This window comes from Brevundimonas sp. GW460-12-10-14-LB2, from assembly GCF_001636925.1.
Taxonomy (GTDB): Bacteria; Pseudomonadota; Alphaproteobacteria; order Caulobacterales; family Caulobacteraceae; genus Brevundimonas; species Brevundimonas vesicularis.
Genome location: NZ_CP015511.1, coordinates 1,292,505 through 1,511,002 on the forward strand (window position 1 = coordinate 1,292,505; position 218,498 = coordinate 1,511,002).

The following is a 218,498-nucleotide window of genomic DNA, read 5'->3' on the forward strand; positions in this document are numbered from 1 at the left end:
GAAGGCGAAGGCGGCGCAGGCCCACCCGATCCACTTCGCCTCGACCGGCGCTGCGTCGGTGGCGATGTCGTCCACCGGCGCATCGAACCACATCAGTTTGATGATGCGCAGATAGTAGAAGGCGGCGACGACCGAGGCGACCAGACCTGCGGCCGCGACGGGCCACAGTCCTGCATCGGCAGCGGCGCCGAACACATAGTATTTGCCCCAGAAGCCCGAGAAAGGCGGCATGCCCAGGACCGACAGCGACAGGATGGTCAGGGCCACGGCCGTCAGCGGCCGATCCTTCTTCAATCCGGCCAGATCGGCGATGCGGCGGATCGGACGGCCCGATTTGGACAGGCTGAGCAGGATGGCGAAGAAGCCCAGTTGGTCGATGACATACAGCGTCATGAACATCAGCATGGCCTGCAGGCCCTCGGCCGTGCCCGCCGCAATGCCCAGCAGGGCGTAACCGATGTTGGCGATCGACGAATAGGCCAGCAGGCGCTGGATGTCCTTCTGCGCCAGACCGCCGAAGGCGCCGACGACGAAGCTGATCAGGGAGATGGCGATCAGGACCTGCGACCACTGCGCGTGAGCGTCGCCGAAACCGTTGTCCAGCGCGCGGGCGATCAGCACCATGGCCGCCACCTTGGGCGCCGTGGCGAACAGGGCCACGACCGGCGTCGGCGCGCCTTCATAGACGTCGGGCGTCCACATGTGGAACGGCGCGACCGAAACCTTGAACGCCAGGCCACAGATCAGGAAGACCAGGCCGAAGACCAGGCCCGGGCCGGGATTGTCGGCGGCGACGGCGGCGATGTCCTCGAACCGCATCGAGCCGGCGAAGCCGTAGATCAGGCTGGCGCCATACAGCAGCAGACCCGACGACAGCGCGCCCAGGACGAAATACTTCAGGCCCGCTTCCGACGCCTTGACGTCGTTGCGGTGGAAGGCGGCGAGCACATACAGGGCCAGCGAGTGCAGCTCGATCCCGACATACATGGAGATCAGGTCGCCCGAGGACGCCATCATCCCCATACCGGCCGAGGCCAGCACGATCAGGACCGGATATTCGAACTTGGCGATGCGCGTGCGCTTCATCCAGCCGTCGCCCAGCACGACCGCAACGGCGGCCGACAGATAGATCAGGCTCTTGGCGTAGATGGCCAGCGGATCGGCGACATAGGCGCCGTTGAAGGCGACGCCCCACGGTCCGACGATGGAAATGGCGGCGGCGGCGATCAGCAGCAGGACCGACAGGATCGACACCAGACGGGCGCTCTTGTCGCCGATGAAGGCGCCGACCATCAGCAGGACCAGGGCGCCGACCGCGAGGGTGACTTCCGAGGCGGCGAGATGCAGGGCGGAGGATAGATCAGGCATCTGTAAGTCTCACCCGCCGATCGCGGCGCGATACGCGCTGGTCAGGGCCTCGACGGCAGGCCCGGTGTAATCGAGGACAGAGGCCGGATGGACCCCCAGCCAGATGGTGCCGACGATCAGGGGCACGAACAGCAGCAGTTCGCGCTTGTCGATGTCGGTGATGGTCTCAAGCTTCGGATTGGTGATCTCGCCGAACATGACCGCGCGGTACAGGGTCAGGGCGTAGACCGCCGAGAAGATGACGCCCGAGGCCGCGACCAGCGCCGCCCAGGTCGAGGCGTTGTAGGCCCCCGTCATGGTCAGAACTTCGCCGATGAAGCCCGAGGTGCCCGGGAGACCGACGTTGGCCATGGTGAACATCAGGAAGATGGCGGCGTACCACGGCATCTTGGAGGTCAGGCCGCCGTAGAAGGCGATCTCGCGAGTGTGCATCCGGTCGTAGACGACGCCGACGCACAGGAACAACGCGCCCGAGATCAGGCCGTGGCTGATCATCTGGAAGATGGCGCCCTGCATGCCGATGTTGTTGCCCGCGAAGATGCCCAGGGTCACAAAGCCCATGTGGGCCACGGACGAATAGGCGATCAGCTTCTTGATGTCCGTCTGACGCCAGGCGACCAGCGACGTATAGACGATAGCGATCACCGACAGGGTGAAGACCAGCGGCCGGAACATCTCCGAAGCCATCGGGAACATCGGCACGTTGAACAGGATAAAGCCGTATCCGCCCAGCTTCAGCAGAATACCTGCCAGGATGACCGAACCGGCCGTCGGCGCCTGAACGTGGGCGTCGGGCAGCCAGGTGTGGACCGGCCACATCGGCATCTTGACCGCGAACGAAGCGAAGAAGGCCAGCCACAGGATCGGCTGGACAGCCGGATCGAAGGCGAAACGCTTCAGCTCGGGAATGCTGGTGGTGCCCGCCTCATGCGCCATCCACAGCATGGCCAGCAGCATCAGGACGGACCCCAGCAGGGTGTAGAGGAAGAACTTGTAGGCCGCATAGATGCGGTTCTGACCGCCCCAGATGCCGATGATCAGGAACATCGGGACCAGCGTGCCTTCGAAGAAGATGTAGAAGAGGAACAGGTCCAGCGAGGTGAACACCCCGATGACCAGCGTCTCCAGCACCAGGAAGGCGATCATATATTCGACGACGCGCGTCTCGACCGACTTCCAGCTGGCCAGGATGCAGATCGGCATCAGGAAGGCCGTCAGTAGGACGAACAGGATCGAGATCCCGTCGACGCCCAGGTGATAGCTGGCGCCCGCGAACCACGGGACCATCTCCACGAACTGATAGTTGGTGTTGGCCAGATCGAAGCCGGCGACCAGCACGGCCGACACCGCCAGGGTGACCAGGGTGGTGATCAGCGCGATCCAGCGCGCGGCCGGCGCGGCCGCATCGGCCGACTTTGACGTCAGCCGGGCGGCGAAGATCGCCAGGGCCCCGACCAGGGGCAGGAATGTAACGAGGCTCAGGATGTAGGGCACGAGATCAGGCTCCCCACGCGAGGATGGCGAAGGTGAGCAGACCAGCCACCCCGAGCAGCATCACGAAGGCGTAGTGATAGACATAGCCGGACTGGATCTTGCCCAGTCGAGCGGCGGATTTCAGCGACACCCAGGCGGCGCCGTTCGGGCCCAGGCCGTCGATGATCTTCACGTCGCAGATCTTCCAGAAGAAGTTCCCGATGGCGCGGAAGCCGCGCACGAAGACGAAGTCGTACAGCTCGTCGAAGTACCACTTGTTGTAGAGGAAGCGGTAGATGACGCCGTTCCGCTCGGCCATGCGACGGCCCATGCCCTCGCGAGCGACGTAGATCCAGGAGGCGAAGGCGGTGCCGATCAGCGTCAGGATCAGCGGCGACCATTTCACCCAGGTCGGGACGTCGTGGCTTTCGTGCAGGACGTGGTTGTTCGCGCCGGTGAAGATCGCGCCGCGCCAGAACTCGCCCTCGTGGTGGCCGATGAAATGCGGCGCGAAGACGAAGCCTGCGGCGACGGCGCCGACCGACAGCAGGATCAGCGGGATCAGCATGACCAGCGGGCTCTCATGCGGCTTCAGCGGGCCATGATGACCGTGGTCGTCATGCGTATGATCGTCGTGATGATCGCCGACCGGCTCGGAATGGGTTTCCAGCTGGGCGTGGGAAGCGTGGTCGTCAGCATGATGGGCGTCGCCCTCTTCTTTCCACACCGGCTTGTTGTGGAAGGTCATGAAGACCAGGCGCCACGAATAGTAGGCCGTCAGACCGGCGGCGATGATGCCGACGAAGAAGGCGAACAGACCGATGGCCGAGTGACCCGAGGCCGCCGAGGCATAGGCGCTCTCGATGATCGAGTCCTTGGAGTAGAAGCCGGCGAAGCCGCCGACGCCGGGGATGCCGAGGCCGGTGATGGCGATGGTGCCGATGGTCATCACTGCATAGGTGACCGGCAGCAACTTCCACAGCCCGCCCATCTTCCGCATGTCCTGCTCGTGGTGCATGCCGTGGATCACCGAGCCGGCGCCCAGGAACAGCAAGGCCTTGAAGAAGGCGTGCGTGAACAGGTGGAACATGGCCGCCTGGTAGGCGCCGACGCCCGCCGCGAAGAACATGTAGCCCAGCTGCGAACAGGTCGAATAGGCGATGACCCGCTTGATGTCGTTCTGGGTCAGGCCGACCGTGGCGGCGAACAGGGCCGTGACGGCGCCGATGATGGCGATGATCTGCGACGCGCCCGGCGCATATTCATAGATCGGGCTCAGCAGGCAGACCATATAGACGCCGGCGGTGACCATTGTCGCGGCGTGGATCAGCGCCGACACCGGGGTCGGGCCTTCCATCGCGTCCGGCAACCAGGTGTGCAGGAAGAACTGGGCCGACTTGCCCATGGCGCCGATGAACAGCAGGAACCCGGCCAGATCCAGCGCGGACCACTGGACGCCCAGGAACTCCCACGTCGTGCCGGCCTTGGTGGCGATCAGCGGGAACAGTTCGGCGAAGTTGATGGTGCCGTACATCCAGAAGATCGTCATGATCCCCAGCACGAAACCGAAGTCGCCGACGCGGTTGACGACGAAGGCCTTGATCGCGGCGGCGCTGGCCGTCGGCTTCTTGAACCAGAAGCCGATCAGCAGATAGGACGCCAGGCCCACGCCTTCCCAGCCGAAGAAGATCTGCATGAAGTCGGCCGCCGTCACCAGCGCCAGCATCATGAAGGTGAACAGCGACAGATAGGCGAAGAAGCGCGGCCGGCTGTCGTCCTCGGCCATGTAGCCCCAGGAATACAGGTGAACCAGCGACGACACGCTGGTGACCACGATCAGCATGGTCGCCGACAGGGCGTCGATACGGATCGACCACGCCGACTGGAAGTCGCCCACATTGATGAAGGGCGCCAGTCGAATGGTGAAGGGCTCCAGATGGCCCCAGGTCCATTGGCCGAACACCGTCCAGGCCACAGCGCACGAGAAGAACAGCAGGCCGGTCGTGACGGCCTGCGAGGGGATGTTGCCGATCCGGCGTCCGAAGAAGCCGGCGATGGCCGCGCCCAGCAGCGGCGCGAAGATCCCGAGTATGACGAGGGTATGGAAGGTCACGCTCAGCCCTTCATCACGGAGGCATCGTCCACGGCGATGTCGCCGCGGTTACGGAAGAAGGTCACCAGGATCGCCAGGCCGACGGCGGCCTCGGCCGCGGCGACGGTCAGCACGAACATCGCCATGATCTGCCCGCTGATTTCGTTCAGATAGGCCGAGAAGGCGACGAAGTTTATGTTCACCGCCAGCAGGATCAGCTCGATCGACATCAGGATGATGATGACGTTCTTGCGGTTCACGAAGATGCCGAACACGCCGATGGTGAACAGGATCGCGGCGACCGTCAGATAGTGGGTCAGACCGATCATCAGAGAAGCTCCTCGGCGCTGACGCCTTCGCCCGTGGCGGCGGACTTGATCTCGACCGACTTGCGACGGTCGCGGTTCACCTGGTCGCCGGGGTTCTGGCGTTTGATGTGCGGCTTGTGGCGCAGGGTCAGGGTGATGGCGCCGATCATCGCGATCAGCAGCACGATCCCGGCCGCTTGGAAGAAGTAGACATAGTCTGTGTAGAGGACGCGGCCGATGGCCTCGACATTCGTCACGCTGGCGTCCGGCACGCCCGGCGCCGGCAGGCCCGCAGCGGCCCCACCCTGAACCACGGCGACCGAGACGATGATCATCTCCACCAGAAGCACGGCGGCGATGATGGCGCCCAGCGGCAGATAGCGCGCGTAACCTTCGCGCAGCTTCAGGAAGTCCACGTCCAGCATCATGACGACGAACAGGAACAGCACCGCGACCGCGCCCACATAGACGACGACCAGCAGCATCGCCAGGAACTCGGCGCCCAGCAGCACGAACAGACCCGCCGACGAGAAGAAGGCCAGGATCAACCACAGCACGCTGTGCACCGGGTTGCGCGCGGTCACGACCAGAAGGCCGGAAACCGTGGCGACCGCCGCCAGCAGATAGAAGGCTATGCCTTGCAGCATGTCGGGACGAAGCCCCTTTCGTATCGGCCGCGACCCCGTTCAGGAATCGCCGACCCGTTTAGCGAGATGCGCCTTAGCGGTAAGGCGCGTCGAGTTCCAGATTCTTGGCGATCTGCCGTTCCCAGCGGTCGCCGTTATCGAGCAGGCGTTGCTTGTCGTAGAGCAGCTCTTCGCGCGTCTCGACGGCGAACTCCGAGTTCGGCCCCTCCACGATGGCGTCCACCGGGCAGGCCTCCTGGCACAGGCCGCAGTAGATGCATTTGACCATATCGATGTCGTAGCGGGTCGTGCGGCGGCTGCCGTCGGCGCGCGGCTCGGCCTCGATGGTGATGGCCTGGGCCGGGCAGATGGCTTCGCACAGCTTGCAGGCGATGCAGCGTTCCTCGCCGTTCGCATAGCGACGCAGAGCGTGCTCGCCGCGGAAGCGCGGCGACTGCGGATTGCGCTCGAACGGGTAGTTCACCGTCATCTTGGGACGGGCCATATATTTCAGCGACAGACCGATGGCGCCGATGACGTCCAGCATCATCGCGCCCTTGGTCGCCTGGACGATACGGGTGAACATCAGGTTTTATCCTTGGGGGCGGGCGTCGTCTTGGGTGCGGTCTGGCTGGCGCGCCAGTCCTGTTCGATGCGGTCCTGGCGTTGCTGCCATTGATAGCTCGACTCGGGCATGCGCGACGCGTCGGGCGCGCAGGCGGCGGTCATCGCCACAAGACCGAGACCGATGATGAGGCCGCGCATCACGACCCCACCACGAAGACGCGCCAGGCCGACACGATCACGACCGCGACCAGCGACGTCGGCAGGAAGATCTTCCAGCCCAGACGCATCAGTTGGTCATAGCGATAGCGCGGCACGAAGGCCTTCACCATCGAGATCATGATGAACCAGAAGACCGTCTTGGCCATGAAGGTCAGCAGATAGATCGTATAGGCGATCCAGGCCGGCAGCCCATCCATCCAGGCCTGCGGCACGCCGGGGTTCCAGCCGCCGAAGAACAGCAGGCTGATCATCGCCGACATGAAGACGATGTTGACGTACTCGCCCATCATGAACAGCAGGTACGGCGTCGAGCTGTATTCGACCTGATAACCCGCGACCAGTTCGGACTCGGCCTCGGGCAGGTCGAACGGCGGGCGGTTGGTCTCGGCCAGGGCCGAGATGAAGAAGATGATCGACATCGGGAACAGGATCACGACCAGCGGCCAGGTGTCGGCGCCGCCGCCGAAGCCGTACCAGTTCCAGAACATGCCCTTCTGGCTGTCGACGATCGCCGACAGGTTCATGGTGCCAGCCAGCAGGATCACATTGATGATGATCAGGCCCAGCGAGACTTCGTAGGACACCATCTGCGCCGCCGAACGCAGCGAACCCAGGAACGGATACTTCGAGTTCGAAGCCCAGCCGCCCATGATGATGCCGTAAACGCCCAGCGACGACACGGCGAAGATGTACAGGATGCCGACGTTCAGGTCCGACACGACCCAACCAGGAGCGAACGGAATGACCGCCCAGGCCATGAAGGCCAGGATGACTGTGATGATCGGCGCGATGATGAAGACCGCCTTGTCGGCGCCGGCCGGGATCACGACCTCCTTCAGCACGAACTTGATCATGTCCGCGAAGGATTGAAGCAGGCCGAAGGGACCGACGACGTTCGGACCCTTGCGCATCTGCACGCCGGCCCAGACCTTGCGGTCGGCCAGCAGCAGGAAGGCGACGGCGATCAGCACGCCGACCGTGATCAGCAGGACCTGGCCGACCGTGATCAGCGTCCAGCCCAGAGGCGTGGCCCAGAAGGAAACGGGGTCCATGGCTTACTCCGCCGCCATTGCGACCGGCTGGGTCCGCAGGGCGGACAGCTCGGCCATCGTCGCGCTGGCGCGCGCTATCGGATTGGAAAGATACGGGTCGGTCACGGCCGAGACGAAGGCGCGGTCGCCCAGATCGCCCTTGGCGCCCAGGGCCGCCACGTCGAACGTCGCCGGCGCGGGCAGATAGTCGATCCGGCCAAAGGTCGGGTGATCGCCCATCAGCTTGGCGCGCAGTTGCTCCAGCGTGTCGTACGGCAGGGTCTTGTCGACGCGCGCCGACAGGGCGCGGATGATGGCCCAGTCTTCCTTCGCCTCGCCCTTGGGGAAGACGACGCGTTCGGCCATCTGCACCCGGCCCTCGGTGTTGACGTACAGGCCGGCCTTCTCGGTGTAGGCCGCGCCCGGCAGGATCACGTCCGCGCCGTGCGCCCCGCGGTCGCCGTGGCTGCCCAGATAGACGCGGAAGGCGTTCGAACCGGTCGGATCGACCTCGTCCGCGCCCAACAGGAACAGCACGTCCAGAGCATCCGGTTTCAGCATCTCAGAGACCGTCAGGCCGCCGTCAGCCGGCACGAAGCCCATGTCCAGACCGGCGACGCGCGACGCGGCGTGGTGCAGGACGTTGAAGCCGTTCCAACCGTCGGCGACCACGCCGACCTTCTTGGCCAGGGCGCCGAGTGCGTTCAGGACGGACGGACCGCCCTCCCCGACCAGCGCGCCGGAGCCGACGATGATCGCCGGACGCTCGGCCTTGGTCAGGAAGTCCAGCGCAGACTTCGGCAGCTTGGCCAGGGTCTGCGTGCCTGCGCCCAGATAGGCGTAGTCGAACGTCAGGTCGGCCTGTTCGCCGATCAGACCGATCTCCATGTCGCCCTTCAGCCAGGCCTTGCGCAGGCGGGCGTTCAGCAGCGGCGCCTCGGTGCGCGGATTGGCGCCGACGATCAGAACGGCGTCAGCCTTTTCAATGCCTTCCAGGCCGGAGTTGAACAGCCATCCCTCGCGCGGGCCGTAACCCACGGCGGCGCCGTCCTGGCGGCAGTCGGTGTTGTTGGAGCCAAGCGCGCGGAACAGGTCCAGCGTCGCCTTCATCGACTCGGCGTCCTGCAGGTCGCCGGCGATCACGCCGATACGCTCGGCCGGCGCGGCCTTCAGCTTGGCGGCGACGACGTCCAGCGCCTCGTTCCACGAGGCGGCGCGCAGCTTGCCGTTCTCACGGATCCACGGACGGTCCAGACGACGCGCGGTCAGGCCGTCGACGACATAGCGGCTCTTGTCCGACAGCCACTCCTCATTGATGCCTTCGTTGACGCGCGGCAGCACGCGCATGACCTCGGACCCGCGGTAGTCGGCGCGGATGTTCGAGCCCAGGGCGTCCATAACGTCGATGGTCTCGGTCTTCTTCAGTTCCCACGGACGATAGTGGTACTGCCACGGGCGGTGCGTCAGGGCGCCGACCGGGCACAGGTCGTTGACGTTGCCCGACAGTTCCGAGGCGACCGATTTCTCCAGATAGGTCGTGATCTCGGCGTCCTCGCCGCGCGAGATCATGCCGATGTCCGGCACGCCGGCGACTTCGGTGATGAAGCGGACGCAGCGCGTGCACTGGATGCAGCGCGTCATGAAGGTCTTGATGGTCGGACCCATCGCCTTTTCTTCGACCGCGCGCTTGTTCTCCGAATAGCGCGAGCCGTCGCGGCCATAGCCGACCGACTGGTCCTGCAGGTCGCATTCGCCGCCCTGGTCGCAGATCGGGCAATCCAGCGGGTGGTTGATGAGCAGGAACTCCATCACCCCTTCCCGGGCCTTCTTGACCATCGGCGTGTCGGTGAAGATTTCCTGGCCGTCGGCGGCCGGAAGCGCGCACGAGGCCTGCGGCTTCGGCGGTCCAGGCTTCACCTCGACCAGGCACATGCGGCAGTTGCCGGCGATGGACAGGCGCTCGTGATAGCAGAAGCGCGGAATCTCTTGTCCGGCGCGTTCGGCGACCTGGAGCACGGTCATGCCGGGCTCGAACTCGGTTTCGACGCCGTTGACCTTGGCGATAGGCATCAGCGGGCCTCTTGCTTGGCGGCGGGAGCCGCCATTTGTACATCCACGGACATCGGCTGACCGTCGCGGAACAGGCCCGCGCCGTCGGCTTGCGCCCGGCATTCGAATTCCAGCCTGCCGCCATCGACTGGCGCGCGCCACGACACCTGGGCCGTGCGTTCGCCGGTGGCGGTGAAGGCGACGGCGTCGCCTTCCTGGCCATACATGCGGTTCACCACGTCGCGGCACGCCGCTTCGAGGTTCGCCGGAGCCGCCGCCGTCGCGACAGGCGCGACTTCAGCAGGAGCCGCCGTCGCGGGCGCGGTCGACGCTTCACGCGCAGCCTTTTCCCGCTCGCCGCAAGCGGCGAGGATCGGAAGCGTCAGCAACAGGGCGACGGCGAGGCGCATCTCTACTCCGCCGCGATCGCGTGGCCGGCGAAGTTCGCGCGGCGGCTGCGATAGTTGGCGATCCGCTCTTCAATCTCGTGACGGAAGTGACGGATCAGGCCCTGAACCGGCCAGGCGGCCGCGTCGCCCAAGGCGCAGATGGTGTGGCCCTCGACCTGTCCGGCGACGTCCAGCAGCAGGTCGATTTCCGACGGATCGGCCTCGCCCACAGCCATCCGCTCCAGCACGCGCCACATCCAGCCGGTACCTTCGCGGCACGGCGTGCACTGGCCGCAGCTCTCGTGCTTGAAGAAGTAGCTGATGCGGGCGATCGCCTTCACGATGTCGGTGGATTCGTCCATGACCGTCACGCCGGCGGTGCCCAGCGACGAGCGAACCTCGCGCATGGAATCGAAGTCCATCAGGACCGTCTCGGCCTGTTCGCGCGTGATGACCGGGCAGGACGCGCCGCCGGGGATGATGGCCTTCAGATTGCTCCAGCCGCCGCGCACGCCGCCGCCGTGATCCTCGATCAGCTGACGCAGCGGGATCGACATGGCCTCTTCGACCACGCACGGCGTATTCACGTGACCGGACAGCGACATCAGCTTGGTGCCGGTATTGTTCGGACGGCCGAAGCTGGCGAACCAGTCGGCGCCGCGACGCAGGATCGTACCGACGACGGCGATCGACTCGACGTTGTTCACCGTGGTCGGGCAGCCGTACAGGCCCGCGCCGGCCGGGAACGGCGGCTTCAGGCGCGGCTGGCCCTTCTTGCCTTCCAGCGATTCCAGCAGCGCCGTCTCTTCGCCGCAGATGTAGGCGCCCGCGCCGTGGTGGATATAGACGTGGAAGTCCCAGCCGTGGACGTTGCCGTCGCCGATCAGCTTGGCCTCATAGGCCTGCTTGACGGCGGCTTCCATGCGCTCGCGTTCCAGCACGTATTCGCCGCGAAGATAGATGTAGCAGGCGTGGGCCTGCATCGCGAAGCTGGCGATCAGCGCGCCTTCGATCAGCAGGTGCGGATCATGGCGCATGATCTCGCGGTCCTTGCAGGTCGCGGGCTCGGATTCGTCGGCGTTGATGACCAGGTAGTGAGGACGATCCTTCACCTCCTTGGGCATGAACGACCATTTCAGGCCGGTCGAGAAGCCCGCGCCGCCACGGCCGCGCAGACCCGAGGCCTTGACGTTATTGATGATCCAGTCGCGGCCAAGGTCCAGCATGTCCTTGGTGGCGTTCCAGGCGCCGCGGTTCTTCGCCCCGTCCAGCGTCCAGTCGTGGAAGCCGTACAGGTTGGTGAAGATGCGATCCTTGTCTTCGAGAATGCCGACCATGGCCCTCAGAGTCCTTCCGCCAGACGGCGCTTGTGGTGGCGCGTGCGCATCCAGATGGCCGCGATGACCATCACCCAGCCCGCCGCCAGCATAAAGTAGGAGAGATTGACCGCCCACGGCCCGACTGCGCCCTGACGCGAGATCAGGATCAGAACGGCCGCGCCGACGACCATAGCCAGGCCGCCCGCGCGCAGCGGACGCCCGACGTTGCGCAGTTCCTTGCGGTAGGCTGCGCGGCCCTCCTCGGTGTTCAGATCCGGCGGCGACATCAGGCCGGGGCCTTCTCGACCGGCGCGGGATCGCTGTTCGGCAGCTTCTTGATCGGCTTGGCGGCCGAGCCGTCATACAGCGTCGCATCGAGCAGGGTCTTGGCCCCGCCCTGCGGCGCCGCATTGGTGCGACCGATGTAGGAGCCCGGCTCGGGCGTCTTGCCGGCGGCGAAGTCGTCGATGATCCGGCCGATCGTCTCGGGCGTCAGGTCCTCAAAATAATAGTCGTTGATCTGGGCCATCGGCGCGTTGGAGCAGGCGCCCAGGCACTCGACTTCCTGCCAGGTGAAGCGGCCGTCGGCGGACAGATGATCCTTGGGACCGATCTTTTCCTTGCAGACGCGCATCAGCTCATTGGCGCCGCGCAGCATGCACGGCGTGGTGCCGCACACCTGGATCAGCGCCGTCTTGCCGACCGGCTCCAGCATGAACATGGTGTAGAAGGTCGCGACCTCCAGCACCCGGATGTAGGCCATGTCCAGCAGCTCGGCGATGGCGCGGATGGCGGGTTCGGACACCCAACCTTCCTGCTTTTGCACCAGCCACAGGATCGGGATTACCGCCGACTGACGACGGCCCTCGGGATACTTCTTGATCCACCATTCGGCCTTGGCCGTCGTGTCGGCCGTAAAGGCGAACGAGGCGGGCTGTTCCTTGGCGAGACGACGAACGCTCATCGGTCCACTTCTCCGAAAACGATGTCGAGCGAGCCCAGGATGGCGGACACGTCGGCCAGTTGGTGGCCGCGGTTCATCCAGTCCATCGCCTGCAGCGAGCGGAAGCCCGGCGCCGAGATCTTCACACGATACGGTTTGTTGGTCCCGTCCGACACCAAATAGATCCCGAACTCGCCCTTGGGCGCCTCGACTGAGGCATAGACCTCGCCCTCAGGCGTCTTGAAGCCCTCGGTGTAGAGCTTGAAGTGGTGGATCAGCGACTCCATCGAGCGCTTCATCTCGCCACGGCGCGGCGGGACGATCTTGTTGTCCTCGACCATCACCGGCTCGCCGGGGCAGTTGCGCAGCTTGTGGATGCACTGCTCCATGATCCGCACCGACTGCTTCATCTCCTCGATGCGCACCAGATAGCGGTCCCAGCAGTCGCCGTTCTTGCCGACGACCACGTCGAAGTCGAGCTCGGCATAGCACTCATAGGGCTGCGACTTGCGCAGGTCCCAGGCGATGTTCGAGCCCCGCAGCATCACGCCGGTGAAGCCCCATTCCAGGGCCTGCTGCTTGGACACCACGCCGATGTCGACGTTGCGCTGCTTGAAGATGCGGTTCTCGGTGACCAGGCTTTCGATGTCCTTCAGCGCCGGCGGGAACTCGTGGCACCAGCGGCCGATGTCGTCGATCAGGTCCATCGGCAGGTCCTGGTGGACGCCGCCGGGACGGAAGTAGTTGGCGTGCAGACGGGCGCCGCAAGCGCGCTCGTAGAACACCATCAGCTTTTCGCGTTCCTCAAAGCCCCAGAGCGGCGGCGTCAGGGCGCCGACGTCCATGGCCTGGGTCGTCACGTTCAGCATGTGCGACAGGATGCGGCCGATTTCCGAGTACAGCACGCGGATCAACTGCGCTCGATACGGAACCTCGATGCCCAGCAGCTTCTCGATGGCCAGGCAGAAGGCGTGCTCCTGGTTCATCGGCGACACATAGTCGAGACGATCCAGATAAGGCACGTTCTGAAGGTATGTGCGGGCCTCCATCAGCTTTTCGGTGCCGCGGTGCAGCAGGCCGATGTGCGGATCGACGCGCTCGACGATTTCGCCGTCCAGCTCCAGCACCAGGCGCAGCACGCCGTGCGCGGCAGGGTGTTGCGGACCGAAGTTGATGGTGAACTTGCGGTCTTCCATCTCGCGCGCATGGGCAGTGCGGGTGTCGAGGTCGTCCTCGAACACATCGACGCCCAGCGGCGGCAGGGTGGGGTTTCCGTCAGCCATTACGCCTGGCCTCCCGCCTTCTCGTCGCCGGGCAGGACCGGCGCGGGGTATTCGGCGCCCTCCCAGGGCGACAGGAAATCGAAGGTGCGGAACTCTTGGGTCAGCTTGACCGGCTCATAGACCACGCGGCGCTGTTCCTCGTCGTAGCGGACCTCGACATAGCCCGTCATCGGGAAGTCCTTGCGCAGCGGATGGCCTTCGAAGCCATAGTCCGTCAGCAGGCGACGCATATCCGGGTGGCCCGAGAACAGCATGCCGTACATGTCGTAGGCTTCACGCTCGAACCAGTTGGCGGCCGGATAGGCCGAGATGACCGAGGGCACCGGCCGGGTCTCGTCGGTCGAGACCTTCACCCGCAGGCGCGCGTTCCGCGTCATCGACAGCAGGTGATAGACCACCTCGAACCGCTCCTTGCGATCCGGATAGTCCACGCCGCACAGGTCGAGCAGTTGCTGGAAGCCGAACTGATCGCGCAGCGTCGTCAGCACCTCGACGATCCGCTCGCGTGGCGCGACCAACGTCAGTTCGCCGAACGCCACCTGGGCCTCGACGCCCAGCGCCCCGACCATCTCGGCGCCCAGCGGCGTCAGGGCGGCTTCGTGTTGCGCTTGAACAGCCAGAGAGGTCATCGGTCGATGGTCCCCGTGCGACGGATCTTCTTCTGCAGTTGCAGCAGGCCATACAGCAGCGCCTCGGCCGTCGGCGGGCAGCCGGGCACGTAGACGTCCACCGGCACGACGCGGTCGCAACCGCGCACGACGCTGTAACTATAGTGGTAGTATCCGCCGCCGTTGGCGCAGCTGCCCATCGACACGACGTAGCGCGGATCGGGCATCTGGTCGTAGACCTTGCGGATGGCCGGGGCCATCTTGTTGGTCAGGGTGCCGGCGACGATCATCAGGTCCGACTGACGCGGGCTGGCGCGCGGCGCCATGCCGAAGCGTTCGACATCGAAGCGCGGCATCGACATCTGGATCATTTCGACGGCGCAGCAGGCCAGGCCGAACGTCATCCACATCAGCGAGCCCGTGCGGGCCCAGTTGATGACGTCGTCGGCGGCAGCGACCAGATAGCCGCGCTCGCCGAGCTCCATGTTCACGGCCTCGAAGAACTTGTCGTGGACCTTGGGGTCATAACCCTCGACGGTCGAACGCGCGCCGGCGCCGGCCGGAACCAGCGGCGCGCCCGATGCGGACACCAGGCCTGCGGGCTTGGAAGCGGCGACTACTCCCATTCCAGGGCTCCCTTCTTCCATTCGTAGATGAAGCCGATGGTCAGAACGCCCAGGAAGACCATCATCGACCAGAAGGCGAACACCATGCCGGCGTGCGACAGATCGAACATCGACACCGCCCACGGGAACAGGAAGGCGACTTCCAGGTCGAAGATGATGAACAGGATCGACACCAGATAGAAGCGGATGTCGAACTTCATCCGGGCATCGTCGAAGGCGTTGAAGCCGCACTCATAGGCCGACAGCTTCTCGCTATCGGGGCTCTTCGGCGCCAGCAGCAGCGGCAGCACGATGAAAAGAATGCCGATGAAGGCGGCCACGCCGGCGAAGACCAGGACCGGAAGATATTCGAGAAGGAATGCGTTCATTCGAAGAACCTCGTCCGCCGGGGAGAGGCGGGATTCGGCGCTTCTTAGACCCAAGACCGCCGCCGTTCAAACCCCTGCGACCATTGGATTTTCATTGAGAACGGCTCGCAACTTTGCGCGCCATATGTCGCAGGGCCGGCGCTTGCGCGTCGCCGGGCTGCAAAGGCCTATTGGCGAGCCGATCGCGTAACCGAAAGTCATCTGAATGAGCCTAGCCAGCCGCGCCCTGAACGCTGTCGAGCGGATCGGTAATCGACTTCCCGATCCTGTCTTCCTGTTCCTGTGGCTGATCGGCGGTTTGCTCGTCCTCAGCATGGTCGGCGCCGGCCTGGGCTGGTCCGCCGTCAATCCGGTCACCGGCGATCAACTGGTCGCAAAGAGCCTGCTGTCCGCCGAGAATCTGGAACAGTTGATCATCGGCATGCCGCGCACGCTGGCGGACTTCCCTCCCCTCGGCATCGTCATCACAATCATCTACGGCGCTTCGGTCGCCGAACGCACCGGGATGTTCGCGACCGCCATTCGCGGCGCCCTGCTGAACGCCCCGCGTTCCATACTGACGCCCGTCGTCGTGATCACCGGCATGGTGTCCCATCACGCGTCGGACGCCTCCTATGTCGTGGTCATCCCGCTGGCGGCCGTCATCTTCGCTGCAGCGGGCCGACATCCGCTGGCGGGTCTGGCCGCAGGCTTCGCCGCCGTGTCGGGCGGATACGCCGGCAACCTGTTTCCCGGCGCCAGCGACGCCTTGATCCTGGGCATCACCGAGCCGGCCGCCCGCCTGATCGATCCGTCCTATTCCGTGAACATCGCCGGCAACTGGTTCTTCATCGTCGGCGTCGTCTTCGTCTTCACCCCTATCGTCTGGTTCCTGACCGACCGGGTGATCGAGCCGCGTCTCGGCGTCTGGAAGCCGTCAGAGGGCGTCGCCGCCCCGAACGCTTCGGAAAAACAGCCCCTGACCGCCGCCGAAAAGCGCGGCCTGAAGTTCGCCGGCCTGGCGCTTCTCGGCATGATCGCGCTCTGGGCCCTGCTGACCTTCATACCGGGCTCGCCGTTCGTCGATTCCGAGGTGGATCCGGAGCAGAAGTTCAATCCGCTCTACAAGTCGCTGGTCGCCTTCTTCGCCATCACCTTCTTCGTCACCGGCGGCGCCTATGGCGCGGGAGCCGGCACGATCCAGTCGCACCGCGACATGGTCACGATGATGCGCGACGGCATCGCCCAGTTGGCGCCCTATATCGTGCTGGCTTTCTTCGCCGCCCACTTCGTGGCCATGTTCAACTGGTCGGGCCTGGGGCCGATCCTGGCGGTCAATGCGGCGGCGGGCCTGAAGACCCTGGCCCTGCCCGCCCCGCTGCTGCTGATCTGTGTCGTCTTCGTCTCGTGCTTCTTCGACCTGTTCATCGGCTCGGCCTCGGCCAAGTGGTCGGCCCTGGCGCCCATTGTGGTGCCGATGTTCATGCTGCTGGGCATTTCACCGGAGATGACGACCGCTGCCTATCGCATGGGTGATTCCGTCACCAACATCGCCACGCCGCTGATGAGCTACTTCCCGCTGATCCTGACCTTCGCGCAGCGCTGGGATCCACGATTCGGTTTGGGATCGCTGATGGCGACCATGCTGCCGTATGCCGGAGCCTTCCTGGTCGCCGGTCTGGCCATGGTGGCGGCCTGGGTCGCCTTCGACCTGCCGCTGGGGCCGGGCGTCGGCGTCCATTATGAACCGCCACCTCCCGCTGTGGCGGCCCATGAACCTGCCGACGGCGGCGTAGCGGGCCCGCACAGCCCGCCCCAGGCGGCGATCGTCACACCGTCCACAGCCCCGTCGCGTTGAGGGGCGCGTTTCTCCGAAAAGGTCGCTTGACGCGATGTGTCAGCCCGCCTAAACGACGCCCCTCGCCGGGGCGCACAGCCGCTTCGGCCGGGAAACGCGGGTGTAGCTCAGTTGGTTAGAGTGCCGGCCTGTCACGCCGGAGGTCGCGGGTTCGAGCCCCGTCACTCGCGCCACTCTTTCTAGAAATAGAAGAGTGGCGCACACCGCCTTCCCAAAAAGCTTTCGAAACAGCTCAAAAGTTTCGACCTGATACGCGGGTGTAGCTCAGTTGGTTAGAGTGCCGGCCTGTCACGCCGGAGGTCGCGGGTTCGAGCCCCGTCACTCGCGCCACTTCTTTTCAAGACATTGATATAAAAGAAGTGGCGCGCTCCCGTTTTCGGAAACGCGCCATTCGAACGCGTCGTGGCCTTGGCCGCTCAGTGCAGCGGCAGTGCACTATCCGGGTTCACGAACGCCGTTTCGCCCGTCAGCTCGCCATAGACCATGCAGAGGTCCTCGAAGACTCGATTCCAGGCGAACTGGCTGACCGCCTTTTCGCGAGCCGCCCGGCCGATCGCTTCGATGTCGCGAGCGAACAGGGCCTCGACCGCCTGGGCGTAATCGTCGGCATCCGCGCTGGCGGCCAGTTGCCCCACGCTCTCGTCGACCGTCTCGGCGACACCGCCCGCATTGACCCCAACGACGGGGCGGCCACAGGCCATCGCCTCCAGTACGATCAGCCCGAACGGCTCCTTGTCATTGGCGTGAACGAACGCATCGCAGCTGGCGATGATCTTGGCGACCGCCTTGGGATCGCTTTCATAGGGCATGGAGATGACGCGGTCCTCTTCCGGCATTCCCGCGCCTGCGCCGACCAGCACCAGGTGATAGGGGGCGCCCAGCTTCTGGACCGCCTCGATCAGCACATCGACATTCTTTTCCTTGGCCGGACGACCCGCGAAGCACAGGAGGCGCGCGTCTTCGCCCAAACCCAGCTGTTTCAGCAGCCACTGCCGGTCACGACGTTCCGGACGGAAGGTGTCGATCTCCACGCCCAGAGGCCGAATGACGATGTTGTTCACACCGGCCTCTTCCAGGCGCCGCGCGATAAAGCGGCTGGGCGACACGACCCGATCGAACTGTGAAAACAGCTTCGCCCAGCGCTTCTCAACCGGCTTCTTGGCCCATTCGCCGAAATGCAAGGCCGCCAGCCCCGCCGGATCAGAGTGGCAGAAGCCGACGACCGGGCATCCGACCCGCTGACCGGCCTCCAAAGCCCCCTGCCCCGGCGTGTAAGGGTCGCCGGCCTCGATGATGGACGGCTTCATCGCCGCCACCCAGGCGCTCCAGCGCTTGACCGAACTGGGCCAGCGGTAGCCGTCCCCGAACGGCAGCTTGGTCGCCCGCAATTGCACGATGCCGTCGGCCCGCGCCTTGTGCCGCGCGCCGGGCACGATCAGCGAGTGACTGATCCCCGGCCGATTGGCCTCGATCCATGCCTTCTTGGACAGGATATAGCGCTTCACCCCGCCTGAGCGCGGCGCATAGAGCATTGTGGTGTCCACCAGGCGAGGTCGCTCGTCCATCGCCGCCGCCTTTAGGGCCCGCAGCGTTTCGGCGACTTCCACGTCCAGCCCCGGAATCAGTCGGAGTTCGCTTTCCTGGACGTCGAGGTCTGTCATGCTCATGGAGTGTTCTCGCCTGGTCTGGGCTGTCGAACGCCGAAGGGGTTCGATGGATGCGTCCACGGGACGCGGCCTTTGGACCGTTCGACGCCCGTAAACCCGGGCGCGGCAAAGCTCAAGTGCGCGCCGTCGCGATTTCCTCCGCATTCGGCCTATCGGGCATCGACGAGCGAACGCGGGTCGCCTTACAGGATTGGCTCAAGACCATCACGGCCTTGCATTCGCCTCAAATTCGATAAACTTGGAACGCTGGCGCGGACCCTGCTAAGGGGTCTCCCGTAACGTGACGCGTGACCACCAGGGGTTTCTACCGAATGCGTATTTTGCTCGCGACCGCCGTGGCGATCGCCCCCTTGATGGTCGCCACAGGATCCCAGGCGGAGATCGTCATCTCGAACGCCCGGACAACACCGATCCAGACGTCCAATGCGACGGGCACAGCCGCCGATAACATCCGGATCGCCAGCGGCGGCAGCGTCGCCGTCGCCTCGGGCGCGGCCGTTACCCTGAACAGCAACAACACCGTCGATCTGGACAGCGGCGGCTCGATCACGATGGACAAGTCGGCCGACGGCTCGACCGGCCTGTTGGTCAACGGCGGCAACACCGGCTCGGTGATCGTCGGCGGCTCCATCACCGTCAACGACACGCTTGAAACAGCGGACATCAAGGACACCGACGGCGACGGCGACCTGGACGGTCCCTTCGCCACCGGAACCGGCCGCTACGGCGTGCGGGTCACCGGCGCATCGCCCTTCACCGGCAACATCCTGGTCGAGGGCACGGGCGCGATCGCGGTCGAGGGCAACAACTCCTACGGCCTGTCCGTCGAATCCGCCCTGAACGGCAAGCTTCAGAGCCTGGGAACGGTCCGTGTGACCGGTAACGACAGCGCCGCCATCCGCACCACGGGGCCGATTTCCGGCAATGTCGATCTTGCCGGCTCCATCTCGGCGCTCGGCGCCAATGCGACGGGCGTGTCGATCGAAGGCGATGTCGGCGGTGCGCTCAAGATCCACTCCTCCGTGGTCGCCACGGGCTATCGCTACACCACCCCGCCGCCGGTACGTCCGACGACCGGCACGTTCGATAACGCGACGACCCTGTTCCTCGACGAACTCGACGCCGACGATCTGCTGCAGGGCGGACCGGCCGTGCGCGTCGGCGCCAATGTCGCCAGCGGCGTGCTGCTGGACAAGGCGCTCGCCTATTCCGAGGCGGGCATCGAGGGCGACGACGACAAGGACGGCGTCAAGAACGGCGACGAGGACGATGACGGCGACGGCATCAAGAACCGCGACGATCCGGACCGGGACGGCGACGGCATCCCGGACGCCAGCGAGACAGCCGCCTCCATTACGTCGTTGGGCGGCGCGCCTGCGCTGCTGATCGGCTCGACGACGAACACCGTGACCCTCGGTGCCGTCGGTACAGGCGATGCGGCCTATGGCCTGATCAACCGTGGCACTATTGTCGGCTCCGGCCTTTACTCCGGCGTAGAGTCCCGCGCCGTGCAACTCGGCGTGACCGGCGGCCAGGCCGTCAACGTCGTCGGCGGCGTGCGCAACGAGGGCGGCATCTCATCGACCGCCGTCGACGCCAACGCCACGGGTCTCTGGATCGGCTCGGGCGTGACCGCTCCGACGATCAACAACTCGGGCGCCATTCAGGCCGTCGCCTCGGGCAAGCAGGCCCAGAGCGCGACCGGTATTCTGATCGGTGCGGGCGCCAACGTCGCCTCCCTGACCAACACGGGCAATCTGGTCGCCTCTTTCGGCGGCAATCAGGGTTCGGCCACCGTTATTCGTGACCAGTCCGGCAGCCTGACCCAGTTGAACAACGCCGGTTCGATCATTGGCTCGCTCTCCCCTAACACCGACGATACAAATCCGGTCACGGGCAAGGTGACCGCCATCGACGTCTCGGCCAACACGACCGGCGTCACTCTGCGTCAGTACGGCATTCCCGCCGCCGCAGGCAGCACGGCGACGGACACGGACAAGGACGGCGTGCCGGACGCGAACGAACCGGCCATCGTCGGCGCGATCAAGCTCGGCTCTGGCGCCGACACGGTCAATATCGAGAACGGCGTCGTCAACGGCGACATCGATTTCGGCGCCGGCGCCGACCGGCTGAACATCAGCGGCGGCGCGGTCGTGACCGGCGCCATCGCCAACAGCGATGGCCGGCTGGACATCAATGTGTCCAAGGGCACCCTGGCCGCCACCCAGACGGGCGCCACGGCCATCTCCAACCTGAACATCGGAGCCGAAGGGACGTTGCTGGTCAATCTTGACCCCGCAAACGACCGCGCTGGCGGCTTCAACGTCAGCGGCAATGCGACCCTGGCGACAGGGTCCACCCTGGGCGTCCGCTTCTCTTCGCTGATCGATCAGCCTGAGCGGTTCAACGTCATCACGGCCGGCACGCTGAATGTGGGTCAGATCAACCAGACCCTGCTGTCGGACAACTCGCCCTATCTCTACGTCGTGCAGGGTGGCGTCGCCGGCAACACCGTCTATATCGACGCCCGTCGCCGCACGGCTTCCGAGGCTGGGCTGATCCCGGTCGAGGCGTCCGCCTACGACGCCGTCTATGGCGCGCTGGGCTCCAATGAGGCGCTGCGCAACCTGTTCCTGTCGCAAACGTCGCGCGACGGCTTCATCGACGCCTATGAGCAGATGCTGCCCGACCACTCCGGCGGACCGCTGATGTCGCTGTCGGCCGGCGTGGACGCGGTCACCCGCGCGCTGACCGGACGTAACGCTGCCGCTGCGCCGGGTGAAACCAGCGCCTGGGTCCAGGAGATCAACTTCTACGCCGACAAGGACAAGACCGACTCCTACGGCTTCCGGTCCGAAGGCTTCGGCGTCGCCGGCGGCGTCGAAAAGGGCACCAGCCTGGGCGCCGTCGGCATCTCGGCCGCCTTCACCTCGTCCGACATCAAGGATCCCGAGGCCGAGGCCGAAGAGGTCCTGTCCGCCAACCTGCTGGAGCTGGGCCTCTATTGGCGCGCCCAGGGTCAGTACTGGACGACCTGGGCCCGTGCCGCGGGCGGTTACGCCTCCTTCAGCGCCGATCGTTCGCTGGTCGCCACCGGCGTCTATCTGAACAACAAGTCCGACTGGCACGGCTGGACGGCGGCGGTCGCCGGCGGCGCCTCCTATGAGCGCAACTTCGGCCGCCTGAACATCCGCCCCGAAATCTACGGCGAGTATTTCAGCCTGTCGGAAGGGTCGCGCAGCGAGAAGGGCGGCGGCGACGGCTTCGATCTCGACATCGATTCGCGCGACAGCCACATCTTCTCGGCGGTGGCGGCGATGAACGTCGGCTATGGCTTCGGCCGCAACGGCTGGATCCGTCCGGAACTGCGCATTGGCTATCGTCAGAACATCTCGGTCGACGCCGGCGAAACCATCGCCCGCTTCGCCAGCGGCGGCCCGGACTTCATCCTGTCGCCGGACGCCATCGAAGGCGGCGGGCCGATCCTGGGCTTCCGCCTGAACTTCGGCAACGAATTGGGCATGCTGTCGCTGACCGGCGACGCCGAGCTGCTGGAAGACTACGTCCGCTACTCGCTGCTGCTGCGGGCCAGCTTCCGCTTCTGATCGCACCCTGATTCACACAAACGAAAGGCCGCCGGATCGCTCCGGCGGCCTTTTTGTTTGGTAGGCGGCGACGGGTTCGAACCGCCGACCCTCTCGGTGTAAACGAGATGCTCTGACCAGCTGAGCTAGCCGCCCCCAAGGGAGAGACGGGCTTATGCCCGTCGCGCCTCAACCGTTCAAGGCGCTTTTCAAACCCTCACCCGGGCGAAAGCGCGCGGTGCGCGAGGCCGGGCGCGCGACGGCAGCGCCGGTCTGCGGGTTACGGGCGACGCCAGCCTTGCGGTCCACGGCGACGAAACTGCCGAAGCCGATCAGCTTCACGTCCGCGCCCCGCGTCAGCGACTCGGTCACGCCGTCCGTGAACGCCTCCAGCGCCGTCTTGGCCTGGTCGCGGCTGATGTTCGCCGCGCTAGCCATCCGGCCGATCAGTTCCGCCTTGGTCATCCGTTCCCCTCCAGAACGAATCACTAAAGGACAGATCGGCGGTTGCGTCAAAAACGAAAACGCCGCCGGTGGGATCACCGGCGGCGCTCGCTGTTCAACTCGGCGTTAGTGGCTGACTGCCGCCGCCGGCACTTCTGGAGCCGCGACCGGGGCCGGCAGGGGTTCGGCCGCCTCGTCCCACTCCACCGGCGTCAGGGTGCCGACAAGCGCCCACTTCAGCGCCTCGTCCGCCGTGGAGATCGGCACGATCTCCAGCGCCGACTTCACATTGTCCGGCACGTCGGCGAGATCCTTCTCGTTCTCCTGCGGGATCAGCACCGTCTTGACGCCGGAGCGCAGGGCCGCGAGCAGCTTCTCCTTCAGGCCGCCGATGGCGGTGACCCGGCCGCGCAAAGTGATCTCGCCGGTCATGGCGATATCCTTGCGGATCGGAATGCCGGTCAGGACCGAGACCATCGCCACCGTCATGGCCACGCCGGCGGACGGGCCGTCCTTGGGCGTAGCGCCATCCGGCACGTGGACGTGGATGTCGGTCTTCTCGAACACCGGCGGCTTGACGCCGAAGGCCAGGGCCCGCGACCGCACATAGGACGCCGCAGCCGAGATCGACTCCTTCATCACGTCCTTCAGATTGCCAGTCACGGTCATGCGCCCGCGACCCGGCATCTTGATGGCTTCGATGGTCAGGATGTCGCCGCCGAACTCGGTCCAGGCCAGACCGGTGACGATGCCGACCTGATCCTCCTCATCGGTCTCGCCGTAGCGGAACTTCTTGACGCCCGCGTATTCGGCCAACTTGGCCTCATTGACCGTGATCGACTTGGCGCCCGTCTTTGCCATCTCGCGCACGGCCTTGCGCGCCAGACCGCCCAGGGCGCGTTCCAGCGACCGCACGCCGGCTTCGCGGGTGTAGTAGCGGATCAGGTCGCGGATCGTATCTTCCGGCACGATCAGCTCACCATCCTTCAGACCGTGGTCCGCCAACTGCTTGGGCAGGACGTGGCGCTTGGCGATCTCGACCTTCTCGTCCTCGGTGTAGCCCGAGACCCGAATGATCTCCATCCGGTCCATCAGCGGCTGCGGCATGTTCAGGCTGTTCGCGGTCGTCACGAACATCACCTGGGACAGGTCGTAGTCCACCTCCAGATAGTGGTCGCCGAAGGTCGAATTCTGGGCCGGGTCCAGCACCTCCAGCAGGGCCGACGACGGATCGCCGCGCCAGTCCGATCCCAGCTTGTCGATCTCGTCCAGCAGGACGAAGGCGTTAGGGGTCTTGGCCTTCTTCATCGACTGGATGATCTTGCCGGGCATGGAGCCGATATAGGTCCGGCGGTGGCCGCGGATCTCGCTCTCGTCGCGCACGCCGCCCAGCGACATGCGAACGTATTCACGCCCTGTCGCCTTGGCGATGGACTTGGCCAGCGAGGTCTTGCCGACGCCGGGAGGGCCGACCAGGCACAGGATCGGACCCTTCAGGCTGCCGGTGCGGGCCTGAACCGCCAGATACTCGATGATCCGTTCCTTGACCTTCTCCAGGCCGAAGTGATCCTCTTCCAGGATGTCCTCGGCCTTGGCCAGGTCGATCGGCTTCTGCTTGGCCTTGCCCCACGGCACGGACAGCAGCCAGTCGAGATAGTTGCGCACGACGGTCGACTCCGCCGACATCGGGCTCATGTTGCGCAGCTTCTTGACCTCGGCCTCGGCCTTGGTGCGCGCCTCCTTGGACAGGCGCGTCTTCCGGATGCGCTTCTCCAGGTCCATGATCTCGTCGCGCGCGTCGTCGGTCTCGCCCAGCTCGCGCTGGATCGCCTTCATCTGCTCGTTCAGATAATATTCGCGCTGGGTCTTCTCCATCTGGCGCTTCACGCGCGAGCGGATCTTCTTCTCGACCTGAAGGACCGAGATCTCGCCCTCCATCAGCCCATAGACCTTCTCCAGCCGCTTGGGCACGTCGAAGGTTTCCAGCAGGCCCTGCTTGTCGGCGATCTTGACCGACAGGTGTGCGGCGACCGAGTCGGCCAGCTTGGAGGCGTCGGTGATCTGGGGGATGGAGCTGAGGGCCTCGGGCGGAACCTTCTTGTTCAGCTTCACATAGTTTTCGAACTGCTCGACCACGGCGCGCAGCATGGCTTCCGCCTGCGAGGCGTCGCCAGCTTCGTCTTCGATCTCGACGGCCTCGGCCTCGAAATACTCCTCACGGTCGGTGAAGCGGGTCAGGCGCGCGCGGCCCTTGCCCTCGACCAGCACCTTCACCGTGCCGTCGGGCAGTTTCAGCAGTTGCAGCACCGAGGCCAGCACGCCGATGGGATAGATGGCGTCCGGCGACGGATCGTCGTCGACGCTGTTCTTCTGGGTCGCCAGCAGGATCTGCTTTTCGCCCTTCATGATCTCGTCCAGCGCCTTCACCGACTTCTCGCGTCCGACGAAGAGCGGCACGACCATGTGCGGGAAGACGACGATGTCTCTCAGCGGCAGGACGGGCAGGATTTTTGGTTCAGTCATGATGCGTACTCCTGGGCCATTGATCATCTCCGGCCCGCCGTCAGGGTCCGCCGGGCAAGAGGCCCGACCGGCGCATGACGGCCCGTCGATTCCGACGGCGTTCGGATGAGTATGTGGTTTGAAAGACCCGCGGTTCAAGCGTGACCGCGGAACGGCCCACATCTGCGTGGCGACAAGGCCGCCGATCGCACCGCTTTAGGTCCGCATTACGCCCGGCGACGCTTTCGACATGGCCGCTTTACGGGGATCGGGTGTCTTCTGCGGCTCCAAGGAGATGACAATGAGCCGTTCCCACCTGCTGGCCGAGACCCTGAAACGTCCCGCCCCGGCGCCGACAACCCTTCAGATGGCGATGACCTTCATCGGCGCCCTGTTCGGCGCCCCGATCCGCAAGGGCCGCGCGCGATGATGCAGGGCCATGTCGAGGGCGGCGTGACACGCGCCGCCCCTCCCCGACGATACAGGGTCGTGCCTCGCGCCAGTGGTTGGGCCGTGGCGGTCAACAACGCCTGCACCCGCCCCCTGCCCGATCGCATCTCGGCCGAGCGTCTCGCCGCCCGACTTCAGGCCGAGGCCGACCGCCTGAACCGCGACCAACATCGCCTCCCACAATGATAACGCCCCTTGCCTCACCACCCGCCGTCGAAATCCTGACGATCCAGCCTGTCGGCCATCGCTGGCGCTTCACATCAAGCGACGGCCTGTTCGAAGGCGTCTTCACCGACGCCAAAAGCGCCGTCCGTTGCGCCAAGGCCGAGGCCGAGGCGCATCCAGGGCATGTCCTGATGCTGACCGAGTTCGTTTGACGCCTTGAACTCACGAAAAAGGCCGGAGCAAAAACGCTCCGGCCTTGATCAGTTCAGGATTTTTCATCGACTCAGGCGGCGCCGTCAGCCTTCTTCTTAGAGGCTTCCGAGTAGATCAGCAGAGGCTGGGCCTTGCCGTCGATGACCTCGGCGTTGACCACGACTTCTTCGACGCCTTCGAAGGTCGGCAGTTCGAACATGGTCTCCAGCAAAATGCCTTCCAGGATCGAGCGCAGGCCGCGTGCCCCGGTTTTGCGGGTGATGGCCTTTTTGGCGACGGCGATCAGGGCGTCGTCGGTGAAGGTCAGTTCCACATTCTCCATCTCGAACAGGCGCTTGTACTGTTTGACCAGGGCGTTCTTCGGCTCGGTCAGAATGGTGACCAGCGCCGTCTCGTCCAGATCTTCCAGCGTCGCCAGAACGGGCAGACGACCGATGAACTCGGGGATCAGGCCGAACCGCATCAGGTCGTCAGGCTCGACACCCTTCAGAATGTCGCCGGTGCGACGTTCATCGATCTCCTTGACCTGGGCGCCAAAGCCGATCGAGGCGCCCGCGCCACGCGCGGAAATCACCTTCTCCAGGCCGGCGAAGGCGCCGCCGACGATGAACAGGATGTTGGCGGTGTCCACCTGCAGGAACTCCTGCTGCGGATGCTTGCGGCCACCCTGCGGCGGCACGGAGGCGACGGTGCCTTCCATGATCTTCAGCAGAGCCTGCTGCACGCCTTCGCCCGAGACGTCGCGGGTGATCGAGGGGTTGTCCGACTTGCGCGAGATTTTGTCGATTTCGTCGATGTAGACGATGCCGCGCTGGGCCCGCTCCACGTTGTAGTCCGACGCCTGAAGCAGCTTCAGGATGATGTTCTCGACATCCTCACCCACATAACCGGCCTCGGTCAGGGTGGTGGCGTCGGCCATGGTGAAGGGCACGTCGATGATGCGCGCCAGCGTCTGGGCCAGCAGCGTCTTGCCCGAGCCGGTCGGCCCGATCAGCATGATGTTCGACTTCGCCAGTTCGACGTCGTTGTTCTTCGTCGCGTGGTTCAGGCGCTTGTAGTGGTTGTGGACGGCGACCGAGAGCACCTTCTTGGCGTGGCTCTGGCCGATGACATAGTCGTCCAGCACGTCGCGGATTTCCTTGGGCGTGGGCACGCCGTCGGTCGTCTTCTTGAAGCCGATCTTGTGCTCTTCGCGGATGATGTCCATGCACAGTTCGACGCATTCATCGCAGATGAAGACGGTCGGGCCCGCGATGAGCTTGCGGACCTCGTGCTGGCTCTTTCCGCAGAACGAGCAGTAGAGGGTGCTTTTGGCGTCGGTGCCGGCTGCTTTGGTCATAGACCCTTATCTCACTCCCGCGGGGCGGACCGAAATGGCCCGAAACGCGCTTCCCTCACATTGATTCCAGCACTCTGGATGCGAAGGTCTTCAAAAAATGACAATCACCCATCACACGTTCCGGAACAACCCCGAAGGCGGCAAGGGATTGTTGCAGTGCGTGGATGGATCAGTGTCGACGGGGATCAAGGCGAATGTCTGACATGGGTATTGTGCAGGAAATACGCCAGTCCACGGGCAATGGACCTGCCATTGTCGCCTTTGATTTCGACGGCACGCTGACGATTCGGGACAGTTTCACTGAGTTCCTGCGCTGGCGCTCCGGTCCGGGCGCCTGGGCGCTGGGGCTGGTCAAGCTGGCCCCCGCGCTGGCCGCCTACGCCAAGGATCGCGACCGGGGACGGATCAAGGCGGCCTCCGTAAAGGAGTTCCTGCTTGGCGTAAGCCGCCAGACGCTGGAAGCGGAAGCCGCAGCCTTCGCCGAAGAGATCTGGCCCCGCTTCATGCGCCCCGATGCGCTTGAGGTGTGGAACGACTGGGGCCAACGCGGCGCGCATCGCGTCATCGTGACCGCGTCGCCCACGACGACCGTCGCGCCATTCGCCCGAAAGCTGGGGGCCGAGGCCCTGCTGGGCACCGAGTTCGTCTTCGACGCCGATGACCGGATCACGGGCGACTTCGCCGGTCCGAATTGTCGGGGTCAGGAAAAGGTGCGGCGGCTGAAGGCGGCCTATGGTGAAGACATGACCCTGACGGCCGCCTATGGCGACACCTCGGGCGATACCGAAATGCTGGCGATGGCCCAGCAGCCGGGTTTCCGGGTTTTCCGTCAGAAGCCGTAAGGCTTAGTTCCCGTCGGCGTCCACGTCGAACACCATCGCCTTGCCGCGTGACGTGGGGTCCCAACCCGCCTCGATCGCCGAGGCGACGGCGGTGCGGACGGCGTCGACATTGACGCGCTGCTTTTCCACGTCCGGCCGGCCGTTGGGCCGAAGCGGCGGCGGAAACTGCACGATCGCTTCGCGCTTGAAGTCTGCATGGCGAAGGGAAACGGCCATGCCTTCCCAGACATTGCCGCCCTTGGGCTGAGGTTGGCGACGAAGCTCCCAGACGTAGCTTTCGCCATCGACATCGACCGTGCCGTTTTGATCTCGTGTGAACTGCATGGCGGTTCCGATAGCACAAAATGAAAAGGGCGCGCCGCAACCGGCGCGCCCTTTTCGTCTTTCGACAGCCGCCTTAGTTGCCGGGCGTCTTTACGCCGTCGGCGTCGGCCTGCTCGCGGCGATCATAGACGTGGTCCACGATGCCCCAGGCCTTGGCTTCGTCGGCCGACATGAAGTGGTCGCGATCCAAGGTCTTCTCGACCTCCTCGTATGTGCGGCCGGTGTGATGGACGTAGATCTCGTTCAGACGACGCTTGGTGTAGCGGATGTCGGCGGCGTGCAGTTCGATGTCCGACGCCTGGCCGCGGAAACCACCCGACGGCTGGTGCACCATGACCCGCGCATTCGGCAGGGCGATGCGCTGGCCTGCCTCGCCGGCCGTCAGAATCAGCGAACCGGCCGAGGCCGCCATGCCCATCACCACGGTCGAAACCGGGCTCTTGATGTATTGCATCGTGTCGTAGATCGCGAGCGCCGAGGTCACCTGACCGCCGGGGCTGTTGATGTACATGCTGATTTCCTTCTTCGGGTTTTCCGATTCAAGGAACAGCAGCTGGGCGCAGATCAGCGACGCCATACCGTCCTCGAACGGTCCCGTCAGGAAGATGATCCGCTCGCGCAGCAGACGCGAGAAGATGTCGAAGGAGCGCTCGCCGCGGCTGGACTGCTCCACCACCATCGGCACCAGGTTCATGTTCATCAGTTCGATCGGATCGCGCATTTAGCCTTCTCGGATGCAGTGGCGACGATTCAGCGTCGTCAGCCGGTTATGCTGCATATCGCGTTCGATGACACCCTGCGCAAGACGCCGGGTTCAATCGGACAGCGCGTCTTGCTGGTTCGCCGCTGCACGACGCCCTTTCTGTAGTCGTTCCGCGACCGCCGCCTCCTGCGCAGCAGCGGATGCGCGATCGGGCTCCGCTTCATATAGTGCTTGCAGATAGGCGCGATCCCAGTCCGTGAGGCCGGTCACGTTCTGGGAATCACCGAATAAATTCAGCACCGTGGGCTGATCGGAGTAATCGGCGCGGGGATCGACCTGGGCCAGGACGACCATTGCGGCGTAGTCCATCAAAGCCGGCAAAAGCACGCCAAAGGCCTTGGTCATATCGATGACGACGGTCGCAGAGTTCAGGTCGTACCGCAGCGGCGACCTCATGCGGCTGACGTTGCGCGATGCAATCCAAGGGGGCTCTCCACCGGAGACACGGGCCGCCAGTTGACCCGTGTCTGCTGAGACTGGCAGGGAAATGTGCCACCATCGCACCGGCGCATTACTGGTTTTGAACCGTTCCAGCGCCGCCAAACCCATGTTGGTGTTGTCGATCGGAGGACGGAAGCGAAGACGCCAACCTTCCACCAGCGCCGATGCGACGCTGGGACCATCCTCTGTGGCGATGATGAGCACATTGGCCGAGCAGCCAGGCTCGCCCACTCGAATTTCAAGGTCATGAGCGATTTCGCCGATGCGATCGGCAAGCATCTGACCGTAGGGCGCCTTCAATCCGGCGACGCTGACGCACAGCGGCGTATTCCACCGTCCAAGCCGCGCACCGGCGGGCGCGGTCGCGACGCGCTGGACAAACTGGCGCGCAGCCTGCCGCGGCGACTGACCCTCGACCGTGATCTCCTCCAGATCTGTCGGGGGCGGCTGTCCCGGATCCTGCGCCTGCGCGCCTGCGGTGATGAGGGCGGCCAGAGTGACAGCGGAAAAAGACATTGAGGACATACCTGAAAAGCAAAATGGGCCCGCACTGCGGACCCATTCGACCTACAATCCAGACACCACAACCGCCAGTTACGGTCGAGTAATCGAGCCGAAAATCAGCCCTCGTCCTCGTCTTCCTTCAGCAGCTCTTCCTTCGTGATCGGCTTGTCGGTCACGTCGGCGACACCCACGATCAGGTCGACGACCTTCTCTTCGTAGATGGGCGCGCGCATCTGGGCGGCGGCGTTGGGGTTCTGGCGGTAGAAGTTCAGGACGGCCTGTTCCTGGCCCGGATAGTTGCGCGCTTCCTGCAGGATGGCGGCGTTCAGTTCCTGGTCGGTGACCTGGACGTTGTTGGCGCGACCGATTTCGGCCAGCACCAGGCCCAGACGAACGCGGCGTTCGGCGATCTTGCGGTATTCGGCCTTCAGGTCCTCGTCCGACTTGGCGGCGTCTTCTTCCGGCAGACGACCAGCGGTCTTGTCAGCCTCGACCTGCTGCCAGATGCCGTCGAACTCGGCGTCCACCATCTTCGGCGGCAGCGGGAAGTCGTGGGCCTCATCCAGCTGGTCCAGCAGGGCGCGCTTCAGCTTGAAACGGGCCGCGCCGGCGTACTGCTGGTCCAGGTTGGACTTCAACAGTTCCTTCAGCTTGTCCAGCGACTCCAGACCGATGCGGGTGGCGAAATCGTCGTCGATCTTGGATTCGGCTTCCGCCTTGATGGCCTTCACCTTGATGTCGAAGGTGGCCTTCTTGCCGGCCAGATGGGCGGCTTGATAGTTCTCGGGGAAGGTGACCTCGATGGTCTTCTCTTCGCCGACCTTGGCGCCCGTCAGTTGCTCTTCGAAACCGGGGATGAAGCGGCCCGAGCCGATCACCAGGTCCGCGTCCTCGGCGGCGCCACCTTCGAAGGGCTCGCCGTCCAGCTTGCCCAGGAAGTCGATCGTCAGCTGGTCGCCCTCGGCGGCCTTGACGGTCTTGCCCTTCTTGTCTTCGTAGGTCTTGGCCTGACCGGCCAGTTCCGTCAGGGCCTCGTCCAGATCGGCGTCCGACGCTTCGTAGGTCGGGCGTTCCAGCTTCAGGGTCTTGGGATCGACCGGCTCGAAGTCCGGCATGATTTCCAGCGACATTTCATAGGCCAGGTCTTCCTGACCGGCGATGACCTTGTCCATGTCCGAGGTCAGCTTCATCTCGGCCGGCGCGGCGGGACGGATCTTGGCCTCGTCGAGCGCCTTCTGGCTGGTTTCGTTCAGCTCGGCGTTGATGATCTCGCCCATGAACTCACGGCCGAAGGTCTTCTTGACGTGGGCGACCGGCACCTTGCCCGGACGGAAGCCCTTCAGCTTCACCTGCGGGGCGACTTCCTTGACGCGGGCTTCGAGCTTTTCGTTCAGCTCCGCGACGGGAATGGTGACCGCGATCACGCGGCTGAGGCCTTCGTTCGACTTTTCGACGACTTGCATGGTCGGGATTCTGACGCTCTGGGGCGCATGAGCCATCGAGACGGCCGGCGCGGAATGGATAAAGCAAGAAGGCCGCCCCGTGTGGAGCGGCGCCTCGAAGCCCGCCCTTATGTCGAGAAGGGCCCGAAAGGTCAACGCGGGCGTAGTCAGAGCCGGTGGTTTCGCGGCCTTTGCGTGGCTATGTTGACCAAATGAGCCAACCCGCCTCCCCCATCGGCGTCTTCGTCACGCCCGTCACCCCGCTTCAACAGAACTGCACGACCGTCTGGTGCACCGCCACCAACAAGGCCGCCGTGATCGATCCTGGCGGTTCGGTCGATGCAGTCCTAGGCGAGGTCACGCGGCGCGGCCTGACGCTGGATCAGATCTGGATCACTCACGGCCATCTGGATCACGCGGGCGGCGCAGCAGAAATGCAGGAAAAGACCGGCGCCCAGATCACCGGCCCTCAGAAAGCCGACCAGTTCTGGATCGACCGAATCGTGGAGAGCGGCCGGATGTACGGCCTGCCCGACGCTCGCCCCTTCACGCCCGACCGCTGGCTGGAGGATGGCGACACGGTATCGTTGGGGGAAACGATCTGGGAGGTGCGCCACTGCCCCGGCCATACGCCCGGGCACGTCATCTTCTTCAATCGCGCGGCGCGATTCGCTCAGGTCGGTGACGTTCTGTTCAAGGGTTCGGTCGGTCGCACCGACTTCCCGATGAGCGATCCGCCCGCACTGATCCGCTCCGTGATCGAAAAGCTCTGGCCGCTGGGCGACGACGTCACCTTTGTGCCGGGCCACGGGCCGATCTCCACCTTTGGTGAAGAGCGACGGACCAATCCGTTCGTGTCTGACGCCGCAATGCGACAGGCCCCGATCAAGCGTGAGCCGTCGGGGCCTGCCTGAGCCTGCCGATCGTGTAGCTTAGCGGCGCAGGATCATGCCGATGATGACGCCGATGCCCAATGCGTAGAGCGTCGCTTTCATCGGATTGTCCTGAATGTCTTCCTGCACGCGATGGACGCGTCCGGAAATCTTCTCACGCACCAGGCCCGCGTCTTCTCTAACGGCCTGACGGACCGACGTGGTCTTGCCAAAGCTCCGGCCCTCGCCTTGCGCGAGAATTGCGTCCGCCTGTCGGTCCAGACGTTGGGTCAGATCATCGTCCTCCAGGACGATGTCGTCGGGTGATGTCGCGCTTATCGGGGTATTGGTCATGTCGATCTCCGTGGTTCGCTGAACAAACCGGCGTTGCGACCCATGGTTCCTTTTTGAACGCGGGCGATCAGGGTGCGTTGGTTGATCGCACAAGGAGCCGCTCATGACCTATATCGAACCCACTCCGACCACGCCGCAACCCGAGATCCAGCCTGAGCCGGCGCAGCAGCCGGAAATACAGCCTTCAGACACGCCCGATGAAGTTCCGCCGATGGAACCGGATGTTGGTGGCGAAGGTGATTCGCGGCCTTACGGTGCTGGGTAAAGTCAAACTCACGAGCCCTTGAGGATCGTGACAGTAAAACGGAGTTCCCGACGGAACCGTCACCGAGTCACTGGGTTCACTTCAGCAAGCGCAACGGCAGCACTGAAAGGAACACGATGGACAGCCAACCCACACGCCCCTCCGGCGTTTCCAAGCGAGGTTTCGCCTCCATGGATCCCGAACGTCAGCGCGAAATCGCGCGCAAAGGGGGCGCAAGCGTCCCCAGTGAAAAACGCAGCTTCTCCCAAGACCGCAGCCTCGCCGCACAGGCGGGCCGCAAGGGTGGAGAAGCGTCGCACGGAACTAAGAAAGACGCGGACGCCGCCGACGGGCAATAGTCGGCGGAACTCGATACAAACAAGGGCGGCCCATCGATCGATGCGCCGCCCTTTTTCTTGGCCGCGATCAGCCGCGCATTCGGCTCAGGCGCGCAGGACCGCCAAGGCGACGCTCGGCGCTGGAGAGGTATCGATGCGGACAACCGTCCAGCCGGAGGCGGCCGCCATGGCTTGGATCGATTCAGGGGTGAACTTGCGCGAGCTTTCAGTGTGGATTGTCTCGCCGGTCATGAAGCGGAATGTCCGATCTCCGACGTGCGCGGTCGTCGGCGCAATCGCCTGCAGATGCATTTCCATTCGCGAGGCGTCCGGGTTCCACACGGCGCGGTGAACAAAGGCGTCCACATCGAAATCAGCATCCAACTCGTGATTGGCGCGGATCAGAACGTTGCGATTGAAGGCCGCCGTGACGCCTTGGCTGTCGTCATAGGCGGCGAACAGGATTGCAGGATCTTTGACCAGATCGACGCCCAGAATGAACAACGCCCCCTCTCCTAGCATCCGACGCGCCGCCGCCAGGAATTGCTCGGCCTCATCCGGTTGCAGATTGCCGATGGTCGAGCCGGGGAAGAAGCCGATTCGGCGTCCCGACGGCAGGTCTTCGGGCAGCGGCGCCAAATGCTCAAAGTCCCCCAGAACCGGCTGCACGCGCAGCGTCGGATAGTCAGCGCGGACGCGAATGGCGGCGTCCATCAGAGCGCTCTCGCTGATGTCGAGCGGAACGTAGGCGCCGAGGTCGGTGGCGGCGTCTAACAAAATCCGCGTCTTCTCGCTGGCGCCGGATCCGAATTCGACCAGCACCGCGTCGGGGCCAAAGTCGGCCGTCAACTCTGCTGCGCGATCGCGCAACAGCGCCATTTCCTGCCGGGTCGGATAGTATTCGGGCAGCAAGGTGATGTCTTCGAACAGACGTGACCCGTCCGCGTCATAGAACCACTTCGGCGGCACGGCCTTTTGCGCACGCGACAGCCCTTCGATCATATCCTTTCGAAAGGCGGCGGTTTGGGCGTCGTCCGCTGCGGCGTCTCGCGCCACGGTCCGATCTTCAGCCAGTCTCAAACCCATGAAGGCCCACCTCTGTTGGGGATAGAAGAAGTTGCGATAGGTGATGCGGTCATGGCCCGGCGGCGTGGCGAAAGATCCGCCTCGCAGCACCATCTGGTTGGCCATGAACTTGCCGTTGTATTCGGCGGCGGTGCCCGGGGTCGGCTGGAAGCCGGGATAGGGCGCATAGGCGCTGGACGTCCACTGCCACACTTCGCCAGCCAGGTTCGAGAACGCATCAGGCGAAGAGGCGGCGGCATGTTCCCATTCCGCCTCGGACGGCAGTCGCTTGCCGGCCCAGCGGGCGTAGGCGTCAGCCTCATAAAAGCTGATGTGGCGAACCGGCGCGGCAAGATCGACAGGTGTACGCCCCGTCAAACCCAGCACGGTCCAATCGCCATCCTCGCGACGCCAATACAGCGGCGCGGTCCAGCCCTCAGACTTGACCGTTGCCCAGCCGTCCGACAGCCACAGGTCGGAACGCGAATAGCCGCCATCCTGGATAAAGGCGATCCAGTCGCCGTTCGTCACCAGATCCGCGGCCAGAGCGAACGGCTCCAGCCAGACGCGGTGCGCAGGCCCCTCATTGTCGAAGGCGAAGTCCGATTGGTCGTGGCCGATCGTCACCATACCGCCGTCAAATGCTACCGTTCCGCCGCGCCTGATCTGAAGCGGCTCGGTTCTGGGCTCAATCTCATAGGCGGCGGGGTCGAGCGGAGAGCGCGACATCAGGTTCAGCACATCCATCAGGAAAAGCTCCTGATGCTGCTGGTCGTGGTGCAGACCCAGCTCGAACAGATAGCGTTGATGGCCGCTGGTCTCGCCCTGCGCCAGCCAGGCGACCATGCGGCGGTCGATCTCTCGGCGATAGGCCAGGACCTCATCGACGGAGGGGCGAGTCATCAGCCCGCGCTGGTCCCGCCTGACCCGCTCACCCAAAGCCTCATAGTAGGAGTTGAACAGCTGCTGAAAACGCGGATCGACGGGCTGGTATCCGGGATCGGACGACAGGATCATCGCCTCGAAAAACCAGCTGGTGTGCGCCAGATGCCATTTCCCTGGGCTGCAATCCGCCATCGACTGGGCCGACAAATCCTCGGCAGATAGACCTTCAGCGAGATCGATCATCCGCGCGCGAACCGCCTTGAACCGCGCCACGTCTGACGCAACCCGCGGGTCGGGCTCGGAGCGCGCATTCATGTCAGCTGTCCCGTCCGACACCAGCCCCAGCGCCTTGTCAGTGCCGAACAAACGCACCAACAAGACCAAGGTTCCCAAGCACTTGGCGTTCGGGATCACATATCAGCGCATCGGGCGGCCGCCATGTTTGGCGTATTCCAACCGCGCGATGGTGCGATTATGGACCTCGTCCGGGCCGTCGGCGATGCGCAAGGTGCGGACACCCGCGTAAAGCTCGGCCAAAGGCGTGTCGCCCGAGACACCGGCGCCGCCGAACGCCTGAATGGCGTCGTCGATGATCTGCAAAGCCATCTTCGGCGCGGCGACCTTAATCTGGGCGATCTCGGAACGCGCGTTTTTGGCTCCCGCCTGATCCATCATCCAGGCGGCCTTCAGCACCAGCAGGCGGCACATCTCGATGTTGGTGCGCGCCTCCGCGACGCGCTGTTCCCAGACCGAATGCTCGGCCAATTGCTTCTTGAACGCCGTCCTGTTCAACAACCGCGTGACCATCAGCTCCAGCGCCCGCTCGGCTGCGCCTATCGTGCGCATGCAGTGGTGAATACGGCCCGGGCCAAGCCGCCCTTGGGCGATCTCGAAGCCCCTGCCCTCGCCCGCGATCAGGTTCTCGACCGGCACGCGGACGTTCTCCAGCACCACCTCGGCATGGCCGATCGGCTTTTCGTCATAGCCGAATACCGACAGCATCCGCTCGACGCGGAATCCGGGCGTGTCGGCCGGCACGATGATCTGCGACTGCTGGGCGTGGGAGGCGGCGTCAGGGTCCGTCTTGCCCATGACGATGGTGACGGCCAGATTCGGATGGCCCATGTTGGTCGACCACCACTTGCGGCCGTTGATGACATAGTGGTCGCCGTCGCGCTCGATCCGGGTCTGGATGTTGGTGGCGTCGGATGAGGCGACCTCAGGCTCGGTCATCAGGAAGGCCGAACGGATTTCGCCCGCCATCAGGGGCTTCAGCCAGCGCGCCTGCTGCTCGGCGTTCCCGTACATATGGAGCACCTCCATATTGCCGGTGTCGGGGGCGTTGCAGTTGAACACCTCGGCCGACCACAGATGCCGCCCCATCATCTCGGCCAGCGGCGCGTATTCCAGATTGGTCAGACCCGCCCCCCCATTCTCACCTTCATGGGCGCCGGGCAGGAACATATTCCACAGCCCGGCCTCTTTCGCGGCCGCCTTCATCGTCTCCATGACCGGCGGCTGACGGTTCGAATCCTCGCGGACCTGTGCGAAATATTCGGCTTCGCGCGGGATGACCTGCTCGTCCAGGAAGCGACGGACGCGGGCGTGCCAATCCAGGGCGCGGTCGGAATGTTTGAAGTCCATGTCGTTTCCTCTTTCCCGTTCGCGCCTCTGCCGGACGCTCGATACGAAAACGGCGCGGCCCCTGGTCGGGAGCCGCGCCGCCATAACTGGTCGTTCAGACCGGCATCAGCGCTTCAGCAGCGGAGCCAGCTTCTGGGCGATCATCATGTCGCCGGCGATCTTCAGCTTGCCTTGCATGAAGGCCATCATCGGGTCCAGCTTGCCTTCCGACAGGGCCATGAAGTCATCCCACTTCATCGAGACGGTGGCGTCGGCGGGCTTGTCCTCGTTCGTCACCGTGTTCGGCGTGGAGGCGCCGTCGATGTAGATCTTGCCCTCGTCGCCGAGGTCGAGCTTGACGGTCTTGCCGAGGCCGGAGTTGTCGCCGACGGCTCCGCGGATGTGTTCGGTGACTTGTGCGAGATCGGGCATTGGGGGCGTCTCCCTGTTGGACGTTGTGGACTACGGGTTAGCCCGCATCGGCGGGGGCGCCAAGATCACGTCGGGGAAAGGTCTGATCACTTCTCCGGATCGCCGTCGCGGAACCGCCATTTCATCACCAGCACGCCCGACGCCATCACCAGCGCGCAGGCGTTGGCGTTGGCGACCGTGACAGGCCAGGCCTGCGTCATGACGCCATAGACGACCCACAGCACGAAACAGGTCACGGTCAGGGAGTAGGTCTTCAAGCTGACCGACGACGCGTCGCGCTCCTTCCAAATCTTGACCGCCTGAGGCGCGAAGCTGGTGATCGAGCAGATCGCAGCCGCCGAGCCGACGATATTGGCGACAAGATCGCTCATGCCGCGATCGTCGACATGACGTTGAGGCTAAATCTGCACATGCCGCACTCTCAGCGGCCGCCCCAAGGGATGTCAGCGTCGAACGCCAGGCGGCGGCCGTCTGGCCTGGGTCACCTGTTCGAAGGCGTAACCCAGCGAAAGGATGCGCGCATCGTCCCACTTCCCGCCGAGGAAGCTGATTCCCACCGGCATTCCCCGATCAAAGCCCATCGGCACGGTCAGGTGCGGATAGCCGGCGACGGCGGCCAGCTGGCTGGCCGATCCCTGCATATCGTCGTCGTCCTTGGGATCGTTGGTCCAGGCCCGTGAAGTGGTGGGCGCGATCAGGGCGATCACGCCATTGTCCCTCATCAATCGATCGATCCCCTCCGGTCCCGCCAGTCTAAGCGAGGTTGCGCGCGCCTCCAGATAGTCAGCGTCGGTCAAATCCCCCATCGCCTGGGCGCGCTCAAAGATGTCCTGACCGAACAGCACCGTCTCGCGCGGTTCCGCGGCGTTGAAGGCGATGACGTCGGCCAGGGCGCGGGCGCGGACCTGCTGCGGGTCGGTCGAGGCCAGATAGGCGTTCAGATCGTGCTTCAGCTCATAGAGCAGCACCTTGAACTCGGCCGCGCCTATGACCCGGCCATCCGGTCCCTCGGGCAGATCGACCAGCACGGCGCCGGCATCGCGCAAGGCCTTCATGTTCTGCTCGAACACCGCCTGAGTTTCGGACGAGTAGCCTTTCAGGAACCGCATCACCCCGATCCGCGCACCGCGCAGCGCGTTGGCGTCCAGCCCGGCGGCGTAGTCGACCTTGTGCGCATCGGCCTCGACCGTCGCCGGATCGGCCGGATCGGACCCGGCGATGACCGTCAACACCCTGGCCGCATCCCTGACGGTGGTCGCCATCGGCCCGGCCGTGTCCTGCGAATGACTGATCGGCACGATGTGGGTGCGCGAGACCAGGCCAACGGTCGGCTTGAACCCGACCACGCCGTTGACCGACGCCGGGCAGGTGATCGACCCGTCCGTCTCCGTTCCGATGGCGACGGGCGTCAGCCCCAGCGCCACCGCCGCCCCGCTGCCGGACGATGATCCGCACGGTGTGCGCGCGGGATCATAGGGGTTCAGCGTCTGGCCGCCGACAGCGCTCCAGCCGCTGATCGAATCCGACGAGCGGATATTGGCCCATTCCGACAGATTGGTCTTGCCGACGATCACGGCCCCTGCAGCGCGCAGTCGTGTGACCAGCGGCGCGTCCCGTCCCGGCGCATTGTTCGCCAGCGCCAACGATCCGGCGGTGGTCGGCATGTCCGCCGTCTCGATATTGTCCTTCAGCAGGATCGGCATGCCGGAAATCGCCGACACGCCTTGACGGGGCGATCTTGCGGTCCAGACCAACACCGAAAGGGCGCTGTCGTTCGCCCGCCCCGCCGCGACCACGGCGGATGCAGACGGATAGGCGCCCTGCCCGGTCGCGCAGCCCGCGAGGGCCAGCGCGACCGCAACCGCCAGAATCAGTCGGCCTTGGGTTCGGCCCGCTTGCCGATCGTGCGGTCCAGGAAGTCGAGATAGGTGCGCCATTGTTGCAGTTGCCTCGGATCGCCGCGGACGCCGTGCCGCTGGCCGGGATAGAGCATCATCTCGAACGGCACGCTCTTGGCCTGCAAGGCGTCGATGACGCGCGTCGCATTGCCGAAGATGACGTTGTCGTCGGCCATGCCGTGCAGCAGCAGCAGCCGCCCCGTCATGTCATCCAGCCGCGGCAGCACGTCGGTGGCGGCATAGCCCTCCGGATTGGCCTGGGGCGTGGACATATACCGTTCGGTATAGTGGGTGTCGTACAGGCTCCACTCCGTCGGCGCCGCGCCCGCCAGGGCCGAGGCCAGGCCGGCGTCCTTGTCCGTCAGGGTCAGCAGGCTGAGGAAGCCGCCGAAGCTCCAGCCCATCACCGCGATATGGTCGGCATCGACGTAAGGCAGGGTCTTCAGCCATTGCGCGGCCTGGGCCTGATCCTCGACCGCCGGAATGCCCAGACGGCGATAGATGCTGGTCTCGAACGCCTGCGACCGGTCACCCTCGCCGCGATTGTCGACGCGGAAGACGATGTAGCCCGCCTCGGTCAGCAGTTGGTTGGTCAGCGGCTGCCAGCTCTTCTGCACGCCTGCCCCGGTGCCGGGGCCGCCGTAGACCTGCATCACCACCGGATACTTCTTGGACGGATCGAAGTCGGGGGGCGTGGTCATGCGCCACACCAGGGTCTGACCATGGCTCTGCATCGTGCCGAACTCAGGCGTGCGCAGGCGCGAGACGTAAGGGGCGAACGGATGGCTGGCGTCGAGCTTGTTCTCTTCGATCCAGCGCACGCGCGTGCCGTCGATGCGGTACAGCGCCGACTGCGTCGGGGTCGCCGGGTCCGAATAGTTGCCGACATAGGCCGTCGCCGGCCCGTTAACCGACACCGTCCACCAGCCGCCGCCCGGCGTCACCGCGACAGGATCGACCGTGCGGTTCAGGTTGGCGCGAAACATCTGCTGCTCGATCGGCAGCTCCTTGCCGTCGCGCATCGAGGCGGTGAAATAGACGTCGCCGGTCTGCTCGTTGACGCCGTCCAGGTGCTTGACCGGATAATCGCCGCGCGTGATGGCACGCAGGCGACGCCCGTTGCGGTCGTACAGATACAGGTGCCGCCAGCCCGAATCCTCATTGGACCAGATGAACCGGCCGTCAGACAGGACGCGGAAGTCGTCGTTCAGATCGACCCAGGCCTGCGCCTTCTGGCTCAGAATCACGCGTGACGCGCCGGTCGTCGGATCGACGCTCAGCAGATCCAAAGTCTTCTGGTCGCGCGACTGACGCTGGACATACAGGGTCTTGCCGTCGCCGGACCAGTTCACCCGCGCCAGATAGATGTCGGTGTTGGATCCCAGGTCCACCTTGACCCGTCCGCCGCCCTGGAGGTCGCGCACGTACAGCTCGACCACCGCATTGGGTCGCCCCGCGCGAGGATAGCGCTGCTCGACCATCGTCGCGCCGCCGCCGGTAATCTCGAAGCGCGGCACGATATCGACCGGGCTCTCGTCCACCCGCGTCATGGCGATGTAGCGCTCGTCGGGGCTCCACCAGTATCCGGTGTCGCGATCCATCTCCTCCTGGGCGATGAACTCGGCCGTGGCCCAGGTGATCAGGCCCGCGCCGTCGTCGGTGATCGGCGTTTCCTTGCCGCTCGCCAGATCATAGACGACCAGATTCTGATCGCGGACATAGGAAACGTAGCTGCCCTTGGGCGACACCTTGGCGTCGATCTCGTCAGCCGGCGTCTCGGTCAGGCGGCGCACCTTGCCGTCCGCCCGGTTCGCCAGGAAGATGTCGCCTTCCAGCGGCGCCAGGATGTAGCGGCCCTGCTGGTCCCACGAATATTCGACCACGCCGCGCGCGCTGATCCGCATCCGCTCGCGCCGGGCCTTTTCGGCCTCCGACAGTTCGCCGGCGTCGGGCACCAGCGCCCGTGCGTCGATCAGCTTGTAGGGTTCGCCCTCACCCGTCGGCGCGGCCCACAGGTCCTGCACATCCACATTGTCCTCGCGCGAGCGCAGGAAGGCGACCAACTGGCCGTCAGGCGACAGGCTGACCCCCTTGGCCACCGGCCCGTTCAGGCTGGGGCTGGAAAACACCCGCTCGGGCGTCAGGATGTTGGAGGGCGTCTCCTGCGCAAGCGCCGAACTGGCGGACAGGAGGATGGTCGAGGCGAGAAGAAGGGTGCGCATGGGTCGGGACGCTAGCCGCGCTTCTGCAAGCCGTCACGAGGAAATGTCGTCGCCGTGTGAAAGGCTTGTCCTTCCCTGCGAGGGGTTCTCAGATTAGAGAGACGCACGATGACAGACGCCGCCCTCTCCCCCGCCCCCGTGAAAGCCAGTCCGTTTAACGAGCTGGAGGTTCTGTGGGTGCGCCACTGGACCGACAGCCTGTTCAGCTTCGGCGTCAAACGGCCCGAGGATTTCCGCTTCCGCTCGGGCGAGTTTGTGATGATCGGCCTACCCGGCGAAGACGGCGGAAAGCCTGTTTTGCGCGCCTATTCCATCGCCAGCCCTTGCTGGGCCGAGGAGCTGGAGTTCTTCTCGATCAAGGTCGCCGACGGCCCCCTGACCTCGCGCCTGCAGAAGATACAGCCCGGCGACACCGTCCTGATGGGCAAGAAGCCGACGGGCACCCTGGTTCTGGACGCCCTGACCGGCGGCGAGCGCCTGTTCCTGATCGGCACGGGAACGGGTCTGGCGCCCTGGCTCAGCGTCGCGCGCGATCCAGAGACCTATTCCCGCTTCGGCCATGTCTATGTGATCCACACGGTCCGCAGCGTCGCCGACCTCGCCTACCGCGACTTCTTCACCCGCGAGATCCACGACGACCCCCTGATTGGGGAAGAGGCGCAGGCGCAACTGACCTACTACCCCACCGTCACTCGTGAGGACTTCGAGACGCCCGGCCGCATCACCGACCGCATCAAGTCCGGCGACTTCTTCCGCGATTTGGGCCTGCCCGAAGGGTTCGACCCCGCCCGCGACCGCGCCATGCTGTGCGGCTCCATGGCCATGATCAAGGAAGCCGGCGAACTGCTGGAGACCTATGGCCTGAAGGAAGGCTCCAACGCCGAACCGGCGGACTATGTGCTGGAGCGGGCCTTCGTCGGCTGACGACTTGGCTTGGGCGGCCTGACCCGCTAACCCCACGCCCATGTCAAAGCCTGCACTTGTCGCCGTCGATCCCCGCGTCGATCCGTCCGAATGCCAGTCCATGGCCGAGGTCCGCCAAGGCGTCGACGCCCTGGACCGTGCCCTGGTCGCCCTGCTGGCCGAGCGCCAGCGCTACATGGACGCCGCCGCCCGCATCAAGCCCGACCGCGACGCCGTCTTCGACCAAGCCCGCATCGACGACGTGGTCGCCAAGGTTCTGACCTCGGCCGAGGCCCACGATCTGTCACCCGACATCGCCGAACCCGTCTGGCGCCTGCTCATCGACCGCTGCATCGCCCACGAGTTCGCGACCTACGACCGCACGCGCAGTTGAACGTGACAAGCCCGTCTAGGTCTTGAGACTTCTCAGCATGATTTCGTGGCGATAGGCCGCGACATCAGCCAAGGCCGCCTCCAGCGCATCGCGCACCCGCTCCACAGCCGGCGCGGCCAGCTTCTGATCCACTGCTTCCGCCTCGGCGCAGATCATCGCCAGGTCTCGCGCGCCGATGCCCGCCGCCGCGCCCCGGATCGTATGGACCCCGTCGCGCCAGCCCTCGACCTTGGGATCCAGCATGACGGACCACAGGCCGGCCTGATTGACGAACAGGCCCAACACCTCATCATTGATGGCGTCGTCCCCCCCCGTCATGCCTTCCAGCACGGCGAAATCGACTGCGCCCGTCAGATCGCGCAACGCCATCAGGCCGCCGTCTCCTCGCCCTTGGCGAGGCGGGAGTTCCGCGAGGACCACAGCAGATAGATCGCCACGCCGACCACGTTCCAGACCACGAAGCCGATCTGCGTCACCGGCTTCAGGCTCAGGAAGAAGACCAGGCAGCCGATCACGCTGACCGCTCCAACGACCGGCCATAGCGGCGCCTTGAACACCCGCTTGCGGCCCGGCTCGCGGATGCGCAGCACGATCAGGCAAACCCCGACCGAGCAGAAGGCCGCCAGCGTCCCGGCGTTGGCCAGCGACGCCAGTTCGTCCAGCGGCAACAACCCCGCCAGAATCGCCACGACGATGGCGGTGAACACAGTCACCACCGCCGGCACGCCCCGGCTCGATACCTTGGCCAGGCGACGCGGCAGCAGGCCATCGCGCGCCATGCCCAGGAAGATGCGGCTTTGCCCGAACAGGAAGGCCAACAGCACGGTCGGAAGCGCGATCACCGCCGCCGCCGCGATCCACTGGGCCGCCGTCCCCTGCCCCATCTGACGCAGAATCAGGGCCAGCGGCTCGGGGCTGCTGGCGAAGGTCGCGACAGGTCGCGCGCCGATGGCTGCGGCCGCAACGACCAGATACAGCGCCGTACAGATCAGCATGGAGCCGACGATGCCGATGGCCAGGTCACGTTCGGGCTTCTTGGTCTCTTCCGCCGCCGTCGAAATGGCGTCGAAACCATAGAAGGCGAAGAAGATGATCGCCGCCGCGGCCATCACCCCCGTCTGAACGAACGGGGCTCCGAAGCCGTTGGGCATGAAGGGCGTGAAATGCTCGGGCTTGAACGCTGGCAGGGCGATGGCGACGAAGACCACCAAGGCCGCGATCTTGATCAGGACCAGCACTGCGTTCAGCGTCGCGCTCTCCTTGGTGCCCAGCAGCAGCAGGCCCGTAACCACCCCGATGATGGCCACGGCCGGCAGGTTGATGATCCCCCCCGCATGCGGCCCGGCGACCAGCGCCGTCGGCAGATCGATCCCCAGTCCGCTCAGGAAGCCCACCGCATAGCCGGACCAGCCCACCGCCACGGCGCTGACGACCAGCGAATATTCCAGGATCAGGCTCCACCCCACGATCCAGGCGATCAACTCGCCCAGCACGGCGTAGGAATAGGTATAGGCGCTGCCCGCCGTCGGCATCATGGTCGACAGCTCGGCATAGGCTAGGGCCGCGCAGGCGCAGACCAGTCCCGCAAGGCCGAAGCTGATCAACACGGCCGGCCCCGCCAGCCCGGCGCCCACGCCGATCAGCGTCAGGATGCCGGTGCCGACGATGGCGCCAACGCCCAAGGCCAGCAGGTGCGGCCAACTCAACGTCGGCTTCAGCCGCGGTCCGTCGTGCGGCGCCATCATGGTGTCGATCGATCGACGACGGTTCCAGAAGGCCATGATGTTCGCTCCCCCGCCGCTTGCCGCGGCTGATTCCACGGGGACCATACTCCGTCGCAGAAAGTTTGCGAAAGCGCTTGCCAACCCCCGAACCGCTGGGTAGTAGGAGCGCCCTTCGGCAAGCCCTCTGGTCCCCGAAGACGCAGACGATCGGTCGGGTGATTAGCTCAGTTGGTAGAGCAGCTGACTCTTAATCAGCGGGTCGTAGGTTCGAACCCTACATCACCCACCATCGTCTTTCTCTAGCTTACCAACAGTTTGAGCCTCTTGGATTTCGCGCGGCGCGGCTTAAATGCCGATGCCTGCCGCTGAACGGAATCCGACCTATGGCCGACTACGACTACGACCTCTTCGTCATCGGCGCCGGTTCGGGCGGGGTGCGGGCGGCGCGGCTGACGGCGCTGGACGGCAAGAAGGTCGCGGTCGCCGAGGAATATCGGGTCGGCGGCACCTGCGTCATCCGCGGCTGCGTGCCCAAGAAGTTCATGGTCATGGCGTCCGAGGTCAGCCACGCGCTCGAGATCGCCGAGGGTTACGGCTGGTCGTTCGACAATGCCAAGTTCGACTGGCCCACCTTCCTTGAAGCCAAGGACGTCGAGATCGCGCGCCTGTCCGGCATCTACGCCGCCAACCTGGGCAAGGCGGGGGTCGAACTGGTCCACGGGCGGGCGGTCCTGAAAGACGCCCACACGGTCGAGATCGCCGGCAAGGATCGCACCATCACCGCCGAGAAGATCCTGATCGCCACGGGCGGCCGCCCCTGGAAGCCGGACGAACTGCCGGGGATCGAGCACGCCATCACGTCCGAAGAAGCCTTCCACCTTCCGGAACTGCCCAAGCGCATCCTGATCGCGGGCGGCGGCTATATCGCGGTGGAGTTCGCCGGCATCTTCGCGGGCCTGGGCGTCGAGACGACACTGATCTATCGCGGCCCCAACATCCTGCGCGGCTTCGACGACGATGTGCGCGCACACCTGGCCGGAGAGATCGAAAAGCGTGGCATCAAGGTCATTCTGGGCTGCCAGCACGAGAAGATCGAAAAGACCGACACCGGCCTCGTCAACCACCTCGAAAACGGCATGAAGCTGGAGACGGACGTCGTCATGTTCGCCACCGGCCGCATCCCTCACGTTAAGGATCTGGGGCTGGAGAACGCAGGCGTCGAGCTGAATGAAGCGGGCGCCATCAAGGTCGATCCCCATTCCAGGACGACGGCGGACAACATCTGGGCCATCGGCGACGTCACCGACCGGATGAACCTGACGCCCGTCGCCATCCGCGAAGCCGTCGCCTTCCATCAGACCGTCTATCGCGACAATCCCCAGCACTTCGACTACGAGGCCGTGGCCACCGCCGTCTTCAGCCAGCCGCCGGTCGGGGTCGTGGGCCTCAGCGAGGCGGAGGCCCGCCGCTCCTGCTCGAACGGCGTCGATGTCTATGTCACCCGGTTCCGGCCGATGAAATACGCCTTCACCGGCTCTGATGAGCGGGTGCTGATGAAGCTGGTGGTCGATGCCGACAGCCAGCGGGTGGTCGGCGTCCATATCGTCGGCCCCGACAGCCCCGAGATGATCCAGCTGGCCGCGATCGCCGTGAAGGCCGGCCTGACCAAGGCGCAGTGGGACGCCACCTGCGCCGTCCACCCGACCATGGCGGAAGAGCTGGTCACGCTGAAGGAGAAGCAGTCGGGCGCGACCTCCGCCGGCTGACGCTTGCTCCTAGGGCCGGGGCCGCTCGCGGAACCGCTCGAGCAGGTCCAGCCGGGCGCTGAAGGGCACGGGCGTCACTGCCGGTCCCCGATTGCCGAAGTTCATCAGCCGGGTATCCACAAGGGTCGCCGTAGGCCAGCGCGGCCGCCCGACTCCGTTGGGATCGCCCGAGCGCGCGAATGCGGTCCAATAGCCCATCATGGCCTCCGACGCCTTTCGATCCCGATCCTCGACCGGATACGGCAGGGTGTTCAACGTGCCGAACACATAGGGCCGCTCGATCGCATGGGTCGCGCCGCCATGCGGCTCGGGATTCTGCGGCGACGAGATATCGAACCGATAGAGCCAGGCCGGATGGCCCGCCTTGGCATGCAGCCGCGCCAACATCCGGGCCGGTTCCGAAAACACCAGATCCGTGATCGCCAGCTTGTCGAACGCCTCCAGCCCGCCATAGGCCTGAACGGCGTCGGCGCGCTCAAGCCAGGTCATGTCGTCGTCGATCTGACCATAGCCGTTGCGATCCGTGGGCCGCATCCACCAGAACTCGGCGCTGTTGCTGCCGATGATGAAGGGCACCGGGGCTTGCCGCCCCGCCTTGAACGCCGCCTCAACCGTGGACGGCACGATCCGCCCGTCGATCAGCGTCAGGTCGCCGTTGGCGAAGACCGGAGGCGGCGTCAGGAACAGATCGGCCGGCGCCGCGCGCAAATCCGCCGCCATTCGCAATCCCGCGCCATAGGCCCAGACCTCGCCGCGCTCCCGCGCTGAAGGCGCGCCATAGGGGCCCTTGCGGTCCAGCGGCGTCTGCAGCTCACGGCCCAGACCGGACTGAACGATCGCCCGATCGAACAGTCCGCGCGCCGGCGGCGAGATCATCAGCCGCGTAACGATCGCCCCGCCTGCCGATTCGCCGAAGATGGTCACGTTCTTGGGGTCGCCGCCAAAGGCTGCGATATTGGCGCGCACCCATTTCAGCGCCGCCGTCACGTCCATAAGGCCGTAATTTCCCGCCGCCTCGCCCGCCGGTCGCTCGGCCGCCAGCGCCGGATGATCGAAGAAGCCCAGCCGCCCCAGTCGATAGTTCAGCGTCACCACGACCATGCCGCGCTTGGCCAGGTTCGTTCCGTCATACAGCGGCGCGGTTCCCGACCCGTTCACCAGGCCGCCGCCGTGGATCCAGACCATGACCGGCGCGGGCTGAGCCGCGCTGATGGACCGCCAGACGTTCAGGTTCAGACAGTCCTCGCTCATCGGCAAGGGACCGACGCCGGGGTCGCCGTTCGGGGGCGCCTGGATGCACAGCGGACCGTAGGCCGAGGCGTCCCGCTGGCCTTGCCAGGTCGGCGCGGGACCGGGCGGTCGCCAACGCCGCTCGGCCGTCGGCGGCGCCGCATAGGGAATGTTCTTGAACGCCGCCACATCGGCATCCGCACGTCCGTTCAGGACGCCCTGCGGAATGCGGACGGTGGGCTGGTCGGCTGCGGGCGCCATCATGAGCGAGAGGGTGGCGAAAACGCCGGCGATTGTCATGCGCGCTGATTAGCAAATTACGGCGGCGCGCCAATCATCTTGCGATCACAGATCACGACACTCGGCGAGAGAACCGATTTCGATGTGGCGCGTTATCGCCAAGCTGTGCGGGGTAGGCGTTGAACGAAACAGTAAAATCAAGCGACCTGACCGTCGATCTGGGCGCGGCCTTCGAAGCCTCGCCCAATCCATATGTGCTGGTCACACCCGATCTTCGAATCGCCGAAGTCAACCAAGCCTATATGGATGTCACGGGCGCCAAGCGCAGCGAAGTGTTGGGCCAACCTCTTTTTGCCGCCTTTGACTCGGGCCCTGGCTCGGACGCCCCGGAGAACGTCCGCCAAGTCCGTGCTTCACTGGAAAAGGCGCGCGACACCCGACAACGCGATCACCTGGCGGTCGTTCGCTTTTCAATGCCCCGAACCCAGCCGGACGGCAGCGAGATTTTCGAAGAGCGCCTTTGGAGCGCCACCCACACGCCCATACTGAACGCCGACGGCGAAGTGGTCATGCTGCTTCAGCACACCACGGATGTGACGGATCTGGCGCCCGTCATCCGCCCGGATGAGCCGACAACCGCGCTGGACGCGATTGTCGGCGGCTCGGTCCTGCGTCGCGCCCAGTCGGTGCAGGAGGACAATCGTCGCCTGGAGACCGAGCGCAACCGTCTGGTCGAAATGTTCATGCAGGCCCCCGGCTTCGTCGCCATCCTGTCCGGGCCGGATCACCGGTTCCAGATGCACAACGACGCCTACAGCCAACTCATTGGTCACAGGGATATCGCCGGCAAGCCCGTCAGGCAGGCCCTGCCGGAACTGGAAGGCCAAGGCTTCTACGAGTTTCTCGACAGCGTCTTCGCCACAGGCGAACCCTATGAAGGCCGCGAGAGCGCAGCGCAGTTGCAGCGCAAGCCCGACGGGCTGCTCGAAACCGTCTATCTCAACTTCATCTATCAGCCGATCCGAGACGACGCGGGCGCGGTCGTGGGCATCTTCGTTCAGGGCCACGACATCACCGAAAACGTGCTGGCCGCCCAGCGCCAGAAATTGATGATCGACGAACTGAATCACCGCGTGAAAAACACACTCGCCACGGTCCAATCCATCGCGATCCAGACGGCCCGTTCCAACACCGACCCGGCCAGCTTCGCCGAGACCTTCCAGTCCCGGATCATGGCCCTGTCGCACACCCACAATCTGCTGACGCAAAGCCATTGGGAGGGCGCCGACCTGCGCGCCATCCTGGAACATGAGACTGAAGCTTACGGGCCGACCCGCATAAGCCTGAATGGACCACCGGTGGCGCTGGAGCCGGCCGTCGTTCTGTCTCTGGGCATGATCTTCCATGAGCTTGCGACAAATGCCGCCAAATACGGCGCGCTGCATACGCCGGACGGTCGCATCCTCATCGACTGGGGTCTGGCGGATCAGCGCGACCGCAAACTGAAGCTGAGCTGGCGCGAAATCGGCGGCCCCAAAGTTACGGTTCCGGACAGAAGAGGCTTCGGTAGCCGTTTGATAGAACGAAACATTCGACATGATCTGGCGGGCGAGATCGATCTGGTCTACGCCCCCGATGGATTGATCGCGGAACTGACGGTTCCACTGGACAGGACGGCCGCACAATGACTCAACCTCTGACCGGTCGCCGTGTCCTCGTGGTCGAGGACGAATCGCTCGTCGCCATGCTTCTGGAAACGATTCTGGAAGACATGGAATGCGTGCCGATCGGTCCGGCCTCCAATGTGGACGACGGTCAAAGACTGGCCCGGGACACGGAAAATCTCGACGCCGCATTGCTGGACGTGAACGTCGCCGGCCGTCAGGTCTTTCCCGTCGCGGAGGCATTGAAGGAACGCGGCGTGCCGTTCGTCTTTTCGACCGGCTACGGCGAAGGCGGACTGCCCGACGAATGGCGCGGCCAGCCCACGATCCAGAAACCCTTCACAGAAGCCGCCATCCGCGACGCCCTGATGAAGGCAATGGGAGTCGCCGAGGCCTGACCCTAACTCGGCATCCGCCGTGGCGCGAACCACCCGGCGTCCGTTCGGTAGATGCTGCCGGCGGCTGTCAGAATTTCCAGAGTGTGTCTTAGGCTTTCGGCGACGGCCTTCGCGCCTTTTGGAATCTCGAGACAGGATTGGAGATGTTGGACGCCCAACGGCCGCCCTTCCCCGCGCATCACCTCCAACATGGTTATAATTCGCGCGATTTCGTCAGACGGTAAGATCGGGCGAGAGGCGGTTGCCTCCTTCTGCACCGATAGGTGTGATTTGCGAGATTTAGGAAAGTTGACTGTCTGGTAGACAGGACGGAGATAGCGAATTTGTCCCGCGTCTTCCTCCGCAGCTCGACTTCGGTTGAGTTCCACCAGATGTGAAATGACGGCCTCGTCACCGAGATCAGAGGGCCATCCATAAGCTTGCAGCACCAGCGCATCCAAACGCTGGCTCGCATGCAAAAGCAGATCCACGCAGCCTGCCTGCCGGATGGCTCGATCATGCTCGGTAAGCGCTACCCCGGCCAAGACCTTCTCCATCACGTTGTACAAGGCCCGTCATCGTTAGGTCCGCATTTTGGCCCACCACGCGCGATCTCAAATCGTCCAGCCCCTCAGCAACGGTGGCGATTTCCTCGCGCAGCAATGGACTTGCGTCGGGGAAGGGAAAGCGGTCGAAACACATTCCCTTAGAATAGACAGGGCGATCTTCGAGCTTCCCACCAACGGCAAGCGCCCACACCCTCTCTGGCATCTGCAGCAAAGGCATAAAGCGCTAAAGTTCGAGGAAGCTTTGTCCGGGCTGGGATGAGATGACTGCGGCTCTGCCAAGACCCAAGCGAGCTGTTCACTGCGCCGGATATCGTCGAGTGTGGTCTAGTTACAACAAGGCCTCGGCGCTCCTGGAAGCAGCCGAGCCTCGGCCCCATCGCTCAGCGCACTAGCATCCGGCTATCGAGCGGATGCTATTCGTGAGGCTCGGATCGTCGCAGCGACCTAAACCGCCTGAAGCTCGAAGATCGACTCCGCAAACACGTTGATGTCGTCTTGAGACAAATCTGTGTTGCTGAGCACGACCACGGAGCGACGGTCGGTCGGACGATAGGCGAGCAGGGTCTTATAGCCACCTACCGCACCAGTCTCCCACGCAACCGGTCCCAACGGGCCTTGGCGAACACGTCCTCCCAGAGCGTATCTTTGGTCCTGATATCTGATGGTCATCAAGTTCGACCGTGATTCAGGAGACAGCAACGCGCCACTCATGACGTGATCTGCGAAGGCGATGAGATCGGAAGCAGTGCTGTAGAATGTGCCGGAAGCAGCGCCGTATCCGTAGCACGTCGTCATATCCAGATTGGCTTGCGTCGTCGGGCCGTCAAAGGCAGGAACCTTACGATCCGTTCGAACCCGTAATCGGGGTCGCCGACCTTTTCGTCGTTCGGAGCGGCGACGCCAAGCACCCTGCAGAGTTGGATAACGAAAGACTGTGCTGTCTGCCGCTCTGAAGCCGACGCGTTTGTCCAAGTCCTGATGAAATCTTCCACATCCATAAGTCGCACTCCAGAACAGGACTGCGCCTTTGCGTGCATTTTAATCGGCCACAACCGGGGATTATGTTTAGCCGAGAAGCATCGGCTTTCCTAACCAATAGGAGAGTTCAGCAGGCCGCGAGATGTCCCAAATCGCCAAATCAGCGGCTTTGCCATTTTCGATGGTGCCGATCTCACCCGACATACCCAGCGCCCGCGCAGCCTCTCGGGTCGCGCCGGCCAGGGCCTCTTCCGGCGTAAGACGGAACTGAACGCAGGCGAGGTTCAGCGCGGCGGTCATGGAAGCGACTGGCGAGGTGCCGGGGTTGCAGTCGGTGGCGACGGCCATCCGCACGCCGTAGCGGCGCAGGAAATCGATGGGCGGGGCCTTGGTCTCACGCAGCATCAAATAGGCGCCGGGGAGCAGGACGGCGACCACGCCTGCGGCGGCCATGGCGGCGACGCCTTCCTCGTTCGCATGTTCGATGTGATCGGCGGACAAAGCCTGATACCGCGCCGCCAGGGCCGCACCGCCGCCGTTCGACAACTGATCGGCGTGCAGCTTCACCGGAAGACCTAGAACCCGCGCCCTATCGAAGAGACGCGACACCTCTGCGGTTGAGAAGGCGATGGGTTCACAATAGGCGTCGACCGCATCGACCAGACCTTCGGCATGGGCGGCAGGCAGGATGTGGTCGATGGCCAGATCGACATAGGCGGCCCGGTCGTCGCGATATTCGGGCGGCACGGCATGCAGACCGAGATAGCTGGTACGGACACGCACCCCGCCCTCGCGCCCGATCCTGCGCGCGACGCGCAGCATCTTGAGCTCCGTCTCAAGGTCGAGACCATAGCCGGACTTGATCTCGACGGTGGTGACCCCTGTGGCCTTCAGCCCCGCCAGACGCGTCATGGCCGACGCGAACAGATCATCCTCCGACGCGGCGCGCGTGGCCTTCACGGACGAGACGATGCCGCCGCCCGCCCGCGCGATCTCCTCATAGGTCGCTCCGCCCAGCCGCTGTTCAAACTCGGCCGAACGGTCGCCGCCGAACACCAGATGGGTGTGGCAGTCGATCAGACCAGGCGTGATCCATCGCCCGTCCAGCCGCTCGGTTTCAGCCGCTTCCACGGCCGGCAGGTCAGCGCGCGGTCCCACCCAGACGATGCGGCCATCGGCGACGACCACGGCGGCGTCCTGAATCGCGCCATAAGGGACCGGTCCCTTGACCATGGTGGCGGCATGGCAATCGATCAGCAGACGGTCGGCCTTCATCGGCGAGGCTCCTTTGCCAGAACGGGTGAATGAGCGGACGAGAAGCGCGCCACCAAATCGTAGCGGTCGCCGGGGAAGGTCTGCCACACCCGCGTCACCCCCTGCCCGTCCCGCCATGTCCGGCGCTCGACGCACAGGCAGGCGGCGCCGGGCTTGAGTTCCAGTAGGCGTGCAGAGCGGGCGTCGGCCGCGATCGCTGAAATGCGGTTCTCAGCCTCAGTCCAAGGCGCGGAGTCCAGCAGCCAGCTTCCTGGCGGAACCGTATGAAAATCCACGTCTATGGCTTGAGGCGCCGCGCCGAGCGCGATGAGCCGATGTTCCAAGGCCAGCGGCGCGCCGTCGGCGCTGTGCAGACACGTCATATCCAGCAGGCGACCTCCCGACGCGAGTTCGATTTCGTCCTCACCGTCCGGCTCGCGTTCGATCTGCTCCAGCAGGACATAGCCGTAAACCTGCCCGCGCTCGATCACCTCGGCCCGCAAATCGGGAATAGCCAGGACGGCGGCGTGGGCCTTGGGCTGGGCGACGAAGGTGCCGGCGCGACGCCGACGCGTCACCAGCCCCCGCCCCGCCAGTTCCGAGATGGCTTTGGAGACCGTCATTCGCGAACAGTCGTAGCGTTCGGTCAGCTCATGCTCGAACGGAATGCGGTCGCCGGGCGATAGCTCGCCGGACAGGATAAGCCCCTCAAGGTCGGCATAGATGCGGCGATGTAGGCTCACCCCAACACCGCCGACAGGGCCTTGCGATAGCGCGCCTCGATGCCGTCTCGGGCGATATGGCGGCCGTCTTTCACGACCTCGCGGCCCGCTCGCCACACCGAACGGATCGAGCCCGTCGGCGCGCCGAAGATCCAGCTGTCGAGCACCGCATCGCCCGACCGTCCCGCAAAGGCGACGCCGCTCGTATTCAGCGATACGATGTCCGCCGACGCCTTGGCGCTAAGACCCGACGCCGCTCCTGTCGCCCGGACGCCGCCCGCTAACGCGCGATCAAATAAGGCGCGGCCCGTCGAGCGTTCAGGGTCCGCCATGACGGCGCGACCGCGCCGCGCCAGCCGCTGACTGTATTCCAGCATTCGCAGTTCCTCCGCGACGCCGATCTGCACGTTGGAATCGGTCCCGATGCCGAACCGCCCGCCGCCGCGCGTGAAATCGACCGCCGGGAAGACGCCGTCGCCCAGATTGGCCTCGGTGATCGGGCACAGGCCGACGACGGCGTCGCGCGCGACGACGCCGCGCCACTCGGCCTCAGTCACATGGGTGGAATGTATCAGGCACCAACGCGGATCGATCGGCGCATTGGCCAGGAGCCATTCGACCGGCCGCGCGCCCGACCAGGCCAGACAGTCCGCGACCTCCTTGGTCTGTTCGGCCACATGGATATGGATCGGCCCATCGCCCGCCAGCGCCGGCATGGCCGCCAGTTCGTTCGGGCTGACGGCGCGCAGGCTGTGCGGCGCCACCCCGACCACGGCGTCGGGCACATCGGCGGTCAGGGTGCGGCATCGCGAGACCAGATCGGCGAACCCGTCCAGATCGTTGATGAAGCGCCTTTGCCCGTGCGACGGCGGCTGTCCCCCGAACCCGGCATGGGCGTAGAAGACCGGCAGCAGGGTCAGGGCGATGCCCGTCGTCTGCGCCGCCCCGACGATCCGCGTCGCGATCTCGGCCCGATCGGCATAGGCCGCGCCCGACGGGGCGTTGTGCAGATAATGGAACTCGGCGACGCGGGTGAAGCCGCCCTCCAGCATTTCCATGAAGACCAGGGCGGTGATGGCCTCGATCTCTTCCGGACCGCCCCGATCCAGGAAACGGTACATCAGCTCGCGCCAAGTCCAGAAGTCGTCGTCCGAAGCCCCCCTCGCCTCGGTCAGGCCCGCCATGGCGCGCTGAAAGGCGTGGCTGTGGACATTTGCGACGCCCGGCAGGGCGACACCGCCCCCTTCGTCAGCCGGGCTGCGCGCAACGTCTGTTTCCAGACTGACAATCCGTCCGCCAGCCACGACGATCCGCACGTCGTGCGCCCATCCATCCGGCAAAAGGGCCGCCTCGAACCAGAGGGTGCGATCCACAGGCTGCGGCTGAAGGGTCACTGGACAGGTCCGTGTCGTTGCGATCAATATGTCTAGACATACCACGATGGATCGATTTGGCGAGGGAGGCCGAACGGATGCAGGACTGGCTGACCATCCACGAAGGCACGGCGCCGCTGGTGATCGGCCTGCCGCACACGGGGACCGACATTCCGACCGCCATCGAGGCGCGGATGACCTCATCCTGGCTGGCCCGCAAGGACGCGGACTGGTGGGTGGATCGGCTGTACGACTTCGCGATCGACATGGGTGCCACCCTGGTGCGAACGGGTGTGTCCCGAAGCGTCATCGATGTGAATCGCGATCCGTCGGGCGTCTCTCTCTATCCCGGTATGACCACGACCGGCCTGTGCCCGACCGAGACCTTCGACGGGGAGCCGCTGTATCGGCCAGGCCAGGAACCCAATCCGGCCGAAATCGCCGAGCGACGCGCGATCTGGTTCGATCCCTATCACGCCGCCCTGCAGGGCCAGTTGGATCGACTGCGCAGCGCCGGCCCGGTCGTCCTCTACGACGCCCATTCCATCCGGTCTGTCGTGCCGCGCCTGTTCGAGGGCGAACTGCCTCAGTTCAACATCGGCGACAACGACGGCTCCACCTGCGCCGGCGACTTGACGCAGGCTGTCGAAAAAGCCTGTACGATCAGCAGCGACAGCGTCGTCGTCAACGGCCGCTTCAAGGGCGGGTGGACCACCCGCCATTACGGCCAACCCGACGCAGGTGTTCACGCCATTCAGATGGAGTTGGCGGACCGGGGCTACATCCTCGATCCCGCCGGACCGGTGTCGTCCGACAACTGGCCCAGCCTCTATGAGCCGGACCGCGCCGAGCCGATGCGCGGCCATATGCGCCGCGTCCTGACCGCCTGCATCGCCTTCGCCGAGAGCCAACGATGAACACGCCCAACGCCCGGATCGTCCGCAGCCCGCGCGGACCGGAAAAGACCGCCAAGACCTGGGCCGCCGAGGCGGCCATGCGCATGCTGATGAACAACCTCGATCCCGAGGTGGCCGAGCGGCCGCAGGACCTCGTCGTCTATGGCGGCATCGGCAAGGCGGCGCGGGACTGGGCGGCGTTCGACAGGATCGTGGAGACGCTGAAGACGCTCGAAGCCGATGAAACCCTGCTGGTGCAATCGGGCAAGCCGGTCGGCGTCTTCCGCACGCATGCCGACGCCCCACGCGTGCTGATCGCCAACTCCAACCTGGTGCCGAAATGGGCGACCTGGGAGCATTTCAACGAACTCGATCGCAAGGGCCTGGCCATGTATGGCCAGATGACCGCCGGCTCGTGGATTTACATCGGCACCCAAGGCATCGTCCAAGGCACCTACGAGACCTTCATGGAGGCGGGCCGCCAGCACTACGGCGGCGACTGGTCGGGCAAATGGATCCTGACGGCAGGCTTGGGCGGCATGGGCGGAGCACAGCCTCTCGCGGCGACCATGGCGGGGGCTTCGTGCATCACGATCGAATGCCAACGCAGCCGGATCGAGTTCCGCCTGCGGACACACTACGTCGACGTCATGGCCGAAACTCTGGACCAAGCCCTGGCGTTGCTGGAGCAATCGTTCCGGGACAAGAAACCCTTGTCGATCGGCCTGTTGGGCAATGCAGCCGATCTGTTGCCTGAAATGGTTCGTCGCGGCGTGCGGCCCGATCTCGTTACCGACCAGACGAGCGCGCACGATCTGATCAACGGCTATCTCCCCTCGGGCTGGACCGTCGCGGAGTGGGAAGACAAGCGCGTCAGCGATCCAAACAGCGTCGCCGCCGCTGCGCGCACCTCCATCGTCGCTCATGTGAAGGCCATGCTGGACTTTCAGGCGATGGGCGTGCCGACGACCGACTATGGCAACAACATTCGTCAGGTCGCCTTCGATGCGGGCGTGACGAACGCTTTCGACTTCCCCGGCTTCGTGCCTGCCTACATCCGCCCGCTGTTCTGTCGGGGCATCGGGCCGTTCCGCTGGGCGGCCCTCACCGGCGATTTGGAAGACATCAAGAAAACAGACGCGGCGATGAAGCGCCTGTTCCCCGACAACGCCGGTCTGCACCGCTGGCTCGACATGGCGGGCGACCGCATTGCTTTTCAGGGGCTTCCAGCCCGCATCTGCTGGATCGGATTGGGTGATCGCCACCGCGCCGGCCTGATGTTCAACGACATGGTGGCGTCGGGCGAACTGTCCGGGCCCATCGTTATAGGCCGCGATCATCTGGACAGCGGCTCGGTCGCCAGCCCGAACCGCGAGACCGAGGCCATGATGGACGGCTCAGACGCCGTGTCCGACTGGCCGCTGCTGAACGCCTTGCTGAACACGGCCTCGGGCGCCAGCTGGGTGTCGCTGCACCACGGCGGCGGTGTCGGCATGGGCTATTCCCAGCACTCAGGCGTCGTCATCGTCGCGGACGGGACGCCGGAGGCCGCCCAACGGCTTGAACGGGTGCTGTGGAACGACCCCGCCACCGGCGTCATGCGTCACGCCGACGCCGGCTATGAGATCGCCCGCGCGTCCGCGCGCGAGCACGAACTGAACCTTCCGAGCCTGAAGGCCTGAGCCATGACCGCGATCACCCTCGGCCAATCGCCTCTCACCCTGGCGCAGCTTCGTGCGGTGCTGGAGGGTCCCGTCGCCGTCTCATTGACGCCAGCCGCCTGGGCCGATGTGGACAAGGGCGCGGCGACCATAGCCGCCATCGTGGCCGAGGGGCGCACCGTCTATGGCGTCAACACCGGCTTCGGCCTGCTGGCCAACACGTCCATCGCGCCTGAAGATCTGGAAACGCTGCAGCGTAATCTGGTTCTCAGCCACGCCTGCGGGGTCGGGCCGCTGCTGCCGGATGCGGTGACCCGTCTTCTGATGGTGCTGAAGATCGCCAGTCTGTCGCGGGGCGCCTCGGGCGTTCTTCGTGAGACGCTGGAGGCGCTGATCGCCCTGGTCAACGCCAATGTCCTGCCCTGCATTCCGTCCAAGGGATCGGTCGGCGCCTCGGGCGACCTGGCGCCGCTGGCCCACATGTCCTGCGTCCTGATCGGCGTGGGCGAGGCGCGGCTGAACGGCGAGATACTGGAGGCCGAAGCGGCTCTGGCGAAGGCCGGCCTGACGCCGCTCACGCTCGGCCCGAAGGAAGGCCTGGCCCTGCTGAACGGCACACAGTGTTCGACGGCCCTGGCCCTGGCCGGTCTGTTCGCTGCCGAGGCTGCGTTCGCCGCTGGGATCGCCGCTGGGGCCTTGTCAGTCGATGCGCTGAAGGGGTCCGACGCGCCGTTCGATCATCGCATCCACGCCCTGCGCGGCCAACCGGGCCAGATCGCCGTCGCCGCGCGGTTGCGCGACCTGATGGCGGGCTCCGCCGTCCGCGACAGTCACCGCGACGACTGCTCCAAGGTCCAGGACCCCTACTCTCTGCGCTGCCAGCCCCAGGTCATGGGCGCGATCCTCGATGTGCTGACCAGCGCCGCCGCCACGCTGGCGCGCGAGGCCAACGCCGTGACCGATAATCCGCTGGTCTTCATCGAGGATGGCGACGTCATCTCGGGCGGAAACTTCCACGCCGAACCCGTTGCTTTCGCTGCCGATCAGATCGCCATGGCTCTGTGCGAGATCGGCAATATCTCGGAACGCCGCACCTCGATCCTGGTCGATCCGAAGATGAGCGAACTGCCGGCCTTCCTGGTCAAGGAAAGCGGCCTGAACTCCGGCTTCATGATCGCCCAGGTGACGGCTGCGGCCCTGATCGCCGAGAACCGCATGGTCGCTCATCCGTGCAGCGTGGACACCGTGCCGACCAGCGCCAATCAGGAAGATCACGTCAGCATGGCCACCCACGGCGCGCGCCGCCTGCTGGACATGGCCGAGAATACGGCGACGGTGGTCGGCATCGAACTGCTGGCGGCGGCGCAGGGACTGGAATTCCATCGGCCGCTCACCAGCTCGCCGGCGCTGGAACAGGTGTTCGCCATCGTCCGCGAAGCCGCCGCCCCCTACGCCAGCGACCACTATTTCGCTCCGGACATCGCCCGAGCGACCGACGCCGTGCGCGCCGGTCGTTACCGGACCTTTGCGGAGGACCTGCTGCCTTCGGCCTGATCGGGCTCAGCCGCCGAGAACGCCCAAGTGTTCCAGCAGGATGGCCGTGCCCAGACCGATCAGGGCCACGCCGCCGATGATCTCGGCCGTCTTGCCGAAGCGCGTGCCCACCGCCTTGCCGATCAGCATGCCGATGGTGGTCAAGACGAAGGTGGTGAAGCCGATCGAGGCGGCGATCACCCAGATATTGGCCCCGATGAAGGCCAGCCCCACGCCCACGGCCGCGGCGTCGATGCTGGTTCCGACCGCCGTCGCCACGAGCGCCCAAGGGCCGGACCGGCGCGGCGCCTCATCCTCGTCCGCGCCGCGAGGTTGAACGCCTTCCCAGATCATCTTGCCGCCGACGATCAGAAGCAGGGTGAAGGCGATCCAGTGATCCACCTTTTCGACCAGGCCGGCGGCGATGATGCCCAATCCCCAGCCGATCAGGGGCGTGATCGCCTCGATGACGCCGAAGACCAGGCCGGCCTTGACGGCGTCCTTGACGGCAGGTCGATGCGACGCCCCGCGTCCTACGGCGGCCGCAAAGGCGTCCGTGGACATGCTGAGCGAGAGGATGGCGATGGCGCCTGGGGTCATGAAACAGCACTCGACCGGACGCGTGACAGCGGTCCTGCACCGGCCGGTCGCGGCGTCAGGACACGCTGGTCTCGCTAGGCGGTGGTTCCGCTGATCGCGCCACGCGCCGAAGCGCGAGTATGTTGACGCGATCCCGACGACGAACGCCGGAAGCTACTCCCCAACAGGAGGCGGCTCTCTACACGCCGCTTGCCGCGCTTGGCAACCTCACAGGGCGATCACATGCCCGACTTGGGCGCCATCGCGGCGGGCGCATCATCGCGCGCCGAGGTCGATGCGCCGGCCGGTTGGCGCTCGACCGTCAGGGCATAGGCGCCCACCTGGTTGGGCCCATAGGCGCGGGCGCGCACGACGTACCAGCCGTCGTCCGGGGCGGTCCAATCCAGCTTGGCGTGCGCGTCAGACAGGCTGTCGTCATCGGTGGCCAGGCTGGTGAAATCGCCGCCCTCATCCTGCTTGCCCAGGTCGATGAAAGAATCGAAGGCGTTCGACACCATCGTCAGACGCAGCTTCTCGTCCTTCTTGGCCTGGAAGCGGTAGGCGTCGAAGAAGGCGCCTTCGTCGCTGAGCGCAGCGCTGTTCGACAGGGTTCCGCGCACGGTCGATCCGATCAGCAGGCTGCCGGGCTTGGGCTCTGGTCCGCGATCCAGCAGCTCCAGGGAATAAAGGCCCTTGCCTTCCGCCTCCAGCGGCATGGCGCGGACCACATAGTTTCCGTCCGACGGCAGCGTGAAGTTCAGCCTTGAATCCGTGCCCTCGGCCAGGCCGTCGTCATCGCTGGCCAGGGCCTCGAACTCACCCTCGGCCTTGCCGATCTCCAGATAGGCGTCGAAGTCGCCGGACCGCAGGATCGCCTGGACACGCTGACCTTCCGTTCCAGCAAAGACATAGGCGTCATAGCGTTTGCCGTCGTCGGCCTGGGGGTCCTCGTCGGTGATCTCGCCTTCCACGGTTTGACCCAGGGTCGCCGTGGTCGGCGGCGGCGGCGGCGCGGTTTCGGTGAGCTTCAGCGTATAGTCGCCCTCGGCCTCGTCGCTGAACCCGCGCGCCTCGATGATGTAGTCGCCATCGGCGTCCAAGGTGCGCGCGATGCGGGCGTCGGTGCCCGAGCCGGCGCCGTCATCATCCTCCGCCAAAACCGCATCATCCGAAGCGCGGCGAAGCGTCAGATAGGCGTCGAAGTCGCTCGACTTCATTTCGATCGCGACGCGCTGACCGTTCGTTCCGGTGAAGCGATAGGTTTCTGCGCGCTGGCCGCCGTCGTTCGTGGCGCTGTCCGAGTCCAGTTCACCCTTGATCTCGTCACCGATCGCGATGGGCTTCGACGGCGGCGCGGGCGGCGCCTCGGCCAGGCCCAGTTCGTAGCGACCCAGCCCGTCTTCCAGCGACGTGGCCCGGATCACATATTCGCCTGCCGTCGGCGCCGTGAAGGTCAGCCGCGAATTCAGCCCGCCGCCGGGCGCATCGTCGTTCGAACTGATCTCCACGAAATCGGGACCGTTCATCCGCCCCACCCGCACCAGAGGATCGAAGGCCTCGGAGTCCAGCGTCACGACAAACCGATCGCCGGCATTGGCGCGGAAGGCGTAGGCGTCATAGCGGCCGCCGTCTTCCTGCTCGGGATCGCGCGCCGTCAGTTCGCCGCTCTGGGTCGCCCCGACACGAATGCCGCCGGGTCGCGGCGCGCGCGGCGGCGCCGGGCGTTCCTGCAACGACAGACGATAGTCGCCGCCGTCCAGTCCGCTCAGCGTCCGGGCTCTCAGGACATAGGTCCCCGCCTGCTCCGGTGTGAAACGCAGACGCGCATTCGTGCCGTCACCCAGTCCGTCGTCGTCGGACGCCAGCGGCTCGCCCGCTGCGCCGTCGGCGTAGACTTCCAGATAGGCGTCGAATGGGTCCGATCTCAGCGTGGCTTCCAGCCGCTGCCCCGCTCGCGCCTCGAACCGATAGTCGTCATAGCGATATTCGTCATCCGCCGCCTTGGCGTCGCCGTCCGTCAGGGCGCCGTTCACATCGGCGCCGATACGCAACGGCTGCGCGTCCTGGGCCACGGCCGGCGCGACCGCCCACAACAGGGCCAGGGTGCTGACAGCGGCGGCGAGCGACGGACGGTTCATGAATTCCTCCAGCATAGGCTGCGGATCATAGACGCCGAACCGTGACGCCTGTAAATCGCCGCATCCTGATTTCCAGCCAGACGGAGCTGCCATGTCGGCCCAATCCACGCCTGCGACCCTGATCGACGGCAAGGCCTTCTCGGCCGCACTGGTGGAACGCGTCGGGGCGGCCGTCGCCCGGCTGGAAGCCGCGCACGACGTCAAACCCGGCCTGGCCGTCGTCATCGTCGGCGAGGACCCGGCCAGCCAGATCTACGTCCGCAACAAGGGCGAGACGACGCTGCGCGCCGGCATGCGCTCCGACACCCACCGCCTGGCCGAATCGACGCGCCAGGATGAACTGCTGGCCCTGATCGCCCAGTTGAATGCGGATGCCGGCATTCACGGCATCCTGGTCCAACTGCCCCTGCCCGCCCACATCGACGCGACGGTGGTTCTGGACGCCATTTCGCCGGACAAGGATGTGGACGGCTTTCATGTCGTGAACGCCGGTCGTCTGGCCGTCGGCCTGCCGGGTCTGGTTCCCTGCACCCCGCTGGGCTGTCTGATGCTGCTGAAGGATCAACTCGGCGATCTGTCGGGCTTGAACGCCGTCATCGTCGGCCGCTCCAACATCGTCGGCAAGCCGATGGCGCAACTGCTGCTGGGCGAAAGCTGCACGGTCACCGTCGCCCATTCGCGCACGCGTGACCTGCCCGAGGTCTGCCGCCGCGCCGACATTCTGGTCGCCGCCGTCGGTCGGCCCGAGATGATCAAGGGAGACTTCATCAAACGGGGCGCGACCGTCATCGACGTGGGCATCAACCGCGTCTCCTCGGCTGATCCCGTCAAGGCCGCCGAGGGCAAGACCCGCGTCGTCGGCGATGTCGCTTTCAAGGAGGCGGTCGAGGTCGCGGGTCGCATCACCCCGGTGCCGGGCGGCGTCGGCCCCATGACCATCGCCTGTTTGTTGGCCAACACCTATTCGGCCGCCTGCCGCCTCAACAATATCCAACCGGAGCCATTGGACGCTTGATGCATTCATTGGGCCGGTGAATAGTCCCGCTCAACGGCGCTATCGCCGAACGGGAGATGTCATGGTCCGCTTCAACGCTCGCGCCGTCGCTCTGACCGGCGCTCTGATGATCGTCCCCGCCGTGGCGGGCTGCGGCTACAACACCATTCCGACCAAGCAGGAACGCGCGGAGGCGGCCTGGGCCGATGTGCAGAGCCAGTATCAGCGCCGCGCCGACCTGATTCCCAATCTGGTCGCGACCGTGCAAGGCGCCGCGATTCAGGAACGCACCACCCTGACGGACGTCATCAACGCCCGCGCCCGCGCCACCTCGGTCAACGTCTCGGCCGACGATCTCGATAATCCGCAGGCCTTCCAGCAGTATCAGGAAGCCCAGGGCCAGCTGTCCGGGGCCCTGTCGCGCTTGCTCGTGACGGTCGAGGCCTATCCGCAACTACAGGCCAACCAGAACTTCCTGACCCTGCAGTCGCAACTGGAAGGCACCGAAAACCGCATCCAGATCGCACGCCGCGACTACAATGAGGCCGTCCGCGACTACAACACCACCCTGCGCACCTTCCCGCAGGTGATCTGGGCCAAGACCCTGCACGGCGGGTCGCAGCCGATGCAGCTGTTCACCGCCACCGCCGCCGCCCAGTCGGCGCCGCAAGTCAACTTCAACCTTAACGCCCCGCCCGCCAACGCCTCGGCGCCCGGCGGCGGCGCACCGGCCGTAACGCCGGGCGCGACCCCGCCCGCCCAGTGACAAACCGTCAAGCGGCGGCGCGGCGTTCGCCGGGCGTCGCCGCCCTCCTCTTCGGCCTGTTCATCGCGCTGCTGCTCGTCCTTCCGGCGGCCGCGCAGAGCAAGATCGACTTTCCGCCGCTGACCGGCCGCGTGGTCGATCAGGCCAATCTGCTCGATCCGGCGACGGAACAGGCCCTGACCGAAAAGCTCGCGGCGCTGGAGGCCAGTTCCACCGACCAGTTGGTCGTCGTAACGGTCAACAGCCTCCAGGATCAGGAGATCGAGGACTACGGCTATCAGCTGGGTCGCGCCTGGGGCATCGGCCAGAAGGAAAACGATAACGGCGCCCTGCTGATCGTCGCGCCGAATGAACGCAAGGTCCGCGTCGAGGTCGGCTATGGGCTGGAGCCCATTCTGACTGACGCCTTCTCGTCTCAGGTCATTCGCAACGACATCCTGCCGTCGTTTCGAGATGGCGATTACCAGGCCGGGGTGATCAAGGGCGTCGACGCCCTGATCTCCCAGCTGTCGCTCGACCCGGCGGAGGCGCAGGCGCGCGCCCAAGCCGCCGCAACCGAGCAAGCCGACACCAAGGGCGAATCCGTCATCCCGCTGGCCATCATCGCCGGGCTTTTCCTATTCATCTTCTTGATCGCCATGCGGTCCGGGCGCGGACGACGCAGCAATGTCAGCTCGGTCCTGCTGTGGGCCGCATCAGAGGCGCTGCGGAACTCCGACAGAGGCGGCGGCAGTTGGGGCAGTGGCGGCGGCGGCTTTGGTGGTGGCGGGTTCGGTGGTGGCGGCGGCAGTTTCGGCGGCGGCGGTGCGTCGGGGGGATGGTGATGCAGATCACGGACAACGACCGCACCCGCATCGCCGAAGCCATAGCGGCGGCCGAGCGTCAGACGTCGGGTGAAATCTTCTGCGTCGTTGCGCGTCGTGTCTCGACCTATGTGGACGTCAGCCTGGCCTGGGCGGCGGCGATGGCGCTTTTGGCCCCGATCGTCTTCGTTCCGTTCGTGCTGGATCTTCGCTGGCCCAGCGATGGCTGGGAGGCGGCCCACCAGGCCGCGCAAGAGGCCACGACGGCGCAGGCCTTGGGCCTTTACGCCCTGTCGCAGGCGGTCGTTTTCGTCGGCGTCTTTCTGCTGACCCGCATCCCGACCGTGCGCCGTCTCGTGACGCCCGCCGGGGTCAGACGCGGCCGCGTCAGGGAGGCGGCCTTGCAGCAGTTCATGGCCCAGGGCGTTCATGTCACGCAGGAGCGTACGGGCGTGCTGATCTTCGCGGCCATGGACGAACATAAGGTCGAACTGATCGCCGATGAAAGCATCTACGCCAAAGTCGATGAGGACGCCTGGGCTCAGGCCGTCGCCGTCCTGACCCGCGAACTGCGCGCCGATCGCCCCGTCGATGGCTTCGCCGCCGCCATCGGTCTGTGCGGCGAGGTTCTGACCCGCCATTTTCCGCCACGCGCCGACAATCGCAACGAGTTGCCCGATCATCTGATCCTGCTCTGATCGTCGCATCGGGGTCGCATTCGCGCGCCAGAAGGCCTAGCCCACGGTCAACGTTCAAACAGCCGCCAGCTCATGCCTCGCCTTCTTACCTACAATGTCCACCGCTGCGTCGGCACGGATCGCCGTCTGGATGTCGGCCGGATCGTCGCCGTCATCGCCGAGTTCGAGCCGGACATCGTCTGCCTGCAGGAACTGGACGTGGGCCGCGCCCGCACGGGCGGGGTCGATCAGGCCGAGGCGATCGCCGACGGTCTGGCCATGACCTCGCGTTTCCATCCAGCGATGCGGGTCGAGGCGGAACAGTACGGCGACGCCATCCTGACCCCGCATCCCGAACGGCTGATCCGCGCCGGCGCCTTACCGACGGTGAGCGGCATTCCGGGTCTTGAACCGCGCGGCGCGATCTGGTCGGAAATCGAGATCGACGGCACGGCAGTCAACGTCATCAACACCCACCTCGGTCTGGTTCCGCGCGAACAGCGGCTTCAGGCCGCCGCGTTGGCCGGATCCGGCTGGCTCGGCGGATGCGAGGGACCGATCCTGCTGGCCGGCGATTTCAACGCCACTTCGATCACACGCCCCTATCAGACCCTATGCCGCAGCCTGCAGGACTGCCAGCGTCAGTTGGGCCAGAAGCCCAGCGTAAAGACCTTCCCGTCGGCCTTCCCCGCCATTCGCATCGACCACTGTTTCGTCAGCCCGCATATCCGCGTCCGCGCGGTGCGATCCGCCTTCTCGCCCCTGGCCCGGGTCGCATCGGATCACCTGCCGCTGATCGTCGATTTCGAGGTCGTTCAACCCGGCGCGTGACCGCCCTCGGAAGCCGGTCGCGTGCGTTGCGAGCGGTTCAGACGCTTCCAAGGCCGCCAGGCGTCGCTGGACGACGTCGGGTCGCCCAGCTGCCATTCAGCGAACATCCGTTGAATTCGCGTCGGCGGCTCCGAGCCCAGCGGCTTCAGCCGATCGGTTTCGAAGTTGCAGATCGCCTGCCCCACCGAGCCGAAGACGCCCTCGACCGCCGCATAGTCCTCCGTCGCGACGCCTAGCCAATGGGCGATCGTCCGGTGACGGTGCGCCGTGATGAAGGCCCGACCGGCCGCATCGACAGGCTCGGCGGCGATGTCGCATTCTGTATCCAGGCCCATCGACCGGTTGTTCAGATTGGTGGACCCAATCCGCAGAAGCCGATCATCGATGATCGTCACCTTGGCGTGGACGATGATCCGGTCGCCGTCGGCGGTCAGCGGGGCGAAGGCGAAGAAGCGGTTGTATTTGTCCGCCTGCTCCAGCCGGTGCAGCACCTCGGCCCGGGCCGTGTCCATGGTCATGCTGTCGAACCAACTCGGGCTCTTGGCGGTCGAGATGACGATGACCTGCGGTCCATCCACTTCGGCCAGACGTTCGGCCAGTGCGGCGGCGATGACCGGCGAGGTGAAATACTGGTTTTCGATATAGATCAACCGCTTGGCGCGCCGGATGGATTCCAAGTGTAAGGCCTCGCTCTCGCGCACCTCCTGCCGTCCCGACCATTTCGGCTCGGTGCGGGCGATGCCGACGGGCACGTCGGTCATTTGCACCGGCACGCCGTCAGGCCAAGGATCGTCCTCGACCTCGTCCGGGATGGTGCGCTCCCACGTCGCCTTGAACCAGCGCTCGCGCGCCAGATCGCCCAGCGCACGCGCCGCAGGGCCATCCATCACGCTCATCACCTCGTGACGCGCCTTGCAGATCAGGCCGCTAGGCAGGGCGCGGCGCGGGTCGCCGTCCAGATGTTCGTCGGAATCCCAGCGATCGGTGGAGATGTCGCCGCCGCCGCAGAAGGCCACCTTGTCGTCAATGACAACCACCTTCTGGTGATGACAGGCGCCGATCGGACCGGGGGAATCAAGCCGGAACTCCACCATCCGCTTACGGAACCAGCGCTGCGCCTTGTGCGGATAGAAGCCTTGCGACGCGGCGATCAGCAGCGGCGATTTCCAGATGAGCAGTCGCACATCCAGGTCCGGCTTCTTCTTGACCAGCATCCGCAGCTGGCGACCGATCTCCGCCGATTTGTCGCCGGGTCGCGTTTCCGGATCCAGATGGGTGCGTGGATCGAACTGCCATCCCAGCAGCACGATGGAGCGTTGGGCCTTGTGAATCGCAGACGAGAGGGCGTCGAAATAGGCCTCGTTTTCCATCAGCACGGAAAAGCGGTGCGCGACGGCGGACGTCCACAGGGCAGGCCCCGGCTCCAGCAGACTGCCTTCGTAACTGTCGCCGGCTAAAGTCATGCGACCTATCTGTCTGATTCGCGTGACATGGTGTCGAAGCGCCTGCATCCTCCGTTCCACGCGCGTGTCCTTCGGTCAATCTTTCAGGGCGGGATTGTGACGTTCGCCGATTTGGCGCATAAGGAGCGTAGCCATACAGCCTGCGAGGGAGGGTAGAATGCAGGCGCTTGTCGAACTGATCGCTGGCTTCATCGCCCTGCTGGCCGCCGCCGTCCTGACGCAGTTCGGCGTCGACACCCACAACCCCAACGACGGCGACCGCGAAGTGCGTCGTGTGGTGGAGTGTCGGGACACCGGCTCCAACGCCACGCTGCTTTCCGAATCCAAACGCGACTGCTGAACGCTGCGGCGCTTTGCGCGCTGCATGACGCGGTTCATCGACAGGTTGCGGGTTTGAGTCGGTTTCGTCCGCATCGATCATGCTCTAGGGTTTCATTGGCGCTGTCGGACGCCCGCGTAGAGATCGAGTTTTTGAGCTTATGAAGTCTCCCAAACGGCCGCCGCTGAAGCTGACCGACGACGAGGCCGTTGCGCCGGCCGAGCTTTCGACCTCAGACAAAATGCTGGTCGATGAGGCGACACCGTCGCTCGACCCGATCCCCGAGCCTGATTTCGAAATCGTGCAGCCGACGTTCGAGCCGCCAATGTCCGAGCGCCGCCGCCGTCGCCTGCTGGAAGAGCAGCGGCAGGCCGAGGAACGCGCCCTTGCCGCCGAACGGGGCGCCGCCCCCGTCAATGCGAAGCCGACGCCAGAGACTCCTGTCGATATGGCCGTCGCCGTCGGTCAGCCGCCCGCGCCGTTCGAGCTGTCCAAACCGCCCGCTGTGAAAACCGTTCAAGCCAAGGCCCAGGCCGAGCCGTCAGGACGCCACGCCTATGTGATCGCAGGCGTCGCCTCCGCCCTGTGGATCGGCGGCGTCGCATCCTGGGCTGCTTACGAGTTCGGCGCCGGCGGGGCCGAACTGGATCCGCTGCGGATCGCCATCTACGCCCTGATCGCCCTTGCCCCTGCGGGCCTGGCCATCATGCTGGCTCATGCCGTCCGACAGGGCGCCGGTCTGGCCGCAGAGACCCGTCGCGCCCGGCAACTGGCCGAGGCCCTGGTGGCTCCGACCGCCCTGGCCGCCCAGCAGACCGGCGAGGTGCTTCAGTCGCTGCGTTCCGACATCGATCACGCCACTCTGGCGGCGGAACGCGCCCGCAACGACATGACCCTGCTTCGAGAGGCGCTGGCCCAGGAGACAACGCGCCTGAACGAGGCGGCCGAGAACGCCGGCCGCACCGCGCGTCGTCTAACCGAAAACTTGGGCCGCGAGCGCGACCAGATGCAGACCCTGGGCATCCATCTGGATACGCAGGCGTCAGGCGTCATCGACGCGGTCGAGCGGCAGTCGCGCATGGTCGCTGACGCCTCGGACCTGGCTCAGGCGCAGCTTCGTGAAGCGGAGGCTGCCCTTGCCGCTCGCGCCGCCGACCTCGCCGCCGCCGCTGGTGAAGCCCAAGACGCCGCCCGCGTGGCCTCCGACGATCTGGCGCGCCAGACCATTCGACTTGAGAACGCAGGTTCGGGCGTCGCTGAGCAGATCCAGTCCGTCGAAGAAGGCCTCAGCCAGCAGCGCGCCGCCCTGGTCACCGCCGCCTACGCCCTGCGCACCGATCAGGAGGATTTTTCGGCCCAGGTCGAAAGCCAGCGCGCTCAACTGATCGAACATCTTTCCGCCACGCGCAGCGCCGCGGGCGATCTGGATCGCACCACCCAGACCTCGGTCGAGTCCATGCGCGATCTGGTCGAGGCGGCCACCGACCAGTTCCGCGCTCTCGTCGACATGTCGCAACGCGAGGCCGACGGCTTCGATTCCGCCACCAAGCTCGCCCTCGACCGCTTCGAGGCCCTGGCGGCCGAGGCGCGCGACGCCCTCATGGAAGAGACACGCCGCGCTCTGGAGCAGATGCGCGCCACGGCCGAGGATTCTCGCGCCGCCGCCGCCGACGCCGCCGAACAGGCGCGTCTGCGCACCGACCGCCTGGGCGAATCCTTGTTCGACGCGGCCCAAAAGGCCGACACCGCCGCCGACGCCCGCATCGCCGACGCCCGCCGCATCGTCACCGAAACGTCCGGCCTGGTCGAAGAGACCGGCGAGCGGATGGTCAGCCGCCTGGAAACTCTGGTGGCACGCCTCAACAGCGCCTTGTCGGAAATCGACACCGCCGTCGCCGACATCGACGAACGGGCCGCGCGCCTGCCTCAGGAAGCCCGCGCCCGCGCCGACGCCGTACGCGCCACGGTCGAGGAAGGCCTTGCCTCCCTTTCGGCCGCGTCGCGCAAGGCGGCCGAGGACACCGAGGCGCTGGATGTCGGCTTCCAGGATCGCGTGCGCCGGAACTACGACATGCTGACCGAGGCCGTGCGTTTGATGGGCGTGGTGTCGGGCGATACGACGCCGGCGCGTCGTCGCGAGCCGGCCGCAGAGATCGAGGCCCGGCCCGAACCTCGTCCCGAGCGCCGGACCGATCGCCCAACGCCTCCCGCCTCGCCGCCCGCCGAAGAGCGGCGGTTCGGTCTGCGCAGCCGCCTGCGGCTCGAACCCGCAGAGACGCCCCCGCCGGCGACGGACAAGGGCCTGGATTGGAGCGATCTGATCGACGGCGACGACGACAACGAGGCGCCGCTGGAGTTGGACACGCCCTCCCCTTCGCCTGCCGAGGCCGAAGCCCTGTCCGACCGGGTCGCCGCCGCCATTCGGCGCATGGGGGTCGACCCCAACGCCCTTCTGCCTCGTTCTCGCGTCGAAGAGGCCGCCCGCGCCTTCAGCAATGGCGACCCGGACGCCGCGCGTCAGATCGTGCGTCGCGTCGCGCCGGCCGCTGTCCGCAGCGTGTCTCGCCGCGTCCTCAGTGACGCCGAACTGCGCGCTGACGCCGAACGCTATGTCCGCAACTTCGCGGTGATGCTGAACGCCTCAGCCCGCGCCGGAGACAGCGCAGCGGTTCAGTCCAGCTTGGCGTCGGACAGCGGTCGCGCCTTCATGTTGCTGGATGCGGCGGTCGGCGACCTGGGCTAAGACTTTTGCGGACTTGACGGCGTTGGGAAGTTACAGCCTCTTGCACGTCACCGAACTGTCATGGATGGGGCTATGGCTGGCACGATGAACCAAATCGACAGTCGTGCCAGTGGTGATCGACGCCCTGGCATCATCATCTGCGCCTATGACGGCGACGACGACGGGTGGGATTTGGTGGAGGATCTGTCGGGCGAAATCTGGAGTCCCAGTGGGGCCCGCGCCGTGCCCATCGCCGCCGCCGATCCCGACGAACTCGCCTCGACCCTCGCCGCCCGTCTCGGCAGCGGGGAATGTCGGGCCGTCCTCCTGGTCGGACGCACGCAAAAGGGCGCCGGCTTCCGGGTCCAGATGCGCGCTGAAAACCGCACCCTCGACTACAAGCATCGCCTGTCCAGCACCGGGCCAGGCGTGGCCCGCACCACGGCGCCCGTCGCCGACATGGTTCGCGCCCTGACCGCCGCCGGGCTGCAGGCCGACGCCTCATCCGACATCGAAGAGGACGCCGGCTCCTACCTGCTCTACCGCGTGCTCTCGGACCTGCCGGATGGGCCGCTGACGCCGTCGATCGGCCTGTTGCGCGCGCCCGCCCCCGCCAACGAGGCGGCGGTGCGCAAGGGCGTCAAGGCCGCCGCCTCGGCCATGGCCAGCCACCTGACGCCGCTGCCGCGTGTCGGTTAACCCTCCTGGGTCGCAGACATCGACGAACGGGCGGTCTAGGGTTTTCGGATGACAGTGAGTCGCAACCTGATCGCCTTCGCCGCCTTGAACGGCGCCCTGGCCGTGGCGCTTGGCGCCTTCGCCGCGCATGGCGCCGGGCCGCAGATCAAGACCCTGCTGACCACCGGCGCCCAATACCAGATCGTCCACGCCGTCTTCGCCTTCGCCTGCGCCCAGTGGACAGGGGGCGGCGGGCTGGCGCGGCTTGCGGGCTGGCTCGGATCGATCGGCGGCCTCATCTTCTGCCTCGCCCTGGCGGCGATCGCCTTTCTCGGCGTACCGGCGTTCGGCGCAGTAGCCCCGATCGGCGGCCTGTTGATGACTGCCGGTTGGCTCTGCCTGGCCTTTGCGGCCTTGCGTTCTCGCCCCTGATTTCCTCGTAGAAAGACCAAGCATCCATGGCCTTCCCCACGCCCGCCGAGCCGCGTCGTGTGCTCCACCCCGAGATCGAGGCCTATGCCTCGGGTTGGATGCCGACCGAAGGCGTGCATGAAATCTATTACGAGGAGTCCGGCAATCCGCACGGCCTGCCGGTTCTGGTCCTTCACGGCGGACCAGGCGGTGCGGTCAATCCGGGCATGCGCCGCTTCTTCGATCCCGCCGTCTATCGCATCATCATGTTCGACCAGCGCGGCTGTGGTCAGTCGCGGCCCCACGCCTCGCTGGAAGACAACACGACCTGGACTTTGATCGACGATATCGAGCGTCTGCGCGCTCTGTGCGGCGTCGACAAATGGGTGGTGTTCGGCGGGTCTTGGGGTTCGACCCTGTCGATGGCCTACGCCATCACCCATCCTGAGCGGGTTATTGCGCTGCTGCTACGCGGCATCTTCCTGCTGACGAAGAAGGAGTTGCACTGGTTCTATCAGGACGGCGCCTCGATGATCTTCCCCGACGCCTGGGAGCGCTTCGTCGCTCCGATCCCCGAGGCCGAGCGCGGCGACCTGATGGCCGCCTATTACAAGCGGCTGATCGGCGATGACGTCGCAGAGCGCGAACGCTGCGCCGTCGCCTGGTCCAGTTGGGAGGGCGAAACCGTCAGCGTCGAGGGCCCCAACGCCCGCCCGGACAAGTTCGCCGAGCCCGACTTCGCCGTCGCCTTCGCACGGATCGAGAACTGGTTCTTCACCAACGCCGGCTTCTTCGAGGAGGACGGCTGGCTGCTGAAGAATATCGACCGGATGCGGCATATCCCGTGCTGGATCGCGCAGGGCCGGTTCGACGTGGTGACGCCGATTTCAGGCGCCTGGGCGCTGCATCGCGCCTGGCCCGAGGCCCATCTGCACATCGTCGGCGACGCCGGCCACGCCTCATCGGAACCGGGCATCGTCGACAGCCTGGTGCGCGCCGCCGACTGGGCCGCGAGCCTCAAGGCATGAAAAAGCCGCCGCGCAGGACAGCGCGGCGGCTATTTTCATTCTTAAAGATCAGAACCGTTTTGCGGTTCGATTGTCGATGCTCCACGCGCCCGGACCGGCGGTGAAGATGTACAGGAAGATGAAGCAATACAGGATGGCCGCGTCACCGCCGTTCACCGCCGGATACGGACTGCTGGGAAAGTGGAACATCCAATAGGCCACAGCCATCTGGCCGGAGGCGATGAAGGCGGCCGGACGCGTGAACAGGCCCAGGATCAGCAGCAAGCCCGTGATCAGCTCGATCACCCCCCCGATGCCGAACAGCGAGAGCAGCTCCTGCTGACCGGGCTCGGCCCCGGCCGGAAAGCCGAAGACCTTGATGACGCCATGCGCCAGGAACAACAGACCGGCGACGATCCTGAGCGCCGCCAAGGCGCGGGAAGACCAGCCATTCACTTGATTGAACATTCTCTTTCCTCGCCTTTTTGATGCGGTTGTTCACGGTCGGATCGCGTCCGACCGTGAAGCTTGATCCGAAAATCAGGCGGCGTCCACCAGCACGATCTCGGCGTCGGACAGCGCCTTGACCGTCACGACATCCTCCTGAGCGATGGCCGCGCCGTCGCGGGCGTTCAGCCGGACGCCATTGACCTCGAGCTCGCCCTTTGCCGGGACCAGATAGGCCCGCCGCGCAACGCCCAGCGGATAGTCGGCGCTGTCGCCCGCCTTCAGCGTCGCCGCCACGATCCGCGCATCGGTGCGGATCGGCAGGGCGTCCTTGTCGCCATCGAAGCCCGAGGCCAGGACTACGAACTGGCCTGACCGCTCGCCCTTGGGGAAGGGCTTGGTGCCCCAACTCGGCGCGTCGCCGCGACGGGTCGGCTCGATCCAGATCTGGAAGATCCGGGTCAGGTCCGGCTCGGCGTTGTATTCGGCGTGCCGGATGCCGGTTCCGGCGCTCATCACCTGCACATCGCCCGCGACGGTGCGGCCCTTGTTGCCCAGGCTGTCCTCATGGGTGATGGCCCCATCGCGGACGTAGGTGATGATCTCCATGTCGGCATGCGGATGCGGCGGGAAGCCCGTGCCGGCGGCGATCTCGTCGTCGTTCCAGACCCGCAGATTGCCCCAGCTCATCCGCTTGGGATCATAGTAGTTGGCGAAGGAGAAATGGTGTTTGGCGTTCAGCCAGCCGTGGTTGGCGCCGCCGAGGGATTCAAATGGTCTGCGCTCGATCATCGCATTCGTCCTTTCGCGTCGGAACCGTCCGACGCCTTTGCTTGACGCCAAGATAGAGATCGGCGACCGATCAGAAATAGAAACAACCGAAACTCATCGTTTCAGGACGCGAGGCCGCCCATGTCCCGCCTGCCCGATCTGGAAGCCCTAGCCATCTTCGCCAAGGTCGCCGACAGCCAATCCTTTTCCGGCGCAGCCGAGACGCTGGGCCTATCCAAAGCCACGGTGTCCAAGGCGGTGACGCGCCTGGAACAGCAGCTGAAGACAACCCTGCTCCACCGCACGTCGCGGCGCTTCGCCCTCACCGATGCAGGCCGAACCCTGGCAGCCCGCGCCGCCCACATGCTGGCCGAGGCCGAGGGCGCGGTGTCGGAAGCGTTGGACATGTCCGTCACGCCGCGCGGTCTGGTGCGACTGGCGGCGCCCATGTCGTTCGGCATGGCCTATGTGGCCCCGGCCCTGCCCGAGTTCCTCGCCACTCACCCGGACGTGTCGGTCGATCTGCACCTGTCGGACGAGGTCATCGATCTAGTCGGCGGCGGCTTCGATTGCGCGCTCAGGATCGCCGCTCTGGCCGATTCCTCGCTGACGGCGCGCAAGCTGCGGCCTGTAGCCCGCGCCCTGGTGGCCTCGCCGTCCTATCTGGATCAGCGGGGTCGCCCCACTCATCCCGACGATCTGGCCCGTCACGCCTGCCTCGGCTACGCCTACATGCCCAGCCCGGACACCTGGCGGTTCAGCAATGCGGCGGGTGAAGAAGTGGTGGTGCATCCGCGCGGGCCGCTGCGCGCCAACAACTCCGACGCCCTGACGGCGTCGTTGTGCGCGGGGCTGGGGCTATTTCCCCAGCCGGACTTCATCTACTGGAAGGACGTCGCCGACGGCCATCTCGAGACAGTGATGACCGACTGGCGCCTGCCGCCCATCGCCCTGCATCTGGTGGCGCCCAGCGGCGGACCGCGCCCGGCCAGGGTCACGGCCTTCATGGACTATCTGGCGGCGAAGTTCAGCGGACCGCTGTGGCCGGGCGATACGGTGGGGCGCTAACGCTCAACCGCACTTCACTTCGCGCACGATGTTCGTCGCCTCGTCATAGACGAAGTTCACCCGGTTCTCGCGATAGTCCATGGTCGCGGCGCAGGTAGTGCACAGCACACGGAAGGTCTGGCCGGCGGGCGCGGTCGGGACGGCCGAGCGGTTGCGCCCCACATAACTTTGATAGTCCGAAACCTTGCAGGCCTTGAAGGCGGTGTCCGATCCGGGCGCAGGCTCGGCGGTCTGGACCGGCGCGCAGGCCGACACGGCCAAGGCGCCAGCGGCCAACAGGGTGCTCACGATGATCTTCATGGTCGTCTCCTTGCGTCGGGGGGTCAGCCGCAGCGGACCTGTTCGATGATGCCGGTCTGTTCGTTGTAGAAGATGTTCAGACGATAGGCGGAGAAGTCCTGCGTCACCGGACAGGTGGTGCAGGTCACACGCCGATTGACGACATCCACCGGCACCGGGATCTCGGTCCGGGACTTGCCAACCAGATATTGCATCTCGCCGGCCTTGCAGACGTCTTCGGTTTGGGCGGTCGGCATGCGGCTGCCAACGGGCGGGTTGAGTTGAGCCTGCTCGACCGCACGCGGCGCGGGCGCCTCAGAGACCGGCGTCGAACAGCCGGCCAACAAAACCAGTCCGATCAGGCCGCCTTTTCCCAGCGCCCTTCGTCCGTTTGACGCCAATAGGCCAGGTTCGCGCCCTGCGCCTTCAGCGCCTTCCAACGTCCCCGCGCGTGTTGCAAAGCCGGCTCGTCGCGACCGTCGAAAATAATGAAGCATCGTTCGAACCCTTCCGTCCCGCCCAGTTCTGCGTCGTCGACTATGAACAGCGCCTGAGCGCCGTTCAGGTTCTCGCCCGTCTCGCTCAACAGCACAGGCTGACGCTCGGCATGGGGCTGATCGGCCCGGCCGTGCGGCAGGAAACTGTCATCGCGAAACGTCCACAGCGTCTCGTCGACCTCATCCAGTCGATGCGAATGCGACGATTTGATCATGGCCCGCCAGCCCCGCTCGATCGTCTTTTCGAGCAGGGTTGGCAGCACCTGATCCAGCGATGAACGCTCCAGGTGATAGAACCAGATTTCGGGCTTGTCGCTCACCCGGCTCTACCTCCCGACCGATCAGCCTTCGTAGGAATCCGCGACCATCCGGTCCAGAGTCCGCACGGCGAAGCCGACGCCGCCTTCCGGCACGGTGGGGCTGGGGCTCTTGTTGGCCCAAGCCGTCGGGGCGATGTCCAGGTGCGCCCACGGCACGCCGTTGGTGAAGCGTTGCAGGAAAAGGGCGGCGGTGATCGACCCGCCGGCGCGGCCGTTGCCGGTGTTCTTCACATCGGCGATCTTGGAATCGATGTGCTGCTCGTAGATGGCCGGGATCGGCATCCGCCAGAAGTTCTCGCCGACCTTCTTGGCCGCGGAAAGGATCGGATCGGCGACATCGTCGGAGTTCGAGAAGACGCCGGCGTAATCCAGGCCAAGGGCCACGATCATGGCGCCCGTCAGGGTGGCCAGGTCGATCATGAACTTCGGCTTGAAACGTTCTTGGGTGTACCAGAGGGCGTCGGCCAGGACGAGGCGACCTTCGGCGTCGGTGTTGATGACCTCCACCGTCTGCCCCGACATGGACACGACCACATCGCCCGGACGCTGGGCGTTGCCGTCCGGCATGTTCTCGACCAGGCCCAGAACGCCAATGACATTGGCCTTGGCCTTGCGGCTGGCCAGGGCGATCATGGTTCCGGTCACGGCGGCCGCGCCGCCCATGTCCCACTTCATGTCTTCCATGCCGTCCGCCGGCTTGATCGAGATGCCGCCGGTGTCGAAGCAGACGCCCTTGCCCACGAAGGCCAGGGGCTGTGCGCCGGCTTCGCCGCCGTTCCACTTCATGATCGCAAGCTGGCTTTCGCGACGGCTGCCCTGGCCCACGCCCAACAGGGTGCGCATGCCCAGCTTCTCCATCTCGGCTTCGCCGAGGATTTCGACTTCAAGGCCCAGGCTCTCCAGCGCCTTCACCCGCTTGGCGAACTCGGCCGGATACAGGACGTTGGCGGGCTCGGACACCAGATCGCGCGCGAAGATCACGCCGTCTGCGACGGCCGACAGCGGCTCCAGCGCGGCTTCGGCGCCCCGGAGGTCGGTCGTGACCACGCGGATGGTGGTGATCGACGGAATCTTGTCGGCCTTTTGCGTCGTGCGATATTTATCGAAGCGGTAGGCGGCCAGACGCGCGGCGAAACCGACGCGGGCGGCCTGCTCAGGCGACAGATCCGACGCGTCGATCGTCAGCACCTCGGCTCCCGACAGCTTGACCGCCGCATAGGCGTTACCGCCGAAGGCCTCGACCGCCAGGTCGTCCAGCTTGTCCTTGGCGCCTGCGCCCACCAGCAGCACGACGTCCGCCTCGACGCCCGCCGGCGCGGCGATGCTCAGGCTCTGCCCTGCCTTGCCGGTGAAACGGCCCTTGCCCGCCGCCTTGGTCAGGGCGCCGTTGGCCTTGCCGTCCAGCGCGGTCCCGGCGGCGGTGAAGGTGCGATCTTCAAAAATCGGAACGGCCAGGATTTCGGCGGCGTCCACGGCGGCGACGAATTCGATCTTCATTCAATCAACTCCAGCCAGGCCCCACCCGGCGTCTGCAAACAGCAAAATGACAACGGCGCGTCTGCTTGTCGCGGACGCGCCCTGATGTGCTACTAGATGCGCCTCAATGTCGCCGCCTGCAACCGGGCGAAGTCCATCCGCCCATGACCCTGATTCAAAGATACCTTTTTCGCCAGATCCTGTTCCCTGTGATCGCCGCGTGCGCAGCGCTGGCGGGAATCGGGATTCTGAGCCAGAGCCTCGACCAACTCCAGGTCATTGTGGAGCGGGGTCAGAGCGTGTGGATCATGGTCAAGCTGACCCTGCTCGCCCTGCCGCAACTGCTGTCGGTGATTCTACCCATCGGTCTTTTCGTCGGCGCCCTGATCGCCCTGACCCGTCTGCAACGCGAACAGGAGCTGACGGCGGCCTTCGCCGGAGGCATGACCCGGTGGCAGGTCATATCGCCGGCCGCCCGCATCGCCGTGCTGGTCGCCCTGGTCACCTTGCTGGTCAACGTCTTCATTCTGCCCTGGGCGCAGCAGGAGGCGCGCCGCCAGGCGTTCGACATCCGCACCGACCTCGCCGCACTTCTGGTCGAGGAAGGCCAGTTCGTTCAGGGGCCTGATGGTCTGACCGTTTATGTGCAGCAGATCGAACAGAACGGTCTGTTGAAGAACCTGTTCGTCTATCTGGACGACAAGGACAAGGTCACGACCTGGAACGCGTCCGAGGCGCGCTTCAGCCGCGACGCCGGCGGCATTCCGATCCTGACCATGATCGACGGCTCGGCCCAGCGCTATTCGTCGGGCGGCGTGCTGGAGACGCTGTCGTTCGGGCGATACGATTTCTCTCTCGCGCCCTTCGTCGGGGTGACCGACACCATTCGCTACAAGCCGACCGACCTCTATCTGCGCCAGCTGCTGAACCCGACGGCCAAGGTGCTCGAGGTCGCCGGCTCGCGCGGCGAACTGCTGGCCGAGGCGCATTCGCGGCTGGCCTCGCCGCTCTACGCCATGGTCGCCATGGCCCTGGCGCTTTCGGCCATCCTGGGCGGCGCCTTCAGCCGCACCGGCTACACCCTGCGCATCGCCAAGGCGGCGGGCCTGTTCCTTGTCCTGCGCGTTATCGGCTACGGCCTTGTCGCCGCCAGCGCCTGGAACGGCTGGATGAACGTGCTGCAGTACGTCGTGCCGATCGTAGCCATCGTCGTCGCCCTGCGGGTTCTGTTCCGAGCACTGAAGCCGCGTCGTAGCCGAACAACCGCCGCCCTGCGCGATCTGAAGGCCAAGTTCGCATGACCGCCGTCGCCGCCTCCGCCCGTCGCTCGCCGCATATCCCTCGTCTCGGCGGCATCGAACGTTATGTACTGGTTCAACAGCTGAAGTCGCTGGGCGTGGCCCTGGCCGTGATTTCGGCCCTCGTCATGCTGATCGACTTCGTCGAGGTCTCGCGCGGCGTCGGCTCGGCCCAGGATCTCTCGGCTGTGCGCATCTTCGGCCTTGTGCTGCTGAAGTCGCCCTCGGTCATCGTGCAGTTGATGCCGTTCGTCTTCCTGTTCGGCACCCTGTCGGCCTTCATCAGCCTGAACCGACGCAGCGAACTGATCGCCATGCGGGCTGCCGGCGTCTCCGCCTGGCGGTTCGTCCTGCCGGCGGCCGGCATGGCTTTCGTCCTGGGCGTCCTGACCGTCACTGTCTTGGGTCCGATGGCGTCGGCCGGCGACGGCTTGTGGCAACGCGAGCGCGCGCGGATTTCCGGCACAGCGCCCGGCGGCGATCCCAAGGAGGCGATCTGGCTGCGCGAGGGCGACGATCAGCGCCAGATGATCATCCGCGCCGGCCAGCAGGACCGTGCCAACGCCCGACTGCTGAACGTCAGCTTCTTCATCTACACGACCGCGCCCGGCGGCGGCCGCACCTTCTCCGAGCGGATCGACGCCAAGTCGGCCTCTCTGAACGCCGGCAGCTGGCGCCTGACCGATGCGGTCGGCGCCCAGATCGGCCAGCGCGCCGTCACCTATTCCAGCCTAACCCTGGTCTCCAGCCTGGCGGATGACGAGGCCTTCGATCGTTTCGCCCGACCGCAGGCCACGCCCTTTTGGTCGCTGCCGAACCAGATCAGCCGAATCGAAAACGCCGGCTTCACCTCGACCGCCTATCGCCTGCGCTTCCAGCAACTTCTGGCCACGCCGCTCGTGTTCGCCGCCATGTCGATCCTGGCAGCCGCCTTCTCGCTGCGGCTGATGCGATTGGGCGACCTGGCGCGCATGAGCGTGGCGGCTGTGGTGCTGGGCTTCGCCTTCTTCTTTCTGAACCAGTTCTCGTCAGCGATGGGATCGGCCGAGGTCGTGGCACCCTTCGTCGCCGCCTGGCTGCCGCCTGTTCTTACGGCGCTCGCAGCCTTGACCTTGCTGTTCTATACCGAAGACGGCTAATCGGGCGCTCGCTTCTCAGACTACGGATGGCCTATGCAGGGTGATCGGCGCTTCGACGCTTTCAAAGCAAGGCTTCTCGCCGGTGCGGCCCTGGTCGCCTGCGCGCCCTTGGCGACGCCCGCATGGGCGCAAACGACCCCTCTAGCCGCGGCCGCGCCTTCCGACGGCCTGCCGCCCGAAGCGGTCTATGTCGATGCCGACAATGCGCGTCGCGAAGGCGACACCATCATCGTCAGCGGCACGCCCGAGAACCGCGCCTATGTCCGCACGCGGGGCCATGTGCTGCGCGGCGAGAACCTGTCCTATGATCTGAACGCCGGTTCGGCGACAGCCGAAGGCCGCGTCGAGGCCATCGCGCCCGATGGCACCGTGGTCTACGCCAGCCGTCTCGAGCTGGATGAAAATCTGGAGACCGGCGTCGCCGTGGATTTCGCCACGCGTCTGGCCAATGGCGCCAGTCTGATGGCCGCAACGGCTGTGCGTCGCAGCGAGAACGTTAGCGAACTGAACTACGCTCGCTTCACCCCCTGCCCCATCTGTGACGACGGCGGTCCCAAGACGCCGACCATCTCGATTCAGGCGGAAAAGGTGACGCAGGACGAGCAGTTGCGCGCGATCCTGTATCGCAACGCCGTCTTCTATATCGGGCCGGTGCCCGTCTTCTACACGCCCTTCTTCGCTCACCCCGATCCCTCGGTGGAGCGGGCCTCGGGCTTCCTGGTGCCCATCGTCAACTATGATGAGGGTCGCGGCGTTTCCGTCGAAGTTCCCTATCTGCACGTTGTGTCGCCGTCCGAGGACTGGCTGATCAGCCCGCAGATCAACACCAGGGTCGCACCGCTGCTGAACCTGCAATGGCGGCGACGGTTCGCCAACGGCATAGTCGTGGCGCGCGGCGGCTATACCTACGAGCGCGAGTTCGGCGACTTCGATCGGGACGGGGACGGCGACTTCGAAAGCAACGTCAAGTTCGGCGATCGCGAACACCGCAGCTATCTGTTGTCGCACGGCGAGTTTGATCCCGACGGCCCGTGGCGGTTCGGCTTCACGGCCGAGCGCACCTCGGACAAGACGTTGTTCGACCGCTATGACGTGCGCTCTCCGTATCAGGACAACGGCCTCTATTACGGCGACCGCCGTCGTCTGATCAGCCAGATCTACGCGGAACATCAGACCGATCGGTCCTATGTTTCGGTCGCGGCCTTCTCGATCCAGAGCCTGCGCCTGAACCCGGCCTTCGCCGCGACGGATTTCCGCGACGCCAACGGCTTCAAGGTGTTCGAGGACGACGACACCCTGCCCTTCGTCGCCCCGCTGATCGATGCCCGCTGGGAGCCGCGCGAACTCGTCTTCGGCGGCCGGCTGCGCCTGAAGGGTTCGGCCGTGTCTCTCTATCGCGACGCCTTCGTCGGCGCGCCGATCCTGAATCCGGAGATCGTTCCCCCTGTCACGACAGGTCTGGCCGGCGTCGACAGCCGCCGCATTACGGGTCAAGTGGAATGGCGACGGGCGATCATCCTGCCGGTCGGCATGCGGGTGGAGCCGTTCGTCGATACGCGCGTCGATCTCTATTCCATGTCCGACCTGCCGCCGATGATGGGCGTCGACAGCGACGAGACGGTGAGTCGATCTAGGTTCAGCGCGGGCGTGGACGTCACCTATCCCCTGATCAAACGCATCGCCGACGCCGACATCATCTTGGAGCCGGTGGGTCAGTTCTCGGTCTCCAACAAGGTCAGCCTGGACCGCCGTATTCCCATCGAGGACTCCCAGGTTCTGGAACTAGATGAGTCGTCGCTGTTCCGCATGGATCGCTTCTCCGGCTACGATCTGCTGGAAGGCGGCGCGCGCGTGACGGCGGGCGGTCGCGCTACGATCCGCTGGGCCGAAGGTCGTAAGGCCAGCCTGTTTGTGGGACGCAGCTATCGCTTCGACCAGCAGGACGACTTCAAGACGTCGATTCCCGATGATCCCGCGCGTCTTTATGACCCGACGGGTCTGGCCTCCGAGACCTCCGACTGGGTGGTCCAGGGCGACTTCTCGCCGTCGGATCGCATCCGCAGCTGGTTCCACGCCACGGTCGACGGTTCGGGCGAGGTGCGCCGCGCCGAAGCGGCGCTGGACGGCCGTTGGGGTCGCCGCAACCTGGCGACAGTCAGCTACATTCTGGATCAGTCGAACCCCGTCGACGGGCCGCTAAACCGCAACTACGAATTTGTCCAGCTGGCGGGTCAGCAGTTCGTCTTCCAGAACTGGGGCTTCACCATCGCCGGCATCGCCGATCTGGACCAGAACGAGATCACGCGATCCGAAGTCGGCGTGCTGTTCGACGACGACTGCCTGCGGTTCGAACTGGGCTATCGGCGCGATAACACCCGCGCACGGCCCGGCGGCCCGTCGGAAGGCATCTATGTGCGCCTAAACCTCGCCACTTTCGGAGGTTCAGGTTATGGACAGGGCGATATGCGTTGAGCATGACGCTTTACGGGGCGCGACCGCCTGCCGGCCTGGCTGGCGGACCGCTGTGAGGAATCAGGACGACCAATGGGTTTGATGCGTTATTCGACGGGGGCTGCGCTCGCGGCAGTCCTCCTCGCCGGTTCGGCCTATGCCCAGACGGCGCCCGCTCCGGCACAGACCCCCACGCCCGCGCAGGGCCCTGCGGCCGGCGCGCCGAATCCTGCGGCTGAAGAGGCGCCGACGACGGCGCGCGCCGAGCCTCAGTTCGAAATGGCCGACGGCATCGTCGCGACGGTCAACGACAAGATCATCACCGGCTATGACCTGCGTCAGCGCATGCTGATGTTGATCGCCTCGTCCCAGGTCCAGCCGACCGAGCAGAACCTGCCCGCCATTCAGCAGGCCGCCCTGAACGCCCTGATCGAGGATCGCCTCAAGGATCAGGAGATGGCCAAGTTCGAGAGTCTGAAGGTCACGGATGAGGAAATCGACGGCGAGATCGCCGAAATGGCCCGCGCCGCAGGCACGACGCCGCAGGCCTACATGCAGTTCCTGCAACAGGGCGGCATCCAGCCCGCCGCCTTCCGCGACAATCTGCGCACCCAGATCGGCTGGAGCCAGCTGATCCCGGGCCGCTTCAACAGCCGCGCCCGCGCCAGCACCCTTCAGGTCGATCAGGAAGTCCGTCGGCTGAACGAGGCGGCCTCCAAGCCCCAGTTCCTGCTCGGGGAAATCTACATCGACGCCGCGCGCGTCGGCGGCGCGCAGGCAGCCTTGAACGGCGCCCGCCAGCTGGTGCAGCAGATCATCCAGGGCGCGCCGTTCCAGGCCGTCGCCCAGCAGTTTTCCGCCGCCCCCTCGGCCAGCGCCCGCGTCCCAGGCGATGCAGGCTGGGTGGTCAAGGATTCGCTCCAGCCGGCTGTGCAGTCAGTGTTGGAACAGCTCCAGCCGGGCCAGTTGTCGAACCCCATCGTCGTCGATGGCGGCGTCTATATCCTCTACCTGCGCGACAAGCGTGACGGCGCCTCGACGAGCTTGGTTTCACTGAAACAGGTCATGGTCGAACTGCCTGAAACCGCGTCGGAAGCCGATGTCGCGGCCGCGACCGCCAAGCTGGAAGGTCTGCGCAACGGCCTGACATGCGACAACATCGTCTCCCAGGCCCGCGCGACGCAGGGCGTCCTTGGCGCTGACCTCGGCGAATCCGATGTCGCCAACCTTGCGCCCCAGTTCCAGCAGTTCGCGCGCACCGGCGAAATCGGTTCGGTCTCCACGCCGATCCGCACCCCGCTGGGCCTGCATTTGGTCGCCGTCTGCGGTCGTCGCGTCGGCGGGCCGGAAGCGCCGAACCGTCAGCAGGTCGAAAACCGTCTGCGCGCCCAGAACCTGGCCGTGCTGGAGCGCCGCTATCTGCGCGACCTGCGCAGCGACGCCCTGATCGAGTTCAAATGAGCCCAGCGGTCGCGCCTCTGGTCCTGACGCTGGGCGAACCCGCCGGCGTCGGGCCGGAGATCGTGGCCGCCGCCTGGACGGCGTTGCGCGCCGAGCCGACACCCTTCGCCGTCATCGGCGACGCCGCGCTGCTCCGAGCACAAGGCGTCCCCGTGGTTGAGGTAGGGTCTCTCGGTGACGTCGGCGGCCTATTCGGCTCCGCCCTTCCTGTCATCCATCGCCCCCTCCCCGCGCCGGTCTTGGTCGGATCGCCCGATCCGGCCAATGCCTCGGCCGTGGCGGACGGCATCGAGGAGGCGGTCAGCTTCGCCCTGTCCGGCGAGGCGTCCGGCGTCGTCACCGCCCCGATCGCCAAGGCGCCGATGTACGCCTCGGGCTTTCGCTTTCCCGGCCATACCGAGTTCATCGCCGAACTGACGGCCGATGCGCCATACGCGGGTACGCGCGGCCCGGTGATGATGCTGACGGCGCAAGACCTGCGCGCCTGCCTCGTCACAATCCACGTTGCTCTGGACCAGGTGCCCGAACTGGTCACGGCCGAACGTGTCGCCCGCACCGCCCGCGTCGTCCATGAAAGCCTGAAACGCGATTTCGCCATCCCTCGCCCGCGCCTGTCCATGGCCGCCCTAAACCCCCATGCGGGCGAAGGTGGTGCCCTGGGCCTTCAGGAACGCGACATCCTGATCCCCGTCGCCGAACAGCTTCGCGCCGAGGGCATCGATATCACCGACCCCAGACCCGCCGACACAATGTTCCATGACGAAGCGCGCGCGACCTATGACGCGGCCATCTGCATGTACCACGACCAGGCCCTGATCCCGGTCAAGACGCTGGACTTCTGGGGCGGGGTGAACGTCTCCCTCGGCCTGCCGATCATCCGCACCTCGCCCGATCACGGCACCGGCTTCGACATCGCCGGCAAGGGCGTCGCGCGTCCTGACAGCCTGATCGCCGCCATTCGCCTGGCATCGGAGATGGCGGCGGCCCGCGCCGCGCGCTAACAGGGCGTGTGACCGACCTTCCCTCCCTCCGCGAAACCCTCGACGCCCACGGCCTTTCGGCCAAGAAAAGCTTCGGCCAGCATTTCTTGCTGGACCTGAACGTCACCCGCAAGATCGTGCGCCTGGCCGGTCCGTTCGAGGGCCGCGCCGTGATCGAGGTCGGCCCCGGTCCTGGCGGCCTGACCCGCGCCCTGCTGGAATCCGACGCCGGCCCCGTGGTCCTGGTGGAAAAAGATCCGCGCTTCATTCCCTTGCTGACCGAATTGGACGACGGCTCCGGCCGCCTGACCATCGTGGAAGCCGATGCGCTGAAGGTGAAGGAGGCGGATCTGGTCTCCGGCCCGACCCATCTGGTGTCCAACCTGCCCTACAATGTCGGCACCCCCCTGCTGATCAAATGGCTGACCGGCCCGTGGCTGCCTCACTGCCTGACCCTGATGTTCCAGAAGGAAGTCGCCGAACGCGTCGCCGCAGGGCCAGGCGAAGACGCCTACGGCCGTCTGGCCGTCATCGCCCAGGCCGTCTGCACCGCCCGCATCGTCATGCATCTGCCTGCCGCCGCCTTCACCCCGCCGCCCAAGGTGGCCTCGGCCGTCGTCCATCTGGTTCCGCTGGATGAGCGGCCGTCACCGGAACGCCTGAAGAAGCTGGAACGCGTCACCGCCGCCGCCTTCGGCCAGCGCCGCAAGATGCTGCGGTCCAGCCTGAAACAGCTGGGCGGCGCCGCCCTTTGCGAGGCCGCCGGCATTGAGCCCGACGCCCGCGCCGAAACCATCGACGTCGCGGGCTTCCTGCGACTGGCGGACGCCCTTCAATGACCGTCGAACCCTTCCGCGCCATCTCCGTCAGCCGGCTGGCGCACCAGCTCAAGAGCGAAGGCCGGTCGATCATCCATATGGAGTTCGGCCAGCCCTCCACAGGCGCGCCCGCAGCCGCCATCGCGAAAGCGCATCAGGTGCTGGACGCCGACGCGATGGGCTATTGGGAAAGTCCCGATCTGCGCGCCCGCATCGCGCGCCTGTACGACGAGCGTTACGGCGTCGCTGTCGATCCCAACCGCATTCTGCTGACCTGCGGCGCCTCTCCGGCCCTGGTGCTGGCCCTCAGCACCCTGTTCAAACCCGGCAACCGGATCGCCCTGGCCCGGCCCGGTTACGTCGCCTATCGCAACACCCTGCGCGCCCTTCATCTTGAGCCGGTGGAGATCGCCTGCGGTCCCGACACCCGCTTCCAGCTGACCGCCGCCCAACTCCAGGCGCTGGATCCCGCCCCCGCCGGCGTCATCATCGCCAGCCCGGCCAATCCGACCGGCACCATCATCCCGGACGCCGAGCTGGCCGCCATCGCCGAGGTCTGCCGCGCGCGCAACATCGCCATCGTCTCGGACGAGATCTACCAGGGCCTCAGCTACGTCGGCCCGACACCCTCGATGCTGCAGTTTGCGCCGGACGCCGTGGTCATCAACAGCTTCTCCAAATACTGGAGCATGGCGGGCTGGCGCCTCGGCTGGCTGCTGGTCCCGGAAACGCAGATCGACGCCGCCCGCGCCTATATCGGCAATATGTTCCTGACCCCGCCCAGTCTCAGCCAGCATGCCGGTCTGGTCGCCATGGACGCGATCGATGAGCTGGAAGGCCATATCCAGACCTACGCCCGCAACCGCCAGCTGATGCTAGACGCTCTGCCCGCGCTGGGTCTGCGCAAGATCGCGCCCCCCGACGGCGCCTTCTACATCTGGGCTGACATCGGCCATCTGACGAACGACAGCGTGGCGTTCTGCGAGCAGTTGCTGCGCGACACCGGCGTCGCCACCGCGCCCGGCGTCGACTTCGACCCTGTCGAAGGCCACCATTTCATCCGTTTCAGCTTCGCCGTCTCGACGCCGGAGATCGAAGACGCCTTGAGCCGCCTACGCCCCTGGTTTGCAGCCTTGGCTTAGGCCGCCTTGGCCTGCGCCGCGGCCGAGGTCGCCCGGTGCAAGGCGTCGTAGAGCTTCTTCGGCTCCAGCGGCTTGGCCAACCAGTCCGTCATGCCGGCCGCATAGCAGGCCTGCACCTGTTCGGTCTCCGTGCCCGCGCTGAACCCGATCACAGGGGCGGCCGCATTGGGGCCGTCCGATGCGCGCAAGCGCCGTGTCGTTTCGTTGCCGTCAATGCCCGGCATATTCACATCCATCAGCACCACGTCAAACACCTTCTCCGACAGAAGCGCCAGCGCCAGATGACCGTCCGAGGCCGTGGTCAGATCGACATCCAGCGGCTGAAGCACGAGCGAGATCGTGCGGCGATTGATCTCGTGATCGTCCACGGCCAGGACGCGAAGCCGCCGGGCCAGAACGGGCGCCGCCGTCTCCTGCCCGTCCAAGGCCTGCGTCGGCTGACCCGCCGGCAGATCGACGCAAAGGGTAAAGGCGGCGCCCTGCCCCGGCGTGCTCTCGACCGTCAGATCGCCACCCATCAACCGCGCCAGTTCCCGACTGACGGTCAGGCCCAAGCCTGTCCCTCCGTAGGTGCGCGCGACCTCGGCGGACCCCTGGGCGAAGGGGGTGAACAGCCGACTCATCGCCTCCGGCGCGATGCCGGCCCCCTGGTCAGTGACGGTGAGGGTCAGACAATGTTTTCCATCGCCACGCGGCGCCGAGGCTTCAAGGCGGATCGCGCCTGTCGACGTGAACTTGATCGCATTGGATACCAGGTTGTTGATGATCTGGCGCAGACGATAGGGGTCTCCGCGCAGCCACACCGCCTCGCTGTCCACGCCCGACATGTCCAGCGTCAGTCCCTTGTCCGCCGCTGGCGCCGCCCAGAACCGCACCGTATCGCGCATCAAATCGCCCAGCTCGAAGTCGCGGCTTTCCATCGCCATCGCCCCGGCCTCCATCTTGGAGTGGTCCAGCAGATCGTTCAGCATGCCGGTCATCAATCGTCCGGCGTCGATGATCAGGTCGGCCGTCTCCTGGCGGTGCTCCGGCGACTTGCCATCACGAATGACATGGGCGCCGGCCAAGATGGCGCTGACGGGCGTGCGCAGTTCGTGGCTGACGATCGCCGCCATCGCCGCGCGATCGGCCATGGCCGCCTGCGCCTGCTCCAGCCGCGTTTCCGCCTCCGCCCGAGATTTCACCTCGGCTTCGCGTGATCCGTGCACCCGCCAATAGATGTTCAGCACCATGCCGACGAACAGGACCGCGGACAGCGTCATGACCACGACCCCGCGGGTATCGCCCTGGATCACCTTGATCGCCGGCATCAAGGCCAGCGCCGCCAGATAAGGGCTGCCGCCGATGAAGAAGATCCGACGCGAGGCGATGCCGGACGCGACATTGGTCAATAGCCCGCCCACCATCGTCAGGGCGGCGAGCGTCACAAGCGCTGGGTGATTGGTGGACCAGACCATCAGGGCCATCGCGGCATAGGTCGTCGCCATCACGGTGGTGGACGCCAGAGCGACGAACACGGACAGCGGGCTCTGCGACGCTTCGGCGCGTCTGAACGGCGCCATAGCCCACAGTTCGAACGCCTGAACCAGAACCGCGGCCGCCAGCCACAGCGGGACCCATCGCAGCATTCCAGCTTCGTTCATGGCCCAACCGACCTAGGCGGCCAGCAAAAGCCTGACCGGGACCTGCTTGACCCTCTCCTTGGCGCTGCTGGCCAGGAGAGGCGCGATCGAATGAAGAAAGCCCATGATACCCCCGTTCACCGCCTGACGTTAGGTCAAGAGGGCGAACAGGACGTAAACCTGAGCCATTGGGCGGCTACGGGACATTCCCTATGGCCGCGTTTACCGTCCGAAATCTTCTGGGCGGCAAAACAGCATCAGTAGCGTAGCGTTGAGTACCCCACAGCGCCGCAGGTCCCCACGGCCTGTGGCGCTGTTTTTTCAGACGGCTTCGTTCAGCAGGGCGGCTTTGTAGTCGCCGACCCAAAGGTTCCTGAACCGGCGCGAACGCTCGGCGTGATAGATGTGGGCCAGTTCAGCGTAGGACCGGTCGAAGTCCTCGTTCACCAGCACATAGTCGAAGGCGTCGCAGTGTTCGATCTCGCCCTTGGCGTTGGCCACACGGCGCTCGATCACGTCGTCGGCATCCTGTGAGCGGGTGACGAGGCGGCGACGCAGCTCTTCCAGGCTAGGCGGCAGGATGAAAACGCGCACGGCGTCCTCCGGGCATTTCTCGGCGACATCGCGTGCGCCCTGCCAGTCGATGTCGAACAGCACGTCGCGCCCTTCGGCCAGCGCCTTGTCCACCGGCCCGCGCGGGCTGCCGTAGCGATTGCCGTGGACGTCCGCCCATTCCAGGAAGGCGTCCTCGTCGATCAGGCGCTGAAACTCGTCATGGCCGACGAAGTTGTAGTCGCGCCCATGCACCTCGCCCGGCCGGATGCCGCGCGTGGTCATGGAGACCGACAGCTCCAGCCCGCCATGATCGGCCATCAACCGGCGGCACAGCGAGGTCTTGCCGGCGCCCGACGGGCTGGCGACGATCAGGAGGACGCCCCGGCGGGGGCTTCGTTCATTCGACATTCTGGACCTGCTCACGCAACTGTTCGATGACGGCCTTGAGCTCCAGGCCGATTCCGGTGAGCGCGGTCGTAGCGGATTTCGAGCACAGCGTGTTGGCCTCACGCATGAATTCTTGCATCAGGAAGTCGAGTTTCCTGCCGGCGGGCGCCGAGGCCACAAGCTGACGCGCCGAGGCGACATGGGCGGTCAGCCGATCCAGCTCCTCGCGCACGTCGGCCTTGGTCGCAAGGGCGGCCGCTTCCAGGAAGATCCGATCCTCAAGCCCCGGCGCATCGGGCGCCAGTTCGGAGATTCGACGGGTGAAGCGATCGCGGATAGCCTCGACCTGCGCCGCCGCCTCACCTTCCGCCTGGGCGACCAGCGCCTCGATCCGAGCGATGAATTCGTCCAGCACCGGCGTCAGTTGCGCGCCCTCGTTCTGGCGTGACGCCTTCAGCGCATCCAGCGCCTCTTCGACCGTGCGGGTCATGGCCGCCTCGACAGCCGCCCGCGCCTCGGGATCGTCCGCCTCTTCGGGCGCCTCGATCACACCGCGCAGGGCCAGCAGGCCGTCGGCGGACGGCGGCGTTGCGCCGTCTTCAGCCAGTTCGTTCGCCAGCGTCAGATAGCGCGCAAGCACGGCGGCGTTAATTGTGACTGCCGCCTCGCCGGCGTCGGCTCGCTTGGCCTGAACGCCGATGGTGACTTGGCCCCGCGCGAACCGCGCCTGGCCAGCCGCCTTGGCCGCGCGCTCCAGCCCGTCGAAACCGTTTGGCCCACGGAATCGGACCTCCAGATTGCGCCCGTTGACCGAGCGCGCCTCGACCGACCAGGTCCAGCCCTCGCCGGCCCCGTCGGCCCGGCCAAAGCCGGTCATGCCAGAAAGCGTGCTCATCGGGGCCCCTGCGTCGCGCCGGCGGGAAGCGTGATCGTCGCTTGGCCGTTTTCGACCGAAGTGGCGGTCGGCTCGCTCGTCATCGGCGCAGGACTGGTTCCCGGCGTGGCGGGCGGCGTCGCTTCCGGCGGCAGGCCCGCCTTTTGGCGCTCGATCTGACGCCACCGCGCGACGTTTTGCAGATGCTCGTCATAGGTCAGGGCGAAGGCGTGTCCGCCGGACCCATCGGCCACGAAGAACAGGGCCGGGTCTGCTGGCGGGTTCAACACCGCCTTGACCGCCTCCTTGCCCGGATTGGCGATCGGCGTCGGCGGCAGCCCGTTGATCTGGTACGTGTTCCACGGCGCCGGGGCCAGCAACTCCGAGCGCCGGATGCCCCGACCCAGCGGCCGACCCTTCGTCACGCCGTAGACGATGGTCGGATCGCTCTCCAGCCGCATCCCCGCCCGCAGACGGTTCGAGAACACCGCCGCCACGCGCGGCCGTTCCGCCGCCAGCGCGGTCTCCTTCTCCACGATGGAGGCCAGGATCACAGCCTCTTGCGGCGTGCGCGCCACGGTCGCGGGCGACCTCTGGCTCCACAGCAGGCGCAGGTTCTCGGTCGCCGCGCGCTGCATCCGGTCGATCACCGACTGGCGCGTGTCGCCGCGCGAAACCTCATAGGTGTCAGGCCACAGGCTGCCTTCCTCGGGCGTTTCGGCGATCGTCCCAGTCAGCACGGCCTCCTTGTTCAGGATGTCCACCGCCTGCAACGACGACCAGCCCTCCGGCAGGGTCACGAAATGGCGCACTACCCGCCCCTCGACCAGCAGGTTCAGCACCCCGGCCAAGGACGTGCCGGACGGCACCTCGTATTCGCCGGCCCTCAACCGACGATCCGCGCCCGTCAGGGTCGCCGCCGCACGGAACAGGTCCGTCGAACGGATCACACCCGCCGCCTTCATCCGCGCGGCGATGGCTGAGACGCCGGACCCGCTGGGCAGGGTGACGACCGTCGTCTGGCCCTGCCGCGCGGACGGTCCCGGCGCATAATAGACCGCCCAGACGGCGATCAGCGCCACCAGCAGGAACAGGCCGAAGGTCGCGGACGCCGTCAGCAGCGAGACCGTAAAGCCCGACCGCCCGCTGGATTTCTCGACCCGCCCGCGCCCGAACATCTCAGTCGACCTTCTTGAAGATCACCGAGGCGTTGGTGCCTCCGAAGCCGAAGCTGTTGGACATGGCCACATCGATCTTCATCGGCTTGGCGGTGTTGGGGACCAGGTCGATGGGCGTCTCCATCTCGGGATCGTCCAAATTGATCGTCGGCGGCGCGATTTGATCGCGGATCGCCAGCACGCAGAAGGCCGCCTCGATGGCGCCCGCCGCGCCCAGCAGGTGTCCGGTCATCGACTTGGTCGAAGAGACGGTCAGGTTCTGCGCATGATCGCCGACCAACCCCTCGATCCCCTTCAGCTCGATCCAGTCGGCCATGGTCGAGGTGCCGTGGGCGTTGACGTAGTCCAGGTCTGACGGTTGAAGACCGGCCCGCTTCAGCGCCGCCTTCATGGCCCGCACCCCGCCTTCGCCGTCCTCGGACGGGGCGGTGATGTGATAGGCGTCGCCGCTCATGCCATAGCCCACGACCTCGGCGTAGATATTGGCCCCGCGCGCCTTGGCGTGTTCGTATTCTTCCAGCACCAGGATGCCAGCGCCTTCGCCCATGACGAAGCCCGCATGGCCCCGATCATAGGGACGCGACGCCTTCTCGGGCGTGTCGTTATAGGCGGTGCAAAGCGCCTTGCAGGCCAGAAAGCCCGCGATGCCGATCGGCACGACCGAGCTTTCGGCCCCGCCCGCCACCATCACGTCCGCGTCGTCCAGCGCGATCATCCGCGCCGCATCGCCGATGGCGTGGGCGCCGGTGGCGCAGGCGGTCACCGCCGCATGGTTCGGCCCCTTCAGGCCGTGGCGGATCGAGATCTGGCCGCCGGCGAGGTTGATCAGGGCGCTGGGGATGAAGAAGGGGCTGACGCGACGCACGCCCTGCTCCTTCAGCACGATCGCCGTGTCGGCGATGGGGCCCAGGCCGCCGATGCCGGAGCCCACCATCACGCCGGTGCGCTCCTTGTCCTCGTCTGTCTCGGGCTTCCAGTTGGCATCGGCCAGGGCCTCGTCCGCCGCTGCGATGGCGTACAAAATGAAATCATCGACACGCTTCCTGTCCTTGGCGGACATGATCTTCTCGGGATCGAAGTCGCCCTCGCCGCCGCCGCCGCGTCCATCCACGCTTGGCACTTCGCCGGCGATGGTGCAGCCATAACCCGTAGTGTCGAACGACGTGATCGGGCCGATGCCCGAGCGTCCCTCGACGATGCCTTTCCAGCTCTTCTCGACGCCCCAACCCAGGGGGGTCAGCAGACCGATGCCCGTAACGACGACGCGGCGCATGTGGCGCGCTCCCTTATCTCCAGCCCGACCCTTCGGAATCATTGCGGATTCGCGCGGGTCAGAAACAGTAAAGGCCGCCGGGCGTCTCCGCTAGGAGCGCCGGGCGGCCCTGTGAACCGTCAGCCTGTTCGGCCGAGATCGGCGACTGAGATCAGCCGGCCGACTTTTCGTCGATGAACTTGACCGCATCGCCGACCGTCTGGATGTGCTCGGCGGCGTCATCCGGGATCTCGATGTCGAATTCTTCTTCGAAGGCCATCACCAGCTCGACGTTGTCGAGCGAGTCGGCGCCCAGGTCGTCGATGAAGCTGGCCTTTTCGGTGACCTTGTCCGGATCGGCGTCCAGATGGTCGATGACGATCTTGCGAACGCGCTCGAGGGTGTCGGACATGAGTGTCTCTCTGCCTGTTTGAAATCGCCGTAGAGGCGGGGGTAGCTCAGAAATCGCCGTCTCACGGCAGCGATGGCGACGCAAGCCCGAAAGCCCGAACCGCCGACGCATTCAACCCTTTAGCACAGGCTTTCGGGCTGGAAATAGTCTGTTGCGCGACGTGATAAGGGCCGCGGTCCTTAAATCATCGCCATGCCGCCGTTCACATGCAGGGTCTGGCCCGTCACATAGGCGGCTTCGTCGGACGACAGATAGACGGCGGCGGCGGCGATCTCGTCGCCCGAACCCAGCCGGCCCGCCGGAATCCGGCCCAGAATGGTCTCGCGCTGCTGATCGTTCAGCACGTCGGTCATCGGCGAGGCGATGAAGCCCGGCGCGATGCAGTTGACGGTGATGCCGCGCGAGCCGACCTCCTGCGCCAGTGACTTGGAAAAGCCGATCATCCCGGCCTTGGACGCCGAATAGTTGGTCTGGCCCGGATTGCCGGTCACGCCGACGACCGAGGTGACGCCGATGATTCGCCCCGAGCGTCGCTTCATCATCCCCTTCACCGCCGCGCGGGTCAGGCGGAAATAGCTTTCCAGGTTGACGGTCAGGACCGACTGGAAATCCGCGTCCTTCATCCGCATCAGCAGGCCGTCCTTGGTGATGCCCGCATTGGCCACCAGGATGTCCAATGGCGATCCCGCCGCCGCCTCGGCCGCCGCGACCAGATTGTCGACCGATTCCGGGTCCGACAGGTTCGCCGTGGCGAAATGCGCCCGCTCACCCAGTTCCTTGGCCAGATCCGCCAGCACCGCCTCGCGCGTGCCCGACAACACCACGGTCGCGCCCTGAGCGTGCAGCGCCCGCGCCACCGCCCCGCCGATACCGCCCGTCGCGCCGGTCACCAGAGCGGTCTTGCCTGCAAGATTGAACATCTGTTCCCTCTATTCCTTCCGTCATCCTCGGGCTTGACCCGAGGATCAGGCACCGTGCGGCGCCAATGTCGATAATGGCGCTCAGACGCCGAAGTGCGGACCGTCCGATCCTCGGGTCAAGCCCGAGGATGACGACCTGGGGCTTCACACCGATTTCGCGAACGCTTCCAGATCTTCCGGCGTATTGAGCGGCAGGGCCTCAGCGTCCGGCGCGATCCGCTTGGCCATGCCGGTCAGCACCTTGCCCGAGCCGATCTCGACAAAGCGCGTCACGCCGCCTTCGGTCGCCATCCATTCCATGCTCTCGCGCCAGCGCACCCGGCCGGTGACCTGTTCGACCAGCAGGCGGCGGATGACTTCCGGATCGCTCTCGGGCCGCGCCAGGACGTTGGCGACGACGGGCACGACCGGCGCGACGATCTTCGCCTCGGCCAAGGCGGCGGCCATCTCGTCGGCGGCCGGCTGCATCAGCGGGCAGTGGAAGGGCGCCGAGACGTTCAGCGGGATCGCCCGCGCGCCCAGTTCCTTGGCCTTCTCGATGGCCCGGTCCACTGCGGACTTGTCGCCAGAGATGACGATGTTGCCGTTGTTGTTGTCATTGGCGACCACGCAGACTCCGATTTCCGAACCGGCCGCCGCCGCCGCTTCCGCCAGCGCCAGATCGGTCTTGGGTCCAATCAGCGAGGCCATCGCCCCATGGCCCACCGGAACCGCGCGCTGCATCGCTTGGCCGCGCAGCTTCAGCAGCCGCGCCGTGTCCGACAGCGAGATCGCCCCCGCCGCCGCCAGGGCCGAATATTCGCCCAGCGAGTGACCCGCGACATACGCCGCGCTCGCCACGTCAAAGCCGAACTCGGCCTTCAACGCCCGGATCGCCGCCACGGACACCGCCATGAGCGCGGGCTGGGCGTTCTCGGTCAGGGTCAGTTGATCCTCGGGGCCTTCGCGCATCAGCACCGACAGCTTTTGTCCTAGCGCCTCGTCCACCTCGGCGAAGACGTCGCGGGCGGATTGGAAAGCGTCCGCCAGTTGCGCCCCCATGCCGACGGCCTGGCTGCCCTGCCCCGGAAACAGAAGTGCGAGGGTCATCGACCGCTCCCTGAATCATTGATCAAGAGCGCGGACCCGTAAGCCCAGACTTACCCGAGGGCAAGCGGAGGTGGTGGGTGCCTGTGCGTCGGACCAATTTCACCACCGCAGATGCTGCCCTGAGTCCGCCTAGCGGCACCGGCATTTTGCGAGCAGCCGATCGCGCGCGGCGTTGACGCGCGTCGCCAGCCCCTCCGTGCCGCCCTGGTCTGGGTGCGCGCGGGCCATGGCGCGTTTCCATGCCGAACGGATTTCGGCCTCGGTCGCGGCTGGCCCGACGCCCAGCACGGCGCGGGCGTCAGCCTCGCTGATGGGTTCGGATCTCACGATTGGTCGGAGGCGGGAGGACCAGGCCAGATAGAGTCCTGCCCCGGCCAGCGCCGCCGCCGTCAGCCACGATCCACGAAACGCCGCCAGCGCGCCGCCCGCCAGCAGAACCGCGCCCAATAAGGTCGCCGTCACACGCCAGTGGCCCCGTCCGCGTCGCTCGGTCTGCCGGCCCAGCCGCACCAGCGCCCAGACGGCGATCGCCGCCAGAGCCAGCCAGATCAACCCCATCAGGCGATCAGGCCGCCACGTCCAAAGGGCTGAGAACCTGCCCCAGGCCCATCGCCATCATTAGATTGCGCATCTCCTGGCGCGCAGCGACATGGGCCAAGGACACCGCGACCGGCCGGATGTCATTCGACAAGTCCGCCACCGTCAGGCCAAACGGGAACAGTTCGCGATAAATGACCCGGTCGCGCAGGCCCGGACCGACGCGGAAGCCGACGCGCTTGGCCAGCTTGGTCATCCGTTCTTCCAGACGCTTGCGGTTGCGGGCCTCCGCGACGGCGAGACGATTGGTGACCACCAGCCAGTCGATCGTCGCGTGACGGCCCTGGGCGATGGCGCGCTGCTTGCGCGCCTCCCAGACGCTCTCGGAATAGATCGAGGGTTTCAGCAGTTCCAGGGTGACCGGATCAACGTCGCCCAGCAGGTCGAAATCGACGAAGCTGTCGTTCATCGGCGTCACGATCTGATCGGCGCGGGCGTGGGCGGCGTTCGAAACGGCCGTGTCGCCGCCGGGCGTGTCGATCAGGATGCAATCGACGCCCCGCGCCGCCGCCTCATCGAAAGCGCGCTCGAAGGTGGCGATCTGGTCGGCGACATCAGCCTTGGCCAGGGCCTTGCCGTCGCCCATGTCGGGGATGAACGGCTGGGGCAGATCGTGCCCGTTCGCGGCCAGCCAGGCCAGACGATTGTGGAAGAAACGCTGCATCGAGCGCTGGCGCAGGTCCAGATCGATGATCGCCACCGAGCGCCCGGCGTGCAGCAGGCCGGTCACGATGTGGATGGCCAGGGTGGACTTGCCCGCCCCGCCCTTTTCGTTGCCGAGGACGATCACATGCGGCTGCGTCATTCGAGGGAATCCTCTGTGCCGACCGCGCGACTCAGACTGCGCGGTCCTAGGTCCGGCAAGACTCGGCCTCAACGGGCCAAACGTCAACGGAACCTTAACGCAGACCTGTGGACGGCGAACCGGGGTCGGTCAGCTGTTGCGCGCGCACCAAGCGTCGGCGACAGCGGCGGAGCGGCACACCGCAGCGGCGGTTTCGGTCGAGACCAGCCCGACCTTCAGCCGCGTCAGCCGACGGCCGTTGACCTCGACCTCCTGATAGATCGGCGACAATCCCGACAGGTCTGACGTAGCCTTCATCCGATCCCAAGCCAGACGCGCGCCGGCCGCACTGGAATAGGCGCCCAGTTGGATTGTTCGCCCGGTTTCCCGCGTCGCCGGAAGGCTGGCGGGACGCAGCACCGGCGCCTGAACCCGCGAGATCGCCTCATCCGCAACGGCTTTCACGACCGCCGGCGAGGCAGCCCGTACAACCGCGTCGCGCAGCCCGGTATCCTCACCGACGGGGCGCAGACCCGCCTGAACGTCACGAGCGTCCCACATGGCGTGAGGATCCATGACCGCCACCTTGACCGGCGTGAAGCGCACAGGCCGCAGTCCAGCCTTTTCAGCCACGGCATGCCGGGTTTCGCGATCGCGGGCCGATAGCGGAATGTCGATCGACGCGACGTTGTCGGCCATCGCGCTGAACCGATGGGGATCGCTGTCCACCGCGCCACAACCGGCGACGGCTAGGCTGCTGGCGAAAGCCAGGGCGATCAGAACTGGACGGGTCGCTTCTGCGGGCGTCATAAGCACGACCATAGAGCCCAGACTTTGCGGTCTGGTGCATCAACAGGCTTAAGCGGAAAGGTTAATCGCTTCATCATGATAGACGCCGCCCCCCTCCCCGTCGTCCGCACCGTCGCCGACCTGCGGGCGATCGTCCGGGACTGGAAACGTCAAGGCCTGAGCGTCGGCATGGTTCCGACCATGGGCGCCCTGCATGAAGGCCACCTGACCCTGGTGCGCGAGGCCGCACGCCGCGCCGACCGCGTCGTCGCCTCCAACTTCGTCAATCCGACCCAGTTCGCGGCGCATGAGGATCTGGGCAAATATCCCCGCCAACAGGAGGAGGACGCCCGTTTGTTGGCCGGCGCCGGCTGCCATCTGATGTTCGCGCCCTCAGCCGACGAGATGTATCCGGAAGGCTTTGCGACAACCGTCGCCGTCGCCGGCCCGGCGCTGGGTCTGGAAGGCGACTTCCGGCCTCAGATGTTCGGTGGGGTCGCCGTGGTCGTCACCAAGCTGTTCAACCAGGTCCAGCCCGATGTCGCGATCTTCGGCGAGAAGGACTACCAACAGCTGATGGTCGTTCGCCGGTTCGTGCGCGACCTGGACCTGCCGGTCGAGATCGTCGGCGCGCCGACGGAGCGGGACGGCTGGGGTCTGGCCCTGTCGTCACGCAACGCCTACCTGTCAGAGACCGAGCTTGAAACCGCCCGCCGTCTGAACGGCATTCTGGCGGAGGCTGGCGTCCATGCCTCAAGCGGCCGCCCCCTGCCCGGCGTCGAGCGTGAAGCCTATGCCGCCCTTCTCAAAGCCGGATTTGATCGGGTCGATTACGTCGCCATCCGCCACGCCGAGGACCTGACGCCGTTCCGCAACGACATCGTCGACGCCCCCGCGCGCATCCTGGCCGCCGCCTGGCTGGGCAAGACGCGACTGATCGACAATATGGCTGTCTGAAACGACAAGGGCCGCATCCATTCGCCGGATGCGGCCCTGTAAGATCAGCCGATCGCGCCGACGCAGCCCTCGGCGTCGCCTGGCGCCAGATCGGCGTCCGTCAGGGCGATGGTCCAGCCGTGATGGGTGTTCAGGCCCCAGCGCCGGGCGCCGCCGCCGTCGCCGGCGTCCCCACCCGCGGTGACCACCACGCGTCGGCCCTTGGGCAGAGCCGGCGGATCGATCTTGCCGACCGCCAGAGACGTCGGCGTCTCGCCGCCGTAACCGTCGAACACGCTCAGCATCGACCATTCACGACGCAGGCCCATCCACCAGGCGTCTTCTGTGTTGATCGCCAGCACGGCGATCCCGTGGCCCTCGGCGGCGAAGGCCAAGGCCTTTTGCGGATCGCGCACCATCTTGATGTCTGCAGCGGCCCCAAAACGCAGGCGCGCGCCATCATAGGCGCGGGTCGGTTCGATCGGGGCCCAGACCTGGACCTGAAGCCGGCCCTGGCGCGCCAGGCCCCACCCGACGATCTCGCGCCACAGATGTTCGACCGCCTCGGCGTTCTCGGGCTTGGCCTGCTTGAGCATGCGCGAGAGGACCGTCTGCTCTCGGTCGGGACGCAGCTTGGTGTGCGGTCCCGTGGGCGCATCCTTGGCGCGGCCGACGGTGGCGGCGATGGCGAGGCGTTGCTCGAACAGCGCCAGGATTTGATCGTCGATGCCGTCGATTTCGGCGCGCAGGGCGGCCAGCGCCTGCTGTTCGGGGGTCAGGTCGGCCATGTCAGGCCACACTTGCTGAAGGTTGGTATGGGGCATGGAAAAGGGCTTTCGGCATTCTGAGATTCGATATGTGCAGGGGCATACAGCCGCTCTGGTTCAGAGCGGTCGCCGGTGAAGCAGTCAGGGACGGAGTGCGCCCGACGCCTCAGCCGGCGTATCGAAAGCCGTAAAAGCCGTAGCCGAAATAGAGGCCGGAAACCGCGCGCGAACGGTCGAAAGAAACAGAAAGAGCGCGCAGGCGGGACATGGTCCGGTTCCGGTTTATGCGGATCGTGTTGCGACCCGTGTGTGTGTCTTAAGGACGCAAAGACCGTGCGCCGTCAACCCTCAGGGAAGCTCAGCAGGACAAAACGAGTCTGATTATCGCCGGAATCCTGCAAGTCGTTGCGCAGGATCGACAGGCCGTACACCTCGGCGGCGCCGACCGGGGCGATGGCCGCCCGTGTCGGATCACCCGCTTCGGCGACATCGCGCGCCGCGCCTGCGGTATCGAAATGCTCGACAACCTCGACATTCAAACCGGCCAGCGTGTCCTTGCATTGGGCCAGGGCGATGGGGTGGCTCTCGACCGTGCGGATATCGGACAGACGCGCGCCGTCGATCGCCATCAGCGCATGACGGATCGGCCGCCAGACCTGGGCGACGGGCTCCACGCCAAGCGCACCGACCAGCGTCGCCGCCGGTTCGACCACGCCGATGGTCGAGTTCTCGACCGGTATCAGAGCGCAACCGCAGTCGCCGGCGCGCAGCGCATCCAGGGCCTGGGCGAAAGTTTCGAACGCCACAGCCTCGTCCCACGGACGCAAGGCCAGACAAGCCTCATGGCTGAACGATCCGGGCGCGCCCTGATAGGCGACCCGGCCGGGCTTTTCCTCAGTTGGAGCTGCTACTTGCATCGATCACTCCCTCGGTCTCGGATCGATCTGGCGCTGCCTCGGTGGCGTCACCATGACCGGATCGGCCCGCATTTGGGGCGCTGACGACGGCTAGGCCGCCGCCGACTGCGCCACCCGCCCGGCCTTCAGCCGCTCCGCGACCAGGAAGGCCAGCTCCAGCGCCTGGTCCGCGTTCAGGCGCGGATCGCAGTGGGTGTGGTAGCGATTGGACAGATCGTCCTCGGTCACCGCCTGGGCGCCGCCGATGCATTCGGTGACGTTCTGGCCGGTCATTTCCAGGTGGACGCCGCCGGGGTGGACCCCTTCGGCCTCGGCCACATCGATGAAGGTCCGGACTTCGCCCAAGATGCGGTCGAACGGCCGGGTCTTGTAGCCGTTGCCGGCCTTCAGCGTGTTGCCGTGCATCGGGTCGATGGACCAGATCACCTTGCGGCCCGAGGCCTTCACTTCGCGCATCAGCTTGGGCAGGCGCTCGCCGACCTTATCGTGACCGAAGCGTCCGATCAGCGTCAGACGGCCCGAGACATTGTCTGGGTTGAGGGCGTCGATCAGCGGAAGCAGGTCGTCGGCGGTCATGGTCGGCCCGCACTTCACGCCGATGGGGTTCTTGATCCCCTTCATGAACTCGACGTGGGCGCCGTCCAGCTGACGCGTGCGCTCGCCGATCCACAGCATGTGGGCCGAGGTGTCGAACCATTCGCCCGAACCGCCGTCCAGACGCGTCAGGGCGCTTTCGACGTTCAGCAGCAGGGCCTCGTGGCTGGTGAAGACCTCGACCCGGCTGAGGTCCGGATGCGTCTCGGGCGTGACGCCGACCGCCTCCATAAAGGCTAGGGCCTCGGTGATCTTGTCGGCCAGCTCGCGGTACTGGGCGCCGGCGGCGTTGTCTCCGGCAAAGCCCAGGGTCCAGCGGTGGATGTTGTACAAATCGGCATAGCCTCCGCCGGCGAAGGCGCGCAGCAGATTCAGCGTCGAGGCCGACTGGTTATAGGCGCGGATCAGACGCTGCGGATCGGGCGCGCGCTCCTCGGCTGTGAAGCCCATGCCGTTGATGATGTCGCCGCGATAGCTGGGCAGTTCGACGCCGTCGATCTCCTCCAGCGGCGACGAGCGGGGCTTGGCGAACTGGCCCGCGATCCGCCCCACCTTCACCACCGGCTTGCGTCCGGCGAAGGTCAAGACGACCGCCATCTGAAGGATCAGGCGGAAGGTGTCGCGGATATTGTCGGTCGAGAACTCCTTGAAGCTCTCGGCGCAGTCGCCGCCCTGCAGGAGGAAGGCGTCGCCCCGCTCGACCTGGGCCAGCTTCGACGTCAGGCGCCGCGCTTCGCCGGCGAAGACCAGCGGCGGCAAGGCGCGCAGCTCGTCTTCCACCCGCGCGAGGGCGGCAGGATCCGGATAGTCCGCCGGCATATGCAGGGCGGTCTTGGTTCTCCAGCTTTCGGGGGTCCAGCGTGTCATCGCGCAAGAATAGGACTTCGCGCCTATTCAAACAACGAAAAGCCAGGCGGATTTTGCCGCGAAATGTCAGTCTTCCGAAGAAGGCGACTTTTCCGCCGCAGCTTCGGCCTTGCGTTCAGCCTTCGCCGCCGCCTTCTCGGCCGCCTTCAGCGCTGCGGCGCGCTCGCGTTCCTGACGCTCAAAGCTGTAGTTGGGTTTGCGAGCCATCGGCGTCCTCGTCTCATATCTTGATCTTGCGGTGAAGGTGGCGATGCATTGGGCCGGACGCAATCGCCAAATCCCGCACCCTGCAAAAGCGGCTCACAACAGTCTCTCCTTGCGCGTCAAAATCTTGGCGGCGGCGTCGAAGGCGATGAACAGGCGGGCTAGAAGGGTCATAGGGTCTGAACGCTTGGCCCTATTCGATGTTCAGTCCCGCGAACCTTCGTCGCACCCGAAAGGCAGGCGCCCATGTCGACCCAATCCATCCTCATCGGCGGTGTCGAAGCCGGCGGCACCAAGTTCATCTGCGGCGTCGCCGCCGCCGACGGCGTGATCATCGACCAGATCCGTATCTCGACGACGTCGCCCGACGAGACGCTGGATGCGGTTGCGGCCTTCTTCGTCGACGCCCAGTCGAGGCACGGCCGGCTTTCTGCGCTGGCGATCGTCAGCTTCGGCCCTTTGTCCCTGAAATCCGACGCGCCGGACTTCGGCGCCATCACCAGCACGCCCAAGCTCGGGTGGAGCGGCGTCAACCTGTTGGCCCGTCTGGGCCGTTTCCTCGATGTCCCAATGACGCTGGACACCGATGTGAACGGCGCGGCCGTGGGCGAACGCCTGTTCGGCAGCGGGCAAGGACTGGAGAGCTTCTGCTACGTCACGGTCGGCACGGGCGTGGGGGTCGGGGTGATGATCGACGGCGCGCCGCATGGCGGGGCGAACCATCCCGAAGCCGGTCACATCCGGCTGCCCCGCGCCAAGGACGACGAGACGTTCTCGGGCGTCTGTCCCTTCCACGGCGACTGCCTGGAAGGCTTGGCGAGCGGGCCGGCGCTACAAACGCGCTGGGGCGCGGCAGCGGAGACTTTTTCTCAAGATCATCCGGCCTGGCCGATGGCGGCGGAGTATATCGCCGGTCTGTGCACCAACCTGACCTACACGCTGCGGCCGGAGCGAATCATCATCGGCGGCGGCGTGATGCAGCCGCACATGTACGATCTGGTCAGACAGGCTCTGGTGAGACAGCTTGGCGGCTATGACGCGAGCCTGCGGGGTCTGGATATGAAGACCTATATCGCGGCGCCGACTGCGGGCGTGTCCGCCGGACTGATCGGCGCATTGGCCCTCGCCTACCGTTCTGTCACGGGCGAGTGGCCCAAGGACTGGGCGACGCAAGGCCAGGATCATATTGGATTGGAGATGGTGGACGCGACAGGGATTGAACCTGTGACCCCCTCGGTGTGAACGAAGCGTGTTCCGCCCGAAATGCCCTTTCCGCTTGGATTGGGCCTTCGCTACTTTCCGGTTTCGTTCACGGTGTTTTCGACCATTTGCGGGAAGTAAATGGGGAGCATCAGCGCATCGCCCGCCGCGCCGCCGATTGGTGATCGGGCCTGTGGTGTCCGTAATGGCTTTCGAGGGTCGCCGTCGTCATGCCCAGATAGCCCGCTGCTTCCCAGCCATCGACGTTCTGTTCCATCAGCCAGGTCGCCGCCGTGTGTCGGAGCCAGTGCGGCGTAACGCCCGAAAGGCCGGCCGCCTTGGCACATGCGGCGAACCCTGTCCGCACCGATCCGATCTGCTCCCCGCCATGGTGGATGACGATGGCCAAGCCCTTCTTCTCGTCGATGCGGCGCCAGCGTCGGAGGTGCGCCAGAAGCCGGGGCGGCAGCTTCACCAGGGGGCGCTTCTTGTTCGCAGCGACACTTTCATTCCGGCCGCGCCGATAGATGATGCCGCGCTCCAGATCTACCCAGGGGTTATTCAGGCTTTCCAGCCACGACAGACGCTTGATCGCTGTCGAGCGGGTGCCGGTGTAGAGCCCGATCAGAATGAAGCGACGAAGGTGCGCCCGGTTCTCCCGGCCGGATGAGGAATCGCCCCTTTGCATGGTCGCGCGCAGAAGGGCGGCCGCCTGTGATCGCGTGAGGGCGTCCCGGTTGCTTTCCGCCTTTTCAGGGAGGACGACCATCGGCCGGCGTGTCAGGTGAACCAACGGTCGGGGAGCTGCTGGCCCGTCCGGTTGTCGATCCGGCCTTTGCGGAGGTAGAGGCGCGGGCCTTTGGACTGACGGGGCATCGAAAGAGGGCTTTCACTGCGGCGGGGGTGACGAAGTAGGAGCCCCCAACGCGGGAAGCCGTCAAGCGCCCGCGGGCGATCTCCGTCCGCATGGCCGAGACCGTTATAGGGAGCACTGCGCCAAAAACGGACGCAAACTCGACCAGGGTCATCGGATCTTCGTCGGTCCAGTCTTCCGGCGCCGGCCGGTCAGCAGTGCGGCATTTGAGGTTCGCGCTCATCTCCACACTCCCCTGCGCTCTCTCCGGGCTCCGTTCTCTTCGCGCCGGTATGGATCTCCAAAGTTCGTCTCGCTGATGGCTAGCCCCTCGCGGACCAGCTGGGCGCCCAGGTCGCGGCCCCTGGCCAGCGCCTTTAGGCCGCCGGTGATTGCCGTGACCTCTTGGACCCGTCCGTTGCCCTTGGCGCCATCCGTGGTGACCAGCTGGAGGTAATCGACGACGATCAGGTCCAGACCGTGCTGGCGCTTGTGTCGGCGGGCTCTAGGGGCGCGGGAATGCGTTTCAGTTCTGCCAGGGCCTCTTTCATGGCCTCCCGCTCCGACCCGCTCGCTTCGACCGGAGCGGTGGGGGCGAGGCTTAAAACGGCGCGAACACCCGCCTCAAGTTCGGGGCGTTCACTGTTCAGTTCGTCGCCGCCATAATTGGAATAGGCCCAGCCGTTACCGCCAAGGGCTTCGTGTAGCGCCCTGACTGCAGCGTCCATGTCAAGCGGGCCGGGTGTGGGGGCTTGCGTCGCGGTCACGGGCGATGCTCCTGGGGCTGGCTGTTTGCGGGGCTGTCTTCTCCGGTGGCGCGGGAAATGGCGGGCCGGTTGAAGTAGGTGACGCCGTCGAGCGTGTGACCGCCCTTATCGGAGCCGCGACCACCCATTTGTTTGAAGTTAAAGACGCGGCCCAGCTCGACCGATTGCCGATGCAGCGAACGCGCCCATTCCGGGTTCATCGGTCTGGCGTCACGGCCGCTCTCGCCGCCGACGATGATCTGGTCAGGTGCGTTGCAGTCGAGGATGATCGGACCCAGCAGTGGCTCGAAACTGGCGAAGGTGAACAGCGGATTGCGGTCGCGCTTCACCGCAACAAGCTTCATGCGGTCGCGGTCGTATTCTTCCTGGTTCGCCATCGTAGCGCCGATAGCGACGTTGAGCGGCAGATCAGCGCCAGAAGGCATTCGGCGCCCTTCGGCTCACACCCGAAGACCTCCGCGGCTTCAAAGATGTCGAAGCGGCGCTTGACGAAGTAGTGGACCGGATCGGCTCGCTGACCTTCACCAGCTATATCGCCGACGCGCTGCGGGGCCTGAACGCTTTCATCGAGCGCGCTCAAACCTGGAAGACGCGTGTCGACGCCATGTACGGCGACGGCGTCACCACAGGCATCAAGGAAGGCGGCATCATGGGCCCCCTCCGCGCCATCGGGAGCACGGTCGGGTCTGTGGTCTCTGGAAGGACGTTCCGAGCCGCCGCTGACATTCGCGCCGGCAACAGCCTCCCGGATTACGCCAACCCGATCGACGCCAACGCGGTAGCCGCCTTCGGTGTCGCGCCGCCGTCGCCCCGCCCTCGAAGACCGGCTGCTGACTGACAACGCATTCCGCGAAATCCAAGACGAGCGCCTAGCGACGGAGAAGCTGCTCTCAGGCCTGACCGCCGATCTGCTGTCGCTTCAGTCCGGCGCCGCCCGCAAGGTGATGGCCTGGGGCGCGCCGTTCGGCCCTGACAATCTTGTCGAGTGGACTGGCCCCAGCAGCATCGCCCTCGGCTCCATGACCAAGGCCAACGCCGGGTTCTGGGTCGATCAGGTCGGTGCATACGGGCCGACGCCCTTGCCCTCGTTCTGGGCCAAGGTGACGCCGACGCAGATCAGCCGGTCGCGCACCGGCGCCGGGTCGATCAGCACCGCCCTGAACGACGTGATTGTCACCTGCTACACGGGAACGTCGGGCGCGACCTGCACCTGGTCCCGGGTCTCGGGCGACACGACGATCAACTACCCCTCGACCGGCTTCACGCCCGTGTTCAACACGACACTGGCGGCCGGGCAAACCAAGACCGCCTTGTTCGTCGGCCTAGTGGCCAAGGGCGGCGACGTGGACCTCGTCTACGTCAACGTCGAGTTCTCCGACAACGTCTAACCCCTCAACCCAAGGAGCCTGCCATGGATGCGATCCTCGCTGTCCTGTTCGTCGTCGCTGTTGTCGGCGTCGCCGTCTTTGCCCTGACCCGCAAGCCCAAGCCGTCCAGTTCAATACGTCGGCGCGGCCCGCAGTCGCCCGCCAAGCCGCGTGGTGAGGACTGAATCATGGCGACCCAGAAAACCGACGCCGAAAAGCTAGCTGAGGCTCAGGCCATGATGGCGGAGGCCGCTGCTCTGGCGAAAGCGGCCCGCTTGCCGTCTGCGCAGGCCGCCGTGGACTTGCTAACCGGAACAAAGGGGCAGGCGTTCCTGGCCCTGCTCAAGGCGGCGGTGGAGGCCAGCGCCGACGATCTGGTCCGTCCGCTGGGCCAACCGGGGGCTGAGGGAACGAAACAAATGCTCCAGCGCATCGTTACATCGTTCGAAGGTGGGCTGACAGCGGCTCAGGCCCGCGTCGTCTCCTTGCAGCCCGCGCCACCCGCCGACGACGCCCAGCCGGCCCCGGTCACACCCGCCGAAGCCTAGAGGTCTTTGGCAGGTCCGTTCGGTTCATCCGGCGCGCCGTCGAGATCGTTGTCGGGAAACTTGCGGCGCGCACCCCAGCCTTCGACTTGGCTGGAAAGGGCGAAGAACGCGCCTGCAAGAACTACGACGCCAATGGCGAACAGGATCAGCTTCACGGTCAGGTCTCCCGGTCATTGCGCCGACGGACGGACAATGTCGCCGCGCACAGAACTGTCGCCGCGATCAGAAGCACCAAAAGCATCGCGGTCATGTCCATGGGGTGGAAGCGCCTCGCGGAAGTGACCGGTTCCATCAAAGCCGCCCAACGGCTGTTCCACCACGGCCTGACTACTGGAGGGGCGGATGTTCGACCCGCGTGAACTGCCTCTGTTCTGGGGCCTGTGCGGCGGCCTGATCGCGGGCGGCCTCGGCATGATCCCGGCCTATGGGTCTAAGGGCGCGACGCGCGAGGCGCGGGTGCGGGCCTGGCTGTCGCTGGGCATCGGCGTCTTCGCCGGGCCGGTAGCGGCGGAGGCGGCGACGCCGTCGATCGTCGCCCTGGTCAAGGTGCTGGACTTCCGCGTCGTGGCGCTAGCGATCGGCTGGATGGCCGCCAACGATCCGCGCGGCTTCTTCAATCTGGTGGGGCGCATAATCAAGGCCGGTCTGCGGGCGGCCGTGGAAAGCAAGGAGGCGTCGTCATGACACATCACGCATGGGTCGTTCTGACGGGGATGCTGTTCCTGTCGGCAGGTGGAGTGATGACGGTCGTGTTCCGATTGCTGGGGCCGACCTATCACACCCGGATCTCGGGCAACTGGTTCCTACGCCTGGTCGTGTTCCTGATCGCGCTCTTCCTGATGGTCAGGGGGGCAACGACGGTGTTTCCGGGGCGGCTGGTTCGGGTGGAGCATATGTCGCCGCTGCTGCCCGTAGGGGCGCTGGTCTCGCTGGCCTTCTCCATGATTGTCTTGGACTTCGTGCAGCGGGATCGCAGCCCGCCGCCCTGGAGCATCATGGCCATCCGCCTCTTCACTCTAATCCGCCGCGAAGATTGGGCGGCCGAGGCGGCGATGAAACTCCCGCCGGCGGGCTTGCTAGATCGTCCGATTTCAGATCAGCCGCATCATGGTCTGCGGATCACCATTGTTGGGATCGCCCTGGTCCTCATCCTGGCGGCGGCTCTTACCATTGCCATCAACGGCCTGTTCTTCTGACACCGAGCTAGGAGTAGCCGAACAAGTCGCAGTATGCGCGGGTGCGTTCCAGCACTTCATCTTGCTGCTGTTGAGTGAGCCGGCTCGCGTGTTTGCCTATTGCTGCATCGCCGATGTGGCGAGGGTGCCAGTGCGAGATCGGATCATGCTGGGCCGGCCCTAGGGCAGGGTCGAAAACGTCTCTCTCCAAGCGCTCGACTTCAGCGCGAACGCTATCGCGGTGGAGGTTTGCGAGAACATCATCGGGATTGACGGCCGATGTGGACCCGACGATTTTTGCGACGGCTTCGACCGACCGAATGTCGTGCGGAAAATCGTCCTCGTAGCGGAGGGCGAGGGCGGCATAATCGGCGAGCTTCACGATGGGGCCGGCGCATAAAGGCAGAGTATCCATCGCCGCCGAGAGACTCTCGTTAAAACAGTCCATGAACGAGACCACGACATCGCGCGGATCGCGAACGGTTACGATTACAGGAATGTTTTCGGCCCGAACTCGCGCAATCATCGCGTCGTCAGGGCCGTGACATTTAATCAGCACGCCGTTCAACGAGGTTGGCAACGCTTTCTCGGTCTCGCAATACAGGCCGGTCATGTCAGGGCGGAAGGCTTGGACGACGTTGTAGAGCCAAGTGGAGCCCGAACGGCTCATTCCGCAACAGACGACTGACGGGGGCATGCTTTTAGCTTTCGAAAGCGCGGCGGTTAGGTGTGCGCCTCGGTCATATGGCATGGGTGTCGACCAAACTGAATGACGAACCCGGTTCGCTTCAGCGCTAGGCGAAAGTCTGCGTGATCAGCTGATCCGTCAGATCCAAGTGGACTTCCAGCGCCGCAAGGGCCTCGGTTCGGGCGCGCTCGGCGGCAGAGCGATCGCCCGCCATTAGATGGGCTGCGAACTCGGTGATCTTCGCCGTCATCAGCTGTTCCGCGCCCATAGCGCGCCGCTCCAGCGTCCCGTCTTCCATTTCAAAGTCCCAAATAGCTTTGCGGCCCGGCCGATGATGTCCTCGCTCGCCAAGCCGCCTGACGCAGTTCGGGCATGAGCAACGTCAAGCGCGACTTAGCTTAGCCATTCAGGCGTCTCAAGCAGTCACCGCTGGGGTAGGTCTGGGACGATGGTATCGCCGTGCGTTCTGATCCAGCGACCCAAACGGCAAGCGTGCCTCCCGTCGCGGGACTCAAACGTCACCATTGCTCCCCGGGGGATGTCGTAACGGACAACAGGTCTTTCGCCCTGCTGCACTGTCAGGATACGCGCACGCGGGAAGGAGCAGTACATGCTTCCGACGTACTGCTCGCTACAGCTTACGTTTCCCTGATCCGTTTCGATAAAAACGTCGCCGACACTCACCCGGTTATAGTGCCGGTTGTGCTGCAGTTCCTCTTGGACCGCAGCAAGAGGACAGGGTGTTGTCTCAGGTGGGTGAGGCGGGACGTAAACATGGCCAAGATATTGGCTCATCACAGCGATCGCGATCATCGACATTCTAGAGCCCTAAAACTTGAGGCACGGCCCGTCGGCAAACGCGCGGACGCCTCGTGGGAACCTGGCGAAGATCGGCCGGGGCATTTGCGGAACCGCCGGCCCTAGCTCCCCGCTAGAGCGAGCCGTGAGGCTCAACCTGACGCTATCGCGCACACCCGACGCGCGCAACCCCACAATCTGGAGACTGACCATGCTCGACGCCCGTCGATTGCAGACGAACCTTGGCGTGCCGGTCGATGGGATCGTTGGCGCCGGCACCTTGACCGCTCTGTTCGCACGGATGGGCGCTGCGCCAGCCATCGCCGCCGAACTCGGCCTCGCCGCGAACGTCCACTTCCGCACCTACGGCATTCTCGACACCGGCCTCCGCTTGGCTCACTTCATGGGCCAATGCTCGCATGAGAGCGGCGGCTTCCGGTACATGGAAGAAATCGCCAGCGGGGGTGCCTATGAAGGCCGTGCGGACCTAGGCAACACCCAAACCGGCGACGGCAAGCGCTACAAGGGTCGCGGCCCGATCCAGCTCACCGGCAGGGCCAACTATCGCCGCGTCGGTCGCCAGATCGGCATCGACCTCGAAAGCCGCCCCGAGATGGTCGCCTATCCCTCGATCGGCCTGCTAGTCGGCTGCGTCTATTGGGACGGCCGCAAGCTGAACGCCAAAGCCGACGCCGACGACTTGGAAGGCCTGACCCGCGCCATCAACGGCGGCACGAACGGTCTCGCTGATCGGCGGGCCCAGACGGCGAAGGCCAAGGGTCTGATCCTGTGATCGCCGCCCTCCCCTTCCTCCGCTCTATTCCCCGCCTACTCAATCCGACTGGCTGGCTGATCGTCGCCATCATCGCCGCCTTCGTCCTGACCGGCGCCTACTGCTCTCACAGGGGCGCACAGGGCGAACGGGGCCGGCAGGCCGCCGCGACACAGAAGACCGAGGCTAAAGCGTCAGGCGCGCGGGAAACCGCTGCCCGTGAAGCCTCCGTCGAAACCCCCATCATCAACGCCCGCCAGAAGGATTATTCCGATGCGGTCAACTCGCTCCCTGATGCTGTCCCTAGCGCTCGCCGCGTCCGTCTCGCTTGCGAGCGGTTGCGCCACCAAGGCGCCGCAGAGCGCCTTCTACCCGAGCCCTGCCGATCTGGCGGTTGAGCCGAAGCCGGTCCTGGCGCCAGAGGCGATCTATTCGGAGGCCGCGCTCGACGCCTACGACATCGCCATCGAGGCGCGGGGCGACCGGCTGGCGGCCCAGGTTGGGCGTCTGTGCCGCTTCTTCGACACCATGGGGATGCGAGGGCTGGACTGTCCGCCGCCGCCCCGACCGGGCTAGCCAGCAAGTCAGTTCGGGCAGATCGCCTCGAGAACGGCGCCCCATTTATCGCCCATGATCAAGGGGACAAACGCTTCCGGTATTTCCGCCAAACTTCCGATCTCCTCGTCGCCAAGAAGGCCCTTATCATACAGAGGCTTGAGCTCGTCTCGCGCATCGCGCGGGAATAGAACGGCAATGCCTAAGAGGATTCCGTTATGATCATTTTCGCCTGCTGGGCTCAGACGTTGAAGTTCAGCCTTAGCGGCAGCAGGAAGAGATATTTCGCCAACCAGCCGCGATACCTGCTCTTGGGTTTTGGCCGCAAAACCATCCGCATCAAAAATGTGAAGCAGTTCTTTCGCGACAATCACCCGCTGGCTACTCAGGGACAGTTCCTCTGAATAGACAATGTTGGCGATTGTTTTCCCGCCAGCATATGGACGATAGGGAGGCGACGCTCGCACGTGATACAGCATGCCAGCGAGCACACCTGGATCATCATCGGTTACGTAATATGCAATCTCATCGACAAACCCGCGATCGAGGATGAAGCCCTCGATGTCGCTTATTTTAATAGGCAGGTTTGTATAGGCGGCGAAGTGATCAAGAATTACCAAATCGCCGCCCCTACGCACTCAAGCTTCAAGCGAAGCGTTGAGCCAGTTCTTTTACGTTTACAGTCTGCGCAGGCTCACGACCGAACGTAGCCGTGGACTCGGTCAGGCCAGCATCAATTTCGAAAATGATCTTATTGACCCGGCCGCAGAAAGCATCCTCCGTCAGCTTATCCGCACTATCAAAGCGGAAAAACTTCAGATTGAGCAGCTCTTTTCCGGGCTGCTCAAAGAGGCTGCGCATAAGCCTAGACTTTTCACTCATTACGACCTCCCTTTCCGCGCCAGCGGCGCAATAATCACGCACTAAAACCAGTGCGCAGGTTGAACGGCAAACGCTAAGGAACAGTTCCTAAAGCGGTCGCTTGCGGCGCGGGAACATAGTGACATCGCCAACTTTTGGCAACGCCAGTTCGGCAACCCGATCACGTTATCCGAATCCGACATGAACACGACCTGAAGCAGCAGTCCAGCGCCGAAGCGAAATCGAACTGCCACTGACAGCACGTCGAACAGCAAGCGCCGCAAACAATCGACGCGGCCGCCATTCTTCGGGGTGGCGGCCTTTCGGCATTCTGGCCGCGCATCACGGCCTCATGAACTCCAATTCACGGGTCACGCCGTCATGTTCAGCCTACGGGGACTTGTTCCCCTCCGTAGGAACACGGTGGCTCGGTGAATCCCCACCCTTTGCGAAGGGCGCCGGGCCACCACCCCTGGCCGCAAAGCCAGACGATTCAAACCTCGCCGGCGGCATCGCCCGCCAGTGCCGCTTGCTCCACGAGCAGCTTGCCAAGGGCGGCGGCGGCCCTTGGTGTCATGATCAGTTGCTTGTGCGACAGAGCCATTTCGCCGCGAAGCTGTTCTTGGACGTCAGCGAATTCGAGCCTCACGGCGAGCGCTTCATTCGTAAAGGTCGCCAGTTCGAAGTTCTGAAGTACCGAGAGCACTAGCTCTCCATCTTCGCGGCGTTCCCAGTCCATCAGACATACTCCAACGCGCCGTCATCCAGTGGGCGCTGCAGCTCCTTAGCGATGTCCCACGGCGCCGTCATCCAAGCCTCGATCTCGTCGGGCTCTGTCAGGATCACCGGCATGGCTTTGGGGTGAACCGCGCCGACCTCGGCGTTGGGGTCGGTCGTCAGGAAGGCGAAGACGTCGCTCGTCTCCATGCCGGTCTTGATCTTGCGGACGCTCGTGTGGGCCTGGAGGTGGATGCCGGCGAAGAAAGCCAACGGCTCGGGCTCGTCGCCAGCCCACTTGAACCAGATGGGCCGGTACTTGCCGGCGGCGTCCCGGCCGGGTTCGCTGAACGCGGTGAACGGGACCAGGCAGCGCGACCCCGGCGACAGATGCGGGCGCCAATGGCTGGAGCGGGTGTTGCGGACGTTGGTCGTGCCGCTGTCGGGCTCGAATTCCAGGATCTTCTGGAAGTCCACCTCGCCGCCCTTAGCGCGCAGCTTGTCGGCGCGCTTCGTCGCATTGTCGAAGATCATCTTCTTGGACGACGGCATGCCCCAGCGCGCCGAAGCCAGAATGCGCTCTGCGCCCTCCCAGCGCACGATTGGCGCGGGATAGTCGGGATAGATGTCGCCGGGCGCCAGGTTGCCGACCGTCGAGCGCATGGCCTGGGCCATGTCCATGATCGCCTGAGGACCGGAGCGCTGGCGATATAGGTTGCACATGGGGCGAAGTTGGCACGGCAGCGGCCGATTGTGGAGTCGTACACGACGCCGTGGCGTCTATTCCATTCCCTTTGATGGGTCATCGCCAGGGGTGTCGGGATCAATTTCTCGGTCGCGTTTTGCGCCACTCAGGTAGCCATAAACGATGACGCACAGGAGGATGGCTGGTCCGCCGATGATGACGAAACCCCAGGGGAAGTTTTCCATCAGGTGTCACCCTGGGCGGTGCCAGGGGCGTCCGAGATCGGCCCCTCGTGCCCTGCAGTTTGTTCTGTAGCGTATGTCCGGCCTTCCTGGAGGCGGCGCGTCGCGGGGTCGGGTCCGACCTGACCGCCGGGCCCGATGCCGCCCGCTTGGAGCTGCTGTTCTTCCGGCGTAGTGTCCAACCGTAGCCCCTTCGCAACACCTGGCGGCAGGGCGGCTTCAGCTTCCCGATCGGTTTTCATCAGCCCTGCAGCTCCCGCTCGACCGCGTCAGCCTGGTTACCGACCTTCTCGACGGCCTGGCGCAAGCGCTCCTCACTCACATTAAACTTGGCTGCCCAATCCCGCACTTCGTAATCTTCGGTCAAACTGATGCGCTGGCGATCCGCCCCGCCGCTTTTGGATTTGTCGTCCGTCACGAGCTCTCTCCCTTTTGACCGAGAAAAAACTCAGCGACCGTCCCGCCGTTCCTGTGTCAGGTTTTGGTCAGTCCAGCAGCCCGCGCCGCTGCATGTCGATGATGACGGGATCGGTTAGCGACGCGATCACCTCCATGTCGAAGGCGTCCTCGGCCTCGACCTCGTCTGCGAAAGAGCGGGGCTGGTTCTGTCGGAGGGTTGAGAGACGCCATGTTGACTGAACGACCTGCTGACGCGCCAGCTGCTCGATGCGCAGTAGCTTCACGCCGGCTTGAGATTTGATCAGGGTCTTCCGTGTTCCCATGGCTCAATCCTCCTGACTGGGAACCTGACACGTCGCTCCGCGATTGTGGAGTCTGGCCGTTTGCGAAGAGTGGTCAGTTTCGACCCCGGGCCGCCGTCCTCTCGTCAGGGCGGCGGCTTTGTCGTCTCTCGGACACTGGGAACTGCGATGGCCCTGCACGGTTGTGAAGCCGGAGTCGGCCTAGGGGTGGCGGCCCGGCAAATGCGTCACTCCGTGCGACGGGCGGCCTACTCTCCTAGGTAGGGCCGCCCGTCGCTTCTAGGCTTGAAACGGCCTGATGCCCGCCTTCTCTAGGTCCTCATCGGCACACATGCCGGTGATGGCGCGGCGATGCTCCCAAATGTCCGAGCAGACCTCATTCAGCCAAGCGTTCAGCCGCCGCGCCCAGATGATCTGGCCAGGCTCCGCAGTCGACACGTGGAAGCCTTCGCCGCCGGGGTCTCGCTTCGAATAGACCATGACGTGCCGAGACTGGCAGGCGCCGCAATGAAGCGTCGCAGCCCATTCGCTGACCTGGGCAGGCAACCACTTCGTGAACCGGGTGACGATCTCCCGGCCTGAAATATAGGCCTCCCTATCGCATCCCCTGCAATGAAGTACCAATTGATTGCCGCGATGGGGCAGGTCGATCATCCGGCCGGAGACGCCAGAAAGGTAGGGCGCGCCGGTCACCGCCGCGAAAGGCGGGCCGCGAACCTGTGCGCCTCGTCCGCCGTCATCTTGGCGATCTGACCCATGCCCAGCGCCAGGGCAGCGCTGACCATGCGGTCATTCTCTTCCTTCGACACATAGGCGACATTCGATCCCGGCCCCGGCGTCGCCGGCAGGCTGGGATGCGGCGGCGGATTGCGCACGACGCGGGCGGCGAGCTCTGCGTCCAGGCGCATCAGTTCTTCGGTCGATAGGGGCTGGCCCATGATGTCCTCCGTCGCGCCACCGACGAAGAAGCCATAACTCACCGTGAACAGAATGAGAACATCTGCTGTTTATGGGAAGTCAGGCGGGGAGTGAGAGGCAAGGCTTCGAGCTAAGTGCTTGAAAAGGATGGTGGACGCGACAGGGATTGAACCTGTGACCCCCTCGGTGTGAACGAGGTTGGCGACCCCGCAAAAGGCGAGATCATTGGCTGTCACTGGATCATTCTCCGCAATCTAACCCTGAACAGGACAAGAACATCTTGTACCACAAGTGCAATCGTTCCGAAGAGCAAATAACTACCAATCGAGGGCTTTGGCCGCTCGCCGCAAATGGCTAGGTGACAGCTTTGCGTAGCGGCGCTCGGTCACTCTGGTGTCGGAGTGACCGAGGTACCTGCTGATGTCGAACATAGGCACGTCAGCTTCGGCCATCCACGACGCAGCGGTGTGGCGCAGGATGTGCGGCGTGATCCCCTCCAGGCCGGCGCGCTTCGCCGCTGCTGCAAACCCCTTCTTGATCGACAGCACCCTATGCCCTCCCCACTCGATGACGTGGTTGCAGGTTCGTCCGGCGTGAAGCACGCGGAGATAGCGATAGGCCCGGCCCGTCATAGGCACGGTAGCGCGCTTCTTCCGCTGCTCGTCCTGGGCATCGTTCAGCGCCAAGGATATCGTTCGACGCCGGAAATCCACGCGATCCCATGTCAGCTCCAGCAGGGCGCTTTGGCGCGCTCCCGTCGCCAGTGACAGGGCGATGAAGGCTCGGACGTGGGAGAAGCGACGCGCGGCTCTGAGCAGGGCCCGCGCCTCTGCCTTATCCAGGAACCGATCCTTTGCGGGCGGTTGCGGCGGAAGCTCGAACACGGCAGCGGCGCCCTTCTTGAAGAAGTTGAGGCCCGCCCTGACGACCTCCAGCTCCTTGCGCACCGTCGCTGGCTTGCGCCCGGCCGCATATCGCTCGTCGCGATAAGCCCGACACACATCGCGCGTGACCTGATCAGGTCTCAGGTGCGCGAACATCCCTTTGGCCTGCTTCCAGGATCCGCGCAGATCGACAGCCCGGATCGCCGTCTTGTCCTTGTCAGCGAGGTAAGCCTCCACGATCTCGCCAACGGTCTCGCCGGCTGGCTGAGCAGAATGATCGGCTAGGCGCCGCTTTGCCTCTGATAGATCGGTCGTGCGGAGTGAGAAGCGCTCGGTCTGCCCTCCGACGCTGCGGACGGCGGCGTATTTGCCTCGATAGAGCTTGAGCCTCCACTCTGACACTGACGATCCTCGTATTCTGAAGCGGCCTCGGGCCGGATGCGTATTTGACGGCCGATGCGGAAGGCCCGTAGCTCCCCTCGGTTGACCAGATTGCGGACCGTGGCGGACGACACCTCCCAATGCGCAGCCAGCGTCTCGGGGGTGTACGCCTTATTGTCGTTCGCGGCGCTCATCCCTCCCCCTTCCCATTGCGGGCGAGGAAGGCGCGGACAAGGGTTGCTGAGTGTTTGTATGCTTGGGCTTTAGCGAACAACCGGACATTAGAAATGTCCTCGTCTTCGTCCGTGGTGAGCGACAAGCAAGATTGAGACCTTTGATCGATCTCATCCGCCAGATTCTCCAGCGCGTCTGGGTCGGACGCGGTCATGCGTGACCTCGTGCAACAGCCATGAACTTGGCGAAGTCGGCCTTATCGGCGGCTTCCTCCAAGGCGTATCGCTCAGCGGCGGCGATCATGGTGTCTATTCCTCCCGGGTCTCCGTTCGCTGCAATCGCCACGGTGAACCCAAGACCACGCGCCAAGGCTTCGATCATGTCGCCCATGCGCTCGGGTCGATCTGTCGCCTTCGCTGCGTCGGCTGCTTCCTTCGCCAACATGGATGACAGGCGGGTGTGAAAGTCGCTCATTTCGCTTCACCTGTCGGGGCGGCGGGGATCAAAGCCCACGCGACGCTAAGCTCGGGGCGCGTGTTGGGTGAATAGCCGCCTTTTGCTACCCAACCTCGCTCTCCCTGTTCGGGGAACAGGCGTGACACTTCGTTGCTCCAACGCATGGTCTCGGCATTGCGCCACTTGTCTAGCGTGACGATCCAGCGGCCGTCTTTCGGCGCGTCGTCAAAGTTCGTATGCCACCCGCCCCCTGGCAGCGGCGATGCGGGGGCGGCTGCTAGTTCGGCACAGACAGCAACCATGAGACGACCATTGGGCGTTTCAGGGTCAAACTTCTTGGTGTCCTGTCGCGTCTCATAACCAAACGATGGAGCGAGGCGCTCGTATGTCTCGTGAAAACGGGTCGCCAGGCGCAGCGCATCGGTGGGGGCTTCATTGCTCACGGCTGTGTCTCCTGCTGTAGGGCGGCGCGGGCAATTGAGGCGGCAAGATCGGTCGCTGCATCAAATCCGCCGCGATAGCTGTTCGGGTATGAGCGTTTCTGTTCCGGCTTCTCGCCGCCAAGCATGACCAACGCCTTCGCCAGCCTATCCGCTCGGGCTTCGGCTGCGACCCTCGCCTCAAACTCGGAATGAGCATGGGCAGCGTGTCCATCGCGGGAGCCGCGTAAATATTCGACCCTTGCTTCTAGGTCCGCGATCCTGGCTTGAGCGGATGCGGCGGTGACGAGGGGTTCGACGCGGCAGGACTTGGAGACCCCGAACGCCTCTCCTTCGGGGTAATAGCTGACGCCGCCAGCCTTCCACCAAACGATGTGACCCACGTTTACCAGCCCCGACGTGTTCGCGTTAGAGGGGGCGGCGCTCACTTCTTCTCCCCTTCCTTTGCGGCGGTCGATTTCAGGGCGTCGAGCACCATGTCCGCAGCTTTCTCCAAACTCTCTTGTGACGGGTTGGCGCTGTAGTGGCGCATAGCGCTAGGAAGCGCCCCCATGATCCGCACCCTGTCTTCATCGGCGGCGGGGGTCGGGGATGGGTGGGCGTAGAGGGCGCGGATGGCGTCAAGGTCGTCGAAGAACTTACCTTTCGGCGCGTGTCCGTACGCGTCTAGAATGCTATCGACATAGCTTCCGCTTCTCTTGATGCTGGTCAGCCGCGCTATCGCCTCCCCCGCCACCCCTTTGTCCTGGGCATCGGCGGCGGGGGTCGGGGATGGGTGGGCATCCGAAACCGCCGCAAGACGATGAGCTGTTACGTCGAGGGTAATATACGCCTCTCGGATCATATTCTCTTCGTCGGTCAGGTTCTCGGCTTCCAGATACTTTGGCAGGCCGTAGATCAGTTGCTCGTATGCAGCGTGCAGGTCCGACGCGATCTTGAACGCGTTGTCTGTTTGCTCCCCCGCCGCCCCTTCGTCCTGGGCCTCGGCTCGTGGAGAAGCGGCGTAGACGGGGAAGGACGCGTGGGCCGATGGACTGGGGTAGATAACGCGCTCCCTACCCGCGCCAAGGGCGGTCTCGGCATCGGCTGAGATGTAGCCAATCGCCCCGTCGCCAACGACAGGCGCGCCGTTGAACTCGTGCAGGATTTCGTCAGCCAGTGCGCCGATGTCCTCGGCGTCGTATTCCGTCTCACCGTCCCATTGCTCAATGCGCTGGATCAGGCGGCGGCGGGCGTCGTCCTCGGACAGGGCCTCGGCTCGGGCGGTGGTGGCTTTGGATGCAATGGCCTGACGTGCAGTCTCTTCATCAACAGCTTCGACAGCCTGCTTCAGTTCGCTACCGAACTCAGATCGGTGCGCCTTGACGCGCTCCAAACGTGAAAGGCGCTGATCCTTCCATAGTCCTTTGACCGACGTAAACTCCCCGCCGCTGTGCTGGCCTCCCAAGGCGAGGGGGCGGGCGGATAGGAGGGCTTCCAGTGTCGCGCAGTCGGCGGCCATTTCGTCGTCTTCATAGACGTGGGCCGCCATCTTCAGCCGGTCTAGCGCCCCCCGCGTCTCTCCGCTCGGTTGGGGGCGGAGGGCGGGGGCGAAATATCCGGCAGCGTCGGAAGTTGACCAACCATGATGCCAGGCAAAAGCACAGTATGCGGCTACGTCACGCGGGTCGCCCTTCTGGATATGCTCCGCCAGACTTTCGGTTAGTTCATCTTCCCAGTCAGGTCTCGACCAGTTGTCTCGATAGCCGTATTTCGCCTCGGCCTTTGCTAGCTTCGACTTCATTTCTGTGGCGAACCGATCCACCAGATTAGCAGTCGCCGGGTGTAGCTCCGACCCGCTCGCTTCGACCGGAGCGGTGGGGGCGAGGCGGAAGGCGATGATACTGGAGCGGCCCCATGCAGCCTCTTCGGAGGCCAAGACGCCGGACGTAATCCCGCTTCGAAGGCGTAAAACGACTCTGCGCCCCGGCACCGGGTTCTCGCCGCCAGACCACGGCATCCAGCCGTCCGCGTCAGGACGACCAATGAAGGCCATGTTGATCGGCTTCATCAAGCGGACTTGGTCATTCGCCAGGTCCAGAACGAAGGCGCGGACGCCGCTGTCATCGAAGCGGTCGAACCTGACGACGCCCCATGTTTTGCACAGCAGCAAATCGCCCTTCACGAGCAGCTTCACGTCTTCAGCCGACAGCGGGCCGGGTGTGGGGGCTTGGGTCATGCTCGGTGATCCTGTGATTGAGCGCGACGTGCTATGATCCGGTCATGACCGCGCGCTTCAGCATCCGACCGGACGCCGATGGATGGACTGTGTTTGATCTCTGGACAGGGCAGCCGGCCGAGATCGATGGCGCCCTGCAGGTTGGGCTCGACCTCGCGACCGCTGACGATCTCGCCGACCTGCTGAGCAACAGACAGGATTTGGCTGACAACTGAGCGGGTCACGCGCCCTCCCCCTCATTTGCGGGGCTGTCTTCTCCGGTGGCGCGGGCCTCCGATTGGGCGCGGAGGGCTTTTTCAGCAGCCTGCGCGCGCTTGATCGCCACCACAGACCGGCGATGCGCGTCGTTCTTGGCGCGTCGCACCCAATCGACGCACGCCTTGATGTCGGCGACGTAGCGATCACCCTTGCGGATGAAGAACTCTGACCCTCCACAGGTCAGGCTGGTCAGCGCTTTGGTCAGGGCTTCGACTTCCGCCATCAGTTCGGCGTTCTTTGCCTCAGACCCTTCCAGCTTCTCGATCAGCGATGTGATGGTCTGGTCAGACATCAGGCGGCTGCTCCAAATTTGGCGGTTTCATTGCCCCACACGGTCCAGCCTGGACGCGGCTCGCGGGCGAACATTTCGAGGTAGGGGCCGGCGACAAGCGCCTCGATCCGGGCGTGGGTCTCGTCGGGCTTGCGGCTGTGCTCTCGGCGCGGCGCTTGGATGATCTGGCGGACGCCCTTGCCGAGCCGCTTCGGCCGGCCGCGCGTAAACAGCAGGCACGTCTCCGCTTCCTTGCGGGTCCAGTAGCCCATGCCCATGCTGTGCTGCTGGCGGAACAAATCGGGCGTGTCGCCGCGCATCTTCGTCCAGATGAAGGCGTCGGTTTTGTAGGCGAAGCCCCACGCGCCGGCGAGGTCGATGGCCTCCAGAAGGTGGGCGCCGACGATCCACATGAAGAGCGCGCAGTCGGGCGCCGCGACTTCAGCGACCGGCAATGCCTTCATGTCCGTGATCGACATCGTGGCATACGGATCGGCCGCGACCGTCGGCACAGCCGACTTGCCGTCGTAGGTCCGGAAAGACCACGGCGGGTCAGCCAGGATGCAGCCGAACGGTCCAGCGGGAAGCTCGCCCATCCTCTAGCCCTCTCTGTTGGAGGAAGAGGCGGCGCCCTGATATTCCGCGTAGAGGCGGTCAGCGATTTCGAACGGGTCGCGGTCCAGGGCGGACCAGAAGCGGGCCTCCGAGCCAGAATGCTGGCGTTCGTGGCAGACGCGGTTCAGCGGCACTGCGAACCGGTCGGACGGCTTGACCTGCATTCCGGTCGGCAGCTTGCCGCGCTCCGGGCTGGCCATACGGATGTGGGCCGCATCGCTGGGGGCCGGCGCACCGCACCCGCAGGCGCACGGCTGGCGACGAAGGAAGGCCAAATAGCCGGTATCGCGCTCCCTGCCCCGGCTGGCCTTGCCGCCCGGCTTGCGCATGGCCGCGATCCGAAGGCGGGTTTCGCGGTTCTTGGCCCGTTTGATCTCGGCGGCCTTGCGCAGGATGATGCGCTCTTGAGCTGTGACCATCACGCGGCCTCCGCATGGTTCTGCAGCTCGGCGGTCGTCAGGCCGATCATCTTCGCCAGAGCGGTGAACACGGCGTCTTTGCTGGCCTGAAACTCCTCCCGACCCATCGCCTTGACCGATTGGCTCTTGGGCTTGAACACCCGCACGACGGTCTCGCTGATGACGACCAAGGCGTATTCGCTGGCCTCGGCGCGGAGGTTCGCGGCCCAGCGCACGGCCTCGGCGCGGGACGAACAGACGTAATCCGCGATCGTGCAGTAGCCTGCCTCGATCAAAGCGCGGGCGCGAAGGTGCTCGGCGGTCGGGTAATGCGCCGCCAGCTCCTCGGGCAGATTGGCCCACGCTTCGTTGACCGCGGCGAAGAAGTGGCGGTGCGATGCGCCCGAGCGCTCCTCGACGGGCGCCAGCCGGTAGCGCTCACCAATCGTGAACAGCTGATCGGCTTGGCGCTGGAAGCCCGGCAGGACGCGCATGGCCTCGCCGTCCCATTCGAAGGGCAAGGGCGCCGTCATGCCGCCACCTGCATTTCAGCAGGGTAAGCGCGGGTCAGGGCCGCCACCGTCTCCGTCACCTCCGTCAGGAAAGCCGACACCTCGGCTTCCAGCGTCGCAATCAGCGTGTCGTCACGGTCCACCCGCTGCACGAAGAGGCGCATGTGTTCTGGCATGCGCGGATCGAACGACACGAAGTCGCACCACGCCCGGCCGGTGCAGGCCATCTGCCAAGCCATCTGCGTCACGTATTTCGCCGGCACCTTGCCGCTGAGCAGCGTCTCGATGTGCGTCGCCGTGTTGGGGCACTTGATCTCGACCAAGCCGGCATCGCCGACCAGCCCGTCAGGACTGGCGCCGGTCATGGCGATCTTGGGGTGGTCGATCATGTCGACCTGATCCACGAAGACCCCGGCGTGAAACTCGTAGGCTTCGCGTGCTTCCGGCTCCTTGTCCGTGCCCCACTGCATCGCGGCATTGGTGAAGGTCGGCTCGACGTTACCCGTCAGGCGTTCGGCGACCAGCTGGGCGGCGTAGTTTGCGCGGGACGCACCCCAGCCGGTCTTCGTCTTGGCGATCACGTCCGCAACGCGAGAGGCCGTGACCTTCCCGGCGCGCTGGGCCAACCACTCGGCTGAGCCCTGCGCGATCATTGCGCATTCCCCAGGTTCGACATGCGGTCCTGATAGGCGCGGCGCACGGCGGCGAAGTCGTTCCGGTCGAGGCTGCTGATGACGCCATCGTTGTCCTTGCGCCACTTCTCGGCCGCCGCTTTGGTCCGCAACTGCCCGATGGCGTTAATCGCCGCCTCGGCCGCGCCGCTGACGGGCTTGTCTTCCGAGGCCCGGCCGTCGTCGTCATCTGACGCCGCCAGACCCAAGGCCTGCGTCAGGGTGTAGCGCTGGAGATAGGTCAGCGTGGATCCGATGGCCTGGATCGCGTTCTTGCTTCCCGAGCTGTCGGCAGGCCCGGCCAGCGTGTTCGTCTCGCTGTGTCCGTTTTCGTGGGACAGGACGCACGTCACCTTGATTGCGCCGTCCTGCTCGGTGCGGAAGCGATACGACAAGCCGTGCTTGGCCAAGATCGGATCGACCTCGCGGGCATAGGCGGCGAAGTCGGCATAGCGCTTGTCGTTGTGGCCCTTCTTGTTGCGGACGACCGGCTTGATCTCCGACTTTGCAGCCGCGAGCGACTTGTCGAAGTCCTTGCGGGCCTGGGTGGCTTCCCAACGCTCGTGCAGATCCATCACACGAGCGATCACCTCAATGCTGGCGCCGCTCGTGATGGCTTGCTGGACGAGCGCCATCGAAGACATTTGCGCTGGCGCTTGCGGCTCTGCCTGTTCGTGGATGCGGGCGACTGCGGTCATGGATGGCTCCGAAGGTTCGGCAGCATCCCGGAGGGCTTCTTGGGCCTCTCCGGTCTCTGCTGCGGGGAAAAGGGTGTCGGTCACGGCAGGCGGCTCCACAGCAGGGCGGCGATCAGCGCGGCGGGCGCCATGCAGGCCAGCAGGCGGGGAACCAGGGCCAGCAGCCGGAAAGGCGTGGCGCGAGCGTCGAACGGAGCAACGCGCGGGTCGCCCCAATGCCCGACAGGATCGGCGGACCCGACGACCGGCATAGAGCGGTCGCGGTTGCCGGTGGCGCGGGCAGCGGGGAACAGCGGATCGGCCGTGGTGATGCGAATGTCGGTCACGCTGCGGCTCCCATGCTCACCGGAACAGCCAGGGCCGAACCGGAAGGGTCTGTGTCTGGGGTAGTGGGGTCGGCGTCGTTCGCGGCGTTCAGGCGGCGGCTCATGGCCTCGCCCAGCCGGACGGCGCTGGTGACAGAGCGGACCTGAAGGTCGATCAGCGTCCCGAGGATTTCGCGGGTCAGCGCGTCCTCTTCGGGTTCGCAGGTCGGGCCCCAGCGTTCGCGAAAGTCGCGGATCGCCTCGATGGCGGCGTCAACAGCCGTCGGGCCTACGCTGTCCTTGAGGGCGGTGATTGCGCGGATGCGGTTCATGCCGCCGCCTCGCCGAAATAGACGCCGACGATGTTGTGCTGGCAGAACTCAGCCTCGCAGACGTCGCCCTTCCAGACGCGGACGTAGGGAATGTTCGAATAGACGCCCGGCTTGATGCAGGCCTCGATGCGGGTGACCCCGTTCCGTCCAACGACGTAAGACGCCTCGACGCCGGGGATGGCATCGATGTCGATAGCGCGGATCGGCTGCTCGACGGGATGCTCGGTGATGGGGTGCTCGCTCATGCCGCCACCGCCGAGAACATAGCGGCCTTCGCCACGGTCAGCTCACGCCGCCATTCAGCAGCCTTGCGCTCTCCGATTTCCTTGCGGGCGAGATAGGCGGTCAGGGCGTCGCCCTTGGCCACCGAGATCAGATAGTCGAGGTCGGCGTTCGCCCTGCCCTCTTCCATGGCCTGAAGATCATAGAGCGCGGCGCGGATGGCGCTGTCGCCGACTTCATTCCGGTGCGGACCGAAGTCGCGCAGAGCGGCAGCGGACGATCCGGCATGCAGCGCCATCTTGCGGGCGATCACGGCGGCCGGGCTGATCGGGGCGGCCCAGATTTGATCGGCGATCTGTGCGCCTTCCGGCAGCAGGCGAAGCGCGGCTTCGTGCTTTCCGGGGCGGCGGGTGGTGGGAAGCGACATGTGTCTGTCTCCGTTGATGGAGACGATATTATCGGACTGTCCGATACTGTCAATCGCTTATTCCGATATTTTTATCGGAGGCGCGTCTGAGCGTTTAGGTGTATCGCCACTATTCAAGATTGTGGGGAAGTTATGCTGATCAGAATTCTCGCCGGCGCTGCTGCGCTGTTGTTTGCTACGACCGCCGCTGCGCAGGTCCACGTCCAAGGCTACACCCGTTCGAACGGCACCTATGTCGCTCCGCACACCAGGTCGTCGCCCAACACTGGATCCAGCTACGGTTCAACCTACCGGGCACCGTCGCCGCAGCCGCTCTACGGATCGTCGTCCTCTTCTTCCTCGTCTTCCAACGCTTGCACGGGTCTCTGCTACGGCGAGCCGAGCGCGACGACGGGCCAGCCCCGCAACCAAACCGTTTCAGGATATACGCGTCGGGACGGCACCTACGTCGCCCCCTACACCCGGAGCCGTGGACGTTGAGAGCGGCGCTGATTGTGGCGTCGATTGCCGCAGCGCTTTCAGGGTGCGGCGATAGAGACAAGGACCATCTGGCGCGTGAGGCCTATGCCCGCGCAGATTCAGCCTATGCGATGGCCGATGAACAACGCGTGCGCGCCGACGAGCTTGAAGAGCGCATCCAGGCCCTAGAGACCCGGTAGGATCACATGCGGCGGGTGACCCAGCGCACCCGCCCGATCACCCGGACCCGCTCTTCATCGACCATGTATTCGCCGTGGAGGGGGTTATCGGACTTCAAACGCACCTGCGAAGGCTCGCTGCCGGGCACGCGCTCCAGGCGTTTGCAGACCAGGGCGTCGCCGTCCCAGACGGCAAAGATGCCGGGCAGTCCGAGGCGTTGGTCGGACAGGTCGATCAGGACGTAGTCGCCGCTCGATAGCGTCGGCTCCATAGAGTCGCCGATGACCTCCTGAACGGTGGCCTGCGCCGGCGCCACACCTAGACGGTCCACCACTAGGAAGCGCGGCAAGGTCCAATATCGACGGGTCGTTTCTCGATCCACTGCGAAGCCGCCTCCTGCGGACAGCCTCACGTCGTATTCGGGGACTGCGACAGAATCGGGCGCATCCGCGTTGGCGTCGATCTCGACGGGCTCTTCTGAGGTCTCACCCTCCCCCGGTTCAAAATAGCTGCGGGGCTTGCCGAATATCTTGGCTAGGGCGTCCCGGTGAACGTGCCAGCTCTTCAGGCCGCCGTTCTCGAGGTCGCTGACCGTGGACTGGCCTACGCCTAGCCTCTCTCCAAGTTGCGCCTGAGTCATCCCGATTTCCTTACGGGACTTCTTGAGCTTGGCGGAAAGGGTCAGGGAATCGGCCATCCCCATTTTCTGCCCGATAGAATATCGATGCGCGTCCGATAAATCGGGTATTGCGATTATGGCAGCATCCGATATTATCGGCGCATGTCCGATACGAACGTCATCGATCATCTCACGGCGCCCGACAAGTTCGGCAACCAGGCTCGGCTTGGCGAGGCAATAGGCCTCACCCAGTCCAGCGTTAGCGGGCGCAGGAAGGCGAATAGCCTTTCGCACGACCACATGCGGCGCTTGCTCGAGGTCGGACCGCAGTACGGCGTCGTCATCACGCCGGCCGATTTCTTCCCGGAGCTATCAGACAACGACGCCGCCTCGCAGTCGAAGGCGGCCTGATCGTGAAAGCCGGATCATCAACGCCAAATGCAGAAAAGGCCGGTCCCTCAACCGGCCTGCTCCGCTCTGTCCCGATAGGACGCCGCCAGCTTTCGCAGAGCCCGCGCCGTCTTCTCGTCCTGACCGCGTGCCGACAGTTCGCATCTGTCCGCCGCCGCCCGGTATTCGTCTGCCATCGTGACCCGTCTCCGTCGCTGGAAGTCCACACGGATCACGTTCTGCATTCCATCTTCTCCGTCCGCGGAGATCAGCGCCCCGAGGTCATCCCCCTATGACCTGTGTGGAGCGCGATTTCGTGGACCAAGAAGCCCGACACTTCCCAACCGACCGGACCCTGGGCGAGGCCGTGCGCCAGCTCATCCGCCGCCGCTGGGCCAGCAACGCCGCCAAGCACCTTGAGCGTGAATGGGACCTCGACCCCAAGACGGCGAAGAACGTCGTCCAGGCGGGCAACGTCTCTGAGCGCACCCTGACCAAGGCCATTCGCGCGGAGGGCTGGGGTTTTTTGGCCGCCCTCGGCGAGGAGCTGACCGGCCACACCTACGACCAGCATCTTGAAAACAGAATAGAGGAGACTCGCCGTGTGGAAGAACGTTTGGCGCGTCGTCGCGACCGGGTTCGCGATCTGGAGGCGCGCGCCTCTGAACTGGTCCGCATGGGCCATGGGGTGGGTTCTGGCCTGGATCGGTGACGGCCTGACCGACGCCGGCCTGCGGATCATGGGGCTGGCTGACCGCCTGCGCCGTCGCGCGGAGGCTGCATAGCCATGTGCGACTTCAAACCGGGCGACGAGGTGATCTGCGTCGACGCAGTTGCATCAAAGTTCACGCGCCTAGGCTACGCCCCTCCGCTGGTTGAAGGGCAGACCTACGAAATCAGCGACATTTTTGAGGTCAGAACAGCGCTCAGCGGCAAACTTTCGGGCCAGATTGGCGTGGCGCTTGCTGGACTTGAGTGGGGCGTAAACGGCGTCCGTGGAGCGTGGACTCCCTCCCGCTTCCGCAAGGTCCAGCGCCGCGATCTGAGCACTTGGCTGGAAACGGCCGCCACCGACACCGACCACCTCGACAAGCCCATCAAGACACCGGCGCGGCCCAAGGTTGATGCCCTGCTGAAGCGCGTCCAGTCGGGAGCGTTCGGATGATCATCTCGCTCTTCACCCAATGGGCCAAGCGCGCCCGTCTAGCGAGCGCTCGCCGCGCCTACGCCCAGGCTCGCGCCGAATGGCAGGCCGCGTTCGATCGGCAGGACTGCCGCCGCATGCATGACGCCGGAATCGCCATGCGCCGCTCCAACGCCGCGCTGATGGCCGCCGAAGCCGCCGCCTTGCCGAAGCAACCCCTTCTGCCAACCCCAAAAGGAACCTGACCGTGACCCGACAAACCTTGCGCCGCCAAGCGCTGAAAGCCGCAAAGAAGGCCGCCGCCCATGCCCTACATCAAAGGTCGCTGGACGCGCTCGCAACACTGCGCGCGACCCGGTCACCAGCATCTCTGCCGAAACAGCATCCAGGCAAGCTGATCCCGACCGGCCGCACCTACAAGAAGCCGCGCGCTGAGGCCAACTGGCGTGTCCATGACTTGGCTGTGATGCGAGACGGCAAGCCAGTCCCCACAGGCTGTGAGGCGTCGTTCCACACCACCAAGGGCGCGCGTTGCGTGCGGGTGGCGGCATGATCCCGTCCGAGATTGCCGCTTTGGCAGACGCACTCGCCGAGGCCGAAGGCCGTCCCAGAACCGATGCCGACATCACCAAAGCATGGTCGGTAGCCGAATTTCTCCAACAGCAAAACTATCGAATCCAGGAGATCGCCAAATGAGCGACGCATCATTTGATGCCGGCGGCGACTGCGTCGACGACGTGCTGGCCCTTCTTCATCCAACCGAGAAAGGAGCCTGACGTGGGCTCAGTCAACAAGGTCATTCTGGTCGGCAATCTGGGTCGCGACCCCGAGATCCGCTCCATGCCCAACGGCGACCGCATCGCCAACCTGTCCATCGCCACTTCGGAAACCTGGCGCGACAAGTCCTCGGGCGAGCGCAAGGAAAAGACCGAATGGCACCGGGTCGTCATCTTCAACGACAACATCGTCAAGGTGGTCGAGAACTATGTGAAGAAGGGCTCGACCGTTTACATCGAGGGCGCGCTCCAGACCCGCAAATGGACCGACCAGCAGGGCGTCGAAAAGTATTCGACCGAGATCGTCGTCAGCCGCTTCAAGGGTGAACTGACCATGCTGGGCGGAAAGACCGGCGAGCGCTCAAGCGAGACCAATAGTGAGGGTTACGATCACGGGCTGACCTATCAAAAACCAGCCCAAGCCTACGACCTGAACTCGGACATCCCCTTCTGATGACTGCCAACGACAATCAGAGGGACGAGGTTTGGCGCACGATTCCTTCGTTGCCCCAATATCTCGCGTCGTCGTTGGGGCGCATCATGCGCGTTCCTCATCGCGGACCCATGCCGCACGGCGGAGATCGACATTACGGCGGCGAGCCATACGCCGGTGTGTGGAGCGAAGAGGATCGGCGGTTCATCCTTCAGTTTCGCGGCAAGACCTACAAAGTCGCACGGCTCGTCTGCGAGGCCTTTCACGGTACCGCGCCGGCGGAAAAGCCGGTGTGCATGCACCTTGACGAGAACAGCCGAAACAACCGCCCGGACAACCTCGCCTGGGGGACGCAGAAGGAAAACCTGAACGCTCCGGGTTTTCTTGAGTACTGCCGCACCCGCCATCGGAGGGCCGCGTGATCCAGTTCTCGCTCCCGTACCCCCCAAGTTCCAACAACCTGTTCCCCGGCAAGGCGCGGCGCTTCCCGTCGAAGGCCTACAAGGCTTGGCGGGCGGCTGCTGGCCCCATGGTGCCGGACGGCCGCATCGACGGCCCCTATACGCTCCGCATCTGCTTGGAGCGGCCGGATCGTCGCGCACGTGACCTGGGCAATCTCGAAAAGGCGATCTCAGACCTTCTGAAGGAGCAAGGCCTGATCGCGGACGACCGCTTCATGAACCGCCTTGAAATGTGGTGGTCGGAGCGGACGCCTGCGAAGGGCGCCGTGGCGCACGTCTGGATCAGTCCGATTGCGAGGACGGCATGATCTACGCCCGAGACGTTCTGGCCTATGTCGCCAACGCTGCTGGCGTGAAGGTCATCGACCTGACCGGACCCTGCCGCCGTAGGCCCTACACCTACTATCGCTTCATCGCCGTGTGGGCGATCCGCCAGCTGTGCCAGCACATGAGCTATCCGAACATCGGACAGATGCTCGGTGGGCGCGACCACACAACCATGATCCATGCAGATCGCCGCGCGGAAGAGGAAATGGCCAAGCGTCCTGATCTTCAGAAGATCGCTATGGATGCGCTGGGCCATTTCGCCACGAGCGAGATTGAAAGCCTGGATCACTCCATCGCCCTCGTCTCTGCCGAGCTGGATGCGCTGATGGCCGCCCGCGAAGCCAAGCTGAACGCGGACACCGGCGCCCTGTTTGCGAGGGCCGCATGAGCCCCGAAGTCATCGACGCCCTTGTTGCCGCTGGAGTGACGGCAGAGCAGCTCGCTGCCGCGATCAAAGCCGACTTGGCATCGGAGGCAGACAGGATCGCCGCGCGCCGCGCCAAGGCTGCCGCCAAAAAGCGTCGACAACGCGGGTCTGTCCCGTCGTGTCCCGGGGACATCGAGGGGCAGAAAGGGACTGACGGGGACACTCCTTCCCTCTCCCCTTCCCCCCAGACCCCCAACCCCACACCCATCCACGGGGAGATATACCGCGCGCACGTGAGGGAGCCGTTTCGCAAGTCGATTTGGCCCGGGGTTTCGTGGCGTTCTGGGCGGCCTATCCGAAGCGGAAGGCCAAGGACGCCGCCGCCAAAGCGTTCGCAAAGGCCATGGCCCGGATCCAGGACCCCGACCCGCTTGCCGTGATCCTTGCCGGCATCGAACGCGCCCTGCCCGGCTGGGACGACCCGCAGTTCATCCCCCACCCGGCGACCTGGCTGAACGCCGGAAGCTGGGACGACGAAGCCCCTCAACCCCGCCGCGCCGAGGCCCGAAATGTCCGCCCTGACCGTCACTCCGCCCAACACGACCACCTTTCAGCCGTCGCCCGAGCTATGGCGGCTGCTTGCGACCGGCCCGAAGGAGAACCTGTCCGAGATCGCACAAGTCCCGGCCCTGAAAGCGGAGGCCGCTTCCTGCCAGCGGCAGCTTGAAATCCTTTGCGAGCCGGCCGGGGCCCAGGTCGTGATCGGCGCGCTGGCCCCGCTGGTGATCGTATTCGGCAAGGGCGCAGAGGCCGAAAGCCCGGCGTTCTGGCGGGTTTACACCGATGCCCTTGGCGATCTGCCCCGGATCGCCCTCGATCGCGCCGTCAGCGAATATCAGCGCACCGGCCGGTTCTTCCCCAAACCCGCCGAGATCCGCGACCTGGCGCGCCCCCACGCCGAGGTGCTGCGCCAGGCGGCCTACCGCGCCAAGCAGGCGGCGGAACACCAGCCCGAGCAGCGGATGTCGGACGCCGATCGTCTGCCGGCAGAGAAGGTTCAGGCCCTCATGGCCGACTTCGCCAAGCGGATGGAGGGCAAGGACGTGCTGGAGCGCACCCGAAACCGCAAGGTCCGCCCCGCTCCGTGCGCCCGCGTCGACGAAACCGGCATGAGCGCCGAGGCCCGGGCCCTGCTGGAGCGCCAGGGCACGATCAAACCGAAACCCGCCCATCAGGACCAAGCCGCATGAGCCGCCGCAAGAAGTCGCCCGCCGTCCCCGCCGACATCACAGCCCGCCGCGCCGAGAAGCGGGAGCTGAAGGCCCGAGGCCTGGAGGTCAACGTCGATCCGCGCGACGAGAAGATCGTCGGCATATGGCGCCCGGATTGCTTCAACCTACTGCTGAAGAACAGCCCGGCCGAGGCCGCCGCCGTCCAATGGCTAGAGGATCTGATCCGCACGGCCTCGGGCGAGAACGGTCAGGAGCGCCGCCCCGACTTCATCCGGTCGTCATCCATCGGAGCACCGGGCCAGAACGTCAGCCAGTCCATGATCGACGCCGACGATATGCTGTCCGCCGTCACCGAGCACATGGCGCCACGCGACGCCCGCATGCTGTTTGAGCTGCTCAAGCCGGATGAGGCCTTGCTGACTCGTTGGCGCGATGTCGTGCAGCGCTGCACCGGCGAGACAAACCCCCAAGCCCAGGGCGGCGCCGTTCGGGCAGCGTGCGCCCACCTAGCCCACATCCGAACGATCAGCGACCGGCTGTTGCGAGATCGCAAAGAACGTCGGAAGATGGCGGCATGATCAACCCGAGGCCTGAGTGCGCGATGAAGGCGACAGTTGGAGACGTGATGAGGACGCTCTCCCGCATGGGGTGTCCACCATGGCGCTTGATGCACACCACGGGAGAAGCGATCAGCCTCGTTAAGCGCGATGAGCAAGGGAGTTCTTACCTGCTGCACGGAGGGGTTCGCTACTACCTGGACGGACGCGATGTTTCGGAACCCACTGAGCTAAACCCCCATTGACCGATTAACCGAAGCAGTGCACTTTTCTGAAAGTCGCTTCGCGCGACCCGAGATCGGCCCCGGCTCCCAGACGAGTTCGGGGCCTTTTCAATTTCACCGACACCCGCGCCGACTCCGACGTTGTCCAGCACCGGGACAAGGGACGTTCATCTCGACCGACCAGCGCTGACGATGGCGGGGGCCAGGCGTCCATAGCGTGCACACCCTGCGGCGCGGAGAGGCTTCGGCCTTGGCATAGCAACAGGCAATGGCCGGTCATTCCCGGAACCAGATCACAGGAGACGAGCATGGGTCGCCCGTCTGACTACAGCCCGGAAGTGGCGCAGGAGATCTGCGATCGCCTCTCGCAGGGCGAACCGCTCGCCGCGATCTGCCGAGACGATCACATGCCGGCAGTCCGGACCGTGAGTGACTGGAAGGCTGCGCACCCGACGTTTTCCGCCGACTTCGCGCACGCGCGTGAGGCCGGGTTCGATCAGATTGCCCTGGACTGCCTCGAAATCGCTGACGACACCCGAAACGACACCAAGATGGTCGGGCGTGGCGAGGACAAGCACGAGGCCGCCGACACCGAATGGATCAGCCGGTCGAAGCTGCGGGTCGAGACGCGCCTCAAGCTTCTGGCGAAGTGGGATCCGAAGAGGTACGGCGATCGCGTAGCCCTGACCGACGGTGACGGCGGCAAGCTCGCGCCGACCGTCGTGATGTATCAGCTTCCGGACAATGGCCGCGACTAAGGTCATCAGGCCTCAGCCTGGACCGCAGGAGCAGTTTCTAGCCACCCCGGCGGACATAGCCATCTATGGCGGCGCGGCGGGCGGAGGTAAAACTTGGGGCCTTCTGATGGAGCCGCTTCGGCACATCAACGTCCCCGACTTCGGCGCCGTGTTCTTCCGGCGCTCCACGGTCCAGATCCGCAACGAGGGCGGTCTCTGGGACGAAAGCGCGAAGCTCTATCCCGATCTGGGCGGTGCCCCGAAAGAGCACGTCCTGACCTGGGATTTCCCGGCCGGTACATCGGTCAGCTTCGCCCACCTTGAGCACGACAAGACGGTTCACAACTGGCAGGGGTCGCAAATCCCGCTGATCTGCTTCGATGAGCTGACGCACTTCAGCGCAAAGCAGTTCTGGTACATGGTCAGTCGCAACCGCTCCATGTGCGGCGTGCGGCCCTACATCAGGGCGACCTGCAACCCCGACTGCGATAGCTGGGTTGCGGACCTGATTTCGTGGTGGATCGATCCCAACACCGGACTGCCGATCCGGGAGCGCGGCGGCGTCCTGCGCTGGTTCATCCGCCTGAACGACAAACTGATCTGGGGCGACAGCAAGGAAGAGCTTCTGGCCCTCTACCCAGAGGTGCCGCCCAAGTCGCTGACCTTCATTCCGGCGAGCCTGACGGATAACGCGGCTTTGATGGCCGCTGACCCCGGGTACGTCGCCAACCTCATGGCCCTGCCGCTCATCGAGCGCGAGCGCCTTCTGGGCGGTAACTGGAAGATCAAGAACACCGAGACGCTGGTGTTCAAAAACTGGCGCAAGGTCGAGTTCGACACGCCGCTGGATGCGGTGCTGCGGTTCGGCGCGGACTGGGGCTTCTCGGTCGATCCAACGGTTCTGGTACGGATGTTCATCGGCCGCTGGCAGGACGGCAAGGCGGTGTCGGACCCGACGGGCCGCGTCCTGTTCATTGACCACGAGGCCTACAAGGTCGGCTGCGAGATCGACGAGACACCGTCCCTATTCGCCGGGACCGACAAGGAAGACCCACCGCGCTGGTCGAACAGCCACAATCACCCCGGCATCCCGGGCGCCAAGAAGTGGCTGATCACGGCGGATAGCTCCAGGCCGGAAACGGTCAGCTACATGAAGCGCAAGGGCTTCAGGATCGCGCCGGCCATCAAGGGGCCCGGCTCCGTCGAGGACGGCATCGAGTTCCTTAAGACCTACGACATCGTCGTGCACCCGCGCTGCGTGGAGACGGCGCTGGAGTTCGGCGCCTACAGCTTCAAGGTCGATGAGAAGACCGGCGAAGTCCTGCCTCTGCTGGAGGACAAGGACAACCACGTGATCGACGCCTGCCGCTACGCCGGCGAGGCGGTGCGCCGCGCCAAGAAGCCGACCGTGCCGAACCGGCCCAAGACGCCGAGCGACTACCGCCGAAACGAACAGCCGGGAGGCAGCGAATGGATGGCGGCCTGATCGACACCAGCCTGGACACGTGGAAGCGCCTGTTCACTGAGGCCCGCGACATGACGCGCACGGCCCGGTCGGAGGCGAAGAAGCACCGCCGCTACTACGACGGCAAGATTGATCCGGAGCTAGGTCGCCGCCTTCGCGCTCGCAAACAGCCCGACTTCGTCATCAATCGGGTCCGACCTGGCGTTGAGGGCATGGTCGGCGTCGTCGAGCGGGGCAAGACCGATCCGCGCGCCTATCCTCGCACGCCGCAGGACGAAGGGTCGTCCGAGGTCGCGACCGACACCCTGCGCTATGTCACCGACCAGAACCGCTGGCATCAGAACAAGCTGAAGGCCTTCCGCAACATGCTGGTGGAGGGCGTCGCCGCCGCCATCATTGAGGTTGATGAGCGCCTAGAGGTCCGCATTCGCCGCGGGCGCTACGAGTCCTTCTTCTACGACCCCTACAGCCGTGAGCCGGACTTCTCCGACGCCAGCTACATGGGTTTTGCGGAGTGGCAGTATCAGGACGACGTGGTCGCGCTCTATCCGGAGAAGCGAGAGGTCATCCTGTCGGTCGTAGCCAGGGGCGACACCGGGGATTCGCAATGGGCTGACCGGCCCGACGATCAGACCACCATGTGGGCCGATCCGCGCCGAAAACGCCTGCTGGTCGTCGAAATGTACGCCAAGCGCGGCGGCACATGGATGAAGTGCGTATTCGTCGGCGACGCCACGTTGGAAGAAGGGCCCAGCCCCTATCTCGACGACGACGGCCAGCCGATGAACCCGATCGAGGCCTTTTCCGCCTACATCGACGACGACAACAACCGCTACGGCGTCGTTGCGGACATGGTCGGGCCGCAGGACGAGATCAACACCTACCGCCGCAAGGGCGCTCATCTGGCGACGTTCCGGCAGTTGCAGGAAACTGACCCGTCATCGGCCGGCGCCGACCCGGAGGAAGCCCGCCGTGAGGCTAGCCGCGCTGACGGCGTGATCCCCTCGGGCTGGAATATCGTCCCGACCTCCGACAAGTTCAGCATGGACATGAACCTCCTCGCCGAGGCCAAGTCCGAGATCGAGCGTATCGGCCCCAACCCGGCGATCCTGGGCCGTCAGGGCGAGAACCAATCGGGCCGGGCGGGTCTGGTCCGCCAGCAGGCCGGTTTGACCGAGCTGGCCCACCTGTACGGCGGCCTGGAGGATTGGGAGCTTCGCGTCTTCCGCCAGGTCTGGTCGCGCGTGCGGCAGTTCTGGACCGAGCCGAAGTTCATCCGCGTGACCGACGACGAGAACGCGGTGAAGTTTATCCAGATCAACAAGCCGGTGTATGGCGAGCCGGCGCCGGTGATCGACGAGCTGACCGGCCTGCCGAAGTACGACCCCTTCACCCGTCAGATCGTCATGGCGCCGCAGTTCCTCGGGATGGAGAACGCCGTCGCCGAGATGGGCGTCGACATCATCGTGGATTCCACGCCCGACACCGCGAACATTCAGCAGGAGCAGTTCACCGAGCTCGCCAAGCTGGCCGCTATCTATGGCCCGCAGGAAGTGCCGTTCGATGTGGTGCTGAAGGCGTCGAGCCTGCCGAAGAAGCGCGAGCTGACGGAACAGCTTGAGGCCCGCAAGAAGCAGGGATCCGAGCCGCCGCCGCAGGTCGCCGCCGCCATGGAGCTGGAAATGGCCAGCAAGCAGGCCGAGATCGGCGAGACGCAGGCCAAGACCGAACAAGCCGCCGCCAATGCGCTGAAGACCTTCGCAGAGGCGCAGGCCACCGAAATGCAATCCGCCTGGATCAACCAGCCGGGTTACTGACCGCCTCCGGGTATGACGGGAGACACGACCGCTCTTCGACATGAGCAACGGGCCGCCGCCGTAGCGGGCGCAACGTAAGCCGACGACACCGGCAAGGATCAACCATGAGCGACACTCCCGACTTCCTGTCGGACGAACCCTCGTCCGCGCCTGCCGTCACGCCTGAAGCCCCCGCTGCGCCGGAACCCGCGCCGCAGGAACAGCCCCAGGCCGCTGCACCGCCTGCCCCCGCCCCTGCTGCCCCGGCCGCGGAAGGCGACGAGCCGCCGGCGCCGCATCATGTGCCCCTCTCGACCTTCCTCGACATGCGCGACCGCCTTAACCAGGCCGAAGCGCGGAACCGAGAAAACGAAGAGCGTCAGCGCAGGGCAGAACAGGAAGCGCAACGCCGCCAGGCGCCCGATCGGAACCAAGACCCCGACGCGTTCGAGGACTTCCGGGCCGAGCAAATGGCGCAGGCAGTCACGGCGCAGAACTTCCGGTTCTCGAAGCGACTGGCCGAGGTCTCGCACGGAAAGGACGCGGTTCAGGCCGCGTACGACTGGGGCGTGAAGCGCTGCGACGAAGACCCGCTGTTCAACCAGCGTGTCGCCACATCGGAAGATCCTTTCGACTTCATCATCGCCGAGTGGAAGCGCGACAAGCTCGTCTCGCAGCTCAGCGACACCGATTTCGAGGCTTTCCAGCAGTGGAAGGCCCAGCAGGCTGGACAACCGCCCGCACCCGCCACACCTGCGGCCCCGGCCGCTCCCCCTCGCGCGCCTCGCCCTTCGCTGGCGGGCGCACCATCCGCTGGGCGGTCGTCTGTTCCCGAGGCACGGGACGGCGAAAGCACCTTCGAGCGGATGTTCGGTTCATAAGGAAAACCGATGGCTTACTCTGAAGTGCCTGCCGATCTGGAACGCACCAAGTGGGATTCCAGCTACTGGCAGGAATACGTCAACATGTCGGGCTATGCGGCCTACATGTCGGCGTCTCCGAACGCCCTGATCCAGACCAACCGTGACCTGATCGACGGCGGCAAGGACATCGTCATGTCCCTCGTCGGCTCGCTCAAGGGCAAGGGCGTGGGCGCGGGCCTGTTGACCGGCGCTGAAGAGCGTCTGGGCTTCTACCCGTTCCGCACGCGTCCGGTCTGGCGCCGCAACGCCGTGGTCGTGAAGAAGTCGATGATCCAGAAGTCGGTCGTCGACATCCTGAAGGCCAACAAGGACAGCCTGAAGATCTGGTCGTCCGACGACATGCGCGACCGCATCACCGACGCTCTGTCGGTCGTGGCGTTCGACGATGCCCGCTACGACGAGGACAACGGCGATCAAACCGGCGTCCCCTATGCCGAAGCCACCGCGACCCAGCGCAACAACTGGCTGACGGACAACGCCATCCGCGCGCTGTTCGGCAACTCGGAAGCCAACCTGGTCGCCGGCAACATGGCGTCGTCGCTGGCCAACGTCGACAACGTCAACGACAACTGGGGCGCCACGGTCATCTCCGTGGCTAAGGGCATGGCCCGCAAGCGCGACCGGGTCACCGGCCGCCGTGCGATCCGTCCCTATCGCTCCGACCGTGACGGCCGCGAGTGGTTCGTCCTGTTCCTCCCGACGCAAGCCTTCAACAAGGTCAAGGCCGATCCGGACATCAAGGCGTTCAACAAGGACAGCATCGATCGCAGCGTGGAGTCCAACCCCTACTTCCAGGGCGGCGACCTGATCTGGGACGGTGTCATCATCCGCGAAATCACCGACCTGCCCGTCCTGGGCGCGGTCGGCGCGGCGGGTGCGAACGTGGCGGCCGGCTATCTCTGCGGGGCTCAGGCTCTCGTGGTCGCTTGGGGTCAGGACCCCAAGTCCACGGAACGCAAGGACGACGACTACCAGTTCATCAAGGGCGTCGGCACCGAGGAGCTGCGCTCCGTCGACAAGACGTTCTTCAAGGAGACGGGCGCCGTTGGCCCGGGCACGCAGCACGGCATCGTGACCGTGTTCGCCGCGTACTAAGGAGCACGCACCATGGCGAAAGCTTTCCCCACCCAGGCCGTGGGTTCTGGCAGCGCGCCTGCCAAGACCTCGACCGACTCCAACCAGCTGACCTACGCCGGCGGCCGCATTCCGGTCACCGCCGGTCAGCAGACGGTTGGCGCGCTCTTCGGGACCATTGTGGTTCCGAAGAGTGCTGAGATTGCCCGCGTCACCGTTTCCGCCCCTACGGGCGTGACGGTTGAAGTGGGCGACGCCGGCGACACCGATCGCCTTCTGGCCGCCACCGCCGCCGCCACGGCGCCCGTCTCGGGCATCGCGACGACCGGCTTCGGCTACCAGTACACAGCCGAGACCCTGATCAGCGTTCGCATCGCCACGGCGACGGCGGCGGTGAACGGGACCATCGTCTATTCCGTCGAATACGTCAGCCAGTAAGGGAGGCCTGAAAATGACCACCCAAGCCCGCGTGATCGGCCCAGCTTCCGAGCTGGGTCACTTCGACACCCTCAACTTCTTCGGCAACGAGATCGGCCGCGAGTTCACCGACGTGACGCTCACGCCGGATCAGCTGCGCAAAGCTGAGGGCAACCCCTACATCGAGATCAAGGGCGCCGACGACGCTCTGAGCGATGAGGATCTGCGCAAGGCCAAGGAAGACGAAGCGGAAGCGGAGAAGATCCGTGCTCGCCTCGCCGAGTTGGACATGACCGTTGACGGTCGCGCCTCGCTCAAGACCCTGCGCGGTAAGCTGGACGCGGCCGAAAAGGCCGAGGCCAAGCGCCTGGAAGACGAAGCGGAAGCGGCTCGCAAAGCCGCCGAAGGCTCCGAGGACTGATCCTGACCGCCCCCGGCTTCGGCTGGGGGCGTCTCTTCGGAGGCGACCATGACCATCCGTGAGATCATCGCAGCCGCCATGCGCCGCGGCAAAATCCTCGCATCCGGCGAGACACCATCCGCAGACGAAGAACGAGACATCCTCGCCCGCCTGCAATCCCTCATTCTGGAACACCCTGGCCTGACTGGCGCGCGCTGGCGCGACGTTTACGCCGCCTCTTCCGCCACGATCACCGCCCGCGACGGCGACCGCATCACCGTCGGTGTCTTCACTCCCACGATCGTCAAGCCGACAATCGAGACCTGGTGCGTCACGCGCCGCAATATGCCGGCCTTGTCCCGCATCCACGTGCTGGATGGCCCCGACGTCGGGTTGTTCCTGTATTCGACCGAATGGCGCCGCGCCGATGCGCTGACGTTGGACGATCTGAACCCCTTTGGCGCCGACACCGACAACGGTCTGGTCGCGCAACTCGCCGTGACCATCGCCGATGATTTCGGCGGGGAGATCGGCGCCAAGACTGTGCTGGAGGCCCAGCGCTCCGAGCGCACGATCCGGGGCCGTCTCTACCGCGACCGCGACTGCCGGCGCGAACTGCCCTGCGATTACATCTGATGCAGCTTCCGTTCGGCCTATCAGCTTATTCCCGAGCGAATGGGCGGCTTCCGCCTGTCCGGCTGGTCAATCTCTATCACGAGCAGGCCCCGACCTCGACGACCGGCGCCGTTCTGTTGCCGCGCCCGGGTCTCCAGCTTGAGTACGATCTTGGCGCGCCGATCCGGGGCCTTCGTCGCGATGACGGCGTCTTCAATGGCGACCTTTTCGCCGTCGCTGGAAACAAGCTTTTCCGTGGGGAAGACCTTGTCGGATTAATCGAAGATGATACCTTCCCTGTCGAATGGGCATACACGGTCGATGGGCTGTGGATCGCCTCGGGCGGCATCGTCTATCAGTACGACGGCACGACCCTAACCCCCACAGCCTTCCCCGATAGCGCGCCGGTCATCTCGATCTGCGACATCGACAACTTCCTGTTCGCGGTTCGGCAGGACACCGGGACGGTGTATTTCCGCGTCCCCGGCGACACGACCTGGAACGCGCTGGACTTCTTCTCGGCTGAGCGCGAGCCGGACCCCGCAATCGCCGTCCGCGCCCTGGCTGATGCGCTCTATGTGTTCGGCACGTCATCGATCGAGGCGTTTGCCATCACCGGCGATGTTGATCAGCCGGCCGTTCGCATCGAGGGTCTGGCGATCTCTCGCGGGTGCAAGGATCGGGACAGCATCTCGAAGCTGGACAACACCCTGTTCTTCACGGGTGAGGACAATATTGATTACCGCATAGACGGCGTTCCGCAGCGGATTTCCGATCACGGCATCGAAGAGCGGATCGAAGCGTCGGACGCCGTGCACGCCTTCTCCTACTCCCTTTCGGGACACACCTTCCGCATCATTCGCCTAGACGACGAAACGCTCGGCTACGACGTGGCGACCGGGCAATGGCACCAGCTGGACTGGCCTGTCGCGAGCGGCATCTACGACGGCAAACGGACTTACGTCTCTGCCGGATCGGCCATCCATACGCTTCGGGACCGACCGGACGACAACGGCGCGACCTTCGAGCGCATCTTCACCGCTGTGGCGGCCACCGAAACCGTGGGGGCGTGCGACGCCATCGAGGTCACCCTTTCGCCCGGCACGTCACCGATCGGGAGCGAACCGGCGATCCTGCAGATGCGCTGGTCAGACGATCAGTCGCGCACGTGGTCCGACTGGAAGGAAGCGCAGACCGGATTCGGCGGTCAGTATCGCAAGCGCGTTCGCTATCGCCGGCTGGGCATGATCGACGCGCCCGGGCGGGTCTTTGAGTTCCGCATGTCTGATCCGGTTGAGATCCGGTTCTCAGGTGTCGAGATGAACCCTGCCGGCGGGGGCCGGTCGCGTGGCTGACGGGTTCAAGCTGCCGCGCATCCGGGCGGCGGACACGATTTCCGACAAGGCGGGCAAGGCGGCGAACGCTTTCGTGCGTTTCTGGGACACGGTGATGAAGGCGATCGAGCGTCAGGAGAACGCTCAGACCGACGTGCTGACCCAGCTGGCCCAGGTGCAGGCGAAGCAGGCTCAGCAGTTGGTCTTGATCTATCAAGCTTTGGAGCTCGCTGGCATCGCTATCGACATGAGCGGCGGCGCCGGAAACGCTGGCACGCAGTCTCAGACAATCGACATCGATGGATCAGGCTGGACGCCGGGGCCACGCGTCGATCTGACGGGCGTCGTCGCTGGCGATCTGATCATTCCCAGCACCGGCCTCTATGCGGGACCGACAACAACCCAAGGCGACCAGGGCGAGATCCTTGGTTTCTTGCGTCTGGTCGAAATCATTGGCGCCGCCGAAACTGTTGTTGGCGGTCCATGGAACTTCACCGCGACCCGCTACGACGCCAACCCGGCATCCAACGCTGTCTACATCGCCAATCCGGCCGAGATCCCAGCCTTCACGGTGGCTCGAACCACCACGGGTGCCGTCAGCTACCGCCTCGATGCGATGACCGACACCGTCAACGGCCTATTGAACGTTGTGGCCAAGCTATACGTGAAGCGGTCGGCATGATCGCCACCGAAGCCGATATTCCGCTGATCATGGACCTGTGCCGCGAGGCTCATGTCGGTTCCGTCTGGGAAGACGTGCAGGCCGCGTTCGACCCCGTGAGCACCGAGACATCACTCCGGGCGCTGATGGAAAATCCCGGCGCCCTGGTGCTCGTTTGTGACCGGGGCACGCTCTGGCTGGCTCGGTTTCCGCTCTGGTTCAATCACGCCGAGACCATCACTCGCGAGGTGTTCTTTTACGCCACCAAGAGCGGCGACGCGCTGCGGCGCGAGGGCGAGCGCTGGGCGGGCCCCGGCCTAACCGTGCTGAGCCGCCACGACCGGACGGATCCCCGTCTGGACACCTATTACCGACGGGCCGGCTATCAGCCCATCGAGCACGACTTCATCCGGAGGGCCTGATGGGCGGAATCCTCGACATCTTTGGCGCGTCCAAAACCGCCAAGGCCCAGAAGCAGGCGGCCGACAAGGCAGCGCAAGCCAGCCAGTACGCCACGGATCAGTCGATGGCGCTCCAGCGCGAGCAGTTCAACCGCATTTGGGAGGCAACAGCCCCCAGCCGCAAGCTCGGCGACACGGCGACGGGCCAACTGCAAGGTTTGGCCGACGGCACGATCGACCCCACCAAATGGCTCGAAGCCAATCCCGGCTATCAGACGAACCTCCAGGCTGGGCAGCGGCAGATCAATGCCTCGGCCGCTGCAAAGGGCGGCTTGCTCTCGGGCGACGCGGCGAAGGCGGGTCTGAAGTTCGGCGCCGACTATGCGACAGGCGTCTTCAACCAAGAGCGCAACGCCCTGCTGGCAATGGCCGGGCTGGGTCAAACGGCGGTGAACACCGGCGCCCAGACGGGCCAGGCCACCGCCAACGCCAGCCAGAACGCGCTGCAGCAGAACGCCCAAAACCTCGCCACGTCGTATGGCCAGAAGGCCGATGCCACAGCCGGTCTGTGGGGGACGATCACTGGAACGTTCGGCAACAATGCGCTGGCTAAATACGCCAAGGTTTTCGCGGGAGGCTTCTGATGTCGGCTTTCGACACCTATCGCCAGATGCGCGACAGCACGCTTCAGAACAATCGGCTGGCTGAGCAGGATTTGCTTCGCGAGCAGGACCGAAACGCCTTGCGCATGGCCGGCACGCAATATGCCACCGGCGACGCCACCGGTGCCCGCAACGCCCTGCTGTCGAACGGCATGATCGACGAGGGCCTTCAGCTCGACCGCTACGATCAGCAGGCGTCGCGCCAAGCCACACAGGACGCCCAAGCCCAACGCGACCGGCATTTCGCGACATTGGTCGCCGGCGCCCAAGGTCTTCGCCGTCTGCCGGTAGAACAGCGCTGGCAGGCGTATCAGAGCCGCGTTCTGCCGATCCTACAGCAAGACGGCGTCGATCAGTCGGTGCTTTCTATGATCACCCCGGAAAGCCTGGGCGATATGGATCTCGACAGCCTGATCACGGCGGCGGGCGGCGAGGTCGAACAGCCCCGCTATCTGCAAGGCCAGCGCGGCGCGCTGGACCGGATCGACCCCTACACTGGAGCGCTGACGAGCGTGCGCCAGGCCGCTCAAGAGGACGCCCCGAACGGCTATCGCTGGACGGCTGACGGTGCGCTTGAGCCGATCGCAGGCGGGCCAGCTGATCCGCGAACCGCCGGCGCCCTCGCCGCCTCTCGCCGCGCGCCGAAAACCGGCCGCTCGGGTGGGCGCTCGTCCTCGGGTTCGCCCCGTTCATCCTCGCCCGCCGCCGCACCGGCCGGCCGTCCCTGGGAGCGCAGCTGGTAATGGCGGGTCCGACACAAGGAGAGGTCTATGACGGCTATCGCTTCCTTGGGGGCGATCCGAAAGACCAGAACAACTGGGAGCAAGCTGCGCCTGTCGCTGCGCCGGAATACGGCAATGGCGCCCAGAAGCTCCCGAATGGCGACATCGTCCGCTATGGACCGCGCGGCGGCCTAACCGTGCTGCAGCAAGGCGGCGGCGATGGCGTTGGCAAGCTGACCGAGGGTCAGGGCAAGTCCATCCAATACGGCCTGATGATGCGCGGAGCCGAACAGGACTATCAGCGTGCCCGCGATGAGGGATATGACCCGGCCAGCTTACGCAACCAGGCGGCTGCGGTTGCCGGGTTGATCCCGTTCGATGGCGACTATTTCGGACGCCTGATCCGTGACGACGTGTCCGACCGTGGACGCCAGGCTGAACTGCGCTGGGCGGAAGGCAACCTGCGTCAGTTGACCGGCGCCGCCGCCACCAACCCGGAAATCGCCCGCGTCGCCGCGATCAACTTCGACCGTGGCAACGATCAGCTGTCAGACCAGCGCTACCGCACGCGCGCCGAGACCTATAAGGGAACGCGCTTCGCCGCTGGCCCTGGCGCCTCGGCACTGGGCGACTATCCCGATGCGCCCGGCCGCCTCGCGGTGGATGAGAAAACCGGCCTCCCCAACTACGCCGGCATCGCCTCAACCGTTCAGGGCGTCGACGGCGGCTTTGACATCGGCCCCGACGGCCGACCTGTCGCCCCTGCCCCACAGACCCCCACGCCCGGATCTTCACCGGAAACCGCCATCGACATCGAGAGCGGCATCTCGCCCGACGAAATCCTCGCCCTTCTCCAGAATGGTGGTTGGGTCCGTCGTGGCGACGGCGAGCCCTTTGAGGCGACCGCCAGCCGGGGCGCACCCGCACAGGGCGCGCAATCCCTGCGGCCCGGCCTGAACCTGAACCCCGAGCGATCCGCCGATCAGTTGGTGGAGGGCTATCGCTCGGACCAAGGCGAAGGGTTCGGTCGTAAGGCCAATGCCTTTGGGCGTGGAGCGCTGGACACGGTGACGTTCGGTCTTTCGGACGAGATTGCGGCGGGCATCAATACGGTGCTGCCGGCGCCTTCGTCGGCGGGCACACGTACGGGCTGGAACGGTTCGTGGGGCGACGCCTATCGTCATAACGTCGATTTGGAGCGGGGTCTGGCTAAGGCGGATTCCGAAGATGTGCCGGTCAGCCGCGTCGCGGGTCAGGTGGCAGGCGCTCTGGTCCCAGGCGGCGCAATCGTTCGCGGCGCGGGCATTGGCGGCCGGGCGTTGGCCACGGCTCCGAACGCCCTGCGTGCTGCAGCGGCGGGCGGGGCCTATGGCGGCGCCTACGGCTTCGGCTCTGCGCAAGGCAACGCGCTCCAGCGGATTCCTGAAACCGCAATCGGCGGGGGCGTTGGCGCCGCCACTGGTGCAGTCGCCGCTCCGGTCGCCGGTTTCATCGGCCGCCGCGTCGCCGCGCCGGCCGGCAACGCCCTGCAAGCGGGAAACCGTTTCATCGGCCGTCAGGTCGGCCGGGCAGGAGAAAAACTGAACGTGCCCGGCGCGGCCGCCCTGACTGAGCGCGCCCAGCCGAACGCCCTGCGCTCGGGCATGAACCGCTTCGCCGACCGCATGGGGCCGCAGAGGGTCAACGCCTTGTCGGGCCGCGTGGATGAGCAGACGGGCCTTGGCATCGACGTCACCGCCGTCGACGCGCTGGACGACGCCAGCCTGGGCCGTGTTCGTGCACTGGCCACCCGCGACACCCCGGCCCGTGATCAGGCCGTTCGGTTCGCCGAAGGACGCCGGGAACGCCTGCCCTCGCGCGTCCGCCGCATCGCCAGTGAGGAAGTGTCGTCAGACGCCCGTCCGACGCAGGCCGTAATTGATGATCTGGCCAAGGCCCGCCGAGCCAACGCCGGCGCCATCAACGACTTCGGCGGCGACATGGTCGCCCTAGACGACAACGCCATCCAGGCGCTCCGCAGCGATCTGGCGCAGAGCGCCGTCCAAGCCGCCATCCGCCGCGCTCAAGGCTCAATCGACCCGGCCGAACGCGACGCCGCCAACCGGCTCGCCTCCTTGGCGGATACGGTGCGGGACAACCCGGCCGGCGCCCGCCTGACGGTGCGCGAGGTGCAGGACATTTCGGCCGCCCTACGCAACGCCGCCGACGGCGCTTTCCGCTCTAACGCCCCGGCTGACGGCCCGGTCCTCGCCAACCTCGGCAAGGCCGTCCGTGACGCCGGGCGCAACAGTTCCGAGGGCTATCGGAAGTGGCTGGGGCAGTATGCGGACGACAGCGATCTGCTGGAGGCGGCGACGACCGGGCGCAACTTCGTCTCGGTCAGCGCCGATCCGGTCAGCGCCCGTTCGACCGACGCCTTCGTGGGCCGCGCCGCCGCCGCCACGCCCGGCGAACTGACGGTCCAGCGCCAGGCGGCAGGGCAAGCCATGCAGGCGGCCGGATCCAATCCGACCACGGCGCGCGGCGTGCTGACCAATCTGGCCTACGATGACGACCAATATCGCCGAGCAGCGTCGCTCGGGCTGGATGCCGACCGGCTGAGAGCCCGCGCCGGGGCCGAACTGCGCTCGGTCACTCAGGCCCAACGCGCCAGCCCGCGCGTCGGCTCGGAAACCAGCACCAACGCGCAGGACGCGGGCGGAGCGGCGGGTCTGTCCATCGGTGATCTGGCCAATCCGATCCGAGCGGCGGCAGGCGTGGCCCTGAACCGCATCCGCTCGCGCGGCTTCAACGACCAAGAGGCCCAGGCCATCGTCGAGGCGGTGATTGATCCGGCCCGGACCCAAGAAGTGATCGGTTTCCTGGCTCAGCGGATGACGAAGCGCGAAGCCCGAAACCTTCAGCGGGTCATCCGCAAACAGGTCACCACAGGCCTTCTGTCAGGCCAACAACCGTCAGCATAAAGACCCAAAGCCACAAGGCCGGCTGACGCACGAGCCACCCGGCTGCGCGGTTCCACAGGCCTGCCTTCGGCCTCGGCCTGACCGGTTCTCCGCTTTCGGAGACGAACCGGAACTCCCCCTCGATCACCTTCATGGGTCGATCTCTACCACAAAATATGTGAGGTCCACATGGCCGCTGGTCGCTTGTCGCTGAGCCAATATATGCCTGCGCGCGATAGGCAGGGCCGACTTGTCCCAGGCGCTCGCATGCGCGTCTGGCAAAATCGGACGACCACAAACGCAGCGGTGTTCTCAGATGCCGGCCTGAACACGCCTTTGACGAACCCTGTGGTCGCAAATGCCTCGGGTCGTTTCCCAGAGGTTTGGGTTGATGGTGGGACTGCTGAAGCTCCCACCCTTTTCACGCTGGCCTTCTCGGCTTCCGACGGATCGACCATCGGCAACCCTTCAGTCTTCGACGACGTAAGTACGTCCGTTGTCTATGGCGCTGATGTGGTGGCTGACGCCGACGCAGCGAAAGACGCTGCTATTGTAGCACAAGTCCAAGCCTCTGACGCGCGCGATCTGGCTCTCCTAGCGGCGGAAGAGGCGGTCGCCGCCACGGCCGACAAGCTTAACTTGAACGGCGCCAACGTCGTAAACCCGGCGCTGCTTCGTGAGAATATTGGAGCGGACCAATCCGCGAACGTCTTCCATATCTTGAACGCGACGGGGGCTATCGAGCGAACGGTCGATCTTGCAATCAACGACATCGAAGATCTGAGCCTTGACCAGTTTGTGCCGGCAAACCTTCGCCCCCTGGTCTATTCGGGCGCGTTCTTTGTCGACCCCTACATCCAAGCGATGATCGCGGCGGCGGTGCTGAAACGCACCGTCGGGGGCGTGGGCGGTGTGCGGATGAACCTCCCGCCCCGAAACCTCACCGTTACCGAGACGATCGACATTTCGTTCGGAAAGGTTTCGCTTTGCGGCAGTGCTCAAGGCGCCCTTCGGACGATCTTGCAACGAAGCGCGGATTTCGGCCCGACGATCCGGGTTGCGACGCTATCGGAAGGTGGGTCGTTGATCGGCACGTCTGATGTCGAGCTTCGCCACCTGTACCTCTACCATGATGTCGGAACGCCAGGCGCCCCGACGCCAATGTCCGATCCTCATGTTGTCATGGCCGGCGTCACGAGCAGCAAGCTGGAGGATATGTTCGTCGGCGGCGGGCTTTACGGTATCGCCCTCTATGGTTGCACTTCTGTTCACGGCGAGAAGGTCGCGCTCTCCGGCAACTACGATCCCGTCGCGGGCCCTGGAAATCCTGCTGCACATCCAGGCAAGAACAACCTGTGCGGCGTTCTGATGGCGACAGCGACATCGTACGGCTTGCCGACTTCCGGCGTTGTCAACCTCTGTACAGAGTGCACGTTCGAGTCACTGACCGTGCTTGGCCCGCAGCTGAAGGGCTACAAATACGGCGTGTGGGCGACGGGGGTGGAAGATTGTTCGATCGAGAGCAGCTACCTCGGGAATGCCGCGGAAGTGAACCTGCGCGTAGAGCAACTGCCTGGATCGGGCATCTTGGAGTTCCGTGTTGAGAACAGCTATATCGACGCTTCGGGCACCTATCCGGTTTGGGTCGGCGGGCCGACCGGTTCCAGCGAGGCCTACATCGGCGGTCTCAAGCTGATCGGAAACGACATCAAAGGTCAGCTCGGCGACAGCATCGACGGGATCTATGTTGATGGGACTGATCGGGGCGGCACCTATCCTCAGGCCGTCATCAACATGATGGTGGCCGACTGCGAGATCAGCGGTCACGGAAGGCACGGACTGAATATCCGGGGCGGCCGGGAAATCACGCTTTCGAACCTGAAGGTCCACGGCAACAACTACGACAACCTCAACGCCGGCGCGGCAGGCCTGAAGATTGGCCCCGGCGTCCGCGGTATGGAGGTTCATGGCGGCCGCTATGGCGGTGGCGCCGTCGGCGAGTTGGTCGGCTTCCAGGATTACGGCATTCACGCGGAGTCCGGCGCGACCTACGTGGACATCAAGAACGCCAATGTGCGCGGTAACCGCGTGGCCAATATCCACGACCAGATGGCCGAGGCTGGCGTCAGCAAGAAGCGGATTGTTGGAAACACGGGATTCAACGAGAACCGCAGCGCTGTTGGCTTGACCGTTCCGCCGTCCGGCGTCGATTATTATAACCCGTTCGGCGCGCCAGCCGTGCTTCTGGTGAGCGGTGGAACCGTTTCCTCGTTCACCCTGAATGGACAGGGCTACCCGACGAGCTTCCCCATTTTTGTCGGCCCCGGTGACCGGATCAACATCACCTATTCGGTCGCGCCGTCAGGCGTTTGGTGGCCCGGCTGATCCGTGCTCTAATTCCCCAATGAGGGTCCTGTTCTACGGTAACTGCCAAATGGGGCGCCTGGCCGAGTGCTTCGGCCAGATCGTCAACTTCCATGCCGATTGCGACGTGGCCTTTTCCTACGTGGATAGCGCGACCGTCGAGGCAGAGGCTGCGGTCTCCCAGTTCGGTCCTGACAAGACGATATTTCAGGTCACACGCCAGCAGCCTCTAGCTCCGGCCGGGCTAAACGCACTCCGTGTCCCAGCCCTCTTCCACCGGCCCTTGTGGCCGTTCTACGATCATGATGAGCGGATCATACCCGGCGTCATCACCCCGATCTCAGCGGGCGACGCGCTCGCCACCCGGCTCATGAAGGAATGCGCAGATCCACGCGAGGCCTTCGATCGCTACAAAGCCTTTGAGTTTCATGGCGACTATGACCTCGACAGACTTTGGGAGCGTCATCAATATCGGTATCGCCACCTGGACAGCCTGAGCGACGTGCAGGTCGGCGAATGGATGGATGCCGAAATCCGGCAGCGGCAGCTGTTCAATATGTTCTGGCACCCTTCGCCAGAGACATACAGCTACGTTGCAGGCCCGGTCTGCGACTACCTGGGTCTCGCGCCCCATCATTCCGAGATAGCGCAAGCCATCGTGCGCGTCACCGAATCCCAGCTACCCGAAATACCGGTGCACCCGACGGTCGCCGCCTATTACGGGATCGAATGGGCGCCGCCGCACCGTACCTATGAAGACAAGCTAGGCCATCTGGACTTTGACGGCTGGCTAATGCGACACCTCACCTACCGGCCTTCTCAAGCCGCATAGGCTTTCTTCAAAACCTATAGATCCTTCGCTGGACCGCCCGGCTCATCCGGCGCGCCATCAAGGTCTTTGTCCGGGAACTTTCGGCGCGCGCCCCAGCCCTCAACTTGGCTGGACAGGGCGAAAAACGCGCCTGCAAGAACTACGACGCCAATGGCGAACAGGATCAGCTTCATGGTCATGGCTCCAAATCGTTTCGACGGTTTCCATGGTCCGCAAACCTTCACGGCCCGTCCAGTTCCTTAAGCCGCCCAACGGCTGTTCCACCACGGCCTGACTATCGGAGGGGCGGATGATCGACCCACGCGAACTGCCCGCGTTTTGGGGCCTATGCGGCGGTTTGCTGTCGGGGGCTGTGGGGCTGGTGACAGCCTATTCCGCAAAGGCCGGCAATCCGGTCGCCCAGCGGAAGGCATGGCTGCATCTCGGCCTTGGCATCGTCGCCGGTCCCATCGTCGCTGAAGCCCTGACCCACGGCGTTATCCTTGCCGTCGTGCCGGTCCTCGACATGCGCGGCGTCGCCCTAGCGCTGGGATGGATGGTCGCCAATGACCCGCGAGCCCTTTTCGACACCCTGACCCGCGTGGTGCGGGCCGTCTTCAACCAGGAGCCTCAGCGATGAACGCTCACGTGCTGATGGTGCTCTACACGGGCATCACCTTCGTCTCGGCCGGCGCATGCCTGCTGGAAATCTGTAGGCTGCTCGGCAAGACCTACGAGACCAAGGCGTCGGCCTCCATGCTCTGGCGCGGCGTGCACTTCATCGGGGCTGCGATCCTGTTCGTCTACGGCTGCATGGTCCTGTTCCCCGGCCGGGCCTTACAGGTCCAGCATATGAGCATCGGTCTGCCGTTGGTCGGGACGGTGATCATTGTCGCCGCCCTCGCCTATCTCGACCACGTTATGGGCGAGCGAGAGCCGCCGCCCTGGAGCCATCAGTTCATTCAGCTTCTGGTGCTGCTGGGGATGGACGGTCTGTCCCGCCGCGCCGCCTTCATGCTCCCGCCCGCCGCGACCGATGAAGGCCCGCCGCCCGAGGACGACGGAAAACGTGGTCTGCGGTTGCTGGTTTTGACCGGCGCTATCGCCGTCATCGCCAGTGTCGCCGGCTTTATCCTGACCAACAGCGCCGCCGCATAGCGGCCCGGCCGTTGATGTCCTCGCCCAGCCGGGCCGCCTGACGCAGTTCGGGCACGAGCCGCGACGGCGTGGCGAATACCGCAACCGAGGGATGGTGTCACCGGATGCGCGGCACACCCGCGAAGATCAGTGCGGTGATCCAGGTCAGCATGGGCAGCAGCATAGACGCGGCTCTTTTCTCTTCGACCGCCATGCTTCCCCCCGAAACTGAAATGGCCGGGGCATCTGCGGAACCTCCGGCCCATAGCTCCCCGCTAGAGCGAGCGCTTAGCTCAACCTTGACGGTATATCGCGCACCTCAAGCGCGCAACCCCCACAATCTGGAGATTGACCATGGGCCTGATACCGGCTGACAGGTTCCGCACGTTTGCGCCCAAGGCGACCGACGGCACGCGCGAGGCGCTGGAGGCGGCAGCGTCTGGACACGGCTTCTCCGGCCTGATCTTGGCTCACTGGCTGGGTCAGATGTTTGTCGAAAGCGCCGGGTTCACGACCCGCGAAGAGAGCCTGAACTATTCCGTCGACGGGCTCTTGAGGATGTTCGGCCGGCATCGGATCAGTGAGGCCGATGCCCGCAAGTTTGGACGGGCTCCGGGAAGACCGGCGCACCAGAACGCGATCGCCAATATCATCTACGGAGGCGAGTGGGGCCGGAAGAACCTGGGCAACACCCAGCCGGGCGACGGCTGGAGGTTCAGGGGCGGCGGCGAGAAGCAAATCACCGGCCGGGCCAACTATCGCGAAGCCGGACATGAGCAGGATCCGGACACCCTGCGGACTGACCCAGTCGCGTCCGCCAGAGCTGCCGCCAACTTCTTTGTCAAGCACGGCTGCATTGCCCCGGCGCTGCGCGATGACGTGAAGGGCGTGACGCTGAAGGTGAACGGAGGCACCAACGGATTGGACGCGCGCATTGCCGCCACGGCGGCAGCCAAGAAGGTCGTCGGCCTGTGACCGCCCTCGCCTTCCTCCGCTCCATCCCGCGCCTGCTCAGCCCGACCGGCTGGCTGATCGTCGCCATCATCGCCGCCTTCGTCCTGACCGGCGCCTATTGCTCTCACAGGGGCGCACAGGCCGAGCGAGACCGTCAGGCGGTCGAGACACAGAAGACCGAGGCCAAGGCCGCCAGCGCGCGGGAAACCGCTGCTGTCGAGCGCGAGGCCGATACGACCACCATCCGCAATCGGCAAGAGGAGAGAGACCATGCCGCTGAAGCGATCCCTGACAGCCGCCCTGATGATCGCGAGCTTAGGCGCCGCTGTCGCCAGTTGCGCGAAGCCGGTCGGAGCCTTCCCGCCTGCGACGGACTTGATCGTCCAGCCCAAGCCGGTCCCGCCTGACGACGTGCTGACCAGCCGCATCGCGGGCGAGCAATACGACAACGCCGTGGAAGCCTGGGGCGAGGAAGGCTGGGCGCGGGTGTCGCGGCTCTGTCGGTTCTTCGACACGATGGGGATGCGAGGGCTGGACTGTCCGCCGCCGCCGCGGCCGGGCTAGATGCCCTCGACATTATCGACCCCCTCGGTCAAACCGAGGGTCATTCAGCGTCGAGCCTTGGCTCCGCTATCGAGGCCGCTCCGGGAGACCGGGGCGGCTTTCGTCTTATTCCGCTCACAGGAACCGATGGTCACTGCTGGAGTTAACCGCAGCAGAGCCGGCTTATGAGGGTGGTGGCCCGGCAATATGCGCCACCCCGTGCGACGGGCCGCTTTACTCTCCCAAGCTGTGAAGTGCCCGTCGCGTCAGCATTCCGCGAGGAATTCAGCCTCAGCCTCCGTTCCGATCCGCGTCCGACTGCTGATCCAGACATCCAGACCCCGATAGTTCAGGCCGCCGTTATTACGGGTCTTCAGGTGCCGGCCGGCCTCTTGGATCAGGAACCAGGTCCAGTGGGCCACGATGAGAATCTTCGGCGCCGTCGCATCTTCGATCAGCGCGTCGATCTCTTCCAGCGTCAGGTCCGGTTCGCCGCCGGCCATCGCCAGAACTCCTTCAACTGCCCGCCCGTCCCCTGATGGCCAGATATGACGATCGTCGGGCGGCGGTTGCCGCACCGCTTGCAGACCATCTTGGCGCGCATGTCCCGCAACGGCGTGAAGCGCTGGGCTTGGGGCAGCTTGGCCCACGCCGGGATGACGCGGCTTCCGCACTGGCAGACCAGAGCGCACTGATCGCCGCGGCGGATGTCGTCAGGCGTTGTATCGTCTCGATAGTGCGTCATCGCGCCTGGAAGCGACCGAGGCCCAACACCATAGCCTGCCGCACAAGGCGGTCGTTCTCTTCCCTCGACACATAGGCGACATTCGATCCCGGACCCGGCGTCGCCGGCAGGCTGGGGTGAGGCTGGGGATTGCGTACGACGCGCGCGGCCAGCTCGGCGTCCAGGCGCATGAGTTCTTCGGATGATAGGGGCTGACCCATGATGTCCTCCGTCGCGCCACCGACGGGCTGGGTCATAGCTCAATGAGAACGAAAAGAGAACATCAGGCCGCTACCAAATATCGAAGATCATGCCGCGCCTGATCCAGGGCATCGGCCGCTTGGTGCGCAATCTTGCAAATTGGGGCTGCAGTTGCCCTCGCTTCCTTGGGTGAGGTCCGGAACCACTCCCGACCGATCGCATGGCTGGCCAAGGCCGTGTGAACCTTCTTCTCAGTCTGGAGAGCAAGAAGGGAGGGGATCGCGATTTTCCCGGCCAGCCTTAGCCCGTCGGGGCAACCAGCCCGTAGCTGGTGGAGACGCCGCTTCACATCCCAGGCAATGCCGATTTTCACGATGTCGCCGCGCTGGATGAAATAGAGCCACCGAACATAGTCGCCTGAGCGGGATGAATAGGTAGGCGGGCTAAAGCCGAACGGTCGCAGAATCGCGGCCCAGTCAGGATCACCATTCCTCTTGGTTGGAATGGTGGACGCGGTAGGGATTGAACCTACGACCCCGCCCGTGTGAAGGGCGTGCTCTCCCGCTGAGCTACGCGTCCCCGGTTCATTCGCACCGGATGCAAGACCATAAGACGCTGACTTCGTGGAAGCCACCTCATCCGTGTGAACGAGGTGCTCTCCCGCTGAGCTACGCGTCCTTGCCTTGCGGAGGCGGCGACATAGCCCGGTCGCCGGCCCCGCGCAAGCGCCTGTTTCAGATTCCGGCGGCGCGGACGCCTTCCGGCGTATTGGCTTCCGGGTCGCCCGGCAGCCAGGCGACGTGACCGTTGTAGATGTCCTGGTTCAGGATGCCCTCTTCCTTGGCGACCAGCACCGGCACCAGCATCTGTCCGGTGACGTTGGTCGCGGTGCGCATCATGTCGATGATCCGGTCGATGGCGACGATATAGCCGATGCCTTCCAGCGGCAGGCCAGCGGTCGACAGGGTCAGGGTCAGCATGACGATGCTGGTCCCCGGCACGCCGGCCGTTCCCAGCGACCCGAGCACCGCCGTCAGACCGATCAGGACGTACTGAGTCAGCGTCAGATCAATCTTGAAATACTGGGCGATGAAGATCGAGGCGATGGCCGGATAGATGGCCCCGCACCCGTCCATCTTCACATTGGCGCCCAAAGGCACGGCGAAGGCGGCGTAGGCCTGGGGCACGCCCAGCCGTTCGACCGTCTGGCGAAGGGTGATCGGCAACGTCCCCAGCGAGGAGGAGGTCGCAAACGCGGTCTGCTGGGCCGCGAAGGCGCCGCGGAAGAAGCTGGTGACCTTCAGGCCGTGGATCTTCAACAGGCCCGAATAGACGATCAGGATGTGGAACAGGCAGGCGGCATAGATGGCGAGAATGAACTTCACCAGGGGCAGCAGCGCCTCCCAGCCATAGCCGCCGACGACCGATCCGATCAGGCCGAACACGCCGATGGGCGTCAGCTGGATGACCCAGCGGGTGATGCGGAAGATGACGGCCGCGCCCTCATCCACCAGACGCCGAACGCCCTGCGCCCGGTCGCCCAGCGCCACCAGGGCCATGCCGACCAAGGCCGAGAAGAAGATGATCTGCAGCACCTTGCCTTCGGCCAGGGCGGCGAACGGATTGGTCGGCACGACGCCGATCAAGACTTCCAACGGAGTCGGGATCACCCGTTCCTTGACCTCGCCCAGCGGCAAGTTGGACAGGCCGACGCCCGGATTGATGATGTGGCCGAAGGCGAAACCGACCAGCACCGCCAGCAACGACGTGATGGCGAACCAGACGATGGTCCGCACCCCCAGCCGCACGGCCCCCGCCCCCTCGCCCAGCTTGGCGATCGAGCTGGCAATGGTGAAGAGCACCAGCGGCGCCACAACCATGCGGATCAGGTTCAGATAGACGTCGCCGATCGGCTGAAGCCAAGTCTCGGCCCGCTCGCGCAGGATCAGCCCGGCGATGATGCCGAGGATGAAGCCGGCGGCGGTCCGCTGCCACAGCGGGATCTTGAAAAAGCGAGCGAGCATGACGGCACTTTCAACAGGGGTGCGCCAATCTGTCCATCGCCATGGCGATCCGCAACCGCAGCAGCGATCATTCAGCCGACAGATTTCCTGTCGGCTGGCTTCAGAATTTCAGCGCCCGCCTTACGTAGAAGTCGGAGAGGATACCGTCGATCGCCTCTTCGACGTCCTCGAAAGCGTCGATCAGCACGTCCCCGCCCAGATCTTCCACGGGCGTCGGCGTAAAACCGAAGGTCGTCAGAATGCAGGGCATGGCGGCGTCTTTAGCGGCATCCGCGTCCGGCGCGGCGTCTCCCACCATGATGGCCCGTTCGGGATCGCCGCCTGCGATGGCGACGGCCTCCTTCAGATGGGCGCCCGAGGGCTTGCGCGCGCTGACCCGATCCGGCCCGACGATAGCGGCGAAATGTCGGGTCAGGTCCAGCTTGCCCAACAACAGCTCCGACAGGTCCGAACGCTTATTGGTGGCCACAACCAGGATTGCGCCCCGCTCGCTGAGCCGCTCCAGCGTCTCGACCACGCCCTCGAAAGGCTGCGAGCCGTCGGCGATATGGGCGGCGTAATCGACCAGGAACCGCTCGAACAGTTCGTCGGACTTGGCCCGCTCGACCGGCGCGCAGGCGGCTTCGAAGCCGTGCACCAGCAGCGCCCGCGCGCCCGATCCGATCAGGCTCGAGGCGGACTCCATCGGCACGGGCGGCAGCCCCTCCTCGACCAGCATCCGGTTCAGCGTGCCGATCAGGTCCGGGGCGGAATCGACCAGCGTGCCGTCAAGGTCGAAGGCGATGGTCCAGCCTTCCAGGTCGCGATCGCTCATCCACATCTCCCGCTGGCCCGCATGATGGGCTAGATCGCAGGACGACTAGACTGCGAGACGATTCATGACCAGCCAGACGCGCGCCCGCGCCGCCATCATTCTCGCCGCCGGCCAGGGCACGCGGATGAAGTCGCCGCTGCCCAAGGTGCTGCACCCCGTCGCCCACCGCGCCATGCTGGACCACGCCATCGATGCGGCGGAAGGGCTTGGTTGCGAACGTATCGTCGTCGTGGTCGGCAATCACTCACCGGAGGTCCGGGCCCACGTGGTGAAACGGCTGGGCGAGGCCGCCATTGCGGTCCAGGACCCGCCGCTTGGCACCGGCCACGCCGTGCGCGCCGCCGAACAGGCGCTGGCCGACTTCGACGGCGAGGTGGTCGTCACCTATGGCGACGTGCCGTTGCTAAAGGCCGCCGACATCGAGCCCGTCTTTAATGCCGACGGCGTCACCGTCATCGGGTTCGAGGCTCGCGATCCGGGCGCCTACGGCCGTCTGATCGTCGAAGGCGACACCCTGACCGCCATCACGGAGGCCAAGGAGGCGTCGGCCGAGATTCTCGCCATCACCGCCTGCAACTCGGGCGTCATGGCCGCGCCGGCCGGCCTGCTCTTCTCGTTGCTGGCCGAGGTGAAGAACGAAAACGCCAAGGGCGAATACTATCTGACGGATGTCGTCGCTCTGGCGCGCCAGGGCGGCCACCCGACCCGCGCCGTATTCGCCGCTGAGGACGCGGTAATGGGCGTCAACTCCCAGGCCGAGCTGGCTCAGGCCGAAGCCTTGTTCCAAAGCGTGCAACGCGACACCTTCCTGGCGGCCGGCGTGACGATGGCGGCGCCCGACACCGTCCATTTCGCCTGGGACACCCAGATCGGCGGCGGGACCGTCGTCGAACCCTTCGTGGTCTTCGGCCCTGGTGCGGTCATCGAGGGCGGCGCGCGCATTCGCAGCTTCAGCCATATCGAGGGCGCGCGGGTCGCTGCCGGCGCCGAAGTCGGTCCTTACGCGCGCCTGCGTCCCGGCGCGGACCTGGCGACCGGGGTCAAGGTCGGCAATTTCGTCGAGGTCAAAAACGTCAGGATGGCCGAAGGCGCAAAGGCCAATCACCTGGCCTACCTAGGCGACGGGTCGGTCGGTGCGGGCGCCAACGTCGGCGCGGGGACCATCTTCTGCAACTACGACGGCTATAACAAGGCGCAGACCCAGGTCGGCGCCGGCGCCTTCGTCGGATCGAACTCCAGCCTGGTGGCGCCTGTCGTCATCGGCGACGGCGCCCTGATCGCATCCGGCTCTGTCATTACCGAGGACGTGCCCGCCGACGCCATGGCCTTCGGCCGTGCCCGGCAGACCGTCAAACCCGAAGCGGCCGCGGCGTTCCGTGTCGAAGCCAAGGCGAAGAAGGCTGCGAAATCCAAATGAGCGACCTCCAGAAGAAGAACGCCGGCCAGGCTGCCGCCGCCCACGTCGAGGCCGGCATGATCGTCGGCCTGGGCACCGGGTCCACCGCAGCCTGGTTCGTCAAGGCGTTGGCGGCGCGCAACCTGCCCGACTTACGCTGCGTGCCGACATCCGAAAAGACCGCAGACTTGGCGCGCGAACTTGGGCTGACGTTGTCGACGCTGGAAGACACGCCGCGCATCGACCTGACCGTGGACGGCGCCGACGAAATCGGGCCGTGTCTGGCGTTGATCAAGGGCGGCGGCGCAGCTCTGCTGCGCGAGAAGCTAGTGTGGGAGGCCTCGGCCCGCTGCATCGTCATCGCCGACGCGGCCAAGGTGGTGCCTGTGCTGGGGACCTTCCCCCTGCCGATCGAGGTCGTCGCCTTCGGTCACAAGACGACAGCCAACCGCATCGCCGATGTGCTGATCGACCACGACATCAACCAGCCGGCGCGCGTGCGCCAGGCGGATCGCGGTCTGGTTCGCACCGACGGCGGCAATCTGATCTATGACGCGGGTTGCAGGGCGATCCATGATCCGGTCCGTCTGGCCGACGATCTGAAACTGATCACCGGCGTGGTAGAGCACGGGCTGTTTCTGGATCTCGCCGACCTGGCCATCATCGGCACGGACGAGGGCGTTGAGGAGCGCCTTCCCTAGGACACGCCCCGACGGCTCAGCACCGCCGGAACCGTGCGCGCCAGGATCGCCAGATAGACGCCGACGGTGCGGTTTCTGACCAGCCAGACATCCATCGCGACACGGCGCGGATAGGGCACGGCGTTTCGGCCCGAGACCTGCCACAGCCCCGTCAGCCCCGGCCGCACCGCGCAGTAGTCGGCCAGTCGCCGGCCATATCGCGCAGCCTCGTCGATCACGATCGGTCGGGGGCCGACCAGCGACATCTCGCCCCGCAACACATTGATCAGCTGCGGCAGTTCATCCAGGCTGGACCGGCGCAACAGGCGGCCCAGCGACGTGACGCGCGGATCTTGTGTCAGCTTTCGCATCGCCTGCCATTCCGGATCAGAGGTTGACGGCAAGGCTTGCTCAGCCCCCATCCTCATGGAGCGAAACTTGAGACAGTCGAATAGTCGGCCGCGACGTCCGATGCGCTGCTGGCGAAAGATCACGGACCCTCCGTCCTGCGCCCTGACGCCCAGAGCGATGACAACGAAGAGCGGCCAGGTCAGAAGCAGACCTGTCAGGGCAAAGACGACATCCATGGCGCGGGTCGGGTTGAGACGAACGCGGCGTCGAGACGCAATGGCGCCGCGTGTCGACGTCACATCGCAGCCGGCCAATTCCCATATCGACATTCAGCGCCCCCAAGCGTCACCATGACCTGGGATTGCGAGATTGGCAATCTTGGCGCGTCGTCAGCGCAGATTGCTCAGATCAGTCGCCGCCCCACCAACTCAGCGTGAAGGGCGTGCGAAGGCCGTTGACCGAAATCGTCCCGGTAACGACAGGCGTCTGATCGCCGAGATTCCGGCGCGCCGTCGCCAAAGCGCCCTGATCAATCCGCCCCGACAACTCCACCGGGCCCAAGCCGGGCACGGAGCCGCGCATCTGGATCCGATCGTCGGTGACGACATAGGCGCTCAGCAAGACCCTGGCCTCGCCTTGCGGCACGGTCAGCGACAGGATCAGCGGCGGCGAAGCGCGGGACCCGCCCTCCCAGGCAGCGAAGGCCTCATCCTGTCCGATGAACAGCGATGCCACGGGCTGAATGGATGCCTCACCTGTCGGGCGATAGTCGCCCGAGATATCGCCGCTTAGACGATGTTGAAACGTCGCTTCCGGCGTCGACGTCGGTGTCGCAGCGTCGCGCCGCTCGCATGCCGCTAGGCTCAGCAAGCCCGCGACCGCGACGACCACCCATGAGGACTTCATCGATCGAGCGCCTGATCCAAGGCGCGGAACCCGGCGATGGCGATTTCGGTCGCACTGGTGAAGACCGACGGCGTGATCCGGTCGAAGGTGTCGCTTGGTCGGTGATAATCGGGATGATAGTCGACGCCCATGTACAGGAAGGGCACGCCCGCCTCGTGGAAGGCGCCGTGATCAGAGGCGTCGACCCAGTTGTTCTCGCCCGTATCCTGCGGGGTGTCCTTGCCGAAGGCGAAGGACACCGCTCCGTTCGGCACAACGGCCTCCAGCACGGGGCGCAGATTGGGGTGCTGATAGGTCCCGGTGACCCATAGATGGCCATCCGTTTCCGCCCGCGCCGTCATGTCGAAGTTCAGGTTCAGGCTGAGTGACGACAGGGGCACCGGAGGCACCTTGACGAACTCGCGAGCGCCCAGCAGCCCCCGCTCCTCGCCGTCCAGCGCCACGATCAGCACGCTGTGTTCCGGCGGTTGGGCCTTCAGTCGGGCCGCCAGCTCCAGCATCGTCGCCACGCCCGAGGCATTATCGTCGGCGCCGTGGAAGATCTGGCCGTCATTGACGCCGACATGGTCGTAGTGGGCCGTCACGACGATATAGCGGTCGGCGACGCGGGTTCCGGGGATCAGGCCGACGATATTGACGCCGCTGAAGGTCTTCACGCCCTCGCGCGTGCGGCCCGGCGTCTCGAACCGCTGCAAACGCCCGAACGGAGGCGGCTGAACGCCCATGGCCTCCAATCGCGAGACGATGTAGGCGCGCGCCCGCTCGCCGCCTTCCGAGCCTGTATCGCGGCCCTGCATGTCGTCGGCGGACAGGATGCGAACGTCCTCCAGCAGTTGGCTGGAAACCGGCGCGACGGCGCTCGGAGCAGTCGGCGCTGTTTCGGGAACGGCGGCGCAGCCGCTGACGATCAGGGCGGCGCCAGCGACGAAGAGGCAGAGGGTCGAACGAGTCATACAGGCTCCGATAGGGACGCGCGAACCTAGCGAAGAGCGGACGGCGCGTCAGCCTACGGTTCTGTCATCATCGGCTTTGCGCGATGCACGGGCGGCGCGTCAGATGATATGACGACGGCCATGGCCAACGCGATTCCTCTCAAAGTCCCCGTCGAAGACCTCACCGCCGAGACGGCCGCCGAGGCCCTGGCCTGGCTGGCCGCCGAAATGGCCCGTCACGACGCGCTGTACAACGAGGCGACGCCCGAGATTTCCGACGCCGACTACGACGCCTTGCGTGCGCGCAACCTGGCGATCGAAACCGCCTTCCCCGATTTGATCCGTTCAGACTCGCCGTCGAACAAGGTTGGAGCCGCCGCCTCAACCCAGTTCGCCGAGGTGCGCCACGGCGTGCCCATGCTGTCGCTGGACAACGCTTTCGACGAGGGCGAGGTGCGCGATTTCGTCGCCCGGATCACCCGTTTCCTGAAACTGCCCGCCGACGAACCGATCGCCTTTGTCGCCGAGCCCAAGATCGACGGCCTGTCCGCCAATCTCCTGTATGTCGACGGCAAGTTGACGATCGGCGCCACGCGCGGCGACGGCCGCGCGGGCGAGGACGTCACAGCCAATCTGAACACGATCGCCGATGTGAAACAGACCCTGGCCGGCGACGACTGGCCCGACCGGATCGAAGTGCGTGGCGAAGTCTATGCGCCCAACGACGCCTTCGCCGCCTTCAACGCCGCCGCCGAGGCCGAAGGGCGCCGCACCTACGCCAACCCCCGCAACTTCGCCGCCGGCTCCCTGCGCCAGAAGGACGCCCGGATCACCGCCAAACGTCCGCTGAACTTCTTCGCCTACGCCTGGGGCGAACACTCCAGCGACTTCGCCGAGACCCAGTGGGACGCCCTTCAAAAGCTCAAGGCCTGGGGGTTTCCCGTCAACGCTCGCTCGCGCCGGGTCGAGGGCGCGGAAGGCCTGATCGCCGTCTATCGCGACCTGGAACGCGACCGCGCCACCCTGGGCTATGACATCGACGGCGTGGTCTACAAGGTCGATCGCATCGACTGGCAACGCCGGCTGGGCTTCGTCGCCCGCAGCCCCCGCTGGGCCATCGCCCACAAATTCCCGGCCCAGCAGGCGACCACGGTGCTGGAGGGCATCGACATCCAGGTCGGCCGCACCGGCTCCCTGACCCCCGTCGCCCGGCTGCATCCCGTCACCGTCGGCGGTGTGGTGGTGCGCAACGCCACCCTGCACAATGAAGACGAGATCGAGCGTCTGGATGTGCGCATCGGCGACACCGTCCGCCTGCAACGCGCCGGCGACGTCATCCCGCAGATCCTGGGCGTGGTCCCGGAGCTACGTCCCGCCGACGCCGCCCCCTATGTCTTCCCTGAACACTGCCCCGTCTGCGGCTCGGAAGCCGTGCGCGAAGGCGACGAGGTCAAGCGCCGCTGCACCGGCGGCCTGATCTGCGACGCCCAGATCGTCGAACGACTGAAGCATTTCGTCGGCCGCCGCGCCTTTGACATCGAAGGATTGGGCGAAAAGCAGCTGGTCGCCTTCCATGCGCGGGGCTGGATCAAGGAGCCGGCCGACATCTTCCGACTGGCGCGCGACGAGACGCGGCTGAAGGAACTGGAGCGAGACGATGGTTATGGCGAGACCAGCATCCGCAACCTGGTCGCCGGCATCGACGCTCGTCGCATCATTGCGCTGGACCGTTTCCTGTTCGGTCTGGGAATCCGCGATATCGGCGAACAGACCTCCATCGTCCTGGCCCGCGCCTTCGAGCGCTGGCCCGCGCTGAAGGCCGCCTGTCTCCAGGCCGCTTCGGGCGTGCCGTGCGACGCCTGGACCGACCTGGCGGCCGCCCACGCCATATCGCCCCGCGTCCTGGCCCAGATGGCCGAGGCGAAGCCCCCCGTCGTCGATCCCTGGCCCGAGGCCACGATGGATATGAAGATCAGCCAGGCCTTCCCCGGGATGGCCGCCCCGGCCCGCCGGTCGCTGGCGACGATGGTTCAGGACTGGTCCGGCCTGGTCGAACTGGCCCGAGTCGCGCGGGAGGACGGCCCGTCCGAAATCCTGAACCAGATCGCCGGCGTCACCGGGGTCGGCCCCGTCGCGGCGGAGGCCCTGGCCCACTTCTTCCACGAGCCGCACAATCTAAGGGTCGTGGAGGCTCTGGAGGCCGAACTGACCCAAATCCTCGACGCCGAACGCCCCAAGTCCGACACGGCGGTCGCGGGCAAGACCGTCGTCTTCACCGGCGCCCTGGAGCGCTTCACCCGCGACGAGGCCAAGGCCCGCGCCGAAAGCCTGGGCGCCAAGGTCTCGGGTTCGGTGTCGAAAAAGACCGACTACCTCGTCGCAGGCCCCGGAGCCGGCTCCAAGCTCAAGGACGCCGAAAAGCATGGCGTCCAGGTGCTGACCGAAGACGACTGGCTGGCCCTGATCGGCGGCTGAAGTTGACCTAAGGGTCGGTTTTCGTTGGTGATCGCTGGGGTTTTGGCCTTGTTTTCAACCGAAACCGCGATCAACGTCCGCTTCAACGGGCGGTGCGACCGACCCGACGAAAGGGAACGACTATGAAGATCAAGATGATGCTGGCCGCAGCGACCCTGGCGGGCGCCCTCGCCTCTCCGGCCCTGGCGGGTGATCCAACCGGCCTGTGGCAGACGCCGACTAATGGCGGTCAGGTGCGGATCGCGCGCTGCGGCCAAGCGCTGTGCGGTACGCTGGTGACCTCGGACCACATCCGCCGCGACACCAATGCGCGCGACGCCAACAATCGCGACGCCTCGCTGCGGAACCGCACCCTGCGCAATCTGCCCATGCTGACCGGCTTCACCGGCGGTCCGACGGAATGGCGTAATGGCTCGGTCTACAACCCGGCCGACGGCGGCACCTATCGCGGCACCATCACCCTGACAAACGACAACAGCCTGCGTCTACGCGGCTGCATCGTGGCTCCGCTATGCAAGACCCAGACCTGGACCCGCATCCAGTAGGATCAGGACGCCCCACATACGAAAGGCCCGGTCGGAGCGATCCGACCGGGCCTTTTTCATTTGGCTTGTAGCTCAGCGATTCAGCGCCGCCCGCGCCGCCTCGGCGTAGCGATGCCCCGTCGCCGCGCCCTTGGGGAAGACGGCCTCGATCCGGGCGATATCCTCAGGCGTCAGCACGACGTCCACGGCCGCCGCATTCTGCTCAAGAGTCGCGATACGGCGCGTGCCGGGGATCGGGATCAGATCCTCGCCCTGCGCCAGCACCCAGGCCAGCGCCAGTTGAGCGGCGGTTATGCCCTTATCCGACGCAATGGCCTTCACGGCCTCAACCAGATCCAGGTTCTTCTGGAAGTTCTCGCCCATGAAGCGCGGATTGGTGCGGCGGAAGTCGTCCGCTTCCAGGTCATCGATCGAGGTGATGTCGCCCGACAGGAAGCCGCGGCCCAGCGGGCTGTAGGGCACGAAGCCGATGCCCAGTTCGCGCACGACTGCAAACAGTTCGTCCTCCGGCTCGCGGCTCCACAGCGAGTATTCCGTCTGCAGCGCCGTGATCGGATGGGTCGCATGCGCCTTGCGCAGGGTGTCGGACGCGGCCTCGGACAGCCCCAGGAAGCGGACCTTGCCCTCCTTGACCAGTTCCGCCATCGCCCCGACCGTGTCCTCGATCGGCGTGTCCGGATCGACGCGGTGCAGATAATAGAGATCGACGTGATCGACGCCGAGGCGTTGCAGGCTGCCCTCGATAGCGCGACGCACATTGGCCGGGCTGCCGTCGGTCATAAGCCTGGTGCGGTCGGCATTGTAGTTGATGCCGAATTTCGTTGCGATGAACGCCTGGTCGCGCCGGTCCTTCAGCGCCTTGCCGACCAGCACCTCGTTCGTATGAGGGCCGTACATTTCGGCGGTGTCGAACAGGGTGATTCCCAGATCGAGCGCGCGATGGATGACGGAGGTGGACTGAGCTTCGTCAGAGCCGCCGTAGAAGGCGCTCATGCCCATGCAGCCCAGGCCAATGGCCGAAACCTCGGGACCGTTCGCACCAAACTTGCGCGTCTTCATGGGCCTTCTCCTGTCGATGTGGGGATCGGCCTAAAAACAGATATGGCGACCGATGCTCAGGAGATGGTCGCGGCGACGGCGGGCTGCAAGCCCGGCCGCGCTTTGCGATGGTACCGCCTCTCAGGCTTGAACTGAGGACCTCCGGTTCCACAAACCGGCGCTCTAACCAACTGAGCTAAGGCGGCCCGCTCATCGCGAGGCGCGTTCTCTACCGGGCCTGCGGCAGGCGATCAAGCGCCTTCCTCATATTTCGTCAGGAGATTTCGCCGGCGATGTCGCAAACAAAAACGCCCCGGAGATTGCTCTCCGAGGCGTCTTGTCTGTTGCCGTGACCATCACCCGAGGGTGAAGGGCACCCGGACGCGGAAGGTCGCGTCTTGAGCGGCGCCGTCGACGGTCCGCGGGGACAGTTGTCCACGCTGAACCACCCGAATGGCGGCGCGGCCGAAGCCCATGCCTGCGGGCTCTTCCGAGATCACGCGGCAGTTCGCCGGAGCACCGTTGGAGCGCGCGGTGCACTCAACCGTAGCCGAACCGCTGATTTCACGCTCCAGCGCACGCGCCGGGAAGTCATCGGCCGTCGGACGCGGTTGGCGCGACCACTGAACGTTAGTGATCGTCGACGGACGCGGCGGAGCCGGAGGCGCGGGCGGCGGCGGAGGTCCAGGAATATTGACGGGCGGACCCGTGTATTCAACCCGATCTTCCTTCTTCGTCGGCGTGATGTTAACCGGCGGAGGGGGGACGATGTTCGGGACCGGAGCCGGCACACGCACCTGAAGCTTCGGCGGCGGAGGCGTATCCGTCGGCGGAGGCGGCGGAGGCGGAGGCGGCGGAGGCGGCGGAACCGGCTCGACCAACTCGACCTCGACGGACTCGTCGACGTAGTTGAACTCCTTCAGCTTGAACTTGGACTGCTGAACAAAGAAGATCAGCAACGCAAACAAGATGCTGACCACCATCAGGCAGACGATCAGCACGGGGTAGGACACCCCCATGAAGCCCTTCTTCTTGGGTACGTCGTAGCGACTGCGATGATATTCGACGTCTGTCATACTATCTCCGCATCCTAACTCGTCGCCTGGTCTTCGCCGACCAGCGCAACGCTATAGAAGCCGTTATCCTGCAGCGCATTCATGACCTGCATGAAGTCGCCGTAACGGGTGTTCTGGTCGCCCCGAATGAAGATCCGCTCATCGGCCGGGTTCCGGGAACCGATCTGTTCTTTCAGATCGGCGCCCAGGGATCCGACGTCGGTCTTGAAGTCGCCCACATAGACGTCGCCGTCATTCTGGATCGAAATATAGACCGGCTTGGGCGGGTTCGGGGCCGCCTTGGCGACGGCGATTGGCAACTCGACAGGCACCGACACAGAGGCAAGCGGAGCCGCCACCATGAAGATGATGAGCAGGACCAGCATGATATCAACGAAAGGCGTAACGTTGATATCACTGTTGGCCTGAGGCAGGTTGCCAGCGCCGCCCGATTTAATCTTGGCGGCCATCCGTCTTACGCCCCCTTGTCGAGCTGACGCGAGATGCCGTTCAGCAGCTCAGCGGCGAAGCCGTCGGCGCGCGTGCCGTAGGCAGCGATGCGGGTGTTGAAGTAGTTGTAGAAGACAACGGCCGGAATAGCGGCGAACAGACCGATACCGGTGGCCAGAAGAGCCTCAGCGATACCCGGCGCCACGACGGCCAGGTTGGTCGTGTTCGACTGGGCGATACCGATGAAGGAGTTCATGATGCCGTACACGGTGCCGAACAGACCGACGAACGGACCGATCGAGCCGACCGAAGCCAGGAACTGCTGGCCGCCCGAAAGGCGCAGGGCCAGACCGGATTGCACGGCGGCGACAGCCGACTGAGCGCGGGCCATAGCCGAGTCGAGGTGATCGCCGGTGACCGACAGACCCGATTGACGCGACAGTTCGATTTCCTCGGTGGCGGCGGCGGCCATGTCGGCCAGCGGGTTGCCGTCGAACTCTTCCTGGGTCGAAACAGCGCGCATGTCAGCGATGGTGCGGGCGCCGCGGAAGTTTTCGAGGAAGTTGTCGGTCTTGCGGTTCAGAGCGCCGAACTCGAACAGCTTGATGAGCAGCAGGGTCCACGACAGGATCGAGGCCAGCAGCAGGCCGGCCATGACGACCTTAACGACGACCGTGGCTTCCATGAACATGGAGATCGGGGTGATGTCGCCGTGACCGCCGCCGACGGCGTCGTTCACCGTTGCGGGATCAGCTTCGCCAGCAGCCGGAGCGGCGGCTGCGGGAGCCGCAGTCGAGGCGGCCGGGGTGGGCTCGGCCGGGGCCTGGGCCAGAACCGGCGAGCTCGCCATCAGCGCGGCGGCGCCGGCCATGGCGAGAAGGATATTCGTCTTTTTGCTGTTCAGCATAATTCGCCAGTTCCTGCTTGGTCTGACTCGTGGAACCAAAGGTGCGGCCATAGTCAGCGACCGCCCCCCAACCTGAAATGTTTCCTTCAACGCGCCCGTCCTTTCGAGGATCAGAGCCCGCTGAAATCTTCGGTGGAGATCGAACCGGTCGCCCGCCTCGTCTCCGCTGGTCGAACCTTCGGAGACACGTCCCCGGCGATCCGCATTAACGTCTTCTTGCGAAGGCGCCTCAACCCTTTGACGAACCCTTACCGGAGCGTCAAGGGACAAGAGGGGCTTTTAACCCGTCGAGAGACATGGAGAAAAGTTCCACCAACCGGCGCATTAGAGTGCAGCCACGCGACATTTTGATGATGATCTGACGTCAGATGAAGCAAGTTTGTTCAAAACGGCCATCCTGAGCGCGATCATTTCCCAATACTGCAAATTGTAGGGCTGATCGCTGCAAGCCGCCTGAAAGCCGAGGACGGCGCAAAGGCCGCAGCGCAAGATAATGCGCCGGTGCAATCGATTTTTGTGGGGCAAGAAAAGATGGTGCCTGGAGGCGGGTTCGAACCACCGACACGCGGATTTTCAATCCGCTGCTCTACCAGCTGAGCTATCCAGGCGCCGACGCGGCGTCGCGAGAGGCGGGTCTATAGGGGAGGCTTTTCCGCCTGTCCAGCGCCCAATCAGTCCTTTTCGTCATCATCTTCCGCACCCTCGTCCAGGGCGACCGGAATGGCGTAGCCGCCAGTGAACCAGCGTTGAAGATCCACGTCCGAACAGCGGCGTGAGCAGAAGGGCTTGTACTTGGGATCGGCGTCGGCCTTGCGGCAGATTGGACAGGAAGCCACGGCTCACCCCTCTTCTATTCGTCCGCGCCCAACCGGGATCGCGGGATCGGCCTGGATCACCGCTCGCGGTCCCAGACGAGCCGCCAGCGGTTGAGCAATCAGGGCTTCTTCCGGCGCGCAACGCGCGATGATGCGCGGCGACAGGGTATCGGCCAGAAGGTGCCGCCGCAAAGTGCGCACGAAAGACAAGGCTCGTGTTTGAACAGACGGGCGTCCGCTGGCGCCGAGCAGAACCTCCTCGATCGGCGTACGGCGCCAGGGAAGCGACATCTGCAACAGGCCGAACCGACTGACGGGTCCGAAGACGGCCTGGGGTTCGTGACCGAACGCGGCCCGCGCAACCTTGGCCTGGGCCTCCGCGTCCGTACCGTCCCCGATCATGTCGATGACGACCAGGCCGCCCCAGTTCCGCAGGCCGGTCAGCCGCGCCGCCTGTTTCAACCCCTCGCGATTCGCAGCCGCCCTTGCCTGTTTCGGATCACGACCGGGGGTGGAGGTGAAGTCGATGTCCACAGCCACCAGGGCGCGCGTGCGTTCGATGGCGAGATCGATCCCATGCGAGGCGAAAACGATCGATTGAGCCAGAGCCTCCTCCTCCGCCTCGACCACGGCGTCGATAGCGGCGATGCCGGTGACTGATTCCTCGCCGGGCGCGAGATCGCGCAACTGTTCGGCGATGCTGGGTGCGGGCTGAATCAGGCGGGGCGTCCCCTCCCCCGGTCCTACATACCGAACTGCCGCCCCTTTTCCGGCACGAGGTTCGGCGGTGACGACGACTTCCAGCCGCTGGCCTTGGGTAATTCGGTCATTTCTCGGGAACGGCAGAAAGGCGGCGGCCGGTGCGGCGATATCGACGAAGGCGCCGCGCAAGCCGGGATTCACCTCGATGACACGCCCCACCGAGCGGGCGCCGAGCCGGGTCTGCGCCATATCATCGTCGCGATGGATCAGAAGATGGGTGTAGCGGCCGTCGCGCATGATGGCGCCACGCGTCTCGCCAGGCGTCTCGTCGAGGAAGACCTCGACTGCACCGCTCATGAACGCCAGCCGACGCCGTTCAAAAGCTGGACGGCCTCATAGACGGGCAGGCCCATCACAGACGGATGGCTGCCGACGATTCGCTGGATGAAGGCGGCCGCCGGGCCCTGGATGCCATAGCCCCCGGCCTTGCCACGCCAGTCGCCCGTAGCGACGTAGGATGCGATCTCGTGGTCCGACAAGGGTTTGAAGGTCACGCGGGTTTCGTTGACGCGCGACGATAGTTTTCCTTCGCGCCAGACGGCGACGCCGGTGAAGACGCGGTGATTGCGGCCGGACAGCAGTTTCAGAAAGCGTGTCGCCTCGGCCTCGTCCGCCGCCTTCTCCAGAAAACGACGCCCGACAGCGACAACCGTATCGGCGGCGATGACCACCGCGTCGGCACGGCGTTCTGCGACAACCAGGGCCTTCGAGGTGGCGAGCCGTTCGGCCAGACGCGGCGGGGTCTCGCCCTTCAGAGGCGTCTCGTCGATGTCGGCAGGATCGATATGGTCGGGCGTGATCCCGACCTGCGCCAGCAGTTCGATGCGGCGCGGGCTGGCCGAAGCCAGCACCAGTTCGGGGCGACCCGCAGCCACTTACTTGAAGCGATAGGTGATGCGACCCTTGGTCAGGTCGTAGGGGGTCATTTCGACCAGCACCTTGTCGCCGGCCAAAACGCGGATGCGGTTCTTGCGCATCTTGCCGGCGGTGTGGGCGATGATCTCGTGGTCGTTCTCGAGCGTCACGCGGAAGGTGGCGTTCGGCAGCAGTTCGCTGACGGTCCCGGGAAACTCGAGCAGTTCTTCCTTAGCCATGCGGCCTCTCACGCCCGTTGAATATGCGTTCGACCCCACGCCGGGCGGGCGCGAGGGGCGGAATGGACGGGCCTAATGCCCGAAAACACAGAGATAGTCGAGGTCAGCCGCGACGGTAGAGGGCGCAGAGCAATGTGAACAGGCGCCGCGACGTCTCGTGATCGACCACGATCTTGCCGTCCAGTCGCGTCTTCAGCTGCTCGGCCCCTTCGTTGTGAAGGCCGCGCCGGCCCATATCGACCGATTCGATCTGGCTGGCCGAGGATCCGCGCAGAGCCTCATAGTAGCTGTCGCAGATCATCAGATAGTCTTTGATCACGCCCTTCAGCGGCGTCAGGCTTATGGCGTAGGTGCGCGTGAAGTTCTCGCCGTCGATGTCGAACACCAGACGATTGTCCTGAAGCGACAGCTTCAGCCTGTAGGGTCCGCCCTCGGCGCCGACGGGCTCGAAGCTGTTCTTCTCGACCAGATCAAAGATGGCGACGCGACGCTCGTGCTCGATCTCGGCCGTCGCCGCCGGCAGGGTCGCGGCGTCCAGTTCGACCGAGGCCAGCTTGTGATCGGCGCTCATGCCGCAGTCCCTTCGTCCAGTTCGGGCGTGTCCAGGTGGGTCGGCGCGATGCGCGCGGGCCAGCGGTCGGAGATGTCCGTGACCACGGCGTCCAGGCATTCGACGTCGATTCGCAGATCACCGCCGCCGGCGAACATCAGAATGACGCGCCCGCTCAGGTCCTCGGTCGGAATGAAGTCGAGCGCGAGCAGTTCGAGCGAGGCGTCGGGACTGCGCGACAGACGACGGCTCTTGACCGCCAGAACGTCGCCGAACTGCATGGCGCACATCACCCGCGTCCCGCCGCACTCCCAGCAGAAGCGGCTGAAGGCGATGGTCAGGGTCCGGGCCGCCTTTTCCCAGACGATGTCGACGGGGCGCAGGATGGCGTCCTGGAGCGCGGCGGAGATGATCTGAAGATCGTCGGCGTCCTCGGCCAGCAGACGCAGCGGTTCGACCGGCGCCTTGGCTTCGGGGATGACGCCGTCGATCTCAGTGCTCATCACCTGTTCCCTTTATGCGGCGGATGTCGGCTCCGCACGCGCCGAGCTTTTCTTCCAAACGCTCGAAACCGCGATCCAAATGATAGACGCGTCCGACCGTCGTTTCGCCCTCGGCGACGAGGCCCGCGATGACTAGGCACATCGAGGCCCGAAGATCCGTGGCCATCACCTGCGCGCCGTGCAGAATTTCGACGCCGTTGACGTGCGCCTCTCCGGCGTGAACCGAAATGTCGGCGCCCAGTCGCGCCAACTCCGGCACATGCATGAAGCGGTTCTCGAAGATCGTCTCGCGAACCGTGCTGACGCCCTCCGCCGTCGTCATCAGCGCCATGAACTGGGCCTGGAGATCGGTGGCGAAGCCCGGATAGATGGCCGTCTCGACGTCCACGGCCTTCAGGCGCTGCTTCGGATCGCGCTTGATCAGAACGCCATCAACGGTCGGCGAGACCTCGACGCCCGCCTCCAACATCTTGTCGGTCAGCGAACCGATCAGTCCCGCCCGCGCCTTGGTCAGACGCACCTCGCCGCCCGCCATGGCGGCGGCGACGGCGTAGGAGCCCATCTCGATCCGGTCGGGAATCACAGACCAGGTCGTTCCATTCAGCGACGAGACGCCGGTGATGGTCAGGACGTCGGTGTCGATTCCCTCGATCCTGGCGCCCATGGCCGTCAGACAGTGGGCCAGATCGCCGATCTCGGGTTCGCGCGCCGCACGGCGCAGGACAGTCGTGCCTTCAGCCAGCACAGCGGCCAGAAGCGCGTGTTCGGTGGCGCCGACGGAGACGAAGGGGAACTCGATCTCGGCGCCCTTCAGGCCCTTGGGCGCGCGGGCGGTGACATAGCCTTCGTCCAGCTCGATCTCGGCGCCCAGCGCCGTCAGCGCCTGCAGGTGCAGATCTACTGGACGCGCGCCGATGGTGCAGCCGCCCGGCAGCGAGACCTTGGCTTCGCCTGTGCGCGCCAGCAACGGCCCCAGCACATTGAACGAAGCCCGCATCTGGCGCACCAGATCATAGGGCGCGAAGGTCGAGGTTAGGTCCTTGGCGTGGAACAGGCTCTCTTGCCCGTCCGCATTGTCACGCTCAGTCACTTCGATGCCGAACTGGCGCAGCAACTGACCCAGGAACCGGGTGTCGGCCAGACGCGGCATGTTGGTCAGCAGCAAGGGCTGATCCGTCAGGATCGAGGCGGCCATCAGCTTGATGGCGGAGTTCTTGGCGCCGCTGACGGGAATGTCCCCGAAAAGCTGGGCGCCGCCCTGAATGGCGATGCTGTCCATGACGTCCTTAAGCGCGCCCGATGCCAACGCCTCGGGGGGAAGGTTCTCTAGCAAGCCGGCGAGCGCTTGCCAAAGGGCTGCGTGATCGCGAGCCGATGACTTTCAGTTGCTGTCGCGTGGTGCAGCCGGCGTGCGCGCCGGCGCCTTGCGCCGCCGCAGATTGGCCCGGAGCGCCGAGGCCAGCCGCATGGCCTTTTCCGCCTTGGCGCGCGCCTTTTCGAATTCGGGCCCCGATTCGACGATCGGCGTCGCCTGCGCGGCGGCGGAGGGCGTATCGGCGTCATGCGGCGTGCGAGTCATGGCGCGATGATGCCGTGATCACGGGCCATGTCCAAACTTTCTTTCAGATCGTCAAAAAGCCGCTTCCCTCCCCGGAAGGGTTTGGCTATACGGCCGCTTCCTCAGTCGGGGCCGCCGTAGCTCAGTGGTAGAGCGCATCCTTGGTAAGGCTGAGGTCGTGGGTTCGATTCCCCCCGGCGGCACCATCTGAGACTTGAAAAGGCCCGGCTTTCGCCGGGCCTTTTTGATTTCCAGATCGGACAAAAAAGCCTTCAGTCGTAGCCGTACAGGCCGCGGCGATAGGGATCGCGGTCATTCGCGTCCCCGTCCTTGCTCCAGCTGAACCCCATAGACATCGACTTGGTCGTGGTGTCGGCCCCATAGCCTCGACCGCGCCAGCCGCCGCCATAAGGCGAGTAGAAGCCCGGTCCGCGCAGACCATAGCCGCCGTAGCCATATCCCCAAGGTTCATTGCGGCCTTCGCGGTAGGCTAGGTCCAGGCGGCCGTTCTCGCCGACGGGCAAGGAAACCGCCGCGCCATAGCTGCGATAGCCGCCGGTGCCGATCCCGGCCTCGACCATGCCATGCATCTTGCGCTCGGCCGGCGCGCCCGGCTCTGCGCTTTCGTCAAAGCTGGCGCCGGGCGTGCGCGCGCTGATCCAGTTCTGGATCTGCTGTTCGGTGGTCATGCCGTGTGGGGCGGCGTCCTGAGCCGTCGGCGCAGTCAACGACGCCTCAGGCGCCGCCGCCAGGGCCTGAGCCAGAGTGGGCGCGTTTGTCGGCGCCGTCGTCACCACGCCGTCCGGATCACCGTCCGACGCCGCCAAAGCCACACCCGCCAAGAGACTTGCGATCAGCATAGGCCACCTCCGTTCGACATCATCCTAGCACAGCGATTGAGGCCAAGGTCAGGCGATGCCGTCGCCGCGGTTCAGGGGGTCCGGCAGGGCGTCGCCCTCGGCCACGAAACTGAGCGCGACCGAGTTGATGCAATAGCGGTTTCCGGTGGGCGGCGGGCCGTCGGGGAAGACGTGACCCTGGTGGCTGCCGCACCGGGCGCATTGGGTCTCTATCCGGATCATGCCGTAGCTGGTGTCGCGGATCGCGTGGACATGCGCTTCATCGACCGGCTGGGTGAAGCTGGGCCAGCCGGTGCCGCTTTCGAACTTCGTTCCGCTCTTGAACAACGGCAAGCCGCATTCGCGGCAGCAGAAGACGCCGGCCCGCTTCTCGCCAAGCAAAGTGCCGCAGAAGGGAGCCTCCGTGCCGTGAGACAGAAGGACGCGCTTTTCCTCAGAATTCAGATCGGCTTCGAGCCGGGCGCGTTCTTCGGCGTTCGGCGGGGTCAGGTCATAGCCCGACGGCGAACGAAGGGTTTTGGAGGTTTGGGCGAGATCGGTCATGGACTGCAAATAAGAAGGGCGGGCCAAGGGTTCCACCCCCTGCCCGCCCCTCGTTCATTCGACCGGCTGTTTCCTTATTGGAACAGGGTGCCGACCCAGGCGCGCACGGCCGCCTCGTCCGTCGCCGATCCGGTATAGGCAAGGCCCTGTGCCGGAGTGAAGGGCGCATCGTTGCCGCGTTGGCGCGTGGTCCAGGCCTTATGACCATAGGTCAGCTCGGCATAGTTCGACGGCAGGCGCAGAACGGTCGGCTCGATGAAGATCGAATCCTCCGCCGTCACCGATCCGGCCAGGCGCACGTTCGGCAGGCGCGTCAGCAGATCCAGCGTATCCAGGCACCCGCTGGTGCAGCCGCTGTCGACCAGGACCACGACCGGACCCGCCACGGGGTTTGCTGCGCCCGTGTCCGCCATTGAAGGACGACCCGGCATGGTGAAGGTCGGCTGGTTGGCGGCCAGGGCCGAATCGAAGGCGGCGACGATGGCCTGGGTCTGTTCGATCACCGGACCGGACTCGGCGACGAAGCGCGGATCGGCCTGCATGCGCGCCAAGGTGTCGGCGAACCACTGACGGTTCGCGGGCGTGGCGCGGTAGGTGATCGAGCCGGCTTCAGGCTGACGGCTGACGGTGAACTCCGGCGTCCAGATGCGGTTGGCCAGGCCATAGCCCTTGCCCGTCGCATTCAGCGAAGCGCCGTTTGCGCCGCGCAGATCGATGACCAGACCCTGCGCGCTGCGAATGGCGGGCAGTTGGGCTTCGACAGCGGCGTAGAAGGCGTCCCATCCGGCGTCGTCAGCCAGGGTGTGAACGTTGATCCACGGACGGCCGTCGACCGTCTCGACCGACAACGGATTGGCGCCCGGCGTATAGACAGTGGCGCGATAGGCGGCTTCCAGGCTGGCGGCGTCGGCCGGCTGGGGCTGCATCTGGAAGTCACGATCGCGACGCCCGACCTTGAAGGTGCACAGCGACGGAACGCCGCCGGTGAACGGGTTATTGCGGTTCCACAGCAGATAGGGGGCGGTGTGGACACGTCCGGCTTCCGTCGTGAGGTCGCCTTCCCAGCGGTCCAGCCGCTCTTCGGCCAACTGCGCGGCGGTCTTGTCGCCGCATTTGACCAGGGTCGCGCCGAGCGGCGGCACGTTGCGAACGCCGGGCTTCACATAGGAGACGACATATTCGCCGTTGCGCCACGCCGTGGTCACGCCCGGCCAGCTGGTCGCGAAGAAGGGGCCAAGGCCTTCATAGGTCGGGCGAATCGCGATGTTCGAGTCGCGGAAGCCGTTGGCATAGTAGCGCATCAGATAGGCGTGGCTGTCGCCGCTGTTCACGCGTCCCACCTTGCCTTGCGCATCGGTCAGGCCGGCATTGATCCAGCTGCGAAACGCTTCGCTGGGCGCGCCGGGAATCACGGCGGCAGGGTGGTTGGCGGCCAGGGCGTCATGCGCGGCTTGGAGGTCTTGCTGCGCCAGGGCGCGAAAATCCTGTGCGACAGCGGCGCCGGCGGCGACGGTCAGCGACAGAACGGCGGCCGATGCGGCGGCGATCATTCGGTTCATGGGGTTTCCTGCGGCCTTTGATTTCAAGCTCGTGGGAAAGGTTAAACCCCATGCGTCCGGCGCTTGCCAACCCCGCCGCGCGGGATTTCGCCCGATTGTCACATGGGCTGCGGCGATGCGGCGCGCATCAAAGCGGCGCCGGCGCCTCGACCGCTGCGCCGAAGATCCGATCGAAGCTGCGCCTCAAGGCCTCGTCCGCCTCGTCCATCGTCGCCAGAACGCCGAGATCGACCAGGCTGGTGACGCCGTGTTCCTGAATGCCGCAAGGGACGATGCCGCCGAAATTCTCCAGATCCGGCTCCACGTTCAGGCTGATGCCGTGGAAGCTGACCCATTTGCGGACCTTGACGCCAATGGCGGCGATCTTGTCCTCACGCGACCAGCCCGCCCCCTTGCGCTCGACCCACACGCCCACGCGACCCGGCCGGATGTCGGCCTTTACGCCGAACGTATCCAGGGCGCCGATCAGCCACAACTCAAGCCCGCGCACGAAGCACCGGACGTCCTTGCCGCGCCGATTAAGGTCCAGCATCACATAGGCCACGCGCTGTCCCGGGCCGTGATAGGTGAACTGTCCACCTCGCCCCGTGCGATGCACTGGAAACCGGCCGGCATCCAGAAGGTCGTCGTCCTTGGCCGAGACGCCGGCTGTGTACAGCGGCGGATGTTCCAGCAACCAGACCATCTCATTCGCCTCGCCGGCCGCAATGGCGGCGACGCGCGCCTCCATGAAAGCCTCCGCGGCCGCATAGTCGATGTAGCCTTTCGACACGGCCCATTCGACCGGTCGGCCATCGTCGAGACACAGTTTCTGAAGGGACGGGCTTAACGGCTCAGCAAGCATGACGCTTCAATGTGGTCGCCAGGGCGTTTCTGCAAGAGACGGCCCTCCAGTGATGAGAGCTTTACGTGACCCAGATCAACGCCGTCGATGTCGAAATCTCAGTCGTGCTGGGTCGCTCGGTGCTGCCGATGTCGCAACTGCTGCGCATGGGTCGCGGCGCGGTGATTCCCCTGGACGCTGCAGAGGGCGACGAGGTTTGGATCCTGGCCAACAACTATCCGGTCGCGCGGGGCGAGATCGAGATCCGCGACGACCGAATCGCCATCACCGTCACCCGCCAGGCGGACGTGTACGACTTCATGGCCGGGTCGGCCTGAGGCTTTGATCCGCGACGTCTTTGCGTCGTTCATTTCGCCCTTTCCTTTTCCAACGGCTTCGTCTATTCGCCGCCGCTCCGATGCGAGCGGTCGTGGCGGAATTGGTAGACGCGCAGCGTTGAGGTCGCTGTGGGGCAACCCGTGGAAGTTCGAGTCTTCTCGACCGCACCATCTGGCTAAACAGGGCGATTCATCGGCTAAGTACGGCTGGACATTCTACCAAGGGAGGCGACCACGTGAGCACCACGGACACCGCCTTTGCTCCAGACGAGACGCTCGATAACGAAGACCACGCCGCCCTGGACGAGGACTATGTCCTCACCCCTCAATTCGTCGAGAAAGTCGTGGACGCCGCCGACGACGGCGACGGGATGCGGCTGCGCTCGCTGCTGGAAGACCTGCACCCGGCCGACGTCGCTGACCTGATGGGCTTTCTGACGGCGGAACACCGCGCCGTCGTCGTGCTGTGGTTGCCGCCCGAGCTTCTGGCCGAGACCCTGCCCGAGCTCGACGACAATATCCGCGAAGAGGTGCTGGAGCGGGTCCCGCACGGCACCCTGGCCGAGGCGTTGCAGGAACTGGATTCCGACGACGCCGCCGCCGTCGTCGAAGACCTGGAAGACGACCAGCGCGAACGCGTTCTGGCCGCCATGCCCGAAGTCGATCGCGCCGCCATCGAAAGCAGCCTGGGCTATGCGGAAGAGTCCGCCGGCCGCCTGATGCAGCGCGAGGTGATGGCCGCGCCCCAGTTCTGGAGCGTGGGCGACACCATCGACCACATCCGCAAACAGGGCGACGACCTGCCCGAGCTTTTCTTCGACATCTATGTCGTCGATCCGCTGAACCGTCCGGTCGGCGGCGTGCCGATCAGCGGTCTTCTACGCGCCGCCCGAACCGTCGCCCTGACCGATCTGATGGAGCCGATCAACGAGATCGCCGTCGATCAGGATCAGGAAGAAGTCGCCTACATCTTCGAGAAATACCACCTGATCTCGGCGCCCGTCGTGGACGCGGCCGGACGGCTGGTCGGTCAGATCACCGTCGATGACATCGTCAACATCATTCAGGAAGAAAACCGCGAGGACATCCTGCGTCTGGCCGGTGTCGCCGATGAGGACCGCGGTTCGTCCGTGCCCGAGATCGTGCGCGGTCGCGTGCCCTGGCTGGCGATCAATCTGGCGACGGCGGCGCTGGGCGCCAGCGTCATCGGACTGTTCGAAGCCACCATCCAGCAGATCGTCGCCCTCGCCGTCCTGATGCCGATCGTCTCGGCCATCGGCGGCAACGCCGGCACCCAGGCCCTGACCGTGACCGTACGCGCCCTGGCGACGCGCGAGCTGAACAGTTCGAACGCCCCGCGCACCTTCTGGCGCGAGATGATGGTCGGCCTGGCCAACGGCCTGATCCTGGCCCCCCTAATCGGCATCGCGGCCGGCTTTTGGTTCCGGGACGAAGACTGGAAGATCGGCCTGGTGATAGGCGCGGCCATGATCCTGAACCTGCTGGTCGCCGCTTCGATCGGGGTCCTGACGCCCCTGACCCTGTCCAAGCTGAAGTTCGACCCGGCCGTGTCATCGGCCGTGTTCGTAACGGCGACCACCGACTTCTTCGGCTTTTTGATCTTCCTTGGTCTGGCCACACTGGTGCTGCTCTAGACACGACGCGGACGATCCGGCGCGGCCCTTGCTGGGAGCGGTGCGAGCGCCGCGCGCCTGTTTCCAATTGGGTCAACTGTGTCTGACGTCCTCCCCAAACCGAGCAAGGTGTCCCGCGAGGGCGTCCTGCTGATCAAGAGTTTCGAAGGCTTCCGGCCTCGGGCCATGCAGCGCAGCGACGGTCGCTGGGTCATCGGCTATGGCCACACCCAGTCGGCCCGCGAGGGCGCGAGGGTGTCCGAGGCCGAGGCCGAACTGCTTATGCAATACGACCTGATCCCGGTCGTGCAGGCCGTGACCGATCATGTCCGCGTTCCCCTCAACCAGCATCAGTTCGACGCCCTGGCCAGTTTCGCCTTTTCCATCGGCGCTGACAGGTTTGCCGCCTCCGACGTGGTCGAACAGTTGAATGCGGGGTCTGCCCGGCAGGCGTCGGCGTCTTTGAGCGCCTGGGCCGATGAAGCCGCCGCAGAGACGCCAACCCGCCGTCGTTCCGCTGAACACGCGCTGTTCAACGCCGCACCCGGCGCGCCGGTTACCTTGGCGGATCTTTTGGCCGCGCCCCTGCCGTCTCCTTTCGAGACGGACGAGCCGGCCCTCCCCGCCGTCGACGGCGCCCTGGATGAGGCCGTCGCCCCCTTCCCGGCCCAGGACGGCATGGTGCTGGCTCAAGCCATCTCTGCGACCACCGCACCTCAGCCGCACAACACCTATGCCGCGACGGCTGTCGGCCCGGTCCCGGACGTCGTGCCGCTGACCGGACAATCGGAGACCGTCTCCGTCGCTGCGCCGATCATCGCGGCCAACGACATCCACGCGCCGGTTGAGGCCAAACAGCCTGAGACGCCGTCGGGCTTCGCCGATGCGCAAAAGACCAGCGTGGTGCTGACCGCGCCGGGACTGGCCGAAGCCACGTCCGGCGACAGCGCCGCCGCACCGGCCATTGAGGGTGACACGGCATCCAGCGAAGACGTGCTGAGCACGCGTGAGGTCGTGGCCCGCGCTCGGGCCAGGCGGCGCTCGGGCCTGGGGGAAACCCTGACCTTCGTCATCATGGGCGGCCTAGGCGCCCTGTGCCTCGGCGTCGCCATGGCCGCCTTTCGCCGCGCGTCGATATCGAACAGCAGCGACACCGCCACGGTCGCCTGGGTCCTGATCCTGGTCGCCGCCGCCTGCCTCGGGGTGTCGGGCTACAACTGCTATCGGCGCTGGGGACGGGCTGACCGCGTCTGACAGCGCTTGGCGAAAGGCCGTGCGCGATGCTACGCCCTAGCGCATGAGCATTCCCTTCGCGCCCCAATCCATGGAATTCGGCCTTGGCGATAACGCCGACGCCATTCGCGACACCACCGCCCGCTGGGCCGCCGATCGCCTGGCCCCGCTGGCCGCCGAGATCGACGAAAAGAACGAGTTCAAACGCGAACTCTGGCCCGAGATGGGCGAATTGGGCCTGCATGGAATCACCGTCGAAGAAGAGTTCGGCGGCCTTGGCTTGGGCTATCTCGAACATGTCGTCGCGATGGAGGAAGTGTCGCGCGCCTCGGCCTCGATCGGCCTGAGCTACGGCGCCCACTCCAACCTGTGCGTTAATCAGATTCGGCGCTGGGGCACGCCCGAGCAGAAGCAGAAATACCTGCCCAAGCTGATCAGCGGCGAACATGTCGGCTCGCTGGCCATGTCGGAGGCCGGATCGGGCTCCGACGTCATGTCGATGCGCACCCGCGCCGACAAGAAGGGCGATCGCTACATCCTGAACGGCACGAAGTTCTGGATCACCAACGCGCCGCATGCCGACACCCTTGTCGTCTATGCCAAGACCGATCCGGATGCGGGATCAAAAGGTTGCACCGCCTTCCTGATCGAAAAGGGCATGAAGGGTTTCAGCGTCTCCAAGAAGCTGGACAAGATGGGCATGCGCGGCTCGGACACCGCCGAACTGGTGTTCGAGGACTGCGAAGTGCCCGAAGACAACATCATGGGTCCGCTGGGCGGCGGCGCCGGCGTGCTGATGAGCGGCCTGGACTATGAGCGCGCCGTTCTGGCCGCCGGTCCGCTCGGCATCATGCAGGCCGCACTCGACGTGGTCTTGCCTTACGTCCGCGACCGCAAGCAGTTCGGAAAGCCCATTGGCTCGTTCCAGCTGATGCAGGGCAAGATCGCCGACATGTATGTCGCCCTGAACAGCGCCCGCGCCTATGTCTATTCGGTCGCCCGTGCCTGCGACGCCGGCCTGACAACGCGCTACGACGCGGCGGGTGCGATCCTGCTGGCGTCTGAAAATGCGGTGAAGGTCACGATGGAGGCCGTTCAGGCCTTGGGCGGCGCCGGCTACACCAAGGAATGGCCGGTTGAACGCCTGGTCCGCGACGCCAAACTCTATGACATCGGCGCCGGCACCAACGAGATTCGCCGCTTCCTGATCGGACGGGAACTGCTGGGCGGCTGACGGCTTGTCTCCGCACAAGGAGACAGACCATGCCCGCAAAATCCGTCGCTCAGCAAAAGGCCGCCGGTGCCGCCCTGTCCGCCAAGCGTGGAGACACGCCGAAGTCGAAGCTGAAGGGCGCGTCCAAGTCCATGGTCGAGTCCATGACGGAAAAGCAGCTGGAAGACCTGGCCGAGACCAAGCGCAAGGGCAAGCCCGAGCACGTGCAGGACTGAGACACAGTCGATTTATCTCATCGCCTGTCCGTTCTGTAAGTGGCGATCCGCGCGCCGACCGCCTAGATGGGCGCAATCTCCAGCCGAGCGCCCCGCCTGATGCCCGCCCAACCGCCCCCGAACGACGACCTGCGGCGGTTCTCCGACGTTCTTGAAGACCTCGGCCACGCCCCCGAACCCAAGCTGACCATGGCCGAACTGGTGGCGTCGTTCGGCGAGCGCGGCTTTGGGGCCATGATCCTGATCCTGTCGCTGCTGGCGCTCCTGCCCTGGCCGCCCGGCGGCAAGGCGGTCTTCGCCGTACCGATCATCCTGATGTCTCTGGAACTGGCCTTCCAGAGACAGAGTGTGTGGCTGCCGCGCTGGATGTTGAAGGCCTCGGTGTCCCGCGCCGCCTACAATTCCTTGATCGCCACGCCGTTCGCAGCCCCGCCCTGGCTGCGTCGCTGGGTGCTGTCGGCAAAGGTGCGGATCGCCGGGCGCCGGTACATCTTTTCCGACGGCGTGAGGCGCGCCGTTCGCAGACGCCCGAATGGCCTGAGCGTCCTGAAGATGGTCCGCGCCATCGAACGCTTGACCCGCCCTCGCCTGCCGCTGCTGACCGGCGATGTCGCCGACACCTTCACAGGCTTGGTCTGCGTGGTGCTGGCCCTGATCATGGCCTTGCCCATCCCGTTTGGAGACGCCCTGCCCGGCATCGCCCTGGTTCTGTTCGCCCTGGGCATGATGCAGCGCGACGGGGTCGCCATCCTGCTCGGCGTCGTCGCCACCGCAGCCAGCGCCCTCTATCTGTTCCTGATCTGGGCGACGGTGGTCGAGGTGGCCCAGCACGTGACCGGCTGGTTCGCCAAACTGCTGCACTGACGGCGACAAAAAGGGCCGCCGGGTTTCCCCGACGACCCTTCATTGCCTGACCGCGAACGGTCCGGCCGCAACTCAGTCTGAAAGGCTCAGACCAGGCCCTCTCCGAGGACCAGGGTCGCGGTCGCCGCTCGCGATTGATGACAATGAGACACTGGATCACCTCCTTTCAGCTACACGTCACACTCTGACGCAGAAGCAGAACATGGGAGCGGGAATCGGCGTCGGCAAGTCACGGAATCGGGAGGCGAAATGCTTGACGCCCTTCGACTCCATGAGAGGCTAAAGCGTCCGAAACCGCTCGTGGAGCCTCATGACCGTCACGCCCTGCATCATCTACGTCCGCTTTTCCTCGATCCAGCAGGAGAAAGGCGCGTCGATTGAACGTCAGCTTGAACTCGCTCGCGCACATATCGCGCGAGAGGGTTGGGTCGAGGCCGAACCTCCGGTCATCGACAAGGGACGCTCGGCATGGAAGGGCGACCACCTCTCAAAGGGAAACCTTGGCATCCTGAATAAGAGGATCATGGCGGGCGAGATCGCGCCGGGAACCGTCCTTCTTGCGGAGAAGCTGGATCGGTTCAGCCGTCAGGAGCGGAAGATCACCCGGCGTTGGTTGGAAGATGTCACCGACCTCGGCATCGGCATCGCCACCGTGGACGGCGGGCGGGTCTACACGGCCCAAACCCTGCAAGCGAATATGGTCGAGGACATCGAAATCCTGATTCGCGCTGAACTGGCGTGGAAGGAAAGTCAGCAGAAGTCCGAACGAATCATGGACGCCCAAGCTCGCAACCGCACCAAGGCGGCGACGACGGGCCGCGTCATGTCCGCGCGTTGCCCCGGCTGGCTCAAGGTCGTCGCTGGCAAATTCGAGATCGTCGAGGAACGCGCCGAACTCGTTCGCCAGATTTACCAGTGGACGGCCGAAGGCGTTGGCGCCCGAACGGTTGGCAAGCGGCTGAACGACGCCGACGTGCCGACGTGGGGGAAGGCAAGCCACGGATGGGAACCGACCTTCATCAGCGAGATCATCGCCTCCCCTGCCGTCGAGGGAGATCATCAGCCGACGCGCCTTATCAAGGGCCGCAAGACCGCGACGTTCGAGAAGATCGAGAACTACTATCCCCGGATCGTAGACGCTGACCTCGTGACCGCCGCCCGCTCGGCCCGCAAGATGCGCCAGCGTTCCGGCGGTGGACACCGCATGAACTTTCGCAATCTCTTCCAGTCCGTGGCCCGCTGCGCTGGCTGTGGGGGCCGGATGACCTTGAGAAACGGCCCTACCCCCCGCGCCAATCTGATTTGCTCTCACGTCTTCCGGGGCCGCAAGTGCGATCAGGCCACGTCGATTCGCTACCGGGCGTTTGAAGACGCCGCCCTTACCCAGATGCTGCATCTGGCCTTGGATGATCGGTTTTTCTCCAAGGCCGACGAGACCCGCCCGCTCGTGACGAAGGTCGCTGAACTCGACAAGCTGATCGCCGACCAGACCGCCAAGTCGAAACGTCTCTTGAAGATGATTCTTGGCGCGGACGACCCCGATCAGACGATGTTGGACATGCGCTCCGAGATTGAGCGAACCATGGTCGCGACCAAGGCACGGCGAGAGGAAGCGATTCTCGCCCTCGACGCCGCCCGTGGTGCTGTCAGTCAGGCCGCTCACATGCGCCGGGTCTGGGAAGTGCGCGAGGCGATCAACCACGAGGACGAATCAATCAGCACCGCCGCCCGGATGAAGGTGGCTCAAGCCATTCAGACCGTCGTCGAGAGGGTCGAGATCGACACCAAGGACGAGTTCGAAGGCAAGGAGCAGAAGACCTTCACGATGACGCTCGTCGGGAATGTGCGCGGCTTCAAGTTCGACGACAGGGGAAACCTGCTCGCAGAGTTCGACTTGGGCGCCCACATCCTCAACCCGGAGACCGGCGTCGGCTATCTTCATGGTTCGCTTGGTGTCCAGCCCGACCCGCAGAAGATCGCGACTCTCCACGAGTATTTCCGACGCCGGAGCCAAGCCGCTTAAGGATTCTCGCCGCCCTTAAGGGCAGGCCCTGCCTCGATAAATATCGAGGTGAACACCGAAACATATCGACAGAAGGTCGCTCGTCAGATCGACCTTGAGAACGAGTCACGCGCGCTCGGCGCAAGCCGCTATCGTGCGAGCCGACCCATGCCGTGGCGCAACGAGACCCGCGCCGCTGACGAAGAGGCGGACCTTCCACCCGGCCGTCAACTTCTCAAGCTGGCGACCGAGCCGACCGCCGCTGCGATCCGTGAGTTTTGCGAGCGCGTGGATCATGGCGGCGCGGCGCGCGGCGTGGACGCCCACCTGATCCTGTCGCAGATCGGAGCCGACGAGGCCGCCTATCTGACAGGGCGGGTCGCACTCGACGCCGCCGCAAGCGGCATGAAGTTCACCGCCACCTGCATCGCGGTCGCCAACGCCATTATCGAACACATCCAGATGGACGGCCTTCGCCAGAACCGGAAGGATGTCTTCAAGGGGCTGCTCAAGTCCCAGCAGAACGCTTCCTCTCTGGTCACGAGCAAGAAGCGCAAGGCCATCAAGGACATCATGATCGAACACGGGGTGGACCGCACGTTCACCCTGCAACAGCGCGTTCGCGCGGGGGCCAAGGCCCTCGAACTGTTCTGCGATGTGACCGGCCTGTTCGTTATCGAGAGCATCGCGCGCGGCACGAAGGTCATTCGACCGACCGAGGCCGTTCACCGTTGGCTCGAACAACAGCACGCCCGCTGCGAACTGTTGGAGCCGATGCATCTTCCGATGATCGTCCCGCCGCGCCGATGGACCACGCCGTTCCGTGGCGGCTACGTCACCAAGACGCCGGGTGCGCGCCTCGTGAAGCAGACGAACGCCGCCTATCACGAACATCTCCGCAAAGTCGAAATGTCCGCCGTTTACTCGGCCGTGAACGCGATCCAATCGACGGCTTGGCGAATCAACCGGCCGATCCTCGATGTCATCCGTGAGGTTTGGGACGGGGGCGGCGTTTTGGGTGGTCTACCCAATCGACAACCGCTCGATCTCCCGCCTCGCCCGCCCGAGTTCGCTCACGACGAACAGGTGAAAGCCCGCTGGAAGCGCGAGGCCGCCGACATCCACGACCTGAACTCGGCCAACCTATCGAAGCGACTGGCGATCAGTCAGCGTCTATGGGTCGCGGAAAAGTTCGCGGACGAAGAGGCGATCTTCTTCCCGCACAGCGTGGACTTCCGAGGCCGCGTCTATCCGATCCCGTCCGCCGGTCCCAATCCGCAGGGCGACGACATCTGCAAGGCTCTGCTGACCTTCGCCGAAGGCCATCCGATCACCGACGCCGGAGCGGGTGCGCTCGCCATCCACATCGCCGGATTGTTCGGGGTCGATAAGGTCTCGCACGACGAACGCATGGCTTGGTTCTGGGCGAACGAGCATCTGGTTCTGGACAGCGCGAACAACCCTCTCGACGGCGCCCGCTTCTGGGCCGAAGCGGACAGCCCCTTCATGGCTCTGGCCGCTTGCATCGAATGGGCGGGCTACATCCGCGAGGGCGCCGACTTCATCAGCCACCTGCCGGTCAGCCTCGACGGTTCGAACAGCGGTTTGCAGCATTTTAGTGCGATGCTCCGCGATCCTGTAGGGGCGAAGGCCGTCAACCTTGTGCCGGATGACCGGCCGCAGGACATCTATTCGGACGTGGCGGCGAAGGCTCAAGCCCTCGTCGATCAGGATGCCGACGAAAGGGCAGTCGCATGGCGAGGCGGACTGGTCACGCGCAAGGTCGCCAAGCGTCCCTGCATGACCTTCACCTACAGCGCGACCCGGTTCGGCATGACGGACATGATCTATCAGACGCTCCGCGAACTGGACGCCAACGGTCAGCCCCACCTTGGGACGGCCGACAACTACGCCTCGTCGCTCTACCTTTCCTACACCCTCTGGGATGCGATCTCGGACACGGTAGTCGCCGCCTCGACCGCCATGGCGTGGCTGCGCGAAGCGGCCAAGGTGATGACCGCCGCTGGTCAGCCGATTTGGTGGACGACGCCGACCGGCCTTCCGGTCCTGCAAACCTATCCCCGCCGTCGCAAGGACCGGATGACGGTCTTTCACAAGAACAAGCGGCTTCAGATCAACCTTCAGCACAGTGCGCCGGGCATCGACGGTCAGCGTCAGGTCAACGGTATCAGCCCGAACTTCATCCACTCCATGGATGCGGCCCACCTCATGGCCGTCGCCAACGCCTGTCATGACGCGGGCATCTATGACCTGTCCGTGGTCCATGACAGTTTCGGGGTTCACGCCTGTCGTGTCTTCGAACTGCGCTCGATTCTGCGAGAGACGTTCGCCGATCAATACAGCGTGGACAGGCTGGCCATGCTGCGTGACGAACTGATCGCACAGCTACCGGAAGCTTACGCCGACAAGCTCCCGCCACTTCCGGCAATGGGCGACTTCGACATCAACGAGGTCCGCCGGTCGGATTACCTTTTCCACTAAATGCCTTGAGCCAATGAATGCATCCTAACTCCCTATTGAGAGACCGAAACATCCCATGATTTTTTCAGACCCTAATCTCGGCGACCGAGTTCGAAGCGCATCGACCGTCGCCGTCCTGCGTGAACCCGCCTTCCTCGTTCTGGACCGTGTGTCGAACCTCGACCCGGCGGATCAGATTCGCGCCACGTTCCTCGCCGCTGTCGCTATGGCGTTGGGCGCCGGGATCAATCCACACGAAGAGGTCACGCGCTCGCTCCGCATGATGTCGGATGCCGAAGCAGACCATACCGTCCACGTTCAGGCGATCCGCGACTATGCGGAAAATGAACTGCGCCGTTTCGTTTGATCCCCGATGTCGGTGTGATCGTCGGATTTGTGCGGCTGTTGCAGTCGCCGGTCTCGCACTTCCTCATGCCGACTGACTTGGCGGACGAAGCGTCGGCTTGGCTGCTATCGCAAGAGATCGAGCATGAATGGAATGACCTCTACGTCATGGGCCTTCAACCCACCGGCGGGACAGTAATCTCTATCGCCGACGACTTCGGCGCCTTCGCATTCAGGATGTGGGGCGACGATACGGTTATCGGACCCGTGATTTTTTCCACGCCTTTGCCCGGCAAGTGGCCCCGCAATATTTCGGCGGACGACCCGCCTTGTTGACGGTGATAGCCCCCTGACATTGGCCGCAGTGCACGGGCGTCGGCTTCACCTCTGCTCGCACCGCTCGGTATCGAGCCTTTTCACGACAAAGCTGCGAGCAGAATTTCTTCGATGATCGGATGATCTGAAACGCTGTCCCGCAGACAGGACATGCGCCTTCCGCCTTGGCCAACTCTTTACGGGGCCGTGGCGTAGCAAACCCTCTGGATGCGTCACTCGCTGCCAGCAGTTCTTCGATCCTCTCGGCCCAACGGCCCTCACATTTCAACATCGCGTATTTACCGCGAACGCTCCCCAACCTCATTTCGAAAGGGCCTCGCATGAGCCGACCGAAGCCCTCTGCCTACGCGCAGACCCGACCGTTCCCCACCAACGTCGCCGAGTTCCTTGAATACCTCGACTTCAAGTTCCCCGAGCAGGAGCCACGGGCTGGCGACACCCTCGACACCATCATGTTCAAGGCGGGCCAACGCGCCGTCGCCCTCCAGATGCGCCGGGAGTTTGAAGCCTCCCTCAAACGCAAGGAGGTCTGACCATGTGCCTCGTCAAAAAGCCGAAGGTTGTCGCCGCACCGGCTGACAAAGAACCGGCCATCATCACCAACCCTTACCTCGACGGTCTGCCCGCGATTGAACGCGCCCGTGCTGGCGGCGTCCGCTCGCTGACGATCCCCCGTGGGGCATCGGGATCAGCGTCGGTCGCGCCGACGACGCCGCGTTCGCCGACCATCCCCGCGCCTTCGACAGGTGGCGGATCGCCCACGGTTGATCCCGGCATGACTCTTTTGGCCAAGCTGCCCGGCACAGTCGGATCGCTCGCCCGCAAAGCCCTTTCGAAAGCGAAATAATCCCGCATGAAAACCGCAGCAGCGCGTTTCAGCGCGCTGTCTGCATCCCGTTCGACCGTCTTGGAGAACGCTCGCACCGCATCGCGCGTGACGATCCCCGGTCTGATCCCACTTGAGGGTCAGAACGAACACTACACCCCGACCCAACCCTATCAGAGCGTCGGCGCCGATGGCGTCCGCAGCCTTTCGGCTCGGCTCCTGATGACGCTGTTCCCGACCAACGTCGGGTTCTTCCGCCTGAACGTGGACGCCGCCGTGGCGCAGTTCACCGGCGAGGAAAAGAACGCGGTCGATGTCCAACTGGCGCAGTTCGCACAGTCGGCGAACAACCTTCTGGATGACCGCCGCGCCCGCGCTGTGTTGGCCGAAGTGCTTCGCCACCTCGTGATCGCTGGCAATGTCCTCCTGCACATTCCGCTGAAGGATACGCCGCGCATCTATCGCCTCGACCAGTATGTGGTGAAGCGCGATAGCCGTGGCGTCCCGACCCTCATCATCGCTCGCGAAAGCATCCACGTCTCGAACCTGTCGGTTGAGACCCGGACGGCTGTCGGGCTGACCCTCGACCCGGACAAGCAAGACCAGACGGTCGATGTCTACACGGTCATCGAGAAGCGCGGCGAGAACCACGCCCAATACCAAGAGATCAACGGCAAGCGCGTCCCCGGTTCGGAGAGCGAGACCCCGATTGAAAAGTCGGGCTGGCTGGCTCTGCGCTGGCTGGCGATCCCGGCCAACGACTACGGTCGCTCGCACGTCACAGAATACATCGGCGACCTTCTGGCCCTTGAGGAACTGAACGAGTCGATGATCGCCTACACCGCGATCTCGTCGGACATTAAGTTCTTCGTCCAACCCAACTCGGTCATCGACCTCGATGTGGTTGTGGGTTCGGAGCGCGGCTCCTTCCACACCGGCGACGCCGGTGACATCACGGTCTTGAGCCTCGACAAACAGGCAGACTTTGTGATCGCCGAGCGTCTGGCGTCCGCAATCGAAGCGCGCGTCGCCAAGGCATTCCTGATCCAGCAGTTCCGCAACGCCGAGCGCGTGACGGCCGAAGAGATTCGGATGTCGTCAGAGGAATTGGAGAACACGCTGGGCGGCACCTACTCGGTGCTGTCGGCCGAACTGCAATACGCCGTCGCGACCCGCTACCTCTACATCGCAGAGCGCGAGAAGCTGATCCCGAGCCTACCGGCTGGGATTAAGCCGAAGGTCGTCACCGGCCTCGCCGCGCTGGGTGCCGCAGCCGAAGTGAACCGCGTTCGGACGTGGGCTTCGGATGTCATGGGATTGCTGGGCCAAGCCGAGTTCATCGCCAAGGTCGATACGACCGCGCTGATGAACAAGCTGGGCGTCGAGCATGGCGTGACAGACCTGCAAAGCCTTCTGAAATCACCAGAACAAATCGAAGCCGAGCAGCAACAGGCGATGATGGCGCAAGCCACTCAAGCCGCTGCACCGGGCTTCATGGACGCCGCGATGAAAGCCGCGTCGCAAGACCCTAACCAAGGAACTGAATGAGCCTCGAACTCCCGGTCAATGAGACCGCTTCGGAAACTCCGAACGACTATTCCAACCTTCCGGCTTCGGCCTTCCCGGCGGGCGTTGACCCCGCCACCTACGCTCAATCGCTCAACAAGGCCGAGCCGGAAACCCCTTCGAAACCTGAACGCCCTGCACACGTCCCCGAGAAATTCTGGGACGCCGACAAGGGCGAGGCCCGCTGGGAAGACATGGCCAAATCCTACGCCGAGCTTGAAGCCAAGCAGCGCGGGAAAGCCGAAGACCCGGCCAAGACCGACAGCCTGAAGATCGAACAGACCGAAGGCGAGACCTCGGCCGAAGACGCACCGAACCCGATCACATCGGCGTTCGAAGGCTTCGCTAAGGTCTATGAAGAATCGCGAGGCCAACCCGGAGCCGACGACATCCAGAAGATTGTCGATCTCGGCGTCCCGCAAGGCATCGTGGACAACTATCTGGCTGGGCTTGAAGCCCTCGCCCGTGAGCAGTTTTCGAACGCCTACGCCGCCGCTGGCGGTGAGGATCAGTTCAACGCCGCGATTGATTGGGCCAAGACCGGCCTGACCCCTGCGGAACAGGACAGCTACAACACTCTCGTCGAAAGCCAAGCGACCGCCCGTCAGGGTGTCGAATGGCTGATGTCGAAGTTCAACGCCGCGCGCCCTGCCGAAGGCTCTCTGATCGAGGCCGAAGCAAGCCCGGCATCTGGCGATGTCTTCCGCTCCAAGGCGGAAATGACAGCCGCTATCCAAGACCCTCGCTACAAGACGGACCCGGCGTATCGAAACGACGTGGCCCAGAAACTGTGGCGTTCGAACGCAGCGGGTTCCCTGCTGTAATCCAACCGTAAGACCACACCCGCTCGTCCTATCGGGACTTGCTTGGCGGGGCCGCACAGTTCCCCGCGCACACAGGGAACTGACCGCCTTCGGGCGGGCGGCCGGTGAAAGCCCGGCCTAACTCTTTCTCCCAAATCAAAGCGGAAACATCCGGCTGCGAAGAGGCCGGTTTCGACCGCACAACCTCATGCGCCAGCGGACTCCGATTGATCGACGGGAGCCAAAAACTCTCTCTCAATCAAGGAGCCTAATGGCTAACTCCATCCCCTCGCGTCCCGGTTTCAAGACCGGCGGCGCCGCTGGCAATCTCGACCTCTTCCTCGACCTGTTCGCGGGCGAAGTCCTCTCCACCTACGAAGCCAAGACGATCATGCGCGGTCTGCACCGCATCGTGAATCTGAACGGCGGCAAGTCGTATCGCTACCCGGTCATGGGTCAGGCGACCGGCGGCTACCACACCCCCGGCGTCGAGATCACCGGCGACCAGATCGCACACGACGAGATCGTCGTGACCCCGGACGACAAGCTCGTCTCGTCGGTCTTCATCGCCGACATCGACGAAGCTCTGAACCACTACGAAGTTCGCTCGGCCTACGCTGACGAAATCGGTGGCTTCCTCGCCCGTCACTTCGACGCCAACGCAATCCGCGCCCTCATCAAGGCCGCTCGCGACGCGGGCAAGCTGGGCCAAGGCGGCGGCAACGTCACCGGCTCCACGCTCCTGACGGACGTGACGAAGCTGTTCGACGCTTTCTCGGAAGCGAAGAAGGTCATGGACCTGAAGAACGTCGATGTGGACACCAAGCCGATCTACGGCATGGTCGCGACTCCGCAATGGTATGCCCTCAAGCAGTCCGACAAGAACCTGAACCGCGACTACAACGGCGGTTCGGCTGACGTTCGCAACATGGCTCTGACGACCATCGACGGCGTTCAGATCATGAAGTCGAACCTCGCTCCGTTCGGCGTCAACCAATCCGCCACCCCCGGCGTGCTGGCTCGCTATCAGGGCGACTATTCGAAGACTGTCGGCGTCGTCTGGACCCCGGACGCTCTCGTCACCGCACAGGTGCAAGACGTGTCGATCCAGCACGAAGAGCAGATCAGCAAGCAAGGCCACCTGATCGTCGGTCGCTACATGAGCGGCACGAACGTCCTGCGCGCCACCGATGCGGTCGAACTCCGCACCGGCGCCCCGACCTAATCCCGGTCATGCACACACCGAACCAATGAAAGGGTCGCCCTCCGAAAGGGGGCGGCCCTTTTTTTCATCCTCGTTCCGAAAGGAGGCCGCGCCATGATGGCTGCGCCGCTCACGGAACTTGAGGCCGTGAACTCCATGCTGGCCGCTACCGGCCAAGCACCAGTCAACAGCTTCTCCGGCACGATCAGCGATCAAAACATCGCTCGTGGCCATCTGGCCAACGTCGTCCGCGAGGTCTGCTCGCACGGCTTCTCGTTCAATACCGACGAGAACTACGTTCTCACGCCCGACTTCGAAGGCGTCATCGCCATTCCGGCCGGGGCCATGTCCGTCAATCCGATGGACCCGCGCCAAAACCTCGTGCAGCGGCGTCACCCGACCCGCGAGACAATGTGCCTTTGGGACAAGGCGAACCTGACTTGGACGATCACCGAGCCGGTGAAGGTCCGCGTCCGTTGGTCCTATTCCTACGAAGCTCTCCCCGAACTGGCGCGCGTCTTCGCCGCCGTTAAGGCCGGTCGCCTCTTCCTTGCAGACTACGTTGGCGACGCTCAACGCGAACGCTTCGCCCAAGAAGACGAGCAGCGCGCGTGGATCAACCTGCGCCGCGACCAGACCGCAATCTCCGACATCAACATCTTCGACAATCCGCGCGTCGGCCGAAAGCTGATCCGTGGCCGTCGTGTCTGGGGGTCTGAATGAGCCTGATGACCGGGGCTATCCCGGCTCTCATCGGCGGCGTCTCCCAGCAATCCGACCTTGTTCGTTCGACCGATCAACTGGAAAGCCAACTCAACGGCTTCTCGTCTATCGCTGACGGTCTCGGCAAACGTCCGCCGACCGAGCGTGTCGCCCGGCTGATGGAGACGGCGCCGAACAACGTCTTCGTTCACACCATCAACCGCAACACCGAAGAGCAATACGTCGTCACGATCACCGACGAACGCATCCGTGTCTTCGATAGTCAGACCGGCCAAGAGCGTCAGGTGAACGCTCCCGGCGGTTGGGGCTATCTGGAAGGGATCGCCGATTATGCGGGCGACTTGTCTATGTTCACCGTGGCTGACTACAGCTTCCTCGTGAACCGCAAGAAGGTCTGCGCCATGGGCGCGGTTGGCGACGACCAACAGCCCGATCAAGCCTACCAAATCTGGGTCAATCGCCACTACGGCACGGACTCGAACGGCGTCGATTTCGGACCCGGCGTCCCTTACCAGTATCAGCCTAACCCGTCTGGCGGCGTTCTGACTGGCACGGTTCAGCGTTCCGACAAGCTCCCCGAGACTGCACCGGAAGGCGCGATCTATCGCGTCCAAGGCGACGAAAGCTCCGGCTTCGTCAGCTACTATCTGCGCCGCAGCGGCGGCGTCTGGAAACAGTGCGTTATGCCGGGTCTGGTCAACGCCATCGACTACCGCACCATGCCCCACGCCCTGATCTCGGAAGCGGACGGCACGTTCACATTCGCTCCCTTCTCGTGGGCGCCGCGTCGTCTCGGCGACGAGGCGACCAACCCTACGCCGGGCTTCATCGGCCGCACGATCCAGAAGGTTTTCTTCTATCAGAACCGCCTGTCGTTCCTGTTCGACGAGGCCGTGGTCATGTCGGAATCCGGCATGTTCGGAAACTTCTGGCGAATGGATCAACTCGACTATCTGGACACCGACCGGATCGAAGTCGGGGCGACCTCGACGAAGGTGGCCAAGCTCTTCGACGCCGTGGCCCACAACGACGGCATCTTCCTGACTTCGGATCAAACACAGTTCTCGTTGACCAACGGCGAGATGGGTTTGACGACCGCCTCAATCGCGATGCGCCCGACCACGAACTACACCGTCAACACGGCGGCTGGCCTCGCGGCTCTCGGCTCCGAAATCTACTTCGCAGTCGAACGCTCCGGCTTCGCCAGCATCCGCGAATATACCCGCCTGTCTGGCACTGACGCGACTTCGGCCGCCGACGTGACAGCGCACTGCCCGACCTACATCCCTGCCGGTGTGCATGGTCTGATCGCAGCCGACGACCTGAACTCATTGTTCGTTCTAACGCATGGATCGGCTCAAAGCATTTTCGTCTACCAGTTCTATTGGAACTCATCGGACGAGAAGGCGCAGTCGGCTTGGCATCGCTGGGACTTCGGGACTGGGACGAATATCGTATCGGGGGCCTACCTCAAGGGCGTCCTGTTCCTCGTCATGCAGCGGGCCGATGGCCTGTGGCTTGAGAAGATCAACCTTCAGTCGGGCGCGATCCCGGCCGAGACCTCCGCGCAAATCCACCTCGACCGTCGAACCGCCATCACTGGCGAGTTCAACACGACCGAGAACCGGACCTACTTCACGCTCCCGTTCCGCCCCGCGAAAGACCGTTTCCAAATGGTCCGCACCGCAGGGTTCGGCGGGCGTCGCGAAACGCTGATCGACCCTTCGACCTACCAATGGCTCACGGACAACATCGTCAGTGTGCCGGGTTCGGAGATCATCGCGCCCGTCCTCGCGGGCGAGGGCTACACTTTCGCCTTCCAGTTCTCGAAACAGTTCGTCCGCCGATCCGATGGCGTCGCCGTCACGACGGGCCGACAGGTCATGCGGTCCTTCACGGTGAACTATGCCGACACGGCCTATTTCAAAACGCTCGTCGCGCCCTATGGGTCAGACGATACCGTCGATGAAGTCGTGCCGACCAAGCTGACGGACATGACAGGGCGAACCATCGGCGCCGGGCATTTCAAGCTGAACACGCCGACCTACGGGACAGGCCGATACCGCTTCATGGTGTTCGGTCAGAACCAATTGGCCCGCATCCGCATCGAGAACGACACGCCGTTCGCCTCCACCTTCATCAGCGCAGAGTGGGAAGCGACCTACAACAATCGCGCACGAGTCTGACCTTTCGGGGTCAGACTCACTCCGCGCTTAAACGGCTCACGGCCATGCGGTGGAAGGCACTTGGGGTCTGGTGGCGGGCCGACGAAAAGAAGGTATCGGCTTCGCAGCCCGCTTTCATGAGGGTCGCTCCGGTCGAGTCGGGATAGACGATCTCGGTCCTTCCTCGACGATGGTCCGACATCACGACGCCACCGCCGTTATTGAACTCGGTATAGGTTAGCGAAGTCAGCGTTTCATTGCGACAATCCACTTCCATCCGGGTCACACGGTAGCCCTCCCGCGAAGACTGGATCGCCCAAACCGTGGCCAAGTTGCCGGTGCGGCGTATTTGGCTTTGGTCAACGCCGAGGATGTATTCGTCGCTATTGCCGATTTCGCGCCACTCGCCCGCGAATGCTGGGCCAGCAAACGCCGCCAGCGCGGCAACCAAAACCATCAAACGCATAAGCCCCTCCCGTTTCCGGTTTCATGCCATCACGGGGGCGCAGCAAGCAACTCATGATCGAATTTCACGACCTCGCCGACGTATCGGCCGAGCAAACCATCGCATGGCTGGAAGACATCTGCGCCGACCTTCGCCCCGGCGATTGGGACGAGATGAAAGCCACCAATCCCATGCTCAAGATGGGAGACCCTGACCCGCTGCATCTGCTCACGGTCAGCGTCATGCAGTCCGTTGACGGGTGGATCATCACCGATAGCGGCAAGGCCATCTGCGTCTTTGGCGCGGCTGACGGCGGGATCGTCTGGATGATCGGCGCGAATGGCATGGAAAGGCCGCGAGCAAAGCTGGCCATTGGCCGGGCCACCCCGAACTTCGTGGATCGCTGGCACCTCTTCTGGCCCCACCTTTCCAACTACATCGACGCCCGCAATCACCAGTCCATCCACTGGCTGCTCTGGGCCGGGTTCGAGATTGAACAAGTCGATCTCACCCACGGGCGCGAACGCCGCCCCTTCTACCTCATGTCTCATACAAGGGAGGGACCAACCCATCTGTGATCCGATCACGGTCATGACGACCCTCGCCGTCGTCTCCACCGCCACTCAAGTCATCGGCGAGATTCAGGCCGCCAAGACCCAGACCCGCTCCATCGACCAGCAGCTTGCACAACAACAGCAGCAAATCGCCACGCAGCAGGTCGCCGAACTCAACGACCGCCAACGTCAGGCCCGTCGCGAACAGGCCCGCATCAAGGTCGCCGCCGGTCAGGCGGGGCTAAATATCAGCGGAAGCGTGACCGATCTTCTGAACGATTCCGTCATGCAAAACGCGCTCGCCGCCGAGCGAACCAACCTCAATGCTGACAATCAGCAGAAAGCGGCCGCAGCCGAAGCGAACTCCATGTATTCCCGCATTTCTCGCCCCACCATTCTCGGTGCTGGACTCCGCATCGCCCAAGCTGGCGTCGGCGGCTACTACCAAGGCAAGGGTATCAAGCTGTCTCAAGACGCGGCTTCGAAAGGTCCGTCTCTGAATGGCTGATCTTTCCCGCAACAGCATCCGCCGCACCGCACAGGACCGCATCACGAACAACCGTGACGCCATCCTCCCGGTAAACCGCGAGACCCGTTCCGCAGACGTGCGCGTCACCACCGATCTTCGTTCCGCCTTCCGTGGCGACGGCGGTCAGGCAGACGCCCTCCGCGATTTCTTCGGCCTCGCTCGACAGAACGCAGCAGCCTTCTACGAAAACGACATCGCCGAACGCCGCGTTCAGGCAGAAGACGACTTCGCACAGGGCCAGACCGACGCCGCATCGGGCGGTGTCATGGACCCAGCCATGGCGCAGTCGGTCGCCTATGAGCGCGCCTATCACTCGACCACAGCAGCGGCTCGCCAAACCAAGTTTGAGACCGAGACCGCACAGGAAGTCGAACGCCGCATCAACAGCGGGGCAACACCCGACGACATCGACGAATTCATGATGGAGCGGAACCGCGAGTTCATCGCCGAATCTGGCGACCTCTTCACCCAGCCCGATGTTCAGCGTCAGGTGGCGGGACGTTTGATCCGATGGACCGGCGATCTCGACACCCGCGCTAACGCGATGATGAAAGAGAAGACTGACAAGGAACTGCTGGACCTCACGGTCGGCAATGCGGTTTCCGGTCTACAGCGTGGCGAAGGTTTCGACCTCGCGGCCGAGCGCAACCGTCTGACCGAAGCGGGTCTGAACGGCGACGCAGTGCAAGAGGCACTGGTGAACGGCGTCGTCGCTTACGCTCAAGAGACGGGCGACACGACCGTCCTGCAAAACCTCTTGGACGCTCGCGATCCGAACGACCCGGATGTGGTCGCCTTCAACACTACGATTGAAGGTCAGCCGCTCCCTCCGGTGGAAACGCCGACGCCCGCTGCTCCGGCTGCGGCTCCGGCTCCCGCCCGTCAAACCTATGCAGCCCCTTTGGCTGACATGGGTCGCGTGACCTCCGGCATGGGCGCACGTCGCGCACCGCTACCCGGCGCCTCAACCAACCACGGCGGCATCGACATCGCAGTGCCGGTCGGGACGCCTGTCTCGGCTCCGGCCGATGGCGTCGTCGAAGTCGCTGGCGTTCGGGGACGGGGCGGCAAAACCCTCATCATCCGACATGCAGACGGTTCAACGACCGGCTTCGCACACCTCGACAACATCTCGGTCGAACCGGGCGACACCGTGACCCAAGGTCAGCAGGTGGCCGCATCTGGCAACAGCGGCAACAGCACCGGCCCGCACCTGCACTGGACCTACCGCGACGCCAAAGGCGAGAGGAAAGACCCGCGCTCAATGGTCGGCTCCGAGACCCAAGCGATGGCTGCGGCTCCGGCTGAAACTGTCGAGACAGCATCGGCGGAAGTCGAACCGGCTCGTCGTCCGCGACTGCCCGGCCGCTCGCTTCTGAACCCGGCACAACAGGTCCGCATCCTCAACGCTATCGACAGCATCGAGGGCGACACCGAACGTAAGACCGAACAGGCGCGTCAGGCGACCAAGGACGAACTGACGATGGACCTGTGGTCCCGCGCCAGCCGTGGCGAAGACGTGTCGGACGCCATCGAACAGAACGTCCGCTCGAACGTGCTGGAACCCGGTGAAGGCATGACCATGAACAACGCCTTCCGCTCGCTTCGCGACACCACGCTCGACGGTGAAGCCGACGATGATTTGGTGCTGCGCTACGGCGAACGCTTTGCTGCGAACAACCCGAACTATGCGTCGATCACAGAACAAGCCGACCGCGACTATCGCGCCGGTCGTTTCGGAACTGGCCGCGCCGCTACCCGCGCCTACATCGAGGTTCGCACCCGTGCGGCCAGCGGTTCACGCGGCGATGCTGGTCGCGATCCGGCCCAACAGCAGATCGTCGGCAACGCCCGTGGCTACGTCTCTGGGTCTCTGCGATCCATGGTGACGCAAGGCGTCGGCGGCGCCGTTCCACCGCACATGCTGCGGCTCGTGATCCAAGGGGAAAATGAGTTCGAACGCCGTCTCGCCAATGGGGAAGACCCCATGCAAGCCGCTGACGCCATCGTCCGAAACTATGGCGGCTTCCTCCGAAATGGCGGCGGCACAACCACTATCGCTGCGGTTCCACCTCCGGGTGGAACGGGCAATGCGCGCGTCCCCGGCCAGACCGGGACAACCACGCAAGCCCCCGCACAACTTCAATACATCCCCGGCCAAGGACTCGTCCCGGCCCGATGAAAGGACTGAATGAGCATCACTGTTAGAGGCCCTGATGGGGCTGTCATCACTTTCCCTGACAACACCCCGCACAGCGTCATCGAACGTGAAATGGCCCGCCATTACGGGCAAGCTCAAGAACAACAACGGGACCGTCGCTCGGCGGCGGTCTCGCTGTCCGCGCCCAAGGACAAACGCTCGCTGGGCGAACGTCTTGGCGACGTGTTCTCGGACACATGGAATACCAACTTCATCGCCGAAGGTTGGCGAGCGGGTCTCGACGACACCGCCGATTACATCGACGCTTCGCAACGGGGCGACACGCGAGCGGCTACCGACATCGCAGGTCGCCAAACCCTGAACCCAATCCGCCTCGTCTCAAGACTCTATAACTCGGTCGGCGTCCTGACCGACATGGCGGACAAGACCCGAGACACCCGCCGTGCCGCCGACACTGCGATCTCCAACGAGCGTCAACGCCGTCAGGAGTTCGCACAAGAGTCTGCCGCCGATCCCTTCTGGGAAGCTGAAGGCGGCTTGGTCGGCAAAGGTCTGCATGGCGGCGCCGCACTACTCGGCGTTCTCGGTGGCTCGGCCGTCGATCCAACGTCATACATTACCGGCGGCTCTTCGCTCTGGATGAAGGTAGGCGTTCAAGGTCTGGTCGCCGGAGCGACGGATGTCCTATCGCAGACCGACGCCCTGTCGGCTGGCGTCCAAGATAACTACAGCGGCCTCCGCACCCTCGCGAGTGCTGGCGCGGGCGCGGCTTTCACAGGCGCCTTTGAAGGCGCCGGATCGTTGATCCGCCGCATCCGCAACAATGAGCCTCGCCCTTCCATGGTCGAACTCGACCAAGCGATGCGCGATGAACTCGACCTTTCTGACAGCGTAAACCTGCCGATGTTGTCCCTCGACGACATGACCTTCCGCCCGGTGCAGAAGGGGCCGGTGTCGGCACTGCCGATGCGTGTCGAAGAGCCTCGCGCCAAGGGTCCGTCGTTCGAAGACCTTGAAGCCGATGCCCGAACCGCTGGAGCCGACGCCAAGACCAAGGCAGACGAACGCTGGAACGGCGTCGATTGGGGACTGGCCGGTTCGCCGGAGCGCGCCAAAGCGGCGATGGCTCACCTCGACAGTCTGAAAAAGTTCGTCAAACCCGAGCAGGTGGACGCCTTTGTCCGCTGGCTCGGCAAGCAGGGCGACGAGATCGCGGACGGCCCCAGCCACTGGAACGCCGACGTGTTCGACTTCGACGAGTTGGTGAATGACCCGGACAGCTTCGAAGAACTGGCGAACGTCATGGGGCAAATCTTCAAGCCCCTCTACGACGCGGCCGGTGACGCGCCGAAGTCGTGGAAGTCGGTTCAGGATCGCCAGCAGACCTTCGGTCTGACGACCTCCGATGTCGTGAAGGCTCACGCCGACATCACGTCAGAGTTCGGCGTCTCGTCCAAAATCCATGCGCTCGAAACGCTCGCTATGCAGCACGTCGATCACCTCGTGACGAAGGTCGCCGATGTCCGCGCCAAGATGGCCAACGGCAAGGCGACCGCGAACGACGTGTCCGATCTGGCCGCCCACCTACAGGCGACACAGATGTTCGACGCGATGGCGGGCGGCGCGAAGTCGGAAGTGGCTCGTGCGCTGAACATCATGAAGGCGACCAAGCACCGCGCGCGAACCTTCAACGACCTTCAGCAGTCCATCAACGACCTGTCCGACGCCATGGGCGGCGGGATGAAGGGCGATGAAATGGGCGATGCGCTGGACGCGCTGATGAAGGCGAACAAGACCGGCGGGGCCAAAGGCTTCAAGGACGAAGTTCGCAAGATGCGGGCGATGGGCTGGGAGGATTACCTCTCATATTACGTCGTCATGGGCTACCTCACGACGCCCGCGACTGCCGTCCGCAACGCCGTGGGTTCGGTGCTTCACGCCGGGCTATCGGTCGGCGAACGCTACGTCGCCGCCGGTGTGACGACACCTCTGCGCCGGGCCTTCTCCGGTTCGAAGGCTTCGGTCGAGGGCGTCACCTTCCGCGAGGCCAACGCCTATGTGGCGGGCATCTACCAATCCTTCGCCGACGCCAGCCGTGCGGGCTTCCAAGCCTTCAAGACGGCGGCTCCTGTTCGAGACGGTGCATCGTCGCTCGGCGATGCGGCCTTCAATCAGCCGTTCCTCATCAACCCCCAACGAAAGGCGCGCTGGAAACAGAACCCTGTCCAGTCGATCCCTGACATGGCGGGCGCCGCGATCTTCTCGACCATCCGAACGCTGGGCCACCGCCCGTCTATCGCGATGGACGAGTTCGCCAAGGCGATGACCTACAAGATGCAGTTGAACGCTCTATCGGTGCGTGAGGCTTCGTATCGCTCGGCTCGCCTCAAGGGCGCCGATCAGGCCAAGGAGTTCAGCCGCGTCATGGACGCAGTTGCCAACCGCCCGTCGTCGGCTGCGATCTACCGCGCCAAGTCGGTCTTCGAACTGTCTGGCGAGACCTACGATCCGGCCAAAAACTACGGCAAGGATCAGACCCTCTACCAAGCGGCCGATGTGCTGGCGGCTGTCGATCTCCATGCGATGGCCGACGACTACGCCCGACTGATGACCTTCCAGAACAGCGGCCCCACCCTCAAAAAGTGGGAACAGGCTTTGGGCCAACACCGTCTGTTCCGAGCTTTGTTTGTCCCGTTCCTGCGAACCCCGATCAATCTTGTTCGGGCTGGCATGTTCGACCGCAACCCGATCCTGTTCGCCGCCCTCGGCGAGAACCGGACGAAGTTCAAGAACTACACTGCCGCTCTTCGTGGGCTGGATCAGTCACTTGAACGCGGCGGGGCTGAAGCCGACTTGGCAATGGCTCGCCTCGTGACCGGCATGGGCTTCATGGCGACGGCGGGCCTCCTGTTTGCGAACGGCGATCTCGTCGGCAAGCGATCAGCAGCGGAGGAAGAAGACGGCGTGAAGTCGTATTCGATCCGGCTCGGCGGTCGCTGGTTCCAGTATCAGCAACTCTCGCCGGTGGCCGAAATGCTCGGCATCGTCGCGGACATGAGCCGCATCTTCAGGGACCACGACATCAACGACGACGACATGCTGCAAGGCATCGGCGGCGGCGTTCTCGCAGCCATCGTGAACAACATCGTCAACAAGGCGGCATTGCAGGGCGTTGGTGATTTCTGGGACATGATCGACCCGTCATTCACGGCGGGTGACACTGACCGGGGCGAACGCTTCGGCAAGGAAGTCATGAAGAAAATCGGCTCGTCCGCTATCCCGGCTGTCGTCCGAAACCTCGCCCAAACCCAAGACCCGGTGATGCGCGAGGCGAGCGGTCTGCTCGAACATCTCGCGGCCAATATCCCGACCCTCTCGCAATCCCTGCCCGAGCGTCGTGACTGGCTCGGTCTCCCCGTCATCCGCAAGGATAAGGACGACGGCCTGTTCGAGGGATTGGTCCAGCCGACGCGCGTCAGCCAAACCGTTGACGACATCGTGCGCCGCGAGGTCTCGGCTCTCTCGACTGCCGACCCGGAACTCCGAATGGCGCAACGCCCACCGGAGCGGTTCAACGAGCAGAAGATCACGAAGCGCGAACACGCCTCGGTTCTGGAATATCAGGGCCAAGGCTATCGCCATCCCTACACCGGCCAGAACATGCACGAGGCTTTGGGATCGCTGATCCAGTCACGCGAATACGCCCTCATGGGCGATCCGCAACGAGCCGCCAGCATCAAGGAAACGGTCTCGCAATATCGCCGCTTGGCAAACGCCTCGATCCGCAACGGCGCCGTTCCCGAACTGCGGGAAATGGTGAACCGAACAGGCGGGGCAAAAGCCAACGAGCGGGCTGCTCAAGAGGGCTGGAATAACTGGCAGACCCAAGCCAACGCCCGACGCTACGGCGTCAGCCAAGGCGACATGTCCGCCATCATGAACTTCCAGCCCGGCCAATAACACCAACCACAATCCACCCGGATCGCCCGGTCGCTCACGCGGCCGGGCCTTTCGTCGTGGGTGAACGAAAGGATCAATGTCTCACCAGACCCGCGCCCAATACATCGTGACGGGAGGCCAGCAAGAGTTCGATCTTGCAGTCCCCTTCCTCGACCGGACCCACATTCGGGTCACGCTCAACGGCTCCATCCCGTTCTTCGAATGGGTCTCTGACAGCCGCATCCGCCTTCGTCAGCCTCCGGCCGAAAACAGCGTCCTGCAAATCCGTCGTGAGACGCCGATCAGCACGGCCCTCGTGGACTTCAAAAACGGGGCGAACCTGACCGCTGAAGAACTGAACCGGGCAAACCTTCAGAACCTCTACCGGCTTCAGGAACTGGACGACCTCTACACCGGCTCACTCGACCGGGCGCAGGTTCGGCTTGGCGATCACCTCGGCGTCGTCACCACGCCTGACGCCATCATGGACGAACTGATCCTGACCTCGGAAATGGGAGACGGTGCGCTCAACCGTTTCCGCGACGCACTGGCCAGCATCGACCTCTCGGCCGAACGCATCCTCGACCAATCATTTGCCCTCGCCGATCAAGCGTTCCGAACCGACACCCTCGACGGCATCGTGGCCAACACCACAGCCCGGACGACGGGCCTCGAACTCCGCGTCGATACGATCACCGATCTGGTGGACTCCCTCGTCAACTTCGAAGACGGGACAGGGATTGCCACCGTCATCCAGAACGAGGCGCAAGAGCGCGTCGCTGGTGATACGGCTCTGGCAACGACCCTCGCGCTCATCGGGGCACGGAACGCTGCGAACAACGCCTTCGTGCTGGACCTCAACACCGTCCGCGTCTCCGGCACAGAGAGCCTTGGCCAACGCCTCTCGGCGATCACGGTCAAGGCCAACGACAACGCGGCGAAGATCATCTCCGAAGCAACGGCGCGAGCCGATGCCGTGTCAGCGCAAGCTGACCGCATCGACCTTCTTGTAGCTCGGGCAAATGGTTTCGACGCCAGCATCACCGCCGAGCAGACCGCCCGATCAAACGCGGATGGTGCGCTCGCTCAAACCCTCTCGTTGCTGGGCGCCAAGAACGCCAACAACACCGCCTTCCTGCTGGACCTCAACAAGGTTCTCGTCGGTCCCACGGAGTCCTTCACCCAACGCCTGAACCAGATGGTGGCGACCGCCGGGACTAATGCACAGGCCCTCGTCACGAGCGAGGCGACCACGCGGGCCAGCCAAGACCAATCTTTGTCTCAACGCATTGATAGCGTCGGGGCGAAAACTGACGACAACACCGCCGCTATCGCAACAGAAGTCACGGCCCGAACCAACGCGGTGTCAGCAGAAGCGGCGCAGCGGACGGCTCTGGCGACGAAGATCGCCGGTGACATCGCAGCGGCGGTCCTGACCGAAACGAACGCTCGTGTTGCAGCCGATCAGGCAGAAGCTCAAGCCCGGCAATCTCTGGCCGTGCAGGTCGGGACTAACTCGACAGCCATCCAGAACGAGGCGACCGCACGGGCTAACGCTGACGGCGCCATCGCCCAGCAGTTCGCCGTCCTCGGCGCCTTCCGCAACAACCAGTCGGTCTTCACGCTGGACCTCAATCGGGTCGAAGTCGGGCCGGGCTGGACGCTTGGCACCCGTCTGTCGGGGATCGACACATCCATCGGCAATGTCTCAGCTTCTGTGGTCGATGAGCGCACTGCTCGGATCAACGCCGACAGTGCGCTCTCACAGACCATCCAGAATGTGCAGAACACGGTAGGCGGCAACACCGCGTCGATCACCACCCTGACGCAGGTGACGAACGGCCTGAACGCCCGGTGGAGCATCGCCCTCAACTCCAACGGCCACATCACCGGCATCACGGCGAACAACAACGGCTCCTATGGGACACTCGCCTTTGTCGCCGATGAGATGTCGTTCGTGGCTCCGGGCGGGGGTGCGCCGGTCAAGATCATGTCGCTGGTCAACGGCCGGGTCCGCTTCAACTCGAACGTCGAAATCTACGGCGACCTTCTCGTCAGTGGCTCGATCAATCACACCCGACTGGTCAACAACACCGTCAGCAATACCGAAGTCGCCTACAACGCGGCGACGATCACGCTCAACAACACCACCCCGACCCGTATTCATGGCCTTTGGATCGGCGTCGAAAAGGCGGACAGCCCAATCGACATCGACTTTAACGCCTATGGGACTTTCACCCACAACGCGGGCGGATCATTCGTGGCCGTCGTGCAGCTTATTCGCTCGCGCGGAAACGACGGCGGCACGGTCCTTCAGACCGTTCAACTGAACGGCTCCGGCATGGCGAACGACACATGGCAAGGCTCCCTTCCCATGAAGTTCCTCGACCGTCCGGGTGAAGGCGGGAACTGGCACTACTACGTCCAAGTCTACTTCACCTCGAACATGTCCACCCAGACTGTGACCGCCCGCTACGGCAAGGTCACAGAGATGAAGAACAACACCTCGACACTCGGCGGTGGCACTGGTTCCGGCGGCGGCGTCGGATCAGGTGGCGGTTCGTCAGGTGGTGGCGGCGGTGGCGGCTACGACCCCTACGATCCGGGCGGCGGCGGTGGCGGCGGCGACCAACCCATCATCACGGCATGACCATGAGACCGGCCTTAACGGGCCGGTCGCACGGCTAAATATCACTACCCCACAAACCTTTTCAGGAGACGCATGTCCCAGACCCCTACCGCTGCGGAGCAGTATCAAACCCTCGTCAAGCAAGAAGCTGAACTTCTGACCGGCAAGGCCCGCGCCCTCGAACAACTTGAGGGAATCAACTCCCAACTGACCGCCGTCCGGGCCGCGCTGCAAGGCGCACAACTCGGCTTCACGGTCGCGCAGCAGTCGCTCGAAAAAGACACCTCCTCCGAGGCCGAACCGGCTTCCGATAAGGAGTAAGGTCGAATGAGCGGGCTGACGATCACCACTCTCGCCCAGCAGATTGAAGACCTCATCGGAAAATCAGAGCAGCAGACGAAAGCCGTCACTGCTTGGCTGGGTGGGTCCGCCGATGGTGGACCCAACAATGACGGCCGCTATCCCTTCGTGGATTTGGGCGGCCGTGAAATCCTCGTTCCTTCGCCCGCATCGTTCAGCGACATGACCTCCGGCCCGGCGGCGCAAGCCTCCGTTGCCAAGGTCGCGGCCGAACTGGCGCGCGATCTGGCGAAGGGTCACGCCGACCGCTCCGACGCCCAGCGCATCCTTTCGGAAGCGGCTCGCGGCGCGGCGGTCGATGCGCGAAACCTCGCGCAGGAACATCGCAATCACGCTGGCAACCATGAGGCCAACGCGCGCTATTGGGCCGAACTCGCTCAAGGCTCCGGGCAGTCCACATCGGAAGATCGCGAGATCGTCGAGCAGCTTGCCGAAGAGGTAGCCGACAACGCCGCCCTTGTGGCTCAAGACGCTCTGGATGCAGCAGCGTCAGCAGCTTTGGCCGCGACGTTCGATCCGAACCTATTCGACAAGAAATCGGACACGCTCGCCTCGTCCCGACTGGAAGGCATGATCGACCCGGCGCGCATCCCGGTTCTCGTCGGTCAAACGCCCGTCGTCTCGACTGGCGGCATCACCAATCTGACGACCGTCCAACAGAACGGCATCCGACCCGGAACACTGGTCGCGACCATGGACGGTCGCCGCTGGGTCTACAGCGGATCGGGCGCCAAGAATGTCGAAGCCAACTACATCGAGCAAGGCGACGTGACGCCGGTTTGGTCCGTAATCGCGGACAAGCCGTCGTTCTTCCCCTCGAACATCGTCAACGTCGCGGGGCTGCAATCAGCCTTGGACGGCAAATCGAACGTCGGCCATGGCCATGTCATCGCTGATGTTGCGAACTTGCAAGCGGCCCTCGACGCGCGGTCGCTAACTGGTCACGTCCATGCTTGGACGACCATCACGGATCGTCCGACGATCTTCCCTTCCGACATCGCCAACGTCAGCGGCCTACAGGCTGCGCTTGATGGCCGGGCGGCGGCGGGTCACGTCCATGCTTGGGACACGATCACTGGCAAGCCTTCGACCTACCCGGCAACGGCTCACCTGCACAACATCACCGATGTTAACGGTCTGCTGGACGCCCTCAACGGGAAGATCGCCAGCGGTTCAGCGGCGACGGTGACCAACCTGAAATTCAATACCGGCCTTCTTTACCCAGACGGCAACCATTCGGTTCTCAAGACGGGCGCGGCTGGCTCGGAACGCTATTGGCGGTTCGACCAGAACGGTTGGTTTTATGGTTTGAGCGGTGGCCTCTACATCGCGACGAACGCTCATATTGCGGGCGATCAACTGCGTGTTGGCCCGGCCGACAGCGGATCACGAACCGACGTGAACCGTGGTTGGGTCGAACTACGAAACGACAGCAACGGCTACGGCCCATACATTGACCTGTCTGCCGATAGCACGACTGACTATCACGCCCGTCTGGCATGGGCTGGCGGTCGCTTCGATCTCCAATCCACGACCTCTCTTCACCTTACCGCACGGGGAACGAACAACCACGTTCGCGCCTACAGCGAGACCGGCAAACAGAACGGCGACGTTTTGACAGAGGGCGGCGCCGAGCAGACCCTTTCAAAGCAACTGACGTTTTCTTCGACCCAGAACCCCCAAGACGCGGCGGCATTCGCTACGCTCGAAGTTCGGGGGTCGGGCGGCGGCTATGGCGCGTGGATGAAGTTCCACCGTCCGGGCGCCTACGGAACCTACTTCGGCATGTTCGAAGATGGGAAGTGGGGCTTCGGCGGGTGGTCTACCGGCGCGACGATCTACGAGTTCTGGACCTCAAAAAACCTCGATGCCAACGGCCTGATGCGTCGCTACTGCGATGGCTGGAACACCACCACAGACGGAAACGAACGCTTCTACTTCGCCAGCAATGGACGGTCGTATTACCGCTCGCGCGGCGGCCACGAGTTCCGAAACGCGGACGATCAGAGGGTCGTGTCCATCGACAATGGCGGCTTCCTTGAAGCGACCAGCGGGCTTTCAACTCTGGGAAACTACCTCAAGATCAGAGGCGGTTCGCCGACCATCTACTTCAAGGATACCGACAGCCGTTCGGCGATGATCCACGTCAACTCCAACGTCATGCATTTCCTGCGTGGCTCTGGCAACGACTCGGAGGCATGGGAGACCGTCAATGGCCGCTGGCCTTTGACGATCAATCTGGAAAACAACGAAGCCACGATGGGCGGCAGCATCAATGCCGAGAATGGCAACGTCTATACCCAGAGCTTCTATGCGACCTCACAGGTCTACTCGGGGTTCGGACACTGGTTTCGTGTCAGAGGCACCGGCTCGGGCATCTATTGGGAACAGCACGGCGGCGGCTTCCACATGTCCGACAATGACTGGGTTCGCGTCTACAACGGCAAGAACTTCTATTGCTCGGCACAAGTCCGCGCCAACACCGTCGTCGGGGAATCCGATAGGCGCCTTAAGACAAACATCGCTCCGATCACCGATGCCATGTCCAAGGTCCGCGCCCTTGAAGGCGTGACGTTTGATTGGATCGCGTCGGGCATGGCCTCGCTGGGCTTCATCGCCCAAGACCTTGAGACCGTTCTGCCGACCCTCGTCACCGAGGACGCGGACGGTATCAAGGGTGTCCAATACGGTCCCGTCGTGGCCTTGCTTGTCGAGGCTTTGAAAGACGCCGATGCCCGGATCGGTCGGCTGGAAGGGAGGGTCTAATGACTCTCCCAACTTCCGGGCCAATCAGCATCGACCAGATCAAAGCCGAACTCGGGATCACCGGCGAACTCTCGCTAACCGATCAGCGTGTGCGGGATTTGGCTGGCATCCAGTCCGGGTCGCTGATGATGCCGAACGATTTCTGGGGCAAATCCTCCCGCACCGTCCGCCTCATCATCACCAGCTACGAGCAGGTGCAGATGGGGTTCGGCGACTGGAACCGTCAGCAATACGACCGGATCACGTTCGGAATTTCGGTGACGCCCTATCTCGCCCCCACCTCATACTCGTGGGGCGGGGATGCTTACGGGAGCGGTGCTTCGGCAACTTTCGAAGGCCCAGCCTATCAGCCCACGGGCTTCACCTACCAAGCCTTCGGGCAAGCCTACTGTTCGGTCGTCGTTGGCGGTCGCAGCTACGAACTCACGCTCGACTTCCAATACACGGCTGGCGACGCGATCTAACCCTCATACCCACAATCGAAAGGTCTAATGGACCCCACTCCAAATACATCGAACTCCGACCCAGCCTTGGTGCTGATCCTCGGGGAAATCAAAGGCCAGCTTGCCACCTACATCAGGTTCATGGAGACCTTGCAGGGTCGGCACGACACGCTCGAAACCCGAACGCGCTCGCTTGAGAACGCCAAGTTCTGGGTCATGGGCGCCGCAGCAGCAATCGGCGGTCTGGCCGGTTTCCTTGTCGATCTGGTGAAGCCATGATCGATCAAATCAAAACCCACGTCCGCGCGTCGGAAGGCGAACTCGACACCATGCACCGCCTCGTCGCGCTGCTGCTGTCGAACGAACTGGACCGTGCCAACCTCCGCGCAGAGATGAATCCGAACGACCCGTCGTATGCGATCTCGCCACAGCTAATCAGTCAGGCCCTAAAGTTCCTCAAGGACAACGGCGTCAGCGCACCGGCTGGCTCCAAGGTCGTCGAAGACCTCGCGGCTCAACTGACCGATCTCGACCTCGACGCCGAGATTCTTTCGGGCATGACCCCGAACTAAAACCCAAGACCCCTCGCTTGCCGCCGCTCGCCTTCACCGGCGGGCGGCTGGGCGGCGCACCCCTTGTTTGATCTCATCCAATCTGACGCTCGCCGACGTTCTTCGGCAGTCCTTCATCGCGTTCGTCCGCTACGTCTGGAAACACGTTCTCGGCCTCCCCAAGCCGACGCGCATCCAAGAGGACATCGCCCGCTTCCTCGAAAGCGGCTCCACCCGCCGGGCCATCCAAGCCCTTCGCGGTATCGGCAAGTCCTTCCTGACATGCGCCTACGTCGTCTGGCGTCTTTGGAAGGACAACAACAAGACAGTCCTAATCGTCTCTGCTGGCGAGACAGGCGCGGCTGACAACGCCTCACTCATCAAAGGCATCATCTACCACGAGGCGGGTGACAAGCTGTGGGGTTCGCTGCGTCCCGGCCGCGACCAAAAATCCTCGACGCTCGCGTTCGACGTGGGCGGCAAGGGCGCCGACAAACAGCCCTCCGTGAAATGCATCGGCATCACGGGCCAGCTACCGGGCAACCGCGCCGACATCATCATCGGCGACGACGTTGAGAACCCACGAAACTCATGGACCGAGGATCAGCGCGACAAGCTCCGGCACCTGTTCGGCGAGTTCTCGAACATCATCAAGCCGCTCGACACGTCCGAGATCATCGTCCTCGGCACCCCTCAAACGGCAGAGTCGATTTACAACGGCCTTCCGCAGCGCGGCTACACCGTCCGCATCTGGACCGCCCGCTATCCACTCGCCGACAAGCTGGCGAACTATGGGGCCGCACTGGCTCCGATGCTGCTCGCTGACATTGAGCGTGACCCCAAGCTTTGTGAGCCTGTCGGCCTGTCGAAGCTCGGAGGGGCGCCGACCGATCCCGACCGCTTCACCGACGCCAAGCTGATCGAAAACGAACTGGACGGCACCGCCGCCGAGTTCATGCTTCAGATGATGCTCGACGTGACGTTGAGCGACGCGGAACGCTACCCGCTTAAGACCTCCGACCTCATCGTCATGGACGTTGACCCACGACGCGGGCCGGTCTCCATGGCGTGGACCTCCGCGCCCGAATACCAGATCAAGGATGTCGAGAACGTCGGATGGTCAGGCGACCGTCTCTACCGGCCGTTCAATGTCTCGGAGCTTTGGTCCGACTTCACCGGCTCGGTGATGCACATCGACCCCTCCGGTTCCGGCAAGGATGAGACGGCCTACGTCGTCACCAAGTTCCTCGGGACACGCATCTACATTCGGAAGTGGGGCGGGTTCGTGGACGGCACGTCTACCGAGACCCTGACCAAGCTGGCCGAGATCGCACGGGACGAGAAGGTCAATCTGGTAATGGTCGAAGACAACTTCGGCGACGGCATGTTCCGACAACTCCTGTCGCCGATCCTCGCCCGCAAGCACCCCTGCAAGCTGGAAGGCCACAAGGTTTCCAGCATGAAGGAGAAGCGGATCGTCGGCGCGCTTGAGCCGGTCATGAAGCAACACCGTCTGGTCATCGACCTTGCCGTGGTGCGTGAAGACCTCAAGGCAGACAGCCTACGCCGGGGCCTGTTCCAAATGACCAACATGACCGTCGTTCGCGGCGCCCTTCGCCATGACGACCGCATCGACGTGCTGGCCCAAGCCGCCGAATACTGGCGTCCATACCTCAACGCGGATGAGGAAAAGCACGAGCGTCAGCACCTCGACAGACTGGACCGGGAGTTCGAAAAGAAGTTCTTCGCCGGGACGAATGTCGGCTCTCTATTGAATAAGGGCAGGGTCCGCGCCCGTGGAAGACGGATGCGTTAGGCGGCGGTCTTCGCCGCCTTCTCGCGCTCCTTGAATGCGCGATATTCGGCGCGCTTGCGCTCCATCACTTCGGCCAACAACGACGTGGTGGAACGCTCGATAGGGGCCGCGCCAACGCGGATGTCAAAGTCTGCATCAGGTGCAGCAGCACGAAGGCGCGCTTCCGTGTTCTCGAAGAACCGAGGGCTGATCTCAATGCCGATGAAGTGACGGCCAGCTTGCAGGGCGGCGACGCCCGTCGTGCCGCTCCCCATGGTGCAATCCAGCACCGTGTCGCCTTCGTTCGAAAAGGTGCGGATCAAGTAGTCCATAAGGGCGACGGGCTTTTGGGTCTGGGGCGCATTGCCCTTGCCCTTCACCTTTTCCTTTGCGCCGACACTCGGGAAGAACAGGATGCTCGTCGGCCAGTTCGTGTGGGTTTGATTGCGACCCCGCTGCGCGGACGGCCCGCTCAACTTGTAGAACGTATCCTTGTTAAGGCTGTTTCGGGACGTGACCGGCTTGTCCAATTCAGTCAGACCCTGCGGGTTATACGTCGGGTGGACCTTGGCGTTGTTCCCCATCCCGCCCTTGGCAAAGACCAAGACATCCTCATGCTGGGCGAGGACGCGATAGTCCTTATGCAGATGCTGCGTCTTGCGCGTCTTCGCCCAGATCATCGAGTAGCAGTAGAGGTCAGGAGCCGCCGCGATCAGCGCGGCCGAGAACCGGCCTTGTGCCGTCATGACGATGTTGCCAGTGGGGGAGAGGATGCGGCGGAACTCTCCGAACATCTTGTCCATCGGGATGATCTTATCCCACGCCTCGACCGACACTCCATACGGCAGGTCCACAGCGATCAGGTCCACGGACTCGTCGGCCAGCTTCGTCATGGCGACGAGGCAGTCAGCGTTGAAAAGGCGGGCAGTCAGCTTCAAAGGGCGTCTCCATAGCGGCGATAGATGTCTATCAAACTGCCACAGGCCGCCGACTTGTCGAGCATATTTGACCAACATATTCAGTATCTTATGATACTCACATCAAACCGCGGCGCCGCCCTCACTCATGATCGCACGAGATCGGGAGGCGTCAACCAAATCGGCCTAAATTACTTCTTCGCGGGAGCCTTGCGAGCCTTCACTTCCGACAGCTTCGCAGCCGTCAGGGCGTCGATCTTCACGGACAGACCGGCGACGGTCGTGGTCAGATGAGCGAGGGCGGATGCTGACGCCAGACCGTTCAGTCGGTCGGACAGAGACAGGTCGCCCGCCAGCATCGAATAGGTGCCTTCAACCTCGGCAGTCACTCGCTCCAGCTTAAGGCGAAGCGTCTCGACATCTTCGGCGAGAGCGCGACTGGCGACGCGGTTTTCCAGCCGTCGATCCGACAGCGCAGCCAATAGATGACGTCTGCGACAGTCGCCGTTGGACCCAGATGGGGACGGCATTTTTGTGCAGCGTGGACGTTTGCTCTGCGAAGATCAGCGACGTCCGCAGCAAGTTTCGGCAGGTCGATGCCGGGTTAGAAGGGAAAGGATCATGCTGATATTTGGTCAGCGGCAATCCATGAGCCTCGAACTCCGACATCAGAACGGTAGAACCACAGCCCGCTCATAGCCGTTTGAGCCATTACTCGTCGGCAAAATCACAAACTCGCTTGGGAACCGACTAACGAGGTCGCGGACGAGGATCGTAAATTCGTCCGCATGACCCTCGCGACAAATAAGGACGAAGCCGCCCTCACCTGTCGGCTCCACGGTGTAAGCGGTCGAACCCGCCTTGAGGCGATCCAGCAGACATCCCATAACGTCGGTATTCAAACGCCATCATTCAACGAAAGTCCAGCCTAACGCCTCATTGAAAGCTCGACCACCATCCTACGCACTGCGAACCTATGGCGTCATGGACAGTTTGCCCGCGCCAACAAACACGGACGATCTAACGCAGCGGCAATCTAAACTGCCGGATCGAAGCAGGTCACCGCAACTTCTAAAACGCAGCTTCACAGTAGCAAAAATGGTCGTATATCGGAGATATGAGTCGAATCATCATTTCTCCAATCGATGGCCAAATCGGCAAAACGATACGCGAACGTCGAGTTGCTCTCGGACTTTCGCAAGCGGAGCTTGGAGCCGCGCTTGGTGTGACTTTTCAGCAAATCCAGAAATATGAAAAAGGTGCGAATCGCATTTCGGCTTCGACCCTCCTACGAGCTGCTCAGGCCCTTCAATGCAGTGTGGCTGATCTCTATTGCGATCCAGACCCCACCGGCCATTCCCCGTCTGAACGGGCGATCTTGAAGCTGTGGGCGCAACTCGGTGAGCCTGAACGGAACGCAGTTGCGGCGATGATCCGGGAGTTCATCAAACGATAAAAAGCACCACATAGCAGTTGAAACTAAAGCCAATGCCCCCGTCTGACTTTAACAGTCAGCCATGGCTTGGCTTATTGGAACGGTCATTTCGCTTTATCTTTCATAAACAAAATGCATTTCACGCGCAGGAGCGAAGGTGTGAACTGTAAATCGTCCGAGCTTAAAATCCAGTATAATGCGAAAGTAAATGGATTTCTCCGCGAGGCACTCGGAGAAGAAAACCTTTTCCGAAAATCGAAATTACTCGGTAAGGCCGTCTACTGGAACATGATGGCAATGAAGTCCGATCCCGACATCAAACTAAAGCGGGGAAAACCAATGCCACCGAATGATGGTTTTGATCAGATGGGGCCTGATCAAGGTGCACACCCGCCGATCTCTGGCATTATACCTGAACGTCAGAACCCATGATTACCGCCCGAACAAATGCGCCCCGTTCGTCACTCACCGGGAGGACCACGACGGTTGATAGGTGCCCGAACGTCAGATCGCTAACCAACCTATCGAACGCCGTTTCCTGACCAGCCCTCGGGGAGATTACCCAGCTATCGCCGAGGCGTTGAGTGTCAAATATCGCGGACCCGTTTTCAATGCTGGCGAATATCTCTTCCATACCGCTACCAAATGCCGTCACGCTCTACGCTCTTGAAAACTGCGGACTGTTCGGTGGCTTTGGTTCACAACCTAAGTGCGGACCCGCTCGCCGTCCTTAACTGTTTTGATAAGTATCGAAGCGGCGGTGGCTATGCCATGCGGAATGCACAATCGCAGTATGCCGCGATACTGCACCTAACGATTTGTCCAGCTTCAAACTCTAATGCAGTTCAGTTTGTCTCATCCGCTCACCGGATCGCACAAAATCAGAACGGCATCACGGTCGCTCGCGAGTAGCCTACTTTCCCATCGGTAATCGGGAATATCGCGAACTCGTCGTTCGATTGGAAGGACAGTTCGTCAATCATTTTGGCAAATGCCGCTTCCTGTCCGGGTTTCGGGATAATTACGAACCCGTCGCCTACGGTTTCAACGCTGAAAATAGGCGACCCTGCACGGATATCAGCAAGTAAGTTTTTCATAAGCGTGACTATAGATTTTCAGGCGCAGACGTGTCGAGACCGGGACCGGACATAGAGGGAAAGCTGGGGCATTTAAATTTGGATCACTTGGGGGAAGAGGGGAATATACGCGCGCCCGCTGGTTCTACCCCCCCGTGGGGGTCCATCGTCGGGCGACCCTTGGCCAGCACCCTGCACCCATGAGGGTCTAATAGGGATGCGCCGGGCGGTCGAAAGCGATGTTTACATCGCCGATGCTCGCTAACGTCCTGACATCGTTGGCAAACATTCCCACTATAACCGGCAATCGACTGTCTGACGCATCGCGCGCGTGACGTTCAGATAGGACGTGTGCGGACGATTGCGCGCGCCCGCGTTCGCCGCGACGTTTAGGCCCTGCCTTTTTTCGAAATAGATGCTTTGAACGAAAGAACGCGCTTGACAGGCTAACGGATAGAGATTCTAACGCCGGTTATTAGATGCTTTGGAGCAAAGGATTTTGACCATGCCTCAAGAGTTCACCCGCCTAATCGACCTGACCGCCGGTCACTGTGACCTGACTGTTTGGGTCCGCCCGGACACTGACCTCGATAGCCGCTTTGAAGCGGTCTGCGACATCAGCGGCGAACGCCTCGCGATCAACGGCTGGATGTTCCTGATCGTCGAATGATCCGCGCCTAACCGTCCTCAATAGATGCTTTAACTCAATCAATAGGTAAGCGACATGAAAGCTGACATCTACCAAACCGTCACGGATTCCATCATCGCCATGCTTGAGGCTGGCGTCCGCCCTTGGGCGCCCGGTCACAACGCGAAGGCTTGCGGTCTGCCGGTCATCCCGACGCGGGCGAACGGCGAGGCGTATCGCGGCCTGAACGTCGCCTTGCTGTGGGGCGCGGCCGAAATGAAAGGCTATCGTCACCACACTTGGATGACGTTCAATCAGGCGAAGGCGTTAGGCGGATGCGTCCGCAAAGGCGAGAAGTCATCGCCTGTCGTCTATTGGGGAACCTTCAAGGCTCAAGCCGATGATGCGGACGAAGGCGACGACGGCAAGGCCCGTCTGTTCGCGAAGGGCTATGCGGTTTTCAACGTCGAACAAATCGACGGCTTGCCCGCCTCGTTCTATGAACCGGCGACGGTCGAACCTTCCGAGACCCGGATCGCGAAGGCCGATGCATGGGCGGTCGCGACGGGCGCCGACATTCGCCACGGCGGTTCCCAAGCCTTCTATTCGCCCAAGGGTGACTTTGTGCAGGTTCCGCCGTTCGCGGCGTATGGCGAGCCGGAACGCTACTATTCGACCTTGTGCCATGAACTGACGCATTGGAGCGGCGCGAAGGCCCGGCTTGATCGCCAGTTTGGAAAGCGGTTCGGCGATAAGGCTTATGCGTTCGAGGAATTGGTCGCCGAAATGGGCGCGGCCTTCTCTTGCGCCCGCCTTGGGATCGAGAACGAAACCCGCGAGGATCACGCCTCTTATTTGGCGTCATGGCTGAACGTCCTGAAAGCCGATAAGCGCGCGATTTTCACGGCGGCGAGCAAGGCTCAAGCCGCTTGTGACTACCTTTTCGAACTGGCCAGCAAGGCCGAAATTAAGCCCGTGGAGCGGCCTTCCGTCCCGACTGGCGTTATCTGCCTTCCTGACCTGTCTGGCCTATCCAGCGAGCCGGTTTCGGCCCATGCGAGCGATGACGGCGACGATGATCCGACGCCGCCTGTCGCGCCTTCGCCCGCGCCTGTCTCGACTGGCGTTGCGGCCGGTTTCCTGTCGCGTCTGTCGGCGTTCAAGGGAGGGCGTGTCCGCGCGCCTTCCCGCGTCGCGGCTTGCAAGGTCCGCACGGTCGATGACATCGTGCAGGACATCACCGCGCCCGCCGAACCTGTCGCCAAGCCCGCCCGCCCGTTCCATCCGCGCCGTGATCCGTCGCTATGCGAGTTCCTGTCTATCCGGGGCATCTGCGACGATGGCGGCGAACTTCGCGGGCGTGACCTCGACCGCTGGCATCGCGAGGCGCCGTTCCGTCGCAAGCTTGTTCGGGCGGATGGCGTGTCCCTTGAGACGGCTGCACGTCAGGCATGGGAGGCGGGCTATTTCGATGATGTCGCCGTCCCGACGATGGATAGCACCGACAACATGCACCCGGTCACGCCAGAGATGTTGATCGCGGCGATGGATCGCGAACTGCGCGACGACTACGCCCATGTCTGGGGCGACCATGATGCGGAGTTCTTCGCTTAGGTTTACCATGCTTCTTTCGTGGTAAGGATTTTTGATGTTCAAGAAGCCAACGACATTTGTGATCGGTGCCGGGTGCAGCCGCGAATACGGCTTTCCGCTTGGTAATGACCTACGCGATCAAATCGCGACGTTGCTGGAAAATGTGAAGCCAGAGCGTCCGCGCCGTTCAGATCGAATGGTCTTTACAATGGAGGGGACCGACAAAGACGTCGAATTCAACGCCGCGATTGTTCAACACGCGGGCCAGCATAAATGGCAGGAGTGGTTCGCCACAGCACAGTCAATGGCTAAGGGGTTGCGTCAGGGATCGTCAATCGACCGCTATCTCGACTTCCACAACGAAGACCCGGTTCGGGTTCAACTCGGAAAGATGGCCATCGGGCGTCTCATATTGAGGGCTGAATCTCAAAGCTCGTTATCTATGGAGACTGGCTCAATCTTTGACATGACCGAGGTCGCGAAAAAGAACGGAGGCGAGCCGCACTGGCTCAATGAACTTTTCCTCAGATTACAAGAGGGTGTTCGTCGCAGCAACGTCGAAGAGTTTCTAAACAACGTCACATTTATTTGCTTCAACTACGATAGAGTTATTGAGCATTACCTTTTCAACGCCATCAAGGCGTTTGGCAACTTGACGGATGAAGAGGCAACGGCAGCTATGCAGGGGCTTAAAATTTACCACCCCTATGGACGTCTTGGCCATCTTTTCTGGGAAACCGCGACGACGCCCAAAGGAGTTCAATACGGGGCGCGGCTTGACGATTTTGGGTCTATCGTGGGGCATAGCGAACATGTGCGAATCTTCACGGAAAGCTTCGAAGAGAACGAAGAAATACGCTGCATCCGACACGCGATGGAAAACGCAGAGAAAGTAGTGTTCCTTGGCTTCAGCTTCCTCCAGCAAAACCTCGACCTCATTCGACCCGACAACCGATCAAAGGCCAGTCAGGTTTGGGCCACGACGTATGGGATGTCTCAATATGATGTTGATGCAGCGGAGAACGCTATTTCGGCGATGCTAAATGGATCAAAGTCCGCCGATTATAGAAGTTTCAGAGTGAACGTCGTCGATAGTAAGGCTGGCAAGTTCATGGATGATGTTGGAAATCTCCTCCGCTCATAAAGAAAGATATGGCTTCACCCTGCCCTCCCCGACTAAATAGGTCCATAACCTGTTCCGTTGTGTGGAAGCACGGCAACAGGGCCATTTAGATATTGGATAAATAAGGTCTGGATCGTATACTCGGTTCTGTCATCAAATCCGAAAAACTTAAGGCCCTGCGATCTTCCACTCGCGGGGCCTTTTGTTTTCGGATTACATGATTCCTTTCAACACAATTCAGGATGTCGTCGAACATCTCGACATGATCGGAAACGATCAAGCCCTTCTCTTTGCCTTCATGCACAAGAACCCCGATTTCGTGCGGTGGTGCGAGAGGATCGCTGACACACAGTATCGCAGCGTCGCGACGGTCATGACGCCCATGCCCGCGTTCGACATCGTGACCGCGCTTCAAACGACTGTCTTCGACAACTGGACCAACAACCCCGACAAGCGCGGCCCCTATCAGTATGGGGTCGAGGTCAAAGCCTACACTGCCGACACAATCACGAACTGGAAGCGTCCGAACTGGAAGGCCAGCGCGAAGATGTGGCCCGCCGCCGATGCGGTGAAGATCGCCAAGAAATCCAAGGTGAAGTTCAGCGACATCACCATGCAGAAGATCGAGGGACTTTCTGCCGAAGGTCGCGGCTTCGTCGGCGTCATGAAGCACGTCAAACCCGGCGAGGGTTCGCCCTACAACGATGAACACGTCGTCTGGCTGGACCTTGAGGGCGATCCTGCCTGTCTGATCCACACACCCTCATTCCAAGCGTTCACGGCGCCGTTCGACGCTCGCGACGCCAAGGGGAAGGGTCTGGTCGGAAACGCCGTCCTGCAATCCCGCTCTGCTACGTCGCCGGGCCTTGTCGGCTGGTCCACCGGCACCGCTTCGCCTTTGTAGTCGCCGGGAGCAGACCGCTCCCTCTATTATACTCTTCAATACCTACTATATTAATAGAGGGCGATCCCCTCCTGAAATACGGGCCTTTGGCCGTTCTCTCTATAATAGAGGGAGCCCCCTCAAATACGGTTTTTCAGACAGTTTTTGCCTCCCTCTATAATACAGGGCGTCATGCGCTCGCATCCTGCTCGGCGCCTGACCTTCCTGAACTACGGGGGAGCGGGGTTGCGGCGGCGCAGCACAAGCAGCGGACAAACCTGCCGACATTTTACACCGATGAAACCAGTGGAACCCCTGCGGAAAATGCCGCAAAAAAAGAGCGGTGACCTCGATCACCGCCCCACAGAGTTGCTTCGCGCTCTCTCAACACTGCCTGAAAGAGCGGGTTCCTAAAACTTATGCAGATTTCATCATAGCGTCAGCGTTCACAGCGGCGTCGGCAATGCTCGTGAGGTCTTCGTCGGTTTGCGACTCTTCGTTCAAAGTCTCTTCGAGCAGCGCGGCAGCATCGTTTAGGCCCAGCACGTTCGCCCAACGTCGCAGAGTGCCGTAGCGCGTAATCTCGTAATGTTCGACGGCTTGGGCTGCGGCCAGCAGACCGGCATCCAGAGCGGGATTATCCTTATATTCCTCCATGATCTCATCACCCTCGGCAAGAATGCCCTCGATGGCGTCGCACGTCTTGCCTCGCGGGGCCTTCCCGATAATCTCGAAGACCTGTTGCAGCCGTTCGATTTGCCCTTCAGTCTGCTCTTTGTGCTTTTCAAACGCAGCCTTCAGTTCGGGTGATTGAGCGGCGCGCGCCATTTTAGGCAGCGATTTCAGGATTTTCCGTTCTGCATAATAGATATCCTTAAGGGTGTCGTGGAACAGGGTTTCGAGTGTTTTCTCGGCCATAACGATATCTCCGTTGGGTGAGACACATAAAAGCACAGCTACACAGGTCGGTTCCTTCCCCAAAAGGTCTGAACCGGCGACAGGACGCGACTGATTTTCCACCGCGTTTTAAGCGTCGCTGACTAAATACATCATAACCGTTCCGGCGAGAGCAAGTCGCGGATCGGGCCGATGTTTGTGACGTGACCCCCTGAAACTCCTCCAGGAATAGCTAGAGTCCGCCCAACGAAGGACGGACAGAATGAAGCGATCGAGGTTCACGGAAGAGCAGATCATCGGGATCCTGCGGGAGCAGGAGGCCGGTGTAGCGACGGCGGAGGTGTGCCGACGCCACGGGGTCAGCTCGGCGACCTTTTACAAATGGAAGGCCAAGTTTGGCGGGCTCGACGTGTCGGAGGCTCGGCGGCTCAAGGCGCTCGAGGATGAGAACGCCCGGCTGAAGCGGATGCTGGCGGACGCGATGCTGGACAACGTGGCCCTGAAGGACCTGCTGGGAAAAAAGTGGTGACGCCCGCCGGCTATCGCGAGGCGGCTGGCCATCTGCAGGCCGCCTACGAGATGAGCGAAAGGCGGGCGTGCCGTGTTCTGGGCGTCGATCGGACGAGCGTGCGCTATCAGGCGACGCGCCCGGACGACGGCGCTCTGCGCGACCGGCTGAAGGCCCTGGCCCAGGAACGTCGACGGTTCGGCTATCGTCGCCTGCACGTGCTGCTGCGGCGCGAGGGCCATGCGGTCAACAGGAAACGGGTCCAGCGGATCTATCGCGACGAGCAACTGACGGTGCGCCGGCGCGGCGGCCGGAAGCGAGCGATGGGCACGCGGCGACCGCTGGACCTGCCGCTGGCGCCCAACCAGCGCTGGTCGCTGGACTTCGTCGCAGACCAGCTGACGGACGGGCGGCGCTTCCGCATCCTGACGGTGATCGATAACTGTACGCGCGAGTGCCTGGCGCTGGTGGCCGACACCTCGCTGTCGGGCGCGCGGGTCGTGCGGGAGTTGGACGCCGTCATCCGGCAGCGAGGGCGGCCCGACACCATCGTCAGCGACAACGGCACGGAGTACACCTCGAACGCGGTCCTGGCCTGGGCCGACGACACCGGCGTCGGCTGGCACTACATCGCGCCGGGCAAGCCCCAGCAGAACGGCTTCAACGAAAGCTTCAACGGGCGGCTGCGTGACGAGCTGCTGAACGAGACGCTGTTCCGCTCGCTGCCGCACGCTCGCGCCGTGCTGGAGGCGTGGCGACGCGATTACAACGAGCAGCGTCCGCACTCGAAGCTCGGGTGGCTGACGCCGCAGGCTTATGCAGAAGCGCTCACCGGACACATCGGCCGGCCTGCTGCGCTGGTTGATGGCTGCGCAGACCGGCCTCTTGCCAACCCAGCCGATCACAGCTCAGATCAACCTAGGACTCTCGTTATGGCTGGATGAGAAACGGGGGTCACGTCAGTCCCGTAGCCCAAGCTGCGCGGTCTGCCTGACCTTAGTGTCAAAACCGGCCCAAAATGATCGCGACCAATCCAGATGTTGAGCAATGTTTCCCGTGGTTTCCTTGATCGTTCTCTGAACCTGCTCCGCGCTTATCTCGCGCCCTGCGATGTTAAAGACGACCATATTCTGAATGACTTCCGCACGCGGCGGGCTGCTCGACATATTCGACGACCAATGGAACACCTCCTCGCGCCCATCAAAGGGAATCTC

245 protein-coding genes, 10 tRNA genes, 2 pseudogenes and 1 riboswitch (2 of these 258 cut by a window edge) are annotated in these 218,498 nt (G+C 64.5%); of the genes and pseudogenes, 122 read left to right on the plus strand and 135 right to left on the minus strand.

Features of this window, described 5'->3' with window-relative positions; genetic code table 11:
- The 17 genes from nuoN to A4249_RS06420 form a co-directional block, all read right to left on the minus strand.
- Positions 1-1,368: the 5' portion of an NADH-quinone oxidoreductase subunit NuoN gene (gene nuoN / locus A4249_RS06340; RefSeq protein WP_066551618.1), read on the minus strand. Its footprint begins 75 nt before the window's first position; the window shows 1,368 of its 1,443 coding nt (coding positions 1-1,368); it begins with the start codon at positions 1,366-1,368; its stop codon lies beyond the left edge, outside the window.
- A gap of 9 nt (positions 1,369-1,377) precedes the next feature.
- Positions 1,378-2,862 carry an NADH-quinone oxidoreductase subunit M gene (locus A4249_RS06345; RefSeq protein ID WP_066551619.1) on the minus strand — a complete coding sequence of 495 codons (1,485 nt, stop codon included), beginning with the start codon at positions 2,860-2,862 and terminating at the stop codon, positions 1,378-1,380.
- 4 nt (positions 2,863-2,866) lie between these two features.
- Complete coding sequence (gene nuoL, locus A4249_RS06350; RefSeq protein WP_066551620.1) at positions 2,867-4,954, minus strand: NADH-quinone oxidoreductase subunit L; 2,088 nt, start codon at positions 4,952-4,954, stop codon at positions 2,867-2,869.
- Positions 4,955-4,956: 2 nt separating this feature from the next.
- Complete coding sequence (gene nuoK / locus A4249_RS06355; RefSeq protein ID WP_039247409.1) at positions 4,957-5,262, minus strand: NADH-quinone oxidoreductase subunit NuoK; 306 nt, start codon at positions 5,260-5,262, stop codon at positions 4,957-4,959.
- Positions 5,262-5,888, minus strand: a complete 627-nt coding sequence (locus tag A4249_RS06360; RefSeq protein ID WP_066551621.1) for an NADH-quinone oxidoreductase subunit J — start codon at positions 5,886-5,888, stop codon at positions 5,262-5,264. Before A4249_RS06360 ends, nuoK begins: the two co-directional genes overlap by 1 nt.
- Before the next feature lie 73 nt (positions 5,889-5,961).
- Positions 5,962-6,453, minus strand: a complete 492-nt coding sequence (gene nuoI, locus A4249_RS06365) for an NADH-quinone oxidoreductase subunit NuoI (protein ID WP_017503987.1) — start codon at positions 6,451-6,453, stop codon at positions 5,962-5,964.
- Positions 6,453-6,632, minus strand: a complete 180-nt coding sequence (locus tag A4249_RS06370) for a hypothetical protein (protein ID WP_066551622.1) — start codon at positions 6,630-6,632, stop codon at positions 6,453-6,455. The genes nuoI and A4249_RS06370 overlap by 1 nt, the downstream gene beginning before the upstream one ends.
- Positions 6,632-7,705: an NADH-quinone oxidoreductase subunit NuoH gene (gene nuoH / locus A4249_RS06375; protein ID WP_039247406.1), complete on the minus strand. Its 1,074-nt coding sequence runs from the start codon at positions 7,703-7,705 to the stop codon at positions 6,632-6,634. The genes A4249_RS06370 and nuoH overlap by 1 nt, the downstream gene beginning before the upstream one ends.
- A gap of 3 nt (positions 7,706-7,708) precedes the next feature.
- Entirely contained in the window at positions 7,709-9,754 is a 2,046-nt protein-coding gene (nuoG, locus tag A4249_RS06380) for an NADH-quinone oxidoreductase subunit NuoG (protein ID WP_066551623.1), read from the minus strand.
- Complete coding sequence (locus A4249_RS06385) at positions 9,754-10,143, minus strand: hypothetical protein (RefSeq protein WP_066551624.1); 390 nt, start codon at positions 10,141-10,143, stop codon at positions 9,754-9,756. The genes nuoG and A4249_RS06385 overlap by 1 nt, the downstream gene beginning before the upstream one ends.
- A gap of 2 nt (positions 10,144-10,145) precedes the next feature.
- A complete protein-coding gene (nuoF, locus tag A4249_RS06390) occupies positions 10,146-11,459 on the minus strand; it encodes an NADH-quinone oxidoreductase subunit NuoF (protein WP_039247403.1) in 1,314 nt (437 codons plus the stop codon).
- A gap of 5 nt (positions 11,460-11,464) precedes the next feature.
- A complete protein-coding gene (locus tag A4249_RS06395) occupies positions 11,465-11,728 on the minus strand; it encodes a hypothetical protein (protein ID WP_017503994.1) in 264 nt (87 codons plus the stop codon).
- Entirely contained in the window at positions 11,728-12,405 is a 678-nt protein-coding gene (gene nuoE / locus A4249_RS06400) for an NADH-quinone oxidoreductase subunit NuoE (RefSeq protein ID WP_066551625.1), read from the minus strand. Before nuoE ends, A4249_RS06395 begins: the two co-directional genes overlap by 1 nt.
- Positions 12,402-13,580: an NADH-quinone oxidoreductase subunit D gene (locus A4249_RS06405; RefSeq protein WP_088582886.1), complete on the minus strand. Its 1,179-nt coding sequence runs from the start codon at positions 13,578-13,580 to the stop codon at positions 12,402-12,404. Before A4249_RS06405 ends, nuoE begins: the two co-directional genes overlap by 4 nt.
- An 86-nt stretch (positions 13,581-13,666) precedes the next feature.
- Positions 13,667-14,296, minus strand: a complete 630-nt coding sequence (locus A4249_RS06410; RefSeq protein WP_066551626.1) for an NADH-quinone oxidoreductase subunit C — start codon at positions 14,294-14,296, stop codon at positions 13,667-13,669.
- A complete protein-coding gene (locus tag A4249_RS06415) occupies positions 14,293-14,922 on the minus strand; it encodes a NuoB/complex I 20 kDa subunit family protein (RefSeq protein WP_087119131.1) in 630 nt (209 codons plus the stop codon). The genes A4249_RS06410 and A4249_RS06415 overlap by 4 nt, the downstream gene beginning before the upstream one ends.
- Entirely contained in the window at positions 14,892-15,269 is a 378-nt protein-coding gene (locus tag A4249_RS06420; RefSeq protein WP_017503999.1) for an NADH-quinone oxidoreductase subunit A, read from the minus strand. Before A4249_RS06420 ends, A4249_RS06415 begins: the two co-directional genes overlap by 31 nt.
- A 205-nt stretch (positions 15,270-15,474) precedes the next feature.
- Between A4249_RS06420 and A4249_RS06425 the strand changes: the two genes are divergently transcribed.
- The 3 genes from A4249_RS06425 to A4249_RS06435 all read left to right on the plus strand — a co-directional run bounded on the left by A4249_RS06425 (position 15,475) and on the right by A4249_RS06435 (position 17,436).
- A complete protein-coding gene (locus tag A4249_RS06425) occupies positions 15,475-17,106 on the plus strand; it encodes an AbgT family transporter (protein ID WP_066551627.1) in 1,632 nt (543 codons plus the stop codon).
- 96 nt (positions 17,107-17,202) lie between these two features.
- Positions 17,203-17,279 (plus strand) — tRNA-Asp (locus A4249_RS06430).
- 80 nt (positions 17,280-17,359) lie between these two features.
- Positions 17,360-17,436 (plus strand) — tRNA-Asp (locus A4249_RS06435).
- A gap of 86 nt (positions 17,437-17,522) precedes the next feature.
- On the opposite strand, the gene A4249_RS06440 is transcribed toward A4249_RS06435, so the two are convergent.
- Positions 17,523-18,773 carry a glycosyltransferase gene (locus A4249_RS06440; RefSeq protein WP_082854086.1) on the minus strand — a complete coding sequence of 417 codons (1,251 nt, stop codon included), beginning with the start codon at positions 18,771-18,773 and terminating at the stop codon, positions 17,523-17,525.
- Between the two features lie 311 nt (positions 18,774-19,084).
- Between A4249_RS06440 and A4249_RS06445 the strand changes: the two genes are divergently transcribed.
- Positions 19,085-22,378, plus strand: a complete 3,294-nt coding sequence (locus A4249_RS06445; RefSeq protein WP_066551628.1) for an autotransporter outer membrane beta-barrel domain-containing protein — start codon at positions 19,085-19,087, stop codon at positions 22,376-22,378.
- A 58-nt stretch (positions 22,379-22,436) separates the two neighbouring features.
- Here the strand turns inward: A4249_RS06445 and A4249_RS06450 are convergent.
- The 3 genes from A4249_RS06450 to lon form a co-directional block, all read right to left on the minus strand.
- Positions 22,437-22,513 (minus strand) — tRNA-Val (locus A4249_RS06450).
- A 33-nt stretch (positions 22,514-22,546) separates the two neighbouring features.
- Positions 22,547-22,822: an HU family DNA-binding protein gene (locus A4249_RS06455; protein WP_017504003.1), complete on the minus strand. Its 276-nt coding sequence runs from the start codon at positions 22,820-22,822 to the stop codon at positions 22,547-22,549.
- 105 nt (positions 22,823-22,927) lie between these two features.
- Positions 22,928-25,324: an endopeptidase La gene (gene lon, locus A4249_RS06460; RefSeq protein ID WP_066551629.1), complete on the minus strand. Its 2,397-nt coding sequence runs from the start codon at positions 25,322-25,324 to the stop codon at positions 22,928-22,930.
- 280 nt (positions 25,325-25,604) lie between these two features.
- Between lon and A4249_RS17035 the strand changes: the two genes are divergently transcribed.
- The 3 genes from A4249_RS17035 to A4249_RS06470 are packed head-to-tail and all read left to right on the plus strand — an operon-like array spanning position 25,605 to position 26,130.
- Positions 25,605-25,733, plus strand: coding sequence for a hypothetical protein (locus tag A4249_RS17035; RefSeq protein ID WP_255353885.1), 129 nt, complete (start codon positions 25,605-25,607; stop codon positions 25,731-25,733).
- Positions 25,730-25,939, plus strand: coding sequence for a hypothetical protein (locus A4249_RS06465; RefSeq protein ID WP_066551630.1), 210 nt, complete (start codon positions 25,730-25,732; stop codon positions 25,937-25,939). Before A4249_RS17035 ends, A4249_RS06465 begins: the two co-directional genes overlap by 4 nt.
- The gene (locus A4249_RS06470; protein ID WP_066551631.1) at positions 25,936-26,130 is read left to right on the plus strand and encodes a hypothetical protein; all 195 of its coding nucleotides are present in this window, start codon (positions 25,936-25,938) and stop codon (positions 26,128-26,130) included. The genes A4249_RS06465 and A4249_RS06470 overlap by 4 nt, the downstream gene beginning before the upstream one ends.
- A gap of 71 nt (positions 26,131-26,201) precedes the next feature.
- Here the strand turns inward: A4249_RS06470 and clpX are convergent, their stop codons facing one another.
- Entirely contained in the window at positions 26,202-27,470 is a 1,269-nt protein-coding gene (clpX, locus tag A4249_RS06475) for an ATP-dependent Clp protease ATP-binding subunit ClpX (RefSeq protein WP_066551632.1), read from the minus strand.
- A gap of 194 nt (positions 27,471-27,664) precedes the next feature.
- Here clpX and A4249_RS06480 point away from each other — a divergent pair, with 194 nt between their 5' ends.
- On the plus strand, positions 27,665-28,312 hold the full coding sequence (locus A4249_RS06480) for an HAD-IB family hydrolase (RefSeq protein WP_066551633.1): 648 nt from the start codon (positions 27,665-27,667) through the stop codon (positions 28,310-28,312).
- 3 nt (positions 28,313-28,315) lie between these two features.
- On the opposite strand, the gene A4249_RS06485 is transcribed toward A4249_RS06480, so the two are convergent.
- From A4249_RS06485 to tig, 4 genes are all read right to left on the minus strand, one after another.
- Positions 28,316-28,636 carry a hypothetical protein gene (locus tag A4249_RS06485; protein WP_066551634.1) on the minus strand — a complete coding sequence of 107 codons (321 nt, stop codon included), beginning with the start codon at positions 28,634-28,636 and terminating at the stop codon, positions 28,316-28,318.
- A gap of 73 nt (positions 28,637-28,709) precedes the next feature.
- A complete protein-coding gene (locus tag A4249_RS06490; RefSeq protein WP_066551635.1) occupies positions 28,710-29,357 on the minus strand; it encodes an ATP-dependent Clp protease proteolytic subunit in 648 nt (215 codons plus the stop codon).
- A 93-nt stretch (positions 29,358-29,450) separates the two neighbouring features.
- Positions 29,451-30,356, minus strand: coding sequence for a hypothetical protein (locus tag A4249_RS06495; protein ID WP_066551636.1), 906 nt, complete (start codon positions 30,354-30,356; stop codon positions 29,451-29,453).
- A gap of 104 nt (positions 30,357-30,460) precedes the next feature.
- Positions 30,461-31,807 (minus strand): trigger factor, encoded by a 1,347-nt coding sequence (gene tig, locus A4249_RS06500; RefSeq protein WP_082854088.1) that lies wholly within the window; start codon positions 31,805-31,807, stop codon positions 30,461-30,463.
- A 191-nt stretch (positions 31,808-31,998) separates the two neighbouring features.
- Between tig and A4249_RS06505 the strand changes: the two genes are divergently transcribed.
- Positions 31,999-32,700: an MBL fold metallo-hydrolase gene (locus A4249_RS06505; protein WP_066551638.1), complete on the plus strand. Its 702-nt coding sequence runs from the start codon at positions 31,999-32,001 to the stop codon at positions 32,698-32,700.
- Positions 32,701-32,718: 18 nt separating this feature from the next.
- Here A4249_RS06505 and A4249_RS06510 read toward each other — a convergent pair whose 3' ends face one another.
- A complete protein-coding gene (locus A4249_RS06510) occupies positions 32,719-33,012 on the minus strand; it encodes a hypothetical protein (protein ID WP_052689558.1) in 294 nt (97 codons plus the stop codon).
- Between the two features lie 103 nt (positions 33,013-33,115).
- Here A4249_RS06510 and A4249_RS16765 point away from each other — a divergent pair, with 103 nt between their 5' ends.
- Together A4249_RS16765 and A4249_RS16280 are read left to right on the plus strand one after the other, a co-directional pair.
- Entirely contained in the window at positions 33,116-33,277 is a 162-nt protein-coding gene (locus A4249_RS16765; protein WP_197458470.1) for a hypothetical protein, read from the plus strand.
- 116 nt (positions 33,278-33,393) lie between these two features.
- Positions 33,394-33,615, plus strand: a complete 222-nt coding sequence (locus tag A4249_RS16280) for a general stress protein (RefSeq protein ID WP_039243609.1) — start codon at positions 33,394-33,396, stop codon at positions 33,613-33,615.
- A gap of 84 nt (positions 33,616-33,699) precedes the next feature.
- On the opposite strand, the gene egtB is transcribed toward A4249_RS16280, so the two are convergent.
- The 6 genes from egtB to A4249_RS06540 form a co-directional block, all read right to left on the minus strand.
- Complete coding sequence (gene egtB, locus A4249_RS06515; RefSeq protein ID WP_066554866.1) at positions 33,700-35,859, minus strand: ergothioneine biosynthesis protein EgtB; 2,160 nt, start codon at positions 35,857-35,859, stop codon at positions 33,700-33,702.
- Positions 35,860-35,961: 102 nt separating this feature from the next.
- Positions 35,962-37,188 (minus strand): acyl-CoA dehydrogenase family protein, encoded by a 1,227-nt coding sequence (locus A4249_RS06520; RefSeq protein ID WP_066551639.1) that lies wholly within the window; start codon positions 37,186-37,188, stop codon positions 35,962-35,964.
- 105 nt (positions 37,189-37,293) lie between these two features.
- Positions 37,294-37,599, minus strand: a complete 306-nt coding sequence (locus A4249_RS06525; protein ID WP_017506191.1) for an SCP2 sterol-binding domain-containing protein — start codon at positions 37,597-37,599, stop codon at positions 37,294-37,296.
- A gap of 86 nt (positions 37,600-37,685) precedes the next feature.
- Complete coding sequence (locus A4249_RS06530; RefSeq protein ID WP_066551640.1) at positions 37,686-37,970, minus strand: SemiSWEET family sugar transporter; 285 nt, start codon at positions 37,968-37,970, stop codon at positions 37,686-37,688.
- Positions 37,971-38,042: 72 nt separating this feature from the next.
- Positions 38,043-39,536, minus strand: a complete 1,494-nt coding sequence (locus A4249_RS06535) for an amidase (protein WP_197458471.1) — start codon at positions 39,534-39,536, stop codon at positions 38,043-38,045.
- Positions 39,470-41,719, minus strand: a complete 2,250-nt coding sequence (locus A4249_RS06540) for a S9 family peptidase (protein WP_066551642.1) — start codon at positions 41,717-41,719, stop codon at positions 39,470-39,472. The genes A4249_RS06535 and A4249_RS06540 overlap by 67 nt, the downstream gene beginning before the upstream one ends.
- Positions 41,720-41,827: 108 nt before the next feature.
- On the opposite strand from A4249_RS06540, the gene A4249_RS06545 reads away from it, so the two are divergent.
- Both A4249_RS06545 and A4249_RS06550 read left to right on the plus strand, forming a co-directional pair.
- Entirely contained in the window at positions 41,828-42,643 is an 816-nt protein-coding gene (locus A4249_RS06545; protein WP_066551643.1) for a ferredoxin--NADP reductase, read from the plus strand.
- 40 nt (positions 42,644-42,683) lie between these two features.
- On the plus strand, positions 42,684-43,016 hold the full coding sequence (locus A4249_RS06550) for a chorismate mutase (protein WP_066551644.1): 333 nt from the start codon (positions 42,684-42,686) through the stop codon (positions 43,014-43,016).
- 15 nt (positions 43,017-43,031) lie between these two features.
- Here A4249_RS06550 and A4249_RS06555 read toward each other — a convergent pair whose 3' ends face one another.
- Together A4249_RS06555 and A4249_RS06560 are read right to left on the minus strand one after the other, a co-directional pair.
- Entirely contained in the window at positions 43,032-43,385 is a 354-nt protein-coding gene (locus tag A4249_RS06555) for an Hpt domain-containing protein (RefSeq protein ID WP_066551645.1), read from the minus strand.
- On the minus strand, positions 43,385-44,797 hold the full coding sequence (locus A4249_RS06560; RefSeq protein WP_066551646.1) for an amino acid permease: 1,413 nt from the start codon (positions 44,795-44,797) through the stop codon (positions 43,385-43,387). Before A4249_RS06560 ends, A4249_RS06555 begins: the two co-directional genes overlap by 1 nt.
- Before the next feature lie 156 nt (positions 44,798-44,953).
- Here A4249_RS06560 and A4249_RS06565 point away from each other — a divergent pair.
- Both A4249_RS06565 and gor read left to right on the plus strand, forming a co-directional pair.
- Positions 44,954-45,029: transfer RNA gene (locus A4249_RS06565), tRNA-Lys, on the plus strand.
- A 94-nt stretch (positions 45,030-45,123) separates the two neighbouring features.
- Positions 45,124-46,506, plus strand: coding sequence for a glutathione-disulfide reductase (gor, locus tag A4249_RS06570; RefSeq protein ID WP_066551647.1), 1,383 nt, complete (start codon positions 45,124-45,126; stop codon positions 46,504-46,506).
- A 9-nt stretch (positions 46,507-46,515) separates the two neighbouring features.
- On the opposite strand, the gene A4249_RS06575 is transcribed toward gor, so the two are convergent.
- Complete coding sequence (locus tag A4249_RS06575; protein WP_066551648.1) at positions 46,516-48,036, minus strand: carboxylesterase/lipase family protein; 1,521 nt, start codon at positions 48,034-48,036, stop codon at positions 46,516-46,518.
- Between the two features lie 119 nt (positions 48,037-48,155).
- Between A4249_RS06575 and A4249_RS06580 the strand changes: the two genes are divergently transcribed.
- Positions 48,156-49,664 carry a sensor histidine kinase gene (locus A4249_RS06580; RefSeq protein ID WP_066551649.1) on the plus strand — a complete coding sequence of 503 codons (1,509 nt, stop codon included), beginning with the start codon at positions 48,156-48,158 and terminating at the stop codon, positions 49,662-49,664.
- Positions 49,661-50,038, plus strand: coding sequence for a response regulator (locus A4249_RS06585; RefSeq protein WP_055755213.1), 378 nt, complete (start codon positions 49,661-49,663; stop codon positions 50,036-50,038). The genes A4249_RS06580 and A4249_RS06585 overlap by 4 nt, the downstream gene beginning before the upstream one ends.
- 2 nt (positions 50,039-50,040) lie before the next feature.
- On the opposite strand, the gene A4249_RS06590 is transcribed toward A4249_RS06585, so the two are convergent.
- The 5 genes from A4249_RS06590 to A4249_RS06615 all read right to left on the minus strand — a co-directional run bounded on the left by A4249_RS06590 (position 50,041) and on the right by A4249_RS06615 (position 54,934).
- A complete protein-coding gene (locus tag A4249_RS06590; protein WP_066551650.1) occupies positions 50,041-50,586 on the minus strand; it encodes a hypothetical protein in 546 nt (181 codons plus the stop codon).
- A 444-nt stretch (positions 50,587-51,030) separates the two neighbouring features.
- Entirely contained in the window at positions 51,031-51,558 is a 528-nt protein-coding gene (locus tag A4249_RS17160; RefSeq protein WP_197458472.1) for a serine hydrolase, read from the minus strand.
- Between the two features lie 93 nt (positions 51,559-51,651).
- Complete coding sequence (gene hutI, locus A4249_RS06605; RefSeq protein WP_066551653.1) at positions 51,652-52,839, minus strand: imidazolonepropionase; 1,188 nt, start codon at positions 52,837-52,839, stop codon at positions 51,652-51,654.
- On the minus strand, positions 52,836-53,561 hold the full coding sequence (gene hutC / locus A4249_RS06610; protein WP_066551654.1) for a histidine utilization repressor: 726 nt from the start codon (positions 53,559-53,561) through the stop codon (positions 52,836-52,838). Before hutC ends, hutI begins: the two co-directional genes overlap by 4 nt.
- Positions 53,558-54,934, minus strand: coding sequence for a formimidoylglutamate deiminase (locus A4249_RS06615; RefSeq protein ID WP_156494644.1), 1,377 nt, complete (start codon positions 54,932-54,934; stop codon positions 53,558-53,560). The genes hutC and A4249_RS06615 overlap by 4 nt, the downstream gene beginning before the upstream one ends.
- A 77-nt stretch (positions 54,935-55,011) precedes the next feature.
- Here A4249_RS06615 and hutG point away from each other — a divergent pair, with 77 nt between their 5' ends.
- The 3 genes from hutG to hutH are packed head-to-tail and all read left to right on the plus strand — an operon-like array spanning position 55,012 to position 59,024.
- Complete coding sequence (gene hutG, locus A4249_RS06620; protein WP_066551655.1) at positions 55,012-55,830, plus strand: N-formylglutamate deformylase; 819 nt, start codon at positions 55,012-55,014, stop codon at positions 55,828-55,830.
- Positions 55,827-57,491 (plus strand): urocanate hydratase, encoded by a 1,665-nt coding sequence (hutU, locus tag A4249_RS06625; protein ID WP_066551656.1) that lies wholly within the window; start codon positions 55,827-55,829, stop codon positions 57,489-57,491. Before hutG ends, hutU begins: the two co-directional genes overlap by 4 nt.
- A gap of 3 nt (positions 57,492-57,494) precedes the next feature.
- On the plus strand, positions 57,495-59,024 hold the full coding sequence (gene hutH, locus A4249_RS06630; protein WP_066551657.1) for a histidine ammonia-lyase: 1,530 nt from the start codon (positions 57,495-57,497) through the stop codon (positions 59,022-59,024).
- A 6-nt stretch (positions 59,025-59,030) separates the two neighbouring features.
- Here the strand turns inward: hutH and A4249_RS06635 are convergent, their stop codons facing one another.
- Together A4249_RS06635 and A4249_RS06640 are read right to left on the minus strand one after the other, a co-directional pair.
- The gene (locus tag A4249_RS06635; protein ID WP_066551658.1) at positions 59,031-59,603 is read right to left on the minus strand and encodes a manganese efflux pump MntP; all 573 of its coding nucleotides are present in this window, start codon (positions 59,601-59,603) and stop codon (positions 59,031-59,033) included.
- A 27-nt stretch (positions 59,604-59,630) separates the two neighbouring features.
- Positions 59,631-59,774, minus strand: a riboswitch (yybP-ykoY riboswitch).
- 47 nt (positions 59,775-59,821) lie between these two features.
- Complete coding sequence (locus tag A4249_RS06640) at positions 59,822-61,720, minus strand: PPC domain-containing protein (RefSeq protein ID WP_156494645.1); 1,899 nt, start codon at positions 61,718-61,720, stop codon at positions 59,822-59,824.
- A gap of 91 nt (positions 61,721-61,811) precedes the next feature.
- On the opposite strand from A4249_RS06640, the gene A4249_RS06645 reads away from it, so the two are divergent.
- From A4249_RS06645 to A4249_RS06665, 5 genes are all read left to right on the plus strand, one after another.
- Positions 61,812-62,735, plus strand: a complete 924-nt coding sequence (locus A4249_RS06645; RefSeq protein ID WP_066551659.1) for a bifunctional methylenetetrahydrofolate dehydrogenase/methenyltetrahydrofolate cyclohydrolase — start codon at positions 61,812-61,814, stop codon at positions 62,733-62,735.
- Between the two features lie 61 nt (positions 62,736-62,796).
- On the plus strand, positions 62,797-63,480 hold the full coding sequence (locus A4249_RS06650) for a LemA family protein (RefSeq protein ID WP_066551660.1): 684 nt from the start codon (positions 62,797-62,799) through the stop codon (positions 63,478-63,480).
- A complete protein-coding gene (locus A4249_RS06655; protein ID WP_066551661.1) occupies positions 63,477-64,304 on the plus strand; it encodes a TPM domain-containing protein in 828 nt (275 codons plus the stop codon). The genes A4249_RS06650 and A4249_RS06655 overlap by 4 nt, the downstream gene beginning before the upstream one ends.
- Positions 64,304-64,981 (plus strand): TPM domain-containing protein, encoded by a 678-nt coding sequence (locus A4249_RS06660; protein ID WP_231868787.1) that lies wholly within the window; start codon positions 64,304-64,306, stop codon positions 64,979-64,981. The genes A4249_RS06655 and A4249_RS06660 overlap by 1 nt, the downstream gene beginning before the upstream one ends.
- 72 nt (positions 64,982-65,053) lie before the next feature.
- Positions 65,054-65,791, plus strand: coding sequence for an endonuclease/exonuclease/phosphatase family protein (locus tag A4249_RS06665; RefSeq protein WP_066551663.1), 738 nt, complete (start codon positions 65,054-65,056; stop codon positions 65,789-65,791).
- Here the strand turns inward: A4249_RS06665 and A4249_RS06670 are convergent.
- Entirely contained in the window at positions 65,776-67,254 is a 1,479-nt protein-coding gene (locus A4249_RS06670) for a phospholipase D-like domain-containing protein (protein WP_066551664.1), read from the minus strand. The genes A4249_RS06665 and A4249_RS06670 overlap by 16 nt on opposite strands.
- A gap of 157 nt (positions 67,255-67,411) precedes the next feature.
- On the opposite strand from A4249_RS06670, the gene A4249_RS06675 reads away from it, so the two are divergent.
- The 5 genes from A4249_RS06675 (at position 67,412) to pip (ending at position 72,412) form a co-directional block, all read left to right on the plus strand.
- On the plus strand, positions 67,412-67,594 hold the full coding sequence (locus A4249_RS06675; protein WP_066551665.1) for a hypothetical protein: 183 nt from the start codon (positions 67,412-67,414) through the stop codon (positions 67,592-67,594).
- Positions 67,595-67,733: 139 nt separating this feature from the next.
- Positions 67,734-70,316: a tipN gene (locus A4249_RS06680; protein WP_066551666.1), complete on the plus strand. Its 2,583-nt coding sequence runs from the start codon at positions 67,734-67,736 to the stop codon at positions 70,314-70,316.
- An 84-nt stretch (positions 70,317-70,400) separates the two neighbouring features.
- Complete coding sequence (locus tag A4249_RS06685) at positions 70,401-70,994, plus strand: hypothetical protein (protein ID WP_197458473.1); 594 nt, start codon at positions 70,401-70,403, stop codon at positions 70,992-70,994.
- Positions 70,995-71,042: 48 nt separating this feature from the next.
- Positions 71,043-71,405 carry a DUF423 domain-containing protein gene (locus tag A4249_RS06690; protein WP_066551668.1) on the plus strand — a complete coding sequence of 121 codons (363 nt, stop codon included), beginning with the start codon at positions 71,043-71,045 and terminating at the stop codon, positions 71,403-71,405.
- A gap of 26 nt (positions 71,406-71,431) precedes the next feature.
- A complete protein-coding gene (pip, locus tag A4249_RS06695) occupies positions 71,432-72,412 on the plus strand; it encodes a prolyl aminopeptidase (protein WP_066551669.1) in 981 nt (326 codons plus the stop codon).
- 48 nt (positions 72,413-72,460) lie between these two features.
- Here the strand turns inward: pip and A4249_RS06700 are convergent, their stop codons facing one another.
- Positions 72,461-72,859, minus strand: a complete 399-nt coding sequence (locus A4249_RS06700; RefSeq protein WP_055755196.1) for a DoxX family protein — start codon at positions 72,857-72,859, stop codon at positions 72,461-72,463.
- 72 nt (positions 72,860-72,931) lie between these two features.
- Positions 72,932-73,630 (minus strand): pirin family protein, encoded by a 699-nt coding sequence (locus tag A4249_RS06705; protein WP_066551670.1) that lies wholly within the window; start codon positions 73,628-73,630, stop codon positions 72,932-72,934.
- A 120-nt stretch (positions 73,631-73,750) separates the two neighbouring features.
- Between A4249_RS06705 and A4249_RS06710 the strand changes: the two genes are divergently transcribed.
- Positions 73,751-74,677, plus strand: coding sequence for a LysR family transcriptional regulator (locus tag A4249_RS06710; RefSeq protein WP_066551671.1), 927 nt, complete (start codon positions 73,751-73,753; stop codon positions 74,675-74,677).
- Positions 74,678-74,680: 3 nt separating this feature from the next.
- Here the strand turns inward: A4249_RS06710 and A4249_RS06715 are convergent, their stop codons facing one another.
- The 4 genes from A4249_RS06715 to A4249_RS06730 form a co-directional block, all read right to left on the minus strand.
- Positions 74,681-74,977 carry a hemolysin gene (locus A4249_RS06715; RefSeq protein WP_066551672.1) on the minus strand — a complete coding sequence of 99 codons (297 nt, stop codon included), beginning with the start codon at positions 74,975-74,977 and terminating at the stop codon, positions 74,681-74,683.
- Positions 74,978-75,000: 23 nt separating this feature from the next.
- Complete coding sequence (locus tag A4249_RS06720) at positions 75,001-75,213, minus strand: hypothetical protein (RefSeq protein WP_039247977.1); 213 nt, start codon at positions 75,211-75,213, stop codon at positions 75,001-75,003.
- Positions 75,214-75,314: 101 nt separating this feature from the next.
- Positions 75,315-75,773, minus strand: a complete 459-nt coding sequence (locus tag A4249_RS06725; RefSeq protein ID WP_066551673.1) for a DNA polymerase III subunit chi — start codon at positions 75,771-75,773, stop codon at positions 75,315-75,317.
- Positions 75,774-75,794: 21 nt separating this feature from the next.
- Positions 75,795-77,270, minus strand: coding sequence for a leucyl aminopeptidase (locus tag A4249_RS06730; RefSeq protein WP_066551674.1), 1,476 nt, complete (start codon positions 77,268-77,270; stop codon positions 75,795-75,797).
- 143 nt (positions 77,271-77,413) lie between these two features.
- Here A4249_RS06730 and A4249_RS06735 point away from each other — a divergent pair, with 143 nt between their 5' ends.
- The 7 genes from A4249_RS06735 to A4249_RS06765 all read left to right on the plus strand — a co-directional run bounded on the left by A4249_RS06735 (position 77,414) and on the right by A4249_RS06765 (position 86,538).
- A complete protein-coding gene (locus A4249_RS06735; RefSeq protein WP_066551675.1) occupies positions 77,414-78,550 on the plus strand; it encodes an LptF/LptG family permease in 1,137 nt (378 codons plus the stop codon).
- Positions 78,547-79,686, plus strand: coding sequence for an LPS export ABC transporter permease LptG (gene lptG / locus A4249_RS06740; protein WP_066551676.1), 1,140 nt, complete (start codon positions 78,547-78,549; stop codon positions 79,684-79,686). Before A4249_RS06735 ends, lptG begins: the two co-directional genes overlap by 4 nt.
- Positions 79,687-79,719: 33 nt before the next feature.
- Complete coding sequence (locus A4249_RS06745; RefSeq protein WP_066551677.1) at positions 79,720-82,158, plus strand: LPS-assembly protein LptD; 2,439 nt, start codon at positions 79,720-79,722, stop codon at positions 82,156-82,158.
- 72 nt (positions 82,159-82,230) lie between these two features.
- Positions 82,231-83,598 carry a peptidylprolyl isomerase gene (locus A4249_RS06750; protein ID WP_231868788.1) on the plus strand — a complete coding sequence of 456 codons (1,368 nt, stop codon included), beginning with the start codon at positions 82,231-82,233 and terminating at the stop codon, positions 83,596-83,598.
- Positions 83,595-84,599, plus strand: coding sequence for a 4-hydroxythreonine-4-phosphate dehydrogenase PdxA (pdxA, locus tag A4249_RS06755; RefSeq protein WP_066551678.1), 1,005 nt, complete (start codon positions 83,595-83,597; stop codon positions 84,597-84,599). Before A4249_RS06750 ends, pdxA begins: the two co-directional genes overlap by 4 nt.
- A gap of 8 nt (positions 84,600-84,607) precedes the next feature.
- On the plus strand, positions 84,608-85,417 hold the full coding sequence (gene rsmA, locus A4249_RS06760; protein WP_066551679.1) for a 16S rRNA (adenine(1518)-N(6)/adenine(1519)-N(6))-dimethyltransferase RsmA: 810 nt from the start codon (positions 84,608-84,610) through the stop codon (positions 85,415-85,417).
- The gene (locus A4249_RS06765; protein ID WP_066551680.1) at positions 85,414-86,538 is read left to right on the plus strand and encodes a pyridoxal phosphate-dependent aminotransferase; all 1,125 of its coding nucleotides are present in this window, start codon (positions 85,414-85,416) and stop codon (positions 86,536-86,538) included. The genes rsmA and A4249_RS06765 overlap by 4 nt, the downstream gene beginning before the upstream one ends.
- Here the strand turns inward: A4249_RS06765 and A4249_RS06770 are convergent.
- From A4249_RS06770 to A4249_RS06820, 11 genes are all read right to left on the minus strand, one after another.
- Complete coding sequence (locus A4249_RS06770; protein ID WP_231868789.1) at positions 86,535-88,166, minus strand: ATP-binding protein; 1,632 nt, start codon at positions 88,164-88,166, stop codon at positions 86,535-86,537. The genes A4249_RS06765 and A4249_RS06770 overlap by 4 nt on opposite strands.
- A 315-nt stretch (positions 88,167-88,481) precedes the next feature.
- Positions 88,482-89,123, minus strand: coding sequence for a guanylate kinase (gene gmk / locus A4249_RS06775; protein WP_039247959.1), 642 nt, complete (start codon positions 89,121-89,123; stop codon positions 88,482-88,484).
- Complete coding sequence (locus A4249_RS06780) at positions 89,113-89,997, minus strand: YicC/YloC family endoribonuclease (RefSeq protein WP_066551681.1); 885 nt, start codon at positions 89,995-89,997, stop codon at positions 89,113-89,115. The genes gmk and A4249_RS06780 overlap by 11 nt, the downstream gene beginning before the upstream one ends.
- Positions 89,994-91,154, minus strand: coding sequence for an endolytic transglycosylase MltG (mltG, locus tag A4249_RS06785; protein WP_066551682.1), 1,161 nt, complete (start codon positions 91,152-91,154; stop codon positions 89,994-89,996). Before mltG ends, A4249_RS06780 begins: the two co-directional genes overlap by 4 nt.
- A gap of 1 nt (position 91,155) precedes the next feature.
- Positions 91,156-92,427 carry a beta-ketoacyl-ACP synthase II gene (gene fabF, locus A4249_RS06790; RefSeq protein ID WP_066551683.1) on the minus strand — a complete coding sequence of 424 codons (1,272 nt, stop codon included), beginning with the start codon at positions 92,425-92,427 and terminating at the stop codon, positions 91,156-91,158.
- A gap of 151 nt (positions 92,428-92,578) precedes the next feature.
- Positions 92,579-92,818, minus strand: a complete 240-nt coding sequence (locus A4249_RS06795; RefSeq protein ID WP_008264317.1) for an acyl carrier protein — start codon at positions 92,816-92,818, stop codon at positions 92,579-92,581.
- 179 nt (positions 92,819-92,997) lie between these two features.
- A complete protein-coding gene (fabG, locus tag A4249_RS06800) occupies positions 92,998-93,738 on the minus strand; it encodes a 3-oxoacyl-[acyl-carrier-protein] reductase (RefSeq protein WP_066551684.1) in 741 nt (246 codons plus the stop codon).
- A gap of 144 nt (positions 93,739-93,882) precedes the next feature.
- The gene (gene fabD / locus A4249_RS06805) at positions 93,883-94,827 is read right to left on the minus strand and encodes an ACP S-malonyltransferase (protein WP_066551685.1); all 945 of its coding nucleotides are present in this window, start codon (positions 94,825-94,827) and stop codon (positions 93,883-93,885) included.
- 129 nt (positions 94,828-94,956) lie between these two features.
- On the minus strand, positions 94,957-95,385 hold the full coding sequence (locus A4249_RS06810) for a molecular chaperone DnaJ (protein ID WP_082854090.1): 429 nt from the start codon (positions 95,383-95,385) through the stop codon (positions 94,957-94,959).
- A gap of 7 nt (positions 95,386-95,392) precedes the next feature.
- The gene (locus A4249_RS06815) at positions 95,393-96,229 is read right to left on the minus strand and encodes a division plane positioning ATPase MipZ (protein ID WP_066551686.1); all 837 of its coding nucleotides are present in this window, start codon (positions 96,227-96,229) and stop codon (positions 95,393-95,395) included.
- 129 nt (positions 96,230-96,358) lie between these two features.
- The gene (locus A4249_RS06820) at positions 96,359-97,018 is read right to left on the minus strand and encodes an SPOR domain-containing protein (RefSeq protein WP_066554873.1); all 660 of its coding nucleotides are present in this window, start codon (positions 97,016-97,018) and stop codon (positions 96,359-96,361) included.
- Between the two features lie 75 nt (positions 97,019-97,093).
- Here A4249_RS06820 and panC point away from each other — a divergent pair, with 75 nt between their 5' ends.
- Complete coding sequence (gene panC, locus A4249_RS06825) at positions 97,094-97,954, plus strand: pantoate--beta-alanine ligase (RefSeq protein ID WP_055754895.1); 861 nt, start codon at positions 97,094-97,096, stop codon at positions 97,952-97,954.
- A 44-nt stretch (positions 97,955-97,998) separates the two neighbouring features.
- Here the strand turns inward: panC and A4249_RS06830 are convergent, their stop codons facing one another.
- The 4 genes from A4249_RS06830 to A4249_RS16770 all read right to left on the minus strand — a co-directional run bounded on the left by A4249_RS06830 (position 97,999) and on the right by A4249_RS16770 (position 101,285).
- Positions 97,999-98,721, minus strand: coding sequence for a chorismate mutase (locus tag A4249_RS06830; protein ID WP_231868790.1), 723 nt, complete (start codon positions 98,719-98,721; stop codon positions 97,999-98,001).
- A 320-nt stretch (positions 98,722-99,041) separates the two neighbouring features.
- Positions 99,042-99,617 (minus strand): prephenate dehydratase domain-containing protein, encoded by a 576-nt coding sequence (locus tag A4249_RS06835; RefSeq protein ID WP_066551688.1) that lies wholly within the window; start codon positions 99,615-99,617, stop codon positions 99,042-99,044.
- 90 nt (positions 99,618-99,707) lie between these two features.
- Positions 99,708-101,078: a class II 3-deoxy-7-phosphoheptulonate synthase gene (locus tag A4249_RS06840; protein WP_066551689.1), complete on the minus strand. Its 1,371-nt coding sequence runs from the start codon at positions 101,076-101,078 to the stop codon at positions 99,708-99,710.
- Between the two features lie 66 nt (positions 101,079-101,144).
- Complete coding sequence (locus tag A4249_RS16770; RefSeq protein ID WP_165116349.1) at positions 101,145-101,285, minus strand: hypothetical protein; 141 nt, start codon at positions 101,283-101,285, stop codon at positions 101,145-101,147.
- A 243-nt stretch (positions 101,286-101,528) separates the two neighbouring features.
- Between A4249_RS16770 and A4249_RS06845 the strand changes: the two genes are divergently transcribed.
- The gene (locus A4249_RS06845; RefSeq protein WP_066551690.1) at positions 101,529-102,524 is read left to right on the plus strand and encodes an ROK family protein; all 996 of its coding nucleotides are present in this window, start codon (positions 101,529-101,531) and stop codon (positions 102,522-102,524) included.
- On the opposite strand, the gene A4249_RS16535 is transcribed toward A4249_RS06845, so the two are convergent.
- The 5 genes and pseudogenes from A4249_RS16535 to A4249_RS06860 form a co-directional block, all read right to left on the minus strand.
- A tRNA-Val gene (locus A4249_RS16535) sits at positions 102,481-102,556 on the minus strand. The two genes, A4249_RS06845 and A4249_RS16535, sit on opposite strands and share 44 nt — an antisense overlap.
- 77 nt (positions 102,557-102,633) lie before the next feature.
- Entirely contained in the window at positions 102,634-103,251 is a 618-nt protein-coding gene (locus A4249_RS06850; protein ID WP_066551691.1) for a site-specific integrase, read from the minus strand.
- A gap of 447 nt (positions 103,252-103,698) precedes the next feature.
- A pseudogene (locus A4249_RS16905) lies at positions 103,699-103,842 on the minus strand (DnaB-like helicase C-terminal domain-containing protein); the annotation flags it as partial.
- Positions 103,803-104,102, minus strand: a complete 300-nt coding sequence (locus tag A4249_RS06855) for a hypothetical protein (RefSeq protein ID WP_066551692.1) — start codon at positions 104,100-104,102, stop codon at positions 103,803-103,805. The gene A4249_RS06855 and the pseudogene A4249_RS16905, both read right to left, overlap by 40 nt.
- Positions 104,099-104,479: a DUF5131 family protein gene (locus A4249_RS06860; RefSeq protein WP_231868791.1), complete on the minus strand. Its 381-nt coding sequence runs from the start codon at positions 104,477-104,479 to the stop codon at positions 104,099-104,101. The genes A4249_RS06855 and A4249_RS06860 overlap by 4 nt, the downstream gene beginning before the upstream one ends.
- A 119-nt stretch (positions 104,480-104,598) precedes the next feature.
- On the opposite strand from A4249_RS06860, the gene A4249_RS06865 reads away from it, so the two are divergent.
- The 4 genes from A4249_RS06865 to A4249_RS06875 are packed head-to-tail and all read left to right on the plus strand — an operon-like array spanning position 104,599 to position 106,017.
- Positions 104,599-104,940 carry a hypothetical protein gene (locus A4249_RS06865; RefSeq protein WP_066551693.1) on the plus strand — a complete coding sequence of 114 codons (342 nt, stop codon included), beginning with the start codon at positions 104,599-104,601 and terminating at the stop codon, positions 104,938-104,940.
- A complete protein-coding gene (locus A4249_RS06870) occupies positions 104,894-105,490 on the plus strand; it encodes a hypothetical protein (RefSeq protein WP_066551694.1) in 597 nt (198 codons plus the stop codon). Before A4249_RS06865 ends, A4249_RS06870 begins: the two co-directional genes overlap by 47 nt.
- 23 nt (positions 105,491-105,513) lie before the next feature.
- A complete protein-coding gene (locus A4249_RS16540) occupies positions 105,514-105,654 on the plus strand; it encodes a hypothetical protein (RefSeq protein ID WP_156494646.1) in 141 nt (46 codons plus the stop codon).
- Between the two features lie 3 nt (positions 105,655-105,657).
- A complete protein-coding gene (locus A4249_RS06875) occupies positions 105,658-106,017 on the plus strand; it encodes a hypothetical protein (protein ID WP_066551695.1) in 360 nt (119 codons plus the stop codon).
- Here A4249_RS06875 and A4249_RS16545 read toward each other — a convergent pair.
- Entirely contained in the window at positions 106,014-106,172 is a 159-nt protein-coding gene (locus tag A4249_RS16545; protein WP_156494647.1) for a hypothetical protein, read from the minus strand. The two genes, A4249_RS06875 and A4249_RS16545, sit on opposite strands and share 4 nt — an antisense overlap.
- 187 nt (positions 106,173-106,359) lie before the next feature.
- Between A4249_RS16545 and A4249_RS06880 the strand changes: the two genes are divergently transcribed.
- Together A4249_RS06880 and A4249_RS06885 are read left to right on the plus strand one after the other, a co-directional pair.
- Complete coding sequence (locus A4249_RS06880) at positions 106,360-106,701, plus strand: hypothetical protein (RefSeq protein ID WP_066550159.1); 342 nt, start codon at positions 106,360-106,362, stop codon at positions 106,699-106,701.
- Complete coding sequence (locus A4249_RS06885; RefSeq protein ID WP_066551696.1) at positions 106,698-107,213, plus strand: hypothetical protein; 516 nt, start codon at positions 106,698-106,700, stop codon at positions 107,211-107,213. The genes A4249_RS06880 and A4249_RS06885 overlap by 4 nt, the downstream gene beginning before the upstream one ends.
- A 7-nt stretch (positions 107,214-107,220) precedes the next feature.
- On the opposite strand, the gene A4249_RS06890 is transcribed toward A4249_RS06885, so the two are convergent.
- Both A4249_RS06890 and A4249_RS06895 read right to left on the minus strand, forming a co-directional pair.
- Positions 107,221-107,943, minus strand: coding sequence for a sulfotransferase domain-containing protein (locus tag A4249_RS06890; protein WP_156494648.1), 723 nt, complete (start codon positions 107,941-107,943; stop codon positions 107,221-107,223).
- Positions 107,944-107,986: 43 nt separating this feature from the next.
- Positions 107,987-108,178 carry a hypothetical protein gene (locus A4249_RS06895; RefSeq protein ID WP_066551698.1) on the minus strand — a complete coding sequence of 64 codons (192 nt, stop codon included), beginning with the start codon at positions 108,176-108,178 and terminating at the stop codon, positions 107,987-107,989.
- 711 nt (positions 108,179-108,889) lie between these two features.
- On the opposite strand from A4249_RS06895, the gene A4249_RS06905 reads away from it, so the two are divergent.
- Positions 108,890-109,471, plus strand: coding sequence for a glycoside hydrolase family 19 protein (locus tag A4249_RS06905; protein WP_066551700.1), 582 nt, complete (start codon positions 108,890-108,892; stop codon positions 109,469-109,471).
- 252 nt (positions 109,472-109,723) lie between these two features.
- On the plus strand, positions 109,724-110,026 hold the full coding sequence (locus A4249_RS16550) for a hypothetical protein (RefSeq protein WP_156494649.1): 303 nt from the start codon (positions 109,724-109,726) through the stop codon (positions 110,024-110,026).
- 8 nt (positions 110,027-110,034) lie between these two features.
- Here the strand turns inward: A4249_RS16550 and A4249_RS06915 are convergent, their stop codons facing one another.
- The 16 genes and pseudogenes from A4249_RS06915 to A4249_RS06980 all read right to left on the minus strand — a co-directional run bounded on the left by A4249_RS06915 (position 110,035) and on the right by A4249_RS06980 (position 118,682).
- Positions 110,035-110,625 carry a hypothetical protein gene (locus tag A4249_RS06915; RefSeq protein WP_156494650.1) on the minus strand — a complete coding sequence of 197 codons (591 nt, stop codon included), beginning with the start codon at positions 110,623-110,625 and terminating at the stop codon, positions 110,035-110,037.
- Positions 110,626-110,650: 25 nt separating this feature from the next.
- Positions 110,651-110,887 carry a hypothetical protein gene (locus A4249_RS06920; protein WP_066551703.1) on the minus strand — a complete coding sequence of 79 codons (237 nt, stop codon included), beginning with the start codon at positions 110,885-110,887 and terminating at the stop codon, positions 110,651-110,653.
- 472 nt (positions 110,888-111,359) lie between these two features.
- Entirely contained in the window at positions 111,360-111,605 is a 246-nt protein-coding gene (locus tag A4249_RS06925) for a hypothetical protein (protein ID WP_066551704.1), read from the minus strand.
- Positions 111,605-112,258, minus strand: a complete 654-nt coding sequence (locus A4249_RS06930; RefSeq protein ID WP_231868792.1) for an SOS response-associated peptidase family protein — start codon at positions 112,256-112,258, stop codon at positions 111,605-111,607. The genes A4249_RS06925 and A4249_RS06930 overlap by 1 nt, the downstream gene beginning before the upstream one ends.
- 105 nt (positions 112,259-112,363) lie before the next feature.
- Positions 112,364-112,513: a hypothetical protein gene (locus A4249_RS16555; RefSeq protein ID WP_156494651.1), complete on the minus strand. Its 150-nt coding sequence runs from the start codon at positions 112,511-112,513 to the stop codon at positions 112,364-112,366.
- A gap of 238 nt (positions 112,514-112,751) precedes the next feature.
- Complete coding sequence (locus A4249_RS16300) at positions 112,752-112,928, minus strand: DUF3606 domain-containing protein (RefSeq protein ID WP_082854094.1); 177 nt, start codon at positions 112,926-112,928, stop codon at positions 112,752-112,754.
- 67 nt (positions 112,929-112,995) lie between these two features.
- A complete protein-coding gene (locus A4249_RS06940; protein WP_066551707.1) occupies positions 112,996-113,232 on the minus strand; it encodes a hypothetical protein in 237 nt (78 codons plus the stop codon).
- Between the two features lie 258 nt (positions 113,233-113,490).
- Positions 113,491-113,865, minus strand: coding sequence for a hypothetical protein (locus tag A4249_RS06945; RefSeq protein ID WP_156494652.1), 375 nt, complete (start codon positions 113,863-113,865; stop codon positions 113,491-113,493).
- 35 nt (positions 113,866-113,900) lie between these two features.
- Positions 113,901-114,149 (minus strand): hypothetical protein, encoded by a 249-nt coding sequence (locus A4249_RS06950; protein WP_156494653.1) that lies wholly within the window; start codon positions 114,147-114,149, stop codon positions 113,901-113,903.
- A gap of 297 nt (positions 114,150-114,446) precedes the next feature.
- Complete coding sequence (locus tag A4249_RS06960) at positions 114,447-115,415, minus strand: tyrosine-type recombinase/integrase (RefSeq protein WP_066551710.1); 969 nt, start codon at positions 115,413-115,415, stop codon at positions 114,447-114,449.
- A 77-nt stretch (positions 115,416-115,492) separates the two neighbouring features.
- Positions 115,493-115,588, minus strand: a pseudogene (locus A4249_RS17165) (hypothetical protein); the annotation flags it as partial.
- Positions 115,585-115,782, minus strand: a complete 198-nt coding sequence (locus tag A4249_RS06965; RefSeq protein ID WP_066551711.1) for a hypothetical protein — start codon at positions 115,780-115,782, stop codon at positions 115,585-115,587. The gene A4249_RS06965 and the pseudogene A4249_RS17165, both read right to left, overlap by 4 nt.
- Complete coding sequence (locus tag A4249_RS06970; RefSeq protein WP_066551712.1) at positions 115,779-116,042, minus strand: hypothetical protein; 264 nt, start codon at positions 116,040-116,042, stop codon at positions 115,779-115,781. Before A4249_RS06970 ends, A4249_RS06965 begins: the two co-directional genes overlap by 4 nt.
- Positions 116,039-116,467, minus strand: a complete 429-nt coding sequence (locus tag A4249_RS16560) for a hypothetical protein (RefSeq protein WP_156494654.1) — start codon at positions 116,465-116,467, stop codon at positions 116,039-116,041. The genes A4249_RS06970 and A4249_RS16560 overlap by 4 nt, the downstream gene beginning before the upstream one ends.
- Positions 116,464-116,892 (minus strand): hypothetical protein, encoded by a 429-nt coding sequence (locus A4249_RS06975; protein WP_066551713.1) that lies wholly within the window; start codon positions 116,890-116,892, stop codon positions 116,464-116,466. The genes A4249_RS16560 and A4249_RS06975 overlap by 4 nt, the downstream gene beginning before the upstream one ends.
- On the minus strand, positions 116,889-118,682 hold the full coding sequence (locus A4249_RS06980; RefSeq protein ID WP_066551714.1) for a hypothetical protein: 1,794 nt from the start codon (positions 118,680-118,682) through the stop codon (positions 116,889-116,891). The genes A4249_RS06975 and A4249_RS06980 overlap by 4 nt, the downstream gene beginning before the upstream one ends.
- A gap of 44 nt (positions 118,683-118,726) precedes the next feature.
- On the opposite strand from A4249_RS06980, the gene A4249_RS16775 reads away from it, so the two are divergent.
- Positions 118,727-118,897, plus strand: a complete 171-nt coding sequence (locus A4249_RS16775) for a hypothetical protein (RefSeq protein ID WP_197458477.1) — start codon at positions 118,727-118,729, stop codon at positions 118,895-118,897.
- A gap of 5 nt (positions 118,898-118,902) precedes the next feature.
- Here A4249_RS16775 and A4249_RS06985 read toward each other — a convergent pair whose 3' ends face one another.
- From A4249_RS06985 to A4249_RS07035, 11 genes are all read right to left on the minus strand, one after another.
- A complete protein-coding gene (locus A4249_RS06985; RefSeq protein ID WP_066551715.1) occupies positions 118,903-119,232 on the minus strand; it encodes a hypothetical protein in 330 nt (109 codons plus the stop codon).
- Entirely contained in the window at positions 119,232-119,807 is a 576-nt protein-coding gene (locus tag A4249_RS06990) for an MT-A70 family methyltransferase (RefSeq protein WP_066551716.1), read from the minus strand. The genes A4249_RS06985 and A4249_RS06990 overlap by 1 nt, the downstream gene beginning before the upstream one ends.
- A 3-nt stretch (positions 119,808-119,810) precedes the next feature.
- Complete coding sequence (locus tag A4249_RS06995; RefSeq protein WP_066551717.1) at positions 119,811-120,245, minus strand: DUF968 domain-containing protein; 435 nt, start codon at positions 120,243-120,245, stop codon at positions 119,811-119,813.
- Positions 120,245-120,757 carry a hypothetical protein gene (locus A4249_RS07000; protein ID WP_066551718.1) on the minus strand — a complete coding sequence of 171 codons (513 nt, stop codon included), beginning with the start codon at positions 120,755-120,757 and terminating at the stop codon, positions 120,245-120,247. The genes A4249_RS06995 and A4249_RS07000 overlap by 1 nt, the downstream gene beginning before the upstream one ends.
- On the minus strand, positions 120,754-121,389 hold the full coding sequence (locus tag A4249_RS07005; RefSeq protein ID WP_066551719.1) for a lambda exonuclease family protein: 636 nt from the start codon (positions 121,387-121,389) through the stop codon (positions 120,754-120,756). The genes A4249_RS07000 and A4249_RS07005 overlap by 4 nt, the downstream gene beginning before the upstream one ends.
- Positions 121,386-122,105, minus strand: coding sequence for an ERF family protein (locus tag A4249_RS07010; protein WP_066551720.1), 720 nt, complete (start codon positions 122,103-122,105; stop codon positions 121,386-121,388). Before A4249_RS07010 ends, A4249_RS07005 begins: the two co-directional genes overlap by 4 nt.
- A gap of 80 nt (positions 122,106-122,185) precedes the next feature.
- Positions 122,186-122,431: a hypothetical protein gene (locus A4249_RS07015; RefSeq protein ID WP_066551721.1), complete on the minus strand. Its 246-nt coding sequence runs from the start codon at positions 122,429-122,431 to the stop codon at positions 122,186-122,188.
- On the minus strand, positions 122,428-122,742 hold the full coding sequence (locus A4249_RS07020; RefSeq protein WP_066551722.1) for a hypothetical protein: 315 nt from the start codon (positions 122,740-122,742) through the stop codon (positions 122,428-122,430). The genes A4249_RS07015 and A4249_RS07020 overlap by 4 nt, the downstream gene beginning before the upstream one ends.
- Entirely contained in the window at positions 122,739-122,987 is a 249-nt protein-coding gene (locus tag A4249_RS07025) for a hypothetical protein (RefSeq protein ID WP_066551723.1), read from the minus strand. Before A4249_RS07025 ends, A4249_RS07020 begins: the two co-directional genes overlap by 4 nt.
- Positions 122,984-123,391, minus strand: coding sequence for a hypothetical protein (locus A4249_RS07030; protein WP_066551724.1), 408 nt, complete (start codon positions 123,389-123,391; stop codon positions 122,984-122,986). Before A4249_RS07030 ends, A4249_RS07025 begins: the two co-directional genes overlap by 4 nt.
- Positions 123,392-124,052: 661 nt before the next feature.
- A complete protein-coding gene (locus A4249_RS07035) occupies positions 124,053-124,727 on the minus strand; it encodes a S24 family peptidase (RefSeq protein ID WP_197458478.1) in 675 nt (224 codons plus the stop codon).
- 84 nt (positions 124,728-124,811) lie between these two features.
- On the opposite strand from A4249_RS07035, the gene A4249_RS16565 reads away from it, so the two are divergent.
- The 28 genes from A4249_RS16565 (at position 124,812) to A4249_RS07165 (ending at position 147,905) form a co-directional block, all read left to right on the plus strand.
- Positions 124,812-125,060 (plus strand): hypothetical protein, encoded by a 249-nt coding sequence (locus A4249_RS16565; protein WP_066551726.1) that lies wholly within the window; start codon positions 124,812-124,814, stop codon positions 125,058-125,060.
- 295 nt (positions 125,061-125,355) lie between these two features.
- A complete protein-coding gene (locus A4249_RS07045) occupies positions 125,356-125,751 on the plus strand; it encodes a hypothetical protein (RefSeq protein WP_156494655.1) in 396 nt (131 codons plus the stop codon).
- Between the two features lie 75 nt (positions 125,752-125,826).
- Complete coding sequence (locus tag A4249_RS07050) at positions 125,827-126,204, plus strand: hypothetical protein (RefSeq protein ID WP_066551728.1); 378 nt, start codon at positions 125,827-125,829, stop codon at positions 126,202-126,204.
- Complete coding sequence (locus A4249_RS07055; RefSeq protein WP_066551729.1) at positions 126,201-126,428, plus strand: hypothetical protein; 228 nt, start codon at positions 126,201-126,203, stop codon at positions 126,426-126,428. The genes A4249_RS07050 and A4249_RS07055 overlap by 4 nt, the downstream gene beginning before the upstream one ends.
- A 2-nt stretch (positions 126,429-126,430) precedes the next feature.
- A complete protein-coding gene (locus A4249_RS16570; RefSeq protein WP_156494656.1) occupies positions 126,431-126,736 on the plus strand; it encodes a hypothetical protein in 306 nt (101 codons plus the stop codon).
- Complete coding sequence (locus A4249_RS16575) at positions 126,733-126,879, plus strand: hypothetical protein (protein WP_156494657.1); 147 nt, start codon at positions 126,733-126,735, stop codon at positions 126,877-126,879. The genes A4249_RS16570 and A4249_RS16575 overlap by 4 nt, the downstream gene beginning before the upstream one ends.
- An 81-nt stretch (positions 126,880-126,960) precedes the next feature.
- Positions 126,961-127,413: a single-stranded DNA-binding protein gene (gene ssb, locus A4249_RS07060; protein ID WP_066551730.1), complete on the plus strand. Its 453-nt coding sequence runs from the start codon at positions 126,961-126,963 to the stop codon at positions 127,411-127,413.
- Positions 127,413-127,814 carry an HNH endonuclease gene (locus tag A4249_RS16780; RefSeq protein ID WP_066551731.1) on the plus strand — a complete coding sequence of 134 codons (402 nt, stop codon included), beginning with the start codon at positions 127,413-127,415 and terminating at the stop codon, positions 127,812-127,814. The genes ssb and A4249_RS16780 overlap by 1 nt, the downstream gene beginning before the upstream one ends.
- A complete protein-coding gene (locus A4249_RS07070) occupies positions 127,811-128,161 on the plus strand; it encodes a RusA family crossover junction endodeoxyribonuclease (protein ID WP_066551732.1) in 351 nt (116 codons plus the stop codon). Before A4249_RS16780 ends, A4249_RS07070 begins: the two co-directional genes overlap by 4 nt.
- Positions 128,158-128,568: a helix-turn-helix domain-containing protein gene (locus A4249_RS07075; protein WP_066551733.1), complete on the plus strand. Its 411-nt coding sequence runs from the start codon at positions 128,158-128,160 to the stop codon at positions 128,566-128,568. The genes A4249_RS07070 and A4249_RS07075 overlap by 4 nt, the downstream gene beginning before the upstream one ends.
- 548 nt (positions 128,569-129,116) lie before the next feature.
- Positions 129,117-129,797 carry a hypothetical protein gene (locus tag A4249_RS07080; RefSeq protein WP_066551734.1) on the plus strand — a complete coding sequence of 227 codons (681 nt, stop codon included), beginning with the start codon at positions 129,117-129,119 and terminating at the stop codon, positions 129,795-129,797.
- The gene (locus tag A4249_RS07085; RefSeq protein ID WP_066551735.1) at positions 129,794-130,357 is read left to right on the plus strand and encodes a hypothetical protein; all 564 of its coding nucleotides are present in this window, start codon (positions 129,794-129,796) and stop codon (positions 130,355-130,357) included. Before A4249_RS07080 ends, A4249_RS07085 begins: the two co-directional genes overlap by 4 nt.
- 511 nt (positions 130,358-130,868) lie before the next feature.
- Positions 130,869-131,318 carry a hypothetical protein gene (locus A4249_RS07090; protein WP_066551736.1) on the plus strand — a complete coding sequence of 150 codons (450 nt, stop codon included), beginning with the start codon at positions 130,869-130,871 and terminating at the stop codon, positions 131,316-131,318.
- Between the two features lie 106 nt (positions 131,319-131,424).
- Positions 131,425-132,783, plus strand: coding sequence for a terminase large subunit (locus A4249_RS16785; RefSeq protein WP_231868793.1), 1,359 nt, complete (start codon positions 131,425-131,427; stop codon positions 132,781-132,783).
- Complete coding sequence (locus A4249_RS07100) at positions 132,768-134,579, plus strand: portal protein (protein WP_066551737.1); 1,812 nt, start codon at positions 132,768-132,770, stop codon at positions 134,577-134,579. Before A4249_RS16785 ends, A4249_RS07100 begins: the two co-directional genes overlap by 16 nt.
- Before the next feature lie 104 nt (positions 134,580-134,683).
- Complete coding sequence (locus A4249_RS07105; protein ID WP_066551738.1) at positions 134,684-135,439, plus strand: hypothetical protein; 756 nt, start codon at positions 134,684-134,686, stop codon at positions 135,437-135,439.
- A 9-nt stretch (positions 135,440-135,448) separates the two neighbouring features.
- Positions 135,449-136,576, plus strand: coding sequence for a phage capsid family protein (locus A4249_RS07110; protein ID WP_066551739.1), 1,128 nt, complete (start codon positions 135,449-135,451; stop codon positions 136,574-136,576).
- A 12-nt stretch (positions 136,577-136,588) separates the two neighbouring features.
- Entirely contained in the window at positions 136,589-136,993 is a 405-nt protein-coding gene (locus tag A4249_RS07115) for a hypothetical protein (protein ID WP_066551740.1), read from the plus strand.
- Between the two features lie 13 nt (positions 136,994-137,006).
- Positions 137,007-137,393 carry a hypothetical protein gene (locus A4249_RS07120; RefSeq protein ID WP_066551741.1) on the plus strand — a complete coding sequence of 129 codons (387 nt, stop codon included), beginning with the start codon at positions 137,007-137,009 and terminating at the stop codon, positions 137,391-137,393.
- 48 nt (positions 137,394-137,441) lie between these two features.
- A complete protein-coding gene (locus tag A4249_RS07125) occupies positions 137,442-138,008 on the plus strand; it encodes a hypothetical protein (RefSeq protein WP_066551742.1) in 567 nt (188 codons plus the stop codon).
- Entirely contained in the window at positions 138,008-139,342 is a 1,335-nt protein-coding gene (locus A4249_RS07130; protein WP_066551743.1) for a packaged DNA stabilization protein, read from the plus strand. Before A4249_RS07125 ends, A4249_RS07130 begins: the two co-directional genes overlap by 1 nt.
- Entirely contained in the window at positions 139,335-140,003 is a 669-nt protein-coding gene (locus tag A4249_RS07135; RefSeq protein WP_066551744.1) for a hypothetical protein, read from the plus strand. Before A4249_RS07130 ends, A4249_RS07135 begins: the two co-directional genes overlap by 8 nt.
- Positions 140,000-140,404: a hypothetical protein gene (locus A4249_RS07140; protein ID WP_066551745.1), complete on the plus strand. Its 405-nt coding sequence runs from the start codon at positions 140,000-140,002 to the stop codon at positions 140,402-140,404. The genes A4249_RS07135 and A4249_RS07140 overlap by 4 nt, the downstream gene beginning before the upstream one ends.
- On the plus strand, positions 140,404-141,027 hold the full coding sequence (locus A4249_RS07145; protein ID WP_066551746.1) for a hypothetical protein: 624 nt from the start codon (positions 140,404-140,406) through the stop codon (positions 141,025-141,027). Before A4249_RS07140 ends, A4249_RS07145 begins: the two co-directional genes overlap by 1 nt.
- Positions 141,027-141,788 carry a hypothetical protein gene (locus tag A4249_RS07150; protein WP_066551747.1) on the plus strand — a complete coding sequence of 254 codons (762 nt, stop codon included), beginning with the start codon at positions 141,027-141,029 and terminating at the stop codon, positions 141,786-141,788. The genes A4249_RS07145 and A4249_RS07150 overlap by 1 nt, the downstream gene beginning before the upstream one ends.
- Positions 141,788-144,730, plus strand: a complete 2,943-nt coding sequence (locus tag A4249_RS07155) for a hypothetical protein (protein WP_066551748.1) — start codon at positions 141,788-141,790, stop codon at positions 144,728-144,730. The genes A4249_RS07150 and A4249_RS07155 overlap by 1 nt, the downstream gene beginning before the upstream one ends.
- A gap of 246 nt (positions 144,731-144,976) precedes the next feature.
- Positions 144,977-147,094, plus strand: a complete 2,118-nt coding sequence (locus tag A4249_RS07160; RefSeq protein WP_066551749.1) for a hypothetical protein — start codon at positions 144,977-144,979, stop codon at positions 147,092-147,094.
- Between the two features lie 49 nt (positions 147,095-147,143).
- On the plus strand, positions 147,144-147,905 hold the full coding sequence (locus A4249_RS07165) for a WcbI family polysaccharide biosynthesis putative acetyltransferase (RefSeq protein WP_156494658.1): 762 nt from the start codon (positions 147,144-147,146) through the stop codon (positions 147,903-147,905).
- Between the two features lie 14 nt (positions 147,906-147,919).
- Here A4249_RS07165 and A4249_RS16585 read toward each other — a convergent pair whose 3' ends face one another.
- Complete coding sequence (locus tag A4249_RS16585) at positions 147,920-148,078, minus strand: hypothetical protein (protein WP_156494659.1); 159 nt, start codon at positions 148,076-148,078, stop codon at positions 147,920-147,922.
- A gap of 116 nt (positions 148,079-148,194) precedes the next feature.
- Between A4249_RS16585 and A4249_RS07170 the strand changes: the two genes are divergently transcribed.
- From A4249_RS07170 to A4249_RS07190, 5 genes are all read left to right on the plus strand, one after another.
- Positions 148,195-148,524: a hypothetical protein gene (locus tag A4249_RS07170; protein WP_066551751.1), complete on the plus strand. Its 330-nt coding sequence runs from the start codon at positions 148,195-148,197 to the stop codon at positions 148,522-148,524.
- Positions 148,521-149,042: a hypothetical protein gene (locus A4249_RS07175; protein ID WP_066551752.1), complete on the plus strand. Its 522-nt coding sequence runs from the start codon at positions 148,521-148,523 to the stop codon at positions 149,040-149,042. Before A4249_RS07170 ends, A4249_RS07175 begins: the two co-directional genes overlap by 4 nt.
- A 327-nt stretch (positions 149,043-149,369) precedes the next feature.
- The gene (locus tag A4249_RS07180) at positions 149,370-149,996 is read left to right on the plus strand and encodes a glycoside hydrolase family 19 protein (RefSeq protein WP_197458480.1); all 627 of its coding nucleotides are present in this window, start codon (positions 149,370-149,372) and stop codon (positions 149,994-149,996) included.
- Positions 149,993-150,382 carry a hypothetical protein gene (locus A4249_RS07185; RefSeq protein ID WP_066551753.1) on the plus strand — a complete coding sequence of 130 codons (390 nt, stop codon included), beginning with the start codon at positions 149,993-149,995 and terminating at the stop codon, positions 150,380-150,382. Before A4249_RS07180 ends, A4249_RS07185 begins: the two co-directional genes overlap by 4 nt.
- Positions 150,351-150,539 (plus strand): hypothetical protein, encoded by a 189-nt coding sequence (locus A4249_RS07190; RefSeq protein WP_066551754.1) that lies wholly within the window; start codon positions 150,351-150,353, stop codon positions 150,537-150,539. Before A4249_RS07185 ends, A4249_RS07190 begins: the two co-directional genes overlap by 32 nt.
- Before the next feature lie 245 nt (positions 150,540-150,784).
- Here A4249_RS07190 and A4249_RS07195 read toward each other — a convergent pair whose 3' ends face one another.
- From A4249_RS07195 to A4249_RS07220, 7 genes are all read right to left on the minus strand, one after another.
- Positions 150,785-151,021, minus strand: a complete 237-nt coding sequence (locus A4249_RS07195) for a hypothetical protein (RefSeq protein ID WP_066551755.1) — start codon at positions 151,019-151,021, stop codon at positions 150,785-150,787.
- Positions 150,997-151,263 (minus strand): hypothetical protein, encoded by a 267-nt coding sequence (locus A4249_RS07200; protein ID WP_066551756.1) that lies wholly within the window; start codon positions 151,261-151,263, stop codon positions 150,997-150,999. The genes A4249_RS07195 and A4249_RS07200 overlap by 25 nt, the downstream gene beginning before the upstream one ends.
- Entirely contained in the window at positions 151,260-151,499 is a 240-nt protein-coding gene (locus A4249_RS07205) for a hypothetical protein (RefSeq protein WP_066551757.1), read from the minus strand. The genes A4249_RS07200 and A4249_RS07205 overlap by 4 nt, the downstream gene beginning before the upstream one ends.
- A gap of 26 nt (positions 151,500-151,525) precedes the next feature.
- Positions 151,526-151,816 (minus strand): GIY-YIG nuclease family protein, encoded by a 291-nt coding sequence (locus tag A4249_RS17170; protein ID WP_197458481.1) that lies wholly within the window; start codon positions 151,814-151,816, stop codon positions 151,526-151,528.
- 131 nt (positions 151,817-151,947) lie between these two features.
- Positions 151,948-152,022: transfer RNA gene (locus A4249_RS07210), tRNA-Val, on the minus strand.
- Positions 152,023-152,177: 155 nt separating this feature from the next.
- A complete protein-coding gene (locus A4249_RS07215; protein ID WP_066551758.1) occupies positions 152,178-153,467 on the minus strand; it encodes a dicarboxylate/amino acid:cation symporter in 1,290 nt (429 codons plus the stop codon).
- A 100-nt stretch (positions 153,468-153,567) separates the two neighbouring features.
- Complete coding sequence (locus tag A4249_RS07220) at positions 153,568-154,281, minus strand: HAD-IA family hydrolase (protein ID WP_066551759.1); 714 nt, start codon at positions 154,279-154,281, stop codon at positions 153,568-153,570.
- A gap of 64 nt (positions 154,282-154,345) precedes the next feature.
- Between A4249_RS07220 and glmU the strand changes: the two genes are divergently transcribed.
- Together glmU and rpiA are read left to right on the plus strand one after the other, a co-directional pair.
- Entirely contained in the window at positions 154,346-155,698 is a 1,353-nt protein-coding gene (gene glmU, locus A4249_RS07225) for a bifunctional UDP-N-acetylglucosamine diphosphorylase/glucosamine-1-phosphate N-acetyltransferase GlmU (protein WP_066551760.1), read from the plus strand.
- A complete protein-coding gene (gene rpiA, locus A4249_RS07230; RefSeq protein WP_066551761.1) occupies positions 155,695-156,378 on the plus strand; it encodes a ribose-5-phosphate isomerase RpiA in 684 nt (227 codons plus the stop codon). The genes glmU and rpiA overlap by 4 nt, the downstream gene beginning before the upstream one ends.
- On the opposite strand, the gene A4249_RS07235 is transcribed toward rpiA, so the two are convergent.
- The 3 genes from A4249_RS07235 to A4249_RS07245 all read right to left on the minus strand — a co-directional run bounded on the left by A4249_RS07235 (position 156,375) and on the right by A4249_RS07245 (position 158,567).
- A complete protein-coding gene (locus tag A4249_RS07235) occupies positions 156,375-157,037 on the minus strand; it encodes a sugar transferase (RefSeq protein ID WP_335621859.1) in 663 nt (220 codons plus the stop codon). The genes rpiA and A4249_RS07235 overlap by 4 nt on opposite strands.
- Positions 157,038-157,116: 79 nt before the next feature.
- Positions 157,117-157,614: a hypothetical protein gene (locus A4249_RS07240; RefSeq protein WP_066551763.1), complete on the minus strand. Its 498-nt coding sequence runs from the start codon at positions 157,612-157,614 to the stop codon at positions 157,117-157,119.
- The gene (locus A4249_RS07245; RefSeq protein WP_066551764.1) at positions 157,611-158,567 is read right to left on the minus strand and encodes a M28 family peptidase; all 957 of its coding nucleotides are present in this window, start codon (positions 158,565-158,567) and stop codon (positions 157,611-157,613) included. Before A4249_RS07245 ends, A4249_RS07240 begins: the two co-directional genes overlap by 4 nt.
- Before the next feature lie 120 nt (positions 158,568-158,687).
- Here A4249_RS07245 and ligA point away from each other — a divergent pair, with 120 nt between their 5' ends.
- Positions 158,688-161,021 (plus strand): NAD-dependent DNA ligase LigA, encoded by a 2,334-nt coding sequence (gene ligA / locus A4249_RS07250; protein WP_066551765.1) that lies wholly within the window; start codon positions 158,688-158,690, stop codon positions 161,019-161,021.
- A gap of 122 nt (positions 161,022-161,143) precedes the next feature.
- A complete protein-coding gene (locus A4249_RS07255) occupies positions 161,144-161,566 on the plus strand; it encodes a DUF2147 domain-containing protein (RefSeq protein WP_066551766.1) in 423 nt (140 codons plus the stop codon).
- 72 nt (positions 161,567-161,638) lie between these two features.
- Here A4249_RS07255 and A4249_RS07260 read toward each other — a convergent pair whose 3' ends face one another.
- From A4249_RS07260 to A4249_RS07320, 14 genes are all read right to left on the minus strand, one after another.
- Complete coding sequence (locus tag A4249_RS07260) at positions 161,639-162,625, minus strand: aldo/keto reductase (protein ID WP_066551767.1); 987 nt, start codon at positions 162,623-162,625, stop codon at positions 161,639-161,641.
- Positions 162,626-162,733: 108 nt separating this feature from the next.
- A tRNA-His gene (locus A4249_RS07265) sits at positions 162,734-162,810 on the minus strand.
- Between the two features lie 150 nt (positions 162,811-162,960).
- Positions 162,961-163,680 carry an energy transducer TonB gene (locus A4249_RS17075; protein ID WP_055754883.1) on the minus strand — a complete coding sequence of 240 codons (720 nt, stop codon included), beginning with the start codon at positions 163,678-163,680 and terminating at the stop codon, positions 162,961-162,963.
- Positions 163,681-163,694: 14 nt separating this feature from the next.
- Positions 163,695-164,129: a biopolymer transporter ExbD gene (locus A4249_RS07275; RefSeq protein WP_055754882.1), complete on the minus strand. Its 435-nt coding sequence runs from the start codon at positions 164,127-164,129 to the stop codon at positions 163,695-163,697.
- Between the two features lie 5 nt (positions 164,130-164,134).
- Positions 164,135-165,016, minus strand: coding sequence for a MotA/TolQ/ExbB proton channel family protein (locus A4249_RS07280; RefSeq protein WP_017505197.1), 882 nt, complete (start codon positions 165,014-165,016; stop codon positions 164,135-164,137).
- Positions 165,017-165,548: 532 nt separating this feature from the next.
- Positions 165,549-165,624: transfer RNA gene (locus A4249_RS07285), tRNA-Phe, on the minus strand.
- Between the two features lie 63 nt (positions 165,625-165,687).
- On the minus strand, positions 165,688-165,852 hold the full coding sequence (locus tag A4249_RS16320; RefSeq protein WP_082854100.1) for a DNA gyrase inhibitor YacG: 165 nt from the start codon (positions 165,850-165,852) through the stop codon (positions 165,688-165,690).
- A 3-nt stretch (positions 165,853-165,855) separates the two neighbouring features.
- Complete coding sequence (locus A4249_RS07290; protein ID WP_066551768.1) at positions 165,856-166,890, minus strand: ribonuclease E/G; 1,035 nt, start codon at positions 166,888-166,890, stop codon at positions 165,856-165,858.
- A complete protein-coding gene (locus A4249_RS07295; protein WP_066551769.1) occupies positions 166,887-167,468 on the minus strand; it encodes a Maf family protein in 582 nt (193 codons plus the stop codon). Before A4249_RS07295 ends, A4249_RS07290 begins: the two co-directional genes overlap by 4 nt.
- Positions 167,469-167,687 (minus strand): translation initiation factor IF-1, encoded by a 219-nt coding sequence (infA, locus tag A4249_RS07300; protein ID WP_008261544.1) that lies wholly within the window; start codon positions 167,685-167,687, stop codon positions 167,469-167,471.
- Between the two features lie 103 nt (positions 167,688-167,790).
- A complete protein-coding gene (locus A4249_RS07305; RefSeq protein WP_017505201.1) occupies positions 167,791-168,258 on the minus strand; it encodes a UPF0262 family protein in 468 nt (155 codons plus the stop codon).
- Complete coding sequence (locus A4249_RS07310; RefSeq protein WP_066551770.1) at positions 168,255-168,740, minus strand: DUF2948 family protein; 486 nt, start codon at positions 168,738-168,740, stop codon at positions 168,255-168,257. Before A4249_RS07310 ends, A4249_RS07305 begins: the two co-directional genes overlap by 4 nt.
- Complete coding sequence (gene murA / locus A4249_RS07315) at positions 168,730-170,019, minus strand: UDP-N-acetylglucosamine 1-carboxyvinyltransferase (RefSeq protein ID WP_066551771.1); 1,290 nt, start codon at positions 170,017-170,019, stop codon at positions 168,730-168,732. Before murA ends, A4249_RS07310 begins: the two co-directional genes overlap by 11 nt.
- A 102-nt stretch (positions 170,020-170,121) precedes the next feature.
- Positions 170,122-170,319, minus strand: a complete 198-nt coding sequence (locus tag A4249_RS07320; RefSeq protein ID WP_055754875.1) for a hypothetical protein — start codon at positions 170,317-170,319, stop codon at positions 170,122-170,124.
- Between the two features lie 110 nt (positions 170,320-170,429).
- On the opposite strand from A4249_RS07320, the gene A4249_RS07325 reads away from it, so the two are divergent.
- Positions 170,430-170,504 (plus strand) — tRNA-Thr (locus A4249_RS07325).
- Positions 170,505-170,570: 66 nt separating this feature from the next.
- Here the strand turns inward: A4249_RS07325 and A4249_RS07330 are convergent.
- The 4 genes from A4249_RS07330 to lipB all read right to left on the minus strand — a co-directional run bounded on the left by A4249_RS07330 (position 170,571) and on the right by lipB (position 174,104).
- Positions 170,571-171,158, minus strand: a complete 588-nt coding sequence (locus A4249_RS07330; protein ID WP_197458482.1) for a hypothetical protein — start codon at positions 171,156-171,158, stop codon at positions 170,571-170,573.
- A gap of 48 nt (positions 171,159-171,206) precedes the next feature.
- Positions 171,207-171,701 (minus strand): peptide-methionine (R)-S-oxide reductase MsrB, encoded by a 495-nt coding sequence (msrB, locus tag A4249_RS07335; protein WP_066551772.1) that lies wholly within the window; start codon positions 171,699-171,701, stop codon positions 171,207-171,209.
- Between the two features lie 74 nt (positions 171,702-171,775).
- Positions 171,776-173,260: a hypothetical protein gene (locus A4249_RS07340; protein ID WP_066551773.1), complete on the minus strand. Its 1,485-nt coding sequence runs from the start codon at positions 173,258-173,260 to the stop codon at positions 171,776-171,778.
- A gap of 127 nt (positions 173,261-173,387) precedes the next feature.
- Positions 173,388-174,104 (minus strand): lipoyl(octanoyl) transferase LipB, encoded by a 717-nt coding sequence (gene lipB, locus A4249_RS07345; protein ID WP_066551774.1) that lies wholly within the window; start codon positions 174,102-174,104, stop codon positions 173,388-173,390.
- 65 nt (positions 174,105-174,169) lie between these two features.
- Between lipB and A4249_RS07350 the strand changes: the two genes are divergently transcribed.
- The 17 genes from A4249_RS07350 to A4249_RS07435 all read left to right on the plus strand — a co-directional run bounded on the left by A4249_RS07350 (position 174,170) and on the right by A4249_RS07435 (position 192,073).
- Positions 174,170-174,421 (plus strand): FliM/FliN family flagellar motor switch protein, encoded by a 252-nt coding sequence (locus A4249_RS07350; protein ID WP_017505209.1) that lies wholly within the window; start codon positions 174,170-174,172, stop codon positions 174,419-174,421.
- 86 nt (positions 174,422-174,507) lie between these two features.
- Positions 174,508-174,592 (plus strand) — tRNA-Leu (locus A4249_RS07355).
- 65 nt (positions 174,593-174,657) lie between these two features.
- On the plus strand, positions 174,658-176,076 hold the full coding sequence (gene mgtE / locus A4249_RS07360; RefSeq protein WP_066551775.1) for a magnesium transporter: 1,419 nt from the start codon (positions 174,658-174,660) through the stop codon (positions 176,074-176,076).
- Positions 176,077-176,154: 78 nt separating this feature from the next.
- Complete coding sequence (locus A4249_RS07365; RefSeq protein ID WP_156494660.1) at positions 176,155-177,309, plus strand: lysozyme; 1,155 nt, start codon at positions 176,155-176,157, stop codon at positions 177,307-177,309.
- 43 nt (positions 177,310-177,352) lie between these two features.
- Entirely contained in the window at positions 177,353-178,522 is a 1,170-nt protein-coding gene (locus tag A4249_RS07370; protein WP_066551777.1) for an isovaleryl-CoA dehydrogenase, read from the plus strand.
- Between the two features lie 29 nt (positions 178,523-178,551).
- Positions 178,552-178,737 carry a DUF3008 family protein gene (locus A4249_RS07375; RefSeq protein WP_066551778.1) on the plus strand — a complete coding sequence of 62 codons (186 nt, stop codon included), beginning with the start codon at positions 178,552-178,554 and terminating at the stop codon, positions 178,735-178,737.
- A 99-nt stretch (positions 178,738-178,836) separates the two neighbouring features.
- Entirely contained in the window at positions 178,837-179,601 is a 765-nt protein-coding gene (locus A4249_RS07380; RefSeq protein ID WP_197458483.1) for an exopolysaccharide biosynthesis protein, read from the plus strand.
- Between the two features lie 310 nt (positions 179,602-179,911).
- Positions 179,912-181,624, plus strand: coding sequence for a recombinase family protein (locus tag A4249_RS07385; protein WP_066551780.1), 1,713 nt, complete (start codon positions 179,912-179,914; stop codon positions 181,622-181,624).
- 147 nt (positions 181,625-181,771) lie between these two features.
- Positions 181,772-184,105 (plus strand): DNA-directed RNA polymerase, encoded by a 2,334-nt coding sequence (locus tag A4249_RS07390; protein ID WP_156494661.1) that lies wholly within the window; start codon positions 181,772-181,774, stop codon positions 184,103-184,105.
- Between the two features lie 148 nt (positions 184,106-184,253).
- Complete coding sequence (locus A4249_RS07395) at positions 184,254-184,451, plus strand: hypothetical protein (RefSeq protein ID WP_156494662.1); 198 nt, start codon at positions 184,254-184,256, stop codon at positions 184,449-184,451.
- Positions 184,448-184,765 carry a hypothetical protein gene (locus A4249_RS07400; protein ID WP_066551783.1) on the plus strand — a complete coding sequence of 106 codons (318 nt, stop codon included), beginning with the start codon at positions 184,448-184,450 and terminating at the stop codon, positions 184,763-184,765. Before A4249_RS07395 ends, A4249_RS07400 begins: the two co-directional genes overlap by 4 nt.
- A gap of 320 nt (positions 184,766-185,085) precedes the next feature.
- The gene (locus A4249_RS07405; protein WP_066551784.1) at positions 185,086-185,298 is read left to right on the plus strand and encodes a hypothetical protein; all 213 of its coding nucleotides are present in this window, start codon (positions 185,086-185,088) and stop codon (positions 185,296-185,298) included.
- 320 nt (positions 185,299-185,618) lie between these two features.
- A complete protein-coding gene (locus tag A4249_RS07415; RefSeq protein WP_066551786.1) occupies positions 185,619-187,139 on the plus strand; it encodes a portal protein in 1,521 nt (506 codons plus the stop codon).
- On the plus strand, positions 187,136-187,981 hold the full coding sequence (locus A4249_RS07420; protein ID WP_066551787.1) for a capsid assembly protein: 846 nt from the start codon (positions 187,136-187,138) through the stop codon (positions 187,979-187,981). Before A4249_RS07415 ends, A4249_RS07420 begins: the two co-directional genes overlap by 4 nt.
- Positions 187,982-188,231: 250 nt before the next feature.
- Entirely contained in the window at positions 188,232-189,185 is a 954-nt protein-coding gene (locus A4249_RS07425) for a hypothetical protein (RefSeq protein ID WP_082854101.1), read from the plus strand.
- A gap of 93 nt (positions 189,186-189,278) precedes the next feature.
- Positions 189,279-189,887, plus strand: coding sequence for a hypothetical protein (locus A4249_RS07430; RefSeq protein ID WP_066551788.1), 609 nt, complete (start codon positions 189,279-189,281; stop codon positions 189,885-189,887).
- Positions 189,884-192,073 carry a hypothetical protein gene (locus A4249_RS07435; protein ID WP_066551789.1) on the plus strand — a complete coding sequence of 730 codons (2,190 nt, stop codon included), beginning with the start codon at positions 189,884-189,886 and terminating at the stop codon, positions 192,071-192,073. The genes A4249_RS07430 and A4249_RS07435 overlap by 4 nt, the downstream gene beginning before the upstream one ends.
- Before the next feature lie 16 nt (positions 192,074-192,089).
- Here the strand turns inward: A4249_RS07435 and A4249_RS07440 are convergent, their stop codons facing one another.
- The gene (locus tag A4249_RS07440; protein WP_066551790.1) at positions 192,090-192,518 is read right to left on the minus strand and encodes a surface-adhesin E family protein; all 429 of its coding nucleotides are present in this window, start codon (positions 192,516-192,518) and stop codon (positions 192,090-192,092) included.
- A gap of 53 nt (positions 192,519-192,571) precedes the next feature.
- Between A4249_RS07440 and A4249_RS07445 the strand changes: the two genes are divergently transcribed.
- From A4249_RS07445 to terL, 11 genes are all read left to right on the plus strand, one after another.
- Positions 192,572-193,075 (plus strand): hypothetical protein, encoded by a 504-nt coding sequence (locus tag A4249_RS07445; protein ID WP_066551791.1) that lies wholly within the window; start codon positions 192,572-192,574, stop codon positions 193,073-193,075.
- A 13-nt stretch (positions 193,076-193,088) separates the two neighbouring features.
- Positions 193,089-193,559, plus strand: coding sequence for a virion core protein, T7 gp14 family (locus A4249_RS07450; RefSeq protein ID WP_066551792.1), 471 nt, complete (start codon positions 193,089-193,091; stop codon positions 193,557-193,559).
- Positions 193,552-195,762 (plus strand): M23 family metallopeptidase, encoded by a 2,211-nt coding sequence (locus A4249_RS07455; RefSeq protein WP_066551793.1) that lies wholly within the window; start codon positions 193,552-193,554, stop codon positions 195,760-195,762. Before A4249_RS07450 ends, A4249_RS07455 begins: the two co-directional genes overlap by 8 nt.
- Before the next feature lie 9 nt (positions 195,763-195,771).
- A complete protein-coding gene (locus A4249_RS07460) occupies positions 195,772-199,701 on the plus strand; it encodes a hypothetical protein (protein WP_156494663.1) in 3,930 nt (1,309 codons plus the stop codon).
- Positions 199,702-199,777: 76 nt separating this feature from the next.
- Positions 199,778-202,330, plus strand: a complete 2,553-nt coding sequence (locus A4249_RS07465; RefSeq protein WP_066551795.1) for a phage tail fiber domain-containing protein — start codon at positions 199,778-199,780, stop codon at positions 202,328-202,330.
- A gap of 72 nt (positions 202,331-202,402) precedes the next feature.
- On the plus strand, positions 202,403-202,630 hold the full coding sequence (locus A4249_RS07470; protein ID WP_066551796.1) for a hypothetical protein: 228 nt from the start codon (positions 202,403-202,405) through the stop codon (positions 202,628-202,630).
- Between the two features lie 6 nt (positions 202,631-202,636).
- A complete protein-coding gene (locus A4249_RS07475; protein ID WP_066551797.1) occupies positions 202,637-205,435 on the plus strand; it encodes a tail fiber domain-containing protein in 2,799 nt (932 codons plus the stop codon).
- Positions 205,435-205,899 carry a hypothetical protein gene (locus A4249_RS07480; RefSeq protein ID WP_066551798.1) on the plus strand — a complete coding sequence of 155 codons (465 nt, stop codon included), beginning with the start codon at positions 205,435-205,437 and terminating at the stop codon, positions 205,897-205,899. Before A4249_RS07475 ends, A4249_RS07480 begins: the two co-directional genes overlap by 1 nt.
- Positions 205,900-205,965: 66 nt before the next feature.
- Positions 205,966-206,157: a hypothetical protein gene (locus tag A4249_RS07485; protein ID WP_066551799.1), complete on the plus strand. Its 192-nt coding sequence runs from the start codon at positions 205,966-205,968 to the stop codon at positions 206,155-206,157.
- Complete coding sequence (locus A4249_RS07490; protein ID WP_066551800.1) at positions 206,154-206,450, plus strand: hypothetical protein; 297 nt, start codon at positions 206,154-206,156, stop codon at positions 206,448-206,450. Before A4249_RS07485 ends, A4249_RS07490 begins: the two co-directional genes overlap by 4 nt.
- Positions 206,451-206,517: 67 nt before the next feature.
- Positions 206,518-208,245 carry a phage terminase large subunit gene (gene terL / locus A4249_RS07495; RefSeq protein WP_082854102.1) on the plus strand — a complete coding sequence of 576 codons (1,728 nt, stop codon included), beginning with the start codon at positions 206,518-206,520 and terminating at the stop codon, positions 208,243-208,245.
- Here the strand turns inward: terL and A4249_RS07500 are convergent.
- A complete protein-coding gene (locus A4249_RS07500; RefSeq protein ID WP_066551801.1) occupies positions 208,242-209,162 on the minus strand; it encodes a DNA-methyltransferase in 921 nt (306 codons plus the stop codon). The two genes, terL and A4249_RS07500, sit on opposite strands and share 4 nt — an antisense overlap.
- Positions 209,163-209,332: 170 nt before the next feature.
- A complete protein-coding gene (locus tag A4249_RS07505) occupies positions 209,333-209,623 on the minus strand; it encodes a hypothetical protein (protein ID WP_066551802.1) in 291 nt (96 codons plus the stop codon).
- Positions 209,624-210,258: 635 nt separating this feature from the next.
- Here A4249_RS07505 and A4249_RS16325 point away from each other — a divergent pair.
- Both A4249_RS16325 and A4249_RS16590 read left to right on the plus strand, forming a co-directional pair.
- Positions 210,259-210,597: a helix-turn-helix domain-containing protein gene (locus tag A4249_RS16325; protein ID WP_082854104.1), complete on the plus strand. Its 339-nt coding sequence runs from the start codon at positions 210,259-210,261 to the stop codon at positions 210,595-210,597.
- 138 nt (positions 210,598-210,735) lie between these two features.
- Positions 210,736-211,008 (plus strand): hypothetical protein, encoded by a 273-nt coding sequence (locus tag A4249_RS16590; protein WP_156494664.1) that lies wholly within the window; start codon positions 210,736-210,738, stop codon positions 211,006-211,008.
- Positions 211,009-211,457: 449 nt separating this feature from the next.
- Here the strand turns inward: A4249_RS16590 and A4249_RS16595 are convergent, their stop codons facing one another.
- On the minus strand, positions 211,458-211,673 hold the full coding sequence (locus tag A4249_RS16595; protein WP_156494665.1) for a hypothetical protein: 216 nt from the start codon (positions 211,671-211,673) through the stop codon (positions 211,458-211,460).
- A 484-nt stretch (positions 211,674-212,157) separates the two neighbouring features.
- Here A4249_RS16595 and A4249_RS16600 point away from each other — a divergent pair, with 484 nt between their 5' ends.
- From A4249_RS16600 to A4249_RS07530, 4 genes are all read left to right on the plus strand, one after another.
- Positions 212,158-212,322, plus strand: a complete 165-nt coding sequence (locus tag A4249_RS16600) for a hypothetical protein (RefSeq protein WP_156494666.1) — start codon at positions 212,158-212,160, stop codon at positions 212,320-212,322.
- Positions 212,323-212,376: 54 nt separating this feature from the next.
- The gene (locus A4249_RS07520) at positions 212,377-213,894 is read left to right on the plus strand and encodes an ArdC family protein (protein ID WP_066551805.1); all 1,518 of its coding nucleotides are present in this window, start codon (positions 212,377-212,379) and stop codon (positions 213,892-213,894) included.
- 34 nt (positions 213,895-213,928) lie between these two features.
- A complete protein-coding gene (locus tag A4249_RS07525; RefSeq protein ID WP_066551806.1) occupies positions 213,929-215,017 on the plus strand; it encodes a hypothetical protein in 1,089 nt (362 codons plus the stop codon).
- A 241-nt stretch (positions 215,018-215,258) separates the two neighbouring features.
- On the plus strand, positions 215,259-215,900 hold the full coding sequence (locus A4249_RS07530) for a hypothetical protein (RefSeq protein ID WP_156494667.1): 642 nt from the start codon (positions 215,259-215,261) through the stop codon (positions 215,898-215,900).
- 396 nt (positions 215,901-216,296) lie between these two features.
- On the opposite strand, the gene A4249_RS07535 is transcribed toward A4249_RS07530, so the two are convergent.
- Entirely contained in the window at positions 216,297-216,797 is a 501-nt protein-coding gene (locus A4249_RS07535; RefSeq protein WP_066551808.1) for a YciE/YciF ferroxidase family protein, read from the minus strand.
- 241 nt (positions 216,798-217,038) lie between these two features.
- On the opposite strand from A4249_RS07535, the gene A4249_RS07545 reads away from it, so the two are divergent.
- Positions 217,039-218,228, plus strand: a protein-coding gene (locus A4249_RS07545; protein WP_165906610.1) for an IS3 family transposase whose coding sequence is annotated in 2 segments (ribosomal slippage) — positions 217,039-217,291 and positions 217,291-218,228 — 1,191 coding nt in all. Because the reading frame shifts where the segments join, the coding sequence is not laid out codon by codon here.
- Between the two features lie 15 nt (positions 218,229-218,243).
- Here the strand turns inward: A4249_RS07545 and A4249_RS07550 are convergent.
- Positions 218,244-218,498, minus strand: partial view of a hypothetical protein gene (locus A4249_RS07550; RefSeq protein WP_197458485.1) — the 3' portion only. 291 nt of this gene lie beyond the right edge of the window; only the last 255 of its 546 coding nucleotides appear in the window; its start codon lies off the right edge, out of view — the gene reads right to left on this strand; it ends in the stop codon at positions 218,244-218,246.

What these genes read in the sequence shown, in the direction of transcription:
- A4249_RS06575 (WP_066551648.1), bottom strand. Translation starts at nt 48,036, where the DNA reads ATGACAATCGCCGGCGTTTTCGCCACCCTCTCGCTCATGATGGCGCCC.
- A4249_RS07520 (WP_066551805.1), top strand. Translation starts at nt 212,377, where the DNA reads ATGAAAGCTGACATCTACCAAACCGTCACGGATTCCATCATCGCCATG.
- A4249_RS06675 (WP_066551665.1), top strand. Translation starts at nt 67,412, where the DNA reads ATGCAGGCGCTTGTCGAACTGATCGCTGGCTTCATCGCCCTGCTGGCC.
- pdxA (WP_066551678.1), top strand. Translation starts at nt 83,595, where the DNA reads ATGAGCCCAGCGGTCGCGCCTCTGGTCCTGACGCTGGGCGAACCCGCC.
- A4249_RS07260 (WP_066551767.1), bottom strand. Translation starts at nt 162,625, where the DNA reads ATGAAGACGCGCAAGTTTGGTGCGAACGGTCCCGAGGTTTCGGCCATT.
- A4249_RS06705 (WP_066551670.1), bottom strand. Translation starts at nt 73,630, where the DNA reads ATGATCGAGCGCAGACCATTTGAATCCCTCGGCGGCGCCAACCACGGC.
- pip (WP_066551669.1), top strand. Translation starts at nt 71,432, where the DNA reads ATGGCCTTCCCCACGCCCGCCGAGCCGCGTCGTGTGCTCCACCCCGAG.
- A4249_RS06840 (WP_066551689.1), bottom strand. Translation starts at nt 101,078, where the DNA reads ATGACACGCTGGACCCCCGAAAGCTGGAGAACCAAGACCGCCCTGCAT.
- A4249_RS07205 (WP_066551757.1), bottom strand. Translation starts at nt 151,499, where the DNA reads ATGACCCAGCCCGTCGGTGGCGCGACGGAGGACATCATGGGTCAGCCC.
- A4249_RS16565 (WP_066551726.1), top strand. Translation starts at nt 124,812, where the DNA reads ATGTCCGATACGAACGTCATCGATCATCTCACGGCGCCCGACAAGTTC.
- A4249_RS06905 (WP_066551700.1), top strand. Translation starts at nt 108,890, where the DNA reads ATGCTCGACGCCCGTCGATTGCAGACGAACCTTGGCGTGCCGGTCGAT.
- A4249_RS16325 (WP_082854104.1), top strand. Translation starts at nt 210,259, where the DNA reads ATGAGTCGAATCATCATTTCTCCAATCGATGGCCAAATCGGCAAAACG.
- A4249_RS06525 (WP_017506191.1), bottom strand. Translation starts at nt 37,599, where the DNA reads ATGCCCGATCTCGCACAAGTCACCGAACACATCCGCGGAGCCGTCGGC.
- A4249_RS06820 (WP_066554873.1), bottom strand. Translation starts at nt 97,018, where the DNA reads ATGACGCCCGCAGAAGCGACCCGTCCAGTTCTGATCGCCCTGGCTTTC.
- A4249_RS06535 (WP_197458471.1), bottom strand. Translation starts at nt 39,536, where the DNA reads ATGGCGCACCTATCTCGACTTCCTGGACCGCACGATCGGCAAGCGGGC.
- A4249_RS06585 (WP_055755213.1), top strand. Translation starts at nt 49,661, where the DNA reads ATGACTCAACCTCTGACCGGTCGCCGTGTCCTCGTGGTCGAGGACGAA.
- A4249_RS07240 (WP_066551763.1), bottom strand. Translation starts at nt 157,614, where the DNA reads ATGAAGTCCTCATGGGTGGTCGTCGCGGTCGCGGGCTTGCTGAGCCTA.
- A4249_RS06990 (WP_066551716.1), bottom strand. Translation starts at nt 119,807, where the DNA reads ATGGGCGAGCTTCCCGCTGGACCGTTCGGCTGCATCCTGGCTGACCCG.
- A4249_RS07535 (WP_066551808.1), bottom strand. Translation starts at nt 216,797, where the DNA reads ATGGCCGAGAAAACACTCGAAACCCTGTTCCACGACACCCTTAAGGAT.
- A4249_RS07440 (WP_066551790.1), bottom strand. Translation starts at nt 192,518, where the DNA reads ATGCGTTTGATGGTTTTGGTTGCCGCGCTGGCGGCGTTTGCTGGCCCA.
- A4249_RS06440 (WP_082854086.1), bottom strand. Translation starts at nt 18,773, where the DNA reads ATGAGCATGACAGACCTCGACGTCCAGGAAAGCGAACTCCGACTGATT.
- A4249_RS07085 (WP_066551735.1), top strand. Translation starts at nt 129,794, where the DNA reads ATGAGCCGCCGCAAGAAGTCGCCCGCCGTCCCCGCCGACATCACAGCC.
- A4249_RS06495 (WP_066551636.1), bottom strand. Translation starts at nt 30,356, where the DNA reads ATGTCTTTTTCCGCTGTCACTCTGGCCGCCCTCATCACCGCAGGCGCG.
- A4249_RS07120 (WP_066551741.1), top strand. Translation starts at nt 137,007, where the DNA reads ATGACCACCCAAGCCCGCGTGATCGGCCCAGCTTCCGAGCTGGGTCAC.
- A4249_RS07075 (WP_066551733.1), top strand. Translation starts at nt 128,158, where the DNA reads ATGATCTACGCCCGAGACGTTCTGGCCTATGTCGCCAACGCTGCTGGC.
- A4249_RS07140 (WP_066551745.1), top strand. Translation starts at nt 140,000, where the DNA reads ATGATCGCCACCGAAGCCGATATTCCGCTGATCATGGACCTGTGCCGC.
- A4249_RS06490 (WP_066551635.1), bottom strand. Translation starts at nt 29,357, where the DNA reads ATGCGCGATCCGATCGAACTGATGAACATGAACCTGGTGCCGATGGTG.
- A4249_RS06860 (WP_231868791.1), bottom strand. Translation starts at nt 104,479, where the DNA reads ATGGCGAACCAGGAAGAATACGACCGCGACCGCATGAAGCTTGTTGCG.
- A4249_RS07010 (WP_066551720.1), bottom strand. Translation starts at nt 122,105, where the DNA reads ATGACCGCAGTCGCCCGCATCCACGAACAGGCAGAGCCGCAAGCGCCA.
- A4249_RS06650 (WP_066551660.1), top strand. Translation starts at nt 62,797, where the DNA reads ATGGTCCGCTTCAACGCTCGCGCCGTCGCTCTGACCGGCGCTCTGATG.
- A4249_RS06920 (WP_066551703.1), bottom strand. Translation starts at nt 110,887, where the DNA reads ATGAGTGAAAAGTCTAGGCTTATGCGCAGCCTCTTTGAGCAGCCCGGA.
- A4249_RS06560 (WP_066551646.1), bottom strand. Translation starts at nt 44,797, where the DNA reads ATGGCCTTCTGGAACCGTCGTCGATCGATCGACACCATGATGGCGCCG.
- A4249_RS07420 (WP_066551787.1), top strand. Translation starts at nt 187,136, where the DNA reads ATGAGCCTCGAACTCCCGGTCAATGAGACCGCTTCGGAAACTCCGAAC.
- A4249_RS07305 (WP_017505201.1), bottom strand. Translation starts at nt 168,258, where the DNA reads ATGAGCGCCGATCACAAGCTGGCCTCGGTCGAACTGGACGCCGCGACC.
- A4249_RS07025 (WP_066551723.1), bottom strand. Translation starts at nt 122,987, where the DNA reads ATGAGCGAGCACCCCATCACCGAGCATCCCGTCGAGCAGCCGATCCGC.
- A4249_RS06950 (WP_156494653.1), bottom strand. Translation starts at nt 114,149, where the DNA reads ATGGGCCAGCCCCTATCGACCGAAGAACTGATGCGCCTGGACGCAGAG.
- A4249_RS06720 (WP_039247977.1), bottom strand. Translation starts at nt 75,213, where the DNA reads ATGCCGACCGCCCAAACCGAAGACGTCTGCAAGGCCGGCGAGATGCAA.
- A4249_RS06485 (WP_066551634.1), bottom strand. Translation starts at nt 28,636, where the DNA reads ATGCAGTTCACACGAGATCAAAACGGCACGGTCGATGTCGATGGCGAA.
- rpiA (WP_066551761.1), top strand. Translation starts at nt 155,695, where the DNA reads ATGAGCGACCTCCAGAAGAAGAACGCCGGCCAGGCTGCCGCCGCCCAC.
- A4249_RS06550 (WP_066551644.1), top strand. Translation starts at nt 42,684, where the DNA reads ATGTCAAAGCCTGCACTTGTCGCCGTCGATCCCCGCGTCGATCCGTCC.
- A4249_RS07450 (WP_066551792.1), top strand. Translation starts at nt 193,089, where the DNA reads ATGACGACCCTCGCCGTCGTCTCCACCGCCACTCAAGTCATCGGCGAG.
- A4249_RS07055 (WP_066551729.1), top strand. Translation starts at nt 126,201, where the DNA reads ATGATCATCTCGCTCTTCACCCAATGGGCCAAGCGCGCCCGTCTAGCG.
- A4249_RS07525 (WP_066551806.1), top strand. Translation starts at nt 213,929, where the DNA reads ATGTTCAAGAAGCCAACGACATTTGTGATCGGTGCCGGGTGCAGCCGC.
- A4249_RS16765 (WP_197458470.1), top strand. Translation starts at nt 33,116, where the DNA reads ATGACCTATATCGAACCCACTCCGACCACGCCGCAACCCGAGATCCAG.
- A4249_RS06455 (WP_017504003.1), bottom strand. Translation starts at nt 22,822, where the DNA reads ATGACCAAGGCGGAACTGATCGGCCGGATGGCTAGCGCGGCGAACATC.
- A4249_RS06660 (WP_231868787.1), top strand. Translation starts at nt 64,304, where the DNA reads ATGCAGATCACGGACAACGACCGCACCCGCATCGCCGAAGCCATAGCG.
- A4249_RS07195 (WP_066551755.1), bottom strand. Translation starts at nt 151,021, where the DNA reads ATGGCCGGCGGCGAACCGGACCTGACGCTGGAAGAGATCGACGCGCTG.
- A4249_RS06965 (WP_066551711.1), bottom strand. Translation starts at nt 115,782, where the DNA reads ATGACCGCGTCCGACCCAGACGCGCTGGAGAATCTGGCGGATGAGATC.
- A4249_RS16575 (WP_156494657.1), top strand. Translation starts at nt 126,733, where the DNA reads ATGATCCCGTCCGAGATTGCCGCTTTGGCAGACGCACTCGCCGAGGCC.
- glmU (WP_066551760.1), top strand. Translation starts at nt 154,346, where the DNA reads ATGACCAGCCAGACGCGCGCCCGCGCCGCCATCATTCTCGCCGCCGGC.
- A4249_RS07125 (WP_066551742.1), top strand. Translation starts at nt 137,442, where the DNA reads ATGACCATCCGTGAGATCATCGCAGCCGCCATGCGCCGCGGCAAAATC.
- A4249_RS06780 (WP_066551681.1), bottom strand. Translation starts at nt 89,997, where the DNA reads ATGAGCACGCTTTCTGGCATGACCGGCTTTGGCCGGGCCGACGGGGCC.
- A4249_RS06410 (WP_066551626.1), bottom strand. Translation starts at nt 14,296, where the DNA reads ATGACCTCTCTGGCTGTTCAAGCGCAACACGAAGCCGCCCTGACGCCG.
- A4249_RS07390 (WP_156494661.1), top strand. Translation starts at nt 181,772, where the DNA reads ATGCCGTGGCGCAACGAGACCCGCGCCGCTGACGAAGAGGCGGACCTT.
- A4249_RS06425 (WP_066551627.1), top strand. Translation starts at nt 15,475, where the DNA reads ATGAGCCTAGCCAGCCGCGCCCTGAACGCTGTCGAGCGGATCGGTAAT.
- ligA (WP_066551765.1), top strand. Translation starts at nt 158,688, where the DNA reads ATGGCCAACGCGATTCCTCTCAAAGTCCCCGTCGAAGACCTCACCGCC.
- A4249_RS07005 (WP_066551719.1), bottom strand. Translation starts at nt 121,389, where the DNA reads ATGATCGCGCAGGGCTCAGCCGAGTGGTTGGCCCAGCGCGCCGGGAAG.
- A4249_RS06665 (WP_066551663.1), top strand. Translation starts at nt 65,054, where the DNA reads ATGCCTCGCCTTCTTACCTACAATGTCCACCGCTGCGTCGGCACGGAT.
- A4249_RS06970 (WP_066551712.1), bottom strand. Translation starts at nt 116,042, where the DNA reads ATGAGCGACTTTCACACCCGCCTGTCATCCATGTTGGCGAAGGAAGCA.
- A4249_RS16585 (WP_156494659.1), bottom strand. Translation starts at nt 148,078, where the DNA reads ATGAAGCTGATCCTGTTCGCCATTGGCGTCGTAGTTCTTGCAGGCGCG.
- A4249_RS06670 (WP_066551664.1), bottom strand. Translation starts at nt 67,254, where the DNA reads ATGACTTTAGCCGGCGACAGTTACGAAGGCAGTCTGCTGGAGCCGGGG.
- A4249_RS07170 (WP_066551751.1), top strand. Translation starts at nt 148,195, where the DNA reads ATGATCGACCCACGCGAACTGCCCGCGTTTTGGGGCCTATGCGGCGGT.
- A4249_RS07030 (WP_066551724.1), bottom strand. Translation starts at nt 123,391, where the DNA reads ATGTCGCTTCCCACCACCCGCCGCCCCGGAAAGCACGAAGCCGCGCTT.
- A4249_RS07130 (WP_066551743.1), top strand. Translation starts at nt 138,008, where the DNA reads ATGCAGCTTCCGTTCGGCCTATCAGCTTATTCCCGAGCGAATGGGCGG.
- A4249_RS06690 (WP_066551668.1), top strand. Translation starts at nt 71,043, where the DNA reads ATGACAGTGAGTCGCAACCTGATCGCCTTCGCCGCCTTGAACGGCGCC.
- A4249_RS07235 (WP_335621859.1), bottom strand. Translation starts at nt 157,037, where the DNA reads ATGTCGATATGGGAATTGGCCGGCTGCGATGTGACGTCGACACGCGGC.
- A4249_RS07330 (WP_197458482.1), bottom strand. Translation starts at nt 171,158, where the DNA reads ATGCTGATCGCAAGTCTCTTGGCGGGTGTGGCTTTGGCGGCGTCGGAC.
- A4249_RS07245 (WP_066551764.1), bottom strand. Translation starts at nt 158,567, where the DNA reads ATGACTCGTTCGACCCTCTGCCTCTTCGTCGCTGGCGCCGCCCTGATC.
- A4249_RS06945 (WP_156494652.1), bottom strand. Translation starts at nt 113,865, where the DNA reads ATGATCGACCTGCCCCATCGCGGCAATCAATTGGTACTTCATTGCAGG.
- A4249_RS07460 (WP_156494663.1), top strand. Translation starts at nt 195,772, where the DNA reads ATGAGCATCACTGTTAGAGGCCCTGATGGGGCTGTCATCACTTTCCCT.
- A4249_RS07380 (WP_197458483.1), top strand. Translation starts at nt 178,837, where the DNA reads ATGCCCGCCCAACCGCCCCCGAACGACGACCTGCGGCGGTTCTCCGAC.
- A4249_RS07280 (WP_017505197.1), bottom strand. Translation starts at nt 165,016, where the DNA reads ATGCTGAACAGCAAAAAGACGAATATCCTTCTCGCCATGGCCGGCGCC.
- A4249_RS06465 (WP_066551630.1), top strand. Translation starts at nt 25,730, where the DNA reads ATGATGCAGGGCCATGTCGAGGGCGGCGTGACACGCGCCGCCCCTCCC.
- nuoI (WP_017503987.1), bottom strand. Translation starts at nt 6,453, where the DNA reads ATGTTCACCCGTATCGTCCAGGCGACCAAGGGCGCGATGATGCTGGAC.
- msrB (WP_066551772.1), bottom strand. Translation starts at nt 171,701, where the DNA reads ATGACCGATCTCGCCCAAACCTCCAAAACCCTTCGTTCGCCGTCGGGC.
- A4249_RS06360 (WP_066551621.1), bottom strand. Translation starts at nt 5,888, where the DNA reads ATGCTGCAAGGCATAGCCTTCTATCTGCTGGCGGCGGTCGCCACGGTT.
- nuoH (WP_039247406.1), bottom strand. Translation starts at nt 7,705, where the DNA reads ATGGACCCCGTTTCCTTCTGGGCCACGCCTCTGGGCTGGACGCTGATC.
- A4249_RS07455 (WP_066551793.1), top strand. Translation starts at nt 193,552, where the DNA reads ATGGCTGATCTTTCCCGCAACAGCATCCGCCGCACCGCACAGGACCGC.
- lipB (WP_066551774.1), bottom strand. Translation starts at nt 174,104, where the DNA reads ATGCTTGCTGAGCCGTTAAGCCCGTCCCTTCAGAAACTGTGTCTCGAC.
- A4249_RS06370 (WP_066551622.1), bottom strand. Translation starts at nt 6,632, where the DNA reads ATGCGCGGCCTCATCATCGGTCTCGGTCTTGTGGCGATGACCGCCGCC.
- A4249_RS06925 (WP_066551704.1), bottom strand. Translation starts at nt 111,605, where the DNA reads ATGGACTGGGAACGCCGCGAAGATGGAGAGCTAGTGCTCTCGGTACTT.
- A4249_RS06645 (WP_066551659.1), top strand. Translation starts at nt 61,812, where the DNA reads ATGTCGGCCCAATCCACGCCTGCGACCCTGATCGACGGCAAGGCCTTC.
- A4249_RS07340 (WP_066551773.1), bottom strand. Translation starts at nt 173,260, where the DNA reads ATGAACCGAATGATCGCCGCCGCATCGGCCGCCGTTCTGTCGCTGACC.
- lon (WP_066551629.1), bottom strand. Translation starts at nt 25,324, where the DNA reads ATGACTGAACCAAAAATCCTGCCCGTCCTGCCGCTGAGAGACATCGTC.
- A4249_RS06875 (WP_066551695.1), top strand. Translation starts at nt 105,658, where the DNA reads ATGGCGACCCAGAAAACCGACGCCGAAAAGCTAGCTGAGGCTCAGGCC.
- A4249_RS16595 (WP_156494665.1), bottom strand. Translation starts at nt 211,673, where the DNA reads ATGAAAAACTTACTTGCTGATATCCGTGCAGGGTCGCCTATTTTCAGC.
- A4249_RS06995 (WP_066551717.1), bottom strand. Translation starts at nt 120,245, where the DNA reads ATGGTCACAGCTCAAGAGCGCATCATCCTGCGCAAGGCCGCCGAGATC.
- A4249_RS06555 (WP_066551645.1), bottom strand. Translation starts at nt 43,385, where the DNA reads ATGGCGTTGCGCGATCTGACGGGCGCAGTCGATTTCGCCGTGCTGGAA.
- A4249_RS06420 (WP_017503999.1), bottom strand. Translation starts at nt 15,269, where the DNA reads ATGAACGCATTCCTTCTCGAATATCTTCCGGTCCTGGTCTTCGCCGGC.
- A4249_RS06700 (WP_055755196.1), bottom strand. Translation starts at nt 72,859, where the DNA reads ATGTTCAATCAAGTGAATGGCTGGTCTTCCCGCGCCTTGGCGGCGCTC.
- A4249_RS07100 (WP_066551737.1), top strand. Translation starts at nt 132,768, where the DNA reads ATGGATGGCGGCCTGATCGACACCAGCCTGGACACGTGGAAGCGCCTG.
- A4249_RS06680 (WP_066551666.1), top strand. Translation starts at nt 67,734, where the DNA reads ATGAAGTCTCCCAAACGGCCGCCGCTGAAGCTGACCGACGACGAGGCC.
- A4249_RS06635 (WP_066551658.1), bottom strand. Translation starts at nt 59,603, where the DNA reads ATGACCCCAGGCGCCATCGCCATCCTCTCGCTCAGCATGTCCACGGAC.
- A4249_RS16280 (WP_039243609.1), top strand. Translation starts at nt 33,394, where the DNA reads ATGGACAGCCAACCCACACGCCCCTCCGGCGTTTCCAAGCGAGGTTTC.
- A4249_RS07415 (WP_066551786.1), top strand. Translation starts at nt 185,619, where the DNA reads ATGAAAACCGCAGCAGCGCGTTTCAGCGCGCTGTCTGCATCCCGTTCG.
- A4249_RS06745 (WP_066551677.1), top strand. Translation starts at nt 79,720, where the DNA reads ATGCAGGGTGATCGGCGCTTCGACGCTTTCAAAGCAAGGCTTCTCGCC.
- fabF (WP_066551683.1), bottom strand. Translation starts at nt 92,427, where the DNA reads ATGCGCCGCGTCGTCGTTACGGGCATCGGTCTGCTGACCCCCCTGGGT.
- A4249_RS07035 (WP_197458478.1), bottom strand. Translation starts at nt 124,727, where the DNA reads ATGGCCGATTCCCTGACCCTTTCCGCCAAGCTCAAGAAGTCCCGTAAG.
- A4249_RS07385 (WP_066551780.1), top strand. Translation starts at nt 179,912, where the DNA reads ATGACCGTCACGCCCTGCATCATCTACGTCCGCTTTTCCTCGATCCAG.
- A4249_RS07465 (WP_066551795.1), top strand. Translation starts at nt 199,778, where the DNA reads ATGTCTCACCAGACCCGCGCCCAATACATCGTGACGGGAGGCCAGCAA.
- A4249_RS17075 (WP_055754883.1), bottom strand. Translation starts at nt 163,680, where the DNA reads ATGACAGACGTCGAATATCATCGCAGTCGCTACGACGTACCCAAGAAG.
- nuoG (WP_066551623.1), bottom strand. Translation starts at nt 9,754, where the DNA reads ATGCCTATCGCCAAGGTCAACGGCGTCGAAACCGAGTTCGAGCCCGGC.
- A4249_RS07110 (WP_066551739.1), top strand. Translation starts at nt 135,449, where the DNA reads ATGGCTTACTCTGAAGTGCCTGCCGATCTGGAACGCACCAAGTGGGAT.
- A4249_RS07405 (WP_066551784.1), top strand. Translation starts at nt 185,086, where the DNA reads ATGAGCCGACCGAAGCCCTCTGCCTACGCGCAGACCCGACCGTTCCCC.
- nuoE (WP_066551625.1), bottom strand. Translation starts at nt 12,405, where the DNA reads ATGAGCGTTCGTCGTCTCGCCAAGGAACAGCCCGCCTCGTTCGCCTTT.
- A4249_RS16780 (WP_066551731.1), top strand. Translation starts at nt 127,413, where the DNA reads ATGACTGCCAACGACAATCAGAGGGACGAGGTTTGGCGCACGATTCCT.
- A4249_RS06545 (WP_066551643.1), top strand. Translation starts at nt 41,828, where the DNA reads ATGACAGACGCCGCCCTCTCCCCCGCCCCCGTGAAAGCCAGTCCGTTT.
- A4249_RS06880 (WP_066550159.1), top strand. Translation starts at nt 106,360, where the DNA reads ATGTTCGACCCGCGTGAACTGCCTCTGTTCTGGGGCCTGTGCGGCGGC.
- A4249_RS06735 (WP_066551675.1), top strand. Translation starts at nt 77,414, where the DNA reads ATGACCCTGATTCAAAGATACCTTTTTCGCCAGATCCTGTTCCCTGTG.
- A4249_RS07105 (WP_066551738.1), top strand. Translation starts at nt 134,684, where the DNA reads ATGAGCGACACTCCCGACTTCCTGTCGGACGAACCCTCGTCCGCGCCT.
- A4249_RS06730 (WP_066551674.1), bottom strand. Translation starts at nt 77,270, where the DNA reads ATGAAGATCGAATTCGTCGCCGCCGTGGACGCCGCCGAAATCCTGGCC.
- fabG (WP_066551684.1), bottom strand. Translation starts at nt 93,738, where the DNA reads ATGTTCAATCTTGCAGGCAAGACCGCTCTGGTGACCGGCGCGACGGGC.
- lptG (WP_066551676.1), top strand. Translation starts at nt 78,547, where the DNA reads ATGACCGCCGTCGCCGCCTCCGCCCGTCGCTCGCCGCATATCCCTCGT.
- A4249_RS07220 (WP_066551759.1), bottom strand. Translation starts at nt 154,281, where the DNA reads ATGAGCGATCGCGACCTGGAAGGCTGGACCATCGCCTTCGACCTTGAC.
- gmk (WP_039247959.1), bottom strand. Translation starts at nt 89,123, where the DNA reads ATGTCGAATGAACGAAGCCCCCGCCGGGGCGTCCTCCTGATCGTCGCC.
- A4249_RS07200 (WP_066551756.1), bottom strand. Translation starts at nt 151,263, where the DNA reads ATGACGCACTATCGAGACGATACAACGCCTGACGACATCCGCCGCGGC.
- A4249_RS16550 (WP_156494649.1), top strand. Translation starts at nt 109,724, where the DNA reads ATGCGGTCAACTCGCTCCCTGATGCTGTCCCTAGCGCTCGCCGCGTCC.
- A4249_RS06770 (WP_231868789.1), bottom strand. Translation starts at nt 88,166, where the DNA reads ATGCTGCGATGGGTCCCGCTGTGGCTGGCGGCCGCGGTTCTGGTTCAG.
- A4249_RS06890 (WP_156494648.1), bottom strand. Translation starts at nt 107,943, where the DNA reads ATGCCATATGACCGAGGCGCACACCTAACCGCCGCGCTTTCGAAAGCT.
- A4249_RS06940 (WP_066551707.1), bottom strand. Translation starts at nt 113,232, where the DNA reads ATGGGAACACGGAAGACCCTGATCAAATCTCAAGCCGGCGTGAAGCTA.
- A4249_RS06930 (WP_231868792.1), bottom strand. Translation starts at nt 112,258, where the DNA reads ATGGCCCAGGCCATGCGCTCGACGGTCGGCAACCTGGCGCCCGGCGAC.
- A4249_RS16785 (WP_231868793.1), top strand. Translation starts at nt 131,425, where the DNA reads ATGGAGCCGCTTCGGCACATCAACGTCCCCGACTTCGGCGCCGTGTTC.
- A4249_RS07425 (WP_082854101.1), top strand. Translation starts at nt 188,232, where the DNA reads ATGGCTAACTCCATCCCCTCGCGTCCCGGTTTCAAGACCGGCGGCGCC.
- A4249_RS06710 (WP_066551671.1), top strand. Translation starts at nt 73,751, where the DNA reads ATGTCCCGCCTGCCCGATCTGGAAGCCCTAGCCATCTTCGCCAAGGTC.
- tig (WP_082854088.1), bottom strand. Translation starts at nt 31,807, where the DNA reads ATGCAAGTCGTCGAAAAGTCGAACGAAGGCCTCAGCCGCGTGATCGCG.
- A4249_RS06540 (WP_066551642.1), bottom strand. Translation starts at nt 41,719, where the DNA reads ATGCGCACCCTTCTTCTCGCCTCGACCATCCTCCTGTCCGCCAGTTCG.
- gor (WP_066551647.1), top strand. Translation starts at nt 45,124, where the DNA reads ATGGCCGACTACGACTACGACCTCTTCGTCATCGGCGCCGGTTCGGGC.
- A4249_RS06470 (WP_066551631.1), top strand. Translation starts at nt 25,936, where the DNA reads ATGATAACGCCCCTTGCCTCACCACCCGCCGTCGAAATCCTGACGATC.
- A4249_RS06405 (WP_088582886.1), bottom strand. Translation starts at nt 13,580, where the DNA reads ATGGAAGACCGCAAGTTCACCATCAACTTCGGTCCGCAACACCCTGCC.
- A4249_RS07090 (WP_066551736.1), top strand. Translation starts at nt 130,869, where the DNA reads ATGGGTCGCCCGTCTGACTACAGCCCGGAAGTGGCGCAGGAGATCTGC.
- A4249_RS06835 (WP_066551688.1), bottom strand. Translation starts at nt 99,617, where the DNA reads ATGCAAGTAGCAGCTCCAACTGAGGAAAAGCCCGGCCGGGTCGCCTAT.
- A4249_RS06530 (WP_066551640.1), bottom strand. Translation starts at nt 37,970, where the DNA reads ATGAGCGATCTTGTCGCCAATATCGTCGGCTCGGCGGCTGCGATCTGC.
- A4249_RS07430 (WP_066551788.1), top strand. Translation starts at nt 189,279, where the DNA reads ATGATGGCTGCGCCGCTCACGGAACTTGAGGCCGTGAACTCCATGCTG.
- mltG (WP_066551682.1), bottom strand. Translation starts at nt 91,154, where the DNA reads ATGTTCGGGCGCGGGCGGGTCGAGAAATCCAGCGGGCGGTCGGGCTTT.
- A4249_RS07480 (WP_066551798.1), top strand. Translation starts at nt 205,435, where the DNA reads ATGACTCTCCCAACTTCCGGGCCAATCAGCATCGACCAGATCAAAGCC.
- A4249_RS06795 (WP_008264317.1), bottom strand. Translation starts at nt 92,818, where the DNA reads ATGTCCGACACCCTCGAGCGCGTTCGCAAGATCGTCATCGACCATCTG.
- A4249_RS06445 (WP_066551628.1), top strand. Translation starts at nt 19,085, where the DNA reads ATGCGTATTTTGCTCGCGACCGCCGTGGCGATCGCCCCCTTGATGGTC.
- A4249_RS07275 (WP_055754882.1), bottom strand. Translation starts at nt 164,129, where the DNA reads ATGGCCGCCAAGATTAAATCGGGCGGCGCTGGCAACCTGCCTCAGGCC.
- nuoK (WP_039247409.1), bottom strand. Translation starts at nt 5,262, where the DNA reads ATGATCGGTCTGACCCACTATCTGACGGTCGCCGCGATCCTGTTCACC.
- A4249_RS07310 (WP_066551770.1), bottom strand. Translation starts at nt 168,740, where the DNA reads ATGAGCACTGAGATCGACGGCGTCATCCCCGAAGCCAAGGCGCCGGTC.
- hutG (WP_066551655.1), top strand. Translation starts at nt 55,012, where the DNA reads ATGCAGGACTGGCTGACCATCCACGAAGGCACGGCGCCGCTGGTGATC.
- clpX (WP_066551632.1), bottom strand. Translation starts at nt 27,470, where the DNA reads ATGACCAAAGCAGCCGGCACCGACGCCAAAAGCACCCTCTACTGCTCG.
- A4249_RS07080 (WP_066551734.1), top strand. Translation starts at nt 129,117, where the DNA reads ATGTCCGCCCTGACCGTCACTCCGCCCAACACGACCACCTTTCAGCCG.
- A4249_RS07020 (WP_066551722.1), bottom strand. Translation starts at nt 122,742, where the DNA reads ATGAACCGCATCCGCGCAATCACCGCCCTCAAGGACAGCGTAGGCCCG.
- A4249_RS06895 (WP_066551698.1), bottom strand. Translation starts at nt 108,178, where the DNA reads ATGGAAGACGGGACGCTGGAGCGGCGCGCTATGGGCGCGGAACAGCTG.
- A4249_RS16600 (WP_156494666.1), top strand. Translation starts at nt 212,158, where the DNA reads ATGCCTCAAGAGTTCACCCGCCTAATCGACCTGACCGCCGGTCACTGT.
- A4249_RS06415 (WP_087119131.1), bottom strand. Translation starts at nt 14,922, where the DNA reads ATGGAAGAAGGGAGCCCTGGAATGGGAGTAGTCGCCGCTTCCAAGCCC.
- A4249_RS06980 (WP_066551714.1), bottom strand. Translation starts at nt 118,682, where the DNA reads ATGACCCAAGCCCCCACACCCGGCCCGCTGTCGGCTGAAGACGTGAAG.
- egtB (WP_066554866.1), bottom strand. Translation starts at nt 35,859, where the DNA reads ATGAATGCGCGCTCCGAGCCCGACCCGCGGGTTGCGTCAGACGTGGCG.
- A4249_RS07445 (WP_066551791.1), top strand. Translation starts at nt 192,572, where the DNA reads ATGATCGAATTTCACGACCTCGCCGACGTATCGGCCGAGCAAACCATC.
- A4249_RS07215 (WP_066551758.1), bottom strand. Translation starts at nt 153,467, where the DNA reads ATGCTCGCTCGCTTTTTCAAGATCCCGCTGTGGCAGCGGACCGCCGCC.
- fabD (WP_066551685.1), bottom strand. Translation starts at nt 94,827, where the DNA reads ATGACCCTCGCACTTCTGTTTCCGGGGCAGGGCAGCCAGGCCGTCGGC.
- A4249_RS06520 (WP_066551639.1), bottom strand. Translation starts at nt 37,188, where the DNA reads ATGGACTTCAAACATTCCGACCGCGCCCTGGATTGGCACGCCCGCGTC.
- A4249_RS06850 (WP_066551691.1), bottom strand. Translation starts at nt 103,251, where the DNA reads ATGGTCGTCCTCCCTGAAAAGGCGGAAAGCAACCGGGACGCCCTCACG.
- A4249_RS06685 (WP_197458473.1), top strand. Translation starts at nt 70,401, where the DNA reads ATGAACCAAATCGACAGTCGTGCCAGTGGTGATCGACGCCCTGGCATC.
- A4249_RS06505 (WP_066551638.1), top strand. Translation starts at nt 31,999, where the DNA reads ATGAGCCAACCCGCCTCCCCCATCGGCGTCTTCGTCACGCCCGTCACC.
- A4249_RS06510 (WP_052689558.1), bottom strand. Translation starts at nt 33,012, where the DNA reads ATGACCAATACCCCGATAAGCGCGACATCACCCGACGACATCGTCCTG.
- A4249_RS07475 (WP_066551797.1), top strand. Translation starts at nt 202,637, where the DNA reads ATGAGCGGGCTGACGATCACCACTCTCGCCCAGCAGATTGAAGACCTC.
- A4249_RS06845 (WP_066551690.1), top strand. Translation starts at nt 101,529, where the DNA reads ATGTCGACCCAATCCATCCTCATCGGCGGTGTCGAAGCCGGCGGCACC.
- murA (WP_066551771.1), bottom strand. Translation starts at nt 170,019, where the DNA reads ATGGACAGCATCGCCATTCAGGGCGGCGCCCAGCTTTTCGGGGACATT.
- A4249_RS07320 (WP_055754875.1), bottom strand. Translation starts at nt 170,319, where the DNA reads ATGACTCGCACGCCGCATGACGCCGATACGCCCTCCGCCGCCGCGCAG.
- A4249_RS07145 (WP_066551746.1), top strand. Translation starts at nt 140,404, where the DNA reads ATGGGCGGAATCCTCGACATCTTTGGCGCGTCCAAAACCGCCAAGGCC.
- hutH (WP_066551657.1), top strand. Translation starts at nt 57,495, where the DNA reads ATGACCGCGATCACCCTCGGCCAATCGCCTCTCACCCTGGCGCAGCTT.
- A4249_RS07000 (WP_066551718.1), bottom strand. Translation starts at nt 120,757, where the DNA reads ATGACGGCGCCCTTGCCCTTCGAATGGGACGGCGAGGCCATGCGCGTC.
- A4249_RS07290 (WP_066551768.1), bottom strand. Translation starts at nt 166,890, where the DNA reads ATGAGCGGTGCAGTCGAGGTCTTCCTCGACGAGACGCCTGGCGAGACG.
- hutI (WP_066551653.1), bottom strand. Translation starts at nt 52,839, where the DNA reads ATGAAGGCCGACCGTCTGCTGATCGATTGCCATGCCGCCACCATGGTC.
- A4249_RS06715 (WP_066551672.1), bottom strand. Translation starts at nt 74,977, where the DNA reads ATGAAGATCATCGTGAGCACCCTGTTGGCCGCTGGCGCCTTGGCCGTG.
- A4249_RS06395 (WP_017503994.1), bottom strand. Translation starts at nt 11,728, where the DNA reads ATGTCGCCGCCGGATCTGAACACCGAGGAGGGCCGCGCAGCCTACCGC.
- A4249_RS07150 (WP_066551747.1), top strand. Translation starts at nt 141,027, where the DNA reads ATGTCGGCTTTCGACACCTATCGCCAGATGCGCGACAGCACGCTTCAG.
- A4249_RS07115 (WP_066551740.1), top strand. Translation starts at nt 136,589, where the DNA reads ATGGCGAAAGCTTTCCCCACCCAGGCCGTGGGTTCTGGCAGCGCGCCT.
- A4249_RS06765 (WP_066551680.1), top strand. Translation starts at nt 85,414, where the DNA reads ATGACCGTCGAACCCTTCCGCGCCATCTCCGTCAGCCGGCTGGCGCAC.
- A4249_RS16770 (WP_165116349.1), bottom strand. Translation starts at nt 101,285, where the DNA reads ATGGCTCGCAAACCCAACTACAGCTTTGAGCGTCAGGAACGCGAGCGC.
- A4249_RS07375 (WP_066551778.1), top strand. Translation starts at nt 178,552, where the DNA reads ATGCCCGCAAAATCCGTCGCTCAGCAAAAGGCCGCCGGTGCCGCCCTG.
- A4249_RS16775 (WP_197458477.1), top strand. Translation starts at nt 118,727, where the DNA reads ATGACCGCGCGCTTCAGCATCCGACCGGACGCCGATGGATGGACTGTG.
- A4249_RS07160 (WP_066551749.1), top strand. Translation starts at nt 144,977, where the DNA reads ATGCGCGTCTGGCAAAATCGGACGACCACAAACGCAGCGGTGTTCTCA.
- A4249_RS06750 (WP_231868788.1), top strand. Translation starts at nt 82,231, where the DNA reads ATGGGTTTGATGCGTTATTCGACGGGGGCTGCGCTCGCGGCAGTCCTC.
- A4249_RS07470 (WP_066551796.1), top strand. Translation starts at nt 202,403, where the DNA reads ATGTCCCAGACCCCTACCGCTGCGGAGCAGTATCAAACCCTCGTCAAG.
- A4249_RS06830 (WP_231868790.1), bottom strand. Translation starts at nt 98,721, where the DNA reads ATGGCCGACCTGACCCCCGAACAGCAGGCGCTGGCCGCCCTGCGCGCC.
- A4249_RS06640 (WP_156494645.1), bottom strand. Translation starts at nt 61,720, where the DNA reads ATGAACCGTCCGTCGCTCGCCGCCGCTGTCAGCACCCTGGCCCTGTTG.
- A4249_RS07435 (WP_066551789.1), top strand. Translation starts at nt 189,884, where the DNA reads ATGAGCCTGATGACCGGGGCTATCCCGGCTCTCATCGGCGGCGTCTCC.
- A4249_RS06480 (WP_066551633.1), top strand. Translation starts at nt 27,665, where the DNA reads ATGTCTGACATGGGTATTGTGCAGGAAATACGCCAGTCCACGGGCAAT.
- A4249_RS06985 (WP_066551715.1), bottom strand. Translation starts at nt 119,232, where the DNA reads ATGTCTGACCAGACCATCACATCGCTGATCGAGAAGCTGGAAGGGTCT.
- A4249_RS16555 (WP_156494651.1), bottom strand. Translation starts at nt 112,513, where the DNA reads ATGGAAAACTTCCCCTGGGGTTTCGTCATCATCGGCGGACCAGCCATC.
- A4249_RS07155 (WP_066551748.1), top strand. Translation starts at nt 141,788, where the DNA reads ATGGCGGGTCCGACACAAGGAGAGGTCTATGACGGCTATCGCTTCCTT.
- hutU (WP_066551656.1), top strand. Translation starts at nt 55,827, where the DNA reads ATGAACACGCCCAACGCCCGGATCGTCCGCAGCCCGCGCGGACCGGAA.
- A4249_RS07175 (WP_066551752.1), top strand. Translation starts at nt 148,521, where the DNA reads ATGAACGCTCACGTGCTGATGGTGCTCTACACGGGCATCACCTTCGTC.
- A4249_RS16540 (WP_156494646.1), top strand. Translation starts at nt 105,514, where the DNA reads ATGGATGCGATCCTCGCTGTCCTGTTCGTCGTCGCTGTTGTCGGCGTC.
- panC (WP_055754895.1), top strand. Translation starts at nt 97,094, where the DNA reads ATGATAGACGCCGCCCCCCTCCCCGTCGTCCGCACCGTCGCCGACCTG.
- A4249_RS07050 (WP_066551728.1), top strand. Translation starts at nt 125,827, where the DNA reads ATGTGCGACTTCAAACCGGGCGACGAGGTGATCTGCGTCGACGCAGTT.
- A4249_RS06885 (WP_066551696.1), top strand. Translation starts at nt 106,698, where the DNA reads ATGACACATCACGCATGGGTCGTTCTGACGGGGATGCTGTTCCTGTCG.
- A4249_RS07165 (WP_156494658.1), top strand. Translation starts at nt 147,144, where the DNA reads ATGGGGCGCCTGGCCGAGTGCTTCGGCCAGATCGTCAACTTCCATGCC.
- A4249_RS06385 (WP_066551624.1), bottom strand. Translation starts at nt 10,143, where the DNA reads ATGCGCCTCGCCGTCGCCCTGTTGCTGACGCTTCCGATCCTCGCCGCT.
- A4249_RS06810 (WP_082854090.1), bottom strand. Translation starts at nt 95,385, where the DNA reads ATGGGGTTGATCTGGCTGGCTCTGGCGGCGATCGCCGTCTGGGCGCTG.
- A4249_RS07370 (WP_066551777.1), top strand. Translation starts at nt 177,353, where the DNA reads ATGAGCATTCCCTTCGCGCCCCAATCCATGGAATTCGGCCTTGGCGAT.
- A4249_RS17035 (WP_255353885.1), top strand. Translation starts at nt 25,605, where the DNA reads ATGAGCCGTTCCCACCTGCTGGCCGAGACCCTGAAACGTCCCGCCCCG.
- infA (WP_008261544.1), bottom strand. Translation starts at nt 167,687, where the DNA reads ATGGCTAAGGAAGAACTGCTCGAGTTTCCCGGGACCGTCAGCGAACTG.
- A4249_RS06815 (WP_066551686.1), bottom strand. Translation starts at nt 96,229, where the DNA reads ATGACGCAGCCGCATGTGATCGTCCTCGGCAACGAAAAGGGCGGGGCG.
- nuoF (WP_039247403.1), bottom strand. Translation starts at nt 11,459, where the DNA reads ATGGTCGGCATTCTCGAAGACAAGGATCGCATCTTCACCAACCTGTAC.
- A4249_RS07530 (WP_156494667.1), top strand. Translation starts at nt 215,259, where the DNA reads ATGATCGGAAACGATCAAGCCCTTCTCTTTGCCTTCATGCACAAGAAC.
- A4249_RS07255 (WP_066551766.1), top strand. Translation starts at nt 161,144, where the DNA reads ATGAAGATCAAGATGATGCTGGCCGCAGCGACCCTGGCGGGCGCCCTC.
- A4249_RS07490 (WP_066551800.1), top strand. Translation starts at nt 206,154, where the DNA reads ATGATCGATCAAATCAAAACCCACGTCCGCGCGTCGGAAGGCGAACTC.